This window comes from Paraburkholderia panacisoli (assembly GCF_008369935.1).
Lineage (GTDB): Bacteria > Pseudomonadota > Gammaproteobacteria > Burkholderiales > Burkholderiaceae > Paraburkholderia > Paraburkholderia panacisoli.
Genome location: NZ_VTUZ01000019.1, coordinates 1 through 173,003 on the forward strand (window position 1 = coordinate 1; position 173,003 = coordinate 173,003).

The following is a 173,003-nucleotide window of genomic DNA, read 5'->3' on the forward strand; positions in this document are numbered from 1 at the left end:
ATTGCCCGTGTGAAAGTAGGTAATCGTCAGGCTCCCCCGCAGTGAACAGAAACCCCACCCCCAAAAGGTGGGGTTTCTGCGTTTGGGGCGCCCGAATCCGGTGGGCGCAACGGCAGAAAACGGTTGCGAAACCGCGCTCCATCCTCTCCCCGCACGTCACGGCTTCCCGATCCGCTACGCCCCGTCCTGATAATTCTGTCAGTTTCCTAGACTACAACGTACGCCGATGCCGGGTGCGTGTTATGAGTGCGCTCAAGTGAGCACCTGGCGCTGTGGGCCGTTGCTCACCCATTGAAGCAGGATGGCATCGGGGCGGTCCTCGTATGGTTTCCGAATGCGCGCCGATAAGGTCAGAGGTCTGCAAGCGGCGGCTCAAGAGTCGCGTTCGCGGGGACCCGCCGAGGCAGCCTCGCAATCCTCACCAGCGCCATTGCGAATGATCTGCGAACCGTTGTTACCCGCCAATGCGCAGACGATCAACCGTCGACAATGGCTGCAGGAGATCGGCCTGTCGATCGATATCTTCAAGCGCCGAGGAGCTCCGCTGAACCTCTTCGCTTCGTTCTTCCTTTACAAAGCGTCCTGTTGCCGGAGAACGGAATCGGCGGCCATCAAGGACCAAAGCTCAAACATGTTGTGGATCGCAGTCACATTGCCGCGCTTGTCGCTGGAAGCGGTGAAGCCTCTCACGCCGCTTCCGGATGGTTCGCTCGCCAAACCGAATCGGCGTGAGCCGAGCGACAGGGCAAGCCTGTCTCAATCCGCCGGCGACATCAACGAGAGGCGTTGTTATGGGCTGGCCGGTCACGCGGACATTCTAATACCGGTTCTCGACGCATTGCGCGCTGGAGTCCAGGCGGGCCGTTTGCGTTCATGCGCATTGGCGCTGGCGCCAGGACTGAAGCTGCTTGCCGCCGATGCAACCCGCGAAACTCAGGCATCCGAAGCGATAGCGCTTGCGTTGCTGACACATGCCCGAAAGTATCGCTTGCCGACGCGCATATCTTGTTGCTGGAAGTCGGTTCCGGCTTGAGATTGTCGGAGGTCTGCGCACGTCGTTTTCGCGGGTGTCGGGCACGGTGGCGGAGTTCGGCTATACGGCGCGCATCGCTTGTGCGCCGAGCGTCCGGGGCGCGTGGCTATTGGCGCAGGCACGCGCCGCCAGGCACGGACGTCGCTGGCATCTGGTGAAAGAGACTTCGCTCGCGCATGTTCTCGAGGGTTTATCCGTAGCGTTGCTGCTGGTGGCGCAGGCGCATCGCGATGCGTTCTCGCATGTCGGCTGCACGACGCTTGCCGATTGCGCCGGTTGCCAAGGTCGGGCGTGGTGCGTCGTTTCGGCAGCGGGATTCTTGATCTGCTCGCACAGGCGTATGGCACGCGGGCGGACCCGCGCGAATCGTTTCGTGCACGGCGTCGTATTATGCGCAACTAGAGTTGCCGTCGCGGGTCGATAACGCCGATGCATTGCAGTTCACCGCGCGTTGGCTGATTGTGCAGTTGGCCGGTTGACTGAGCGCGCATCATGCGGCCCTCAGCGGTTATACGTTGCTGATCGAGCATGAATCGGCGTCGCGTCATGCGCCGAAGACATCGAGTTTGAAGGTGGCGTGGGCGATACCATCGAGCGATGCCGAGCATCTGATCTGGCTGTTGCGAGAAAAGTTGACTCAGACCGTGCTGGCGGCGCCGGTCATCGAGTTGAACCTGTTTGCATCGTCACCAGGCCTTACTATCCGCGCAGCAATTGTGTGATCTGTCGCTGCGGCATGACGGTGAGCCGGACGATATGGCGCGCGGCGAGGCGCTTGAGCGCACGCGTGTTTCAACCGTCGAACACCTATGGTTTGCGCGGTCCCGCGATGCGCGTCGGCATGCATCTGATCAAGGGCCTGGCGCAGGGGGGCGCCGAGCGCATCGTGGCCGCTCGCAACGACGCGCAGTTTACCGATGTCGACGATCTGTCACGTCGCACGGCATTGACGCGGCGCGATCTCGAAGCGCTTGCCGTGGGGAATGTGTTCGCCAGTATCGCGGGTCATCGGCGCGAAGCGTGGTGGGCCGAGACCGCGCAGCACACGGTGCCGAAGCTGCTGCGCGATGCGCCGATCGCGGAACCGCCGCTCGCGTTGCCGCAGGCAGCGGAAAGCCGCGAGATCGTCGACGATTACGCGAGCCTGGGCCGGACGCTCAATCGTCATCCGCTCGCGTTGTTGCGTTCGCGCGTCCCGCAACAGCGTTTTCGCACGGCGGCTGAACTTGCCGCGTGCCGACATGGCACGCTGGCGCGGGCGTGCGGGGCATCGCCACCGTGCGGCAGCGGCTGGGCACGGCGAGCGGCACCGTGTTCGTTTCTCTCGAAGACGAAAACCGGTTCGATCAATGTGATCGTCTGGCCGTCGCTCGTGCAAAAGCAGCGCGAGGCGTTGCTGGGTTTATCGTCGCTGGGGTCTACGGTGTCTTGCAGCGCGACGGCGGCGTCGCCACTGACGGCGACCTCGCCGACAGTGTGGGGATTCAGATCGGGCGGCCCAGGGGGAACGGAAAAACAGAGGCGAAGTGATCGATCTCGTCGCCGATCGTCTCGAGGATCGCAGCGAACTGCTCGGCGAACTGTCCACGGCTAGCCGCGATTTTCATCGCGGCCGGCTGGCCGTGCCCTGGCACGCATCCATGCCAATGTCAGGCGTGCGTCTCGCCGCGCCACGGAAACGCGGCCAACACTTGCCGGATCGCCGTGTCGAACGGCGTGCGGCGGCCGATCCCGAGCGCGTCGAGCTGGCTCGACGCCAGGTGGCAGTTATGCGGACGAGGGGTCGCATCGGCCGGCGTGGACTGCGGGCTCAGGTGCGCGTCGAGTCGCAATGCTTCGGCGAGGCGCACGGCGATTTCGTACTTGGTCATCGGTTCGTCGCCGGACCACTGCACGATGCCGCGAATCGTTTCGCCACGGGCATGCCGTTCGAGCATTTGCCGGATCACCAGTGCGACGTCCGGCGTGAAGGTGGGATAGCGGATCGCCCACGCGTCCATCACGGCCGCCTTGCCGTTCGGTGACGCCGACGCGGCGATCGCCGGCACGAGACTCGTCACCGCCGATTCCGCCCAGTCGACAATCGGCCCATACAGCAGCGGCAACCGCAGCACGCAGCCGAGGTCGGTTGCCTCAGTCAGCGCGCGCTCGCCTTCGAGTTTGCTATGTCCATACGCATTGAGCGGCGCGGGCGTGGAGTCGTGCCGGTAGGGCGGGTGGGCGCCGTCGAACACATAATCGGTGGAGATCGACAGCGTCCAGGCGCCGCGCCGGCCGGCGGCCGCGGCCAGGGTGCGCACCGCATCGACATTCAGCGCGCGGGCCAGCGCCGGGTCATGCTCGCACACATCCGGCCGACGCTCTGCCGCGGCAATCACCAACGCGTGCGGCGCTTCGCGTTCGACGAATTGCTCGACTGCCTGAGCGTCGCGAATATCCAGCGCGACAGTGTCCGGCCCCGGCCTGCTGAACGCCGTGGCAACGACTTGCCAACGGGTCTGCTGCGCCAGTTCGTTGACGAGCGCGCGGCCGAGCAGCCCCGAGGCGCCAATTACGGCAACTTTGAACATGATTCGCACTCGCTTAGCGGGCTGCGCCGCCGGTTGCCGTTCCGTTCTCGACGGCGGCGACCGTGTAACCGGCCTCGTCGATGGCGGCCTTCAGCAGGTCGACCGGTTGCGCCGAATCGACTGTCACGCGGCCGGACGCGAGATCCACCCGAACCTGCGCGGCGGCATCGTGCTCACGAATGGCGTTTGTGACGGCCGTGACGCAATGCTGGCAGCTCATGCCTTCTACCTGAAATTCAATTGTCATCGAGATTGCCTTTGAGGGAATCGTGTTGCGATAGTTGAATTATGCCTGCCGAACCGTATTCGAGTCGCTGGACCCTCCCATCATAGGAAGGTGTACGATCGACTCACACCTTGGGGGAAACGGTCATGAATATCGGGGAAGCGGCCCGCACGTCGGGCGTCACGGCGAAGATGATTCGCTATTACGAAAGCGTTGGCTTGCTGGCGGCAAAAGGACGGACGAGCGCCGGCTATCGCGTTTACGGCCCGCAGGAGGTTCATTCGCTGCGCTTTATCCGGCAGGCGCGCCGGCTCGGCTTTCTAGTCGAAGATATTCGGCGGCTACTGGCGCTGTGGCACGACCGCTCGCGCGCCAGTGCCGAAGTGAAGCGGATTGCACTGGAACACGTCGCGGAACTCGACCGCCGGATCGCCGAACTCACCGATATGCGCGACACGCTGGCGCATCTGGCCGACCACTGCCATGGCGACGACCGGCCTGACTGTCCGATCATCGAGCGACTTGCCGATACTGATCTGGTTTCGGGGGAAGGTTGCCACCCGGTGTGATCGCAAGCGGCGTTGGTATGGCTGGTGAATAACTGTGTTGCAACTGGATCGGGCCTGCACCAATAATGTGCTAAAAAATCAGGGCGACATCCGAGAAAACTAAAATTCGCTCATGAATCGAATTAAATCAACCGTTTGCATGCGCTGCGAGCGTGCACCATTCCAAAACGGAATGCACATCATGCGGGCATTTCACTTCCAAGGTTGTACGTCAGGGCTATAATGCGGGTTAACCCTTTTACGGGAAATCCCTGATGTCCAATTCACCGGGGATTCAATCTGATCCTTGGAGAACATCATGTTTGCACACCTTCTTGAAAAGCTGAGCACCTGGTTTGAAACCGCAGAACGTAGCCGTCGCGAAGCCTACCTGGCATCGTCGTCGGATATCGTTCAGCTCGAACAGCGTATCCGCTCGCTCGAAACCAACGGCTACTCGCTGTAAGTTTCTGTTGCTTCGAGTTGGCCCGCCGACACTCGGTGTGCGGCCATCGCAGTAAATGTGAAGCCCCGTCATGCGGGGCTTTGTCACATCTGGCCTCTGAAATTTCCCGCCGTACGGGGTCCGGCGCTCATGTCTGGCGAATATCGACTAGCCTGGCGGATAACGCCGGGGTAAGGTAAGACGTTTTCCTTGGCAACCCGGCAACCTCAAACCCGACAGGTCCGCCCATGTCCTGCGTCCGCTCACAACAATCTCCCCAATCCCTTTTGGCCGCGGCCATTGCGGCCGTGCTGACGACGGTTTGCGTCGCGTCGAACGCGTTCGCCACGCCGGACAGTGCTCGCAGGCCCGTGATCATCGACTCGCACGGCGGTATCAACAATGGCCAGAGCGGCTCGGTGGTCCAGACCGGGCCGCTGTCCTGGGAGCCGATCGTCGGTGCGCAGCCCATTGCGGCGCCCACCGAGTTGGCGCCGGAATCGTCGCCACCGGTCATGGTCGCGCCTTATATTCAATTGCCCGTAGGCGGCGGTTCGCCGCCATGGCCGCAGCCTCGTCCGACGCCTCTTCCGCAATAAGCGCATTCGGCGCGAGTGCTGGCCGCAAGTTCTGCGCGGCTTCCGTTGACCCTTTGCCCCAACCGGGTGCTCTGGCTGGCGGTCGTGTACCGCACTCGCCCTCATGCATGCGTGACAAGTGGCATTGGGGTTTGGGCGCATGGCGCGCGTAAAACCGTCCGACGACAATCGTTTCGCGGTGTGCCTCCGGTGGCCCGAGCCTCGCCTCTTGCGCAGCGTCACCGCTTCGAACGAAAAGAAAACAAGGAGACAACAAATGCCCACTCACTCGATGCGGCGCGTAACGAGCGCCTTTGTGACGCTACTCGCGCTGGCGGTGCTGCCGGGCGTCGCGCTCGGCAAGGACACGCCGGAGAAACCCGCGCTGACGATGGCCGTCGGCGGTTTGCCAGGCCTCTACTATTTGCCCGTACTGACGGCGAAGCAGTTGGGCTACTTCAAGGACGAAGGTCTTGACGTCACGCTCGAAGATTTCGCGGGCGGATCGAAAGCACTGGAAGCGGTGGTGGGCGGGAGTGCCGACGTGGGCGCGGGGGCGTACGAACACACGCTGTTCATGCAGGCCAAGGGCCAACACTATCGCGCGTTCGTGCTGATGGGCCGCGCGCCGCAGATCGTCGTCGCGGTGCTGAAGTCGAAGGCCGACCAGATCAAGACGCTGGCGGACTTCAAGGGCGCGAAAGTCGGCGTGAGCGCGCCGGGCTCGTCGACGGATCTGGTGCTGACCGTGGCGCTGCGCAAGGCCGGTGTGCAACGCAGCGATATTTCGGCGATCGGCGTGGGCAGCGGCGCGACGGTGCTGGCGGCGGTGAGCAGCGGTCAGATCGATGCGCTGTCCAACGTCGATCCGATGATGACCAAACTGACACGCAGCGGCGCAATCAAGGTGCTGGTGGACACGCGCACGGTGAAGGGCACGCAGGAGGTGTTCGGCGGGACCATGCCCGCGGCGACGCTCTATGCGTCGGAGAGTTTCATACAGAAGAATCCGAAGACGACCCAGGCGCTCGCCAATGCGATCGTACGCGCCAACCACTGGCTGCAGACCGCGAGCGATGCCGATCTGCTGAAGATGGTGCCGCCGGCCTATCTGCTCAACGACTCGGCGCTCTACGTCGAAGCCTTTCACAACGTGCGTGACGCGTATTCGCCGGATGGTTTGATGCCGGAGGACGGTCCGGCGACTTCGTTGCGCGCGCTGGCGTCGTTCGATAACCGGCTCGAGCCGAAAAAGATCGACCTGAACGCGACCTATACCAACGACTTCGCCCGTAAGGCCGCTGCGCAACTGAAGTGATGTGAACGCGCAGGCGGTTGGGGGGAAGGCCGGTTGCGCGTCGTGCGCCGTGCTTTGGCGGAAGAGGCGCGCACGGCCTGCGACCGATTCGCTTGCCGCACCGCATGCGCGTTAAACCCGGAGCATGGGCGACAGGGTGGGGCAACAAAGCTCGTGCGCCGCGAGGCGCGCGGTGGTTGCTGCAATCCAGCGGGGAACCTCAGCAGCCGGGCCTCAGCAGGTACGCCTCAGTCGCCAAACCTCAATCGCCGCGATACTCCACCTTGAACCCGGCCGCCTTGTCCTCGCCGAGCGCTTTGACGAGCCAGGGCATCTGCTCTTTCAGCATCTTCGCCAGCGTGTACGGCGGATTCAGGATGAACATGCCGCTGCCGAAAAGTCCAAAGCCGTCTTCCGGCGGATTGCTGACGGTCAGGCTCACGTGGAGCCAGTTACGCTCCTGCAGCTTCTTCAGCTGATCGGGAAAGCGCTGCGATTCCGGACGCTTGACCTGCGGATACCACACGGCATAAGTGCCGGTTGGAAAGCGCTTGAGACTCTCCTCGACGCAGCGCAGCGTGCGCGTGTAATCGCGCTTGTCTTCATACGACGGATCGAGCAATACCAGCGCGCGGCGCGGCGCCGGAGGCAGCAGCGCGAGAATGCCGTCGAAGCCGTCGCCCGCGAAAAGCATCGCCCGGCGGCCCGCGTCGCGAAAATTGTGGCGCAGCACGTCGATTTCGGTCGTGTGCAGTTCGAACAGACGCATGCGGTCCTGTTCGCGCAACTGCCGCCACGCGATGTACGGCGAGCCGGGATAGAAGCGCAACTGGCCGTCCGGATTGAGCGCGCTCACTTCTTCGACATAGTCGGCCAGGAGCGGCGGCAGATCGTTGCGCTCCCACAGTCTGGCGATGCCGGTCTGGAATTCGCCGGTCTTGGTCGCGTAGCCTTCCTTCAGCGAATAGACACCGGCGCCCGCATGCGTGTCGATATACCAATAGGCTTTGTCTTTCTGGCCGAGGTAGCGCAGTAGCTGCAACACGACGGCGTGTTTCAGAACGTCGGCGTGATTGCCTGCATGAAAGGCGTGGCGGTAGCTGAGCATGATGAGGAAACGCTGAAAGAGGGCATGCCGGTCCACGGCGGATTCGGCGGTGCGGGTGCAATGCGGCGGCACGACGGGCAAAGGGCGCCGGTGCACAGCGCGGCCGCGTATTGTACGCGACGCCGCGTTGCGCTTCGGCGTGAGTTCGCGGCAAGTTCCGCTTGACGGGGCCGCCGCCTCGGCCATGCTACGCGCACCGGCGCGCATCTGCTCAGTCGTAGGCGTCGCCGACGATCTCCTCGATCCGCTGCTTGATCTCCGGCGTGATCCGCGCAGCCACGTCGGCAGCTTTCATGTTTTCGCCGATCTGCTCGACCCGCGACGCGCCGGTAATCACCGTACTGACGTTCGGATTCTTCAGAATCCACGCGATCGCGAGCTGGCCGATCGTGCAGCCCAACTCGTCGGCGACCGCGCCCAGCTTGCCGACCACGGCGTTCTTCGCGGCGTCGGTGACCTGCTGCCGCAGCCAGTCGTAGCCTTGCAACTGCGCACGGCTATCCGACGGCACGCCGTCGCGGTATTTGCCGGTGAGCAGGCCGGATGCCAGCGGGCTCCAGGTGGTCAGCCCGAGGCCGATATCCTCGTAGAGCCGCTTGTATTCCTGCTCGACGCGTGTGCGGTGGAACAGGTTGTACTGCGGCTGTTCCATGACCGGTTTGTGCAGATGGTGCCGCTCCGCAATCTCGTAAGCGGCGCGGATTTCATCGGCGCTCCATTCGGACGTGCCCCAGTACAGCGCCTTGCCGCGCGCGATCATGTCGCTCATCGCCCAGACGGTTTCTTCGACGGGCGTATTCGGATCGGGACGATGGCAGAACACCAGGTCCACATAGTCGAGTTGCAGACGCTTGAGCGACGCGTCGACCGCGTTCAGCAGATATTTGCGGTTTAGCGTGTGGTGCTGGTTCGGCGCTTCCGTGAGCCCCCAGAAGAACTTCGTCGACACCACATAACTCACGCGCGGCCATGCCAGTTCCTTCAGCGCCTGGCCCATGATTTCCTCGGATTTGCCGCCGGCGTAGACCTCGGCGTTGTCGAAGAAGTTGACGCCCGCGTCGCGCGCTGCCGCCAGCGATTCGCGCGCCGCGCGATGATCCACCTGATTGCCATAGGTGACCCACGAGCCGATGGACAGTTCGCTGACTTGCAGGCCCGAACGGCCCAGACGTCGATAATTCATGCATTCCTCCTTGTTGGTGGTGCCACGGGAATTGCGCAGAAGGCGTCCAGTTTAAAGAGATCTCGCGCGATGTGCGTTTTACCTATGGAGTTCGCAGGGTTCATGCACAATAGCAGCGTTGGCCGCAGTGCAGCATCCACCGGACGGTCTATGCCGTTTGGCCGGCTTCACGACGCTTGCGGCCTGTGTTTTCATTGCTCATCAATCAACTGCATGGAGGTTCTGGATGTCGTCTCTGAACACGAATCTGAATGGCAAGGTTGCCGTGGTCACCGGTGCGGCAAGCGGCATCGGCAAGCAGATTGCGCTGACTTTGTCCGCGTCGGGCGCGGCGGTCGCGATCGCCGACCTGAACCAGGACGGCGCGAACGCGGTCGCTGAAGAAATCACCAAAGGCGGCGCCAAGGCAATCGGCGTGGCGATGGACGTCACCAGCGAGGAGGCCGTCAATCAGGGCATCGACAGGATCGCCGCGGAACTCGGGTCGATCGACATTCTCATTTCCAACGCCGGCATCCAGATCGTCAATCCGATCGAAAACTATTCGTTCTCGGATTGGAAGAAGATGCAGGCGATCCACGTGGATGGCGCGTTCCTCACCACCAAGGCCGCGCTGAAGCACATGTACAAGGACGACCGCGGCGGCATCGTGATCTACATGGGCTCGGTCCATTCGCACGAAGCGTCGCCGCTGAAGTCCGCTTATGTGACGGCCAAGCATGCGCTGCTCGGTCTCGCACGCGTGCTGGCGAAGGAAGGCGCGAAGCACAACGTGCGCTCGCATGTGGTGTGTCCGGGTTTCGTGCGCACGCCGCTCGTCGACAAGCAGATTCCCGAGCAGTCCAGGGAACTCGGCATCAGTGAAGAAGAGGTCGTCAAGCGCGTGATGCTGGGCGGCACGGTCGACGGCATTTTCACCACGGTCGAAGATGTCGCGCAAACGGTGCTGTTCCTGTCCACCTTCCCGACGGCGGCACTGACTGGCCAGTCCTTCATTGTGAGCCACGGCTGGTATATGCAATAAGGAGGTGCCCATGGCGCAGCGCAATCTCAAGCGGGCACGCGTGGGTGCGCCCGGCGACGGGGAAGGCGAGGGCGCCGGTGCGGCGTCCGCCGCACGGCCCGGCCGGCAAGTCCATTTGCCCAACTATGAAACCGTCGCGCTGATGCTGCAGGGCGGCGGTGCGTTAGGCGCGTATCAGGCCGGTGTCTTTCAGGGGCTTTACGAAGCCGGCATCGAGCCGAACTGGCTAGCGGGCATTTCGATTGGCGCATTGAACACGGCCATCATCGCCGGCAATCCGCCCGGCAAGCGCGTCGAGCGGTTGCTGCAGTTCTGGGAGACGATCTGTCAACCGGCGTTCGGGCCACCGTTGCCGGCTTTCATCGAGCACGCGCTTTTCAATTCCGGCGAGGCCCTGCGCAAAGCCTTCACGGCAACCCAGGCGATGGGCGCAATTGTCGAAGGGCAAAAGGGCTTTTTCGTGCCGCGTTTTCCGCCGCCATTGCCCACGGTGTCCGGGCCGCCGCAAACGGCCAGCTACTACGACACCGCGCCGCTGAAGGCAACCCTCGAAGCGCTCTGCGATTTCGACCGCATCAATTCGGGTGAGACGCGCGTGTCGGTGGGCGCGGTCAATTGCGGCACGGGCAATTTTGCGTACTTCGACAACACGCACACCACGCTGAGGCCCGAGCACTTCATGGCGTCAGGCGCATTGCCGCCAGGCTTTGCGGCAGTCGAAATCGACGGCCAGTACTACTGGGACGGCGGTTTGATGTCGAATACGCCGCTTTACGAGGTGATTCAGTCCACTCCGCGTCGCGACACGCTCGCGTTCCAGGTCGATCTGTGGAGCGCGATCGGACCGGTGCCGGACAACCTCACCGATGTTCAGGGGCGCATGAAAGACATTCAGTATTCAAGCCGCACGCGACTCGTGACCGATATGCTGCAACGCTCGCAGCGATTCCGGCACGTGCTGCGCGAGGTGCTGGAGCGCGTGCCGTCCGACCAGCGTGACGACCCGTGGTGCAAGCTGGCGGAAGAGCTCGCCTGTTCGAAGCGCTACAACGTGATCCATCTGATCTACCGGCAGAAGGAGTACGAAGGGCAATACAAGGACTTTCAGTTCGGCCTGTCGACCATGCGCGAGCACTGGCAAAGCGGTCTGGACGACATTCGCCGTTCGCTCGAACATCCCGACTGGCTCGACATGCCCGATAACGACGCGGGTTTCGTCACGCACGACATCCATCGCGATTCGCGCTGAAAGTACTGCCGTGGCGGCAAATAAAAAACGGCGCCCTTTCTGAAAGGGCGCCGTTCTCGTTCTAACAGCGGTTGCAGCAGACAGAGCGCGCGACGAACGCCCGCGCCCCGAAACGCATTACTTCAACACGTGAGCGATCGCATTGGCCACCACGTCGAGGTTGCGTGTGTTCAGCGCAGCCACGCAGATGCGGCCGGTGCTCACGGCGTAGATGCCGAACTCTTCGCGCAGACGGTCCACTTGCGGCGCCGTCAGGCCCGAGTACGAGAACATGCCGCGCTGTGCTTTCACGAAGCTGAAGTCGCGATCCACGCCGCTTGCCTTCAGGCGTTCGACCAGACCGTTGCGCATTGCGCGGATACGGTCGCGCATTTCGGCCAGTTCCGCTTCCCACGTGGCGCGCAGTTCGGGCGATGCGAGCACCGCTGCGACTACCGAGCCACCGTGCGTCGGCGGGTTCGAGTAGTTCGTGCGGATCACGCGCTTCAGTTGCGACAGCACGCGTGCAGCTTCTTCCTTGCTTGCGGTGATGATCGACAGCGCACCGACGCGCTCGCCGTACAGCGAGAACGACTTGGAGAACGACGACGAGACGAACACGTTTAGTTCCGATGCCACGAACAGACGCACGGCAGCCGCGTCCGCTTCGATGTTGTCGCCGAAGCCCTGGTAGGCGATGTCGAGGAACGGCACCAGATTGCGCGCCTTGACGACTTCGACCACCTGCTTCCATTGATCGACAGTCAGGTCGACGCCGGTCGGGTTGTGGCAGCAAGCGTGCAGCACGACGACCGTGCCTGCGGCATAGCTGTTCAGCGCGCTCAGCATGCCTTCGAAGTTCACGCCATGCGTGTGCGCGTCGTAGTACGTGTACGACTCGACTTCGAAGCCTGCGCTTTCGAACAGCGCGCGGTGATTTTCCCAGCTTGGGTCGCTGATCGCGACCTTGCCGGTCGGGTTCAGGCGCTTCAGGAAGTCCGCGCCGATTTTCAGCGCGCCCGTGCCGCCCAGTGCCTGCGCCGTGACGACGCGGCCCGCTGCGATCAGCGGCGAGTCGTTGCCGAGCAGCAGCTTCTGCACGGCGGCATCGTAAGCGGCAAGGCCTTCGATCGGCAGATAGCCGCGCGGCAGCGCGGCCTCGACGCGGGCCTTTTCAGCTTCGCGCACGGCGCGCAGCAGCGGAATCTTGCCTTCTTCATTGAAGTACACGCCAACGCCCAGGTTGACCTTGGTGGCGCGCGTATCGGCGTTGAAAGCTTCGTTCAGGCCCAGAATCGGGTCGCGGGGAGCAAGTTCGACGGCGGAGAACAGAGACATGGTGGGTGGGCAGCAGTAGTAAAAAGAAGGCGGCTCCGAGCGCGGGCGGCCCAGCCTGAAGCGTTTGATGTAGACACGCACAAACACGAACAGGCAGCGGACAGCGGCGAGCGAGCGCAACTTCGCATTGTAACGAATCCGCGGGTGTTTTTTGGACCAGAAGGCCGACGGCAGGTAATTATTTGCTTGAAAAACAGGCACCGCGACGCCACCTGGCCATAACGGGTCGGCGCGGGCGCCGCCCGGCGAAGGCCGCCGGCCGGCTCCGGGCTGAGGGTGCGCGTACTCGTCAACTCGCTCTGATTGCGGGTGCGAAAAGCCCCACCTCTTCCCTGCAAGGGGCCATAACGTTACGCGCTCATTGCGCCCTTTGATGCCCGGCGAACCAGCCCGCAGCCCGGCTCGCGGCTTCCCGAACCTACGCAGACCCGCTCGATCCGCGTTTCCCGCAACCCGTTAGAATGGTCCTTTGCCCAAGGCCCGATGCCGCCCCCATGTCCGAACAACATCTGACTGAAGCCGAAGATACGCTCGACGAATCGAAGTTCGTCGCGTTCGAAGGCTCGCCGTTCCAGCTCTACCAGCCGTATCTGCCCGCTGGCGACCAGCCGACGGCGATCGACACGCTCGTCGAAGGCGTCGAGGACGGTCTCGCGTTCCAGACGCTGCTCGGCGTGACCGGCTCCGGCAAGACCTTCACGATGGCGAACACGATCGCGCGGCTCGGCCGCCCGGCTATGGTGTTCGCGCCGAACAAGACGCTCGCCGCGCAGCTTTACTCGGAGTTCCGCGAGTTCTTCCCGCGCAATGCGGTCGAGTATTTCGTTTCGTACTACGACTACTACCAGCCGGAAGCGTACGTGCCGCAGCGCGACCTGTTCATCGAGAAAGACTCGTCGATCAACGAGCACATCGAGCAGATGCGGCTGTCCGCCACCAAGAGTCTGATGGAGCGGCGCGACGTGGTGATCGTGGCGACGGTGTCGGCGATCTACGGTATCGGCAACCCGTCCGAATATCACAAGATGATTCTCACGCTGCGCACCGGCGACAGGCTCGGCCAGCGCGACGTCATCGCGCGGCTGATCGCAATGCAGTACAACCGCAACGAGGCCGACTTCCAGCGCGGCTCGTTCCGCGTGCGCGGCGACACGATCGATATCTTCCCGGCCGAGCACGCCGAAATGGCGGTGCGCGTCGAATTGTTCGACGACGAGGTCGAAACGCTGCAGCTGTTCGATCCGCTCACCGGCCGCGTGCGGCAAAAGATTCCGCGTTTCACCGTGTATCCGTCGTCGCACTACGTGACACCGCGCGATACCGTGATTCGGGCGGTCGAAACGATCAAGAGCGAATTGCGCGAGCGGCTCGAATTCTTTTATGGCGACGGCAAGCTCGTCGAAGCGCAACGGCTCGAACAGCGCACCCGCTTCGACCTGGAAATGCTGCAGGAGCTCGGCTTCTGCAAGGGCATCGAAAACTACTCGCGACACTTCTCCGGCGCGGCGCCGGGCGAGCCGCCGCCGACCCTGGTCGACTACCTGCCGCCGGACGCGATCATGATGCTCGACGAATCGCACGTGCTGATCGGCCAGTTGAACGGCATGTACAACGGCGACCGGGCGCGCAAGGAAAATCTGGTCGACTACGGTTTCCGTCTGCCGTCGGCGCTCGACAACCGGCCGCTCAAGTTCAACGAGTTCGAACGCAAGATGCGGCAGGTCGTGTTCGTGTCTGCCACGCCGGCGGACTACGAAAAGAAGACCGCCGGCCAGGTGGCCGAGCAGCTGGTGCGGCCGACCGGGCTCGTCGATCCGGAAATCGAGGTGCGGCCGGCGCGCAGCCAGGTCGACGACGTCCTCGGCGAGATCAACGAACGCGTGAAGGTGGGCGACCGCGTGCTGGTCACCGTGCTGACCAAGCGGATGGCCGAACAGTTGACTGAGTTTCTGGCCGACCACGGCGTCAAGGTGCGCTATCTGCATAGCGACATCGACACGGTGGAGCGGGTCGAGATCATCCGTGATCTGCGGCTGGGCACCTTCGACGTGCTGGTCGGCATCAACCTGTTGCGCGAAGGACTGGATATCCCGGAAGTGTCGCTGGTCGCGATTCTCGACTCGGACAAGGAAGGCTTTCTGCGCGCCGAGCGCTCGCTGATCCAGACCATCGGCCGCGCGGCGCGCAACGTGAACGGCAAGGCGATTCTGTACGCGGACAAGGTGACGGACTCGATGCGCCGCGCGATCGACGAAACCGAGCGGCGGCGCGCCAAGCAGATCGCCTTCAACCTCGCGAACGGCATCACGCCGCGCGGCGTGGTCAAGCGCATTCGCGACATCATCGACGGCGTGTACAACGTCGACGATGCGCGCGCCGAACTGAAGGAGCAGCAAACGCGCGCGAAATTCGAGGACATGTCGGAAAAACAGCTCTCCAAGGAGCTCAAGCGCCTAGAAAAGCAGATGATGGAGCACGCGAAAAATCTCGAATTCGAGAAGGCCGCGCAGACTCGCGACCAGCTGGCGCTGCTGCGCCAGCGCGTGTTCGGCGCGAATGTCGGCGATCACATTTCCGGCGTCGATTAAAACTTCTCGTCCCCCAAGGAGCGCGGCAATGTGCCGCGCTCTTTTCAATTGCCGCGCACCAGCTCGCCGCGCGGCTGCCCGTGAGCCGCCCGATCCCTCACACGCGCTTCCTTAAAACCGCCTTAAGACCCTGTTGGCGCAAGGCTTTGCGTGCGTGCGGATTTGTTTCCCCTGGCGATCGATGATAAACTCCGCTCAATATTGAGAATGGTTCGCATTTAAGGTTCGTATAGGCAAATCACGCCCGGTCGATCGCCTTGCAGCAGGCGGCGGGGCGGTGGCCTCGGCATGTGCCACGCACCGTTCCAATGGATTCGATTCCAGTCTGATAAAAACAAGGAGTTTCAATGCGGATTTCTTCATTTGTGCGTGGCGGCGCCGCAGCGGTGGCGGCCGTGGCAGCTCTTTCGGCAACGGCTGCGGAATACCCGATCGGCAAGCAGCACATTCAGAACGGCATGGAAATCGGCGCGGTCTACCTGCAACCGATCACGATGGAACCGGAAGGCATGATGCGCAAGGCGTCGGATTCGGACGTCCACCTCGAAGCCGACATCCACGCGGTCAAAAACAATCCGACCGGGTTCGCCGAAGGCGACTGGATGCCGTATCTGCAAGTGCACTATGAACTGACGAAGGCCGGCTCGAACCAGCCGCAGAAGGGCGACCTGATGGCGATGGTCGCCAACGACGGTCCGCACTACGGCGACAACGTCAAGCTGCAAGGCCCGGGCAAATATCACCTGAAGCTGATCGTCGAACCGCCGATGCAGACGGGCCATATGGCTTTCGGCCGTCACGTCGACAAGGAAACCGGCGTGGGTCCGTGGTTCAAGCCGTTCACGATCGAATACGACTTCACCTTCGCCGGTATCGGCAAGAAGGGCGGCTACTGATCGGCCGATTGCCGCCGCTCACGCGGCGCAGCCCCGCGTGGACGAACGCGTGGCCGCACTGCGCCGAATGGGCGAACGAGTCTATGCAGCAGGCGGCGCGCGGACGATCGAGGTCGGCGCGCTGCGTTTTCCGGAAAGGCTAATGAGAATTAACCGAAAGATCGCGATGTTTGCCGCCACGGCGTTGCTCGCGGGCGCGGCCCACGCAGCCGACCTGCCGACCTTCAAGCTGGAAATGAACGACGGCAAGCTGACCCCGGCGCGCATCGAAGTGCCGGCGGGGCAGCGGATCAAGATCGAAGTGCGCAACACGGGCAAAGGCGCGGCCGAATTCGAAAGCGTGCAGTTGCGTAAAGAGAAGGTGCTCGCGCCGGGCGCGGATTCGTTCGTCGTGATTGCTCCGCTGGAGCCGGGCGAATACAAGTTTTTCGACGATTTCCATCAGCAGGCGCAGGGCGTGATCGTCGCGAAGTAATGGCCTCGAAGTAATGGCCTGACATGCGGGCGCGCGCTGTCGGCGAGCGCCGCATTCGCTCAGGCAGTCAGGCAGTGGAAGTATCGAAGGGAGAGCTTGAATGGGTCAGATTCTGTTCATCGTGTGGCGGGAGAGTGTCGAGGCCTTGCTGGTCGTCGGCATCCTGTACGCGTGGTTGAAAAATGGCGACGACGATGCGCGCCGTGGCTTGCCGTACCTGTGGGGCGGCGTCGCGGCCGGGGTGATCGCGGCGGTGGCGCTCGGCGCGGCGCTGGTCGGTTTCACCGAAGTGCTCTCCGGTGACGCGCAGGACTATTTCCAGACCGCGATGGTGCTGGTCGCCTGCGTGCTGATCGTGCAGATGGTGCTGTGGATGAAACAGCACGGCCGATCCCTGAAGCGCGACATGGAGCAGTCGCTGGCAAAGAGCCAGCGCGACTCGAACTGGTGGGGCGTCGCGTTGCTGGTGGCTCTCGCGATCGCGCGTGAAGGCAGCGAAACGGTGATCTTCCTGTACGGCCTCGGCTTCGGCCAGTCCGGCCACGTGGACGGCAGCCAGATGCTCGCAGTCGTGATCGGCCTGGCTCTCGCGTTCCTGACCTTCTACCTGCTGCAACTGGGCGGCAAGATCTTCTCGTGGCGGCTTTTTTTCCGCATTACCGAAATCATGCTGTTGTTCCTCGGCGCGGGCCTGTTCCAGACCGGCGTCGACAAGCTGATCGACAAGGAAATCCTGCCGACGCTCGTCGACCAGATGTGGAATTCGTCGGCGCTCCTCGATGACTCGAGCACCTTCGGTTCGCTGGTCGCGACGCTGACCGGCTATCGCGCTCACCCTGCGCTGATGAACCTGATCGCTTACGCGGTGTATTGGGCGATCGTCTATCTGCTGGTGCGGCGCGCGAATCGCAAGCCCGCGCAGCAAACGGCAGGGCGCGCAGCATGAGCACCGTGATGACCCGCCCGGGACGCCTCGCGGCGGCCGGGCAGTGGATGCAGCGTCATGGCGCCGTGATCCGTGGCATCCAGTGGGTCGTGGTGGCGGTGTACGCGTTTCTGATCATCGTGCCGGCGGTGATGCCGCTGCCGGACGATGCCGCGCATCTGTGGAACAACCTGACGCTCGCCGCGCAGTTCGTGTTCTGGGGCATCTGGTGGCCGTTCGTATTGCTGTCGATGGTGATGCTCGGCCGCGTCTGGTGCGGCGTGCTGTGCCCGGAAGGCGCGCTCGCCGAATTCGCCAGCAAGTTCGGCCGCGGCTGGGCGATTCCGCACTGGATGCGCTGGGGCGGCTGGCCATTCGTCGCGTTCGGCATCACCACCATCTATGGCCAGATGGTGAGCGTCTATCAGTATCCGAAAGCCGTGCTGCTGGTGCTCGGCGGCTCGACCTTCGCGGCGATCATCATCGGCTTGCTATACGGGCGGGAGAAGCGCGTCTGGTGCAAGTACCTGTGCCCCGTCAACGGGGTTTTTTCGCTTCTGGCGCGCCTCGCGCCGTTCCACTACAAAGTCGATGAAGACGCGTGGCGCCGTTCGTACAAGAACGGCGAGCATGGGCATCGGGTGATTCCGATCAATTGTGCGCCGCTCGTGCCGCTGCGCAATATGAAGGGCGCGGCGGACTGCCATATGTGCGGCCGTTGCAGCGGGCACCGCGATGCGATCGCGTTGACGTGGCGCGCGCCGTCGTCGGAAGTGGTGCAACTCGGCGACAAGAAGGCGAACGCGTGGGATACCGCGTTGATCCTGTACGGCCTGCTCGGTATCGCGATCGGCGCATTCCACTGGACCGCTTCGCGCTGGTTCATCGACCTGAAGATGTTCTTTGCCACGTGGCTGGTCGATCACGACATCACCTGGCCGCTCGACACCAACGCACCGTGGTTCCTGTTCACGCATTATCCCGAGCAGAACGACGTGTTTTCGTGGCTCGACGGCACCATGGTGATCGGCTACATCCTTGCGACGGCGCTGGTGTACGGCACCACGCTGCTGCTGTTGCTGATGGGTGCGACCCGCATGCTGGGGCGCTTCAGCACGGTGCGGCTGCATCATCTGACGCAGGGGTTGATTCCGATCGCCGGCACGGGCGTGTTCCTTGGCTTGTCGGCCACCACGCTGTCGCTGTTGCGTGCTGAACATGTGCCGCTGTGGTGGGCGTCGGATCTGCGCATCACGATTCTGGTGATTGCGAACCTGTGGAGCGCATGGCTTGCCTGGCTCATCACGCGCCGCTACAGCGAGCGCTTCGTTCAGCGCGGCCTCGCGATGGTATGGTTCCTCGCGGCGCTGGCCGTGGTGGATAGTGCGTGGTGGCTGATGTTCTGGGGTTGGGCTTCGAAGTAAGTCTGAATGCGTTTCCGGTGTGCGCCGCTGTTGAAACACATTGGCGCCGCACAAATAAAAAGCCGTGGTGATGTATCGACATCCCACGGCTTTTTCATTTTCTGCATCAGCGATACACGACGTTTCGTGCATCCGCATTGGGTGAGAACCAAAAAAGCGGCCTGGCTGGCTGCGACGGCTGGCTTGGTGTCTGCACGAAGGGGTCTAGTTCTCACGTGCAAGCCGTCGTGGCTGGCTAATGCCCAACACCTCTCGAGGAGGTGGTCCCCACAATACCCGGTACTTACTGCTATTCGCTCTTACTTCGTCAGGATCAGCTTGCCTAAGCGCGTTGCCCGCAACTGGTAGGTTTCGCCGTTATGCACGATGCTGACGTGGCTGTGTCCTTGCAGCAATGCGTCGCTGCGCACGACCCGCTCCGACGTCTCGCCCGAACCGTTGGCGCGCTCCGCGGCTGGCTTTGCGCTGGTGCTCGCCGTCGACGATGACTTCGGACGGCTGGTCAGCGCGGCTGCCGGACGGCGCAGGCTGAGTGTGGAAGGGCGGGTGGGATCGGTCATTCGTTGTAGGTGTTCGTCGATTCGATGGAATAATTCTAAATGATAACTATTCCCATTTACAAGGAAGAGAAATTCATCGGATTCGACTTCTGATAGCCGAGGGTTTTGCCGCTGGAGAGCCGGGCGGCTGGACCGCTGCTTGCACGGCCGTGCTGGCCGGCGGCTCAGCAACGCAAACCCGGCGGCGCGGGCCGAGCGCCCGCGCGGGATTCAATGCAGCGAACCAGGCTCCTGCTTCGTCTGCACGAATTGGCGGATCAACCGCACCGTGTCGATATCGTTCTCCCGATACGCCGACTTGACGATTTCCTGTGTCTGCACGGCGTCCTGATCGGTAGAGACAGGCAGCGTGGTCGCATACTCGAAGCGCAGGAACAGCTGCAACTCGTCGGGCTGCTCGATGGTCATCGTCAGGGAGCCGCCGACGTGGTCCGGGGTCGGCAGGATGTCATAGCGCACGCTCTGGCTTTCCTGCAGCGTGACGCGATCGCGCACGGTGGCCTGGCCATAGTGCAGCTCCCGTTCGAGGACATTACCCTCGCGCGAAAGAATCGTGCAGCTGTCGAGCCCCATCACGAACAGTTGCGGCTGTTCGGCGCGCAGCACGAGCCCTTCCCATAACTGCTCGCGGGTCATCGAGTCGACAAAGGGATTCAACGGGTCGTTGATCTGGATAAGGTGTTCGAAATTCAAGACGCCAGCTTCCTATGAAAGCGTTGCAATACGTGCGGGCCAGTCGATTCGGCGCGCGCTTCAGGCGATCGCCGCGTTACGCGACGGCAAGGCCGGTTCGGATCGTGATCGAATGCGTGAGGATCTTGTGGACCGGGCATGCATTGGCAATTTGCAAGAGCCGTTCCCGCTGCTCGTCGGACAGATCGCCTACGAGCACGATCTTGCGGTCGATGGTCGTGCCTGCGTCGCCGGTTTCGAGTGCGAGCGTCACGTGCACATCCGTTAGCGGCCAGTCCTTGCGCTGGGCGTACATTTTCAGCGTGATCGACGTGCAGGCGCCGAGGCTCGACAGCAGGAGCGAAACGGGTGTCGGGCCGCGATCGCCGCCGCCGATCGATTCGGGTTCGTCGGCCAGCCATGTGTGCTTGCCGTCGTCGAAAAGGACCTGGAAATTAGTCGAACCGATATGGGCGGTGACGGTGGGTTCTGCCATGCGCGCTCCTGAACAGGACGGAAAAACGCCGCGCGTCACGATTCATCGTGGTGAAACGGTGTGGCGCGGCATGAGCCGCTATTGTGAACGAAATTACCCGCCTTCGCGCCTCGGGCGGATGCGGGTCTAGCGTGAAAGCAGCGCGAGCGGCGCCTGCAGCCGGTTCGCGACGGCTGCGGTGCGGGCCGCAGCGGTTGAGCTGATGCGGCAAACCGCAAACCGCGTCACCTGCCGCGCCGGCCGTTCAGTGCGCGATCGCGCCCATGCGTCCGGCCTGAAAGTCGATGACAGCCTGGCGGATCTCGTCTTCGGTGTTCATCACGAACGGGCCGTAGCGCACCACGGGCTCCTTCAGCGGCACGCCGCCCAGCAACAGCACCTCGAGCGGTTCTTCGCCGGCGGCCAGCGTGACCGTGTCGCCTTCGTTCTGGAATATGACCATTTTCTGCGCGTCGATTTCCTGACGCGCTTCGCCTTCGCCATAGAAGCCCTTGCCAGACAAGCCGTATGCGAACACGCGATAGTCGGCCGGCACCGGCTGACGGATCGTCGCGCCGGGTTGCAGTGAGAAATGCTGATACAGGATCGGCGTGCGCGTTTCGATCGCGGCCTTCACGCCGAGCGCTTCGCCGGCGATCACCTTGACGCGCACCTTGCCGTCCCCGGACGTCGCCACCGGAATACTCGATGACGGTATTTCCTGGTAGCGCGGCGCGATCATCTTGTCACGACGCGGCAGATTCACCCACAGTTGCAGACCGTGCACGCGTCCGCCGGTGCGCACGAACGACGGGTCCGGCATCTCGCTATGCACGACGCCCGCGCCCGCGGTCATCCATTGCACGTCGCCTGCATGCAGCGTGCCGGAATGGCCCGCCGAATCCCTGTGGCCGAACTGGCCTTCCAGCACGTAGGTGACCGTCTCGAAGCCGCGATGCGGATGATCGGGCGCGCCTTTGGCCTCGCCCGGCGCGTAGTCGATCGGGCCCATTTCGTCGAGCAGCAGGAACGGATCGAAGTCCATCAGCATGCGGGTGGGGAACGGTCGGTTGACGATAAAGCCGCCGCCTTCGGTCGTGCGAACGGCGGGGAACGTGCGTTCGATCGTGCGTGTCGTGCTCATCAATATCACCTTGGAAAATGGGGAATAGCGTCATTTTTGAAACATGGAGCTATTATAGGGACCGTTTTTCGAGGTGCCAGCCGCCGTCACGCAATGGATTGTTCTATTACTGGAACGATGAGATGAAGATCGATTCACACAACCTGAATGACCTGATGTACTTTTCCCAGGTCGTCGAACATGGCGGTTTTTCCGCCGCCGAGCGCGTGCTGGGCATCTCCAAGTCGCGCCTGTCGCGCCGTCTGACTGAACTGGAAGCGTCGCTGGGCGTGCGTCTGCTGCAACGGTCCACGCGCAAGCTTGCGCTGACCGAAGCCGGCCAGCTGTTCTACCAGCATTGCCAGGCGATGCTCGGCGAGGCGCAGGCGGCGGTCAACGTGGTGCAGCAACTGCGCTCGTCGCCGCGCGGCACCGTGCGCGTCAGCGTGCCGGTTACGATCTCGCAGACCATCCTGTCGACCATCCTGCCGGAATTCATGCATCGCTATCCCGAGGTGCGGGTCGTGATGCGCGTGACCAACCGCGTGGTCGACCTGTTCGAGGATTCGATCGACGTCGCGCTGCGCGTGCGCTCCGATCCACCGGAGAGCGCCAACATCGTCGTGCGGCCGCTGTGGCGCACGCAGCAGATGCTGGTGGGCGCGCCGAGCCTGTTGCAGCAGAATGCGCCGCCGCTGCTACCGACCGATCTGAGCCGCTTCGAAACGCTCGACGTGCCGACCGGCGACGGCCGCCATGTCTTCAACCTGATCTCGCCCGACGGCACGCGTCATGCGCATGAGCACGAGCCGCGGCTCGTCACCGCCGATCTGATGACGATTCGCGAGGCGGTGCTTGCCGGGGTCGGCATCGCCGCGCTGCCGGAGATGATGTATGGCGCCGCGCTGCGTGCGGGGCAATTGTCGCCGGTGATGCCGGGCTGGACCTTGCCGACGCCGCAACTGTACGCGGTCTTCGTCTCGCGCCAGGGGATGGTGCCGGCCGTGCGTGCGTTCGTCGACTATCTGGTCGAGATGCTCGATCCGGATGTCGGCAAGCACATCACGGGCGAGTGTCCCATCCGCGAGGACTTGGCCACGGCGCAAACGTCCCTCGCAGTTGCGTCATAGCAGGGCTCACGCGCTGCTGCATCGCTTTTAGCATTTAAGCACGGCTTGTCATGAGTACTTTCAATGGCTGTTTGCTTGAATGCGGGCGCTGTCGGGCTTATAGTGAAATCCCTTCGCTAAGGAGTCTCTTATGCGAAAACTCATGGCCGCTATCATAGCGGGCCTGATAGGGCTGACCGCGCTGTCCGTGTCGATCACGGCTGTCGCATGCGGAGACACGAGCAATCAATCGTCGAACGATGGCAAATGATCCCGCCGCCCGAAGGCGCCGAGTGCGCACAAAAAAAGGCCTTCATCTGACGATGAAGGCCTTTTACTTTTTAGCCCTTGTTTCAAGGGATTTTGCGCGCTTTTCGGCAGGCGCTGCTTAATGCGCCGCGCTTTTGCTTGTCGCGTTACTTCGTTTTGGGCTGCGTGACGAAGCCGATCTTCGTGAGGCCGCCTGCCTGCGCGGCCGACATCACTTGCGCGACTTTCTCGTACGGCACCTTGCGGTCCGCATCCAGATGCAGTTCCGGCTGCGGGTTCGCTTGCGCGGCCTCTGCAATCTTCGCGCTCAACGCTGCTTCGTCGACCTTCTTCTCATCCCACAGCACGTTGCCGTCGGCGTCGATCGAGACCGTCACCTGAGCGGGCTTGGTGTCTTCCTTCTGACTGCTTGCATGCGGCAGATCGATTTTGACCGCGTGACGAATCACCGGAATCGTCACCATGAAGACGATCAGGAGAACCAACATCACGTCGACGAGCGGCGTCATGTTGATTTCGTTCATCAGGCCGTCGTCATCGTCGCCGGCGAAGGGGCTCATTGCCATCGGAGTGCCTCGTCGATCAGTTCGCGCGGGTTGCGAGACGCAGGCCGTCGCCGCGCTTGGACGACGACAGGCGCGCGCCCGTCACGAAGAATGCATGCAAGCCATGCGCAAAGCGGCTCAGCTTGGCGACGACCGACTTGTTGGCGCGCGTCAATGCGTTGTAGCCGAGCACCGCGGGGATCGCGACGAACAGGCCGAATGCGGTCATGATCAACGCTTCGCCGACCGGACCGGCGACCTGGTCGATGGACGACTGGCCGCTTGCGCCGATCGCCAGCAGCGCGTGATAGATGCCCCACACGGTACCGAACAGACCGACGAACGGTGCCGTGCTGCCGATGGACGCAAGGATTGCGAGGCCGCTCTGCATGCGCGCGACGCTTTCATCCATGGTGTCCTTCAGGCAGCGCGTGACCCAGTCCGACACGTCCATGCGGTCATGCAGATGCGGTTGCGTCTGGTGATGGTGATCGGCCGCTTCCTGGCCCGACAGCGCGAGCGCGAGGAACGGATTGTCGTGCGGCGTCGACGAGCCGGCGCCGAGTTTCTTCACGCCGTCGGCGAGATCGTCCGAATGCCAGAACGCCTGCTCGGCGTTCTTCGTGAGACGCTTCAGGCGCATCACGTTCCAGCTCTTGATGACGATCACGCTCCACGACATCACCGACATGATCAACAGCGCGAGCGCGATACCGCGCGTCACGAAATCCCCTTGCGCCCACACGTGCGCCAATCCGTAGTTTTGCATTGCAGTTCCTTTTTATTTGAAATCTGCTTCAATCGGTCAGATTGAAGTCGAAAGGCTGGGAGTACGCGGCCCGAACCGGCTGGCCGTTCTCGAGATAGGGTTTGCAGGCGCTTGCGCGCACCGCGGCGAGCGCGGCGTCGTCAAGACGGCTGAAGCCGCTGCTTTTCTTCAACTCGATGCTCTCGAGCTTGCCGCTCAGGCTGACCACAAACTTCACATAGGCAGTGCCGGTTTCGCCGCGCCGCCTCGACAGCGACGGGTAGTCGGGTTTGGCGATGTTGCACTCGACGTGCGAAACGTTTTTTGGCGCGCTGATTTCCATCGTCTCACGACCGATCGCCGGCGCGGCCGCAGCGGGCGGCGCCGCCGGTGCGGCCGGAGCGGGCGGCGTCGGAACAGGCGCCGCGACGGGCGTCGGCGACGGCGCGGCTGCCTGCGGCAATGGCGTAGGCGTCGGCTTGGGAGTCGGAGTTGGCTTCGGCTGGACTTTCGGCTTGGTGTGGACCGGCGGCGTCGGCTTGGGCGGCGGCGCGATGGATTGCAGGGCAACGGGCGCGGCAAGCGGCGCCGGCGGCAGCAACTGCGCCGTCATCACGTGCGATTCGAGCGTGGCCTGCACGGGTTCATGACGCAGCGTCATGATCACGGCAAGCGCGCCAACGTGAAGCGCCGCCACTACGGCGGTCGCGGTCATCACGCGGGAATTCGTACGAACGGGCGAGGCCGGCACGATGCCGGCTGAAACGGTAGGCGAGGCCTGCATATTAGCGTGGCAGCGCGCTGTCGAGGCAGCGCGTCGGACAAGACATCGTCATGTTCGGAAGATCAGCAGCGAAATGAACACAGTAGTCACGAAACCAATCAGCAATTCCATCTCAAACTCCTTTTGACAGTTGAGCGGGTAGCTGGCTGGTACGAATACTGGCTTGCTGACGGCAGTGGGATAACGCGTGAGGCAGCGTGAAGCACTGGGGCGCTGGCGCCCCGAGACACGGCTCGCGCCGCGCGGTGAAAGCAGGCCTCAGGCGGCCTTGCGTTCGTAGAAAGTCAGCGGGACGGCCTGCGTGTGATGCTCGACGACGCCGCAGCGGCTTGCGCATACGCCGCTTTGCATCATGACGTCACGCACGGATTCTTCGCACTTGCCGCAGCATGAGGCGACGCCGAGTTCAAACTGAAGCTCGTCGAACGAGTCGATGCCATCCGCGATGGAGGAACGGATCGTGCGGTCAGAAACTGATTTGCAGACACAGACAATCATGGCAGGCGTCATAGCTAACGTTAATGCGAATTATTATCATTTTGTTTGGGGCGTTTGGCAAGCGTCGTGCATGATTTTTTGTAACAGAACCAGACTCTTAGAAAGGTTTCGTCTATGGATAGCGCCGGCGCATGCGGCCGGCGTGAGCTCGAAATCCTGGAAAATGGCGCAAAAACGCGTCGGCTAGCGCGCCAGAACGGCGCTCGAGCGCATTTTATGCGGCTTGGGAGTCCGACGCCGCCGTGCGCGGGGACACGATCCGCACTCGCTCGACGGCCGCTTCGAGGTGCAGCAGCGTTGCCGCAAGCTGCTGTTGATGGGTGCCGTCGCCGGTCGAATAAAAACGGGGCGCAACAGTGTTCGCGCTGTCCCTGGCGGCGCGCAGCCCGTGCTGATCCAGCACGCGCTCCAGTTGACGCGCAATGGCCACGCTCGTGTCGATCAGCATCAGCCGGTCGCCGACGATGTCGCGGATCGCCGCATCGAGAAACGGGTAGTGGGTGCAACCGAGCACCAGCGTGTCGGCGCCTGCGTCGAGCATGGGCTGCAGGTAGCCGTGCAGCAGCGCGCGCAATTCGGCCGAGCCGACATCGCAGCGCTCGACGGCCTGCACGAGACCGTGCCCTGGCTGGCACAGAAAGCGGCAGTCGGCCGCGTAGCGTTCGAGTAGCGCCTGAAAGCGGGCGCTGCGTAAGGTCACCTGCGTGGCGAGCACCCCGGCCACGCGCGTTTTGGACTGCAGCGCGGCAGGTTTGACGCCGGGCTCGACACCCACCAGCGGAATGGGCAGCTTTTCGCGCACCAGCGCGATGGATTGTGCAGTCGCCGTGTTGCAGGCGACCACCAGCGCCTTCGCCCCTTGCTCGACCAGCCATTGTCCGATGGCAAGCGTGCGGTCGGTGATGAAGTCGTCGTCGCGCTCGCCGTACGGGGCGTAAAGCGAGTCGGCGACATACAGGATCGCTTCGTCGGGCAGTTGCGCACGCACCGCTCTTAACACCGACAACCCGCCCAGACCCGAATCGAAAATGCCGACCGGCGCGCGCGAAGCGGCGCCGGGGGTGAATGTCCGGACAGTCGGGGACGGCGAAAGTGCAGGCATAGGCGAAGAGAGCGCAAGAGGGGCACGCGCGGCGCGCCAATCAAGGAAAGCCCGGGAAAACGGGAAAGTGCGCAAGTATATCGCCCGCGCGGGTCAGGTCGTCGCGGATGCCAGGGCATCCGGGCGAGCCCATGTGCGTGCGGGCCGTTTCAGCGTCAGGCGATCAGGACTCGACCTCGCCCATTGCCGTTTGCTGATAGTTCTGGATGCCGACCTTGTCGATCAGGTCGAGCTGGGTTTCGAGCCAGTCGATGTGTTCTTCCGTGTCGTCGAGAATCTTCACGAAGATCTCGCGGGAGATGAAATCGCGAACCGATTCGCAATAGACGATTGCTTCTTTGCAGGTGTTCTGCGAAATCTGTTCGAGTTTCAAGTCACATTCGAGGATTTCTTTGGTTTCCTCGCCGATCAGCAGCTTGTGCAGGTCTTGCAGATTCGGCAGGCCGTCGAGCATGAAAATGCGTTCGATCAGCCAGTCGGCATGCTTCATTTCGCCGATCGACTCGTCGTATTCATGCTTGCCGAGCTTATCGAGACCCCAGTGTTTGTACATCCGCGCGTGCAGGAAGTACTGGTTGATGGCCGTCAGCTCGTTTTTGAGTTGCGAGTTCAGATACTCGATGACTTTCTTGTCGCCTTGCATGGCTTTTCCTTATGTGGGGACCTTGATTTTTCAACAACAATAAACGCCATACCTGAAAAAGCCAAGGACTCAGAAGCAACTTTCGACATTGTTTCAGGTATCGCGCACCGTGCCGCCTGTAGCAATAAAAAAGCCGGGTTCATACCCCGGCTTTTCGACTCACGTGACAGACGCTAATTGCGAATCATTAAACCGTCGCAACTGGAATCTTGCCGATTTTTGCTTGCCATTCCTTCGGGCCAGTCTGGTGCACGGACGTGCCATTCGAGTCGACCGCGACCGTCACGGGCATGTCCTGCACGTCGAACTCGTAGATCGCTTCCATGCCGAGGTCTTCGAATGCGAGCACCTTCGCGCTGCGAATCGCCTTCGACACGAGGTACGCGGCGCCGCCCACGGCCATCAGATAGGCAGCCTTGTGCTTCTTGATCGCCTCGATCGCAACCGGTCCGCGCTCGGCCTTGCCGATCATCGAAATCAGACCGGTTTGCGACAGCATCGTTTCGGTGAACTTGTCCATGCGCGTCGCGGTGGTCGGGCCTGCCGGGCCGACGGCTTCGTCGCGCACCGGATCGACCGGGCCGACGTAGTAGATCACGCGGTTGGTGAAGTCGACCGGCAGCTTTTCGCCCTTTGCCAGCATGCCGGCGATGCGCGCGTGCGCGGCGTCGCGTCCCGTCAACATCTTGCCCGACAGCAGGAGCGTCTGGCCCGGCTTCCAACCGGCAACTTCTTCCGGTGTCAGCGTGTTCAGATCGACACGCTTACTGGTTTCCGTATTCGGTTCCCACTGCACTTTCGGCCATGCGTCGAGCGATGGCGCTTCGAGCCTGGCGACGCCGGAGCCGTCCAGCGTGAAGTGCGCATGACGCGTAGCGGCGCAGTTCGGGATGATGGCGATCGGCTTGGACGCGGCGTGCGTCGGTGCGGCCATGATCTTCACGTCGAGCACGGTGGCGAGGCCGCCGAGACCTTGCGCGCCGATGCCGAGTGCGTTGACCTTCTCGTGCAGCTCCACGCGCAGTTCTTCGATCCAGTCCTTCGGGCCGCGTGCGATCACGTCCTGAATGTCGATCGGGTCCATCAGCGATTCCTTCGCCATCACCATCGCTTTTTCTGCGGTGCCGCCGATGCCGATGCCGAGCATGCCCGGTGGGCACCAGCCCGCGCCCATGGTCGGCACGGTCTTCAGAATCCAGTCGACGATCGAATCCGACGGATTGAGCATCGCGAACTTCGACTTGTTCTCCGAGCCGCCGCCCTTGGCCGCGACCTGCACGTCGATTTTGTCGCCCGGCACGATCTCGTAGTGGATCACGGCCGGCGTGTTGTCTTTCGTATTCTTGCGCGCGCCTTCCGGCGGGCTCACGATCGACGCGCGCAGCACGTTGTCCGGGTTCATGTAACCGCGGCGCACGCCTTCGTTGATCATCTCGGTGACGCCCATCGTCGCGCCATCCCAACGCACGTCCATGCCGACCTTCACGAACACCGTGACGATGCCGGTGTCCTGGCAGATCGGGCGCTTGCCTTCCGCGCACATGCGGCTGTTGGTGAGAATCTGCGCAATCGCATCTTTCGCGGCGGGGCTCTGTTCGAGCTCATAAGCGCGGCCCAAGGCCTGGATGTAGTCGAGCGGATGGTAATAGCTGATGTACTGAAGCGAATCAGCAATGCTCTGAATCAGATCTTCCTGTTTGATGGCGGTCATGGCTAGCTCAGTGGGGACAATGGCGCTTGTTGTCGGATCGCAGCGCAGTGCGGTCAGTCGTGCGCCTTCAGGGGAGTGGAACCTTTGATGGAACCCACGGCGTGCAGCGCCGCGGGTTCTTCGAAATGTTTGGGATGCGTGTGTGTGGTGAGGCGGTCGACCAGCGCCATCACCAGCGCCGACACCAGGAACGCCACGTGGATGATGACCTGCCACATGATCGTGTGGGTCGTGTTCTGGTCGGGGCTGATGAAGGTCTTCAGCAAGTGAATCGACGAGATGCTGATCAGCGCCATCGACAGTTTGACTTTCAGCACGCCGGCGTTCACATGGTCGAGCCATTCCGGTTCGTCCGGATGACCTTCGACGCCCAGGCGCGACACGAAGGTTTCATACCCGCCGATGATCACCATGATCAGCAGGTTCGAGATCATCACGACATCGATCAGGCCGAGCACGACCAGCATGATGTTGGTTTCGTCGAGCGTCATCGAGGCCGTGACGAGGTGCCAGACTTCCTTGACGAACAGCACCACGTAGACCGCCTGCGCGACGATCAGGCCCAGGTAGAGCGGCAACTGCAGCCAGCGGCTCATGAAGATGATGGCGGGCAGCGGACGCATCGGGCGGCGCTGACGGGCGGAGTCGGGTCGCGGAGCGGACATAGGCAAGAGTCAGATGAAACGCAGGTGACGGAACACGGACTAAACGCGGCGATCCGGGCGAGCTGCGACGCGCGCGGATCGGAGCAAACCCGTGCAAACCAGGCGCAGACGGCGCCATGCACAGCCGGGAGAGGCCGGAAACGCTTGCGTCAGGCGCGCTATTGTACAGCGTCGGCTGAATTTGCTGCGGCGCGGCGGGCAGGGCGGCCGAGCGGGACCGGCGAGGGCGTCGTGAGCGGTATGCTCAGGACGCCACCGGCGCCACGCTCCTCGTCTTCAGACTTGCGAGCCCGATGCCCGCGATCACGCAGGCCAGCGCGAAGCCGTGCGCGAGCGTGGGCCGTTCGCCGAGAAACGTGATGCCGTAGGTCGCCGCGGCCACCGGCAGCACCGCGCTGAAGACGCCCGCGAGACTGCCGGGCACGTGGCGGATGCCCTTCATCCACAGCCAGAACGAAAAGATGCTGGCCGACAGCCCGTACCACAGCACCAGGGTCCAGACGCCGACCGGCACTGCGCGATAGTCGAAGTGCGCGAGCGCACTCGCGCCGAGCGGCAGCATCAGCAGCAGGCCGAACAGGTGCGTGTACGCGCAGATGTCGATGGGCGCCAGCGTTTGCGTGAGGCGGCGCGACAGGATGATGTAGAGCGATTCGCAGCACACCGCGCCGAGCACCATCAGGTTACCGGTGAACGACGTTTCGCCGCCCGCGTTGCGCTCCACCTGCGCGAGATTGATGACGACCACGCCGACGATCGCCAGCGCGATCGACGCGAGCGCTCGTCCATTCGGACGCTCCTTGAGGATCAGCCACGAGAGCAGCGCGACGACCGCGGGGATCGTACTCGTGATCACGCCGGCCGCCACCGCGCTGGTGCGGTGCACGCCGTTGAGCATCAGCAGCGTAAACCCGAAGGTGCCGAATAACGCCTGCAGAAACAGGTTGACCCATTTGTCGCGCTTGACGCGGCGCAGCTTGGCCACGCGCAGCAAAGGCCATAGCACCGCCATCGCGATCACGAAGCGCAGCAGCGCGAACAGAGGGACGGGGACGAACTCGACGATCGATTTACCGATTCCGACATTGCTGCCGACCAGCAGCATCGAGGTAATGAGAAACAGGGAGTGGCGATTCAAGCTGGAATCCGGACGGCTAGTTCAGTTAGCATTGTAAGAGGCCGGTCGAGCCAGCGTAAAGGCGCGAGGCCGGAGCAGACAGGGCGCTCGAAGCTGCAACGCATGCGCCGCGTTCATCGTATGAGGTTTCGAATACATGAAACTCGCGTAGCGAGTAGCATGCGCGCCTGGGGCCGTGTAGGGTTGAGTGCGCCGCATGTGCGTTGACTCTGCGTCATGGCAACAATGCAGCAGCACAGTAGCGACACGGCAGCAGCTAAGGGTTTTCGCTGGCAAGCCGATGCGGCTCGCGTAAGTGCCCGGTAAGTTGCAGCGCTTATGTTTGAGCACAGGAGTAGCCGGCCCGTCGTGCGCACGCATGCTGCGGGGCCACATCGCCGCGCGATGCAGACCCACGGTCGGCGGCGCGGCGCGCGGGCCGCAAGGATTGGAGACAGCGCTGCGCTTGCCGCGGCGTCAACAGGATATGTCGCGTCATGGGCGCGCCGGCACAGATTTTACGTTTCATCTTCACCAAGGGGTTGTCGATGTCTGCGATTGAATCGGTTCTTCAGGAACACCGTGTTTTCCCGCCCTCCGCTGAAGCAGCGGCGGGTGCCGCGATCTCCGGCATGGATGCGTACCACGCTCTCGCCGCCGAAGCGGAGCGCGATTACGAAGGCTTCTGGGGGCGCCTCGCCCGCGAGACGCTGAGCTGGAGCAAGCCCTTTACCAAGGTGCTCGACGAGTCGAACGCGCCGTTCTACACGTGGTTCGAAGACGGCCAGCTGAACGCGTCGTATAACAGCATCGACCGTCACGTCGAAGCCGGCAATGGCGAGCGCGTCGCGATCATCTTCGAAGCCGACGACGGCGCCGTCACCAACGTCACCTATCAGGATCTGCTGCAACGCGTGTCGCGCTTCGCGAACGCGTTGAAGAAGCGCGGCGTGAAGAAGGGCGACCGCGTGGTGATCTATATGCCGATGTCGATCGAAGGCGTCGTCGCGATGCAGGCTTGCGCGCGGATTGGCGCGACGCATTCGGTGGTGTTCGGCGGCTTCTCGTCGAAGTCGCTCAACGAGCGGCTGGTGGACGTGGGCGCCGTCGCGCTCGTGACCTCCGACGAACAGATGCGCGGCGGCAAGGCATTGCCGCTGAAGAACATCGCTGACGAAGCGCTGGCGATGGGCGGCTGCGAAGCGGTCAAGAGCGTGATCGTCTATCAGCGCACCGGCGGCAAGGTCGCATGGAACGAAGACCGCGACCTGTGGATGCACGAACTCACGCAGGCCGAATCGGATCAATGCACGCCCGAGTGGGTCGGCGCCGAGCATCCGCTGTTCATCCTCTACACGTCCGGTTCGACCGGCAAGCCGAAGGGCGTGCAGCACAGCACCGGCGGCTATTTGTTGTGGGCCGCGCAGACCATGAAGTGGACCTTCGACTGGAAGCCCTCCGACGTGTTCTGGTGTACCGCCGACATCGGCTGGATCACCGGCCATAGCTACATCACCTATGGGCCGCTGACGCTCGGCGGCACCCAGGTCGTGTTCGAAGGCGTGCCGACTTACCCGAACGCCGGGCGCTTCTGGGAGATGATCGCGAAGCACAAGGTGTCGCTGTTCTACACGGCGCCCACGGCGATCCGCTCGCTGATCAAGGCCGCCGACGCCGACCAGAAAGTGCATCCGAAGAGCTACGATCTGTCGACGCTGCGCATCATCGGCACGGTCGGCGAGCCGATCAATCCGGAAGCGTGGGTGTGGTATCACGAGAACGTCGGCGGTGGCCGTTGTCCGATCGTCGATACGTGGTGGCAAACCGAAACCGGCGGCCACATGATCACGCCGCTGCCGGGCGCCACGCCGCTCGTGCCGGGTTCCTGCACACTGCCGCTGCCGGGCATCATGGCCGCGGTCGTCGACGAAACCGGCCAGGACGTGCCGAACGGGCAGGGCGGCATTCTGGTGGTGAAGCGTCCGTGGCCGTCGATGCTGCGCAACGTGTGGGGCGACCCGGACCGCTATAAGAAGAGCTACTTCCCCGAGGAACTCGGCGGCACGCTCTATCTCGCCGGCGACGGCGCGGTGCGCGACAAGGAGACCGGCTACTTCACGATCATGGGCCGCATCGACGACGTGCTGAACGTGTCGGGCCACCGGCTCGGCACGATGGAGATCGAGTCGGCGCTGGTGTCGAATCCGCTCGTCGCCGAGGCAGCCGTGGTGGGCCGCCCCGACGCCACCACCGGCGAAGCCGTGTGCGCGTTCGTCGTGCTCAAGCGGGCGCGCCCGGAAGGCGACGAGGCGGTGAAGCTCGCCAACGAACTGCGCAACTGGGTCGGCAAGGAGATCGGTCCGATCGCGAAGCCGAAGGACATCCGCTTCGGCGAGAATCTGCCGAAGACGCGTTCGGGCAAGATCATGCGCCGTCTGCTGCGCTCGCTCGCGAAGGGCGAAGAGATCACTCAGGACGTGTCCACGCTGGAGAACCCGGCGATTCTCGATCAGCTCGGCGAGTCGCTCTGAGCGCCGGTTCAACTGTGTTCATGGCAAGAGCGCATCGAACGATGCGCTCTTGATCTGACGCAAAGTTCGGCCCCTGGGTCACGCTATGAAGGCCACCGCGCGGTCAATCCCGATTGCCTGCCCGGTGCCTTTTTGATACATAGGCGCATGACCGCGCCGCACCACTCTCACGCTACGCTCAATCCCACGCCCGAACCGCCCGCGGTCTCGGCGGCGATGGCGTTCGCGCATCGCAAATATTGGCGCTTCAATCTCGCGCTGATCGCGACGCTGATGGCCATCGGCTTCGTCGTATCGTTCGTGTTGCCGCTGATCGCGCCGGCGATGGCGGAGGCGCGCATCGGCGGCTTCAGGTTGCCGTTCTACTTCGGCGCACAAGGCGCGATCCTGATCTACCTCGCGCTGATCATCGTGTACATCGTGCTGATGCAGGGCGCCGACCGCCGCCTGCAACGCGCATTCGATGCGGATGCCAGTGCAAAGGCGAATGCGGGTGCCAGCGCGGACACGAACGCCAGCGCCGCTGCGCCGGCCACCGGCGGACGCTGAGCCGATGAAGCTCACGCACCGGCTGATCCGCTCCTACGCGTTCTATACGCTCGGCTTCCTGCTGTTCATTTATGTGATGTGGCGCATCGAGCGCACGAGCGGCCCCGGCGTGTGGATCGGCTATGTGTTCCTGTTCGTGCCGATCGCGGTGTACGCGGTGATCGGCGTGCTGTCGCGCACGTCCGATCTGGTCGAATACTACGTGGCGGGGCGGCGTGTGCCCTCTGCGTTCAACGGCATGGCGACCGCGGCCGACTGGCTGTCGGCCGCGTCGTTCATCGGACTGGCCGGGTCGATCTATGCGACCGGATACGACGGTCTTGCGTATGTGATGGGCTGGACCGGCGGTTATTGCCTTGTCGCGTTTCTGCTTGCACCCTACGTGCGCAAGCTTGCGCGCTACACGATTCCCGATTTTCTCGGCACGCGCTTTTCGAGCAACGCGGTGCGCGGCCTCGCGGCATTGGCCGCGATCCTGTGCTCGTTCGTCTATCTGGTCGCGCAGATCCAGGGCGTCGGCCTGATCGCGACGCGCTTTATCGGCGTGGATTTCGCCGTCGGCATTTTCTGCGGACTCGCGGGCATCCTCGTGTGCTCGTTTCTGGGCGGCATGCGCGCCGTCACGTGGACCCAGGTCGCGCAGTACATCATCCTGATCGCGGCGATCCTGATCCCGGTGTCGATGATCGCGCATAAAGACGGCCTTGGCTGGGCGCCGCAATTCAGCTACGGCCGTTTGATGGAGCGCATGGAGAGCCTCGAGAAACAGGTGCGCGACGAGCCGCTCGAACAGACCGTGCGTGACGACTATCGACGCCGCGCCACGCTGATGCAGATGCGGCTCGACACGTTGCCGCAATCGTTCGTCGACGAAAAGCAGCGGCTCGCGCAGGAAGTCGCCGATCTGCGCCGTCACAACGGTCCGCTGCGCGAAATCAAGGAGCGCGAAAGGGCGCTCGAACAGTTTCCGCGCGATGCCGCCGCCGCGCAGATCGTCTGGACCCAGCGCCGCGACGAAATGCTGATGCGCGCGGCCGCGCCGGTGCCGATGCATGAGCCGTTTCCCGCCGTCAACGATGAAGATCGGCGCATCCATGAGCGCAATTTTCTTTCGCTGCTGCTGTGTCTGTCGCTCGGCACCGCGAGCCTGCCGCATATCCTGACGCGCTATAACACGACCACGTCGGTGGCGTCCGCGCGGCGCTCGGTCGGCTGGACGCTCTTTTTCGTCGCGCTGTTCTATCTGACGGTGCCGGTGCTCGCGGTACTGATCAAGTACGAGATTCTGAGCAACCTGGTCGGCCATCACTTTGCCGATCTGCCGCAATGGCTCACGCAATGGCGCAGGGTAGAGCCGAGTCTGATCAGTCTCGCCGATACGAATGGCGATGGGATCGTGCGTTGGAGCGAGATCCAGATGCAGCCCGATATGGTCGTGCTCGCCGCGCCGGAGATTGCGGGGCTGCCGTACGTGATGTCGGGCTTGATCGCGGCCGGCGCGCTGGCCGCGGCGCTGTCGACCGCGGACGGTTTGCTGCTGACGATCGCCAATGCGCTGTCACACGACGTGTACTACCACATGGTCGATCCCAACGCGTCGAGCCAGCGGCGTGTGACGATCTCGAAGATTCTGTTGCTGGGGGTGGCGCTGTTCGCGTCGTATGTGGCGTCGCTGAATGCCGGGAATATTCTGTTTCTGGTGGGGGCGGCGTTTTCGCTGGCGGCGTCGAGCCTGTTTCCGGTGCTGGTGCTCGGCGTGTTCTGGAAGCGCACGACCCGGCTCGGCGCCGTCGCGGGCATGGTGGCGGGGCTGCTGGTGTGCATCTACTACATCGTTTCGACGTATCCGTTCTTCACTCAAATGACGGGTTTCACCGGCGCGCGATGGTTCGGCATCGAGCCGATCAGCTCGGGCGTGTTCGGCGTGCCGGCGGGGTTTCTTGTGGCGATCGGCGTGAGTCTGATCGACCGTAAACCGGATGCTTATGCGAGGGCGCTGGTGGACTACATCCGGCATCCTTAGCCGCGTTTGCGCGAGGGTGTGGCGCAAGGCGTGAAGTTTGCTATAATTCGGCTCCCCGCCGGAGAGATGGATGAGCGGTTTAAGTCGCACGCCTGGAAAGCGTGTATAGGTTAATAACCTATCCGGGGTTCGAATCCCCGTCTCTCCGCCACCCTTCCCATAAGGCTTTCCAGCCTGTCGGATTTTGCCCGCTGTACCTTTGAATCGGGGCCGTACCTGTGGCCAGCTATCGCAAAGGCTTCACGCGCTCCGCTCTCCGCCTGTAAATCTTCTCGGTCACCTTGCCGTCGGCATGCGCCAATAGCCATAACGCAGCGCTCCAATCATTCATTGCGTCCACGTCGACCGGGCCGGCCGATGCGACGCCCAATACTTGCTCCACATGGCGGCGGGAGACGACCAGCCGGCCGCCTGCGCGCATCTTGCGCTCGATGCCCATCATGCGAAGGGCTTGCGCCTGGGCTTCGCGCCGGCGGCGGCCGGTGAGTTCGACCAGCTCGTCTGCCGACAAAAACATGGCCCCGAAAATTTGACCGCCGAATCTCTGCGCGTGGTTTCCAGGATTCGTCGTGCTGCTGCGATCATGCTGCGAAGTCGAAGGGTTTGGGCCGCGTGCTGGCGGCGACGTAAAGCGGGTGCTTCGGGCTGCCGTCCTTATTTAGGCCGATATGAAATAGCCTGCTGCGCCAGCCGGCGATCCCGAAGATGCGCATCAGGTCAGCGGCGCGCCCGGCGGCCGCCGGGTGCGCTCCCCACGCGCAAATCACGATGTGTGCCCGCTCGATCGCATCCATGACGGCGCCGTCGGCTGTCCGCTCAGGTCCGAGCGGGTCCGCGTGCGTGAGCAGTTCGTCCGGGTCAGTCGCGCGCAGCGGGAACAGGTTGGCCACCTCGAGCCGGCCGTACATGCCAGCGACCGCGCGAGACATACACCGCATGATGGTGGGATCGTCCTTGAGGTGGTCGGCCGTCGACGGGTTCAGCATCAGAAAGGCCAGCGTCGGCAGGCTGCGATCCCATTCGCGCCAGAGGCGGTACCGGTATGCCCCGCAGTCGCTGATGTCCGCGCCACGTTCGCAGGCGAGGTCGGTGTCGGTAAGGTATTGCATGCTAGGATTCCTCCAGGAGACCGACGGAGGCCGCTATGTGGACCTGTCGAAACTGCAATGTGACGTTCGACTTTGATCAGATCGAACCGGAAGTCGATGAACAAGGATACTTTTTCCTCTGTCCTACCTGTGACTACCGGAACAAGCTCGTGGACGCGGGTCGAGACGCGACGGGGCGCCCAAAGCTTGTCCAGAGTGACGACGAGTAGCGCAATCTTTTGGAGACGGCCATGCGGTTTGACTACAAGGAGTTCCACATCGACGCGTCGCCTCTCGATGAAGGTGGCCACTACTACGCTCGCGCAAAGATCTACCGGCGTACCTCGGCGGGTGGGGATTTCGTTGAGGTGAAGTATTCGGGCGACCTCGGGGACTATCCCTCCGACGCGGACGCTTTCGAGGCGGCGCAGCGCTGGGCCATCCAGTGGTGCGACGAGCATGGCGCTTAGGCAGCGTGCTGCGATTTCTCGACAATCACGATGGAGACAGCCATGTGGGACAAGGTCGAACACAACGGATATGAAGTCTGGGTCCTGCCGATCCTTGCATACGGCCCCCCGGCCCCGACCACCTTGTGGCATTACTCGGCCTACATTTGTCGCCACGGTTCCGATGCCCACCTCGCTGGGCAGAGCATTCGCTTCCAGGAACTTGTCGCCACTTTCGGCAGTGAAGAAGCAGCCCGAGAGGCGGGGTATGTCGAAGGCAAGCGGCGCGTCGACATGATTCTCGAAGGCGGTTCGGGTGCCGCCAACGGCTGACTACGGCTCTAGTTGTTCAAAATGGGACTCTGGATTCAACCCCGCCCACCTTGCGCTGACCTTTTCGGGCAGCCGGCCGCCGTAGCGCCAGACGAAGACCTGACGCTTAATGGCGCGGGCGCCGTGAACGATGCTCGAGTAGAGGAGCACTACACCTGCTCGCGATGCCGCAGCGTGTTTGCGCGCATTCTCGCCGGGCCGCCGCAGCGCCAGATCTGGATGCTGCTGAACGCCCGGCCGCATTGATGGGGTTGCCACATTCACCGCTCTTGCTCTGATCGTCCGGGAAACAGGGAGAACGCCATGACTCCACGCGCGAAGTACTTGCATTACTGGTATGAGATCTCGGCCACGTCCACGGGTCCAGATGGTTCGCCCTGGCAGGGCGAACTGAGACTCGGAAGATACGCGGCGGACGGGTCCGAAGAGACTATTTTGGACCGGCACCTCGTACCCGGCTTCTTCGATACCGAGCCTCAAGCCCGAGACGCCGCCGACGCATATGCCCGTGTATATATCGATCAGCTCTGACCGCAAGCCTGTGATGGTATGAGTGGTCATGGTGTCCTCGCTGATTGTTCGATTGCAACTGCAATTTGTTTTGCGGACCACTGACGCGGTCGCCTGCGAGCATCCAGGGAACCGCCGAATCTCCGCGACCGTGCTGCGCGACTGAGCGGCGGCGATGGCCGTCATGGCGCGGGTAACCTCGTCGCCCTGTTCGGTGGCCGGCGTCGCAAGCAACTTCGGAATGTCGCGGTCCACCTCGGCCTGATTGACGGTCGTCGAGCCTAGCCAGACATTCGACCAGGGCCACGGTGTGTTGATGCCGCGCCCGATCATGCGCAACTTTAGTCAATCATTTCCTTCGCTTTACCGATTCGCTTCGGCAATTGCAGCCAGTCCAGATGCGGCGTTCACCGGATCAATTCGAAGAGATCGCATAGCCAATAGTTCGGTACAGCGTTGTCGAACACATCGACAGGCGATGTGCAGAAGATCCGCTGGCGGCGGCCGTGTTTAGCGAAGAACTCTTCATGCGCAGTGTTCCACGCGAGCGACTTGCGCCACGGCGACGTGTGGCGTCGCGGCGTGCCGGGGCTCCAGTCGATGGTGCCGCCGGCGAAGCGCGCGTTGCGCGTCGCCGCGTAGCAGTGATCGCAGCCGGGGGCCGACCTTCTGGCAGCCTTCCCACGGATTGAACATGTGATAGTCCATTCGATCTTGCTGTTCTCGCTCATTGGGCAACCTCTGCCTTCACGTGACCCATGCAGCCGTGCTCTTTGAAGTCGAAGTTGTTGCAGTTTCTGTAGGGAATGAAGTTGTGGCCCTTCGCGAGCACGTCGAGCGGCGCGTCTTTTGCTTCATCGGCTGTCATCGAGCGACCGTCGGCATGTTTGAACATGCCGCGATAGTTCTTCTTCGGCAGGTTCTCCAGAAATCCGCGCACGTTAATGCACATGTGGAATGAGCGGATTTCCACCTTGCGCAAGAGCCGCGTAGGCTAGCTGCCGCGCCACCGGCTGCGATGACTACTTCGACCAGGAGAACGTCGACCTCGGTCAGCCGTTCGGAATATTTCTCAATGAGATCGTCGGCGTTGCGGCCGCCTGTTAGAGCGGCTTTGGTTTCGGGCGTTGTAGCGGCATTAGATAGCCGCATTGCAACTTTCAGTGCGTCCCGTGCTTCTGTTCCTGATCGTTGAGCTACCCGGTCGAAGCCGGTGAAATCAGAACAATTGCAAACTCGCGTTGGCGGATGCCCCTGCTTGTCACTATCATGTAGTTTGAAATACCTCCTAATCGGCGCGTCGACGCGGAGAGTGGTCACGCGCCGTTTGCCTGGCCTTATTGGTTGGGCAGTTTTGCTGTTTTGTCTCAGCGTGCAAGTAATTAGTAGAGCGATTGGTCGCCCAAGCGCAGGGCACCCCGTCACATACCGCAAGCGGTATATAGGACGTCAATATGGCTTCTCTCATCATCCGTGTTCTACTCGCAGATGATCACCCGGGCATGCTCATTGGTGTCGAACACGAGTTGTCGGTGATCAGCACGATCCAGTTGATGGGCTGTGCGAATAGTTCGACGGAATTGATCGCTCTCCTCGATGCAAAACCGTGCGACGTTGTCGTTTCCGACTACGCAATGCCGGCGGGCGACTACGGCGACGGCATCGCGCTTTTTTCCCTGATTCAACGGCGCTATCCGCCTGTCAAGATCGTAGTGCTTACCATGCTGGACAATCCGGCGGTGCCGCGCGCGCTCGTGACGCAAGGCGTATCGTGCATCGTCAGCAAATCCGATGCTGTCAGCCACCTTGTTCCTGCAATACACACCGCTTATAGCGGTGGAAAGTACTACTCACCAAGGGTCGAAGAGATCGTTCAATCGATCGACTGGAATCGTCGTGGCCGCGGCTCGACGGACGTTCTCAGCCAGCGGGAATCCGAAGTTGTGCGCCTGTTTGCATCTGGTTTGACTGTCAATGAGATCGCAGACCGGCTGTGTCGTAGCAAGAAGACGATCAGCTCGCAAAAGTCGAAGGCGATGGAAAAGCTTGGCATTGACCGGGACGTCGATCTGCTGCGCTACGCGATGGAGAACGGCATGGTGTCTTCGTCCGAGCGGAAGTCAGGCGGTGAACCCGATATGGATCTGTCGGAAGGGGGCATGCCCCCGGTTGCCTCGAATAGCTGATTCGCCCCAACCGGTGCAGCAGTACGACTGCTGCTCAAGCCCATGAGTGCTCGGCTTGCCGGTCTCACTTCGTTCGAACTCATGGGGCAAGCCTTCATGAAATCGGCGATGGAGATCGCGCATCTGAATGCGCCGTTCGGCGAGTCGTATTCCGTCTATGTGCCGATCGAAACACTGGGTGAATCAGATGAGGGCGACAGGCGCGCACTCGAACAGTCACTTGAACGGATGCTGCGAGACTATTGACGAATTGCTGTTGCAGTTCAAGTCATCAGCAAAAAGAGCTGGGAGTTACCGTCGCCGGTAACGGCGGGAAATCCGGAAGCGGGCACACGATCACGAATCTGCTTCGCGATTCCCGCTCTCCACCGCCGCCTGATCAATGCCCAACCCCGTCAGCAACCACGTCTTGAACGTATCGAGCGCGTGGTGATGATGAAGCCGCCGTCAAGGTGTCCTTCGCATCGATGATCGGCTCGGCAGGGGAGAGTCATGACTTCTTCATCTACGTTACGGCCGCCGCCGACCGGTTCGGCAAGATCTTCTTTCAAACGAACGAGCCGATCATCGCCGTGCTCGCGGCGTCTGCCACGCTGGCCGTCGGCTTCATGATGCGTCCGCTCGGCGGCTACCTTGCCGGGCATTTCGGCGTGCGCTCGTCGGGGATTTCGCTTGGCTATAACGGGGCATCGGTCGTCGCGGAATGGCTGCCGTTTCTCGCTACGGGACTGTATGCGGTCGTCGGCTGGACGGGGCCGGCCATCATGTTCTCGCTGCGTGGCGTCATCTCCAGCCTGTGTGCGCTGTCGATGCGGGAATCGGCGCCGGCGGGGGTCGAACGGCACTCCGTCATGCCGATGAGTCAGCAGAAAGTGGGCACGCAGTGAAGCTGTGGACGGGCCGGCGGCGGGTTGTCTGGCCCGTCCTTCAGCGCCAACCGTAAGCCAAAGCAATCATCTTGCTCTAAACTAGCGCCCGCCCAAGCCCGCTACGTAAAGAGCAACACACCGATGCCCCCGTCTCCAGCCGATCCCACCGATCCCACCGCTTCCCCCACCTTCAGTCTGCCGAAGCATCCGCCGTTTCAACGCTTCTGGTGCACCCGCATCCTCTCGTCGCTGTCGTTCCAGATGCTCGCCGTCGCGATGGGCTGGCACATCTACGCGCTCACGCATAGCGCGTTCGCACTCGGCCTTGTCGGCCTCGCGCAATTCTTGCCGATGTTCATGCTGACCCTCGTGGTCGGCCACGTTGCGGACCGCTACGATCGCCGCCGCATCGCGGCCATCTGCCAGGGCCTCGAAAGCGCCGCCGCGTTGCTATTCGCTTTCGGCACATTTGGCGGCTGGATCAGCGCGCCGGTCATCTATGTGCTGGCCGCATGCGTCGGCGCGGCGCGCGCGTTCGAATCGCCCGCGGTCGCGTCGCTGTTGCCCGCGGTCGTGCCGCGCGGGTATCTGCCGAAGGCGACGGCGTGGGCCACGTCCGCGAATCAGACCGCGCAGATCGCGGGCCCCGCATTGGGCGGCCTGTTGTACGGCATCGGTCCGGGCGCGGCCTATCTCGCGTGCACGTTGTCGTTCGCGGCCGCCGCCGCGTCCGTGTGGAGCATCCCGCTGCAAATCCGGCCGGCGAGCCGCGCACCGGTCACGCTCGAGTCGATCTTCTCGGGCATCGCGTTCATTCGCAAAGAGCCGGTGATTCTCGGCGCGTTGTCGCTCGATCTGTTCGCGGTGCTGTTCGGCGGCGCGACGGCGCTGTTGCCGATCTTCGCGCGCGACGTCCTGCACGCGGGGCCGCTCGGTCTCGGTCTGCTGCGCTCGGGCACCGCGATCGGCGCGCTTGCGGGCACCATCTGGCTCGCGCATTTTCCGTTGCGCAACCGGCCCGGCGCGGCGATGTTCGGCGGCGTAATCGCATTCGGTCTGGCGACGGTGGTGTTCGGGCTGTCGCATCAATTCCTCTTGTCGCTGTTCGCGTTGATGGCGCTGGGTGCATCGGACACCATCAGCGTGGTGGTGCGGCTGTCGCTCGTGCAATTGCGCACACCCGATGAAATGCTCGGGCGTGTCAGCGCGGTCAATTCGCTTTTCATCGGGACGTCGAATCAATTGGGCGAGTTCGAGTCGGGTGTGACGGCGGGTTGGTGGGGCGCACGGCCGGCCGTGCTGGTCGGCGGCATTGCGACGATCACGGTCGCGTTGCTGTGGATGAAGCTGTTTCCCGAACTGCGGCGCACTCGCTCGCTGGAGCGTGAAGAGGAACTGGTGACTAGCGCGTGATGGATCGGCGTCGCGGTGTTCGCGGGGATTTGTCGCGTGTCATCAAAGTGTGCATCAGGTCCGCACGACGCGCGGCAGTCTCGCGAAGCTTGTTGCCGCATACACTGCTTGCTTATTCAGCCAGCGCAGCGAGATCCCCTGCGGCGCGCACACCGAACTGCTCATCGTCGCACAACGACGACGTGCATGACCGAGCCGCTATGATGACGCAATCGTCACTCGGCAACCCTCATCATGCGCATTGCCCCATTACCCCCGCTCCAATGCCTGGTCGCGTTCGAATCGGCCGTGCGGCATGCGAGCTTCACTAAAGCCGCCGCCGAACTGCATCTGACGCAAAGCGCTGTGAGCCGGCAGATCGCCCAGCTCGAAGAGTTTCTGGGCCGCTCGCTGTTCGTGCGCGAGCATCGCGCGTTGCGCCTGACGATCGCCGGCGAAGGCTACGCGAAGCATGTGCAATGGCTGCTCGCCACCTGCTCCGAAGCGACGCTCGATGTGATGAAGCGCTACGGCGATCTCGAACTGACGATCGCGTGCTCGTCCGGCGTCGCGGTGTTGTGGCTCACGCCGCGGCTCGGCGCGTTCCGCGCCGCATATCCGAACGTCAAGATCAGAATGATCGTGCGCGACGGGCTCGCGTCGCTGTCGCCCGCGGAATTCGATGTGGGCCTGTACTACAGCCGCCAGCGCGCCGAGCCGCATTTCACCGCACGCCGCATCTTCGACGAAGAGGTGTACCCGGTATGTTCGCCCGGATATCTCGCCGGCCGCGTGCTGGAACCCGCCGACCTCGCGCATGAAACCTTGCTGATGCAGGAAGACGGCCAGCGGCAATGGATGTCGTGGCCCGAATGGTTTCGTCTGAACGGCGTGCAGATGCCGGCCTCGCCGCAGGCGGTCGCCGTCAATCACTATCCGCAGCTCGTGCAGATGGCGATTCTCGGCCAGGGCATCGTGCTCGGCTGGCGGCACATGATCGACGCATGTCTGAGCGATGGCCTGCTGGTGCGCGCGACGCAGGCTTCGGCGAGTCACGGCGGCGGCTATTACGTGCTGTCGCCGAACGACCGCTCGCAGAACCAGGCGGCGCGTGTCTTCACGCGCTGGCTGTTCGAACAGGCCGAAGAGCAGTTGGGCAGGGCGGCGGCCTGACCATCGCTTGTCTACCGCTTCGCATGCGCTACGCGCATGCATGCATGCGAATCTTTCGTTTCGAAAATAAATCAGGTGTCTCTAGGATCGGCGTCATGCATGCGAAGGCGCCGCTCGATCACGGCGTGGCGCGTTGCGGATACTTCCGCCTGAAAGGCTGCCAGATGAGGAAAGGGACCATGCAAGGAACGCTTTCATCGAACGTCGCACTCTCCGTGGATACGCTCGCGCAGCAACGGCGGCGCGCCATTATCGCCACCGTGCTCGGCAACGGGCTCGAGTGGTTCGACTTCACCGTGTACAGCTTCTTCGCGGTGATTATCGCGAAGCTGTTCTTTCCGACCGGCAACGAACTGACCTCTCTGCTGCTCGCCGTCGCGACCTTCGGCGTGGGCTTTTTCATGCGGCCGGTGGGCGGCATCGTGCTCGGCGTGTACGCGGACAAGGTCGGCAGAAAGGCGGCGCTCTCGCTGACCATTCTGCTGATGGCGGGCGGCACCGCGCTGATCGGCCTCGCGCCGACCTACGAGCAGATCGGCGTGTGGGCGCCGGTGCTGATCGTGATCGCGCGCTTACTGCAAGGCTTCTCGGCCGGCGGCGAAATGGGCAGCGCGACTGCCTTTCTCACCGAGTACGCGCCGGCGGACAAGCGTGCTTTCTATTCGAGTTGGATCCAGTCGAGCATCGGTTTTGCGGTGCTGCTGGGCGCCGCGGTCGGCACTTTCGTGACCGCGAATCTGAGTGCGGACGCGCTGCATTCGTGGGGCTGGAGAATGCCGTTTCTGATCGGCATTCTGATCGGGCCGGTCGGCTATTTCATTCGCAGTCGCATGGATGAGACGCCGGTCTTCAGCGCGGTCGCCGACGAAGCGAAGAACGATTCGCCGCTCGCGGAGGTGTTCCAACGCTTTCCGCGCGAGACATGCGCCAGCTTTTCGATGGTCATCTTGTGGACGGTTTGCACCTACGTGCTGCTGTTCTACATGCCGACCTATTCGGTGCGCATCCTGCATCTGCCGCAATCCACCGGCTTTCTCGCGGGCATGCTCGGCGGGCTGATGATCATGTGCTTCTCGCCGGTGGTCGGCAAGCTGGCGGACCGCTTTGGCCGCCGCGTCTTTCTGTCCGGCGCGGCCGCGCTGATCCTGCTGCTCGCATGGCCGATGTTCGCGTACATCAACAGCGCGCCGGGCCTCGCTGCGCTGATGGTGTTCCAGGGCGTGTTCGGCTTGCTGATCGCCGCCTACACAGGCCCGATTCTCGCTGCGTTCTCCGAACTGTTTCCGACCCGCGTGTTGTCGACGGGACTGTCCGTCGCCTACAACTTCGCGGTGACGCTCTTCGGCGGCTTCGCACCGTTTTTCATCACGTGGCTGATCGCGTCGACCGGCAGCAACATGGCGCCCGCGATCTACGTGATGATCGCTGCGTCCATCAGCCTCGCCGGCACTTTCTTCGTGCGCGACCCGCGCGGCGTCCGCGCCTGAGGCGACGCGTCGGGCCGCGTCCGGTCTCGCGAGACCGGACGGATTCCTTCATCCAGTCAGGAAAACATCAATGAGCATTACGGTAATCAGCGGCGGCAACGTACTCGATCTGACGCAGGGCGCGTTGCTCGAACATCATCATGTGGTCATCGAGAACGGCCATATCGTCGAAGTCACCGACCGTCCCGTCGATCTACCGAACGCGCGCGTGATCGACGCTCGCGGCAAGACGGTGATGCCAGGGCTGATCGATTGTCACGTGCACGTGCTGGCTTCGCGCGCGAATCTCGGCGTGAACGCGGCGCAGCCGAACATCCTCACCGCGATTCGCGCGCTGCCGATTCTGAAGGCAATGCTCGGGCGCGGCTTCACCAGCGTGCGCGATGCGGGCGGCGCGGATTGGGGTTTGACGCAGGCGCTCGAAGGCGGCCTGATTCCCGGGCCGCGAATTTTCCCGTCGGGCAAGGCGCTGTCGCAGACGGGCGGCCACGGCGATTTCCGGCCGCGTGGCGACGTGCTCGAGCCGTGCTCATGCGCGTTTCGCGCGGGCGCGATTGCGCGCGTGGTCGACGGTGTGGATGCCGTGCGCCTCGCCGTGCGTGAAGAGATTCAGAAGGGCGCCACGCAGATCAAAATCATGGCGTCGGGTGGCGTCGCGTCGCCGACCGATCCGATCAGCAATACGCAGTATTCCGAGGACGAAATCCGCGCGATCGTCGCCGAAGCGCAAGCGGCCAATACGTATGTAATGGCTCACGCGTACACCGGCCGCGCGATCTCGCGCGCGATTCGCTGCGGCGTGCGCACGATCGAGCACGGCAACCTCGTCGACGAAGCGGCCGCGCAATTGATGCACGAGCACGGCGCGTTCGTCGTGCCGACGCTGGTCACCTACGACGCGCTCGCCAAACACGGCGCGGCTTACGGCCTGCCCGCCGATTCGATCGCCAAGGTCGAAACCGTGCGGCAGGCGGGGCGCGACTCGTTGCAGATCTACGCGAAGGCCGGTGTGCCGATGGGCTTCGGCTCGGACCTGCTCGGCGAGATGCACACGTTTCAGAGCGACGAGCTGCGCATTCGCGCCGAGGTGCTCGGCAATCTCGAAGCGTTGCGCTCGGCCACCACGATCGCCGCGGATATCGTCGATCTGAAGGGCAGGCTCGGCGTTGTCAGCGCGGGCGCGATTGCCGACCTGCTGGTGGTGGACGGCGATCCGCTGAAAGATATTGGCGTGCTGACCGGCCAGGGCGAACGTCTCGCGTATGTGTTGCAGCGAGGCGAAGTGGTGAGCGAGCGGGGCGTCGTCGCGGCGCGTTGATCGGCAGGCGCATGGCGTGTGCGTGCATGCGCGCGGAGCGCGGCATGTCACGCTCGCGCGACGATCGTACGCCATGCACGCCAGCGCACCGTCGCCAGAATCGACGCGGCGACGATCAGCATGCCGCCGACCCACGCGGCCGTCGAAATCTGTTCTCCTAACCAGATGCAGGCGAACAGCGCGCCGAACGCCGGCTCGCTGCCCATCAACAGCGACACGCGCGTGGGACTGCTGCGCTTGATCGCGAAGTTCTGCGCGAAGAATGCAAACAGCGTGCACGCGAGCACCAGATACGCGATGTAGGCCCAGAATGTTGCCTGGCCGCTGAGCGCTGGCAGCGCTTGCCACTGTCGCGGTGTGAACAGCGAGGCCGCCGCGGCGCTGCCGAACGCGACCACGCCCGACTGCACCGCTGTCACCGACAAAGGCGGCAGCGACGAATCGCGCATCACACGTTTGGTCACGCACACGGTCAATGCGCGCAGCAAAGCGGCGAGCAGAATCAGCGCATCGCCGGGATTGAAACTCAGCTTGCCTTCGCCGGCCAGCAACCATGCACCGAGCAACGACAGCGCCACCGCCGCCCATTCGATGCGGCTCGGCCTGCGTTTGAGCAACAGCCATTCGACGAGCGGTGTCAACACGACGCACAGGCTGATCAGAAACGCGGCGTTGGCGGCGCGTGTCATCAGGATGCCGAAGGTTTCGCAGAGATATATCCCCAGCAGCAGGATGCCGGCGATCAGTACGCCGCGCAGCGTGCGGGCGTCGGCGGCGCGCAGATGGCGCAACGCGGGCGACAGAATCACGAACGTGATGCCGAAGCGCAGCGCCAGCAAACCCAGCACCGGATAAAACACCAGCGCGCTCTTGACGACGCCGTAACTGGTACCCCAAACCACCGCGACCGCAAGCAGCATCAGATCGGATAGCAGGAGCAGACGTTCTTGTTTCGACATGGCGGACCCAGACCTCAAGCGATGGAGCGCATATTGTCGAACTATGCGCGCAGGAAGATAATCGGGTCGACGCGCACAGCTTTTATGTCGCGGATGCATTAATCCAAAACCTGCCCGCGAGCCTGTCCAGATGACCCCAAACGAGCTTTTCGCGCTGCTGCCGGACATGGCGGTGTTTGCGCGCGTCGTCGATGCCGGCAATTTTTCGGTGGCCGCGCGACAGTTGGGCAGCACGCCGTCCACGGTCAGCCGGCAGATCAAGCGGCTCGAAGATGCACTCGCGACGCGCCTGCTCGAACGGTCCACGCGCGCGGTGCGGGTCACCGAATCGGGCGCGCAGGTGGCGCGATTCTGCCGCGACATGGTGAGCGCGGCGACGGCCGCGGTCGACGCCGCCGGGCAACTGGCCGCCAGGCCCCAAGGCAAGGTCAGCGTGAGCGCGCCGACCCAGTTCGCGAGGGCGGTGATTCATCCGCTGGTCGCGGGCTTTCTGCGCGCGTATGACGAGGTGGACCTGCAACTTCTGTTCACCGACCACGACGTCGATCCGCTCGTCGACGATGTCGACCTGGTGATCCGCTTGACCGACCATCCGCCGCAAGGTTTGGCGGGCCGAAGACTGGGCGCGGTGCGCTGGCTGCTGGTGGCATCGCCCGCGTATTTGCGCGAGCACGGTACACCGGCGCAGCCGCGCGATCTGCTCAGGCACGCGTGCATCTACCTCGGCGAAACCGCCGATGACAACCGTTGGCGCTTTCGGCGCGGCGCGGAATCGCAAAGCGTCGACGTGAAGGGACGTTATATCGCCAATCATGCGCTCGCGCGGCTCGAAGCCGCGCAGCAGGATTTCGGCATTGCGAGCGTGCCGGAGTTTGCCGCAACCGACGCCTTGCAAAGCGGCGCACTGGTACAGGTGCTGCCCGACTGGCAGCTCGTCGCGCGTGCTTACGTGGGCTCGGTGTGGCTGCTGTATCCGCCGAACCGTTTCTTGCCGCCGAAGGTGAGGGCGTTGATCGACTACCTGGTCGAGCATCTTCACGATGCTGACGAAGCAATGTGACGGCGCCCTGGTTCGATCCATGAAACGAACGTAGAATCGCTCGCGCCGCCGACGATTCAGTGCGCTCGCACTGCCGGCGCGACTCCAAGGAGAACGGCATGACCCTGCACGAAAGCGCGCCGGTCGCGGCGACTGTCTATCGCGGCGACGCGATTGAAAACACGCATCTTGCGCACGTCGCGGTGGTCGACGGGCGCGGCCGCCTGTTGTATTCATTCGGCGATCCGTCGCGCGTGACGCTTGCGCGTTCCGCCGCGAAGCCGGCGCAAGCGCTGGCGGTGCTGGAGACCGGTGCGCTCGAGCGTTTCGGCTTCGACGAAGCGGACCTCGCGCTGATGTGCGCCTCGCATAGTAGCGAGGCGCGCCATATCGAACGCACGCGCAGCATGCTCGCGAAAGCGCAGGCGAGCGAAGCGGACTTGCGCTGCGGCGGCCATCCGCCGCTGTCCGACGCGGTGTATATCGATTGGCTCAAGCGCGACTTCACGCCGGGCGCCGTGTGCAGCAATTGTTCCGGCAAGCATGCGGGCATGCTGGCTGGCGCGCGTTCGATCGGCGCGGCGATCGGTGGTTATGAACGGCCCGAGCATCCGATGCAGGTGCGCGTCAAGCACACGGTCGCCGACGTGTGCGATCTGCCGGACGACGCTGTGTTGTGGGCGATCGACGGCTGCAATCTGCCGACGCCGGCGTTTCCTCTGGACCGCCTCGCGCGGCTGTTTGCGAAGCTGGCCGCGGCGCAGGACGAGAGTGCGGCTGGGTCGGCAATGTCACCGCGCATGGCTGCGCTGGCGAGGATCTACCGCGCGATGACGAGCTATCCGGAACTGGTCGCCGGCGAGGGCCGCTTCTGTACCGCGCTGATGCAGGCGTTCGGCGGCGCGCTGGTCGGCAAGGTCGGCGCGGACGGCAGCTATGCGATCGGCGTGCGCGCGTCGGCGCAGACCGCGAGAACGGGTGCCGAGGGTGCGCTCGGTATTGCCGTGAAGATCGAGGACGGCAATCTCGGCATGCTGTATGCGGTGACGGCGGAACTGCTTGCGGTGCTCGACATCGGGACGGTGGAGCAGCGCGCGAAGCTCGATGCGTTTCATGCGCCGGAGAGGCTCAATACGATGGGTGTCGAGACGGGGCGTGTGGTGTTTTCGCTTGGGCTTAAGAGGGCCGCAAGCGGGGGGTGAGGCAACTCGGCGGCGGAGGTTCGAAACAGAGCGACGTCGGCGCCCGGCCCGACGACAAAAGTGCCGACCACTCAGTGAATCAACCGCTCCAGCCACTTCACGCCGCCACCGTCCCCAACGCATTCCGAATCGCAGCAGCCAGTTCCCCCGCTGCGAATTTCGCCACGTACCCGTTCGCGCCGGCGTTCTTCACATGCGCTTCATTCGCCGCGCCCGTCAACGAAGAATGGATGATCACCGGAATATCGCGCAGCCGCTCATCGGCCTTGATCTGGCGTGTCAGCATGAAGCCGTCCATCTCGGGCATCTCGAGATCGGTCAGCACCAGCGCGATACGGTCCTTCGCCCGCGCACCGCTCGACTGCGCTTCGTGTGCAACCTGTTGCAACGTGTGCCAGGCCTCTTCGCCGGTCTTTGTCATTACGTAGTCCGCACCGATCGCGCTCAGCGCCTGTTCAATCAGCTTGCGCGCGAAGCCGGAATCGTCGGCGGCGAGAATTTTCGCGCCACGGCGGATGCCCAGCGCTTCTCCGACAGAAGCCGGATCCACGCTCGGGTGCTGTGACGGAAACACATCGCGCAGCACCTGCTCCACGTCGATCACCTGAGCGAGCCGCGAGTCGCCCGTGTTGCCGTCGATGCGGGCGATGCTGGTGACGAGATTGCCGCCGGCCGCGCCGTCGGCGGACAACACCTGGTTCCACTCCAGCCGCACGATATCGTCCACTTCCTCGACCGCGAACGCCTGCGTCGAGCGCGCGAATTCGGTGACCAGCAGGATGTTCAGGCCGCGCGTCGGCTCGCAGCCCATCAGTCGCGGCAAGTCGATCACCGGAATGATTTGCCCGCGAATATCCACCGCCCCCATCACGAACGGCGACGAACCGGCAATCGGCGTGACCGGCGGCATCGTCGAGATTTCGCGAACCTTGAAGACGTTGATCCCATACAACTCATGCGCGTCGCTGCCGGGCACGGTGCCGAGACGGTATAGCAACAACTCGAATTTGTTGGAACTCGTCAGATTGCTGCGTTCGTGATTGGCGCGATGTTCTTCTGCCATCGACTCTCTCCGGAATTGCACTGCGTGACGCGCGTGGCAGACGTTTCGCTCGGTACCGGCGCGTGGCTTACTTTCCAGTTATCGGCGCGGATGCCGAAAAATTCAGCATTTTCTGGGGGTTTTTGATCGCGTGGACTGCGCGAGGTCCGCGCGTGAACCGGTTGGCGCCACATACGCGCGCCGAAAAGAAGAGGGCGGCCGTCATACCCTGTGCTCTGTGGCATTCATATGAAGCTTACCTAACGTTACAGAAGCGACAGCATCGTTTCACATGGTCCGCGACGCGCCTCATAGAATCGACAGCGATCAAAGCGTGGCGCCGTCAGTCACTCGCAAGCCGGCTGCAAGGTTTTGCGCGGCACGATGTTCGAGGCGCACACGCACCGTTGTTGTTTCGCTTCCACCACAAGGAGAACGTATGATCCGCTTGCCTCTCGCCACCCTCGCCAGCGCCTGCATGACCGGCCTTCTGGTTGTCGCCACCACGGCCAGCGCGCAGACCGCGCCAGCCGCAGCCGCGGCGGACACCGGCCGTTTGCACGCCGCCGACCAGACGTTCATCGCGGACGGCACCAAGGCCGTCGCGACGCAACGCGACGCCGCGCGCATCGCCACCTCGCGTTCCACCGACCGCGACGTGAAGGCCTTTGCCGAACGCGTGTCGAGCGACAACGCAAAAATTTCCGACGCGCTGCGCGCGGCGAGCCCGCGCGGGGTCGACGTGCCGAAGAACGATCCCGACGCGGCGGTGCTCGCGAGTATCAACAATCTGCGCGGTGCGGACTTCGACAAGGTCTATATCGAACAGGTCGCGCTTGCCGGCGAACAGAAAGCGCTGTCGGCGTTCCAGGCGGAAATCGCGTCGGGCCGCGACGAGCAGTTGAAGGACGCCGCGAAGAAGGCGTTGCCGACCATCCAGGAGCACTACGCAATGGCGCAGGATCTCGCCAAGCGCAAGCATCTGTCCAGCACGGCTCAGTAAGGTGATCTCGCGCGCGTCACGCATGGGCGTGACGCGCGTCGTCTTCGGCAGCCATGATGGGCCGCGCTTCGCGCGGTCTGCCAGTGATGGTTCGATGCGGGGCTTTTCGGCGATAATCGCTTTTTTCTCCGGCGCTGGTTGCGTGCCGCGTTTCGCACGACAACTGCGCGCCGGAAGTTCACCGATATTCATCGGCGATTTCCCGCGCCTTCCATCAAAGCTGACCGTATGAGCAAGCCCGGCAATCTGCCGCAACAGTTGGACCATATGCTTCGGCAAGCCATCGCGCTTCAACAGAATGGCGCGATCGTCGAAGCCGAAGAACTCTATCGTGAGATTCTCGAACTCAAGCCCCGTCATTTCGACGCATTGAAATTGCTGGGCGAACTCGCATTGCAAACGGGCCGTGCGCAAGAGGGCAGCGAGCTGCTCAGAAAGGCGCTCGCCGTCAATGCGAAACAGGCGCCGGTTCATTCGAACCTGGCGTACGCGCTCAACGAATTGCAGCGCCATGGCGAAGCTCTTGCGAGCGCCGATCGCGCGCTGACTCTACAGCCGAACTTTCCCGACGCACTGAACAATCGCGGCAACGCGCAAGCTGCGCTGAACAGGCCGCTCGATGCACTCGCCAGTTTCGATCGCGCCATCGCGTTGGTGACGGAGTTCGCGGTGGCCTGGAACAATCGCGCCGGTGTGCTGCGCGACCTGGGCCGCGCCGACGAAGCGCTCGCAAGCTGCGATCGCGCGCTAGCGTTGCAGCCGAACTACGCGGCTGCGTGGAGCAATCGCGGCAATGCGCTCAGTGACCTGAACCAGCCTGAGGAAGCGGAGCGCAGCTATCGGCGCGCGCTGGAATTGGCACCGGCGTTCGCCGATGCTTGGAACAACCTCGGCCTCGCGCAGATCGATCTCAACCAGCATGCGCACGCGCTGTCGAGTTACGAACGCGCGCTCGCGATCAATCCCGCCTCGGTGGAAACGCGCTGGAACCAGGCGCTGTGTCTGTTGCAAATGGGGCGCTTCGAAGCCGGCTGGCGCGAGTACGAATGGCGCTGGGAGCGCGCGCGGATCAAGACGGACCGGCGCGGCTTCGCGCAGCCGCTGTGGCGCGGCGATTTTTCGATCGACGGCAAGACGATTCTGCTGCACGCGGAACAGGGTCTCGGCGACACGCTGCAGTTTTGCCGTTATGCCGCGCTGGTGTCGAAGCTCGGCGCGAAGGTCGTGCTCGAAGTGCCGGCCGCGTTGATGCGGCTGATGACCACGCTCGACGGTGTCGATCAGCTGGTCGAAGCGGGGCAACCGTTGCCGCCGTTCGATTGCCACTGTCCGCTGCTGAGTCTGCCGCTCGCGTTCAGGACTGACGAGGCCAGCATTCCGGCGGCGACGCCTTATCTCTTCGCAGACCTCGAAGCCGCGCACGCATGGCGCGAGCGTATCGACGCAAAAGCGGACGCAAACGCGGACGCACGGACGGATCGCCGTCTTAAAGTCGGCCTCGTGTGGGCGGGCGAAAACCGCTCGCACGTCGCGGAACTGCGCAAGATCGACGCTCGCCGCTCGATCGCGTTAGAGCGCTTCGCGCCGCTTCTCGATGTGCCGAACGTGCGCTTCTTCAGCCTGCAAAAAGGCGCGGCGGCGTCGCAGTTGTCGGGTAGCGAACTGAGCGGGCGCGTCGCCGATTACACGCAAGAGCTGCACGATTTCGCCGACACCGCTGCGCTGGTCGCCAATCTCGATCTGGTGATTTCGGTGGACACGTCGACGGCGCATCTGGCCGGCGCGCTGAACCGGCCCGTCTGGATTCTGAACCGCTTCGACACCTGCTGGCGCTGGTTGCTGGAGCGCCGCGACACACCGTGGTATCCGGGCGCAAGGCTGTTCAGGCAGCCCGCGTTGGGCGACTGGGACAGCGTGATGCAAGCCACGCGCGATGCGCTGGCTGAGTTGAGCGCTTCGCCGGCGGGCGGCGCGTAGTTGGACGAGCAGCGGGGCGCATCGTGACGCGCGTCGCGCTTGCGAGCGACGCTTCGTAACCCCGCCCACCCGCCGACACGTTCGCCGGGACGCGCGTAGACTGAACGTCCGTTTATCGACGGCTATGCCACGGAGATACATCAATGGAATACAGACATCTGGGTGCATCCGGTTTCACGGTGCCGGTACTGAGTTTCGGCACCGGCACGTTCGGCGGCAAAGGCGAGTTTTTCGAGGCGTGGGGCGCGACCGACGTCGCCGAAGCACGTCGTCTGATCGACATCTGCTTCGATGCGGGCGTCACGATGTTCGACAGCGCGGACATCTATTCGAAGGGCGCATCGGAGTCGGTGCTCGGTGAAGCGCTCAAGGGCAAGCGCGACAAGGCGATCATCTCGACCAAGGCGACCTTCCGTTTCGACGACGGCCCGAACAGTGTCGGCTCGTCGCGCTTCCATCTGACCCAGGCGGTCGACGCGGCGCTCAAACGCTTGCAGACCGACTACATCGACCTGTTCCAGTTGCACGGCTTCGATGCCAGGACGCCGATCGCCGAAGTCCTGTCCACGCTCGACGATCTCGTGCGCGCCGGCAAGATCCGCTACACGGGCGTGTCGAATTTCTCCGGCTGGCATCTGATGAAGTCGCAGGACATCGCGGACCGCTACGGCTATCCGCGCTACGTCGCGAATCAGACCTACTATTCGCTGGTCGGCCGCGACTACGAGTGGGAGCTGATGCCGCTCGGCATCGACCAGGGCGTGGGCGCGGTGGTGTGGAGCCCGCTCGGCTGGGGGCGCCTGACCGGCAAGATCAAGCGCGGGCAGCCGCTGCCCGATTCGAGCCGGCTGCATAAGACCGCCGACATGGGCCCGCCGGTGCCGGACGAGTATCTGTTCCGCGTGCTCGATGCGATCGACGAAGTGGCCGCCGAAACCGGCAAGACCGTGCCGCAGATCGCGTTGAACTGGCTGCTGCAGCGGCCGACGGTGTCGACGGTGCTGATCGGCGCGCGCAACGAGGAGCAGCTGCGGCAGAATCTCGGCGCGGTGGGCTGGAATCTGACGACCGAACAGGTCGCGAAACTCGACGCGGCGAGCGCCGTGCGTCCCGCGTATCCGTACTGGCATCAGGAAGGATTCGCGGAGCGTAATCCGAAGGCGGTGTGAGCGCTCTGGTGTTCAAGCCGAAGTGCGACGTTCCGGTTCGATGTCATGGCGCGAGTGCGGCCGGGGCGGCGAACAGATCTGCGTAGTAGCGGCGGCCCGCTTCGATGTGCGGGCCGAACGCGAAATCTTGCGCGAGCATCGCGTCGAAATCCGCGCGTTCTATTTTCATCACGTAGCTGTGCTCGGTAGTGACGACGCGGCACGAGCGGTTCGTCACCGTCGCTGTGAACCATTTGCCGGCGCTCGCATGATCTGCCGGATACGCATGTCCGCCGGCTTCGATCTGCCAGCCGCCGTCCAGCAGAATCCAAATGGCTTGATCGCGCGCGTCTGCCGCGCCGCCGTCGCATTGCGCGACGACGCTGCCGGCGCGCGCTTCCCATTCGTGCGAGTGGCCGATCACCCAGCGTAATTGCGCGGTCGTGAGGCTCGTGAAGAACGGCGTGTGCTTCAACAGATGAAGGTACGTGACCGATGGTTGCATGGTCGTGCTCCGCGTGGTGATGGAAGCGGTGGGCGGTGGATGCGGGGCATCGCAGGCGGTGGCGAGCAAGGGCAGTAGCGCCGCGCAAGTGATCAAGGTAGGGCGTTTCATGGTGTGCGGGTTCGGATGGCTCGGGCAGTTGCGAGCGGTAACGGGAATCGCGGGATGCGGGCAGCCAGAGGCAAGCAGCGAGCAGTACTATGCAATTTTCCACCGTCCATCTCGCCCACTTGCCGCCCAACCTCACATCGCGAAACTCACCGCCTGACCCGCGCCTCCAGCAAATCCCCCATCCCGATCCGACGGGCGAACTCGATGCGCACCCGCTCCGACACCTCGAGTACTTCGCGCGCGCCGTCGCCGACGAAGTCGATCACCGGGCGCATCGGCCGCTCGCCCGCTGGCAGTGCGACGATCCGCACGATTTCATCGGCGACGGCTTGCGGATCGGCATCGTCCGGCGTGAGTTCGGACAGGCGCTCGCCGATCCGGTCCATCACGCCGTCATAGCGCGCATAGGCAGCCGCGCGTGCGGCGTCGGCGGGTTTGCCCGCGCTCGGGAAGTGCTCGGTGCCGCGCGTGAACGCACCCGGTACCACGATCGAGGTTTCGATCCCGAAACGCGCGAGCTCGTAGGCCAGCGTGACCGCCAGCGAATCCATCGCGGCCTTCGCGGCGCCATACGGACCGAGAAACGGCGGAAAGCCGCCCTTGGTCGTCGAACTACTGATCCACACCATCAACCCCGCTTCCTGCTTGCGCAGATAGGGCAGCACCGCGCGATTGACGCGTTGCGCGCCGAACACGTTGGTGTCGAACACCTTCATCATTTCCTCGGGCGTGAATGCCTCGCTCGGGCCGACCACCAGATGCCCGGCGTTCTGGATCACCACGTCGAGCCGCCCCTGCTCGCGCACGATCGTCGCGGCAGCCGCGTCGGCCGACTCTTGCGACAGCACGTCGAGTTCGAGCGGATGCAGCTGGATGTCTTGCGCTTCGGCGAGCGCGCGCAACGCGTCGGCACGCGGCTTGTTGCGTCCTTCGACATCGCGCATCGTCGCGTAGACGATATGGCCGGCTTCGGCCAGCGATTGAGCGGTGAGTTTGCCGATGCCCGTACCGGCGCCCGTGACCAGGATGACGTTCTTGCGCATTGTTCGCTCCGTTTCGATTAGATCCGATTCAATTCAATTCGATGAAAGTGCTGCGAGCCCGGAAGCCGCGCCGCGCGCATTCGCGACGCGCGCCCAGCGTCCGACCGGCATGGGGACAGCGCGCGTCAGGCGACGCCGCCGTTGGCGCGCAGGATCTGACCGTTGACCCAGCCCGCGTCCGCGCCGGCTAGGAACGCGACCACAGACGCGATATCGTCCGGTTGGCCGAGACGTTGCAGCGGCGGCATCTTCGCGAAGTTCTGGATCTGTTCGTCGGTCTTGCCGTCGAGGAACAGCGACGTCGCGATCGGACCCGGCGCCACCGCGTTGACGGTGATGTTGCGCCCGCGCAGTTCCTTCGCGAACACATGCGTGAACGCTTCGACCGCCGCCTTCGTCGCGTTGTAGATCGCGTAGCCCGGCATGTTCAGCGCGAGCGTGGTGCTCGAAAAATTGACGATGCGGCCGCCGTTGTTCATCCGCGCCGCGGCTTCGCGCAAGGTGTTGAAGGTGCCGCGCACGTTGATGTCGAAGGTCTGGTCGTACAGCGCGTCGCTGGTGTCGGCGAGCGGCAGGGTCTTGAGCACGCCGGCGTTGTTGATGAGCACGTCGACCTTGCCGAGTTGCTGCTCGGTGATTTCGAACATGCGGCGCACCTCGTCGGCCTTCGACACGTCCGCCTTCACCGCGATCGCCTTCGTGCCGGCGGCGGTGAGTTCAGCGACGAGCGCATCGGCTTCGGCGGAACTGGACGCGTAGTTGATCGCGACCGCGAAGCCATCCTTCGCGAGACGTTGCGCGACCGCCGCGCCGATGCCACGGGACGCGCCGGTCACGATGGCGACTTGAGCGTTGTTGAGCGTGTTCATGATTCGTTTCCTTCGATGTGGTGAGTGGGTGAAACGAATCTTGGACGCTTTCTCCGCATAGATAATCGGTTTAGACTTGGCATCATCATTCCATTTACTTTAACAATGGGCGGTGCGAAGCCGCTGGGGCGCCGGCCATGGATCGTTTCGAGGAAATGCGGGTTTTCGTGCGGATCGCCGAGCGGCAGAGCTTCACCCGCGCCGCCGACGACCTGCAGATTCCGCGCGCCACCGTCACCAACCTGATGAAGCGCATGGAGCAGCGGCTTGGCGCGCGGCTGCTGGAGCGCACCACGCGCACGGTGCGGCTCACGCACGACGGCGAAGCGTACTACCGCCGCTGCGTGCGGCTGATCGCCGACATGGAGGAGGCCGAGGGCTCGTTTTCGAATCTCGCGCCGAAGGGACTGCTACGGGTGAATTTGCAGGGCACGCTGGCGCGGCACTTCGTCGTGCCGGCGTTGCCGGCGTTTCTCGCGCGGTTTCCCGACATCGAGCTGACGATCGGCGAGGACGACCGCCTCGTCGATCTGGTGCGCGAGGGGATCGACTGCGTGCTGCGCGCGGGCAATTTGCAGGATTCGTCGATGGTGGGGCGGCGCGTCGCGCTGCTGCCGCAGGTGACCGTCGCGAGTCCGGCGTATCTCGCCGCGTATGGCGAGCCGGCCGAGCCGTCGGCGTTGTCCGCGCATCGGGCGGTGAACTACGTGTCGAGCGCAACCGGCAAGCCGGTGCCGCTTGAATTCCGCATCGACGGGCGTGATACGGCGATGGTTTTGCCGTCGGTGGTGTCGGTGACGGGCGCCGATCTCTATGCGGGGTCGGCGCTCGCGGGGCTCGGCATCGTGCAGGTGCCGCAGTACCGCGTCGCGGGTGAACTGGCGGCGGGGCGACTGAAGATCATCCTTGCGGATTTTCCGCCGCCGCCGATGCCGGTTTCGGTGTTGTATCCGCAGAACCGGCAGTTGTCGTCGCGTGTGAGAGTGTTCGCGCAGTGGCTGCGGGATATATTTGAAGCGGCGGGGGAGGCGGGGCGGGGTGGGTGAATGGGCGGGCTGAGGGGTGCGTTTCAGCGCATCGGTGGCGGCCGCCAGACCGCTGGTTTCGAACACCAGCGCGTTGTAGCCGAGCACTTCCAGATGACTAGCTCCCCTTTGCCGTACCATCCTTACGTCGAACTCGTTCGAAGGAATGGAACATGTTGTCGGAAGACGAACTGGCTTTGCTCGACGCGATTCGCGAGACCGGCAGTCTGTCGCGAGCGGCGGCGCGCCTGGGCAAGGCGCCGTCCACGGTTTCGCATGCGGCGCGACAACTCGAAACGCGCTTCGACGCGCTGCTGTTCGACCGGCGCCGCTACCGTCTGCAACTGACGCCCGCCGGCCAGCTTCTCGCCGACGAAGCCGCGCGTCTGATGCTGGACATGGCGCGCATGACGCAGCGCGTGCGGCAAATCGCGAGCGGCTGGGAAGACCGGCTGTGGGTGGTCACGGACGAGATCCTCGAATTCGAATTGCTGATGCCCGTGGTGCGCGCATTCGATGCGCTGAACTCCGGCGTCAAGCTGCGCTTCACGCACGAAGTGTTGAGCGGCACGTGGGAGGCGCTGCGCGACGGCCGCGCGGATCTGATCGTCGGCGCGACCAATGAGCCGCCGGCGATTCCCGGCCTGCGCTGGTTCGAACTCGGCGTGATGGACTGGGTGTTCGCGGTGTCGCCGCGTCATCCGTTGGCGGCCGTCGAAGGACCGCTCGGCCGCGAGCGGATACTTGAGCATCGCGCGGTGGTGGTGGCCGATTCGTCGCGTGTGACAGCGGGGCGCGCGTATGGAATGATAGGCGGACAGGCGTCGCTGGCGGTGCCGACCATGCGGGCGAAAATTCTCGCGCAGCGCGACGGGCTGGGTGTCGGATGGCTGCCGCGCCAGCGGGTGGCGTCGCTGCTGAAGAAGGGCGAACTGATCGGGAAGGCGACCGCCGATCCGCGCGAACCGAACGTGTTGTATGTCGCGTGGCGCGGCGATCATGAGGGACGCGCGTTGCAATGGTGGCTCGAACAGTTGCGGCAGCCGCGCCTTGCGAAACGCCTCGTGCGCGGCGTCGATCTCGAGATCGGCGGTTAATCGGCGCATAACTGCCGGATCATCAGACGTTGGCTCACGACGGGCAATTGGCAAGCCAGCGCCGTTCGCCAATCCACGCGCGACAGCTTCTTTTCCCAGACCGTGTGCCTTCTCATGGGATCATACGCACCGTGCCGGGCGATAGCGCTATTTGCACAGCAAGCCCGAAGGAAATCTCCCTGGGCACACAATCACAGGAGCAACACGATGATCGAAGGACTGGTGGGCGGACGTTTATATGGCGAGGCGCAGATTCGCACGGGGCAGAACGGCAGGCGCTTCGTGACCTGCAAGGTGCGGGCGGCCACCAACGACGGCGACACGATCTTCGTCAACGTGATCGCGTTCGACGACGACGTGCAAACCGCGCTGCTCGCGTTGAGCGACGCCGACAGCGTCGCGCTGAGCGGCACCCTGACGCCCAAGGTCTGGACGGACAAGAATGGCCTGGTCAAACCGGCCGTGGACATGATCGCCCACAAGCTGCTAACGGCCTACGACGGCCGCCGCGATGAAGGTGAATGAGGCGAATGAGCCGACGGAGAAGTTTTCGCGGACTTGCCGCCAACCTCGTTCAGATACTCGACGAATCGATCGGCGACCGGCTCCGCGTCGCCGCTCCTGCGCAACAGCAGCACTTGAGATAGCAGCGTCTCGCCGCGCAACGGCAGAAAGCAGACCCGCGGGTCCTGCACCTGCCGCAACGTATACGGCACCAGCGCGACCCCCATCCCGAAGCCGACCATCGTAACGACGGTCTGCCACAACCGCGCCTCATGCCGGATCAACGGACTGAAGCCCGCGCTCACGCACTGCGCGATGATCAGATCGTGATAATGCGGTGACACGGTGCGCGGAAACAGAATGAACGGCTCTTGCGCGAGCGCGCGCAGATCGACGCGGCGTTTGCGCGCGAGCGGATGATCGACCGGCAGACAGCACAGGAACGGCTCGGAAAACACCGGCGTGGAAATCACGTCGGACGCGAAATTGCCCCAATGCGCGCAGCCCATGTCGATCTGCATCCGCTGGATCGCATGCACCTGCTCGCTGGTGTTCATCTCCTTGAGCACGATTTCGACGCCCGGATAGTCGGCCTCGAAGCGGCTCACCGCCTGCGGCATCCCACGGTACAGCATCGAATTCACGAAGCCGATCCGCAAGCGGCCGGCGAGGCCATGCGCCGAGCGGACCGTGATGCGCTCGGCTTCGGCCGCCTGCAACAACAAACGCCGCGCCTCGCCGAGCAACACCTGGCCGGCGTTGGTCAGCGCGACCGACTTGTTGGTGCGCGCGAGCAACTGCACGCCGAGCTGTTCCTCGAACTTGCGGATGTCGAAGCTCAAGGCCGGCTGCGAAATGAACAGCCGCTTGGCCGCGCGGCCGAAATGCAGCTCCTCGGCGACCGCCACGAAATAGCGCAATTGCTTCAGGTCCACGCCAGTCTCCACTCTTTTAACGATAAGCCACGTCTATCGTACCGGATATAAGTTGTATTAGACGATTATCGAAGCCGCTTCTATGCTCTTTCCACAACGCAACTACCTTGCGTGGGACCAGAGTAAGTGCTTTGCGCCAACGCTGGTCGACCGCGATGAATTGCATGGGACCAGAGTAAGGCGCTAAAGCGCCAACGCTGGTCGACCGCAAAAAAATGCATGGGACCAGAGTAGGCGCTAAAGCGCCAACGCTGGTCGACCGCAATAAATTGCATGGGACCTGAGTAAGGCGCTGAAGCGCCAACTCTGGTCGACAGGAGACAAGCATGAGCGACAACACCGCGCAGCCGGCACACGGCTCGTCCAATATTCCCGATAGCAGGGGCATCAACTTCTTCACGAGCGATCCGGACTTCGCGCGCCTCATCAGGCTGCATCTCGGCGACGCGCTGTATCGCGAGCTGGAAAGCCAGCTCGTTGCGCTGGGCCGGCGCGCGTCCGACGAACTCGACGCATGGGCGCTGTCCGCCGACAAGAACCCACCGCAGCTGCGCCATCGCACGCGGCGCGGCGAAGCGCTGCAAAGCATCGACAAGCATCCCGACTACGTCGCGCTGGAACGCGTCGCTTACGCCGAGCTGGGTCTCGCGTCGATGAGCCACGACACCCGCAACGGCAAGACACCGCCACCGCCGCTCGTCAAATATGCGCTGACCTTCCTGTTCGTGCAGGCCGAATTCGGCCTGTGCTGCCCCGTCAGCATGACCGATTCGCTCACGCGCACGCTGCGCAAGTTCGGCGCGCCGGAACTGGTCGCGCGTTTCCTGCCGATGCTGGCCTCGCGCGATTTCGACACGCTGTTCCAGGGCGCGATGTTCATGACCGAACAGGCGGCCGGCTCCGACGTCGCCCGCATCGCCACGCGCGCGGCGCGTGAAACCGACGCGGCGTGGCGTCTGTACGGCGACAAATGGTTCTGCTCGAACGCCGACGCCGATCTCGCGATGGTGCTCGCGCGTGCCGACGACGCGCCGCCCGGCATCAACGGCCTCGGCCTGTTCCTGCTGCCGAAGACGCTGCCCGACGGCTCGCGCAACAGCTACCGGATCGTGCGTCTGAAGGACAAGCTCGGCAGCCGCTCGATGGCGAGCGGCGAGATCGTGCTCGAAGGCGCGCAGGCCTATCTGATCGGCGAAGTGGGGCGCGGCTTTCACCAGATGGCCGACATGATCAACATGTCGCGGCTGTCGAACGGCGTGCGCGCGGCCGGTTTGATGCGCCGCGCGCTGACGGAGGCGCTGCACATCGCGCGCAATCGCGAGGCGTTCGGCCGCAAGCTGATCGACATGCCGCTGATGCAGCGGCAATTGCTGAAGATGATGCTGCCCGCCGAACAGGCGCGCTCGATTTTCATGCGGATCGCGCTGCTGCTCCCGCACGCCGACGCCGGCGACCTTCAGGCGGCGAAGTGCGTGCGCATCCTCACGCCGCTGATCAAGTTCCGCGCGTGCCGCGACGCGCGCCGCGTGACCGGCGACGCGATGGAAGTGCGCGGCGGCACCGGCTATATCGAGGAATGGAGCGACGCGCGGCTCGTGCGCGACGCGCATCTCGGCTCGATCTGGGAAGGCACCAGCAACATCGTTGCGCTCGACATCGCGCGGGCGGCCAAACGCGACGGCGCGCTCGAACCATTGCGCAACTATTTGCAGGATCTGCTCGGCGCGGCCGGCCTGCCCGCGGCCAGCCTCGCGTTGCTGCGCTCGACCTTGACGCGTGCTTGCGACGCGCTCGCGCGCGTCGCCGATTCCGGTCGCGACGAATGGGTCCGGCAGGCCGGCTCGGCGCTGTATCACGCGAGCACGGCCGTGCTGATGGCTTGCGAAGGCGTGCAACTCGCACCAGATTACCGACGGCTCGCGCTGGCGCATCTGGTGGTGCGCCACAAGCTGATGCCGTCCGATCCGCTCGATTTGCACACGGTGCCTGACGACATCGCAGTGATCGATGCGCTGGTCGATGGCCGCGAGGTCACGCTCGACGAGGCGCTGCAGCTGCTGCCGGCAGGGGGCGAACAATGACCGCATCCGTGAACCGGACCGCCGGCCACGCCGCAGGCGCGCTGCATGGCATCAAGGTGATCGACCTGAGCCGCGTGCTCGGCGGTCCGTACTGCACGCAGGCGCTCGCCGATCACGGTGCCCAGGTGATCAAGCTCGAACCGCCCGACGGCGACGAAACGCGCGGCTGGGGCCCGCCGTTCTACGGCGACACCGCGTGGTACTTCGCGGGCGTGAACCGCAACAAACAGGGCATCGCAGTCGATCTGTCGCGCGACGAAGGCCGCGCGATCCTGTGGAAGCTGCTCGAAGACGCCGACGTGCTGGTCGAAAACTTCAAGCCCGGCACGCTGGCCCGCTGGGGCATGGACTACGAGCGCGACTTGCGCGAACGCTTTCCGAAACTGATTCACTGCGCGGTGTCGGGCTTCGGCCCCGACGGCCCGCTCGGCGGCTTGCCCGGCTACGACGCCGCGATCCAGGCGATGACCGGCCTGATGAGCGTGAACGGCGAGCGCGACGGCCCCGCCACGCGCGTCGGCCTGCCGGTCGTCGACATGGTGACGGGTCTGAATGCGCTCGCCGGCATTCTGCTCGCGCTTGCCGAGCGCGCGCAAAGCGGGCGCGGCCAGTCGATCGACATCGCGCTGTACGACTGCGGCGTGTCGCTGCTGCATCCGCATCTGCCGAACTATTTCGGTTCGGGCCGCACGCCGCAGCGCAGCGGTAACGCGCATCCGAACATCACGCCTTACGACAGCTACCGCACCGCGACCGCGCCGATCTTTCTCGCGGTCGGCAACGACCGCCAGTTCGCGAAGCTGTGCGCGCATCTCGGCGCGCCCGAACTCGCTGACGATCCGCGCTACGCCGACAACCGCAGCCGCTGCGCGCATCGCGAGCCGCTGAAGGCGGCGCTCGAAAGCCTGCTCGCGACGCACGAGTGCGAACCGCTCGCGCACGCGCTGATCAACGCGGGCGTGCCGTGCGGCCCGGTGCAAAGCGTCGATGTCGTCGCGACGCATCCGCACACCTTGCATCGCGCGATGGTGATCGAGATGGGCGAGTATCGCGGCATCGCGTCGCCGATCAAGCTGTCGCGCACGCCGGCCACCTATCGCAGCGCGCCGCCGGCGCTCGGAGCCGATACGCGCGAGGTGCTCGACGCGTTGGGTATCGACGCGGCCACCCAGCAGCGTCTGTTCGAAGCGGGCGTGCTCAAGGCCGAGATGATCGAGAGCTAGCGCCAGCGGTTTTGCGGCGACGGCACGCAGAAGCCGCGCCTTCCGGAAAACAACGATCTTGGAGACACAGACATGAATCGCGAGCCTCACGAACACGCCGGCACCCGGCAACCCACGCGCGCGGCGGCCGCCGCGTTTGTCGGCACCACCATCGAGTGGTACGACTTTTACATCTACGCCACCGCGTCCGCGCTGATCTTCGGCAAGCTGTTTTTCCCCGTCAGCGATCCGTTCTTCGCCACACTCGCTTCGTTCGGCACCTTCGCGGTCGGCTTTTTCGCGCGGCCCTTCGGCGGTCTCGTGTTCGGCCACCTGGGCGACCGCATCGGCCGCAAGAAAGCGCTGGTCGCGACGCTGGCGATCATGGGCGTCGGCACGGTCGGCATCGGCTTCCTGCCGACCTACGCGAGCGCCGGCACCTGGGCGCCGGTGCTGCTGGTGCTGCTGCGCGTCGCGCAGGGCATCGCGATCGGCGGCGAGTGGGGCGGCGCGGTGCTGATGGCGAGCGAACATGCGCCCAAAGGCAAGCGCACGTTCTTCGCGTCGTTCGCGCAGCTCGGCAGCCCGGCGGGGTTGATCCTGTCGCTGCTGGCGTTTCGCGCGGTGGCGTCGATGGACAAGGAGGCGTTTCTCGCCTGGGGTTGGCGCCTGCCGTTTCTCGCCAGCGCGGTGCTGCTGGTGGTCGGCTTGCTGATCCGCTCGGGGGTCGACGAATCGCCGGAATTCAACGCGCTGAAGGCGCAACGGCGGGTGGCCGCGCTGCCGGTCGCCGAAGTGCTGCGCGACGCGTGGCGCACCGTGTTGCTGTGCCTCGGCGCGAACGTGATCGGCGTGGCGGGCGCGTGGTTCGTCAACACGTTCATGCTCAATTACACGACGCAGACGCTCGGGCTGGACCGTTCGCTGATTCTCGATTGCCTGTTCGTGGTCGCGTTCATCCAGTTGTTCACACAGCTCGGCTCGGGCTGGTTCGCGCAGCGTATCGGCACCGGACGCTTCCTGAAGGGCGCGGCCGCGCTGGCGATGCTGTCGCCGTATCCGATGTTCGCGCTGGTCTCCACGGGGCGGCCGGTGGCGATCGTGATCGGCATTGCGCTGGCGGTGATGTGCATGTCGAGTTCGTATGCGGTGATGGCCGGCTTCATGTCGACCGCGTTCGCGGTGCGAGTCCGGTATTCGGCGATTTCGCTGTCCTACCAAATGTGCGCCGCGCTGGCCGGCGGCTTGACGCCGCTGATCGGCACCGTGCTCGCGCATCGGTATCCGGGTGCGTGGTGGCCGCTCGCGGTGTTCTATAGCTGTCTGGCTGGCGTTTCGCTGGTGTGCATCGGTACGCTGGAGCGCCGCAAGCGGGGCGTGGCGCATGGCGCCGTCGAGGCGGCTTAGTCCGCCGGCTTTCCCGCGCGGCGAGCGGTGGCGCGCGGGAAAAAATTCAAAAGAAACCGGGCAGGAAACCGCTTTTCGTGGTTAACCCCACGTCATGCGCGGCCGACATGGTGTCATCCTCAAGCGCAAACGCCGCCCGGCCTTCAGGCAGACGGACAAGACGACGGGGGAAGTCAACATGAATCGCTTTCGTTCACTGGGTGTGGCGGCTGGCGCAGCGCAGTTCGCCAGCGCCGACATCCTGAGCAGGATGAGCGCCGCGTCGCGCCGCGCCGGCGCGGCGCGGCCGTTCGACCTGGTGCTGGAGCCGCGCAGCTGGCAAGGCCCGGCTGCGCCGCACGCGGCGAACGCGCAGTTCAAGATCCACATGTTCGACACGATGCGCGCGTTCGAAAAACGCGGCGTCGATGCGATCGTGCTGCCGTGCTTTCTCAGTCATACCTTCATCGACGAACTCACCGCGAATCTCGCCGTGCCGGTCGCCAACATCATGACGGCGCTGGTCGCGCATGTGCGGCGCACGTTTCCGTCGGCGCGGCGGATCGGCGTGCTGACTGCCGGGGCCATCCGCGAAAACGGCCTGTTTGAACGCTATTTCGACGCCCCGCGCTTCAGTGTGCTGCATCCGCGTGAGGGCAGCGGCGTGGACTGCGTGACGAGCGCCGTCTATGGCGACGAGGGCATCCGCAACGGGCGCGTGCACGGCCGGCCCGTCGAGTTGCTGCGCGCGGCTTGCGCGGACCTGGTCGCGCAGGGCGCCGAGATCATCGTGCCGGGACTGGCCGAGATCGGCCTCGTGTTGCGCGCGCTCGGCCCGTTCGAGGTGCCGCTCGTCGATACCAATCAGGTCTACGCACGCTATGTCGCGGCGGGCCGGTACACGCAGCAGGAGCGGCGTTTCAAGCTGGGCGTGGTGGGTGGCGTCGGGCCCGCGGCGACTGTCGATTTCATGGCCAAGCTGGTCCGCAATACGCCGGCCATGCGCGACCAGGACCACATCAAGGTGATCGTCGAACAGAATCCGCAGATTCCGGACCGCACCGACGCGCTCGTCGGCGACGGCGATGACCCGACGCTCGCGCTGTATGCCGCGTGCAAGACCCTGGAAGAAGGCGGCGCGGATCTGATCGCGATTCCGTGCAATACCGCGCATGCATTCGTCGAGCGGATCCAGCCGGGCTTGGGCATTCCGATCGTCAACATGCTGACCTGTGCCGCCGATTACCTGCGCGAAACGTTCCCGGGCTTGCGCGAAGTCGGCGTGCTGGCCACCTCCGGCACGCTCGCGAGCCGGGTCTACGAACAGGCGCTCGACGCGCGCGGCTTCGCGCAGATCGCGCCGGGCGCGCCTGCGCAGGCGCGGCTGATGAACGCCGTCTACGGCCCGCGCGGCGTGAAGGCGGGCTACACGTCGGGCGAATGCGGCGACGACCTCGCGGCCGCCGTCGACGATCTGGTTGCTCAGGGCGTGCAGGTGATCGTGCTGGCCTGCACCGAGTTGCCGCTGTTGCTGCGCGACGCCGTGCTGGCGTGCCCGGGCGGGCGGGTGGTGCGGGTCGTCGATCCGACCGAGGTGCTGGCGCGGCGCTGCATCGCGTATGCGCTTGGCGGCAGCGGTGCACAAGCCGCCGTGACTGGCTCGGCGGAGTTAGCCGAGGGCGGCGGGTTCGGCGTGGAAAGCGCGTACGGCTAGTGCCGGGTTGCCGTCGCTCGCTCGCTTGCTTGCCTGTGTGCCGTATGCATGCGGTACGTGGCGGGTGGGAGGCGAGATGTTCCGCACTGCCGGGCCCTCTGGCACCTTCTGGCACCCCTTGACCTTCCTTGCTCTCCTTACGCCCGCCGCCGCCGCCGCGGGCGGCTCAATCCGTCCCTTCCAGATCGGTACGACGCTTGCTGCCGGGTTGAACGGCGCGGGTTTCCATCGCCGGTCACGGCCCGCAGCGCTGCGCCAACGCAGCCGTGTCGCGTCATGGAAAACTGTATAGATATACAGTATAGTATCCCGTTGCAAGCCGGGGCTCCAATGCGCGTAACGCGTTCATCGCGTAGGCGCACCTGCGTCGGCTGCACCGAACTTGCGCGGTCGCGAGGCGTCCGTGAGAGGTGGCCCACTCATTCAGACGGTCGGAAAAATTGTCATCTAACGGCACTATCAAGATTCGCGGCGCGCGCCAGCACAACCTCAAGAACGTCGATCTCGACGTGCGGACCGGCGAAATGACGGTCGTCACCGGGCCGTCCGGCTCGGGCAAATCGAGCCTCGTGTTCGACACGCTGTACGCGGAAGGGCAGCGGCGTTACGTCGAAACCTTCAGCGCCTACGCCCGGCAGTTTCTCGACCGCATGGACCGGCCGCAAGTCGACCGGGTGGACGGCGTGCCGCCCGCCATCGCGATCGACCAGACCAACCCGGTGCGCAGTTCGCGCTCAACCGTCGGCACCATGACGGAACTCAACGATCACCTGAAGCTGCTCTATGCGCGCGCGGCCGAACTGTTCGATCGCAAGACCGCGCAGCAGGTGCGCCACGACACGCCGGAAACCATCTACGCCGAATTGCTCGAGCGCACCGCGCAAGACGAGCCGCGGCTGGTCGTCACGTTCCCGGTCGAGTTGCCGGAGTCCGCGTCCGAGCAGGAAGTCGAGCAGTGGTTGTCAGCGAGCGGCTATACGCGCGTGCAGGCGCAGCGCGAAGTCGATTCGCCCACCGGCAGGCGCAAGCTGCTCGATGTGGTGGCCGACCGCTTCCGCCTGCGTTCGGTCGACAAGCAGCGGGTGGTCGAGGCGATCGAGGCGTCGCTCAAGCGCGGCGGCGGCCGCGTCAACATCTACGTGCTGCCTGCCACGCCGGACGGGCCGCAGGGTCAGGACGCCGAGCCGCAGATCTGGCGTTTCTCCACCGGCCTGCACAGCCCGGAAAGCGATCTGCGCTACGCCGATCCGCAACCCGCGCTGTTCTCGTTCAACTCGGCCTACGGCGCGTGCGAAGTCTGCCGCGGGTTCGGCCGCGTGATCGGCGTCGATCTAGGGCTCGTGATTCCCGACGCACGCAAGACGCTGGCCGACGGCGCGATCAAGCCGATGCAAACGCCCGCCTGGAAAGAATGCCAGGACGACCTGATGCGCTACGCGGCGAAGGCCGACATCCGCCGCGGCACGCCGTGGGGCGAGCTGACGGACGCCGAGCGCGACTGGGTCATCAACGGTTCGCCGGATTGGAACGGCAAGTGGCAAAGCCATTGGTACGGGGTCAAGCGCTTCTTCGAATATCTCGAATCCAAAGCGTACAAGATGCATATTCGCGTGCTGCTGTCGAAGTACCGCAGCTACACGCCGTGCGAAACCTGCGGCGGAGCGCGTCTGAAAACGGAGTCGCTGCTGTGGCGCCTCGGCAGCAAAGCGAACGCGGAAGACGTAATGCCGGCCGCCCAGCGCTTCATGCCGCGCGGCGTTCAGTGGTCGCGCGCACAGCTCGAAGCGTTGCCGGGCCTGACCGTGCACGACCTGATGCTGATGCCGATCGAGCGCATCCGGCGCTTCTTCGACGAGATCAGCCTGCCGAGCGCGTTGCTCGACGATGCGCTGAAGCTGCTGCTCGCCGAAGTGCGCACACGCCTCAAATACCTGTGCGACGTCGGCCTCGGTTATCTGACGCTCGACCGGCAAAGCCGCACGCTGTCGGGCGGCGAGGTGCAGCGGATCAACCTGACCACGGCGCTCGGCACGTCGCTGACCAAAACGCTGTTCGTGCTCGACGAACCGAGCATCGGCCTGCATCCGCGCGACCTGAACCGGATCGTCGAAGCGATGCACCGGCTGCGCGATGCGGGCAATACGCTGGTGGTGGTCGAGCATGACCCGTCGGTGATGCTCGCGGCGGATCGGCTGATCGACATGGGCCCGGGGCCGGGCGAGCGCGGCGGCTCGATCATTTTCGACGGCGCGCCCGAGGCGATCCGCGCGTCCGGCACGCTCACCGGTGAGTATCTCGGCGGCCGCCGGCATGTGGCGGACGCGGCGCACTGGTCGCAACGTCCGGTGGACGCCAGCACGCCGCGCATCGTGCTCGAAGGCGCGACGGAACACAACCTGCGCGATGTCACGGTCGACATTCCGTTGCAGCGGCTCGTCTGCGTGACGGGCGTGTCGGGCTCCGGCAAATCCACCTTGCTGCAGGACGTGCTGTATCCGGCCATGGCACGGCACTTCGGTCTCGCCACTGAAGCGCCGGGCGCGTTCAGAAGCCTGACCGGCGCGGATCAGGTCACCGACGTGGTGTTCGTTGACCAGTCGCCGATCGGCAAGACCGCGCGCTCGAATCCGGCCAGTTATGTCGGCGCGTTCGACGAAATCCGCAAGCTGTTCGCGAAGGCGCCGCTCGCGCAGCAGCGCGGCTACGGCCCCGGCATGTTCAGCTTCAACTCGGGCGACGGCCGCTGTCCGACCTGTGGCGGTTCGGGTTTCGAACATATCGAAATGCAGTTCCTGAGCGACGTGTATCTGCGCTGTCCGGACTGCGACGGGCGCCGCTATCGCGCGGAACTGCTCGAAGTGAAGATCGAGCGCGGCGCACCGGCGCGCGCGCTGAGCATTGCCGACGTGCTGGAACTGACCGTCAGCGAGGCTGCCGCCTACTTTGCCAAGGATGCCGAAGTATTGCGCGTGTTGCAGCCGATCATCGATGTCGGCCTCGAATACGTGAAACTGGGCCAGCCGGTGCCCACGCTCTCCGGCGGCGAGGCGCAGCGGCTCAAGCTCGCGGGCTTCCTCGCCGAATCGGCGCAGGCGCGCAGTGCGCGCAGCGCGAAGCAGCCGGTCGCGAAGCGTCTGTTCATGTTCGACGAACCGACCACCGGCCTGCATTTCGACGACATCGCCAAGCTGATGCAGGCGTTCGGCAAACTGCTGACCAGCGGCCATTCGCTGATCGTGATCGAACACAATCTCGACGTGATACGCGCGGCCGACTGGCTGATCGACCTCGGTCCCGAAGGCGGCGACGGCGGTGGCCGCGTGCTGTGCGCGGGCACGCCGGAAGAGGTCAAGCAGTGCCCGCAATCGCATACCGGCGAAGCGCTGCTGCAATACGACCGCGCGATGGACGCGACGGCCGGGCCCGAGTCGCCGGGCTTGCCGTTGCAAAAGGCGCTGAGCGCGGCGCGCGCGCGCCGGGCGATCGAAGGCGAGGACGTGGTGCGCATCGTCAATGCGCGCGAGCACAACCTGAAAGCGCTGGACGTGGACATCCCGCACGGCAAGTTCAACGTGATTACCGGCGTGTCCGGTTCGGGCAAGTCCACGCTCGCGTTCGACATTCTGTTCCACGAAGGACAGCGCCGTTATCTCGAGTCGCTGAATGCGTACGCGCGTTCCATCGTGCAGCCGGCCGGACGGCCCGAGGTCGACGCGGTGTACGGCATTCCGCCGACCGTCGCGATCGAACAGCGGCTCTCGCGCGGCGGCCGCAAGAGTACCGTGGCGACTACGTCCGAGGTGTGGCACTTCCTGCGGCTGCTCTACGTGAAGCTCGGTTTGCAGCATTGCATTCACGACGGCGCGCCGGTCACGTCGCAAAGCGTGGAATCCATCGCGGCGCAGCTATTGCGCGATCACAAAGGGCAGCACGTCGGTTTTCTGGCGCCGCTGGTGGTGAACCGCAAGGGCGTCTATACCGATCTCGCGAAATGGGCCAAAGCGCGCGGCAATACGCACCTGCGCGTGGATGGCGAGTTCGTGCCGGTGGACCCGTGGCCGAAGCTCGACCGCTTCCGCGAACACACGATCGAATTGCCGGTGACCGACCTCGTCGTGTCGGCGGACCATGAGGCCGAATTGCGCGAGGCGCTCGACCGCACGCTGGAAGCGGGCAAGGGCGTGATGCATCTGCTCGCGCCGCTCGACGGTCTGCACGACGCGATCAACGGCGGCCGTCCCACGGCGAAGCTCGGCGCGGTGAAGGTGCTGTCCACCAAACGCGCGTGTCCGGTGTGCGGCACGAGCTATCCCGAACTCGACCCGCGCATGTTCTCGTACAACAGCAAGCACGGCTGGTGCACGACCTGCGTCGGCACGGGGCTGTCGCTCACGCGCGAGCAACGCGCCGCCTATGACGACACGATCGTCGTCGACGACAATCGCGGCCGCGAGCAGAGCTTGCCGTCGGAGGAGCAGGAACCCGAAGGCCTCGTCGACGAACCGTGTCCGGATTGTTCGGGCACGCGGCTGAACCCGACGGCGCGCGCGGTCACGTTCAGTTCGCAGGCTATCGTCGATGTCGCGCAATGGACCGTGTCGGACACGCGCGCGTGGATCGACACATTGGAGATGAGCGGCCGCGACGCAGAAATCGCGCGCGACGTGATCAGCGAAATCGGCAGCCGCCTGCAATTTCTGGAAGAGGTCGGGCTCGGCTACCTGAGTCTCGATCGCGCGGCGCCGAGTCTGTCGGGCGGTGAAGCACAGCGCATCCGGCTCGCGGCGCAACTCGGCAGCAACCTGCAGGGCGTGTGCTACGTGCTCGACGAGCCGACCATCGGCCTGCATCCGCGCGACAACCAGATTTTGCTGAACGCGTTGCGCAAGCTGGGCGAGAAGGGCAATACGCTGGTCGTCGTCGAGCATGACGAAGACACGATCCGCCGTGCCGATCACATCATCGATATCGGGCCGGGCGCGGGCAAACGCGGCGGCTCGCTCATTGCGCAGGGCAGCGTGGCGGACCTGTCGGCGCAGCCTGATTCGGTGACCGGGCAGTTTCTCGCGCAGCCCATCGTGCATCCGTTGCAGGCGCGCCGTGAAGTGGTCGCGGCGGGCAAACGCGCGGCCGCGGTGCCGGAGAACTGGCTGACCGTGCATGGCGGCAAGCTGCATAACTTGCGCAATGTGACGGTCGGCATTCCGCTGTCGCGGCTGGTGGCGGTGACCGGCGTCAGCGGCTCCGGCAAGTCGACGCTTGCGCGCGATGTGCTGATGACCAACCTGCTGGATGCGGTCGGGCGCTCGGTGCTGTCGTCGCCGGCCACGCGGCGCGCGCGTGCGGCGGCCGAAGACAAGCCTGCCGCGAACCGGCGTTCGAGTGTGCTCGCGCGCTCGGCGCCGCGCGCGCCGCTGAACGTCACGCATGCATGGCAAGGCTGCGACTCGATCACCGGCTGGGAGAGCATCGACCGGGTGCTCGAAGTCGATCAGACGCCGATCGGCAAAACGCCGCGCTCGTGTCCCGCCACGTACATCGGCGTGTGGGACGCGATCCGCAAGCTGTTCGCGGGCACGCTGGAAGCGCGCGCGCGCGGCTATACGGCCTCGCGGTTCTCGTTCAACACCGGCGAAGGCCGTTGTCCGGCTTGCGAGGGCCAGGGCGTGCGCACGATCGGCATGAGCTTCCTGCCCGATGTGAAAGTGCCGTGCGACGTTTGCCACGGGCAGCGCTTCAATCCCGAGACGCTCGCGGTGACGTGGCGCGGCAAGAATATCGGCGACGTGCTGACGATGGAAATCGACGAAGCCGTCGAGTTCTTCGGGCCCATCTCGAACATCGCCCATCCGTTGCAGTTGATGAAGGATGTCGGGCTCGGCTATCTGACGCTCGGCCAGCCGTCGCCCACGTTGTCAGGCGGCGAAGCGCAGCGGATCAAGCTGGTCACCGAGTTGAGCAAAGTGCGTGACGACATCACGCGGCGCGGTCAGAAGTCGCCACACACGCTGTACGTGCTCGATGAGCCGACCGTCGGCTTGCATATGGCTGACGTCGCGAAACTGATTCGCGTGCTGCATCGTCTCGCGGATGGCGGCCATAGCGTGGTCGTCATCGAGCACGACCTCGACGTGATTGCCGAGGCGGACTGGATCATCGATCTCGGTCCGGAAGGTGGCGTGGGCGGCGGGGGGATCGTCGCTGCGGCAGATCCGGAAGGATTGTCCCGCGTCGCGGCCAGTCACACCGGCGCGGCGTTGCGGCCTGTGCTTGCGCGAACGCAGAACGGCGCGGCTGTCGTCGCGGGCGAGGGTACCAACGGGTGATGCTGCAAAGCGGCGCAAAGGCCTTTGTGCCGCTTTGCATGGTCGTTGCGTGCATGGGTTCGTACGAGTCGAAAGACCACCGCCTCGTGGCGCACAGATGTTTTTCGGCAGGTGCGATTCAGCCTTGGTCCGGCATCTCGACGATCGCGCCGCGACCGACGAGATGCGCGCCGTTTGCGGCCAAGTGAAATAAAGCTGATTCCTTACCCATACAATTGCTGCGCCGCGTTAATCATCTGACGTATATATATTCTGCGTTAAAAGGGCTTTTAATTCATATGTAAAGACCCGCGATGTTTCAAAAGTGAATCAATTTTTAACGCCCTGGAATTCGTCGCAGAATCGAGTAATCGGGTGCACTTCGGCATAGCGTGGTTCAGCGCCGGAATGAGGCCGATAAATTCCCGATTTGCGAATAAAAAGCCGATTGAATGGGCATTATCTGCGGATATTGGTTTTCAGGTTTGAAACATTTTAGAACTCCAGCGAAAGCTCGTCGGCGCCACGAAGCCTTTCTTCGCAGAATCTGAAAACTTCTGACCGTATCTCGTGAAAGCGAGGCTGCGCCTGGTTCTCCGGGTAACGACCCGCGCGGGCCCACTGCGCTTGTAGTGCAGTCCGCGAACTCATCGCGCTATCATATCGAACACGTGATAATTGTTTTCTTCATACATTCGTTCGCGTAACGACATTTTGTTTTTCAAATTTACTATAGCGATCTATTCCGCTAATATCACGCATAATCCGTTAAACGGCGCTGCCGGCGGTTTAAACCGTAATAATTTCATTCGCTCGTCATAGCTGACTAGCGGGGCATCGGGGTCCACAACGTATGACCGTTTGGGGAAAGATCATGCCGCACATGCACCTTGATACTGCGAGAATTACGTGGCTGCATACGCCCACCGTGAATGTGCGTACTGCAGCGCGGCGAATCGGCATTTTGCTGTTCGACGGTTTCTGGCTGCTGGGGCCGGGCACCGTGGTCGAGATGTTCCAGAGCGCCAATGAACTCGCCGGCTCGCACGCCGGCGAGGAGCCACCTTACGAAGTGCAGTTTCTGTCGCTGGACGGTGGCAGCGTCGCCAGTTCGTCCTCGGCGCGAATCTGGACCGAACGTATCGACACACGCTATAGCAGCGGTTTCGACGTGCTGTTCATCGCGGGCGGCTACGGCGCGCGCGAGGCCGCGCGCGACGAGCGGATGCTCAACTGGCTGCGCACGGTGCAGGCGCGTACCCGGGCGATCGAAACGATCGGCGACGGCCGGCTTGTGCTGGAGGCCGCGGGGCCCACCGACCATGACGGGCTGCAACTGAACCGCTACCCCGGCGGCGCGTCGAGCGAAGCCGCGCTCAACGCCGTCAACGACCGCCACGACTGCGCGCGCAGTGCGTTGATGTTCATCAAGCGCGACCTCGGCGCCGAACTCGCGCGCAGCGTCGCCGACCGCGTGATGCCTGGCATGGCCGCGACATGGGTGCCGTTGCCGGCCGAGGGCGGCACGCTCAGCGTGGCCGAGAAGATCCGCGCCGCAGCGCGTTGGATGGAAGCGAACTGCGACCGTCCGGTGTCGGTGGCCGACGCCGCGCAGGTGGCGGCGATGAGCGAGCGCAATTTCCTGCGGCGCTTCAAGCACGAAATGCAGGTCACGCCTTCGGACTATCTGCTCCAGGTGCGGTTGCGCATCGCGTGCAACTTTCTCACCGAAACCGAATTGCCGGTCGACAAGATCGCGCGCCGCAGCGGCACCGGCAACGGCGATCGCCTCGCGAAAATCTTCCGCAAGCGCATGGCGCTGTCGCCCACGGAATATCGCGCGCGCAGCAGGGTGTCAAATGAGGGGTAGCATGTAAGCAGGCGCCCGTGCCGACGGGTGCGCCTTAGCGTCGTTCGATGCGGCCGCAGCGGCGGCCGTAATTTCGCCGGCCAGCCTTCTTACGAGCATAGTGGCAATGGGCAACAAGGTAATGGCGACGGCGTTGCCGGAGGTCAAGCTCATCGAGCCCGAGGTGTTCTGCGACGAATTCGGCTTTTGCTTCGAGAGCTTCAGCGCGGACGAGTTTGCCGACGACGTCTCGCAAGGTTTCAATTTCGTGCAGGACCGGCATTTGCGCGCGGTGCGCCGCGTGTTGCGCGGGTTGCACTATCAGGTGCAGCGTCCGCAGGGACGGCTGATACGGGTGGTGGCGGGCGAAGTGTTCGACGTCGTCGTGGATGTGCGCCTCAATTCGCCGAACTTCGGCAAATGGAGCGGCGAACATCTGAGCGCGGCCAATCAGCGGCAAATATGGGTCCCGCCGGGCTTTGCGCACGGATTCGTGGTGCTGTCCGATGTCGCCGAGTGCGTGTGGAAGACCACCGAGTACTGGTTCCCTGAACTCGAGCGCTGCATCTTGTGGTCTGATCCGGACATCGGCATCGAGTGGCCGATCGATTTCAAACCGACCTTGGGCGCGAAGGATGCCGCCGGCCGCCGCCTCTACGAAGCGGAAAACATCGCCTGAATTGCATGTGAGCTTTTACGACATTGCGATGAGGGCTCGCGTGCTCACGGGCGAAAGCGACACCGCGTGGTGGGCGATCCGTGCATAGGGTGACCAGCGGATAGCCCGGAACGAGCCGTCCATGCTGCACCACTTCGGGCGCGCGCGATGCGCACCTGGTGTTGCATGTGCGGCGAGCAGATATTGAAACCCCGATGCGGGCAGCAACTATTGCAATACCGTGCGGCAAGTATTGCATTGGAGCTTACCGTTGCATCGGGGCGTGCTAGAACCTGCTAGCGTGCTGGTACCGGACGCGCTGGTCAGCGTCGCATCACGCCCATCAGCAAGGTGACGAGGAAGATCACCACGAAGATGAAGAACAGGACCTTGGCGATTTCCGTTGCGCCGGCGGCGATGCCGCCAAAGCCGAATACCGCGGCGATGATGGCGATGATGAAGAAGATTGCAGCGTATCGAAGCATGGGGCCTCCCACCGATGGATTGCTGGATGAACGTCGAAACGGCGATTCGTCGTGGGCATTGCGTGCTTTTGACGACTTATTGCCGCTGAGCGGAATGGAGCAATAGGTGTGCCCAGCACCGATGAGCATGCGTGCGTTCTTCGATCGGATTCACCTGTTGCGATGCGTTCGGCGTCGGCATGCACGCGCATCGTTGCCATCAACGACCGCGCAACGGCGATTTCAACCCGCCGGCTCTTCGCGCGGCCTTCAGCCGTGCCGTTATCGGCGACCGGGTCCGCGTCCGCGTGGCCGACCGCTTCAATGCGGCTTGCGGACACGCCCGCTGCCTTGAGTAGCCGCATGATCTGCTCCGCGCGCTGTTCGGACAATATCCGGTTCGACGCGAAGTCGCGGCTGCGGATCGGTACGTTGTCCGTATAGCCGCTTACCGTCACCTTGCCCCGCATCTTCGCGAGTTCCGCGGCGACTCTCACGACAAGAGGCGCCAGCGACGGGTTCAGGCTTGCGCTGCCGGGCGCAAACATACTGTCGCTGCGGAACGTGATCGACGTGCGAGACGCGTCCTCTTCGAGCCTGACGACGCGGCGTCGATCAGCGACAACACAGGCGCAAACGTTACCGCGCTCTTCATCGCGGGCGCGCAGCATGCGCTGCAACGTGCGCAGGCCGAGCATTGCCGCTACGCACCGCTCGCCGACGGCAGCCCGTCATGCGGCAGCACGTTCATCTATGACGGCGCATTCAGCGGCGCGACGCACGCCGCTGCGGGCGTCACCGCTAAACCAGGCCGTGCGCACAGACCCGGAAAACCATCGTTATGTGATCCGCCAACGTTTGCGCGTACGCAAATCCGGCACGCGGACCGCAAAAATGGTTTGGATGACATAGAAACGTTGCCGCGTCATCCACGCAGCCAGTGATAAACGATCGGCCCGCACAACCCGCCCCACGTTACCGCGCAAATCAGCAGCGCGATCGTCACGGCCGCGCTGCCGCAGTCTTTCGCGCGTTTGGACAGCTCGTGGCGTTCGAGCGAAATCCGGTCGATGGCCGCTTCGATGCTCGAATTCAGCAGTTCCACCAGTAGCACCAGCAGCACCGACACGATCAGCAACACCCGCTCGATCGCGCCGACCGGCATCAGCAGCGCGGCGGGCAACAGGATCACCGCCAGCGCCGCCTCCTGACGGAACGCGCTCTCCTCGCGCAAGGCCGCGAGAATGCCGTCGCACGAGTGCCGCAGTGCGAATAATGCGCGCAGAGGACCACTACGTTTTGCCGTAGGGCCGGGCGATGAAGATTCAGTCGGATTGCTCATGATCGGTGTGAAAAGCGGCAAGGCGGCAGCATGCCTGAATCGTCACAAATTGTCACAGTTTTGTGCTATCTTTGCGCCGCCCTAAGGGCGCAGATCCGCCCGGTCGATCGGCGAACGAACACCGAAGAGTGCAGCCGGCGCGCCGTCTCATCTCCCTTTCCGTGTTGGCTACGCCGTGGGCGTGGCCCGTCATTCAAGATTTCGCCGGACCTTCCGTATACACGTTGAGGAACCGCAGCGCGCTTGCGCAGCAATCCGTTTTAATTTTTCGCGCGCTCGTGCGCTAGACCGAATTCGCACAGCGCCCGACATCGTCGCGGGCGGACGGCCGAGGTCCAACAAGCTGATCTGTTCATGAAACCTGTCGTGTCGTTGTGCCTTTCGCTGAGCGCCGCGCTCGGCGCTCTGTATGCCGCCGTATCGGCCGCTGCGCCTGCCTTGCCTCACGCATCGTCCGCGCTCGCGGCGTCGTCGCTGTCTGCCGTCGTGCCGCCTGCTGCTGTCGTCAACGCGGCTGCTGGCGCGAATGCCGCGAAGGCGAGCGATGCCGCCAGCCCTGCAAGCACCGCGGCACCCACCGCTGGTTCGACCACCACGCACCTGTCGTTCGCGGCATTGGGCGCTTATCAGACGCTGAACCTGCGCGGAGTCGAGGACGCGCGCACCGTCAACGTCGGCGTGCGGCTCGACCGCGTAGTGACCGCCGCGCGGCTGCGCCTGCGCTACACGTACTCGCCGGCGCTGGTGTTTGCGCTCTCGCATCTGAAGGTGTCGATCAACAACGAAGTGGTCGCGACCGTGCCGTTCGATCGCGAGCATGCCGGCCAGATCGTCACCCAGGAGATCGCGCTCGATCCGCGCTTTCTCACCGACTACAACCAGCTCGGCCTGCGCCTGATCGCGCATTACACGCTCGACCATTGCGAGGACCCGGACAACTCGTCGCTGTGGGCCGACGTGAGTCCGGCGAGCGAGCTGATTCTCGACACCGCGCCGATTCGTTTGCCTAACGATCTCGCGCTGTTGCCCGCGCCGTTTTTCGATCGCCGCGACGTGAGCCGGCTGCGCTTGCCGTTCGTGCTGCCGGCCGCCGCCGACGACGCGACGCTGCGCAGCGCCGGCGTGCTGGCATCGTGGTTCGGCGCGCAGGCCGATTATCGTCAGGCGCGCTTTCCGGCCTTGTCCGCGTTGCCGGCCGACGCGCACGCGGTGGTGATCGCGCGCAGCGCGCAATTGCCCGCCGATCTGAAGCTGCCGCCGGTCAACGGCCCGCTGCTGATGGTCACCGACAATCCCGCGGCGCCCGGCAAGAAGCTGCTGATCGTGACGGGCCGCAGCGCGGCGGAAGTCGATCAGGCGAGCGCCGCGCTCGTGCTCGGCACGACGGCGATGACGGGCCCCGCGGTGCGGATCGGCCAGGTCGACATCGGCGCGCCGCGCAAACCGTACGACGCGCCGCGCTGGGTGGCGGTGGATCGTCCGGTCGCCTTCAAGGAACTGATCGACGATCCGAGCCAGCTGCAGGTGCATGGCAGCGCGCCCGACGCGATCCGCCTGAACCTGCGCGTGCCCGCCGACCTGTTCTCGTGGAACGGCGCGGGCGTGCCGCTGAACCTGAAATACCGCTACACGGCGCCGACGGTGCAGAACAACTCGGCGCTCGCCGTGCAGATCAACGATCAGCTCGTCAAGTCGTACCGGCTCGCGCCGGCCAGCGCCGACGACGCGCGCGGCCGTTTGCAGTTGCCGGTGCTGTCGAGCAACGGCAACCGCTCGAGCAGCGCGCTCGACATTCCGGCGTTCCGCGTCGGCAGCTCGAATCAGTTGCAGCTGCGCTTCAATCTGGATTCGCAGAAGACCGGGCTGTGCCAGTCGGTGGCGTCCAATCCCGTGCAGGCGGCGGTCGATCCCGATTCGACGATCGACTTCTCGGGCTTCGTTCACTACGCGCAGATGCCGAACCTCGCTTACTTTGCGAACGGCGGTTTCCCGTTCACGCGCTACGCCGATCTCGCGCAGACGGCGGTGGTGATTCCCGAACATCCCGCCCCGCAGGAGCTGGAAAGCATGCTGACGATGCTCGGCCACATGGGGCAATGGACCGGCTACCCGGCGCTGCGGGTGCAGATCGCGCGGCCCAGCGAGCTCGCGCAAGTGCAGGGCAAGGATCTGCTGGTGATCGGCGGCGACGCGTCGGCGCCGCTGCTCGCGCGCTGGCAGCAGGCGCTGCCGTTGAGCATCGGCGCGGCGTCGCAGGAAGGCGGCGCGGACGGTCCGATCACGCGCGCGTCGTTTTCGGTGAAGGAGCAATGGCGCAATGGCGCGCATCTGCCGGGCGGCAGCGCGCACATCGAGCGCGATGGACCGCTCGCCGCGCTGATGGGTTTCGAGTTGCCGGGCAGCAAGGGACGCAGCGTCGTCGCGTTGACGGCCACCGATCAGCAGCAGTTGCCGCAACTGCTCGACATGCTCGAAAAGCCGGACCGCGTCGCGCAAGTGCAGGGCGACGTCGCGTTGCTGCGCGGCGGGGAAGTGGACAGCATGCGGGTGGGCGAAACGTATCTGGTCGGCTATGTGCCGTGGTATGCGCGGCTGTGGAGCCGCGCGATCCATCATCCGGTGCTGCTGGGCGTGCTCGGCGCGATCGCCGGGCTGCTGCTGGCGATCGGCGCGTTCACCGCATTGCAGGAACTGGCCGCGCGCCGCCGGGGAGTGTGATCGATGACGCCGGTGAAGTGCAAAGCGCCACGGCGGTGGGCGCGCGGCGATGTGCTGGCGGAAGCGGGCGTGGACTTCGTCGCGGTGGCGGCGGGCGCGAGGGCCGCAGGTTTCGCGGTGGCCGTGGCGGCGGTGATGGCGGTGATGACGACGTGCGGGGCGGCTGCGGCAGAGATGCCGGTGGGCGGCTCTGCCAACACGGCCAACACGGCCAACACGGCCAACACGACCAACACGACCAACACGACCAACACAGCATCCCCCGCAATCTGCACGCCGTCCGAATGGCCGCGCTGGCAGCAGTTCAAACGCGACTTCCTGTCCGCCGACGGCCGCGTGATCGACGTCGGCTCCGCCGATTCCCGCACCGTCTCCGAAGGGCAGTCGTATGCGCTTTTCTTCGCGCTGGTCGCCAATGACCGCCCGGCCTTCGACGCGATCCTGCAATGGACCGAACGGCATCTCGCGCAAGGCGACCTGACCGCGCATCTGCCGGCCTGGCTGTGGGGCCGCGCGGACGATGGACAGTGGCAGGTGCTCGATGCGAACGCGTCGTCGGATGCCGATCTGTGGATCGCCTATGCGCTGCTCGAGGCCGGCCGCGCGTGGCGGGAGCGCAGCTACACCGCGCGCGGCGCGGTGCTCGCGAGGCGCGTGCTCGACGAGGAAACCGCCAGTGTTCCAGGACTCGGCCTGACGCTGCTGCCGGGGCCGGCTGGTTTTCATCCGGCTTCCGACGTATGGCGCGTTAATCCGAGCTACTCGCCGCCGCAGGTGATTCGCGGCATCGCCACGCGGCTGCCGGACGATGCGCGCTGGACGCGTCTTCTCGCCAGCACCGGCCACGTCTTGACCGACACCGCGCCGCACGGCTTCGCGCCTGACTGGGCGCTCTACCGCGCGAAGCAGGGTTTCGCGCCGGACCCGCAGACTCAGGCGGAAAGCGCGTATAACGCGATCCGCGTCTATCTGTGGGCCGGCCTGCTCGATCCGCGCGATCCGCTTGCGCCGGCGCTGCTCGCGCACTTCGCGCCGTTCGCGAACTTCATCGCCGCGCACGGTGCGCCGCCGGAAAAAGTCGACACGACCAACGCCAGCGTCAGCGCAAACATGGGTAACGCCGGCTTTTCCGTGGCAGCCGCGCCGTTTCTCGACGCGCGCGGCGAGCATGCGCTCGCCGATGCGCAGATCGCGCGCGCCGAACAGCTCAATCGCACGACGCCGATCGGCTATTACAGCAGCGTGCTGAGCCTGTTCGCGCTGGGCTGGCGCGACGGCCGCTACCGCTTTGCCGCCGACGGCACCCTCGATCCGCAATGGAGTTCGCCGTGTCGCGTCGCTGTTCAGTAAGCCGCGCGGTGTGGCTCCTCGTGCTCGCGTGGACGATAGCGGCGGGAGGCGCGTGGGCGCGTTCCGTCGAGCCGGCGATGGCGCGCGCCGTGGCGCCGGGCGAGGCGTCGGATGCGCTGGTTGTTGCCAGGCCGGGCCCGTCCGCCGCGCGCGCAGTCCCACCCCTCGCCGCGCGCCAGGACCCGGCCGCCCAGCGTCTCTTCGCGACGGCCCGCATGTGGTCGACCAAGCATCGCGACGATCTCGCCGCGCAGGCGATCCACAAAGCGCTGCTGATCGCGCCGGACGATCCCGCGTTACTCGCCGAGCAGGTCCGCATCCAGCTGCGCCTCGGCCAGGCGCAAGCCGCACAAGCCACGCTCGCGCGTCTGCAGACGAACGCGCCCGGCGCGGCGTCGACGCAGCAGATCGAAGACGAATTCCGCGTCGCCACCAACGGCCGCCAGGAACTCGCGACGGTGCGTCTGCTCGCCCGCAGCGGCCAGTCCGCCGAAGCGTCGCGCCGCCTGCTGGCGCTGTTTCCGCACGGCGCGCCGTCGGGTTCGCTCGGCGCGGAGTACTACCAGATCATCGCCGGCACGCCCGAGGGCCGCGCGCAGGCCCTCGGCGCGCTGCGCCAGCGGGTCGCCGCCGATCCGTCCGATGTCGATTCGGCGCTGGTGCTCGCGAATCTGCTGAACGCGCACGGTGAGACGCGCGCCGAGGCCAATCGCATCGCGTGGAATCTGGCGACGCGGCCTGACTCGGATCAGTCGGCGTCGCTCGACGCGTGGCGTCACGTTTTGCAATCGGCGGGCGCGGACCCGGCCTATCTCGCCGCGTTGCGCGCCTATCTGCAACTCGTTCCCGACGACACCGAGTTCAAGGAGCGCGTCGCCGCGCTCGAAGCCCGGCTCGACGCGCAGCGCCAGCTCGAACGCAATCCCGACTACATCGCGCAGCAGCGCGGCCTGCAGGCGCTCGCGCGCAACGATCTGTCGACCGCCGAGCCGCTGCTCGCGCGTGCCGCGCAGGCGCGCCCGGACGATGCCGAAGCGGTTGGCGGCCTGGGTCTCGCGCGCATGCGGGCCGGGCGGCGCGACGAAGCCCGCGCGCTGTTTCTGCGCGCGGCCTCGCTCGCGCCGGACAACCGCGCGAAGTGGGAAAGCCTCGCGCGCGCCGCGCAGTTCTGGGGAACCCTCGCGCAAAGCCGCGATGCCGCCGCGGCGGGCCGGCCGCAGGACGCGGAGCGGCTCGCGCGCGCCGCGCTCGCGATGGAGCCGAACAACACCGACGCGAAGCTGATGCTCGCCGACGCGTTGCTCGCGCAGCACGACTGGAGCACTGCCGAGCCGCTGCTGCGCGAGTTGCTGGCGGCGCGCGAGCCGAGCATCGCGGCGTTGCGCAGCACGCAGACGCTGTTCGAAAACACCGGCCGCGCGGCGCAGGTGGAGCCGCTGCTCGACGCCTTGCAAAGCCGCTTCACCGCCGCCGCCGATCGCCAGAGCCTCGCGCAACTGCGCGCCGATCTGCTCACGTCCCAGGCGGACAGGTTGCTGGCCGCGGGCAAGCGCGGTCCCGCCGCGCAACGCTACGAAGCGGCTTTGCGCGCCGCGCCCGACGCACCGTGGACGCGTTTCGCGCTCGCGCGTCTGTATCGCGATCTGGGCTTGCCGCAGCTCGGCCGCGTCGTGCTGGACGACGGCCTCGCGGTCTCCGCGTCGCCGGAAATGCGCTACGCGAGCGCGCTGTACCGCAACTCGCTCGACGACGTCAGCGGCGCGCAAGCCGTGCTCGCGCCGATCGCCGAGCAGGACCGCAGCGACGCCATGCGCGCGCTCGAGCGAAATCTGCGCGTGCAGCAGTGGCTGGCGAAAGCGCGCGCCGCGTTCGCGCTAGACGACCGCGCGCTCGCCACCCAGGCGCTCGACGAAGCCCGCACCCTGGCCGCCGACGACCCCAACCTGGTGGCGGCAGTCGGCGCGATGTGGATCGAACAGGGCGAAGCCGAGCGCGGCCTCGCGTTGCTGCAGAACTGGATGGACACGCATCCGCAGCAGACCGACGCCGACGTGCGTCTGCGCTATGGCGATCTGCTCGGCAGCGCAAGCGCGAAGATCGGCGATGCCGCACTCGATGCGTGGCTGACCCAGTTGCGCGATGACCCGCGGGTCTCGCTGAGCGCCGCGCAAAGCGCGCGTCTCGAAGATCAGGCACTGCGGCTCGTGCTGCGGGAAACGGACGAAGCGTTGGATCGTCAGGATGACGAACAGGCGCGGCAGTTGCTCGCCCGCGTCAGTCCGGCTGGCCGGCGCGACAAACGCTATGCGCTCGAAGTCGCCGATCTCGAACGGCTGCAAGGGCACTACGCGGCCGCGCGCGCGGCGCTACAGCCGGTGCTGGCCGCAGCGCCCGGCGACCCGGACGCGCAACTGGCGCTGGCGCGCGTGCTCGAACAGAGCGGCGAGCGCCGCAGCGCGCTCGATCTGGTGCGCAGCGTGCTCGACGGCGCCGCGCCCGGCGATGTCGATACGCGGCTCTCGGCGGCGCGCCGGCTGGCCGCGTTGCAAGCGACGCGGGAAGCGCAGCAGGTCACCCAGGCGCTGCGGGTCGCGTATCCGGCGCGGCCGGACGTCACGGTACAAAGCGGCCGCGTCGCGCAAGACCTGGGGCAGTACGAGGAAGCCGCGTCGCTGTATCGTCTGTCGCTCTCGCAGGAGCGCGCGGCGGGCGTGAGCGCCGGTGCTGACGGCACGCCTGCACAGGCGGCGCTGGCCGATCTCGAACAGCGCCGCAATCCGGAGATCGAGACCGGCTGGCTGCCCGCGTATAAATCGGGCGACGCCGGCATCTCGCAGTTTCACGCGTGGCAGGTGCCGGTGTACGTGCAGCTTCCGTATCGCTACGACGGCCATTTCTTCGCGCATGTCGATACCGTGCATCTCGACGCCGGCACGCTCGACGTCAATCCCGACAATGCCTCCACGCGCGACACGTTCGGTACGATCGGTGCGGCCGACAAGCTTGCGGGCGCGCTCGGGACCGCGCTCGGCATTCCGGCGCAGACTACTGCCGCGCTGTTCGCGAACGGGCTCGCGACCTCGCAGTATCTGCATCAGTCGGCGACCGGCGTGGCGCTCGGCGCGGGCTATGTGTCGGACGCGTGGCGCTTCGACCTCGGCACGACGCCGCTCGGCTTCCCGGTGCACTACCTGGTCGGCGGCGCGCGCTACCAGTTCGACGCCGGACCGGCGAGCTTTTCGGTCAGCGCATCGCGCCGCCCCGAGACCAGCAGCCAGCTCTCCTATGCGGGCATGCACGATCCCGTGACCGGCACCGTGTGGGGCGGCGTGCGCCGCGACGGCATCGATCTGCATTCGTCGGTCGATGTCGGCAAGACGAGCCTGTTCGCCGACCTCGGCGCGGCCATGCTGACCGGCCGCAACGTCGCGAGCAATCAGGAGATCACGTTGCGCACGGGCTTCACGGTGCCGGTCTATCGGCGCATCGATACGCTCGTGAGCACCGGGCTGGTCGGCAATGTGTGGCACTACACGAACAACCAGCGCTTCTATTCGTTCGGGCAGGGCGGCTACTACAGCCCGCAACGCTATCTGTCGCTCGGCGTGCCGATCGAATGGGCCGGGCGGCACGACGCGCTGAACTGGGACGTGACCGCGACGGTCGGCGTGTCGAATTCGTATGAGAGGAGTGCGCCGTATTACCCGAACGGCTTGCCCCCCACGCTCGCCGGGGCGCCGGGGCTCGACACGCTGGTGAACGCGGGCAGCTCGACGCGCGGCGTCGCGTTTTCGTACGGGCTCGCCAGCATCGTGCAATACCGCTTCAATCCGCATCTGCTGATGGGCGCGCAATTGAGCATCGATCGTTCGCACGACTACGCACCGAGTTCGGCGCTGGTCTATCTGCGCTACACGTTCGACGCACGCAAACAGGACAACAGTCTGTCGCCAAGACCCGTGCGACTTTACTCGAGCTTTTGACCAGCGATGCAACGAGATCAGGGAAACCACGCGTGAGCACCGGTTCGAATCCACTCAAGCCGGCGGCGTCCGGCAACCCGGTGCGCCGCTGGCTGCAAGGCTTCGGCCGCGCGGGCGCGCGCGACGACGCACGGCGGCTCGGCCGGCTCGCCGTCGACGCGCTGCCCGACGAATGGGCAGCGCTCGAAACCGGCAAGCTCTACGCGATCTATGCGGCGCCGCGCACGCCGGGCGCCGATGCGCTGATCTGGGAGAGCGCGCGCGAGGCGCGCACGCGCGATGTGACGGTCGTGCTCGCGCGCGAGCGCGCCGCGATCGCGCAGCGTTTGCACGACATGGGTTTCAGCGCCAACGCGCCGGCCTCGGGTTGGCCGCGCAATCTGAGCGTGCTCGCGATGCCGCCGGTGCGCGGCGGCGCGCCCGATGCGGCGGCTTTGAAAGCCGATCCGGCCACCGCGGCAACTCCGGCAACTCCAGCCACCCCGCCCGTGCTCGCCAAAGTATTCGGCGGTCTGCGCGCGCTCAAGCGCTTCGGGTTCCGCTCGCGTTCGCTGTATTTCGTCGAAGGCGCCGAGCGCTGGTTCGACTGGGACGACGCCGACGCGCTCGCGCGCGAGGGCCGTATGCTGGCGAACTGGTGCGCTGCACGCAAGATCACGCTGGTGCTGCTGCTCGGCGCGCCGTCGGATGTTTCTGAACTCGACGACGCGCAGTGGTTCGAGTCCGGCACGTCGGCGCAACAGGCAGCGATTGAGCAGGGCCGCAACGAGTTTCATGCCACCTGCGCGGGCGTCGCGCGCCTCGAGCGCACGCACGGCGAGTTGCTGTGGCACATCGACTTCTGGCGCGCGGACCGCACGCTCGTGACCGGCGAAGTGCGCTCGTTGCGCTTCACCGAAAGCGGCCGTCTGAGCGTCGCGCCGGATGCGCCAGGCGGCGCGGCCGCGCGCGGCGACGGGCTGCTCGCGCGCGATGAACAGCGCGTCGTGGTCAGCCGCGCGGTGGTGAGCGGCCATCAAGCATGGGTGCCGCCGCACTGGGAAGTCGTCGCCGACCAGGCAGCGGTGCTGGCCGCGTGCGCCGATGCGCAGGCGGCGACCGTGGTGCTCGACTACGCGGGCGGCGCGCAGCTCGACGCGCTGTGCGCGGCGATCCATGCGCTGCGCCGTCAGGCGGGACGCGCGCTGAAGATCGTGGTGGTCGAACGCGGCGAGGTGCTGCGCCATCAATACGAGCTGCTGGTTCTGACGCTCGGCGCCAATCTCGTGCTGGGACGCGATCTGCCGTTCTCGCGGATGCAGTCGCTGCTTCAATCGCTGCAAGGGCAGCTTCACACGCGGCCGATCGCCGCCGACTATCGCGCCGCGCTCAGTGCCGCGCTGAGCGACGCCGTGCTCGGCTACCTGCCGCCCGCCGCATTCAGCGAGCGGGTGCGCACCGTGCTGGAACGCAGCGCGATGCTGCAATTGCCGCACGTGCTGGTCAAGCTGACGCTGCTGCCGCAGTGCGCGCACGTCGACGCGCTGAGACACTGCGTGCCACGCCGCGCGGGCGACGTGTTCACGGCCGATGCCGCGCACCTGTACGTGTTCCTGTTCGCGTGCCGGCTGGCCGATGCGGATGCGGCGCTCGCGCGCATCTTCGATGTGCCGGTCGAGGGGATCGCGCAAACGCTCGTGCATCTGGCGGAGGAGCGCATCGGTGCTGAGCTCGATGCGCTGCAAGCGGCGAACCGGCGCTCGCGCATTGCCGACTACAGCGATCTGTTCGCGATTCCGGGGCGGGGCGAGCCGGGTGATGGGCGCGCGCAAGCTGTGGGCGTTGAAGGCGAAGCGTCGCGGGATGCGGTGCTGTCCGCGGCGGTGCAACTTGCGACGCTGGACGAGGCGTTGAATCGCGCGCGTGCCGAGGCTGATGAAGCGGTCGCAGTTGATGACGCTGCGCAAGCTGCTGACGGTACAAGCGGTACAAGCGGCGCGAACGCCGCGAACAACGAAGCAACCAAAGCCGCCAAAGCAACGACGCGCAACGACCCGCCGGATGGTTTGACGCCGCAGCATGGCCCGACGCAACAGCAACCCCAAGCCGCGCAACACACCGCCGCCCCACACGCGAGGCCGCGACACCGCCGCGCCGAACCCCACGCGATGCCGGTGCGCAACAAGGAGAGCGACTGATGGAATTCCTGCTGACGTACTTCGCGATCGGCCTGATCCTCGCGGTCCCGGTGTGGATCGTCTGGCAGCGCGCCGGCTCGCGCCGCGGGCTCGCGGCGATGCGGCGCTTCGATCCGCGCGACGCCGTGCGATGCGACATCGAACCGGTCGCGCTGCGCGCCCGCCTGTTGCCCGACACACAGCCTGGCGACGAGGCCGCGCGATGAAAACGATCGCCGTCGTCTCCACCGCGGGCGGCACGGGCCGCACCACGTTGAGCGCCGCGCTCGCGGTGTTGCTCGCGCGGCGCGGCCGCCAGGTGGTCGCGCTCGACCTCGATCCGCAGAACATGCTCGGCGCGCATCTCGGCATCGACGGACTCGCGCCGGCCGGCATCGCGCAGGCGCTGCTCGACGAGACCGTCGCGTGGCACACGCACACGTGGCGCAATGCCGAGGGCGTGCTGTTCGTGCCGTACGGCGCGGTGTCGCTCGCGCAGGGCGCGCACTGCGATGCGCGCCTTGCCGCCGAGCCGCAATGGCTCGCGAATGCGCTCGCGCAACTTGATCTGCTGCGCGACGGCGTCGTGCTGATCGACACGGCGCGCTATCCGTCGCAGCAAGCCGCGCAGGCGGTGCGCTGCGCCGACCTGGTGTTGTGCGTGACGCCGCCCGAACCGGCCGCGTGCGCGACGCTGGTCGCGCGGCTCGATGGCTTGCGGCGCGACGGCGCGAATCTACGGATCATCGTGAACCGGCTGAATCCCGCGCGCGACATGCAGCGCGACGTGCTCGCGATGCTCGCGGCGGCGCTCGGCGACGGCGTGCCGCTCGCGCAGCGCGTGCATCTGGACGTGGCGTTGCCGGAGTCCTTTGCGCGCGGCACGTGGCTATTCGACGACGCGCCGCATTCGCAGGCCTCGCACGATCTGCAGGGTCTGGCGAACTGGCTCGACGCGTGGGTCGGCGGCGCACCGGCGAACCACGCGCGCCGTCATGGTGAGCCGACATGAGCGAGCCGATGCGCGAAGCGCCTGGTAGCGAGCCGATGAGCGGGCGTGATCGCGAGTCCGATAGCGAGCCTGCCAACAGGCCCGCTGGTGAGCCGACGCGCGAACCCATGACCCAAGCCTCCGCCACCCGCACGCTGCGCCAGCGCCTGCTCGACTGGCTCGCTCACGGCCTCGGCGTACCCGCGAGCCGCACGCCGCTCGACTGGTTCGTGCGCCTGTTGTTCCAGCCGCCGCGTCCCGGCAAGCCCGACTACGCGCGTCGCTGGATGCGGGCCGCCGTGCTGCATCTGGCGCTGCAATGGGGCGTGCTCGAACCGCATCGTTTGCGCGCATGGCTGTGGCGCGCGTTCGTCCGTGCGCCGCGCTTGCCCGAGCAGAGCGGCGCGGCGCAAGTGCGCGCGGTGCTCGGCTGGATCGACCGCTGGCTGGTGCCGCTGCTTTTGCGCTGGCGGCGTCTGCGCCGCCGCGTCCAGACGCTGCTGCCGACCCTGCCGTGGCAGCGCTGGGGCGCGCGACTCGAAACGGGCGCGCAGCGCCTCGGCCACATTCGCTGGCTGCTGCCCATTCTCGTGGTGGTGGGCGCGTGCTTGTGGGCGTTGATCGGCACGTCGCCGCTCGGCTCGGACGGCCAGTTCGAATTCTTCGCGGTGCTGGCGGCCGTGGCGCTCTTCGTGCGGCGCTTTCCCGGCCGCATGCCGGTGTTGATCCTCACGACGATCGCGCTGCTCGCGATGGCGCGCTATGTGTGGTGGCGCGTGACGCAGACGTTGTCGTTCCAGACGCCCGGCGAGGCGATCCTCGGTTATCTGCTGTTCGGCGCCGAAGCCTATACGTGGGTCATTCTGCTGCTCGGCTTCGTGCAGACCGCGTGGCCGCTCGAGCGCGCGGTCGCCGAGTTGCCCGCCGACACCGCGAGCTGGCCGAGCGTCGACATCTTCATTCCGACCTATAACGAGCCACTTTCGGTGGTGCGTCCGACCGTGTTCGCCGCGCAAGGCATCGACTGGCCGGCCGACAAGCTGCGCGTGTATCTGCTCGACGACGGCCATCGCGAGGAATTCAGACAGTTCGCGCGCGAGGCCGGCATCGGCTACATCACCCGTGACGACAATCGTCATGCGAAGGCGGGCAACATCAACCGCGCGCTGGAGAAGACGCACGGCGAGTACATCGCGATCTTCGACTGCGATCACGTGCCGACGCGCTCGTTCCTGCAAACCACGATGGGCACTTTCCTGCGCGACGCCCGTTGCGCGATGGTGCAGACCCCGCATCACTTCTTCTCGCCCGATCCGTTCGAGCGCAACCTCGGCACGTTCCGCCGCGTGCCCAACGAAGGCAACCTGTTCTACGGGCTCGTGCAGTCCGGCAACGATCTGTGGAACGCGTCGTTCTTCTGCGGCTCGTGCGCGGTGATCAAGCGCACGGCGCTCGAGGAAGTGGGCGGCGTCGCGGTGGAAACGGTCACCGAAGACGCGCACACCGCGCTCAAGCTGCACCGGCGCGGCTATACGACCGCCTATCTGCCGACCGTGCAGGCCGCCGGCCTCGCCACCGAAAGCCTTGCCAGCCACATCAAGCAGCGCACGCGCTGGGCGCGCGGCATGGCGCAGATTTTCCGCATCGACAATCCGTTTCTCGGCCGCGGCCTCAGCTTCTTCCAGCGGCTGTGCTACGGCAACGCGATGCTGCATTTCTTCTACGGCGTGCCGCGGCTCATCTTCCTGACCATGCCGATGGCGTACCTGTTCTTCCAGATGTATTTCATCAACGCGTCGGCGACCACCATCGCCGGCTTCGTGTTGCCGTACATCGTGCTCGCCAATATCGCGAACTCGCGGATGCAGGGCAGATTCCGCCACTCGTTCTGGGCCGAGGTGTATGAATCGGTGCTCGCGTGGTACATCGCGCTGCCGACCACCATCGCCTTTTTCAGCCCGAAGCACGGCAAGTTCAACGTGACCGACAAGGGCGGGCGCATCGACGAAGGCTACTTCGACTGGGCGGTGTCGAAACCGTATCTGGTGCTGCTCGGCCTGAACGCGTGCGCGCTGATGGCCGGCGTCTACCGGCTGGCGTTCGGACAGGGCGGCGAGGCCTCGACGATCCTGATGAACGTGTTCTGGACGCTCTACAACCTCGTGATGCTGGGTGCGGCGGCGAGCGTGGCGCGTGAGGCGAAGCAGGTGCGCGTCACGCACCGCATCGCGATGCGCGCGGCGGCCACCTTGCTGCTCGCGGACGGCACGACGGTGGCGTGCACCACCAGCGATTATTCGACCGGCGGTCTCGGTCTGGAAGTCGACCCGGGGCTCAAGCTCGCGCTGGGCGACAGCCTCGGCGTGTGCCTGAGCCGTGGCGACCGGTCATTCCATTTCCCGGTCCACGTGAGCCGTTTTGTCGGCAAGCACCTGGGCGTGCGTTTCGACGGGCTGACGCTCGAACAGGAACGGCAGATGGTGCAATGCACGTTCGGCCGCGCCGACGCGTGGCTCGACTGGGGCGAGCAAACCGTCGAGGACACGCCGCTGCGCGGTCTGAAGGACGTGGTGACGATGGGCATCGAAGGTTATTCGCGGCTGCTGAGCGGTGTGCTGCGCGCGTGCCGGACGCTGTTCGCGCTGGACCGTACCCGCTATTAACGCCGCTGGCGCGCGCGCCCGGCCAATGAGAGAACTCCGTACATGACTCTGTGGAACCTGTACTTCATCTTCAAGCTTTACCTGTATGCGGGCGGGCATCTGCAGCCTCTGTGGCCCGCCAATCTCGGCTTCGCGCTGGTGCTGGCCGGCAGCGCGACGCTGCGGCAGCGCGGGCTGCGCGTGTTGCGCAACCTGCTCGGACTCGCGATCGGCGTGCCGCTGCTGTACCACGAAGCGAACGTGCCGCCGTTCGCGCGTCTGACCGAGGAATTCGGCAACCTCACGACCTTCAGCTTCGGCTACTGGCTCGAACTCGCCCAACGCTTTCTGCCGCCGATGCTGCTGCTCGGCGCGCTCGGCGGACTGGTCGCCTATCTGATCGTGAACCGCTGGCTGCGCGTCGCGACGTTCGTGCTGCTCGCGCTGATCGCGATTCCGCTGTGGCACGAGGGCAGCACGGTGCTCGCGCAACTGCGCAGCGCGCCGCTCGCGGCGGCGGCCGGATCGGACAATGCGCTGGCCGCGCAGCCGCTCGACCATAACGCGGCGCTGGCCGCGTTCCGCACCCAGGAGTCGCAGCGTCAGGTGACGTTCGGCCACCTCGGCGCCGATCCGAACACGCAGTTCGACGTGATCGTGCTGCATATCTGCTCGCTGTCGTGGGACGACCTCGACGCGGTGAAGGCACGCAATCATCCGATGCTGAGCCATTTCGACTATCTGTTCACGAACTTCAGCACGGCGGCGAGCTATAGCGGACCGGCTGCGATTCGCGTGCTGCGCGCGAGCTGCGGGCAGGAGGCGCACGCGGACCTCTACAAGGACGCGCCGCAGCAGTGCCATCTGCTGGCCGATCTCGCGCAGGCGGGCTACACGCCGCAGACGATGCTGAACCACGACGGCCACTTCGACAACTTCCTGCAACTGGTGCACGACAACGCGGGCGTGCCGAACGTGCCGATGATTTCGAACACCAGCGTGCCGGTTGCGATGCATGCATTCGACGGCTCGCCGATTCGCGACGACTACGCGACGCTCGCCAACTGGTACGCGCAGCGCGCCAGCACGCCGGGGCCGCTCGCGCTGTACTACAACACGATCAGCCTGCACGACGGCAATCGGCTGCCCAACAGCAATCTGTCGAGCATCGATTCGTACCCGCAGCGCGTGAACAAGCTGATGAGCGATTTCGACCGCTTTGCGGACCTGATCGCGGCGTCGGGCCGGCGCGCGGTGATCGTGTTCGTGCCGGAACACGGCGCGGCCTTGCGCGGAGATGCGAACCAGGTGGCGGGCTTGCGTGAAATTCCGACGCCGCGCGTCGTGCACGGACCGGTGGGGGTGCGGCTGGTCGGCTTCCAGGGCAATCATGGGCCGACCACGGTGATCGACAATCCGACCAGCTTCCTCGCGATCGCGCAATTGCTGTCGAACCTCGTGTCGAACAGTCCGTTCAAGCCGGGCGTGACCTTGTCGCAGTACGCGGCGAATCTGCCGCAAACGCAGATGGTCGGCGAAAACGAAGGGACGGTGACGATGAAGACGGCGTCCGGCTATGTGGTGAAGACGCCGGATGGCGTGTGGGTGGACGGCAAATGACGCAGACGGAATCGACCCAGCCAGGCGTGAAGGGCGACGCCGGGACGGTAGCACGCGTGGCTTCGAAAGAGGCTTCGAAAGAGGCTTCGAAAGAGGCTGCGAAAGCGGTGGGAAAAGCTGCCGCGGACATCGCTGCGAGCGCGGGCGGCTGGCCGGTGGACGACATCACCGGCCTCGCGCGCCGTTTGCCCGAGGTCGATCCCGCGAACTATTTCGACGGTCAGGCGAAGGAGTCGTTTCAGCAGTCGCTGATCAGGTGGCCGGTGCTAGCACGGCTGATGAAGCTCGTGCCGGCCGGTGAAGCGGGCGTGTCCGCCGAGCATAATCCTGCGCGGAAGCAGGAAGTCGAAGAACGGCTGCGTGACGAAGGCAGCGAAGCAACGGAAGGCAGCCGCACCTTCCCGCAACGCGTCGCCCTCACCGCAACTGCGTGACCGCGAGCAGTAACACCATGCTGCCGATCGCGCCATCCAGCACACGCCACGCGCTCGCGCGGCGAAACAGCGGCGCCAGCATGCGCGCCCCGTAACCCAGGCCGACAAACCAGATCCCGCTCACCGCCATCGCGCCGAGCGCGAACGCGACCCGTGCGCCTTGCGGCTCGCGCGCGCCGGCCGTGCCGATCAGCAGGAACGTGTCGAGATACACGTGCGGATTGAGCCACGTGAAGGCGAGCGTCATCAGGATGATCGGCAGCGCGCGCTGGGAGGGCGCCGGGCCGCTTGCGACCGCGTCCAGCACCGCACGCCCCGGGCGCACCGCGCGGCGCAACGCATTGATGCCGAACCATGCGAGATAGGCGAGCCCGACATACAGCATTGCATGGACGAACACCGGGTAGCGTTCCACCAGCACCGACGCGCCGCCGACACCCGCGCCGATCAGAATGAAGTCCGAGAGCGCGCAGAGCGCGACGATCTTGCCGACATGCGAGCGCATGATGCCTTGGCGCAGCACGAAGGCGTTTTGTGCGCCGATGGTCACGATCAGCGATGCGCACAGGGCGGCGCCGTGGGAAAAAGACAGCCAGTTCATAAACGGTCCAGTAGACGGAAAAGGCGAAAGGGGCTAGTCTGCGGTTTTCCGGTTCATAAGAGAAACTAATTTACTTAATGCCGATTAAGGAGCGCTAATGCTCGACTACGCCTTGCTCGACGCGCTGGCCGCCGTGGTGCGCCACGGCTCGTTCGACCGCGCGGCCAGCGATCTGAATGTCACCCCGTCGGCGGTGTCGCAACGGGTCAAACTGCTGGAGGAGCGGGTTGGCAGTGTGCTCGTGAAACGCGGCCAGCCGTGCGTCGCGACCACCTCGGGCGCGCTGCTTTGCCGCCACACGGAACGCGTGCAACTGCTCGAAGCCGAGCTGAACGGCCGCCTGCCGGCCCAGCCGGGCGCACTCGTCGAGCCGTGGCCGGCGCTGCGCGTGGCGGTCAACGACGACAGCGTCGGCACCTGGTTCATCGACGCGGTGGCGCCATTTTGCGTCGAACGCGAAATGCTGCTCGATCTGGTGATCGACGATCAGGATCACACAGCGGAGCGGATCCGCGACGGCAGCGTGCAAGGCGCGGTCACCACGCAGGCCGAACCGGTGCAGGGCTGCCGCTCCACGCGGCTCGGCAGGATGCGCTATCTGGCGGTTTGCTCGCCGGCGTTTCGCGAGCGCTACTTCGCCGACGGCGTCACGCGCGAGAATTTGCGGCACACGCCGTGCGTCGACTTCAATCCGAAGGACCAGTTGCAAAAGCGCTTCATGCGCCGCATCACGCGAGCCGAGGTCGATCCGCCGCTGCACTGGATTCCGCATGTCGCCGGTTTCTTGCGGGCCTGCGTCATGGGGCTCGGCTGGGGCATGTGTCCCGAACGGATGATCGCCGCGCATCTGGCGAACGGCGAGCTGGTGGAGGTGGCGCCGGGCAAGCCTATCGATCTCGATCTGTATTGGCAGAGCTGGCGTCTGTCGATCGGCTGGCTCGACGACTTCGGCGCGGTGCTGCGCAAGCGGGCGGCGGAGTTTCTCGACTGAAGCCGCGCGGCGCTCGCGATCGGCTTGCCGGTCCGCGCGCGCCGCAATCAAAGCAGCAACTCGATCGAATGAAACAGCCGGCGCTGCTCCGGCTCTTGCGAGCGCGCGCCTTCGTCGATCACTTCCCGCAGACAGTCGAGAAAGCACGCGGCCGCCGGACTGGTCGGCGCGCCACGCCGTGACGTGATGCTGACGATGGTTTCATCGACCGTCTCGCGCAGCGGCAGCGCCCACAGGTTCTCCTTCGCGAGTGTCACTTCGACGAGCGGCCACGGAAAGATGCTCAGCATGTCCGTATGCGCGAGCAGTCCCAGCACGACCGCCAGCGAATGCGCGAGATGAATCGTGTGCGGCACGCGCATGCCGCGCCGGCGGAACAGGTTGTCAGAGATCGTCTCGCGGCTCGCCGGGTCCCAGTTCAGCACCCATTCCGCGTCTTCCAGTTCGAGCAGCGTGCGGCAACCGGCCTTCGGATGATCGCGCCGCGCGACCACCGCCGAATGCGTCGAAAAGAGCGGCACGTTGTGAAACTCCGATTGCGGCGACGCGGGCGGCGGCCGGCCAATCGAAAAATCGAGGCTGCCGTCGCGCAGGCGCGGCTGCACGACGCCGAGCAGGCCTTCGAAGAATTCCAGCTGGACTTCCGGCATGTGCTGCCGGAACCGCTGCACGGTGGGCGGCAGAAAGGTCAGCGCGACCCACGGCGTGACGCCGATCGCCAGCTTGCCGGCGGCCGCGCCGCGCAGCGCTTCGATCTCGGCTTGCGCGCGCTGCAGTTGCCCCAGCACCAGCCGCGCATGCACGACCAGCGCGCGGCCGAACTCGGTGAACGCGACGCCGCTCGCGCTGCGCACCACCAGCGGCGCGTGCAGATCGGCTTCCAGTTCGCGGATCGCCTTGGTCACGGCGGCCGGTGAGAGTCCTAGCGTGCGGGCCGCGGCCCGGATACTTCCGGTATCCGCGACGGCCGCCAAGGTGCTGAGTTGATGTAGTTTCATCGGACGAGGCGGGAGTGGGGTGGCAACCAGGAGTTGCTGCCGCAACGATTCTACGCCTGCCGCTGGAAAATCGGCGTCGCTATGCTGGGTTCACGCTTTCACAAAGACGGAGACGATACGTGAACACCATGGCCATTCCGGCGGGCATCGCCGAACTCGAAGACGAAATGATCGCGCTGCGCCATCGCATCCATGCGCAGCCGGAGCTGGCTTACGAGGAATTCGCCACCGGCGAGCTGGTCGCCGAACGCCTGCAGGAGTGGGGTTACACGGTACATCGCGGGCTCGGGCGAACGGGCGTGGTCGGTCAATTGAAGGTCGGCAACGGCACGCGCAGGCTCGGTCTGCGCGCCGACATGGACGCGCTGCCGATTCACGAGACCACCGGCTTGCCGTACGCGAGCAAGGTGCCCGGCAAGATGCACGCGTGCGGCCACGACGGCCATACGGCGATGCTGCTGGCCGCCGCCAAGCATCTCGCGCAAGAAAAGAGCTTCGACGGCACGCTGAATCTGATTTTCCAGCCCGCCGAAGAAGGCCAGGCGGGCGCAAAACAAATGCTCGAAGACGGCTTGTTCGACCAGTTCCCGTGCGACGCCGTGTTCGCGATGCACAACATGCCGGGCTTCCCGACGGGCAAGTTCGGCTTCCTGCCGGGCTCGTTCATGGCCTCGTCGGATACGGTGATCATCACGGTGACGGGACGCGGCGGCCACGGCGCGGTGCCGCACAAGGCCGTCGATCCGGTGGTGGTGTGCGCGCAGATCGTGCTGGCCTTGCAGTCGATCGTGTCGCGCAACATCGCGCCGCTCGACATGGCGATCATCACCGTCGGCGCGATTCACGCGGGCGAAGCGCCCAACGTGATTCCGGAGACCGCCGAGATGCGGCTGTCGGTGCGGGCGCTCAAACCCGAGGTGCGCGACTACCTGCAGGAGCGCATTACGGCGGTGGCAACCGGCCAGGCGGCGGTATACGGCGCGCGGGCCGAGGTGGATTATCAGCGCCGCTATCCGGTGCTCGTCAACGATGCGCAGATGACCGGCCTCGCGCGCCAGGTCGCGCTCGACTGGCTCGGCGAAGACGGGCTGATCGCCGAGATGCAGCCGCTCACCGGCAGCGAGGACTTCGCGTTCCTGCTCGAGCGTTGTCCCGGCAGCTATCTGATCATCGGCAATGGCGACGGCGAGGGCGGCTGCATGGTCCACAACCCGGGCTACGACTTCAACGATGATTGCCTCGCGACCGGCGCGGCCTATTGGGTGAGACTCGCGCAGACGTTTCTGGTCTGACGCGCAGCAGAGCATGCGATAGCGAGCGGCACCGCGCGAGCGCGGCGCGCCGCGTCAGCAGGAAGCACATCACGGAGCGAGACGAATGGACTATTCCGCCACACCGCAACCCGCAAGCGCCGACGCACTCGGCAGGCAGAGCGCAGCGACCGCACACCAGGCCGCCCAGCCGGCCGAGCGCATGCACCAGGCGAAAGCGATTGCCGCCATCACGCTCGGCAACGGGCTGGAGTTTTTCGACTTCACCATCTACAGCTTCTTCGCGACGATCATCGGCAAGTTGTATTTCCCGGTGGAAGGCCAGCTCGCGCAATTGATGCTGGCGGTCGGCACGTTCGGCGTCGGTTTCATCATGCGTCCGGTGGGCGGCGTGGTGCTCGGCGGTTATGCCGATCGCGCGGGCCGCAAGGCCGCGATGAGTCTGACGCTGTGGCTGATGACGCTCGGCTCGGCGCTGATCGCGTTCGCGCCGACCTATGCGGCGATCGGCCTCGCCGCGCCGCTGCTGGTGATTCTCGCGCGACTGATTCAGGGTTTCGCGCTAGGCGGCGAGATCGGCGCGTCGACCTCGCTGCTGATGGAGTACGGCAGCGACAAAACGCGCGGGTTCTATGGCAGCTGGCAGTTCGTGAGCCAGGGCATGAATACGGTGTGCGGGTCGTTGCTCGGCGTCGTGCTGGCGGCGTCGCTGTCCACCGCGGCGCTAGAAAGCTGGGGCTGGCGCGTACCGTTCGTGATCGGCATGGCGATGGGGCCGATCGGGATTTATATCCGGCGTCATCTGGACGAGACGCTGCCTGGCATCGAGGACGGCGGGACGTCTCAAGCGACGGCCGAGGCGCCCGTTTCGCAGCCGGTGCGCCGACTGTTTCGCGACCATGCCCGCGTCATCACGATGGGTGTGCTGACGACGATCGGCGGCACTGCGGCGAACTACATCGTGCTGTTCTATCTGTCCACCTACGCGATCCGTATCCTGCATCTGCCGATGGCGTCGGCGTTGTGGGCGGCCTGGACCGCGGCAGTGGTGACGGTGATCTGCTCGCCGTTCGCCGGTACGTTGTCCGATCGCGTCGGACGCAAACGCGTGTTGTGGGTGTCGCGCGTGTTGCTGATCGTCGCGGTGTATCCGGCTTTCATGATCATCAATGCCGTGCCGAGCGTGCCGGTGTTGTTGTCGGTGGTGGCCGCGCTCGCGGTGCTGGTCGCGTTTACCGCCGTGCCGAATATCGTGATGCTGCCGGAGATGTTTCCGCGCGCGATTCGCGCGACCGGCATGTCGATTGTCTATTGCCTCGGGGTGTCGATTTTCGGCGGCTTCGCGCAGTTCTTCGCGACGTGGTTGATCCAGATTTCGGGCAATAATCTCGCGCCGGCCTGGTATCTGATCGGCTGCGGGCTGGTGTCGTTGCTGCCGTTGCCGTGGATGCGCGAGACGGCGGGGCGGCCGATTGATTGAGGTGCCGGCAGGCCGGGGCGGCGCAAGGTTCGCGCTGCGGCTCGCACTGTCCGTACTGACGGACCGGCCACAATGAAAAAGAGGCGCGATAAGTTTTTATCGCGCCTCTTTGCATGTACGGCGAGCAGCCTTTGCGGTTACCGACCCGTGCTCACCTCGCCGCCGATTTCCCGCCATCGGCCACCGGCGCATCGCCGCCGGCCGCCGCGGCATCGCGCGTCTCGGGCATCGCCGCCCACACCAGCAGCACAGCCAGCGCACCCGCCGCAGCCAGGCCGAAGAAGCTGACCGCATTGCCGAAATGATCCGCGACGAAACCCGCAGCCGTCGTGCTCAATGTGGCCCCGATCCCCGCCGCCAGGCCGAACAGTCCGATACACAGGTTGTAGCGGCCCTTGTCGCCGGCGACGTCGGCGGCGATCAGCGGCAGCATCACGCCGAACACTGCGGCGCTCAAACCGTCCAGCATCTGCACCGGCACCAGCAGATAAGGGCTGCTGATTCCGGCGAACAGCAACGCGCGGATCGGCAGCGCCGAAAACCCGAGCAGCAGGATCGGCCGTCGTCCCCAGCGTTCGGCCGAGCGACCGACCCACGGCGACATCATCGCGACGATCGCCTGCGGCACGATGATGCACGCCGCGATCACGAGCTGAACGTTGTCGCCCATGCCGGCCGTCACTTCGCCCGCAGCCAGGTTCAGCATCGCCGCGTTCGACAAGTGGAACAGCACGATGCACGCCGCGAACAGCAGCATCCGCTTGTCGCGCAGCAACTCGCGCAGGCTTTCGCGCCGTTCGAGCTGCTGCGGCGTCGGCGCGGCTTTCGGCAGTTCGACGGTGTCGGTGCGCTGGATCATCGTCAGCGCGATCAGCGCGGGCACCGCCAATCCGGCGGTCAGCCAGAACACCGCGCGCGGCGAATAGTACTCGCCGAACAGACCCATCAGGCCGGCCGCCACCGCGCTGCCGATCGATGCCCAGCGCGCGTTGCGTCCCAGCCGGTCGCCGAGATTCGCGCGCCCCACCAGCGCGAACGAGATCGCAGCGAGTGCCGGTGTCAGCATGCAACTGGCGAAGCCGTGGAAGACCTCGGCGGCGATCACCGGCAGCACGGTCGGACTGACGGCCAGCAGCACCGCGCTCAGGATGATCGCGATGATGGCCCACGCGGCCGCGGCCTTCTTGTTGCGCAATGCGTCGACGGCGGCGCCGCCGGGCACCTGGCTCACCATCGCGCTGATGGTCCCGACCGACAACGCCATGCCGATCTCGCCCTGGGTCCACTTATGCGACGCGAGATATGACGCGATGAACGGCCCGAAGCCTGTCTGCACGTTGGCGACGAAGAAATTCAGCCAATCGAGCGCGCGCAGACTGCGCGCCGTGACCAGAGTGCGGCCGATCATCGGGCCGCCCGTGCGCTGGAGACCGCGATGGCCGTCGACGCGCTGCCAGGCGCCGAAGCGGCGGCTGGCGCGGACGCGGGAGCCGGCGGCGGCGCCGGCGACACCGCGCGGATCGGTTTGTCGCTGGCGTAGGGCGGCGTGGCGTTGATCTGCGCGTCGCTCAGTTCGAGCAGCGGATGCAGCTCCTTGTCGCGCGTGACGAAGCGCAGCGCCGACCAGTTCGCGGCGATGGTGCGCCGCTCGGTGCTGACCATGCCGTTGACGTCGAGCACGACCGCCTGCGGCTGCGCATTGCCGTCGATCAGCACATCGATCACGCGGCCGACCTTGGCGCCGTTCGAACGCTCGACGGTGGCGTCGATCAGCGGCAACTGCGCGGCATTGGATTTGCCCGCGTTGGCCGGCACGGCCGCGGCGTTGAGCGTGATCGGCGCGGCCTTCGCGGTCGGGGTGAAGCGGAACGCGCTCCACGGGAAGTTCACCTTGCGGTCGCCGACGCCGAGGAAGCCCTGCAGATTGACGACCATCTCGCGCGGCTTGCCGAGCGCGTCGGCGATCATGTCGACCGCGCGTCCGACCACTTTGCCGTCGGGCTTCTGCACTTCGCTGTCGAGCAGCGTGCGCGCCTCGTTGCGCTCGATCGTGCGCAGCACGATCAGCGGCGGCGGTGGCGGCGGTGGCGGCGGCGGCGCGGGCGCGGCGACCGGCGGCGGAGGCTCGACTTTGTGCGGCTTGACGACCGGCCTCACAGGCTTCTTTTGCTGCTCGGGTTCATTCGCTTCGGCTTCGACCGGCTCGGGCGCGGAGGCCGCCACCGGCGCGCTCGCGGGTTCGACGGGCATGACCGTCGCATCGACGATCGGTGCCTGCTGCGGACCCCATAACAGGCTGCAGCCGGACAGCACGAAGAGCGCGAACACAGCGAGAATCAGCACGCGCCAGGCAGGACGCGAAAAGCCGCCAGTCATCAGGAAAAACTCCATGGGCCGTTGCGGACGGGCGCAGTGGGCCGCCGCGGTTATCGAGGTACGGGCCAGAGTTTAACCCGCGACGTCGGCCGGGCCCGGTTTTGCCGGTGATCCGGCTGCGCTCTGCAAGCACGCTTTGTGCCCCGCCTGGGGTATCGCCACTCGTGCGCCGTGCTTTGCGGCCTGTTTGCCACCCTTCGCAGACAGTGCGCCGATCGCGAAACCGTCAGAACCCTTTCACGTCTGCATGACAAACCGTAGGTGTAAACGCGCGGCGCGCCGACGCGCTTGCCGTCCCCTGAACGATATAAGCGTCGCGACATGTCCGGCATGCCATCCATGCGATTGGAGACATATTTGAGTTGCCCTACATTTCGAAGCAACAAAAAGAGATGCACCACACATTAAACCAACCCAACGAGACGAACCCTGACGACGGCCAGATCGACGGCCGTTTCAGCATGCTGATAAAGGAGGCACTCATCATGATGGAACCCAACGCCCAGGCGATTTCCGAAGTCGCGACCGATTCGTTCGACGCCAGGGGCTTACTCGACCGCTATTTCGATATCTCGGCGCGCGGCAGCTCACAGCGTCAGGAGATCGTCGCGGGCATCACGACCTTCCTCGCGATGGTCTACTCCGTGTTCGTCGTGCCGGGCATGTTCGGCAAAGCGGGCTTCGACACCAGCGCAGTATTCGTCGCGGTGTGCCTGACCACCGCGTTCGGCTCGCTGCTGATGGGCGTGTGGGCGCGCCTGCCGATCGCAATCGGCTGCGCGATTTCGCTGACCGCCTTCACTGCGTTCGGCCTCGTCCTCGGCAAGGGTCTGCATCCGAATGTCGCGCTCGGCGCGGTGTTCCTGATGGGTGTGGTGTTCACCGGGATCTCGGTGACGGGCGTGCGTTCGTGGATTCTGCGCAATCTGCCGACCGGCATCGCGCACGGCACGGGGATCGGCATCGGGCTGTTCCTGCTGCTGATCGCCGCCAACGACGTGGGGCTGGTCGTGAAGAATCCGGGCGCCGGTCTGCCGGTGTCGCTCGGTCATATCACGGCGTTGCCGGCGCTGATGTCGGTGGCGGGACTCGCGGCGATCTTCGGGCTGGTGCGCCGCCGCGTGCCGGGCTCGATCCTGATCGTGATCGTCGCGATTTCGGCGATCGCGCTCGCCATCGATCCGGCTGTGTCGTTCCACGGCGTGTTCGCGGTGCCGTCGCTCAGCGCGCCGGGCCATGCGTCGCTGATCGGCGCAATGGACATCAAGGGCGCGCTGTCGATGGCGGTGCTGCCCAGCGTGCTCGCCCTCGTGATGACGGCCGTGTTCGACGCCACCGGCACGATTCGCGCCGTCGCCGGCCAAGCGGGCCAGCTCGATGAAAACGGCCGCATCATCAACGGCGGCCGCGCGCTGACGGCCGATTCGCTCAGCTCGATCTTCTCGGGACTGCTCGGCGGCGCGCCGGCGGCGGCGTATATCGAGTCGACGGTCGGCGTGGCGGCTGGCGCGAAGACCGGGCTGGCGGCGGCGGTGGTCGGGCTGCTGTTTCTCGTGGTGATGTTCTTCTCGCCGCTGGCCGGTCTCGTGCCTTCGTATGCGACGGCGCCGGCGCTGATGTACGTGGGGCTGCTGATGCTGTCGAACGTCAGCAAGCTGCATATGGACGACATGGTCGACGCGATGTCGGGACTGATGTGCGCGGTGTTCATCGTGCTGACCGCGAACATCGTGACGGGCATCATGCTCGGCTTCGCGACGCTCGTGATCGGCCGCGTGGTGAGCGGCGAATATCGCAAGCTGAACGTGGGCACGGTCGTGATCGCTGTCGTGCTGGTGGGTTTCTATCTCGGCGGCTGGGCGATCTGATGTGCTGGCGAGGCTGCCCGGTTTGTGTCCGGGGCTGCTGAAACTTTGCTGGAACTTTGCTGGAATGCGGAGCGGGGCGGCGCGATGTTGGCCGCTTCGCTCGTGCAGGGAGTGCGTGTAGTCGATTGTTCTCCACCGTTGACGCGGTGCGCTGCAGGGCTGATCTGCGGCGCACCGCGTTTCTTTTTTGTGCTTGCCCCCGGCTGTTTCCCGAATCGGCATGCGCCCGGTTTATATCGCTCATTCAATCCAGCCGAATCCGCCCGCAGTCCGATTAAGTCATTGGGTTTGCCGTTTTAAACCAGTGTCCTTGACATCCAACCCGGCGTTTCTATACTTAACCTCATGGTTAAGTATAACGATGCGGTACTCGATCGCACCTTCGCCGCACTGTCGGACCCGACCCGGCGCGCGTTGCTCTCGCGGCTATCGGAGCGCGAGCTGTCGGTCAGCGAACTCGCCGAGCCATTTGCGATGTCGTTGCCCGCCGTGATGAAGCACCTCGACGTGCTATCCGGGGCTGGTCTCATCACGCGCAACAAAACCGGCCGCACGGTCGCGTGCCGGCTGTCCGCTGGACCGATGGAGGAAGCAATGGAGTGGCTCGGCCGCTATCAGCGCTTCTGGTCCGAATCGTTCGATCGTCTTGCTGCTTTCGTCGAACAGGAGCCCGAGCCACGTCAGCCGAGCCCGGCCGCACCCGCCGGTGACGTCCACGCGCCACGTCCGTCGAAGTCTCCGGCGCGCGGACGGCGACGCGGCAATCGATGACGCGAATGCATCCGCGCGGCGCCGAACTTGTCCGCGGGCAACGGAATGTGACGGCGATCGCCTCGGCTTAACCGACCAGTTCGATCCGCTGGAAGCATGAGGTAGTCCGAGATCGTTCGAACTGCTTCGGATTTTTTCGAGTGCACCTGATCGAGGCAGCACGATTGATCTATACGTCGCAGAAAAGGAGGCGCATATGGACCCGCAACACCGCGTTGGCACGAGACAGGAATGGCTGGACGCGAGCCGTGCGTTACTGGTCGAAGAGAAAGCGCACATGCGCGCAGGCGACGAACTCGCCCGCAAACGCCGTGCGCTGCCGTGGGTCAAGGTCGACAAGACCTACTGGTTCGATACGCCGCAGGGCCGCAAGACGCTTGCCGATTTGTTCGAAGGCCGCAGCCAGCTGATCATCTATCACTTCATGATGGGCCCGGATTGGGAAGAGGGCTGTGTCGGCTGCTCGTTCCTGTCGGATCACATGAGCGGGATCGTCACGCATCTGGAGCATCACGACGTGTCGTACGTGACCGTATCGCATGCGCCGCTCGCGAAGATCGAGGCCTTCAGAAAGCGCATGGGGTGGGGCTTTCCGTGGGTGTCGTCGAGCGGCAGCGATTTCAATTTCGACTACCACGTGTCGTTCACGCCCGAGCAGCTGGCCAGCAAGAACGCCTTCTACAACTTCACCGGGCAGGATGTCGGCATCGACGAACAACACGGCCACAGTGTGTTCTACAAGGACGGCAACGGTGACGTGTTTCACACGTATTCGTGCTATGGACGCGGCGACGAACGGTTCATCAACACATACGCGCATCTGGACGTCACGCCGAAGGGCCGCAACGAGGCCAGCAATCTGACCGACTGGGTCAGGCATCACGACCGGTATGGGGAGCGGAAGGACGGCGGTTGCGCCGCGTGCGGTTCCTGAGCGATGTGGGGCGGCTTGACGTAAGCCGCAATCGTAAGGCTTGGCGCCGCGTTGCGCGGCGCCTCGTGCGCTTCGCTTCAGAGCGCCATATCGAACGCGGGCTTGAGGAAAAATTCCATCGCCATCACGGCAAGGCCCATCGCGGCCGCGGCCAGCGTCAACACGCCGTACTCGTCGTAGCGTGAGTCGTACAGGCACGCCACGACAAACAGAATCGCCAGCAGGTTGGTCAGCCAATCGAAGTTCAGCGCGAAATCCATCGATAAATCCGGGCTCATGTGCGATCCGGAAGGTCGGATCGCACGGTCAGGTGAGCGGGATTTTATCGAGATGAGCTTACGGATTCGCAACGGCGGGGCTTACAGCGATTACGGTCCGTTGGAAGTCCTACTTGGGGGAATTTGCATGAATGGCATGGCTATCCTGTATTGCTTTACCTGCTCGGTGATTCAATCTCCACAGGGACGGCAAGCGCTCGGCGCAGACTCCCGGATAGGGCGAACGAAAGTGCATCCAATACTCAGAAGTTGCCCCGCTTTGGGGGCGCCCCTAGGGAAGTCCCTTTGAAAGCGCCTCGATGAAATCACACCTGGGAAGAAGCCCCCTCCGGCGCCATCATCTCCCGCTCGATCCACTCGATCACAGACGTGCGCCGCGGCTGCCACCCCAGCAGCTTGCGCGCTCGTTTGCCTCGCACGCGGCTGTTCGACCCAAGACCATACGACGCCATTTCATAGCCCCATTCCTTCTGCGCTTCATCGAGCGGCCAGTCTTGCGGCTCGCCGAGTTTCATCACGCGCGCGATCGCGGTGCTCATATCGCGGAACGACGCCTCGCCGCTTTCGACGAAGTAGAACGTGCCGGCCGGCGTCTTTTCCAATGCGAGGCGATACAGTTCGGCGACGTCGTCGATATGCACGTTCGACCAGATGTTGCCGCCGCTGCCGACATGGCGCACCACGCCGCTCTTTTGCGCCTGGCGCACGAGCCGCGGCAACTGCACGCTGGCGCTGCCCGCCACCGCGCCATGACCGTAGATCAGCGTATTGCACAGTACTGCCGCGCGGATGTTCTGCTGCGCCGAGCCGAGCACCAACTGGTCGATCGCGACGCGCGCCGCTTTGTCGGCGGTCGGCGTCGGCAGCGCGTCCTCGTGATAGATGCGCGCGTCGCCCGCCTCGCCGCCCGACGCATCGCCGACGATGCTCGAACCACTCGTGTGCAGGAACGGCTTGCCGGAGCCGGCGAGTCCTTCGATCAGCGCCTTCACCGCGCCTTCATGGTCGCTGCTCGCGGCGTTGATGACGGCGTCGGCGGCTTGCGCTTCGGCGATCAGCAGCGCCCGGTCGTCGAGCGTGCCGACCACCGGCTCGATGCCGAGCCGTTGCAACCCGGCACCCTGTTCGGGTTTGCGGATCAGGCCGCGCACCTGATGGCCGGCGCGCACGAGATGCGCCGCGATCGAACCGCCGATGAAACCGCTCGCGCCAGTGATGAAAATCTTCAAGACGTACTCCTTAGGGGAAATAGCAACCATCTTTGATGGGGCCGGAGTAAGTGCTGAGGCACTGACTTCGGTCGACACAGGCATGCAGTATCCGTCGTCTTGATTCTCGCAAAAAGCGTGTTAGTCTCAAATCAATCTTGATTTGAAGTCAACAATGAAAACGTCCACCGATGAGCTGCTGGTGTTCGTCACCGTAATCGACAGCGGCTCGATCACGGCGGCGGCCGAAAAGCTGGGGCAGACCGTGTCCGGCGTGAGCCGCGCGCTCACGCGCCTCGAAAGGAAACTCGACACCGCGCTGGTGCGGCGCACGACCCGCCGCCTGCAACTGACCGAAGAGGGCGAGGCGTTTCTGCAGCGCGCGCGGGCGATTCTCGACGCGATGGAAGAGGCCGAGGAATCCGTCGCCCGCGGACGCGAGCGGCCCTCGGGGCGCCTGCGGGTCGACGCGGCGTCGCCGTTCATGCTCCACTGCGTGGCGCCGCACATGACCGCGTTTTCGGCGCTGTATCCGGAGATTCGTCTTGAACTGACCAGCAACGAGCGGATCGTCGATCTGCTCGAGCAGAAGGTGGACATCGCGATCCGGATCGGCGCGTTGCAGGACTCGACCTTGCATGCGCGCGCGCTGGGCAGCAGCAAGCTGCGGGTGCTCGCGAGCCCGGCGTATCTGGCCGAATATGGCGAACCCAAAACGGTGGACGCATTGCGCGCGCATCGCCTGATCGGCTTCACGGCGCCGGAGCATCTGAACCGCTGGCCGCTGCGCGAGGGGCGCAAGGGCAACGCCGCAACACTGAAGATCGAACCGGCGATCACCGCATCGAGCGGCGAGACGCTGCGGCAACTGACGCTGTCGGGCTGGGGCATCGCCTGTCTCGCGGACTTCATGACCGCCGCCGACGTGCGCGACGAGCGCCTGGTGCCGATTCTCAGCAACGTCTTGATCGACGAGCGCCAGCCGGTGAGCGCGGTGTATTACCAGAGTGCGTCGCTGGCGGGGCGCGTGCAGTGCTTTCTGGATTTCATCGCGGCGCGCGTGAAGCTTTAGCGGGGTGTCTCGCCTCACGTTTCCCTTGCTGCTCGCGACATAGGCCCGCTGCCCACACAGGCAGGCGGGTTTTTTTTCGCCGCAAGCGCAGATCTCATGGCTCGCTTGAACCTGTGGGTCGCGTGTCTCGGCCAGCATGCGGAATGTTTTTGACCGCATGGCGCCGCGCGTTGTTAACGTGTATATACAACTTCATGAGCCGGACACAGCAAGCCTCTTTGTTTCAAACTGCTGCCCAAAACCGGGACTCACAAGAGGAACAAGCTTGGCAGGCCTTCATCTAATGGAAAATCCCTAGCCCCGAAGCTCAAAAAACAAGTTGTATATACAAGCCAGCCCAGCTAGACTTCTTTCAAATTGTATAGACAGGACAACGACACCATGATTCTGACACCCGGCTACCTCACTCTCCCGCAACTGCGCCAGATCGCACGCAAGCACGTCACGTTGCAACTCGATCCCGCCAGCCACGCCGCCATCGACACCTGCGCGCAGGCCGTCGCCGACATCGCCGCCAAGGGCGAGCCGGCCTACGGCATCAACACTGGCTTCGGGCGGCTCGCCAGCACGCACATCCCCCGCGATCAACTCGAACTGTTGCAACGCAATCTGGTCCTGTCGCACGCGGTCGGCGTGGGCGAGCCGATGTCGCGTCCGGTCGTGCGTCTATTGATCGCGTTGAAGCTGTCGAGCCTCGGCCGCGGCCACTCGGGCATCCGTCGCGAAGTGATGGAAGCACTGATCACGCTGTACAACGCCGACGTGCTGCCGGTGATCCCGGTCAAGGGTTCGGTCGGCGCATCGGGCGACCTCGCGCCGCTCGCGCATATGTCGGCGGCGCTGCTCGGCGTCGGCGAAGTGTTCGCGAAGGGCGAGCGCATGCCCGCCACCGAAGGTCTCGCGCTCGTCGGCCTCAAGCCGCTCACGCTGCAAGCGAAGGAGGGCCTCGCGTTGCTCAACGGCACCCAGGCATCGACCGCGCTCGCGCTCTACAACATGTTCGCGATCGAAGACCTGTACCGCACCGCGCTGGTGTCCGGCGCGTTGTCGGTGGATGCGGCAATGGGTTCGGTCAAGCCGTTCGACGCGCGCATTCACGAACTGCGCGGCCATCAAGGTCAAATCGACGCGGCGGCCTCGTATCGCTCGCTGCTGCAAGGCTCGGGTATCAACGTGTCGCACGCCGATTGCGACAAGGTGCAGGATCCGTACAGCCTGCGCTGCCAGCCGCAAGTGATGGGCGCGTGTCTGGACCAGATGCGTCACGCGGCCGGCGTGCTGCTGCTGGAAGCCAACGCGGTCTCCGACAATCCGCTGATTTTCCCGGACACCGGCGAAGTGCTGTCGGGCGGCAACTTCCACGCCGAGCCGGTCGCGTTCGCCGCCGACAACCTCGCGCTGGCTGCCGCCGAAATCGGCGCGCTGGCCGAACGCCGCATCGCGCTCTTGATCGACGCGACGCTGTCGGGCCTGCCGCCGTTCCTCGTTCGCGATGGCGGCGTGAATTCCGGCTTCATGATCGCCCACGTGACGGCCGCTGCGCTCGCGTCGGAAAACAAGACGCTCGCGCATCCGGCCTCGGTCGACTCGCTGCCCACTTCGGCGAACCAGGAAGACCACGTGTCGATGGCGACGTTCGCCGCGCGCAAGCTCGGCGACATCGCGGAGAACACCGCGAACATCCTGTCGATCGAACTGCTCGCCGCCGCGCAAGGCGTCGATCTGCGCGCGCCGCACAAGACCAGCCCGAGCCTGCAGAAGGTGATGGACGCGGTGCGCAAGGACGTCGCGCATTACGAGCTCGATCACTACTTTGCGCCGGACATCGCGGCGGTCACGAAGCTCGTGCAGGACGGCACGATCGCGAAGCTGAGCCCGTTCTCGTTCGTGTCCGAACAGTAAATGTCGAGTACGCGGATCACGCCAATGAACGCACCGGCTTATCAGGGCATCAAGGACTTCATCCTCGCGCGCATTCATGCGGGCGAATGGGCTGAAGGCGATCAGGTGCCCTCCGAAAACGAGCTTGCACGCGAGTTCAACGTGGCGCGCATGACGGTCAACCGCGCGCTGCGCGAGTTGACCTCGGAGCAGGTGCTCACGCGCGTGCAGGGTTCGGGCACGTTCGTCGCGCGGCCGAAGTACGAGTCGACGCTGGTGGCGATCCGCAGCATCTCCGATGAAATCGTCGCGCGCGCTCATCGCTATCAGGCGAAGGTGCTGCATATAGGCGCGAGCATCGCCGACGAAGCGCTCGCCGAAGAGATGCAGGTGAGCGCGGGCAGTCCGGTGTTTCATTCACGCGTGCTGCATTTCGAAAACGACGAGCCGGTGCAACTCGAAGAGCGCTGGGTCAATCCCGCAGTCGCGCCCGAATACGCATTGCAGGATTTCACGAACACCACGCCGAACCAGTATCTCGTGCGCGTCGCGCCGTTGCAGCGTGTGGAGTACCGGATCGAGGCGCTGGCGGCGGACGCCGACACGCGCGAACTGTTGACGATGGACGAACTCGAGCCTTGCCTCGTGCTGCATCGGCGCACGTGGTCGCAAAGCCAGGTCGCGTCGATCGCCAATCTGTGGCATCCCGGCAGCCGCTACCGCTTCACAGGCCATTTCTGATTACGCTTTGCCGAATCTTTTGCTGAATCTTTCCTGAACATCTCCACGCCTTCCGAGGGCCACCATGAACAACCCGAAACACATCGACCCGCGACTCGACCCCACCCGCACGATCCGCGCACCGCGCGGTGCGGAAAAGACCTGCAAGACGTGGATTGCGGAAGCCGCGTACCGGATGATCCAGAATAATCTGGACCCCGAAGTGGCCGAACATCCGCACGCGCTCGTCGTGTACGGCGGCATTGGCCGCGCGGCGCGTAACTGGGATTGCTTCGATCAGATTCTCGCTTCGCTGAAGGACCTGAACGAAGACGAGACGCTGCTGATTCAATCGGGTAAGCCGGTCGGCGTGTTTCGCACGCATGCGGACGCACCGCGCGTGCTGCTTGCCAATTCGAACCTGGTGCCGCATTGGGCGACGTGGGAACACTTCCACGAACTCGATCGCAAGGGTCTGATGATGTACGGGCAGATGACCGCGGGCAGCTGGATCTACATCGGCAGCCAGGGCATCGTGCAGGGCACCTACGAGACGTTCTTCTCGGTGGCGAACCAGCATTTCAACGGCGATCCGAAGGGCCGCTGGATTCTGACCGGCGGTCTCGGCGGGATGGGCGGCGCGCAGCCGCTCGCGGCGACGATGGCCGGCTTCTCGATGATCGCGGTCGAATGCGACGAGACGCGCATCGACTTCCGTCTGAAGACGCGCTACGTCGACAAGAAGGCGAAGACGCTCGACGAAGCGCTCGCCATGCTCGAAGAAGCGAAGCAGGCCGGCAAGCCGGTGTCGATCGGTCTGCTGGGCAATGCCGCTGACGTGTTCGCCGAATGCGTGACGCGCGGCATCACGCCGGATTGCGTGACCGACCAGACCAGCGCGCACGATCCGATTCACGGCTACCTGCCGCAAGGCTGGAGCGTGGCAGACTGGCGCGAGCGTCAGAAGACCGCGCCGGACAGCATCGTCACACCGGCCAAGCAGTCGATGGCCAAACAGGTGCAAGCGATGCTGACGCTGCAGGAGCGCGGCGCGGCCACGCTCGACTACGGCAACAACATCCGTCAGATGGCGCTGGAAATGGGCGTCGAGAACGCATTCGATTTCCCGGGCTTCGTGCCGGCGTACATCCGCCCGCTCTTTTGCGAGGGCAAGGGCCCGTTCCGCTGGGTCGCGCTGTCGGGAGACCCCGAGGACATCTACAAGACCGATGCGAAGGTCAAGGAACTGATCCCCGACGATCCGCATCTGCACAACTGGCTCGACATGGCGCGCGAACGCATTGCGTTCCAGGGCCTGCCGGCGCGGATCTGCTGGGTCGGCGTAAAGGATCGCTATCGTCTCGGCCAGGCGTTCAACGAGATGGTGAAGAACGGCGAGCTGAAGGCGCCGATCGTGATCGGCCGCGATCACCTCGACACCGGTTCGGTGGCGAGCCCGAATCGCGAAACCGAATCGATGAAGGACGGCTCGGACGCGGTCAGCGACTGGCCGCTGCTGAACGCGCTGCTGAATACCGCGGGCGGCGCGTCGTGGGTGTCGCTGCATCATGGCGGCGGGGTCGGCATGGGCTTTAGCCAGCACTCGGGTGTCGTGATCGTCGCGGACGGCAGCGATGCGGCGCACCAGCGCCTGGGCCGCGTGCTGTTCAATGATCCGGCCACCGGCGTGATGCGTCATGCGGACGCCGGCTATGAACTCGCGCAGCAAACCGCGCGCGAGGCGGGCCTCAATCTGCCGATGCTGGGCCGTTGATCGTGTCGGTTGCCGGCAACATGGCAACGCTCACGCTGATTCGCGGCGCCGACCTCGTGGCGGCGCCGTGGAAGAACGGCGGCGGCGTCACGCGGGAAGTGGCGGCGTATCCGTCGAACGCGGGGCTCAACGAATTCGCGTGGCGCGTGAGCATCGCCGATGTCGCGCAAGCCGGGCCGTTTTCGCGTTTCGAGGGCGTCGATCGCACGCTGGTGCTGTTGTCCGGCGTGGGGATGGTGCTCGACGAAACGGGCGGTCTGAAGGAAGTCCCTTTGGGGGGCGGCACGAGTAGGGTGCAATCCCATACGTTGACGCAGGCGCTCGACATCGCGCGCTTTGACGGCGAGTCGCAGATCGACGCTCGGCTGATCGACGGCGCGACGCGCGACTTCAACCTGATGGTGCGGCGTGACGTGGCGCAGGGTGAGCTCGACGTGTGGCGCGGGCAAATGCAGCAAGGCACGCGGCGCACCTTGTCGGCGGACGTGGTGCTGCTGTTCTGCGCAAGCGGTTCGGTCAGGCTCAAGCCCGGCGACACGCAAGCACTGCAACTCGAAGCCGGCGACACGCTGCGCATCGATGCACCGAGCGCGTTGCAATGCGCTCTCGAAGGCGCGGGCGCGGTGCTCGCGGTCAGCATCCGCTACACGCCAAGATGACGACAACGCTTCGCGTGAGCGCCCAGCCGCTGCATGGCGCGCGCACGCGAACCACCACAGACAACGCAACGAGCTGCAACGGGCACGCGATGAAGCAAACCGTCTGGCATCACCTGAAACTCTGCCCGCAGGGCGATCCTCAACACACGCTCGCCGATGCAGCGATCGCCGTCGAAGACGGCCGCATCGCATGGCTCGGCGCAGCTTCCGAATTACCCGCCCACTACGCCGCATGGCCGCGTGAAGATCTGCACGGCGCATGGGTGACGCCGGGCCTCGTCGATTGCCATACACATCTGGTGTACGGCGGGCAGCGCGCGGACGAATTCGCGCAGCGCCTGGCTGGCGTCAGTTATGAAGAAATCGCGCGGCAGGGCGGCGGGATCGTCTCGACGGTGCGCGCCACGCGCGCCGCGGACGAAGCCACGCTGTTCCGGCAAGCGGCCGCGCGGCTCGAACCGCTACTGGCCGAAGGCGTGACGGCGATCGAAATCAAATCCGGCTACGGCCTCGATCTCGCCAGCGAGCGCAAGATGCTGCGCGTCGCGCGGCAGCTGGGCGAACGCTATCCGGTGACGGTCTACACGACGTTTCTCGGCGCGCACGCGTTGCCGCCGGAATTCGCGGGCCGCGCGGATGCGTATATCGACGAAGTCTGCAACACGATGCTGCCCGCACTTACCGCCGAAGGCCTGGTCGACGCGGTCGATGTGTTCTGCGAGCGCATTGGTTTTTCGCTGGAGCAAAGCGAGCGTGTTTTCAACGCCGCACAACGCTACGGGCTGCCGGTGAAGATGCACGCCGAGCAGTTGTCGAACGGCGGCGGCACGGCGCTCGCCGCGTGCCATCGCGCGCTGTCCGCCGACCACCTCGAATTTCTCGACGAAGCCGGCGTCGCCGCGATGAAAGAGGCGGGCACGGTGGCCGTGCTGCTGCCGGGCGCGTACTACTTCATTCGCGAAACGCAATTGCCGCCGCTCGACTTGCTGCGGCGCTACGAAGTGCCGATCGCGATTTCGACCGACAGCAACCCCGGCACGTCGCCCGCAACGTCGTTGCTGCTGATGATGAACATGGCGACCACGCTGTTCCGCATGACCGTGCCCGAGGTGCTGCTGGGCGTGACGGCGCACGCGGCGCGCGCGCTCGGCAAAGCGGACACGCACGGCTCACTCCAGGTCGGGCGTGCGGCGGATTTCGCGGTGTGGTCGGTCGATTCGCTGGCCGAGCTGGCTTACTGGATTGGGCGTCCGCTGTGCGCGCGAGTCGTGCGTGCGGGCGAGACCGTTTATACGCGGCGTGAACTGAACCAAGACCCGAGCTAAGACCTGAGAGACAATTTAAGCGATGACACAATCGAATCAATCGCTGTTCGCCGAGCATGCGTATCTGCCGGACGGCTGGCGCCGCAACGTGCTGCTGGAGTGGAACGCGCACGGCACGCTGACGGCGGTGAAGCCGGATACACCGGCCGCGCCTGCGGGCGTGCGTAAAGCGGCCGGTCCCGTATTGCCTGGCATGCCGAACCTTCATTCGCACGCATTCCAGCGCGCGATGGCCGGCCTCACCGAGTATCGCGCCGCCAGTGGCACAGGCGCCACCGACAACTTCTGGAGCTGGCGCGAACTGATGTATCGCTTCGCCGCGCGCATCACGCCGGAAGGCCTTGCTAGCGTCGCGCAATGGCTGTACATCGAAATGCTCAAGGCGGGCTATACGTCGGTGTGCGAATTCCACTACGTGCACCACGCGCAGGACGGCGGCCGTTACGCGAATCCGGCGGAGCTTGCGCAACGCGTGGTGGATGCGGCGTCGGCAAGCGGCATCGGCATGACGATGCTGCCGGTGTTGTATCAGTACAGCGGCTTCGGTTCGCGCGCGCCGCGCGACGATCAGCGGCGTTTCATCAACACACCGGAAAGCCTGCTCGATCTGCTAGGCACGCTGCGCGCGGCGCGTCCCGAGAGTGCCGCGCTGCGTTACGGCGTGGCGCCGCATTCGCTGCGCGCGGTCTCGGCAGAGTCGTTGCGCGCGCTGCTGGGCGGCATCGATGCCGACGCGCCCGTGCATATCCATATCGCCGAACAGACCGCCGAAGTCGACGCGTGCGTCGAAACCGAAGGCGCGCGTCCGGTGCAATGGCTGCTGGATCGCTTCGATGTGGACAGCCGCTGGTGCCTCGTGCACGCGACGCATGTCGATGCGAACGAAACGCTGGCGCTCGCGAAGAGCGGCGCGGTGGCCGGCTTGTGCCTGACCACCGAAGCCAATCTCGGTGACGGCATCTTCCCGGCTCAGGAATATCTGGACGCGCAAGGGCGCATCGGTGTGGGCTCGGATAGCCATATCGGCGTCGACTGGCGCGCCGAATTGCGGCTGCTCGAATACGGCCAGCGTCTGACCCGCCGGCAGCGCAACGTGCTGGCGGCGGCGCAAGCCACGCATGTCGCGGACCGTCTGTTCGACGCCGCGCTCGACGGCGGCGCGCACGCCACCGGCCGCGCGGTCGGTGCATTGCAGGCCGGGCGCCGCGCAGACTGGCTCGTGCTCGACGCCGAGCATCCGAGCATCGCCGAGCACGCGCCCGAGGCGTGGCTGTCGGGCGTTGTATTCTGCGAGCACGGCGACACGCCGATTCGCGATGTCTACACGGGCGGCGACAAGGTCGTCGATAACCGCCGGCATCGCGATGAAGAGGGCGCTTACGCGCGCTATCGCACGGCGCTCGCGGAGCTGCTCAAGTGAGCCCGCATGACTTGCTGAACCGATCCTTCGATCACTTCGATTCCGGACTGACATGACTGCATTGAACACTCCGCCGGTTTTCTCGCTGCATCAGGGAAGCCTGCCGTTGCTGATCTCGATCCCGCATCTGGGCACGCAGATCCCCGCCGACATCGCCGCGACCATGACCCCGGTCGCGCAACGCACCGACGATTGCGACTGGCATCTGGACCGTCTCTACGGGTTCGCCAAACGGATGGGCGCATCAATTCTCGCGCCGGCCTACGCGCGCTACGTGATCGACCTGAACCGTCCGCCCGATGGTGCCAACCTCTACCCGGGTCAGGACACGACCGGTCTGTTGCCGGTCGACACGTTTGACAAGGAACCCTTGTACCTCGACGGCCATCTGCCGGACGACGCCGAAATCGCGCGCCGCCGCGACGCATACTGGAAGCCGTATCACGACGCGCTGACCGGCGAACTCGCGGTGCTCAAGGCGAAGCACGGCAAGGTGCTGCTGTGGGAAGCGCATTCGATCCGCTCGCATGTGCCACGTTTCTTCGACGGGCGTCTGCCGGATTTCAACTTCGGCACGTCGAATGGCGCGAGCGCGGTGGCGGGTGTGGCCGAGGAACTGGCCGCGCTGGTCGAGCGGCATGGCGGCTATACGGCGGTCGCCAATGGCCGCTTCAAGGGCGGTTACATTACGCGGCAGTACGGGCAGCCCGCGCAAGGCGTGCATGCGGTGCAACTCGAGTTGTCGCAGATCACGTATATGGAAGAGCAACTGCCGTATGCGTATGACGAAACGCTGGCCGCGAAGGTCGAGCCTTTGCTCGAAGCGCTCTTGACGACGGCGTTGGAGCGCGTGAAGGCGGCCTGAGTGAGAGCGCTGGCCGTTCAGGTTGCTGAAAGCGCACGCAACCTGAACGCCTGATAACAGGCACAAGAGGCAGCACCGTCGCTGCCGTTGAACTCTTCTCTTCACCACGCGGTTCACGCACGGGCTTGCGCGCAAGCCCGTGTCCGCGTCGACTCACACCGCCAAGGTGTAACAGCATGTGTCCGTGATTGCGTGCCGCCGGTTTCGCGCGGAACGTAGTGAGCGTCGAACGAGTCTGTGCGCGCCATGTTGCCTCAAACTCCGAGTGCCCAAAAAAAAAGCCCCGCATTTGCGAGGCTTGCGATGCGTGCCGTGCCCGTGGGGCACAACATCACCACCATTAATGGCAGCGCTTTTCCCAGTGATGATGGACATGCACCTTGTGGCATTCGCGATGATGCTCGTTAGCTTGTGCGGGAGCGATCGCGCTCAGGGTAACGACGGCTGCGGCAATGGCGAGAACGATTTTCTTCATTACAAAACCCTTAAGTCAATGTTGTGGAGCTACCGATCCAGCACGGGACGTGCCGCATCGGCATGCAAGGATGCCACATTGCGCGCGTCGCGCGTAGGAACACTGCACGGATGCGTGTGTCAATGCAACACACGGCACGTTGCGAGCGCCAGCAGACGGGCGCGAGCGCGTGTTAGCGTGTATTTTCGACACATCGGCGAGCGGGTACGCCAACAGGCACGCCGGGATTGCGCGCAACGAGGCGAAGCGGCTACCCTTTCAAAAGGATGACGCGCGCAAGCCTGTCATCACGACATCGGGTAAAAAGATGGAAGACCCAGCGATGGAAGATTCCGACGAATTGCTGCTGCTCCCGGTCTGGCGAGCGAACCTGGTGCTGCTGACCCGCGAGGTCGGTGCGGCGACCCGTCTCGCGCGCATGATGACCTTCTCCGCGAGTTACCTGAAACTGATGCTGTCCGGTCAGCGAGAATTCAGCGAGGAATTCGTGCGCGGGATCGAAGCGGTCACGGGTTTGCCCGCGGGGTGGATGAACGTGCCGCACACCGAGCACGACATTCCGCCCAACGCGCGCGAGGCGATCGACAACGAACAGCCGCTCGCGCGCTTTCGCGGCACCGCGCATCCGGTGCGCAAGAAGACCGTGCTGCGTCCGCCCGAGCCGATCTTCGGTCAGTCGGGGCCTGCCAGACGCGTCGAGGAAGAGCCGCTCGATGTCGAAGCGCATCGGCGCCAGGTGCACTTTCGCCAGGTCCGCGAGTTGGCGATCCAGGAGGTGCGGCGCTTTGAGCGGCATCTGAGTCACGCGCCGGTGGAGTTGTCGTCGATGCGCGCGAAGGTGGAGGAGGTGATCGCCGCGGCCGATCTCGAAGACCCGATCCAGGCGGATCTCGCGGGCCGGCTGGAGCAGATCGAGAAACATCGCCATTTGCTGCTCAGGCATGTGGAGCGGCTGCAGGCGCTGCTGGGGCAGCTCGGGGAACAGGACTGACGAGGGCGGCGAGGTACGGGTTGCCGCCGGGCAACTCGGCCGTTTCGCCGGCTTGAGCCGCGCCAACCCGTTTCAGCCGTTCTAGTCGTTTCAACCGCTCACCCGATCACCCTCATCGCGCCGCGCACGCCCCCCTGCGCCGCGCATGAAACTCGGCTTCCAGCGTCCACGTCACGCCGTCCGGCGCGAGCGCGACACCGGTCCAGCAGAACGAGTCGCGCGTGATATCGGTGAAATTCCAGCGGATCGGCGTGCCGTCGGCATGCGTGCCGATCTGCACCAGATCGTTGCCGATGCGCCGGCCTCTCAGCTCATCGCGCTGACCGGTCAGCGGATTGACGTAGGTGACGCGCCACGCGCGCAGCGCCGCGTCCCAGATGCGCAACGTGGTGCCGTACATCGCGAGGTCCGCGTCGCCTGCAGCGCGGCCGCCGGCGGGACCGCCGCGCGGCGGCATGATCCACACGTCCTGCACGGCGCGGCCTTCCAGCACCCAGCCGAAATGAATCTCGCCGCGCCGTGGCGCATGCCGCAGATCGACGCGGTAATGCACCACGTCCATATCCCAGCTGCCGATCAGCCAGCCGTACAGGTCGTCGTCGGCGGCGATGTCGGCGGCGCGCGCGGGCGCGCTCAACGCGGCGAGGAAGCCGCCTGGGAGGTCGGTTTCAAGTCTGTTCATCGCAATGCTCCACGGGCTTAAAGTCGGATCGACATCGACGGCAACGGCCGAACCGCACCCGCCGCCGATGTGCTAAAACCACGATACGGACTCAGCCGAGGTGCATCTTGGGGAAAATTGCCGTCACGTTGCAGCAGGCGCTCGGCTCGCGCGACCGGGACGGCGCGCGCGGCGCCACAACTGCGCGTACGCTCGCGCAAGGCGCGGGCTGGGACGCCGCAGATCTGCTTTGCACCTTCGGCCCGCGCGACCAGCCATTCGAGGAACGGCACACCGGCGTATGCATCGCGATGGTGGTGGCCGGCTCGTTCGACTATCGCGCCGCGCCCGGCCGCGAAGTGCTCACGGCCGGCGCGCTGCTGCTCGGCAACACGGGCGAGTGCTTCGAGTGCGGGCATCGGCACGGGGCGGGCGATCGCTGCATTGCGTTTCACTACGCGCCGGCTTACTTCGAGCGGCTTGCCGCGGATGCGGGCCTGGCGAGCGGTCAGTTGAATTTCAGGCGCGCGCGCATCCCGCCGCAGCGCGCGTTGTCCCCGCTGATCGCGCGGGCCTGTGCGGGCGCGCAAGCGGATGACGCGAGCGCCACCGTCTGGGATGAACTGGCCGTCGAGCTGGCTGCCGCGACGCTGCGAGCGGCCGGCACGTCGATGCGCGCTGAAACGGCCGCGAGCGGCACGGCGGGCGCTGTCGCGACGTCGCGCGTCGCGCAGGTCGTGCGTCTGATCGACGACTCGCCCGGCGCGCCGCATACGCTGACGAGTCTCGCCGCCGCCGCGGGCTTGAGCGAGTTCTACTTCCTGCGCACGTTCCAGCGCGTGACCGGCGTGACGCCGCATCAATACCTGTTGCGCGCGCGCTTGCGGGCCGCGGCGCTGCGCCTTCAGGATGGCGGGGCGAAGATCGTCGATATCGCGCTCGACTGCGGCTTCAACGATCTGTCGAATTTCAATCACGCGTTTCGCGCGGAGTTTGCCGCGAGCCCGCGTGTGTGGCGTGCGCGGGGCAGGGCGCAGCGCTCATGACGCGCAGGGTTGCGTTCGTCGCACTGGCCGCTGCTTTGACGCTGGGCGCACATGCCGCCTTCAGCTTCGCCGACGACGACGCGTCGGCCACCGCCGGCGACGACAACGCGCCCTCGACGATCGAGCGCGACGTCCACCTTTTCACGATCCAGAAAGACGGCTCGATCGAGGAGCACGACGACACGGTGTTGCGGGCCAACACCACGAGCGGCGTCGACGACATCGCGCAACGCTACGTGTGGTTCAACAAGGACATCGAGCAGGTGCAGCTGCTCGCCGCCGAAACGATCGACCCGAACGGCGTCCTCCATCCGGTCGGCCCCGAGGCGATCCGCGACGTGCAGGAGCCGCGCTCGGCCGGCGCGCCGAGTTTCGAGGACGGTGTGTTGCGCACGGTGATCTTCCCCGGCGTGGCACCCGGCTCGCGCGTGCATCTGGCGTTTCGCAAAACCCGCGTGAAGCCGCTGCAGGCGGGCACCTTCGGGTATCTGGTCGAGCCGACGCGCGAGCCCGTCGAGCAGCAACGGCTGATCTTCGATCTGCCCGCCGATGTGCCGCTCTATGCCGACGCGCGCGGCTACGTCGCCGTGCCGCCGGTGACGGCCAACGGGCGCACGCGCTACGAGTTCGACTATCGGCACGGTCCCTATGCGCCGCTCGAAGCGGGCGCGGTCGGCTACGGGAACTGGGGCGATCGGCTGATGGTGTCGACGGTGCCGGACTTCGCGAGCTTCGCCGCGCGCTATCGCGGGGCCGCCGCCGACGCGACGATGGACGACCTCGCGATCGTCCAGCTCGCCCAAAGCCTGACCGCCGGCGCCGCCGATCCGCGCGCGAAGGCGCAGGCGCTGTACGACTGGATGCGTCTGAACATCCGCTACGTGGCGCTGTTTCTCGGCGAGACGGCCGCGATCCCGCACAAGGCGATCGACATCCTGCACAACCGTTATGGCGACTGCAAGGATCACGTCGCGCTGTACAGCGCGCTGCTGGCCGCGGTCGGCATTCGCAGCGAGGCGGTGCTGCTCAACCTCGGGCCGTACTACAGCTTGCCGGACGTGCCCGGTTACGGCGCGAGCGCGATCAATCATGCGATTGTCTGGATTCCTGAGTTGTCGCTGTTCGCGGATACGACGGCGGGCGGCGTGGCCTTCGGCTATCTGTCGCCCGGCGTGATGGACCGGCCCGTGCTGCTGGTCGGCCAAGGCGTGTTGTCGCGCACGCCCGCCACCCAGGCGCGCGAGCGCACCGCGCGCCTGCAGGTCGATATCGATGAAAGCGGCGCGGCGAACTACGCTTACCGCGTCGAGGATGCCGGGTACACGGCCGAACTCGAGCGCAATACGTTTCGGCGCGCGACCCGGCAGCGCGCGCAGCAGATCGCGGCGAATCGTCTCTTGCAAACGGGCTTGCACGGCACCGCGCAATTGAGCACCGACGACGTGTCCGCGACGAGCGGACCCTTCGCCACATCGACACAGGGAAGCGTCGCGCACTTCGTGTGGCGCGACGGCACGACGGCGGTGCCGGTGCTGTCGAGCCTGTCCGGCGGCATGGACTCGCAGGTGCAGACGTGGCTCGCCGAGCCGGCGCGGACCCAGCCGTGGGCGTGCATCGGCGGCGAATTCGACGAGACGCTGGCAATGACCCTGCCGCGCTTTGTCCGCGTGACCGATTTGCCCACGGATACAGCGGTGCAGAACCGCTTTCTGACGTTCTCTTCGCGCTACGTGTTCGATCCCGCGACGCGGATGTTGCAGGTCAGCCGGCACCTGCGCGCCGCGTTCGGGCATCAGATGTGTTCCGCGAGCGAATTCGCCGACATCAAGGACGACCTCGTGCGGATCGAGCGCGATCTCGACGCGCAACTGGTGGTCAAGGTCGCGAACACGAAGTCATAGCAACGGCCCTGGCCGCGCAGAGACCAGGGCCGCACGCGGCTCGAGCTTACGTGCCGCTCTTCGTCACGATCGGCACCCAGGCGCCGCTCTTCACCTGATACAACGTGGACGCGCCGCTCTTCAACGCGCCGGTGTTATCGAACGAGATCTTGCCGGTCACGCCGTCGAAATCGATCGCCTTCAGCACGGGCCGGTACGTCGCCGGCGAAGTCGATTTGGCCTGCTGCATCGCCTTGATCGCGGCCCACGCGCCGTCGTAGCCGAACGGCGCATACGACAGGATGTCCTCGCCATAGCGCTTCTTGTACTTCGCGGAGAAGTCCTTGCCGCCCGCCAGCTGCGCGAGCGGACGGCCGTACTCCCAGGCCATCACGCCGTCGGCCGCGTCGCCGGCGAGCTTGATGAAGTCCGGGTCCATCACGCCGCCGCCGCCCACGAGTTGCGCGTTCAGGCCCAACTGCTTCATGCGCCGCGCGAAACCGGCCGCCTGGTTGTCCAGTCCGCCGAAGAACACCAGGTCCGCGTTGGTCCCCTTGATCTTGGTGATCTGGGTGCTGAAGTCCACCGCGTGATTGTCGGTGTATTCGCGCGCGACGATGGTGCCGCCGTGCGCCTTCACCGCCTTCTCGAACTCGTCGGCTTCGCCCTGGCCGAACGCGGTGCGGTCGTCGATGATCGCGATGCGCCTGGCCTTGGTCACGTCGACCGCATACGCGCCCGCGTTGCCGGCGTTCTGGCCGTCGGTGGAGATCACCATGAAGGTGTTCGCAAAACCACGGCCGGTGATGATCGGATTGGTGGCGGCCGGGTCGATCACCGGAATGCCGGCCTGTTCATACACCTGCGACGCGGGAATCGTCGTGCCGGAATTGAAGTGGCCCACCACCACCGCGACGCCCGAGTCGACCAGCTTCTGCGCGGCCTGCACGCCGATGCGCGGGTCGGCCTGGTCGTCCTGCGAGACGAGCTCGAATTGCGCCACCTTGTCGCCGATCTTGATCTTCTGCGCGTTGGCTTCGTCGATCGCGAGCCGGACGCCGTTCTCCAGGTCTTTGCCATAGCCGGCATTGGCGCCGGTCAACGGCGCGGCGAAGCCGATCTTCACCGGCAGGTCGTCGGCGAAACCGGCGAGCGGCGTGATCGAGAAGATGGCGCCAACCAGCATGGCAAGCGGTTTCAGCGTGTTGCGGACACTCATGGTCTCTCCTTCCATCGACAGTTCAGTGAGAAAGCGGCAAGACAGTAACGCTGATCGACACGCGGGCCGAGGGTTCGCCTCGCGCGTATCGAGAGACTACGAATGATTGATCGCCATCAACAATGCTGGAATACGCTCAGTAGCGCTGGCTGTGTTTATGTGCGGTCAATCTGGCGCGAATATAGAAAGCCAATTTGCCGCCGTCTTGGCAATTCGAGGCGTTTTGGATGAGCATTTCGGCACAGGCCGTGCGGCGGGCCGGCGGCGTGCCGGGTGGCGGGGTGGATGTGCCGCCGCGTGGGGTGCGGATTTCGGCACATGCTTAAGAGCGGCCGGCGCGGGGTACGCCGGGCGGGTTGTTCGTTTGGTTTTCAACGATTGACCACGGGAATTGCGGTCGTCGTGGGCTTTGGTGAAAGCCTTCGCGCCAAGGGGCTTCGCGACGGCGAAGCCCCTGTCAGCCACGCGTCAAGCCGCAGCCTTCAACGTTCGCCTTGCTGGCGCAACAATTCTTCTCGCAGTCGCAGCAGCGGCGCTTTGGTGTCCTCGTCGGCCCAGGTATCGAGATCGTCGATCGCGCGCTGGCAGCCGTCGAGCACCAGGTCGAGGTCCACCGGCACGCCGTTGTTCAGCGCGAATTCGATGGTCTCGGCGAACTGCTGGCACTCGTCCTCGCCGTATGAGATGTCGAGGTTGTCGGCGATCACCTCGGCGATGTTGCTGCGCGCGCGGTCGTCGGGCGTCACCATCTCGACGATGCCGCGTGCGACCGCCGGCGAGTAGTACAGCGCGATGTCGAGCCATTGCGCCGGATCGAAATCGGCCTGGTCGAACTGGTTCTCGAAGTACTCGATCGCTTCCTGTTCGTGCGCTTCGTCAGCGTCGACGCTGATGCACAACTGCTCGAAAAATTCTTCCCGCTCGCTGCGGATATAACCGTCCATCGATGCCTCGTCTGCTGAATGCCGGATGCCAGAAATTGCCAGGTGGACGGGCGATGCCTCGTCCACGCGGCACGCATTATAGGACGGCTGGCTGACGACACGGCCGCCGGGCGCGTGACGGATTGACCGCGCGGCGTGTAATAGTGCCTTCCTGTTGCGGGTGATTTTCCGTCGTGCGCCGGTCGTTAGACTCCGCTTGACCGTTCGGGTCGAGTCAATCGGAGAATCATGATGAGGGCAGTTTGGGTACCGTTGTGGGTCGGCTTGCTGGGCGCGGCAATGTTTGGTGGGGGGGCGGCCGGGCCGTGGGCTTGACGCGGGCCGAAGTGCTCGCCGAACTGGCCGACTATAAGAGCGTCGGCTACCAATTCAGCGAAGTGGATTATCCACAGACGGCGATCGACGCCACCCGCAAGGTGGTCGCGCTGCACGCCGAACGCGCGGCGGCTGCTGCGAGCGCTGCGAAAGTGGCTGACGCAGCCGGCCAGGCGCAGGCGGTGCGGGTAGAAATCGATTGATTGCCGCTTGCTGCCGGTAGTTGCCGGTGAGTGAACCTGATGCCGGTGAACGCGGACGAATACCAGTCAGCGGCCAGTCAATGGCGGCGCCATGCACCCACCCTAAGCCGTCTCCGCCACCCACGCATCGAACCACTCGCGCGGCTGCGCGATTTCGTTCTGGGCGGCCACCAGCTCCAGCTCATAACGTCCGGCCTGCCACGTCGTCTTGACCACCGCATTCACCGCAGCCAGCGTGTGCTCGAAAGCCGCGCGAATCGAGTCCCCGAGCAGCGTGCGCGCGACGAACACCGCGCTCGTCAGATCGCCGACCCCCACCGGCTGCCGCGCGAACGGATAGAGCGGGCGTTGCCCCATCCACGCCTCGCGTTCGGTGACAACCAGCATATTGAAGCGGTCGGCGGGACTGTTGCGGTCGAGCAGATGTTTAACCAGCACCAGCTTCGGCCCGCGCGCGATCACTTCGCGGCATGCCGTCACGGCTTCTTCGAGCGTCTCGATCTCCCGACCCACCAGCCGCTGCAATTCGACGTGATTCGGCGCCATTGCGTCGGCCACTTGCGGCATGGTGCGCACGAGAAACTCCTGGATGCCCGGCTCGACCTTGCAGCCGCTCGTCGCGCCCATCACCGGATCGCAGAAGTACCATGCGCGCGGATTGGCGGCCTTCACGGCCGTCACGATCTCCACCACCGACTGTGCCTGCTTGGGCGTGCCCAGATAGCCGGAGAGCACGGCGTCGCAGCGCGGCAGCATGCCGATCGCGCCGATGCCTTCCACCAGTTCTTCCATCTGCGACGCGTCGATCGCGCTGCCGCTCCAATGGCCGTATTGCGTGTGATTCGAGAACTGCACGGTATTGAGCGGCCAGACATTGACGCCGAGGCGGCGCATCGGAAACACGGCCGCGCTGTTGCCGGCGTGTCCGAAGACGACATGTGACTGGATGCTCAGAACATTTTTCGTCATGGTATGGCCCGCGCAACCGGTGATGCGCGATCAAAAGAAGCGGGAAGGTGCGCCGCGCCAGGGATCCGAGGTGGGCCCGTCGCCGCGCGGCAGGACTGCATTCAGATGGTGCAAGAAAAATGCGCGCTTTGCATTGTCAGGAAACAATACATGAGTTTGCCGCGCGCGAGTCGATCCGTCCCCGCGTTTGTTGCGCCGAACCATCAGACGCGAGACGCAAGGCAGGGCGGTGAAGCGAGTCGATTCAGATCAGTTCGCGGTACAGCGCCAGATAGCGCTCCGCCGATGCGCCCCAGCCGAAATCCTGGCGCATCGCCCGCCGTTGCGTCGCTTTCCATTCGGTGCGCCGGTCGTAGAGGGCGAACGCGCGGCGGATCGCGGCGGCCAGCCCCTTCGGTTCGAACCGTTCGAAGACGAAGCCAGTGGCGAGATCGTCGGCGAGATTTTCGAGCGATGCGTCCATGACCGTATCCGCGAGGCCGCCCACGTAATGCACGAGCGGCAGCGATCCATAAGCGAGCGCATACAGTTGCGTGAGCCCGCAGGGCTCGAAACGCGACGGCACCGCGATCACGTCGCTGCCCGCGACGATGGTGTGCGCGAGTGTTTCATCGAAGCCCAGCTCCACCGCGACCGACTCCGGATGCGCGTGCGCGACGCGCTTCAGGCCGTTCTCCAGCGCCGGATCGCCGGTGCCGAACACGACCAGCTGGCCGCCGTGTTTGACGATCTCGGGCACCGCGCCGAGCAGCAGATCGAGGCCTTTCTGTTCGGTCAACCGGCTCACCACGCCGAATAGCAGCGCATCGCTTTTCTGCGCGAGGCCGAAGCGCTTTTGCAGCGCTTCCTTGCACGCCGCTTTACCGGCGAGGCGTGTGGCGCTGTAGTGGGTGTCGAGCAGCGAGTCGTCGGCGGGATTCCAGACGGTGTAGTCGACGCCGTTCAGGATGCCGCTCAGATCATGCGAGCGCTGGCGCAGCAGCCCGTCGAGTCCGCCGCCCTGGGCGAGCGTCTGGATTTCGCGGGCGTACGTGGGGCTGACGGTCGTGATGCGGTCGCTGTAGTAGAGCCCCGCCTTGAGAAACGACAGCTGCCCGTAAAACTCGATGCCGTACACGCTGAAAAAATCGTCCGGCAGTGCGAGCTGGCCGAACTGGTGCGCGGGAAAAACACCCTGATACGCGAGGTTGTGCACCGTGAACACGGAGCGCGCGAATACCCGGCCATGCTGCCGTTGGGCCGCTTTCAGGTAGGCGGGGGCGAGCCCCGCGTGCCAGTCGTGTGCGTGGACGATCTGCGGCGACCACGCGGGGTCCAGTTGCTGCGCCAGTTGCGCGGCGACCCAGCCGAGCAGCGCGAAGCGCTGCGCGTTGTCGCCGTAGGGCACGTGCTCGTCGTTCAGATACGGATTGCCGGGCCGGTCGTACAGCGCGGCGGCGCGGATCACGTAGACCACCAGACCGTTCGACGGCAGCGTGCCCTGTTCGAGCGTCACGCCCGGCGTGTCGAAACGGCGGCCCAGTTGGGCGACCGGCCGCAGGTCGGCGAGACCGGCGAGCACGGCCGGAAAGCCAGGCAGCAGCACCCGTACGTCGGCGCCGCGTTCGATCAGCGCGGGTGGCAATGCGCCCGCGACGTCGGCGAGACCGCCCGTTTTGAGGAGGGGATACAGCTCGCTTGCGACATGCAGGGCGCGAATCGTCATAGGCCGGGTCTCGTTCCTGTGGGTGGGTCCCGCTGATTGGTCGGTGTGGTCCGTGTGATCCGTCTGGTCACCGCAAGGTCGATCTGTTCGGGCATGTGTGGGGAGGCATGCCTGATGGTCAAAAACCCGGCGGGTTCACGCTGTTCGCGGCGGGCAGGCAGGCCCGCGAACAGCGCACGGGCCAGGTCCGCCATCCGCCTTACTTCATCGTCTGCTTCTGCTGCAACGCCTCGGGCGTGACCAGTACGACGCCGTCGCTGGTGCGGTAAAAGCGCTCGGCATCGGCGGCCGGATCTTCACCGATCACCGTGCCGTCCGGTATCGTGCAGCCACGGTCGATCACCACCTTCTGCAGCCGGCAACTCGCGCCGACCGTGACTTGCGGCAACAAGACTGCCTCATTGATATTACAGAACGAACTCACCTTCACATTCGACGAAAGCACCGAGCGCGAAATCTGCGAGCCCGAGATCACGCAACCGCCGCACACGATCAGGTTGTTGCCCGAGCCTTGCAGCCCCTTCAGGTCGCGCACGAACTTGGCGGGCGGCAATTGTTCCTGATATGTCCAGATCGGCCAGTTGCGGTCGTACAGATCGAGGGTAGGGATGGTCGAGGCGAGGTCGAGATTGGCGGCCCAGTAAGCGTCGATCGTGCCGACATCGCGCCAGTACGGCTCCACGTCCGGGCTCGACGACACGCACGACATGCTGAACGGATGCGCGATCGCCGTGCCTTGCGTGACCACGCGCGGCAGGATGTCCTTGCCGAAGTCGTGATCCGTCTCGACGCTGGAGATGTTTTCTTCGAGCAGCGCGTACAGATAGTCGGCGCTGAACACGTAGATGCCCATGCTGGCGAGTGCCGTATCGGGGCGGCCGGGGATCGACGGCGGGTCGGCGGGCTTTTCGACGAAGCCGGTCACGCGCCGGTTTTCGTCCACCGCCATCACGCCGAACGCGACCGCGTCCATACGCGGCACCTCGATGCAGCCGACCGTGCAGTCCGCGCCGCTGTCCGCGTGATCGGCGATCATCCGCGTGTAGTCCATCTTGTAGATGTGGTCGCCCGCCAGCACCACCACGTATTTCGGCCGGATCGAGCGGATGATGTCGAGGTTCTGGAACACCGCGTCCGCGGTGCCGCGATACCAGTGCGCGCCTTCCACCCGCTGTTGCGCCGGCCACAGGTCGACGAACTCGCCGAACTCGCCGCGCAGGAAGCCCCAGCCGCGCTGCAAGTGGCGCAGCAGCGAATGCGCCTTGTATTGCGTGACCACGGCGATGCGGCGGATGCCCGAGTTCAGACAGTTGGACAGCGCGAAGTCGATGATCCGGTATTTGCCGCCGAAGTGCACCGCCGGCTTGACGCGCTTGTTGGTGAGCGGCCCGAGCCGCGTGCCCCGTCCGCCCGCGAGGACGATGGCGAGGGTGGTGCGCTGCACGTCGTTCAGCCGTGCCGAAGTGTCCATGTCTGCCTCCATAATTTGTCTATGCCCCGGATGATCTGGTCACTTGCTCTGCGCTGATGATTGGTGCTGCCAGGCGCTTCGTCTTCGCGGGCCCGTCAGCTATTTCTAGCACCGATTGGCGGCGAGCGAGAGGTTGAATTGCGCGGATGCCGACCGCGCTCATCCTGCGCACGATCAACCGTTGCGTGGCGGACATCCGTGCGGCACGACACATAGAGCGCGATCTGAGCATCCGCAATATGCATGCCACGCTGGCCGCCGCGGCGCCCGGCCTGCGCGGGCGGCAGCGCGGCGGCGCGTCGCGTCGTAGAATCGTGCGCTCGTGGCCGCGGGTTCAGGCGCGCCGGCCAGACCGCGCGCGAACTTCGCATGCTCCCTGCCAGGTCCTTTTTGCAAAATATATCGATGAGTCTTCGACGCTGTTGCCTGCTTGCGCTATTGACCGCTTCAGTATGTGCCGTTGCGCCCGCCGTTTCTTCTGCTTCTGCCGCCACGCTGGGGAACGCCGCCGCTGCCACGACGGCAGTGAGCGACGCCAGCCCGGCGGCCGCCAGCGCCGCCGCGGTGTCCGCCGGCGCCGCCGCCGGTGGCCCGGCGTATGGGCCCGAGCTGCAAGGCTTCGACTATCCGGCGCCGGTCGAGCGCTTCGAATTCATGTCGCAAGGCGTGCCGCTGCACATGGCCTACATGGACGTGAAGCCGGCGCATCCGAACGGCCGCACGGCGGTGCTGCTGCACGGCAAGAACTTCTGCGCGGCGACGTGGGGCGCCACCATTAATCGGCTGAGCGACGCAGGTTATCGCGTGATCGCACCGGACCAGATCGGCTTTTGCAAATCGAGCAAGCCCGAGCACTATCAGTACAGCTTTCAGCAGCTCGCGCGCAATACCCATGCGTTGCTTGCGTCGCTGGGCGTGAGCGATGCGACGATGATCGGCCATTCGACCGGCGGCATGCTGGCGATCCGCTACGCGCTGATGTATCCGCACGAGACGCAGCAACTGGTGCTGGTGAACCCGATCGGTCTCGAAGACTGGAAGGCGAAGGGTGTGCCGTCGCTATCGGTGGACGAGTGGTATCAACGCGAGTTGAAGACGAGCGCCGACGGTATCCGCCGCTATGAGCAATCCAACTATTACGCGGGCCAGTGGCGCGCCGACTATGAGCCGTGGGTGCAGATGCTGGCGGGAATGTACCGGGGGCCGGGCAAGCAGATCGTCGCGTGGAATTCCGCGCTGCTCGACGACATGATTTACACGCAGCCGGTGGTGTACGAGCTGGGGCAACTGAGCATGCCCACGCTGCTGCTGATCGGCCAGAAGGACACCACCGCGATCGGCAAGGACGCGGCTTCTCCTGAGGTGCGCGCGAAGATCGGTCATTACCCGGAACTGGGCAAGGCGGCCGCGAAGGCGATTCCGCATGCGACGCTCGTCGAATTCGCGGAGCTGGGGCACGCGCCGCAGATGCAGGACCCGCAGGCGTTCCATCAGGCGTTGCTGGATGGGATGGCGGCGGTGCCGGCGAATCGGTGAGCCCGGCTTGAACTCCCGGTTGATTCGGCGGCTGCATGAAAGGCTAATGAGCCGTCGCCTTCAGGCGAAGCAAGCGGTGAATTTCCGTCGGCCCTTGAGCCGGATCGATTGAAGAAAGAAGGGCGGCCACGAGCCGCCCTTCTTGTATCCGCCGACGCTACGCGTTGGCGGCCATCAACTCTTCACGCACTTGCGCGCCGATCTCGAACGAGCGCAGCCGCGCGTCGTGATCGTAGATCTGCGCGGTCAGCATCAACTCGTCCGCGCCGGTCTGGGCGATGATCGACCGCAGTCCTTCGCGTACCGCGTCGCGGTCGCCGAGCGCAGTGCACGCGAGCGAGTGCGCAACATTGTTCAACTCCATCTCCGATGCCTCCAGCCGCTCGACCGGCGGCTGCAACTGGCCCGGCGTGCCGCGCCGCAGATTGATGAACTGCTGCTGCAGCGACGTGAACAGAAGCCGCGCTTCCTCGTTGGTCCGGGCGGCGAACAGATTGACGCCGACCATCGCATACGGCTTGTCGAGTGCCGCCGACGGCCGGAACTGCGAGCGATACACCTGCAGCGCGGTGAGCATATAGTCGGGCGCGAAGTGCGACGCGAACGCGAACGGCACCCCGAGCGCCGCCGCAAGCTGGGCGCTGTACAGCGACGAGCCGAGCAGCCACAGCGGCACATGCAGCCCCGCGCCGGGCACCGCGCGAATACGCTGGCCCGGCACCGGATCGGCGAAATAGCGCTGCAGTTCGACGACGTCGTCCGGGAAAGACTCCGCGCTATTTTGCAGATCGCGGCGCAGCGCGCGGGCGGTGCTTTGATCAGTGCCCGGCGCGCGGCCGAGGCCAAGATCGATCCGGCCGGGATAGAGCGACGCGAGTGTGCCGAACTGTTCCGCAATCACGAGCGGCGCGTGGTTCGGCAGCATGATGCCGCCGGAGCCGACGCGGATCGTCTTCGTGCCGCCGGCGACATGGCCGATCACCACCGAAGTCGCCGCGCTCGCGATGCCTGTCATGTTGTGATGTTCCGCCAGCCAGAAGCGGCGGTAGTTCCAGCGTTCCGCATGCTGCGCGAGGTCGAGCGTGTTTCTGAATGCGTCCGCCGGCGTGGCGCCCGCGGCGACCGGCGAGAGGTCGAGGACCGAGAAGGGGATCATTGTCTGTTCACTTGCTGTTTGCGGCGCTTTCGCGCGATGGGGCATTGTGGCAAAGGCTGAGTTTTTCTGCTGACGCCGCGGCGATGTCCACGTTCATCGAAGGGGGTTTGTTTGCGTTCACGCAAATTTGCGAAGCGAGACGCCGCGCGATCGCGCAGGCATTACATGCAACGTCGATATGGATATATAGACGACGTCGATATTTAACAGGCGCATGCGGTGCTGCTAGCCTGGAACCCTCGACCAGGTCGAATTCGAGCGCGTGGCGGCATGATCGACCCTGGGCCATGCCACGCCGATCCATGACCACGCCGTGCAGGCTCGATTAGCGTGCTGCGTGGCGCGGAAATTGCAACCGAGTACCTTGCCGATGCACACGCCGCATCATCGCGTGAGCAATGCTTTTGGTGACCGTACGTCGATCTGCATTCGCGTGTACGGTGGAAATATCGGCGCGATGACGCGCTCGGTCTATTCCGGCGACGCGGTTCGCAAGACCTTTATCTCAGGCTATTCGAACGACGTGTCGCGGATCATCTGCAACGTTACGAAGGAGTTTCACCTCTCATGAGTGTCGCAAACGAATTCCGTACCCGAGCCTACGACGACGTGCGCCGCACGTTGATCGAAGGCGAGGAAATCGCGCTCGTCGACGTGCGCGAGGAAGATCCGCACGCGCGCAGTCATCCGCTGTTTGCCGCCAGTCTGCCGCTGTCGCGGCTCGAACTGGAGGCGCCGGAACGCTTGCCGCGACCGGCGGTCCCGATCGTCGTGCTCGACGCCGGCGAAGGCCTCGCGCAACGCGCCGCGCAACGTCTGACCGAACTGGGCTTTACCGATGTCGCGTTGCTCGAAGGCGGCCTGCAAGGCTGGCGCGAGGCAGGCGGCGAGCTGTTTCAGGATGTCAACGTGCCGAGCAAGGCATTCGGCGAACTGGTGGAAAGCGTGCACCACACGCCGTCGCTCGGCGCGCCGCAGGTGCAGGCGCTGCTCGATCACGGAGCCGACGTGGTGGTGCTCGACGCGCGCCGCTTCGACGAATACCAGACCATGAATATTCCCGGCAGCATCAACGTGCCTGGTGCCGAACTGGTGTTGCGCGCGCGCCAACTCGCGCCGAATCCGGCCACGCGGATCATTGTCAATTGCGCGGGGCGCACGCGCAGCATCATCGGCGCACAGTCGCTGATCAATGCGGGCGTGCCGAATCCGGTCGCTGCGCTGCGCAACGGCACGATCGGCTGGACGCTGGCGGGTCAGCCGCTCGCGCACGGCGGCTCGCGCCGCTACGAACCGGTGATCGACGACACGCTGCGTCTGGCCGCCGCCGACGCCGCGCGCGCGGTGGCCGATCGCGCGCGAGTGGGCCGCACGTCGCGCGACGAAGCGCGCCGCTGGGCGGACGAAGCGGTGCGCACCGTGTATCGCTTCGACGTGCGCTCGCCCGAGGAATACGAAGCGGGTCACGTGCCCGGTTTTCGCAGCGCGCCGGGCGGGCAGCTGGTGCAGGAAACCGACCGCTTCGCGCCGGTGCGCGGCGCGCGCGTGATTCTCGTGGACAACGACGGCGTGCGGGCCAACATGAGCGCGTCGTGGCTCGCGCAGATGAAAGTCGAAGTATACGTGGTCGATGGTCTGACGGCCGCGGACTTCGCGGAGAAGGGCGCGGCGCCGCCCGCGCGCTACGCGAGCGCGCCGCCCGACGTCGAAGAGATCGCGCCGGCCGAACTGGCCGCGCTGCTGCAATCGCCGGGCACGGTCGTGCTCGACTTCACGAGCAGCGCGAATTATGTGACGCGGCACATTCCGGGCGCGTGGTTCGTGATTCGCAGCGACCTCGACGCCGCATTGCGCAAGTTGCCGGATGCGCAGCGGTATGTGGCGACCTGCGGCAGCGGTCAGCTTGCGCGCTTTGCCGCGCCCGAGCTGGCGGCGGCGACCGGCCGCCCGGTCCAGGTGCTCGCCGGCGGCACGGCGGCGTGGGTCGAAGCGGGCTTGCCCGTCGAAAGTGGCGCAACGCGGCTTGCATCGCCGCGCATCGACCGTTACCAGCGTCCGTATGAAGGCACCGACAACTCGCGCGAGGCGATGAGCGCGTACCTGGAGTGGGAGTATGGACTGGTCGAGCAGCTCGAGCGCGATGGCACGCATGGGTTTCGCGTGATCTGAGCTGGGTGTGCGGATCGGGCGGCTGCTGCGGGTGTGAGTAACGGCGTCATTGAGCGGGCGCGTCGCCGCGCCCGCACGCACGCCGCTCAAGAAAAATCCGCATATTTGCTTAGCAGAATAATGCGTTTGTCTTATACGGAAGCGTACCTTATCGTCGATGGCAAATCACTTCATGCCATCGGGCAAGCGCCTCCATGCCGACTCTCCGTTTTTCCTTCGACATCCTCTCTATTTTCCGCCGCGCGTGGTCGAGGCCGCTTGGCGCCGTCGCGCTGGCGATCTCGGGTGTGGCGTGGGTCGCGCCTTCGCGCGCGGCCGATCTGCCGGTGCTGAAGGTCGGCGATCAGTCTTTGCAGACGCGCGGCATTCTCGAAGCGTCCGGCCAGTTGAAAGACCTGCCGTACCGGATCGAATGGTTCAACTTCCCGGCGGCGCAACCGCTCGGCGAAGCGTTGAACGCGGGCGCGGTCGATGTCGGCGGGCTCGGCGACGCGCCGCTCGTGTTTGCACTCGCGGCCGGCGCACGGGTGCGGGCCGTCGCGGCGACCCGCTCGAATCCGCTGGATCTGGCGATCGTCGTCGGCGCGCAGTCGCCGCTGAACGACGTGGCGAGCCTGAAGGGCAAGCGCATTGCGACGACGCGCGGCTCGATCGGCCACTATCTCGCGCTTGCCGCGTTGAAGAAGGCCAACGTGCCGGCGACCGGAGTCACGTTCGTGTTCCTCGCGCCGGCCGATGCGAAGGCGGCGCTCGCGTCGGGCAGCGTCGATGCGTGGTCGGTGTGGGACCCGTACACGGCGCTCGGCGAAGCGCGCGATCACGACCGCATCATCGCGAATGGGGTCGGCCTGTCGGAAGGGCTCAGCTACCAGGTGGCGACGGAACGCGCGATCGCCGACAAGCACGCGCAACTGGCCGACTTCCTGCGGCGCGTGGCGATCGGTCAGCGCTGGGCGCTCTCGCATCCCGACGAAGTCGCGGTGATGCAGTCGCGCGTGACCGGCCTGCCGGTCGATGTGCTCAAGACCGTCTATCAGCGCGGCCAGGTCCATCCGGTGACGATCGACGACAGCGTAGTCAGTGCGCAGCAGCGCACCGCCGATACCTACGAAGCCGCCAATGTGATCCGCGCGCATCTGGACGTGCGCACGAGTTTCGACCGCAGCTTTCCGTTGCCTTGAGGCGGGCAGTGGCAGCGTCCTCATGAATGCGGGGCGTGCGGTGACACGCTGTGAGGCGCGGCTTGATGGCGATGTGTTCGGGGCGCGGCGATCAGGCAGTCGCAGGTTGCGTGCTGCGCACGCCGAACGCGTGACGCTCGTGAAGCGCCGCTCGTTAGACGCCCCCGGCAGCGGCCAGACAATCGACGCGTCGCAGCCCCTGCGCGACATGAACGCCGCAGCCAGCGCGACCGCCATGGCGAGCTAGCTCCCACCCACGAATTCACGCCGAACTGCCCTCGCGCGAAGCGTCTCACGCCTCGCAAATCATCTGCATATTCGGTGTAAACGCGCTCTCGTCTAAATCGCTCAATGCGATTAAATTGAATGCACTTGGAAGACTTATCGAGGGACCAGGGCGACCAAACAAGCAGCGGTTTGCCATTCCGGCGATGGCGCAAGGTGTGTAGCCAAGGTTGCTCACCGCTACGTCCGGAACCAGACCGCTGCGTGTCGTCCGAAGTGCCTCGTATCGCGGCCGGTGGCCGCTTCACTTCCGGTTGACCGTATCGACCGACCTGGCGACGCTTTGTACAGCGTCGCCTTTTTGCTTCTGGCTCCGCTTTTTCGCGGCTCGGGCCGCCTCGACGCAAAGCGCCGCGCGCCAGCTTGCAGTCCGCCGCCGCATCGATCGCGGCACCTGTGCCGCATTTTCATCGCGCCTTTGCGATGTGCCGCGCAGACTTCCTTGAACCGCAGGATTGCAATGGGCTTGCGAACACGCCGGCCATGCACCAACTTGCCCGTCTCACTCGCGGTTTTCCGCGCGCGCGGTTATCCTTGGAGTAGACACTACACATCGGAAGGCGCGCGCATGCGGCGCATCTGAACAGGGAATTCGCTGTGAGCCTCAAACTGCTTACCGTCGCGATGCTGGCCGCGTGCGTCGCGCTGACCGGCTGCGACGATCAACAGAGTGACCGCGCCGTGCAAAAACTCAAGGACTTCTTCAACGCCGTCAAACCGGATGCGTTGTTGCTCAGGAACATGACACCGGGCGTCACGACCGAAGCGCAGATCCGTGAGCAGATGGGCAAGCCGGAAACCGAGCGCACGTTCACCGACGGGTCGAAGCGCTTCGAATATCCGCGCGGTCCGCAAGGGCTGAACACGTACATGGTCGACATCGACCGTGACGGCAAACTGCAAGCCATCACACAGGTGCTGACAGCCGCCAACTTCGCGAAGATCCGCATGGGCATGAGCGAGGACGAAGTGCGCCGGCTGCTCGGCAAACCGGGCGAGATCGCGGTGTTTCCGCTGAAGCCGGAGACCGTGTGGAGCTGGAAGTGGCGCGAAGGCGGCGTGACCCAGGAAGGTTTTTTCAACGTGCACTTCGACAGGAATCTGAAGGTGTACACGACATCGCGTTCGGACGTGATACGCGGGCGCTAGAACGCAGAAGCGAAGACAGAAAGCGGGGTAAGCATGATACGTCGACGTCGATCCAGCCGTATCGGGCTGGTGTTGGGAGGCGGCGCCGCGCGCGGCTGGGCGCACATCGGTGCGATTCGCGCGTTGCAGGACGCGGGCATCAAGCCGGATGTGGTGTGCGGCACGTCGATCGGCGCGCTGGTGGGCGCCGTGTATGCGAACGGCGACCTGGACTGGCTGGAGGAATGGGTGTCGCGGCTCACGTGGCAGACGGTGGTGCGCCTGCTCGATCTGCGCATCTCGGGCGGCCTGCTCGGCGGGCGCAAGGTGATCCAGCTTTTCGCGGACAAGTTCGACGGCCGTTCCATTGCGCAGTTGAACATGCCGTTCGCGGCGGTCGCCACCGAACTCGATACAGGCCGCGAAATCTGGCTGCAGGACGGCAGCACGGTCGACTCGGTGCGCGCGTCGATTGCGATTCCCGGCATTTTCACGCCGGTGTGGCACAACGGCGTGTGGCTGGTGGACGGCGGCCTGTGCAACCCGGTGCCGGTGTCGGTCGCGCGCGGCATGCGCGCGGACTGCGTGATCGCGATCGACCTGAACAACGACATTCTGAACGGCCGCGATTTCGGCGGCGCGGTGGTCGAAACGCCGTCGCTCGATCCCGCCGCGCCGACGCCGCTGGCTTTGCGCCGCAACGGCAAGCCCTGGCCGCGCTGGCTCGCGCCGACCGACGCGGCGGTCACCGACGACGTGCGCGTGCCGCCCGCGCCGAGCGCGCGCGTGCCGTCGATGCTGAGTTCGATCGCGCAAAGCATCGACATCATGCAGGTGCGGATCTCGCGCAGCCGGCTTGCCGGCGAGCCGGCGGATATCCTGATTCAGCCGCGCCTGGGCGGGATGGGGATTTTCGATTTTCACCGCGCGGCGCCGGCGATCGAGGAAGGGCGCGCGGCGGTCGAGCACATGCTGCCGGCGATTCGCGCGCGGCTGGGGATGGACTAGGTAAAACGACGAGGCAAAACGACGAGGCAAAACGACGGGCGAATCGGCCGGCCTCGTGCAAAGGGACCGCCTGTGCCCTCGCGCGACCGGTCACGAAGAACGAAACGCCTTCGTGATTCGCCATGATCCATCGGCACACAACTCATGTGCCGTCCGCCCGGCACCGACTTTTACGCATGCCTGAGTCCGCCTGGTCTATCGCAAAAGCGACCCGAAACTTGCGAAATCGCGGCAGCGCATGCGATCCGCGCCGCGCCTTACAAAAACATATCTCCCGCAAAACCAAGCGCTAACGGCTCCCGCCCCTCGAAACCGTGCGATGTTGCATTGCAACAGAGTACGCTCCCGCCATTTGAGAAATTGATTTTCGCTTGCGAGACTCCGCGACATGCCGGATGAGTCGGGCAGGCGCAAGCCGCCGCCGTCCGTGACACTTTCAATAAACCTGGATGGAGACGCGCGTGTTCCTTTACGGCTTTGGTCCGGTGTTGCTGGCCGGCACGATCCAGACGATCGAGCTGTCCGTCCTGTCGCTGGCCGCCGCCGTGCTGCTCGGCCTCGCGGGCGCGGCGGCGAAACTCTCGTTCAACCGCCCGCTGCGGGCCATTGCGACCGGTTATACGACGCTGATCCGCTCGGTGCCCGATCTCGTGTTGATGCTGCTGCTGTTCTACAGCATCCAGATCGCGGTCAACAATCTCACCGACGCGCTGGATCTGCCGCAGTTCGACATCGACCCGTTCGTCGCCGGCGTGCTCACGCTCGGTTTCATCTACGGCGCGTACTTCACCGAGACCTTTCGCGGCGCCTTTCTGGCAGTGCCGCGCGGCCAGCTCGAAGCGGGCAGTGCGTACGGCATGAGCGGCGCACGCGTGTTCACGCGCATCCTGTTTCCGCAAATGATGCGTTTCGCGCTGCCCGGCATCGGCAACAACTGGCAGGTGCTGGTCAAGGCGACCGCGCTGGTGTCGATCATCGGTCTCGCCGACGTGGTCAAGGCCGCGCAGGACGCGGGCAAGAGCACCTTCAACATGTTCTTCTTCATTCTGATCGCCGCGCTGATCTATCTGGCGATCACCACGGTATCGAATCTCGTGCTGATCTGGCTGGGCCGGCGCTATTCGATCGGCGTGCGCCACGCGGAGCTTTGAGCGACATGATCGACATCATCAATCAATTCTGGCGCGCGTTCCTGTTCTGGGACGGTCAGCGCATCTCGGGTCTCGCGGTCACGCTGTGGCTGCTGGTGGCGTCGATCGGCATCGGCTTCGTCGTGTCGATTCCGCTCGCGGTCGCGCGCGTGTCGAAGAAGCGCTGGCTGTCGACGCCGGTGCGCGTCTACACCTACGTGTTCCGCGGCACGCCGCTGTACGTGCAGTTGCTGCTGATCTACACCGGCATCTACAGCCTCGCGTTCGTGCGCTCGCACGAGCTGCTCGATGCGTTCTTCCGCAGCGGCTTTCACTGCGCGATTCTCGCGTTCGCGCTGAACACCTGCGCGTACACCACGGAGATTTTCGCCGGCGCGATCCGTTCGACGTCGCATGGCGAAGTGGAAGCGGCGCGTGCCTACGGCATGAGCTGGTTCACGATGTACCGGCGCATTGTGATACCGTCCGCGCTGCGCCGGGCGTTGCCGTTGTACAGTAACGAAGTGATCCTGATGCTGCACGCCACCACGGTCGCGTTCACGGCCACGGTGCCGGACATCCTGAAGGTCGCGCGCGACGTGAACTCGGCCACGTACCAGTCGTTCAATGCGTTCGGTCTTGCGGCGCTGCTTTACCTGGTCGTGTCGTTCGCGCTGGTCGCGTTGTTCCGGCGCGCCGAGCGTCATTGGCTGGCATATCTCGCGGTGCGCACGCATTGAGCGTGCGCTGTTGGCCCTGGGCGGCGCCGCGCATGCGCGCCGTCACAGATCGATCCGTATTTTCAAAAGGGAGAGCATCTTGCTCCACACCACCCAGACCGAAGCCTGCAAGCTCGCCGTACAGGACATCCACAAGCGCTACGGCGACAACGAAGTGCTCAAGGGCGTGTCGCTCAACGCGAACAAGGGCGACGTGATCAGCATCATCGGCGCGAGCGGGTCGGGCAAGAGCACCTTCCTGCGCTGCATCAATTTTCTCGAGCGGCCTAACGCCGGGCAGATCGTCGTCGACGGCGAAACGGTCAAGACGAAAACCGATCGCGCCGGCAATCTCGAAGTGGCCGATCACAAGCAGTTGCAGCGCATCCGCACGAAGCTCGCGATGGTGTTCCAGCACTTCAACCTGTGGGCGCACATGAACGTGATCGAGAACATCGTCGAAGCGCCGATTCACGTGCTTGGCATGTCGCGTCGCGAAGCGGAGGAGCGCGCGCGCGAATATCTCGAGAAGGTCGGCCTCGCGCCGCGTCTGGAAAAGCAGTATCCGTCGCATCTGTCGGGCGGCCAGCAGCAGCGTGTGGCGATCGCGCGCGCACTGGCGATGAACCCGGACGTGATGCTGTTCGACGAGCCCACGTCCGCGCTCGATCCCGAGCTGGTCGGCGAAGTGCTGAAGGTCATGCAGAAGCTGGCCGAGGAAGGCCGCACGATGATCGTCGTTACGCACGAAATGGGTTTCGCGCGCAACGTGTCGAACCACGTGATGTTCCTGCATCAGGGCCGCACCGAAGAGGAGGGCCTGCCCGCCGAAGTGCTGACCACGCCGCGCAGCGAACGGCTCAAGCAGTTCCTGTCCGGCAGTCTGAAGTAACGCGCGGCTCGCGCAGTCGCGTCATACCACCCAGCGATGGCCCGCACGTCCAGCCCGGCTCGCACCACCCAGGTCGCCATCGTCGCGTTGCCGCCGGTGTCGATGTCGGGTGTCGGGCCGATTGTCGACGCGCTCAATCTCGCCAATGAAATCGACGGCCGCGCGCTGTACCGCATCCAGGTGTGTTCGTGGGACGGCCGCGCAGTGCCGCTCGCGGGCGGCGCGCAGTGGCCCGCCGACGCCGCGTTCGGCGACGCGATCGCGTGCGACTGGCTGATCATCGTCAGCGAACGGTTTCAGCAATTCGCCGACTACCGGTTGTTTCTCGCCAGTCTGTCGCGTGTCGGCCAGCGCACGCCGCTCGTCACCGGCATTCATCACGGCGTGTGGTGGCTCGCCATGGCGGGGCAGTTGTCCGGCTACCGCGTGAGCGTGAACTGGGAAACCTATCAGCAGTTCTCCGAGCAGTTCGAGCGCTCCATCGTCACCCAGCAGATCTTCGAAATCGACCGTGATCGCGCGACCTGCGCGGGCGGTCAGGCTACCGTCGACTTTATGCTGGCGATGATCGGCCGCGAGCACGGTCCCGAACTGGCCGACCGGATCGCCGACGCGCTCGGCGTGGGCGTATTGCGCGCGGGCGAGGAGCGCCAGCGCATTCCGTTCGTGACCGCGCCGGGCGAGCGCCATCCGCGTCTGAACGATGCGTTGCTGCTGATGGAAGCGAACATCGAAGACCCGCTCACCACCGATGAAATCGCCGGTCTCGTGGGCGTGTCGCGGCGGCAACTGGAACGCCTGTTCCGCCAGTATCTCGGTTCGATGCCGTCCAAATACTATCTGGGGCTGCGGCTGTCGAAAGCGCGCACGCAATTGCAGCGCACCAGCAAGTCGGTGGTGCAGATCAGTCTCGCGTGCGGGTTTTCGTCGGCGGCGCACTTTTCGAATGCTTATCGCGAACGCTTTGCCGTCACACCGCGAGAGGATCGTCGTAACTGGATCGACAAGCAGACCGGTGCGAGCGGCGTCGCGGCGAGCGAACCGCGGCCGGCCGCGCTGATCGAGCGGCCGGATCTGGCGGATTGAAGCGATTGCGGCCGCGCGCCTCGAAGGTCCCGGCCCGCCGCGCGCGCGGAACCTCATAGAACGCGTCGCGTATGCGCAAGACGTATCGCGTGCGGTTTCCTACACTAGCTGTATTACCTCTCACCTGTAACGAGGATTTGCCATGAACGACCTGACTGTGACACGCCAGACCTTCGACGAAGTCATGGTGCCGGTGTTTTCGCCCGCCGCCTTCGTACCGGATCGCGGTCTCGGCTCACGCGTCTGGGATACGCAAGGCCGCGACTATATCGACTTCGCCGGCGGCATCGCCGTCACCGCGCTCGGCCATGCGCACCCCGAGTTGCTCAAAGTGCTGCACGAGCAGGGCGGCAAGCTGTGGCACATCGGCAATGGCTACACCAACGAGCCGGTGCTGCGTCTGGCGAAACGTCTCGAAGACCTGACCTTCGCCGACCGCGCGTTCTTCGCCAACTCGGGCGCCGAAGCGAACGAAGCGGCATTGAAGCTGGCGCGCCGCGTGGCGTTCGACCGTCATGGCGCCCACAAGGCCGAGATCATCTCGTTCACGCAGTCGTTTCATGGCCGCACGTTCTTCACCGTGAGCGTCGGCGGCCAGCCGAAGTATTCGGAAGGCTTCGGCCCGGTGCCGGCCGGCATCACGCACTTGCCGTACAACGACATCGAAGCGGCGAAGAAAGCGATCGGCGCGCAAACGTGCGCGGTGATCGTCGAGCCGATCCAGGGCGAAGGCGGCGTGATCCCCGCCGATCCGGCGTTTCTGAAAGCGCTGCGCGAAGCCTGCGATCAGCACGGCGCACTGCTGATTTTCGACGAAGTGCAAACGGGCGTGGGCCGCAGCGGCTATTTCTACGCGTACCAGGACACCGGCGTCACGCCCGACATCCTGACCACCGCGAAGGCGCTCGGCAACGGCTTCCCGATCGGCGCGATGCTGACCACCGCCGAACTGGCCGCGCATTTCAAGGTCGGCGTGCACGGCACGACCTACGGCGGCAATCCGCTCGGCTCGGCGATCGCGGAGAAGGTGGTCGAACTGGTCAGCGACCCGAAGCTGCTCGAAGGCGTGCGCGCGCGCGGCGAGGCGCTGAAGGGCCACCTCGCGAAGCTCCACGAGCGCTTCGGCCTGTTCAAGGAAGTGCGCGGCAAGGGCTTGCTGATCGGCGCGGAACTGACCGACGCGTTCAAGGGACGCGCGAAAGACTTCGTCACCGCGGCGGGCCAGCACGGCGTGATCATGCTGATGGCGGGTCCCGACGTGCTGCGTTTCGTGCCGTCGCTGATCATGCCGCTCGACGACATGAGCGAAGGTTTCGAGCGTCTGACGAAGGCCTTCGCGGAAATCGCCGGGGCGACTGCGCAAGCGGCATCGCATTGATTCACGAGACCGTTTTCATGCGCCGGCAGATGGGCCGGCGCATGCGTCACATTCAACAGGATCGATGATGCTCTTCGTACGTCCCGGCCGCCTCGCCGATCTCGATGCACTCGAACATATGGCGCGCACTGCGCAACCGGTGCTGCATTCGTTGCCGCACGACCGGCGCGCGCTCGAAGCGCGGGTTGCGTTGTCGGAAGACTCGTTTCGCGCGGATGTCGATTTTCCGGGCGAGGAGTTCTATCTGTTCGTGCTCGAAGACAGCGAGAGCGGCAAACTGATGGGCACCGCGAGCATTGTCGCCGCGGCCGGTTATTCGGACCCGTTCTACGCGTTTCGCAACGACGCGCTGATTCATGCGTCGCGCGAACTGCACGTGAACCGCAAGATTCACGCGCTGACCATGTCGCACGAACTGACCGGCAAGAGCCGGCTCGCGGGTTTTTACATCGACCCGTCGCTGCGCGGCGAGCCCGCCGCGCATCTGATGTCGCGCGCGCGGATGATGTACATCGCCGCCAATCGCAAGCGCTTCACACCCGAGGTGTTCTCGCTGCTGCTCGGCGTCACCGACGAGAACGGCGTGTCGCCGTTCTGGGAAGCGGTGGGGCGCAAGTTCTTCGGCCGCAATTTCGCCGACATCGAAATCGAATCGGGCGGCCGCAGCCGTACCTTCATCGCCGAAGTGATGCCGACCTATCCCGTGTACGTGCCGCTCCTGCCGGAAGCGGCGCAGCGCGTGCTCGGCGAGCCGGATTCGAAGGCGCTGCTCGCGTATGAAATTCATCTTGAGGAAGGCTTCGAAACGGATCGCTTCGTCGACATTTTCGACGCGGGCCCGGTGCTGACCGCGCAGGTGGATCGCAGCGCCTGCGTCACGCGCAACGAAACGCGGCTGGTCCGCGAGTCGGCCGCGGCGCATGGCTCGACGTATCTGATCGCGCATAACGGCGCGGCCGGCGAATTCCGCTGCGTGCTCGGCGAGCTGGTCGCAGGTAAGGACGCGGGCGCGTCGCTGTCGCACGCGGCGCGCGCCGCGCTCGGCGTGGAAGAGGGCGATGCGGTGCGCTGCGTGCCGCTGCATGCGCCGCATCAGGATGAACAATCGGGAGACGCGCAATGATCGTCGTTCGCGTTGTACAACGAGGCGATGTGGATGCGCTGATGCGGCTCGCGCAGGAAACCGGCCCGGGCCTCACCACCTTCAAGCCGGACCGCGAGGCGCTGGCCGCGCGTGTCGAACGTGCACGCCGCACGATGGAAGACAAGGCCGAGCCGCATGAAGCGGGCTATTTCTTCGTGATGGAAGACACCGACACCGGCGACGTGGCCGGCGTGTGCGGGATCGAAACGGCGGTCGGCCTGCAGCAGCCGTTCTACAACTATCGCGTGAGCACGGTGGTGCACGCGAGCCAGGACCTCGGCATCTGGACGCGCATGAGCGCGTTGAACATCTCGCACGACCTGACCGGTTATGCCGAAGTGTGCTCGCTGTTTCTGAGCCCGCGTTATCGCACGAGCGGCGTGGGCGGGCTGCTGTCGCGTTCGCGCTTCATGTTTCTTGCGCAGTTTCGCGAGCGTTTCCCGCAGCGTTTGTGCGCGGAATTGCGCGGCCATTTCGACGCGGAAGGCACTTCGCCGTTCTGGCGCGCGGTCGGCTCGCATTTCTACCAGATCGATTTCAACGCGGCGGACTATCTGAGTTCGCATGGCCGCAAGGCGTTTCTTGCCGAGCTGATGCCGCGCTATCCGGTATATGTCGAGCTGTTGCCGGAAGAGGCGCAGCGATGCGTCGGCCTCACGCATAACGACACGATTCCCGCGCGCCGCATGCTCGAAGCGGAAGGGCTGCGCTACGAGAACCACGTCGATATCTTCGACGCGGGTCCCGTGCTCGAATGCCATATCGCCGACTTGCGCACCGTGCGCGAAAGCGTGCTGGTGCCGGCCGAGATCGTCGATACGTCGGCAGCCGCGCCGCAGGATGGGCCCAGGTCGATGGTGTCGAATACGTCGCTGGGCGATTTTCGCGTCGGCGTAGTGGCCGGTGTGCCGCAAGACGGCGTGTTCCGTCTGCGCGCGCCTGAAGCCGCCGCACTCGGCGTCAACGCAGGCGACCCGGTGCGGGTGCAGCCGCAGAAACACAAACAAGGATGATCATGAGCGAGCTTTTCATCGACGGCGAATGGGCCGCCGCCACCGGACCCGCATTCGCCTCGCGCAACCCCGGTACGGGCGCGACGGTGTGGGAAGGCAACAGTGCGTCGGCGGACGATGTCGATCGCGCCGTGCGCAGCGCGCGCCGCGCATTCGCGGCGTGGTCGGCGTTGAGCCTCGACGAGCGTTGCGGCGTGGTGCGCCGCTTCGCCGCGCTCGTCACCGAGCGCAAGGAAGCGCTCGCCGAAGCGATCGGCCGCGAGACCGGCAAGCCGCTGTGGGAAGCACGCACCGAAGCGGCGTCGATGGCCGCGAAAGTCGAGATCTCGATTCAGGCCTATAACGAACGCACCGGCGAAAAGCGCTCGGCGATGGCTGACGGCACAGCGGTCTTGCGGCATCGCCCGCATGGCGTGGTGGCTGTATTCGGGCCGTACAACTTTCCTGGCCACTTGCCCAACGGACATATCGTGCCGGCGCTGATCGCGGGCAACGCGGTCGTGTTCAAGCCGTCCGAACTCGCGCCCGGCGTGGCCGCGGTCACCGTGCAGATCTGGCACGACGCGGGCTTGCCCGCCGGCGTGCTGAATCTGGTGCAGGGCGAAAAGGAAACCGGGATTGCGCTGGCAAATCACCGGCAGATCGATGGCCTGTTCTTTACCGGTAGTTCGGACACCGGAACATTGCTGCACAAACAGTTCGGCGGCCGGCCGGAGATCGTGCTGGCGCTGGAGATGGGCGGCAACAATCCGCTCGTGATCGGCCCGGTCGCGGACGTGGATGCCGCCGTGCATCACACGATTCAATCGGCGTTTCTCTCGGCAGGGCAGCGCTGCACGTGCGCGCGCCGACTCTTCGTGCCGAACGACGCGTTCGGCGACCGCTTTGTCGAACGCCTCGTCGATGTCACGTCACGCATTAGCGTCGGTGAATATAACGCCGATCCGCAGCCCTTCATGGGCGCGGTGATTTCGGCGCGCGCGGCGTCACGGCTCGTCGCCGCGCAGGAACGGCTGCTCGCCGACGGCGCGAAGGCGCTGTTGAAGATGGAGCAGCGCGATCCGCAACTCGGCTTCGTCACACCGGCGATTCTCGACGTGACCGGCGTGAAGGATTTGCCCGACGAGGAGCACTTCGGCCCGTTCGCGCAGATCGTCCGCTACGGCAGCTTCGATGAAGCGCTGGAAAAAGCCAACGACACTGAGTTCGGCCTGTCCGCGGGCCTGCTCGCCGACGACGAAGCGCTGTGGACGCATTTCCAGCGCACCATCCGCGCGGGCATCGTCAACTGGAACCGGCCGACCAATGGCGCGTCGTCCGGCGCGCCGTTCGGCGGTCCGGGCCGCTCGGGCAATCACCGGCCGAGCGCGTTCTACGCCGCCGACTATTGCGCGTACCCGATGGCTTCCGTCGAAAGCGCGCAACTGCAAATGCCCGCGAGCGTCTCGCCGGGCCTTCAATTCTAAGGATCGACGATGCAAGCCACTGAAGCCAATTTCGACGGCCTGGTCGGCCCGACTCACAACTACGCGGGACTGTCGTTCGGCAACGTCGCGTCGCAGAACAATGAGAAGTCGGTGGCGAATCCGAAGGCCGCGGCGCGCCAGGGTCTGCGCAAGATGAAGCAGCTGGCCGACCTCGGTTTCCATCAGGGCGTGCTGCCGCCGCAGGAGCGTCCGTCGATGCGCCTGTTGCGTGAACTCGGTTTCTCCGGCGACGAAGCGACGGTGATCGCGCGCGTCGCGAAGAACGCACCCGAGTTGCTCGCGGCCGCGAGTTCGGCCTCGGCGATGTGGACCGCGAACGCGGCGACCGTGAGCCCCTCGGCCGATACGCACGACGGCCGCGTGCATTTCACGCCGGCCAATCTGTGCAGCAAGCTGCATCGCGCGATCGAGCATGAATCGACGCGCCACACGCTGCGCGCAATATTCAACGATGCCGACCGCTTCGTGGTGCACGAGGCGCTGCCCGGCACGCCGGCGCTCGGCGACGAAGGCGCGGCGAATCACACGCGCTTTTGCGCGGACTACGGCGCGCGCGGCGTGGAATTCTTCGTGTATGGCCGCAGCGAATATCGTCGCGGTCCGGAGCCGAAGCGCTTTCCCGCGCGTCAGACCTTCGAGGCGAGCCGCGCGGTCGCGCACCGTCACGGGCTGGCCGATGCGGGCACCGTGTTCGCGCAGCAGAACCCCGACGTGATCGACGCGGGCGTGTTCCATAACGACGTGATCGCGGTCGGCAACCGCAACACGCTGTTCTGCCATCAACTCGCGTTCGTCGAGCAGAACGCGGTGTACGACGAACTGCGCACGAAACTCACGAGCATGAGCGCGGACTTCAACGTGATCGAAGTGCCGGACGCGCAGGTGAGCGTGGCCGATGCCGTCACGTCGTATCTGTTCAACAGCCAGTTGCTGACGCGCCCGGACGGCAAGCAGGTGCTGGTGGTGCCGCAGGAATGCCGCGAGAACCCGCGCGTCGCGGCCTACCTCGACGAGCTGGCTTCGCACGCGGGCCCGATCGACGACGTGCTGGTGTTCGATCTGCGCGAGAGCATGAAGAACGGCGGCGGCCCGGCGTGTCTGCGGCTGCGCGTGGTGCTCGACGACGCGGAGCGCGCGGCGGTCACGCCGGGCGTATGGATCGACGACGCGCTGTTCGGCCGGCTGGACGCATGGATCGAAAAGCACTATCGCGACCGGCTCGCGCCGGCCGACCTGAGCGATCCGAAATTGCTCGTCGAGTCGCGCACCGCGCTCGACGAGCTCACGCAGATTCTCGGTTTGGGCTCGCTGTATGACTTCCAGCGCTGAACACGCGATGGCTGTTCCAATGATGCTCGACGATTGGCTCGCCTATACGCTGGCGGGGACGCGGCCTGCCGCGCATGACGCGCAAGGCGTATGCGCGAACGGCGTGCGCTGGTCATGGCTCGACGACGGCGTGCTCGTGTTGGAGCCCGCCGCGCCGACGGCCGATGTACGCAGCGTGTTGGTGTCGGCCGGCATCCACGGCGACGAAACCGCGCCGATCGAACTGCTGTCGCGGCTGGTGCGCGATATCGCGCAAGGCGGCGCCGCGCTGACGTGCCGTCTGCTGGTGATTCTCGGCAACGTCGACGGGATGCGCGACGCGGTCCGTTATCGCGACGACGATCTGAACCGGCTCTTCAGCGGCCGTCATCTGCAGGTGCCGCACAGCCATGAAGCGCCGCGCGCCGCGGCGCTGGAGCAGGCCGCGACGCGCTTCTTCGCGGCGGCGCCGGATGCGTGCGGTGCGCGCTGGCATATTGACATGCACACCGCGATTCGCGCATCCGCGTTCGAGCAGTTCGCGTTGCTGCCGCATACCGGCAAGCCGTTTTCTCGCGCGATGTTCGAGTGGCTCGGCGACGCGCGCATCAGCGCGGTCCTGTTGCACACCACCAAAGGCAACACCTATTCGCACTTCACCGCGCAGACCTGTGGGGCCGATGCGTGCACCCTCGAACTGGGCAAAGTGCGACCGTTCGGCGAGAACGATCTGACGCGCTTCGCCGGCGCGGACGAAGCGTTGCGGCGTCTGCTGGCCAGCACGCCCGCAAGCGCGGGCGCTGCGTTGCCGCGCGTGTTCACGGTGATCGGCCAGCTCACCAAGCAAAGCGAGGCGTTCGAATTGCTGTTCGCGGCGGACGTGCCCAACTTCACGCCGTTCGCGAAAGACACCTTGCTCGCACGCGACGGCGAGTATCGCTACACCGTGCGTCACGACGAGGAGCGCATCGTGTTTCCAAACGCGACGGTCAAGCCTGGCTTGCGCGCCGGTCTGCTGGTGATCGAGACCACTGCGGATACCTTGTCGCAACTTGTCTAGACATGCGGGCCGGGTGTCCCCCGAACCCTGTACAATCCCGGCGTCGCGGCTGTTGCACTGCACCACGCCAGCCGCGCGAGTCTGGATCGCACTCCGGCGCGGCAAGCCTGTCCGCCCGATCTGGCTCCGTTTTATTCAATACCGTAGAGGAACACCCGTAATGAAGATGAATTGGCGAAACATGGCCGCGCTCGCGCTGTTCGCGGCGACGGCGGTTGCGGCGGGCGCCGCGTCGGCGGCGGAGATCAAGGAAGTGCGCTTCGGCGTCGAGGCGTCGTATGCGCCGTTCGAATCGAAGTCGCCGTCGGGCGAGCTGCAAGGTTTCGACATCGATGTCGGCAACGCCGTGTGCGCAAAGCTGAAGGCCAAATGCGTGTGGGTCGAGAATTCGTTCGACGGCCTGATCCCGGCGCTGGAAGCACGCAAGTTCAACGCGATCAACTCGGACATGACGATCACGGATCAGCGCCGCCAGGCGGTTGATTTCACCGATCCGATCTACAAGATTCCGAATCAGATGATCGCGAAGAAGGGCAGCGCTCTGCTGCCGACGCCGGCCTCGCTGAAGGGCAAGCACGTCGGCGTGTTGCAGGGCACGATTCAGGAAACCTACGCGAAGGCGCGCTGGGCGCCGGCCGGCGTCGACGTCGTGCCGTATCAGACCCAGGACCAGATCTACGCCGACCTGGCGTCGGGGCGTCTGGATGCATCGTTCCAGGACGCGGAAGCGGCATCGAAAGGCTTTCTGAAGAAGCCGCAAGGCGCGGGCTTCGATTTCGCGGGTCCGGCTGTGACCGACGAGAAGTTGCTCGGCGCGGGCGTGGGCTACGGCATCCGCAAGAACGACAAGGCGCTCAAGGATGCGCTGAACGAGGCGCTGAAGGAACTGAAGTCGGACGGTACGATTGATCGCCTTGCCGCGAAGTATTTCGACGTGAAGGTCGTGTTGAAGTAACGCGCGACGTGCGGCTTGTCGTGTATTGCGCGTGAAGCTTTGCGCGACGAAGTTGGATGCTGATGCAAACGGCCGCAATAGCGGCCGTTTGTATTGTGCGCCCAGCATGGGCGCATTCTTACGGGCGGAAGTCTCGGCACGACTGACCGCAGCGAACCAGGCGAAGCGCAACTGTCGAGCGCGCCCGGATGTGGGAGGCGAGCGTGGAACGAAGTTGCAAGCGAGGACCACGAACCGGAAAGAGCGCGCGGGCGATCAGGGCGAGCGTGCATTCAGACTTTTTGCTCCCTCCCTTTCCTCAGCTCCCCGAGCAATCCCGTTCGGCATGGTCTCTTTGCCAGGTCACCGCCGCAACTCCTTGACTTTCTTCATCGGAGCGGCCAGCTGCGAAGTCCAGACGGCAGATTCGCCAACCCTCCAGGCTATCAGTCTGTCTTCCTGACATGGCTTGCGCCATGTGAACACCTGGTTCGCGTTGCCACCGTGGCGCCGGGCAACGCCCGAAGCCGTCGCGGCCGATGTGAATCTCTCTCGCGCGATGGCCAGTTTTTCCTCGACAGAATCTCGCCGACGCCATTCCGGCTCGATCGGATATCGATGCTTTCTACTGAAAATGCTCGGGCTGGAACGCAGTCAGGAGGATTCTGTCTTATTCATGAAATATCAGGATTCCTCATATTCACGCGGTGGTGCCATTCCTTGTTACGACGTCTTCTAAAACGCGGAAGTTCAGAACCGTGACCGGAAGTACCGCTTGCCGCACTGGATAGATCCGCGCCATTTACCACATCGATATCTTTTTACAACCTGCCTGATCGATAGGCGTCTCTCAAAAAAATCCAGGGTTTAATCTCCCACCTTCAATATTGGAATCGTGAAGGACGAGATTAATGACGGATGTTGACGTGTTTTTGCCCAGCACCGACAAAATGTTGGTGTTTCCGATGAGCAAGGCTATCTCGCTAGACTACGGTCAGATGGACTATCCAACTAGGGTCGCCGTTTCGCTTGGCGGCGTGCAATACCTGGACGGAGATTCCACGCACTTCATCATCGTGCAATCGGGCGAGGCGGAGGTGTCGCATGACGGGAATGTCTATTGGCTAAGGGCCGGGCAATTCGGTTGCTTTCCTGGCGCATTGACATTGAAAGGCGTTACTGAAGTGTTACTCGTCGCGAGCGTGGGTTATCAAGGCGCAACGCTCGTGGGTGGACCGGTTGAGGAGTTCGGTCGACTGCGTTATATCGGCGGATGCACGAGTAGTTTGTTGATTGCACCGCCTGTCCGCGGCGAGCCTTGTCTGAATTTTCTGCATTTACCGCGTAATACATCGCAAACCTTACATACCCATCCGACGATACGGGTAGGTCTAATCCTGTCCGGTAGCGGTCAGTGTGAAACGCATCAGGGACTGGTGGAGTTTTGCGCCAGTACAGCTTTCGTGATCCCGCCTGGTGTTGCGCATAGCTTTCAGAGTGGTGAGGAGAACATGCGGATTGTCATCTATCACCCGGATTCAGATTCGGGTCCCACGCATACGGATCATACGATGCTCAACAGGACATATGTGGATGGCAAGACTGCAAAGGCGATGACAGATATTCATACACGGGTCGGGGTTCAGCAATGACTGGAAAAATGTTTGTACGCGGTACGTCGATACACCAAAAGTGGAGTCCTCAGCTCTATGAAAGTAATGCCCGGTTTGTCGGTGATCTTGCCACGGGGGCCGTCGAATTGCTAAACCCTCGTCCGGGCGAGCGGATTATCGATATCGGTTGCGGAGACGGCTATCTGACTGAAAAGATTGCCTCGACCGGTGCCCTGATGACTGGTGTGGACTATAGCCCAGAGCTGGTCGCGGTCGCGCGGGCACGCGGTCTGGATGTTCGCGTCGGCAATGCGGAAGAGATGGACTTCTTCCAGGATTTTGATGGTGCCTTTAGCAATGCGGCGATGCATTGGATGCCTCGTGCCGATGCTGTGGTGAAAAACGTAGAAAAGGCTCTGAAACCCGGCGGGCGATTCGTTGGCGAGTTTGCTGGGGCGAGAAACGCGTATCACATCAGGCAAGCTGTGCATGAGGCATTGACGCGCCGCGGCTTCGACGCGGCGGAGATTGACCCATGGTATCTGCCGAAGGTCGAGGAATATAGAGCGGTGCTGGAAGAAGGGGGATTCGTCGTTTCGCACATTGAGCTATTCGATCGGCCGGTGGTGATTGACTATCCGGTGCGTGACTGGATTAGAACATTCGGAAGTCCATATCTCACCGTATTGGAAGAGGAAGCGCGCGACCCGCTGCTTGATGAAGTGACGCGCCAGTTAGCCCCCCGTCTGCTTCGCAATGATGGACGATGGACGATCGATTACACGCGCCTGCGTTTTCGGGCAGAGAAAGCCTGAAACGGGTCGATGCGATTGCAATACGGCAGGGTAGAACCTATCCACCTCATTTCGCTAACCAAAGTGACTAGCATGTTTGAAAACGGTGCAAGGGAATCGATGCACGCGCTGCCTCGTGTCATACAGCCTATCCTGACCTGGATAACGGGTAAGCCGCTTGAGGCAACCGAGCCGCGTCTTGTCCTGTCGAACTCTTTGGATGTCTTTATAACCCTGGTTTCTAGCATAGGTTTTTTTGCCGCCCTTATCTGGCTTGCCAGTCAGAATATTTTGGCCGTACTGCCACTCATCGTCCTGTCGTGGTTTGTTCTAGTCGGCCTGCTCAGAAAGATGCAAGTTACGCATTTGCATCATGCGATCCATAACCGGCTCTTTGGAAGTCCACGGCTGAATAAGCTATATGCACGGGTTTTGCCATCGTTAATCTTTGTGCAAAACAGCGTCGAATACCGGAAAGAACATCTCGAACATCACAACGCTCACATCTTTACGACCGAGCGTGATGCGGATGCTGCCTTTCTGGCGAAGCTCGGGTTTATTCCTGGGCGTGAAAGAGGTGAATTGTGGATGAATCTCTGGATGACGATTGCGAGTCCGGTATTCCACATCGTGTTTGCCCGCGCACGTCTCAAGTCAGTCTTTTTGCGCAACACCCGTGGTGAAACGGTTCTCGCGATAGGCGTTGCGTTGGCTCATGTTGCGCTAATTGTGATCGCAGGCTGGAAGGCCTATGCCGTCGCTGTTTTCGTTCCGATGTTCATTCTTTACCACGTCAGTGCTCTGCTGCAATTTCTCACAGAACATGCATGGAACGTCGCCGGGGGCGCCGTCGATGACTGGAACGATTATAGGAACCGATGCTGGGGCCGATTCTGCGGAGAGAAGTATCCGTCCTGTGAGAGCAATTCAAATAGCCATTTAGTGCACTTTTTTCGTGTATGCAGATGGACAACAAGAATGCTATTCCTTCATCTCCCCGTTCGCGTGGCTTGCCTGGTGGCAGATCTTCCCGCGCATGACTGGCATCATTTGGCCCATTTTGGGGGGCAGAATTCGCGCGACTGGACGCGTAGTTTGTATCTGCGCCAGTTGGTGATCAGCGATGGGGATAAGCCAGGCTTTGCGCGGCGCGAGCTGTGGAGTATGCGTAACATGATTGAACATCAATTCTTGTGGCTGCAGAGTATCACATGCACTTATTCGGCTTCGACTGCGGGCGGGCTCTCGCAGCAAGAGAAAGCAGCCCTTGTTTCAGGAGAGTGAAAATCAAATACCTCGATAGTTCCAGAAAGACGGTGCTCGTCGTCAACGCTGAGTTTCCTGTGCCGACTATTCTCAACGCGGCTGCGCATACCGTGCTTGGCCTCGTGGCCGCCAATGTTCCTTCTGCGTGGAGTCTTTTGCCTTACCCGAGTCCGGCGTTTGGGGCGAATTGTCACATTAGCGAATATCCAGTGGTCGTGCTCCGTGCGAAGCGCTCAAGCCAGTTGGAGAGGCTCGTACTGCAACTCAAGGAGGCGAATATTCTGCACAACGTTTTTATCGACTCCATGGTTGGCGCGAGCGCCACCGAGCAGCAGTCGGCGACCTTGTCGGCCAGGCCTGGGGAGAGCCGCGTCGTCTGTATCGGCTTGTTCGGTGAAGAGGAAGCGATTCGGCCGGCGATCAAGTCATTTTCGCTTTACAAGACGTCGGATGCGCTTAGCCACGCTCCGCAAAGCGCTCATGAGGGGCCAGCAACGTCATGACCAGTAGGCGAGAACTCATCATTGGACTGACGACGCCCGTTGGGATGGGCTACATCCCAACGGGTTTTGCATTCGGTGTGCTTGCCTGTCAGGCGGGCGTGTCGCCCGTGCTCGTGATTGCCATGAGTATTTTCATCTTTGCTGGTGCACTGCAATTTGCTGCTGTTCCGATGCTCACCGCAACAGGCGGCCTTGGCACGGTTGCTCTCAGCACACTGCTGATCAACTTGAGACACATACTTTACGCAATTCCATTGCTCGACACCTTGCCAAAGGCGCGCGCTTGCCGTGCGTATGTCATAGCTGTACTCACCGACGAGAACTATTCTGTCCTGACAACCCTTCCTGAAGGAGAGCGCCGTCATCTTTCGACTGCGGTGAGTCTGGTTAACCACGGTTACTGGGTCGGTGACACCGTGTTGGGAGTACTGCTTGGCAAGCAGGTATCGCAATGGATACCAAATCTCGATTTTGCGTTACCGGCGCTGTTTACCATCTTGACCGTGGAACAATACTTGGCTCGGCGTCGCTGGATACCGGCGGTGGTCGGCACCGGTGCTTACATTGTCGCCGCGGCGCTGCTGCCCAATTACGCGTTGATCGTCTCGCTGGGGGTAGGCTTGTTCATGCTGCTGACACGAGCGGTCGCGTTTCCGCTGGTATTGGACGGAGAAACCGCGCGAGGGAGTGATGGGAACAATTGAACAATGGCTCGCCGTAGGGGTTATGAGCGCGCTGACAATCTTACTGCGTGCGTTGCCCACATTGATGCACCGCTCAGTCCTTCGAAGTTCATGGATGATAATGCTCAATCTGGAACTTCCTATGTGCGTAATGGTTATTCTGGTCACGCACTCCATCGTTGCTGGTCATTCTGCCGCGCCAATCGGACACCAGATCGTTGCGCTATTGGCGGTGGCATTGAGTTACCTCCGTTGGCGCAACGCACTTCTCAGTGTGGGGATAGGAATGGGTCTGCTTGCTATGCTCACACACTACATTCGGTGAGTGAGCGCGCCGGGACATGGGCGCAGACAAGTTACGACCCAAGCACGAAATCCGGCGCACATGGAGGCTATATGCAAAAGGGAGGAGACCAAGGTTCCACTGGAATGATGCGACACATCGGCCTTCGCCCGTTTTGCGGGAGGAGTTTATTTACCCCGCCGATTGCCGTTGCAGCGCCTTAGCGTACCTTCGGCTCCGGCGGCTCCCGATAGTCGAACCTCACCGAGCGCCAGCGTCAACTGGGCGAGCAGATGGCGCGGCTCGGAATGAACGCGTAGCTCACCGGCCGCGCAGCCGAGCTGCAATGGGTCGGGCACCACGGCGCGCAGTTTGCCAGGTCGGTGAGGTAGGTAGTGATCAGAAACTCGCGATCGATGAAACGATATCGGTCTGTCGGAAATGGAGCGCGCGTGAACTGCATTGCGAATCCATTTGACAGCACGCTTTTGACTTCCATGTTTCTCACTTGCGGTCGAACGCGGTTTGATCGCTTGGCTCTGCATCGGGGTATCGTCCGATTCCGGGGCCAATCGTCGTCGGGACATCGTTGCATCGTCGCCGGCCCCTCACCAATTATTTCGAGATATTGCGCCGTTGACGTTTCCGGGCCTGGCGGGCTGCGCTAAAATCGGCGGGCATACCGTCGGCGCCACGGGCTCACCCGGGTCAACGAACGCGCGACACGGGGCGGCTAAAACCAAAATACAGCGGCAAGCGCCGAAAGCGCCGCGCGGGGGAACGGAATGACCACCATCGCAATCGAGACTCTGAGCCAGACCGGCGCGGCGGACAACGCGCAATCGCTCGCCAGCTTCGCCCGGCAGCCGATTCTGAACCGGGACGGAATGCTCTGTGGCTACGAGATCAAGGTGCGGGCTGCGGCATTGCCGCCGGTCGAAGCAACCGATGCAAGCCAGGCGGCAGACCCCGATGCATTGCCGGGCCGCGCGTGCGATCCCGCGCAACAGGTGGCGCGAGGCATCATCCGCGGCCTGGTGCAAGGCGATGTGCGCGGTGCGCTCACCGGGCATGTCGCGTACGTCGATGTCAGCCGCGAAATGCTGCTCGACGACTTCATTCTGCGGCTGCCCGCCGACCGCTTCATGTTCGAGCTGTCGTCCGCGTTCGAGATCGACGACGAACTGATCGCGCGTATCGTGCGACTCCATGGCCGGCGCTATCGTTTCGTGCTCGACGAGGTGACGCAGCCCAACGAGACGTTCGCCAAACTGCTGCCTTATGCCGAGGTCGTCAAGATCGACGTCGCGCGTGCGCCGCGTGCGCTGCTGCCCAAGCTCGTGAGCGTGCTGAAGTCGGCGGGCAAGCTGCTGCTCGCATCCGGTATCGATGCCCAGCCCGATTTCGAAGCGACGCATGCTCTCGGCTTCGACCGCTTTCAGGGCTACTTCTTCGCGCGGGCGCAAAGCTCGGCGTCGCGCCGCGTCAGCGCGCCGCGTCACGCGCTGCTCAATCTGCTGCAATTGCTGGCGGGCGACCCCACCGTCGCGCAACTCGAAGCCGAACTGAAGCTGAATCCGGTGCTGGTGATGCACCTGATGAAGCTCGCGAATTCGAGCGGTCTCGCAGTCGGCCATAAGGTGACCACGCTGCGCGACGCGATCAACGCGACCGGCACCGACCGCATCGCGCGCTGGACGCAGTTGCTGCTCTATGCCGACGGCCGCAAGGTCGCGCTCGAGGACGACCCGTTGCTGCAACTCGCGGCGACCCGCGCGCGCTTCATGGAACTGGCGATCGAGCGCCTGCCCGAGGCGGGCCGCGACGAGGCCGACGCGGCGTTTCTGACCGGCGTGTTCTCATTCGTCGACGCCGTGTTCGGCGGCTCGCTCGAAAGCACGTTGAACGTGCTGACGCTGTCGCGTCCGATCCAGGCCGCGATCCTGCGCCGCGAGGGCGTGTTGGGCGGACTGCTGAGCGTGGTGGAGGCGCTGGAGTGTGCGCAGTGGGAGAAGGTCGCCGCGTTGTGCGAACGCCTGCAGCCGTTGACGCTGGAAGAGGTCGCGCAGATGGGCTTGGCCGCGGGCGCGTGGGCGGGCGTCGCGGATCGCAGCGCGGAAGGGTTGGAAAGGATCGAGGACTGAGGCGTGAGGGCCACACGCGCCGCGGCGGTCAAGCCCGAAGCCGGCGGCCACGTCATGGACCGCATGGACGATAGAGCGCGCGTGGCTCGCATGCGCGGCACCCGCCAGACTGAGCGAGTCTCGAACAGCGTTGAAGCAGGGCAGATACTAAATCGGTGAGAGTGAAGTCGAAGTACCGTGATCAACGATCACGCCACGTCCTCACATCGTCTCCATTTCCCGCATCTGCCCCAGGCCAAAAAAACGGCCTAACTCCTTCGCCAACTCGTTCAACACGCTCATCTCCTTCTGCGAGATGCGGCGCGGCTCCTGAGTATGAGACCAGTCGCCGTATAACAGCGCCACCGTCTGGTCGCTCTCATCGACGACCGGCAACAGCACGAAGGCGCGGGTGTCGTCGAACGAGCGGCGAAACCATTCCGGTAATCGCGCGACGATCTTCGGGTCGCGCGCGTTCTCGATGAAGATGCCCACCGAATTCGCGATGGCCAGATGAAACACGTCGGGCTCGAACGCGCTGTTGAAGGTCAGCTTCGGCAGCGCCGCGTCGGTCTTCGGACCCAGACCGAGGCGCGCCTTGAACGTGCCGTTGCTGTGCTTGACGAATACCACCGTGCGCGCGAAGCCGAGGCCGGCCAGCACGGTTTCCGCGGCCATCGCGAGAGCCGGCGCGAGCGGGCTGCCGTCGGGCAGGCCGCGCAGATCCTTGACGCCCACCGCGATGCGCGCCTCGGGGTCGAGCGCCTCGCGCGCGATCGCATCCGCATTCGCGCGCAGCTCGACGATCTCGGCCATCACGCCGTCGCCGCCTTCCTCGCGGGCAAGCGCGACGCTCATTTCGAGCAGCACCTCGGGGTCCGTATTCAACGCGCCGCTATATTCCTGCGCGAGTTCGGCGATGCGCGCCTCGCGTTCCCAGTCAGGCATGTTCTGCTGGGTCAGCACGTCGGCGACCGCTGTCGAGTAATTGGTGATCGCGCGCAGCCACTGCACCTGGCGCGGCTGTTCCACGTCCTGCGGATCGAACTCGCCCATGCCCGAGCGGATCATGTCGGGTAGACGCCAGCGCACGGCGGCTTCGGCGCCGATCTCGTCGAACGTCACGCCGAGCACCAGCACGCAGGCATCGGCTTCGAGCGTGCCGTCGTCGATATGCCGGCGAATCTGGTCCCACTCGGCGTCCAGATAGAACACCACCAGCAGCTTGCCGATCTGCCGCATCAGCGTGCAGACCACCGCTTCCTCGCCGGCGCGCAGATCGCCGCGCTCGGTCAGCTTGCGCGCGACGCAGCCCGACAGCAGCGTGCGGTTCAATTCCAGTTTTGCGTCGATGCGGCGCGGCGCGCTGTGATGAAAGTGATCGACGATCTTCAGGCCGACGACGAGATGACCGACCGCGTCCATGCCGAGCACCATCAACGCGCGCGACACGGTCGTGATATTGCCGCCGAACGCCATGTACATGGCCGAGTTGGCGAGTCGCAGCACTTTTTGCGTCAATGCGAAGTCCGACAACACCACTTGCACGAGGCCCGTGAAGTCGAGGTCGTCATTGTTCATCGCCGCCATGGTGGTGCGCAGCGACTGCGACAGCATAGGGAAATCGCCGCGCTCGCTCATTCGCGTCCAGAGCCGGTCGAGCACTGCCGCCTTTACCATGTGAGTCCCGCAAAAACCATACACGTTCCAATGATTGCCACGCCGGCTGGTGGCCGGCTTGTTCCGCTGCGTAAGCGCTGCGCCCGCATGGCTAGGCGCAGTGCAGGTGAAGCGTGCGCGCTTCGAAACGCTGCGCGAGTTCTTCTGAAGGCAGCGCCTTGCAGACGAGCCATCCCTGAATGTGGTCGCATCCCATCTCGGTGAGCAGCGTGCGCTGCGCTTCCGTTTCGACGCCTTCGGCTACCAGCTCGAGATCGAGTGTCTGCGCGAGTCCGACGACCGCGCTAACGATTGCCTGATCGTTTCGCGAGGTTAGCAGATTCTCGACAAAACTCCGGTCGATCTTGAGCTTGGCGAGCGGAAATCGTTGCAGGTAAGCGAGGCTCGAATAGCCGGTGCCGAAGTCGTCGACGGCAAAGCGGATGCCCATCGCGGTCAACTCTTCGAGCAGACCCTTCGCGTGGTCCGGGTCGTGCATCAGCAGGCTTTCGGTGATCTCGAACACGACGCGGCGCGGATCGATGCCGGTCAGCGCAATCGCCTCGCTCACGGAGTCCTTGAAGCGCGGATCGCGGAACTGCTGCGGCGACACGTTCACGGCCACGTATTGCAGCGAGATGCCTTGGGCGTCCCACTGGATCAACTGCATGCAGGCGACCTTCAACACCCAGTTGCCGAGGAAATTGATCAGGCCGATCGACTCCGCGAGCGGAATGAACATCGACGGCGGCACGAGGCCATGCACCGGATGCGCCCAGCGGATCAGCGCCTCGACGCCGACCACGCCGTGCGTGCGGCTGCTCGTGATCGGCTGGAAGTGCAGCGAGAACTCGCCGTTGCGCACGCCGTCGTACAGATCGGCTTCGAGCTTCAGGCGTTCGGCGTCGGCGGGGTTGTCGTCCGGCACGTAGAACGCGAGCGTGTTGCCGCCGGCCGCCTTGGCTTGCAGCAACGCATGGTCGGCCCAGCGCAGCAGGTAGGTGTCGTGCGCGGCGGTGTCGTTGGCGTGGCGCACGTCGGGATAGAGCGCGATGCCGATGCTCGCCGACAGATGCACCTGCTGGCCCTTGAACACATAAGGCTGCTGGATCGCGGTCAACAGGCGCCGCGCCAGCGCTTCGGCGGTGGCGGCCGCGTCGGTGCGGCTGGCGGCGGGCTTCACAAGGATCGCGAACTCGTCGCTCGCCACGCGCGCCACGGTCTCGCTCGGACTCGTCATGTTCAACAGACGCCGCGACGTGTCGCGCAGCATCTCGTCGCCGGCGTCGTAGCCGAGCGCGCGGTTCACGCGCTGATAGTCGTCGAGGTCGAGCAGCAGGAGCGCAGCCGGCGTGCCGTGCGCGTCGGCCTGCTGCTGGGCGTCGAGCAGCGCGGGTAGCAGCGCCGACTGGTTGGGCAGACTGGTCAGGCGATCCAGATGCAGCGCCTGGGTCAGACGCTCCTCGGTGGCGCGCCACGCCGACACGTCAAAGCCGGCGATCGCATAGCCGTCGATGCCGTCGTGGCAGCTGCGCACCACACGCAGTTCGACGGTGATCGGATAGGTCAGCGACTTGATCAGGCCGAGCGTCGCCTTCTCGACGCTGCCCGTGCTGGACGCGCGCGCCAGCAGCGCGTCGAGGCGTGGCACGTCGACGGGCGCGACGAGGTCGTGCAGCGCGATCGTCTCCAGATACTCACGGTGGTAGCCGATGAAGCGCAGGCTCGCGTCGGACACATAGATGAAGCGCAGCGCGGCATCGACGTGCGCCAGCAGGTCGACGGCGCCGACCACCTGTTCCAGTTGCGCAGCGCGGCTCGCGCCGGTCTGCTGAGTGCCGTCCACGCGCCGGCCGAACGCACGAAGCCGGTCGATGACCGTGCGCAAGGAGCCCCGGCGGGGCGCGGTGATCCTGTTCGCTTCCATGTTTGTCGCTGGCAACCTGTGTTCGTCTGGCTGGCGGGGCGGTCTCTGGCTCCGCCGGTTGGGCGGTTAAGAGGTATCAGGCCGCCCCATCAGAACGAGATAACGACCCGCGGCGGAAAATCTTTAGCGGCAGCAGCAAAAAACAACCGGACAGGATGCGCGCGCGAACAACATGCGTGCGCGCCGGCGGCGGCGCGGGCGCAATTCGGTTAAAGTGGCGGCGCTTCATGTCGTTAACAGGGCAACCCTTAATGTGCAGTGCCGGCCATGACGTCGCTGCTGCGTAGCATTTCCGAACACTTGCACCGATGATCCATGTCCGAACGTCATTCTGCCAGGACCCGTGCCCGGCGCATCGAGGTGCTTGACCCATCCGCCGGGGCCGCCGAGGCAGCGTCCGCCGCGCAGTTCGTCTATCTGGGCCGCCAGCCGATTCTCGATCGCCACGGCGCGCTCAATGCCTATGAGCTGCTGTTCAGAGCCGGTGCGCATAACTACGCCGAGATCAACTGCGACACCCAGGCCACCGCGCAGGTCGTCGCGCATACGATCGGCGGGATCGGTGTGCAGGCGGTGCTCGGGCATCACCGCGGCTTCGTCAACATCGACCGCGCGCTGCTGTTCAACGACATCGTCCATCTGATGCCGCCCGAGCGCTTCGTGCTCGAGATCCTCGAAACCGTCACGTTCGACGCGCAACTGACGCGCCGCCTCGGCGAGTTGCGCCGCGCCGGCTTCCAGGTCGCACTCGACGATGTCAGCGAGCCGTCGGACGAGCTGATCCACGTGCTGCCGTACACGGATATCGTCAAGATCGACTTTCTGCAGACCGGGCGCGCCGCGCTCGCCGAACTGGCCACTATCGTGCGTAGCCACGGCAAGACCTTGCTCGCCGAGAAAGTCGAGACGCACGCGGACTTCACGCTCGCCCGCGAGCTCGGCTTCGATCTGTTCCAGGGCTACTTCTTCGCGCGGCCTCAGGTGCTGAGCGCGCCGCGCAGCCGCTCGCTGCGGCCGGGGCTGCTGCGCCTGCTCGCGCTGCTCTCGCGCGATGCCGGCATCGGCGAACTCGAAGCCGAGCTGAAGCTGAACCCGAGCGTGGTGGTGCAACTGCTGCGGCTCGTCAATTCGAGCGCGTTCGGGCTGGGTCGCAACATTGCGTCGCTGCGCGAGGCGATCCTCGCCACCGGCACGCGGCAGATCGCGCGCTGGGCGCAACTGTTGCTGTACTCGGACAGCGGCGATCTGCCGTGGCGCGCCGATCCGCTCGTGCAACTGGCCGGCACGCGCTCGCGGTTCATGGAGCTGGCCGCGAGCTGGCTGCGCCCGTCCGATGACGAGTTTGCCGATGCCGCGTTCATGACCGGTATTTTTTCTCTGGTCCACGTGGTGTTCGACAGCACGCCGGGGACGGTGCTGGAGAAACTCGGCCTCGCGCCGCAGATTCGCGAAGCGATCGTCGCGCGCACGGGCGAACTCGGCGCATTGTTGCGTCTGGCCGAAGTGGCGGGCGAAGGCGGCGACGCCGCGGCGATTGCCGCCGCGCCCGATGCGCCGGCCGGCTTCGCGGCGCTCACGCCGGATGTGTTGTCGGAGCTGAATCTGTCCGCCGCGGCGTGGTTCGGCGCGCATGTCGAGGAAACGGGCGGCTGAGCCGGGCGGCGCGCGTCGAGGGGTCTTTGGGGCCGCGTCATACGCAGTTCGTGCGTCCGTGATTCAATAGAGAGTGCAGCGAGGAGCGGGGTTGCGTCGAACGCCGCCACGCCCCAGTCATTCGACAAAGCGTATTTGACAAAGCGCGCGCACTCGCGCGAGGAGGAGCAGATGCAGAGACGATTTCTATCGATGGCGCTGGCCGCTGTCATGTCGGCCGGCTTCGCGATCTATTCGCTGAGCGCGTCGGCGACGCTCAAGCCGGGCGAAAAAGCGCCGCCGTTCACCGCGCAGGCGTCGCTAGGCGGCAAGACCTACACGTATTCGCTCGCCGACGAGTTGAAGAAAGGACCGGTGGTGCTGTACTTCTATCCCGCGGCCTTCACCAAGGGCTGCACGATCGAAGCGCACGAATTTGCCGATGCCGTCGACGAATACAAGAAATACGGCGCGACGGTGATCGGTGTATCGCACGACAACATCGACACCCTGACGAAGTTTTCGGTCAGCGAATGCCGCAGTAAATTCCCGGTTGCGGCGGACGCCGATTCGAAAGTGATCGGGGCTTATGACGCGGGCTTGCCGATGCATAGTTCGATGGCCAATCGCGTGTCGTACGTGATCGCGCCGGACGGCAAGATCATCTACGAATACACGAGCCTGTCGCCCGAGAAGCACGTCGAGAACACGTTGAAAGCCTTGAAGGATTGGGCTGAGACGCACAAGCAGCCGTAACGCCGGGCTTGATTGCGGCGGCGCGCTTTCCGCAATGGTTCTTTGCGCTGAGCATGCGGCATCGCTCGTGCCAGGCTAGTTTTCTTTTTGCGGGGTGAGCTAGCGATGCCGATTGTCGTTGCATTGATTGCGCTGATCGCGCTGGTGTACGGTGCGGTGCGGGCGTTCTATGCGTTGCAGGCGGCGTTCGGGCTGGCCGTTGCGGTCGGCGTGGCCGTGCTGGTGGCGGCGCTGCTGATTGCCGCCGCGGCGTACTGGTGGCGACGCCGCCAGGAAGTCGCACCGAACATTCGCGACGGCGACTGGACGCACGAGCTCAAAGGCAGTTGGGGCTCGGTGCGGCTCGCGGCCGGCAAGCGGCTGTGCGAGATTCATGTCGGCGAAGAGCGGGGCGCTTATATCTTTGCCGATTTGCTGGGCGCTGAGTTTGAGAGTCGCGATGGTCTATCGCAGGTGGCTTTGAAGGTCAAGGACGCGAAGCATGGCGATTGGCTCGTGCCGATGTCAGATGAGCGGCAGGCGAAGCAATGGCAACGGATTTTTTTGCTGGCGAGGGAGCAGAAGCTTTGAGTTCTCTTTGCCGTTGAGCACGCCGTGGGTGGTGCGCATCAAACGCACAACCCACGGCGCAACGGCGCGAAACTATCACGCAGACGGCGCAACACCGCCTCTACGCGCCTTCCTCGACTCCCAGCGCACCCGGATCCGATCCATATACAGATACACAACCGGCGTCGTGTACAGCGTGAGCATCTGACTGACGATCAGACCGCCGACGATCGCGATCCCCAGCGGCGCGCGCAATTCCGCGCCTTCACCGCGTCCGAACGCGAGCGGCAACGCGCCGAGCAGCGCCGCGAAGGTGGTCATCATGATCGGCCGGAAGCGCAGCAGACAGGCCTGGAAAATCGCGTCGCGCGACGACATGCCTCGCCGCGACGCTTCGATCGCGAAGTCCACCATCATGATCGCGTTCTTCTTCACGATACCGATCAGCAGGATCACGCCGATCAGCGCGATGATGCTGAACTCCGTCTTGAACAGCAGCAGCGCGAGCAGGGCCCCCACGCCCGCCGAAGGCAGCGTCGACAGAATCGTCAGCGGGTGGATGTAGCTTTCGTACAGCATTCCCAGCACGATATACACCGCCGCGAGCGCGGCCAGAATCAGGATCGGCTGGTCGGACATCGACTGCTGGAACGCCTGCGCCGTGCCCTGGAAGCTGCCGTGGATCGTGCCAGGCATGCCGATCTCCGCCATCGTGTCGTAGATCACCTGGGTCGCGGTCGACAGCGACACGCCCGGCGGCAGATTGAAGGAAATCGTCGAGGCCACGAACTGGCTCTGGTGATTCACCGATAGCGGCGTGGTCCCGGGCCCGAAGCTCGCGATTGCCGACAACGGCACCATGGTTTCCTTCGACGTCGACACCGCCGCGCCCGACGACGCGCTCGACTTGCCGCTCGCCGCGATCGAGTTGATCGCCTGGTTGCGCGCGGAGTCGGCGGCGATGCTCGCCGCGCTCGACGCGGTGGTTCCCGCCGCGCCGCCGGTAGCCGCGCTGGTGGTGGCGGTGGTCGTCGCGGTTTGCTTCGACGTGACCGTGCCCGCCGGCGCATTGGTGGTCTGCGCGCCGCTCGCGCTGCCGCCCGAGGTGCTGACGTAGATCTCTTTGAGCATTTCCGGGCTTTGCCAGTACTGCGGCGCGACTTCCATCACGACGTGATACTGGTTCAGCGGGTTGTAGATGGTCGACACCTGGCGCTGACCGAACGCGTCGTACAAGGTGTTGTCGATCTGCGCGGGCTTGATGCCCAGGCGCGACGCAGTGGCGCGGTCGATCGTCACCATCGATTCGAGGCCGCCTTGTTGCTGGTCGGAGTTGACGTCCGCAAGCTCCTTGCGAGCCTGCAGCGCCTCGGTGAGCTTGGGCCCCCACAGGTACAGGTCAGGCGTGGAGTCGGCGAGCAGCGTGAACTGGTATTGCGCGTTCGACTGGCGTCCGCCCACGCGAATGTCCTGCACCGCCTGCAGGAAGGTGCGCGCGCCGGCCACGTCGCCGAGTGGCGCGCGCAGCTGCTGGATCACCTCGTCGGCGGACAGCTTGCGTTCGCTCTTCGGCTTCAGCGACACGAACATGAAGCCCGAGTTGGTCTGGCGGCCGCCGGTGAAGCCGACCACGCTATCCACCGCCGGGTTCTTGCCGACGATGTCCATCATCTGCGCGAACTTGCCTTTCATCGCCTGGAACGAGGTGCTCTGATCGGCCTGAATGCCGCCGACCAGCCGCCCGGTGTCCTGTTGCGGGAAGAAGCCTTTCGGCACGATCACATACAGCCAGATGTTCAGGCCGATGGTCAGCAGCAGGATCATGACGATCAGGCGCGGATGCAGCAGCGCCCAGCCGAGCGTGCGCTCGTAGCCGCGCTGCATCGACGTGAAGCCGCGTTCAAGCCAGCGCCCGAAGCGGCCTTCCTCCTTCTTTTCGTGCGGCTCGTGCAGCAGGCGCGAGCACATCATCGGCGTGAGCGTGAGCGAGACGACCAGCGACACGGCGATCGCCAGCGACAGCGTCAGCGCGAACTCGCGGAACAGCCGGCCGACGATGCCGCCCATCAGCAAAATGGGCAGGAACACGGCGACCAGCGAGATGCTGATCGACATCACCGTGAAGCCGACTTCGCGCGCGCCGAGAAACGCCGCCTTCATGCGCGGCACGCCGTTCTCGATATGGCGGGAGATGTTCTCCAGCACCACGATCGCGTCGTCGACCACGAATCCGGTGGCGATGGTCAGCGCCATCAGCGACAGGTTGTCGATCGAAAAGTCGAGCAGGTACATCGCGCCGAACGTGCCGATGATCGAGATGGGCACCGCCACGCTCGGGATCAGCGTGGCGCGCCAGTTGCGCAGGAACAGGAACACCACCATCACGACCAGCGCCACCGCGATCATCAGCGTGCGCTCGGTGTCCTTCAACGACGCGCGGATCGTCGTGGAGCGGTCCACGGTGGGCAGGATGTCGACGTCGGCCGGCAGCGACGCATGCAGTTGCGGCAGCATCGCCTTCACGCGGTCGACCGTTTCGATGATGTTGGCGCCCGGCTGACGGTACAGGATCACGAGCACCGAGCGCTTGCCGTTGGCGAGGCCGAGGTTGCGCAGATCCTCGACCGAATCGACCACTTCGCCCATATCCGACAGCTTGACCGCCGCGCCGTTGCGATAGGCGATCACCAGATCCTTGTATTGCGACGCCTTGCTCGCCTGGTCGTTGGTGTAGATCTGCACGCGGTTCGCGCCGAACTCGATCGAGCCTTTCGGGCTGTTCGCGTTGGCGGCGGCCAGCGCCGCGCGCACATCTTCAAGACCGATGCCGTAGTGCGAGAGCGCGTGCGGCTGCAGTTCCACCCGCACGGCCGGATTGGCCGAGCCGCTCACGTCCACTTCGCCGATCCCGTCCACCTGCGACAGCGACTGTTGCAGCACGGTGGCTGCCGAGTCGTACAGCTGGCCGGCGGTCAGCGTATTCGACGTGAGCGCGAGAATCAGGATCGGCGCGTCGGCGGGGTTGACCTTGTGGTACGTCGGATTGCTGCGCAGGCTGGTCGGCAGGTCGGCGCGCGCGGCGTTGATCGCGGCCTGCACGTCGCGCGCGGCGCCGTCGATGTCGCGGTTCAGGCCGAACTGCATCGTGATCCGCGTCGAGCCCACCGAGCTCTGCGAGGTCATTTCGGTGACGTCGGCGATCGAGCCGAGATGCCTCTCGAGCGGACTCGCGACACTGGTGGCCACGGTCTCCGGGCTCGCGCCCGGCAACGTGGCCTGCACCGAAATGGTCGGAAAATCGACCTGCGGCAGCGGCGCGACCGGCAGTTTGGTGAACGCGAAAACGCCGGCCAGCGCGATGCCGATCGCCAGCAGGGTGGTGGCGACCGGGCGTGAGATAAACGGACGCGACAGGTTCATCGCTCAAGTCCCCGCATCGGTGGCGGGCGGCGCCGTCGGTTTGCCGCGGTTGAAGCGTTCGCGCGCGCGGCGGCCGAGCGAATCGAACGCGAGGTAGATCACCGGCGTGGTGAACAGCGTCAGCAGCTGGCTGACAATCAGCCCGCCCGCGATCGCGATACCGAGCGGCCGGCGCAGCTCCGAACCGGCGCCGGTGCCGAGCATCAGTGGCAGTGCGCCGAGCAGCGCGGCGAGGGTGGTCATCAGGATCGGCCGGAAGCGCAGCAGACACGCCTGGTAGATCGCTTCGCGCGGCGGCTTGCCTTCCTCGCGCTCGGCGTACAGCGCGAAGTCGATCATCATGATCGCGTTCTTCTTTACGATACCGATCAGCAGCACGATGCCGATGATGCCGATGATGTCCAGATCATGCCCGGTGATCAGCAGCGCAAGCAGCGCGCCGACCCCGGCCGACGGCAGCGTGGAGAGAATCGTGATCGGATGGATGAAGCTCTCGTACAGCACGCCGAGCACGATGTACATCGTGATGATGGCCGCGAGAATCAGGAACAGCTCGTTGGCCAGCGACGCCTGGAACGCGAGTGCCGCGCCCTGGTAGCGCGTCTGGAACGACGCCGGCAAGCCGATGTCCTTCTCGGCCTGGCTGATCGCGTTGACCGCCGCGCCGAGCGACGAGCCCGGCGCGAGGTTGAACGACACCGTGGTGGCCGGGAACTGGCTCAGATGCGTGACGAGCAGCGGCGCGGGCTGTTCGATGAACTTCGCGATGGCCGACAGCGGCACCTGGCCGCCCGTCGACGTGGAAGAGGGCAGGTAGATCGAGTTAAGCGAGTCGGTGTAGTGCTGCATCTCCGGCAAGGCTTCCAGAATCACGCGGTACTGATTCGACTGCGTGAAGATGGTCGAGATGATGCGCTGGCCGTACGCGTCGTACAGCGCGCTGTCGATGGTGGCCGGCGTGATGCCGAAGCGCGACGCGGTGGCGCGGTCGATCTCGATGAACACCGAGCGGCCGTTGTCCTGCAGATTGGTCGCCACGTCCGCGAGTTCGGGGGCCTGCTTCAGGCGGTCGAGGAGCTTCGGCACCCAAGTCGTGAATTCGTTGATGTTCGCATCGGTCAGCATGAACTGGTACTGCGTCGGGCTTACGGTCGAATCGATCGTCAGATCCTGCACCGGCTGCATGAACAGCGACGCGCCCGTGATATGCGCGACATCCTTTTGCAACTGGCGGATCACCTCGCTCGCGGTGTTGCTGCGGTCGTCGCGCGGCTTCAGGTTGATCAGCATGCGGCCGCTGTTCAGCGTGATGTTGCTGCCGTCCACGCCGATGAACGACGTGAGGCTTTCGACATCCGGGTTCTTCAGGATCTGCGCGGCGAGTTCCTGCTGGCGCTCGGCCATCGACGCATACGACACCGACTGCGGCGCCTGCGTGATCGCCTGGATCACGCCGGTATCCTGGACCGGAAAGAAGCCCTTCGGAATGAAGACGTACAGCACTCCGGTCAGCACCAGCGTGAGCACGGCGACCACCAGCGTGGAGCGCTGCCGGTTCAGCACCCACGTGAGCGCGACCGCATAGCGGGCGATCACCCAGTCGATGGCGCGGTGCGCCTTCGCCTCGAAGCGGTGGCTCTCATGCGGCGGCGAGTGGCGCAGCAGTTTCGCGCACATCATCGGCACCAGCGTGAGCGACACGACCGCCGAAATCACGATGGTCACCGCGAGCGTGATCGCGAATTCATGGAACAACCGGCCGACCACGTCGCCCATGAAGAGCAGCGGGATCAGCACGGCGATCAGCGACACCGTCAGCGAAATGATCGTGAAGCCGATCTGCTTCGAGCCCTTCAGCGCCGCTTCCAGTGGCGGGCCGCCGTCTTCGACGTAGCGCGCGATGTTTTCGATCATCACGATCGCGTCGTCGACCACGAAGCCGGTCGCGATGGTCAGCGCCATCAGCGACAGGTTGTCGAGCGAGAAGCCGCACAGGTACATCACGGCGAGCGTGCCGATCAGCGACAGCGGCACCGACAAGCTCGGAATGATGGTCGCGTAGACGTTGGCGAGGAACAGGTACATCACCAGCACCACCAGCACCACGGACATCGCCAGTTCGAACTGCACGTCGCGCACCGACGCGCGGATCGTGGTGGTGCGGTCGGTGACGATCTGCACGTCGAGCGCGGCGGGCAGCGCCTGCTGCAATTGCGGCAGCAGCGCCTTGATGCTGTCCACCACCTGGATCACGTTGGCGCCCGGCTGGCGCTGCACGTTCAGGATGATCGCCGGCGTGTTGTCGACCCATGCGCCGAGCTTGGTGTTCTCCGCCCCCTGCACGATGTTCGCGACGTCGGTCAGCATCACCGGACGGCCGTTCTTGTACGCGATCACCGCGCTCTTGTACTGGTCGGCGTCGGTCAGCTGGTCGTTCGAGTTGATCGTGTAGTTGCGCGTCGGACCGTCGAAGTTGCCCTTCGGCGTATTGACGTTCAGGTTCGAGATGGTGGTGCGCAGGTCGTCCAGATTCAGGCCGTACGCGGCGAGCGCGCGCGGGTTCGCCTGAATCCGCACCGCCGGGCGCTGGCCGCCCGACACGCTCACCAGACCCACGCCCGCGACCTGCGAGATTTTCTGCGCGAGACGCGTGTCGGCCAGGTCCTGCACCTGGGTCATCGGCAGCGTCTTCGAGGTGATCGCGAGCGTGATGATCGGCGCGTCGGCCGGGTTGACCTTCGCGTAGATCGGCGGCGCGGGCAGGTCGGACGGCAGCAGGTTGCCCGCCGCGTTGATCGCGGCCTGGACTTCCTGCTCGGCGATGTCGAGCGGCAGATCGAGGCTGAATTGCAGCGTGATGATCGACGAGCCGGCCGAGCTTTGCGACGACATCTGATTCAACGACGGCATCTGCCCGAACTGCCGCTCGAGCGGCGCGGTCACGGACGACGTCATCACTTCCGGGCTCGCGCCCGGATAGAAGGTCTGAACCTGGATCGTCGGATAGTCGACCTGGGGCAGCGCGGACAGCGGCAAAAAGCGCAGCGCGACGAGGCCGACCAGCATGATCGCCGCCATCAGCAGCGCGGTGCCGACGGGACGCAGAATAAAAGCGCGGGATGGATTCATGCGATCAGTGCCGTTCCTTTATTGCGCGGCTTGCGACACGTGTCTGCCGTGATGCGCATGGGCGCCCGACGCGCCCGACGCGGCGGCTGCGCCGCTCGCGCCATGCGCGCCTGAGGCGGCGCGCGGCCGCTCGGCCGGAATCGTGATCTTCGCGCCTTCGCGCAGCCGGTCAGAACCGTCGGTCACGACGCGCTCGCCGACCTGCAGGCCCGATTTGATGCTGGTGCGTTCGCCGTCCACCGGGCCGGTCTTGACCGGGCGCACCGTGACCGTGTTGTCCGGCTTCACGACGTACACGAACTGGCCCATCGAGCCGTTGAGCACGGCCGTGGTCGGCACGATCACCGCGTCCTTGATGGTGTCGATCAGCAGGCGCGTATTCACGAACTGATTCGGGAACAGCTTGTTGTCGTCGTTCTGGAAGATCGCGCGCAGCCGGACGGTGCCGGTGGTCGTGTCGATCTGGTTGTCCATCGTCTTCAGCGTGCCGGCTTCGAGCGACCGGGTGTTGCTGCGGTCGTACGCGGTGGCCGACAGCTGCTCGCCGTTCTGCGTGTGCTGGATAATCTGCTGCAGGTTGTCTTCCGAGGTGGTGAAGATCACGCTGATCGGCTGCAACTGCGTGATCACGACGAGGCCCGTGGAGAGGCTCGACGTCACGTAGTTGCCCGGGTCCACCTGGCGCAGCCCGACGCGGCCCGACACCGGCGCGGTGATGCGCGCGTAGACGAGGTCGAGTTTGAAGCTATCGATGTTCGCCTTGTCGGACTTCACGGTGCCTTCGTATTGGCGCACGAGCGACGCCTGCGTATCGACCTGCTGGCTCGCGATCGAGTCCTGCGCGAGCAGCGTCTGGTAGCGCTTCAGGTCGAGGCGCGCGGTTTGCAGCAGCGCCTCGTCGCGCACCAGCGTGCCTTGCGCGTTCTCGAGCGAGATCTGGTATGGGCGCGGGTCGATCTGGGCCAGCACGTCGCCCTTCTTGACCATCTGGCCTTCCTTGAAATATACGTCCTGCAGCACGCCGCTCAACTGCGGCAGCACCGTGACGGTGGCGAGCGGGGTGACCGTGCCGAGCGCGGTCAGCACCACCGGCATCTCACCTTGCGTGGCGGCTGCCACATGGACCGGTTGCGGCATGTTGGCCATGCCGCCGCGCCCGCCCCGGCCGCCGCTGCGGGCGCCCGACGCGCCGCTGGCTCCGCTCGCGCCGCTTGCGCCGCCGTCGGGCCCGCCCCACGGATGCCAGCGCCACAGCACGACGCCCAGAACGACCAGCGCCGCGACGATCAGTGCAATGTTGCGGCCGCGGTGCCGCTGCACCATGCCGGGGGCATGGTCTGGCGCGCCAGTCGGGGTGCCGCTGGAGGACGGTTGGGAAGCCGGAGCGGCAGGGCGTTGGGATTCCGGATGCTTTTGTTGTTCGTCCATCAGTTCGGTCAGGTGGCTGGCTTGAATGTGGGCCGCTCGCGCGGTCGCGCCGTTACACAAGTTCGGCGGACCGGCGCGCGCGCGGCATGACAGGCGGTTTCGACAGCGGGTGCGCCGTGCTTGTTCAGCGCGATGCTACCCGGGGTGCAGGGCAGAGATGTTAACGCAATGCGGCATCATCACAGTTTTGCCGAGCCGTTTTCGATGCCGAATACGGCTAGCCGGGCGAGCGGCCCGCGACGGGAAGGCATGATCCTACGTTGCGGGGTCTGTAACAGTCCACCCGCGTATTTTTCTTTTGATTACGAAGGTTACAGTCACGCCGGCAAATCGCGCTGCCCGGCGCTCGGCGCGCCGCTGCCGCCTCAGGTGTCGAGCCGGCGCCCCGGCGTGCCGCCGATCTCGACGACGATCTTGCCGATGCACTCGAGCAGCGCCGGCGCGGCGCGCGAGATCAGCCAGTCGCGCGGACATTGGTCCGCCGAGCCGCCGCAATTGACCGCATAGCGCTCGCCCGACGGGCCGACGAAGCCCAGCGCGATCGCGTTCAGGCCGTCGTGCCACTCGCCGGTGGCGATCGCGAAGCCGCGCTCGACGGTCTCCTGCAACGCGCTTTCAAGGCGGCTGCCGATGTAGCCCCAGTCATCGCCTTCCGCCGCCTGCAAGCCGACCAGCAGCTTGTCGCGCTCTGGCTGCGTGAGCGCCGCGAGGTACGCGCGGCCCACCGCAGTGCGGCTCAGATTCATCCGTGAGCCGATCTCGAGGCGCGACACCAGCACCGCCGAGCGCGGCCGGATCGCGTCGATCACCACCATGTCGAGACGGTCGCGCACGGCCAGATGCACGGACAGCGCGGTGCGTTCGGCGAGTTCGATCAGGAACGGCCGGGCGCGCGCGCGGATATCGAAGTTGCGCAGAAAGCCGTTGCTCAGTTCCAGCACCGAGGAGGTCAGCACGAAGCGCTCGCTGTCCGGCAGCCGGAACAGGTAGCCGGCACTGACCAGCGTGGCGGTGATGCGCGAGACGGTCGGCTTGGGAATGCCGGTCAGTTCGGTGAGTTCGCGATTGCTGAGCGGCGCGTCGGCGGCCGCCACCGAGCGCAGCACGGTCAGGCCGCGGGCAAGCGCGGTGACTTCATCGCCCGAGCCGTCTTTGTCTTTGACCGGCTCGGCGGCGGTTCTGGAGGGAGAGGATCGGTTCATGTTTTTTTTTGGAACTTTATTTCAATTTATGCGTTCTCAGCCTGCTAAACAACCGAGCCGCGCGAGCGCGCCGGGGGCCCGGTGGTCGGCTCTTCAGTGAAATTTTCATAGAACACTCAATCGTATTAGGAGATTTTGCCGTGCCGAATAAAGCCTCATTAGATTTTGCTTGACTTAGTCAGCATAACCATAAAAAATGGAATCCTATTTCGAAAGACGACTTCAGGTTGCGAATTTCCAGTTCTGAACTCGCCGCGGTTCGCGCAGTCTCCGGTCCAGCGTCTTCTCACCGTTCATCGTCATAGCCCGCACCGGGCATCACAGCGACCCCCCAACTTTCGAATACCGTCTCTCAGGTTCTAGCACGGCCCTCGGAATGGCTAGAACTTTTTAAGGCGTCACGGCAACGTGACGCCTTTTTTTTCGCCCGTATCGGCGCACAACAAAATCTGCAGCTTTGCTCTGTTTGACGCCGCACCGCAGCAATTTCGGGGTTTTTGCTGTGACCGCAAGGGCGACACGCGGGCCCTCAGTTCGAGCGGACTTTCATATTCAGTATTCGCTTACTTTAACCTGCGACGGACTTTCTTGCTGGCATCAAACCAGCAACTGCCAGGTCTCCACACCGACCACACGTGCCAATGCGTCCAAGGTATCAAGCGTTGGTGCGACAGTCTGACTTTCAATTTTGTAGTTGGGGGTGCGGCGGATAAGTTGGACTACCCGGAGGTAGTTCATGTATTCGTACGAAGACCGCGTTCGAGCAGTCAAACTCTATATCCGACTCGGTAAGCGTCTCACAATGACCGTTCGTCAATTGGGTTATCCGACAACGAAAGCTCTTGAGCGTTGGTATCGGATATACGAGCAATCCCAGGATT

148 protein-coding genes, 1 tRNA gene and 4 pseudogenes are annotated in these 173,003 nt (G+C 64.6%); 100 read left to right on the forward strand and 53 right to left on the reverse strand.

Translation table 11 applies throughout. From position 1 onward, the window contains the following. Positions 1–436: 436 nt before the first annotated feature. The 3 genes and pseudogenes from FVF58_RS54805 to FVF58_RS54815 form a co-directional block, all read left to right on the forward strand. Positions 437–1,033: a hypothetical protein gene (locus tag FVF58_RS54805; protein ID WP_425468967.1), complete on the forward strand. Its 597-nt coding sequence runs from the start codon at positions 437–439 to the stop codon at positions 1,031–1,033. A 515-nt stretch (positions 1,034–1,548) separates the two neighbouring features. Next, positions 1,549–1,755, forward strand: coding sequence for a hypothetical protein (locus tag FVF58_RS54810; protein ID WP_425468968.1), 207 nt, complete (start codon positions 1,549–1,551; stop codon positions 1,753–1,755). After that, positions 1,706–2,640, forward strand: a pseudogene (locus FVF58_RS54815) (helix-hairpin-helix domain-containing protein); the annotation flags it as partial. The gene FVF58_RS54810 and the pseudogene FVF58_RS54815, both read left to right, overlap by 50 nt. A 42-nt stretch (positions 2,641–2,682) precedes the next feature. On the opposite strand, the gene FVF58_RS25850 reads toward FVF58_RS54815, so the two are convergent. Together FVF58_RS25850 and FVF58_RS25855 are read right to left on the reverse strand one after the other, a co-directional pair. Beyond that, positions 2,683–3,603: a dTDP-4-dehydrorhamnose reductase family protein gene (locus FVF58_RS25850; protein WP_149672676.1), complete on the reverse strand. Its 921-nt coding sequence runs from the start codon at positions 3,601–3,603 to the stop codon at positions 2,683–2,685. Positions 3,604–3,616: 13 nt separating this feature from the next. Beyond that, a complete protein-coding gene (locus tag FVF58_RS25855) occupies positions 3,617–3,850 on the reverse strand; it encodes a heavy-metal-associated domain-containing protein (RefSeq protein ID WP_149672677.1) in 234 nt (77 codons plus the stop codon). Between the two features lie 125 nt (positions 3,851–3,975). Here FVF58_RS25855 and cueR point away from each other — a divergent pair, with 125 nt between their 5' ends. Next, on the forward strand, positions 3,976–4,398 hold the full coding sequence (gene cueR, locus FVF58_RS25860) for a Cu(I)-responsive transcriptional regulator (RefSeq protein WP_149672801.1): 423 nt from the start codon (positions 3,976–3,978) through the stop codon (positions 4,396–4,398). A gap of 298 nt (positions 4,399–4,696) precedes the next feature. Then, positions 4,697–4,843: a DUF3563 family protein gene (locus tag FVF58_RS25865; protein ID WP_149672678.1), complete on the forward strand. Its 147-nt coding sequence runs from the start codon at positions 4,697–4,699 to the stop codon at positions 4,841–4,843. 127 nt (positions 4,844–4,970) lie between these two features. Here the strand turns inward: FVF58_RS25865 and FVF58_RS54455 are convergent, their stop codons facing one another. Beyond that, positions 4,971–5,339 (reverse strand): hypothetical protein, encoded by a 369-nt coding sequence (locus FVF58_RS54455; protein ID WP_188130929.1) that lies wholly within the window; start codon positions 5,337–5,339, stop codon positions 4,971–4,973. Positions 5,340–5,677: 338 nt separating this feature from the next. On the opposite strand from FVF58_RS54455, the gene FVF58_RS25875 reads away from it, so the two are divergent. After that, on the forward strand, positions 5,678–6,718 hold the full coding sequence (locus FVF58_RS25875; RefSeq protein ID WP_149672680.1) for an ABC transporter substrate-binding protein: 1,041 nt from the start codon (positions 5,678–5,680) through the stop codon (positions 6,716–6,718). A 241-nt stretch (positions 6,719–6,959) separates the two neighbouring features. Here the strand turns inward: FVF58_RS25875 and FVF58_RS25880 are convergent, their stop codons facing one another. Both FVF58_RS25880 and FVF58_RS25885 read right to left on the reverse strand, forming a co-directional pair. Beyond that, a complete protein-coding gene (locus tag FVF58_RS25880) occupies positions 6,960–7,805 on the reverse strand; it encodes a 23S rRNA (adenine(2030)-N(6))-methyltransferase RlmJ (RefSeq protein ID WP_149672802.1) in 846 nt (281 codons plus the stop codon). A 211-nt stretch (positions 7,806–8,016) separates the two neighbouring features. Beyond that, positions 8,017–8,988 (reverse strand): potassium channel beta subunit family protein, encoded by a 972-nt coding sequence (locus FVF58_RS25885; RefSeq protein WP_149672681.1) that lies wholly within the window; start codon positions 8,986–8,988, stop codon positions 8,017–8,019. Between the two features lie 226 nt (positions 8,989–9,214). On the opposite strand from FVF58_RS25885, the gene FVF58_RS25890 reads away from it, so the two are divergent. Beyond that, positions 9,215–10,012: a 3-hydroxybutyrate dehydrogenase gene (locus FVF58_RS25890; protein ID WP_149672682.1), complete on the forward strand. Its 798-nt coding sequence runs from the start codon at positions 9,215–9,217 to the stop codon at positions 10,010–10,012. A 10-nt stretch (positions 10,013–10,022) separates the two neighbouring features. Then, complete coding sequence (locus FVF58_RS25895) at positions 10,023–11,261, forward strand: DUF3734 domain-containing protein (protein ID WP_149672683.1); 1,239 nt, start codon at positions 10,023–10,025, stop codon at positions 11,259–11,261. Between the two features lie 117 nt (positions 11,262–11,378). On the opposite strand, the gene FVF58_RS25900 is transcribed toward FVF58_RS25895, so the two are convergent. Further along, entirely contained in the window at positions 11,379–12,578 is a 1,200-nt protein-coding gene (locus tag FVF58_RS25900; RefSeq protein ID WP_149672684.1) for an amino acid aminotransferase, read from the reverse strand. Positions 12,579–13,072: 494 nt separating this feature from the next. Between FVF58_RS25900 and uvrB the strand changes: the two genes are divergently transcribed. From uvrB to FVF58_RS25925, 5 genes are all read left to right on the forward strand, one after another. Beyond that, positions 13,073–15,166: an excinuclease ABC subunit UvrB gene (gene uvrB / locus FVF58_RS25905; RefSeq protein WP_149672685.1), complete on the forward strand. Its 2,094-nt coding sequence runs from the start codon at positions 13,073–13,075 to the stop codon at positions 15,164–15,166. A 347-nt stretch (positions 15,167–15,513) separates the two neighbouring features. Next, a complete protein-coding gene (locus tag FVF58_RS25910; protein ID WP_149672686.1) occupies positions 15,514–16,062 on the forward strand; it encodes an iron transporter in 549 nt (182 codons plus the stop codon). A gap of 142 nt (positions 16,063–16,204) precedes the next feature. Continuing rightward, positions 16,205–16,537: a cupredoxin domain-containing protein gene (locus FVF58_RS25915; RefSeq protein ID WP_149672687.1), complete on the forward strand. Its 333-nt coding sequence runs from the start codon at positions 16,205–16,207 to the stop codon at positions 16,535–16,537. 100 nt (positions 16,538–16,637) lie between these two features. Next, on the forward strand, positions 16,638–17,483 hold the full coding sequence (locus FVF58_RS25920) for an FTR1 family iron permease (RefSeq protein ID WP_149672688.1): 846 nt from the start codon (positions 16,638–16,640) through the stop codon (positions 17,481–17,483). Further along, entirely contained in the window at positions 17,480–18,886 is a 1,407-nt protein-coding gene (locus FVF58_RS25925) for a 4Fe-4S binding protein (protein WP_149672689.1), read from the forward strand. Before FVF58_RS25920 ends, FVF58_RS25925 begins: the two co-directional genes overlap by 4 nt. A gap of 299 nt (positions 18,887–19,185) precedes the next feature. On the opposite strand, the gene FVF58_RS25930 is transcribed toward FVF58_RS25925, so the two are convergent. From FVF58_RS25930 to FVF58_RS25945, 4 genes are all read right to left on the reverse strand, one after another. Beyond that, positions 19,186–19,446 carry a hemin uptake protein HemP gene (locus FVF58_RS25930; RefSeq protein WP_149672690.1) on the reverse strand — a complete coding sequence of 87 codons (261 nt, stop codon included), beginning with the start codon at positions 19,444–19,446 and terminating at the stop codon, positions 19,186–19,188. A gap of 210 nt (positions 19,447–19,656) precedes the next feature. Continuing rightward, positions 19,657–20,139, reverse strand: a complete 483-nt coding sequence (locus tag FVF58_RS25935) for an SRPBCC family protein (RefSeq protein ID WP_149672691.1) — start codon at positions 20,137–20,139, stop codon at positions 19,657–19,659. A gap of 76 nt (positions 20,140–20,215) precedes the next feature. Continuing rightward, positions 20,216–20,614: an OsmC family protein gene (locus tag FVF58_RS25940; protein ID WP_149672692.1), complete on the reverse strand. Its 399-nt coding sequence runs from the start codon at positions 20,612–20,614 to the stop codon at positions 20,216–20,218. Positions 20,615–20,858: 244 nt separating this feature from the next. After that, positions 20,859–21,737, reverse strand: coding sequence for a pirin family protein (locus FVF58_RS25945; RefSeq protein ID WP_149672693.1), 879 nt, complete (start codon positions 21,735–21,737; stop codon positions 20,859–20,861). Between the two features lie 122 nt (positions 21,738–21,859). Here FVF58_RS25945 and FVF58_RS25950 point away from each other — a divergent pair, with 122 nt between their 5' ends. Continuing rightward, a complete protein-coding gene (locus FVF58_RS25950) occupies positions 21,860–22,846 on the forward strand; it encodes a LysR family transcriptional regulator (protein ID WP_149672694.1) in 987 nt (328 codons plus the stop codon). A 395-nt stretch (positions 22,847–23,241) separates the two neighbouring features. Here FVF58_RS25950 and FVF58_RS25955 read toward each other — a convergent pair whose 3' ends face one another. The 9 genes from FVF58_RS25955 to FVF58_RS25995 all read right to left on the reverse strand — a co-directional run bounded on the left by FVF58_RS25955 (position 23,242) and on the right by FVF58_RS25995 (position 30,929). After that, on the reverse strand, positions 23,242–23,661 hold the full coding sequence (locus FVF58_RS25955) for an ExbD/TolR family protein (protein WP_149672695.1): 420 nt from the start codon (positions 23,659–23,661) through the stop codon (positions 23,242–23,244). Positions 23,662–23,677: 16 nt separating this feature from the next. Beyond that, positions 23,678–24,409: a MotA/TolQ/ExbB proton channel family protein gene (locus FVF58_RS25960; RefSeq protein WP_149672696.1), complete on the reverse strand. Its 732-nt coding sequence runs from the start codon at positions 24,407–24,409 to the stop codon at positions 23,678–23,680. 28 nt (positions 24,410–24,437) lie between these two features. Further along, complete coding sequence (locus tag FVF58_RS25965) at positions 24,438–25,172, reverse strand: energy transducer TonB (RefSeq protein WP_149672697.1); 735 nt, start codon at positions 25,170–25,172, stop codon at positions 24,438–24,440. A gap of 258 nt (positions 25,173–25,430) precedes the next feature. Next, positions 25,431–25,670, reverse strand: a complete 240-nt coding sequence (locus FVF58_RS25970) for a (2Fe-2S)-binding protein (protein ID WP_149672803.1) — start codon at positions 25,668–25,670, stop codon at positions 25,431–25,433. A 214-nt stretch (positions 25,671–25,884) separates the two neighbouring features. Next, positions 25,885–26,772 (reverse strand): glutamate racemase, encoded by an 888-nt coding sequence (murI, locus tag FVF58_RS25975; RefSeq protein WP_149672698.1) that lies wholly within the window; start codon positions 26,770–26,772, stop codon positions 25,885–25,887. 163 nt (positions 26,773–26,935) lie between these two features. After that, the gene (bfr, locus tag FVF58_RS25980; protein WP_149672699.1) at positions 26,936–27,415 is read right to left on the reverse strand and encodes a bacterioferritin; all 480 of its coding nucleotides are present in this window, start codon (positions 27,413–27,415) and stop codon (positions 26,936–26,938) included. A gap of 187 nt (positions 27,416–27,602) precedes the next feature. Continuing rightward, entirely contained in the window at positions 27,603–29,126 is a 1,524-nt protein-coding gene (locus FVF58_RS25985) for a fumarate hydratase (RefSeq protein WP_149672700.1), read from the reverse strand. 53 nt (positions 29,127–29,179) lie between these two features. Then, positions 29,180–29,791 (reverse strand): TIGR00645 family protein, encoded by a 612-nt coding sequence (locus tag FVF58_RS25990; protein WP_149672701.1) that lies wholly within the window; start codon positions 29,789–29,791, stop codon positions 29,180–29,182. A 244-nt stretch (positions 29,792–30,035) separates the two neighbouring features. Beyond that, positions 30,036–30,929, reverse strand: a complete 894-nt coding sequence (locus FVF58_RS25995; RefSeq protein WP_149672702.1) for a DMT family transporter — start codon at positions 30,927–30,929, stop codon at positions 30,036–30,038. A gap of 527 nt (positions 30,930–31,456) precedes the next feature. Between FVF58_RS25995 and acs the strand changes: the two genes are divergently transcribed. The 4 genes from acs (at position 31,457) to FVF58_RS26015 (ending at position 36,162) form a co-directional block, all read left to right on the forward strand. Then, positions 31,457–33,439, forward strand: a complete 1,983-nt coding sequence (acs, locus tag FVF58_RS26000; RefSeq protein WP_149672703.1) for an acetate--CoA ligase — start codon at positions 31,457–31,459, stop codon at positions 33,437–33,439. A 147-nt stretch (positions 33,440–33,586) separates the two neighbouring features. Further along, complete coding sequence (locus FVF58_RS26005; protein ID WP_149672704.1) at positions 33,587–33,988, forward strand: DUF4212 domain-containing protein; 402 nt, start codon at positions 33,587–33,589, stop codon at positions 33,986–33,988. Between the two features lie 4 nt (positions 33,989–33,992). Next, on the forward strand, positions 33,993–36,011 hold the full coding sequence (locus tag FVF58_RS26010) for a sodium:solute symporter family protein (RefSeq protein WP_149672705.1): 2,019 nt from the start codon (positions 33,993–33,995) through the stop codon (positions 36,009–36,011). 60 nt (positions 36,012–36,071) lie between these two features. Next, positions 36,072–36,162 (forward strand) — tRNA-Ser (locus FVF58_RS26015). Between the two features lie 75 nt (positions 36,163–36,237). Here FVF58_RS26015 and FVF58_RS53025 read toward each other — a convergent pair. Together FVF58_RS53025 and FVF58_RS26025 are read right to left on the reverse strand one after the other, a co-directional pair. Continuing rightward, complete coding sequence (locus tag FVF58_RS53025; protein WP_246217201.1) at positions 36,238–36,528, reverse strand: DUF4224 domain-containing protein; 291 nt, start codon at positions 36,526–36,528, stop codon at positions 36,238–36,240. A gap of 64 nt (positions 36,529–36,592) precedes the next feature. Beyond that, a complete protein-coding gene (locus tag FVF58_RS26025) occupies positions 36,593–37,120 on the reverse strand; it encodes a DUF1643 domain-containing protein (RefSeq protein WP_149672706.1) in 528 nt (175 codons plus the stop codon). A 230-nt stretch (positions 37,121–37,350) separates the two neighbouring features. Here FVF58_RS26025 and FVF58_RS26030 point away from each other — a divergent pair, with 230 nt between their 5' ends. Both FVF58_RS26030 and FVF58_RS26035 read left to right on the forward strand, forming a co-directional pair. Further along, complete coding sequence (locus FVF58_RS26030) at positions 37,351–37,569, forward strand: hypothetical protein (RefSeq protein WP_149672707.1); 219 nt, start codon at positions 37,351–37,353, stop codon at positions 37,567–37,569. A 42-nt stretch (positions 37,570–37,611) separates the two neighbouring features. Then, positions 37,612–37,881 carry a hypothetical protein gene (locus FVF58_RS26035; protein WP_149672708.1) on the forward strand — a complete coding sequence of 90 codons (270 nt, stop codon included), beginning with the start codon at positions 37,612–37,614 and terminating at the stop codon, positions 37,879–37,881. A 726-nt stretch (positions 37,882–38,607) separates the two neighbouring features. On the opposite strand, the pseudogene FVF58_RS26050 reads toward FVF58_RS26035, so the two are convergent. Then, positions 38,608–39,122, reverse strand: a pseudogene (locus FVF58_RS26050) (DUF5131 family protein); the annotation flags it as partial. Beyond that, positions 39,119–39,343 carry a hypothetical protein gene (locus tag FVF58_RS26055; protein WP_149672711.1) on the reverse strand — a complete coding sequence of 75 codons (225 nt, stop codon included), beginning with the start codon at positions 39,341–39,343 and terminating at the stop codon, positions 39,119–39,121. The gene FVF58_RS26055 and the pseudogene FVF58_RS26050, both read right to left, overlap by 4 nt. 502 nt (positions 39,344–39,845) lie before the next feature. On the opposite strand from FVF58_RS26055, the gene FVF58_RS26060 reads away from it, so the two are divergent. The 7 genes from FVF58_RS26060 to FVF58_RS26090 all read left to right on the forward strand — a co-directional run bounded on the left by FVF58_RS26060 (position 39,846) and on the right by FVF58_RS26090 (position 46,816). Further along, entirely contained in the window at positions 39,846–40,577 is a 732-nt protein-coding gene (locus tag FVF58_RS26060; protein ID WP_149672712.1) for a response regulator, read from the forward strand. Positions 40,578–40,619: 42 nt separating this feature from the next. Then, positions 40,620–40,823 (forward strand): hypothetical protein, encoded by a 204-nt coding sequence (locus FVF58_RS26065; RefSeq protein ID WP_188130930.1) that lies wholly within the window; start codon positions 40,620–40,622, stop codon positions 40,821–40,823. Positions 40,824–41,029: 206 nt separating this feature from the next. Then, complete coding sequence (locus tag FVF58_RS52295; RefSeq protein ID WP_223191172.1) at positions 41,030–41,464, forward strand: MFS transporter; 435 nt, start codon at positions 41,030–41,032, stop codon at positions 41,462–41,464. 123 nt (positions 41,465–41,587) lie between these two features. Next, complete coding sequence (locus tag FVF58_RS26075) at positions 41,588–42,859, forward strand: MFS transporter (protein ID WP_149672713.1); 1,272 nt, start codon at positions 41,588–41,590, stop codon at positions 42,857–42,859. Positions 42,860–43,093: 234 nt separating this feature from the next. Next, on the forward strand, positions 43,094–44,011 hold the full coding sequence (locus tag FVF58_RS26080; protein WP_149672714.1) for a LysR substrate-binding domain-containing protein: 918 nt from the start codon (positions 43,094–43,096) through the stop codon (positions 44,009–44,011). Between the two features lie 179 nt (positions 44,012–44,190). Further along, positions 44,191–45,498, forward strand: a complete 1,308-nt coding sequence (locus FVF58_RS26085; protein WP_149672715.1) for an MFS transporter — start codon at positions 44,191–44,193, stop codon at positions 45,496–45,498. A 70-nt stretch (positions 45,499–45,568) separates the two neighbouring features. Then, on the forward strand, positions 45,569–46,816 hold the full coding sequence (locus FVF58_RS26090) for a metal-dependent hydrolase family protein (protein WP_149672716.1): 1,248 nt from the start codon (positions 45,569–45,571) through the stop codon (positions 46,814–46,816). A 47-nt stretch (positions 46,817–46,863) separates the two neighbouring features. Here the strand turns inward: FVF58_RS26090 and FVF58_RS26095 are convergent, their stop codons facing one another. Next, complete coding sequence (locus tag FVF58_RS26095; protein ID WP_149672717.1) at positions 46,864–47,775, reverse strand: DMT family transporter; 912 nt, start codon at positions 47,773–47,775, stop codon at positions 46,864–46,866. Positions 47,776–47,905: 130 nt separating this feature from the next. Between FVF58_RS26095 and FVF58_RS26100 the strand changes: the two genes are divergently transcribed. Beyond that, positions 47,906–48,835 carry a LysR family transcriptional regulator gene (locus FVF58_RS26100; protein WP_149672718.1) on the forward strand — a complete coding sequence of 310 codons (930 nt, stop codon included), beginning with the start codon at positions 47,906–47,908 and terminating at the stop codon, positions 48,833–48,835. 98 nt (positions 48,836–48,933) lie between these two features. Next, on the forward strand, positions 48,934–50,016 hold the full coding sequence (locus FVF58_RS26105; protein WP_149672719.1) for an asparaginase: 1,083 nt from the start codon (positions 48,934–48,936) through the stop codon (positions 50,014–50,016). A gap of 97 nt (positions 50,017–50,113) precedes the next feature. On the opposite strand, the gene FVF58_RS26110 is transcribed toward FVF58_RS26105, so the two are convergent. Further along, complete coding sequence (locus FVF58_RS26110) at positions 50,114–51,079, reverse strand: chemotaxis protein (RefSeq protein ID WP_149672720.1); 966 nt, start codon at positions 51,077–51,079, stop codon at positions 50,114–50,116. 418 nt (positions 51,080–51,497) lie between these two features. Between FVF58_RS26110 and FVF58_RS26115 the strand changes: the two genes are divergently transcribed. From FVF58_RS26115 to FVF58_RS26125, 4 genes are all read left to right on the forward strand, one after another. Further along, complete coding sequence (locus tag FVF58_RS26115) at positions 51,498–52,061, forward strand: DUF4142 domain-containing protein (protein WP_149672721.1); 564 nt, start codon at positions 51,498–51,500, stop codon at positions 52,059–52,061. Positions 52,062–52,083: 22 nt separating this feature from the next. Then, on the forward strand, positions 52,084–52,293 hold the full coding sequence (locus FVF58_RS51610) for a hypothetical protein (protein ID WP_188130931.1): 210 nt from the start codon (positions 52,084–52,086) through the stop codon (positions 52,291–52,293). Beyond that, positions 52,290–54,038, forward strand: coding sequence for a tetratricopeptide repeat protein (locus FVF58_RS26120; RefSeq protein WP_149672722.1), 1,749 nt, complete (start codon positions 52,290–52,292; stop codon positions 54,036–54,038). The genes FVF58_RS51610 and FVF58_RS26120 overlap by 4 nt, the downstream gene beginning before the upstream one ends. A gap of 143 nt (positions 54,039–54,181) precedes the next feature. After that, positions 54,182–55,207 (forward strand): aldo/keto reductase, encoded by a 1,026-nt coding sequence (locus FVF58_RS26125; RefSeq protein WP_149672723.1) that lies wholly within the window; start codon positions 54,182–54,184, stop codon positions 55,205–55,207. Between the two features lie 43 nt (positions 55,208–55,250). Here FVF58_RS26125 and FVF58_RS26130 read toward each other — a convergent pair whose 3' ends face one another. Further along, positions 55,251–55,691 carry a cyclic nucleotide-binding domain-containing protein gene (locus tag FVF58_RS26130; RefSeq protein ID WP_246217202.1) on the reverse strand — a complete coding sequence of 147 codons (441 nt, stop codon included), beginning with the start codon at positions 55,689–55,691 and terminating at the stop codon, positions 55,251–55,253. On the opposite strand from FVF58_RS26130, the gene FVF58_RS51615 reads away from it, so the two are divergent. Next, positions 55,690–55,959 (forward strand): hypothetical protein, encoded by a 270-nt coding sequence (locus FVF58_RS51615; protein ID WP_188130935.1) that lies wholly within the window; start codon positions 55,690–55,692, stop codon positions 55,957–55,959. The genes FVF58_RS26130 and FVF58_RS51615 overlap by 2 nt on opposite strands. Here FVF58_RS51615 and FVF58_RS26135 read toward each other — a convergent pair. Together FVF58_RS26135 and FVF58_RS26140 are read right to left on the reverse strand one after the other, a co-directional pair. Further along, the gene (locus FVF58_RS26135; RefSeq protein ID WP_149672725.1) at positions 55,949–56,845 is read right to left on the reverse strand and encodes an SDR family oxidoreductase; all 897 of its coding nucleotides are present in this window, start codon (positions 56,843–56,845) and stop codon (positions 55,949–55,951) included. The genes FVF58_RS51615 and FVF58_RS26135 overlap by 11 nt on opposite strands. A 125-nt stretch (positions 56,846–56,970) precedes the next feature. Further along, complete coding sequence (locus FVF58_RS26140) at positions 56,971–57,714, reverse strand: SDR family oxidoreductase (RefSeq protein WP_149672726.1); 744 nt, start codon at positions 57,712–57,714, stop codon at positions 56,971–56,973. 137 nt (positions 57,715–57,851) lie between these two features. Here FVF58_RS26140 and FVF58_RS26145 point away from each other — a divergent pair, with 137 nt between their 5' ends. The 3 genes from FVF58_RS26145 (at position 57,852) to FVF58_RS26155 (ending at position 60,361) form a co-directional block, all read left to right on the forward strand. Further along, complete coding sequence (locus FVF58_RS26145) at positions 57,852–58,760, forward strand: LysR family transcriptional regulator (protein ID WP_149672727.1); 909 nt, start codon at positions 57,852–57,854, stop codon at positions 58,758–58,760. Positions 58,761–58,912: 152 nt separating this feature from the next. Next, positions 58,913–59,836 carry a LysR family transcriptional regulator gene (locus FVF58_RS26150; RefSeq protein ID WP_149672728.1) on the forward strand — a complete coding sequence of 308 codons (924 nt, stop codon included), beginning with the start codon at positions 58,913–58,915 and terminating at the stop codon, positions 59,834–59,836. 207 nt (positions 59,837–60,043) lie between these two features. Further along, complete coding sequence (locus FVF58_RS26155) at positions 60,044–60,361, forward strand: single-stranded DNA-binding protein (protein WP_149672729.1); 318 nt, start codon at positions 60,044–60,046, stop codon at positions 60,359–60,361. Here the strand turns inward: FVF58_RS26155 and FVF58_RS26160 are convergent. After that, the gene (locus FVF58_RS26160; RefSeq protein WP_246217203.1) at positions 60,331–61,275 is read right to left on the reverse strand and encodes a LysR family transcriptional regulator; all 945 of its coding nucleotides are present in this window, start codon (positions 61,273–61,275) and stop codon (positions 60,331–60,333) included. The genes FVF58_RS26155 and FVF58_RS26160 overlap by 31 nt on opposite strands. Positions 61,276–61,601: 326 nt before the next feature. Here FVF58_RS26160 and FVF58_RS26165 point away from each other — a divergent pair, with 326 nt between their 5' ends. The 7 genes from FVF58_RS26165 to rfbC all read left to right on the forward strand — a co-directional run bounded on the left by FVF58_RS26165 (position 61,602) and on the right by rfbC (position 76,491). Next, positions 61,602–63,356, forward strand: coding sequence for an acyl-CoA dehydrogenase family protein (locus FVF58_RS26165; RefSeq protein WP_149672730.1), 1,755 nt, complete (start codon positions 61,602–61,604; stop codon positions 63,354–63,356). Beyond that, the gene (locus FVF58_RS26170; RefSeq protein ID WP_149672731.1) at positions 63,353–64,579 is read left to right on the forward strand and encodes a CaiB/BaiF CoA transferase family protein; all 1,227 of its coding nucleotides are present in this window, start codon (positions 63,353–63,355) and stop codon (positions 64,577–64,579) included. Before FVF58_RS26165 ends, FVF58_RS26170 begins: the two co-directional genes overlap by 4 nt. Before the next feature lie 72 nt (positions 64,580–64,651). Then, positions 64,652–65,965 carry an MFS transporter gene (locus FVF58_RS26175; RefSeq protein WP_149672732.1) on the forward strand — a complete coding sequence of 438 codons (1,314 nt, stop codon included), beginning with the start codon at positions 64,652–64,654 and terminating at the stop codon, positions 65,963–65,965. A 178-nt stretch (positions 65,966–66,143) separates the two neighbouring features. After that, positions 66,144–67,658 (forward strand): cysteate racemase, encoded by a 1,515-nt coding sequence (gene cuyB, locus FVF58_RS26180; protein ID WP_149672733.1) that lies wholly within the window; start codon positions 66,144–66,146, stop codon positions 67,656–67,658. A gap of 440 nt (positions 67,659–68,098) precedes the next feature. Further along, positions 68,099–73,984: an excinuclease ABC subunit UvrA gene (uvrA, locus tag FVF58_RS26185; RefSeq protein ID WP_149672734.1), complete on the forward strand. Its 5,886-nt coding sequence runs from the start codon at positions 68,099–68,101 to the stop codon at positions 73,982–73,984. An 853-nt stretch (positions 73,985–74,837) separates the two neighbouring features. Continuing rightward, positions 74,838–75,833 (forward strand): GlxA family transcriptional regulator, encoded by a 996-nt coding sequence (locus tag FVF58_RS26190; protein WP_149672735.1) that lies wholly within the window; start codon positions 74,838–74,840, stop codon positions 75,831–75,833. Between the two features lie 106 nt (positions 75,834–75,939). Next, positions 75,940–76,491 (forward strand): dTDP-4-dehydrorhamnose 3,5-epimerase, encoded by a 552-nt coding sequence (rfbC, locus tag FVF58_RS26195; protein WP_149672736.1) that lies wholly within the window; start codon positions 75,940–75,942, stop codon positions 76,489–76,491. A gap of 302 nt (positions 76,492–76,793) precedes the next feature. Here the strand turns inward: rfbC and FVF58_RS26200 are convergent, their stop codons facing one another. Further along, positions 76,794–76,955, reverse strand: coding sequence for a DUF1328 domain-containing protein (locus tag FVF58_RS26200; RefSeq protein WP_007182451.1), 162 nt, complete (start codon positions 76,953–76,955; stop codon positions 76,794–76,796). A 131-nt stretch (positions 76,956–77,086) separates the two neighbouring features. On the opposite strand from FVF58_RS26200, the gene FVF58_RS54460 reads away from it, so the two are divergent. After that, on the forward strand, positions 77,087–77,293 hold the full coding sequence (locus FVF58_RS54460; protein ID WP_342802412.1) for a hypothetical protein: 207 nt from the start codon (positions 77,087–77,089) through the stop codon (positions 77,291–77,293). Here FVF58_RS54460 and FVF58_RS26205 read toward each other — a convergent pair. Further along, positions 77,228–77,632 (reverse strand): annotated as a pseudogene (locus FVF58_RS26205) (OmpA family protein); the annotation flags it as partial. The gene FVF58_RS54460 and the pseudogene FVF58_RS26205 overlap by 66 nt on opposite strands. Between FVF58_RS26205 and FVF58_RS54820 the strand changes: the two are divergent. Continuing rightward, positions 77,540–77,878: pseudogene (locus tag FVF58_RS54820) on the forward strand (2-thiouracil desulfurase family protein); the annotation flags it as partial. The pseudogenes FVF58_RS26205 and FVF58_RS54820 overlap by 93 nt on opposite strands. Here the strand turns inward: FVF58_RS54820 and FVF58_RS26215 are convergent. Further along, positions 77,860–78,276, reverse strand: coding sequence for a diacylglycerol kinase (locus FVF58_RS26215; RefSeq protein ID WP_149672737.1), 417 nt, complete (start codon positions 78,274–78,276; stop codon positions 77,860–77,862). The pseudogene FVF58_RS54820 and the gene FVF58_RS26215 sit on opposite strands and share 19 nt — an antisense overlap. Before the next feature lie 354 nt (positions 78,277–78,630). Between FVF58_RS26215 and bcsB the strand changes: the two genes are divergently transcribed. The 9 genes from bcsB (at position 78,631) to FVF58_RS54825 (ending at position 94,170) form a co-directional block, all read left to right on the forward strand. Then, positions 78,631–80,994 (forward strand): cellulose biosynthesis cyclic di-GMP-binding regulatory protein BcsB, encoded by a 2,364-nt coding sequence (bcsB, locus tag FVF58_RS26220; RefSeq protein WP_149672738.1) that lies wholly within the window; start codon positions 78,631–78,633, stop codon positions 80,992–80,994. A gap of 3 nt (positions 80,995–80,997) precedes the next feature. After that, complete coding sequence (gene bcsZ / locus FVF58_RS26225) at positions 80,998–82,344, forward strand: cellulose synthase complex periplasmic endoglucanase BcsZ (protein ID WP_425468969.1); 1,347 nt, start codon at positions 80,998–81,000, stop codon at positions 82,342–82,344. Next, a complete protein-coding gene (locus FVF58_RS26230; RefSeq protein WP_425468970.1) occupies positions 82,323–86,327 on the forward strand; it encodes a cellulose synthase subunit BcsC-related outer membrane protein in 4,005 nt (1,334 codons plus the stop codon). The genes bcsZ and FVF58_RS26230 overlap by 22 nt, the downstream gene beginning before the upstream one ends. A gap of 32 nt (positions 86,328–86,359) precedes the next feature. After that, positions 86,360–88,504, forward strand: coding sequence for a cellulose biosynthesis protein BcsE (bcsE, locus tag FVF58_RS26235; RefSeq protein ID WP_425468971.1), 2,145 nt, complete (start codon positions 86,360–86,362; stop codon positions 88,502–88,504). Continuing rightward, a complete protein-coding gene (locus FVF58_RS26240; protein WP_425468972.1) occupies positions 88,504–88,710 on the forward strand; it encodes a hypothetical protein in 207 nt (68 codons plus the stop codon). Before bcsE ends, FVF58_RS26240 begins: the two co-directional genes overlap by 1 nt. Then, positions 88,707–89,495, forward strand: a complete 789-nt coding sequence (gene bcsQ / locus FVF58_RS26245) for a cellulose biosynthesis protein BcsQ (protein ID WP_149672740.1) — start codon at positions 88,707–88,709, stop codon at positions 89,493–89,495. The genes FVF58_RS26240 and bcsQ overlap by 4 nt, the downstream gene beginning before the upstream one ends. Positions 89,496–89,602: 107 nt before the next feature. Further along, positions 89,603–92,137, forward strand: a complete 2,535-nt coding sequence (gene bcsA, locus FVF58_RS26250; RefSeq protein WP_149672810.1) for a UDP-forming cellulose synthase catalytic subunit — start codon at positions 89,603–89,605, stop codon at positions 92,135–92,137. Between the two features lie 42 nt (positions 92,138–92,179). After that, positions 92,180–93,736, forward strand: a complete 1,557-nt coding sequence (gene bcsG / locus FVF58_RS26255) for a cellulose biosynthesis protein BcsG (RefSeq protein WP_149672741.1) — start codon at positions 92,180–92,182, stop codon at positions 93,734–93,736. Next, positions 93,733–94,170: a hypothetical protein gene (locus FVF58_RS54825; RefSeq protein WP_425468973.1), complete on the forward strand. Its 438-nt coding sequence runs from the start codon at positions 93,733–93,735 to the stop codon at positions 94,168–94,170. Before bcsG ends, FVF58_RS54825 begins: the two co-directional genes overlap by 4 nt. Here FVF58_RS54825 and FVF58_RS26265 read toward each other — a convergent pair. Continuing rightward, positions 94,154–94,771, reverse strand: coding sequence for a LysE/ArgO family amino acid transporter (locus FVF58_RS26265; protein WP_149672742.1), 618 nt, complete (start codon positions 94,769–94,771; stop codon positions 94,154–94,156). The genes FVF58_RS54825 and FVF58_RS26265 overlap by 17 nt on opposite strands. A gap of 97 nt (positions 94,772–94,868) precedes the next feature. On the opposite strand from FVF58_RS26265, the gene FVF58_RS26270 reads away from it, so the two are divergent. Beyond that, positions 94,869–95,762: a LysR family transcriptional regulator ArgP gene (locus tag FVF58_RS26270; RefSeq protein WP_149672743.1), complete on the forward strand. Its 894-nt coding sequence runs from the start codon at positions 94,869–94,871 to the stop codon at positions 95,760–95,762. A 47-nt stretch (positions 95,763–95,809) separates the two neighbouring features. Here the strand turns inward: FVF58_RS26270 and FVF58_RS26275 are convergent, their stop codons facing one another. Next, a complete protein-coding gene (locus tag FVF58_RS26275; RefSeq protein ID WP_149672744.1) occupies positions 95,810–96,760 on the reverse strand; it encodes a LysR substrate-binding domain-containing protein in 951 nt (316 codons plus the stop codon). A 119-nt stretch (positions 96,761–96,879) separates the two neighbouring features. On the opposite strand from FVF58_RS26275, the gene FVF58_RS26280 reads away from it, so the two are divergent. Together FVF58_RS26280 and FVF58_RS26285 are read left to right on the forward strand one after the other, a co-directional pair. Further along, positions 96,880–98,052 (forward strand): M20 aminoacylase family protein, encoded by a 1,173-nt coding sequence (locus FVF58_RS26280; RefSeq protein ID WP_149672745.1) that lies wholly within the window; start codon positions 96,880–96,882, stop codon positions 98,050–98,052. Positions 98,053–98,137: 85 nt separating this feature from the next. Continuing rightward, positions 98,138–99,511, forward strand: coding sequence for an MFS transporter (locus FVF58_RS26285; protein WP_149672746.1), 1,374 nt, complete (start codon positions 98,138–98,140; stop codon positions 99,509–99,511). A gap of 151 nt (positions 99,512–99,662) precedes the next feature. On the opposite strand, the gene FVF58_RS26290 is transcribed toward FVF58_RS26285, so the two are convergent. Next, entirely contained in the window at positions 99,663–100,919 is a 1,257-nt protein-coding gene (locus tag FVF58_RS26290; protein WP_149672747.1) for an MFS transporter, read from the reverse strand. Continuing rightward, the gene (locus FVF58_RS26295; protein ID WP_149672811.1) at positions 100,916–101,887 is read right to left on the reverse strand and encodes a PRC-barrel domain-containing protein; all 972 of its coding nucleotides are present in this window, start codon (positions 101,885–101,887) and stop codon (positions 100,916–100,918) included. Before FVF58_RS26295 ends, FVF58_RS26290 begins: the two co-directional genes overlap by 4 nt. A 485-nt stretch (positions 101,888–102,372) precedes the next feature. Between FVF58_RS26295 and FVF58_RS26300 the strand changes: the two genes are divergently transcribed. The 3 genes from FVF58_RS26300 to FVF58_RS26310 all read left to right on the forward strand — a co-directional run bounded on the left by FVF58_RS26300 (position 102,373) and on the right by FVF58_RS26310 (position 105,460). After that, entirely contained in the window at positions 102,373–103,755 is a 1,383-nt protein-coding gene (locus FVF58_RS26300; protein ID WP_149672748.1) for an NCS2 family permease, read from the forward strand. A 345-nt stretch (positions 103,756–104,100) separates the two neighbouring features. After that, positions 104,101–104,526, forward strand: a complete 426-nt coding sequence (locus FVF58_RS26305) for an ArsR/SmtB family transcription factor (RefSeq protein ID WP_149672749.1) — start codon at positions 104,101–104,103, stop codon at positions 104,524–104,526. A 196-nt stretch (positions 104,527–104,722) separates the two neighbouring features. Continuing rightward, the gene (locus FVF58_RS26310) at positions 104,723–105,460 is read left to right on the forward strand and encodes a DUF899 domain-containing protein (RefSeq protein ID WP_149672750.1); all 738 of its coding nucleotides are present in this window, start codon (positions 104,723–104,725) and stop codon (positions 105,458–105,460) included. A gap of 77 nt (positions 105,461–105,537) precedes the next feature. Here FVF58_RS26310 and FVF58_RS26315 read toward each other — a convergent pair whose 3' ends face one another. Both FVF58_RS26315 and FVF58_RS26320 read right to left on the reverse strand, forming a co-directional pair. Then, the gene (locus FVF58_RS26315) at positions 105,538–105,720 is read right to left on the reverse strand and encodes a hypothetical protein (RefSeq protein WP_149672812.1); all 183 of its coding nucleotides are present in this window, start codon (positions 105,718–105,720) and stop codon (positions 105,538–105,540) included. A 323-nt stretch (positions 105,721–106,043) separates the two neighbouring features. Beyond that, complete coding sequence (locus FVF58_RS26320) at positions 106,044–106,967, reverse strand: NAD-dependent epimerase/dehydratase family protein (protein WP_149672751.1); 924 nt, start codon at positions 106,965–106,967, stop codon at positions 106,044–106,046. A 154-nt stretch (positions 106,968–107,121) separates the two neighbouring features. Between FVF58_RS26320 and FVF58_RS26325 the strand changes: the two genes are divergently transcribed. The 8 genes from FVF58_RS26325 (at position 107,122) to hutG (ending at position 116,662) form a co-directional block, all read left to right on the forward strand. Next, the gene (locus tag FVF58_RS26325; RefSeq protein WP_149672752.1) at positions 107,122–108,018 is read left to right on the forward strand and encodes a LysR family transcriptional regulator; all 897 of its coding nucleotides are present in this window, start codon (positions 107,122–107,124) and stop codon (positions 108,016–108,018) included. 381 nt (positions 108,019–108,399) lie between these two features. Next, complete coding sequence (gene hutH / locus FVF58_RS26330; RefSeq protein ID WP_149672753.1) at positions 108,400–109,920, forward strand: histidine ammonia-lyase; 1,521 nt, start codon at positions 108,400–108,402, stop codon at positions 109,918–109,920. A 24-nt stretch (positions 109,921–109,944) separates the two neighbouring features. After that, positions 109,945–110,640, forward strand: coding sequence for a histidine utilization transcriptional repressor HutC (hutC, locus tag FVF58_RS26335; protein WP_149672754.1), 696 nt, complete (start codon positions 109,945–109,947; stop codon positions 110,638–110,640). A 64-nt stretch (positions 110,641–110,704) separates the two neighbouring features. Then, complete coding sequence (gene hutU, locus FVF58_RS26340) at positions 110,705–112,393, forward strand: urocanate hydratase (protein WP_149672755.1); 1,689 nt, start codon at positions 110,705–110,707, stop codon at positions 112,391–112,393. A gap of 20 nt (positions 112,394–112,413) precedes the next feature. Continuing rightward, entirely contained in the window at positions 112,414–113,052 is a 639-nt protein-coding gene (locus tag FVF58_RS26345; RefSeq protein WP_149672756.1) for a HutD/Ves family protein, read from the forward strand. Positions 113,053–113,141: 89 nt separating this feature from the next. After that, positions 113,142–114,377, forward strand: a complete 1,236-nt coding sequence (gene hutI / locus FVF58_RS26350) for an imidazolonepropionase (protein WP_149672757.1) — start codon at positions 113,142–113,144, stop codon at positions 114,375–114,377. Positions 114,378–114,399: 22 nt separating this feature from the next. Beyond that, the gene (locus FVF58_RS26355) at positions 114,400–115,797 is read left to right on the forward strand and encodes a formimidoylglutamate deiminase (RefSeq protein ID WP_149672758.1); all 1,398 of its coding nucleotides are present in this window, start codon (positions 114,400–114,402) and stop codon (positions 115,795–115,797) included. A gap of 52 nt (positions 115,798–115,849) precedes the next feature. Then, on the forward strand, positions 115,850–116,662 hold the full coding sequence (gene hutG, locus FVF58_RS26360) for an N-formylglutamate deformylase (RefSeq protein ID WP_149672759.1): 813 nt from the start codon (positions 115,850–115,852) through the stop codon (positions 116,660–116,662). Positions 116,663–117,002: 340 nt separating this feature from the next. Here the strand turns inward: hutG and FVF58_RS54245 are convergent, their stop codons facing one another. Beyond that, a complete protein-coding gene (locus tag FVF58_RS54245) occupies positions 117,003–117,137 on the reverse strand; it encodes a hypothetical protein (protein ID WP_281291280.1) in 135 nt (44 codons plus the stop codon). Between the two features lie 322 nt (positions 117,138–117,459). On the opposite strand from FVF58_RS54245, the gene FVF58_RS26365 reads away from it, so the two are divergent. Continuing rightward, entirely contained in the window at positions 117,460–118,128 is a 669-nt protein-coding gene (locus FVF58_RS26365) for a hypothetical protein (RefSeq protein ID WP_149672760.1), read from the forward strand. A 112-nt stretch (positions 118,129–118,240) separates the two neighbouring features. Here FVF58_RS26365 and FVF58_RS26370 read toward each other — a convergent pair whose 3' ends face one another. Further along, on the reverse strand, positions 118,241–118,810 hold the full coding sequence (locus FVF58_RS26370; RefSeq protein WP_149672761.1) for a hypothetical protein: 570 nt from the start codon (positions 118,808–118,810) through the stop codon (positions 118,241–118,243). 107 nt (positions 118,811–118,917) lie between these two features. Here FVF58_RS26370 and FVF58_RS26375 point away from each other — a divergent pair, with 107 nt between their 5' ends. Then, complete coding sequence (locus FVF58_RS26375) at positions 118,918–119,835, forward strand: helix-turn-helix transcriptional regulator (protein WP_149672762.1); 918 nt, start codon at positions 118,918–118,920, stop codon at positions 119,833–119,835. Next, entirely contained in the window at positions 119,832–121,736 is a 1,905-nt protein-coding gene (locus FVF58_RS26380; protein ID WP_149672763.1) for a DUF3857 domain-containing transglutaminase family protein, read from the forward strand. Before FVF58_RS26375 ends, FVF58_RS26380 begins: the two co-directional genes overlap by 4 nt. Positions 121,737–121,782: 46 nt before the next feature. Here FVF58_RS26380 and FVF58_RS26385 read toward each other — a convergent pair whose 3' ends face one another. Together FVF58_RS26385 and FVF58_RS26390 are read right to left on the reverse strand one after the other, a co-directional pair. Next, entirely contained in the window at positions 121,783–122,934 is a 1,152-nt protein-coding gene (locus FVF58_RS26385) for a branched-chain amino acid ABC transporter substrate-binding protein (protein ID WP_149672764.1), read from the reverse strand. Positions 122,935–123,416: 482 nt separating this feature from the next. Further along, complete coding sequence (locus FVF58_RS26390; protein WP_149672765.1) at positions 123,417–123,878, reverse strand: hypothetical protein; 462 nt, start codon at positions 123,876–123,878, stop codon at positions 123,417–123,419. Between the two features lie 326 nt (positions 123,879–124,204). Between FVF58_RS26390 and FVF58_RS26395 the strand changes: the two genes are divergently transcribed. Next, complete coding sequence (locus FVF58_RS26395; RefSeq protein ID WP_188130933.1) at positions 124,205–124,396, forward strand: hypothetical protein; 192 nt, start codon at positions 124,205–124,207, stop codon at positions 124,394–124,396. A gap of 102 nt (positions 124,397–124,498) precedes the next feature. Here FVF58_RS26395 and pdxY read toward each other — a convergent pair whose 3' ends face one another. The 3 genes from pdxY to glgC form a co-directional block, all read right to left on the reverse strand. Continuing rightward, on the reverse strand, positions 124,499–125,365 hold the full coding sequence (pdxY, locus tag FVF58_RS26400) for a pyridoxal kinase PdxY (protein WP_149672767.1): 867 nt from the start codon (positions 125,363–125,365) through the stop codon (positions 124,499–124,501). Between the two features lie 244 nt (positions 125,366–125,609). Further along, positions 125,610–127,070, reverse strand: coding sequence for a glycogen synthase GlgA (gene glgA, locus FVF58_RS26405; RefSeq protein ID WP_149672768.1), 1,461 nt, complete (start codon positions 127,068–127,070; stop codon positions 125,610–125,612). Positions 127,071–127,269: 199 nt separating this feature from the next. Next, positions 127,270–128,541 carry a glucose-1-phosphate adenylyltransferase gene (glgC, locus tag FVF58_RS26410; protein ID WP_149672769.1) on the reverse strand — a complete coding sequence of 424 codons (1,272 nt, stop codon included), beginning with the start codon at positions 128,539–128,541 and terminating at the stop codon, positions 127,270–127,272. A gap of 405 nt (positions 128,542–128,946) precedes the next feature. Between glgC and FVF58_RS26415 the strand changes: the two genes are divergently transcribed. Beyond that, positions 128,947–130,077, forward strand: coding sequence for an alpha/beta fold hydrolase (locus FVF58_RS26415; RefSeq protein ID WP_149672770.1), 1,131 nt, complete (start codon positions 128,947–128,949; stop codon positions 130,075–130,077). A gap of 157 nt (positions 130,078–130,234) precedes the next feature. Here the strand turns inward: FVF58_RS26415 and FVF58_RS26420 are convergent, their stop codons facing one another. Then, positions 130,235–131,233, reverse strand: a complete 999-nt coding sequence (locus tag FVF58_RS26420; protein WP_149672771.1) for an LLM class flavin-dependent oxidoreductase — start codon at positions 131,231–131,233, stop codon at positions 130,235–130,237. Between the two features lie 349 nt (positions 131,234–131,582). Here FVF58_RS26420 and FVF58_RS52300 point away from each other — a divergent pair, with 349 nt between their 5' ends. The 16 genes from FVF58_RS52300 (at position 131,583) to FVF58_RS26500 (ending at position 149,176) form a co-directional block, all read left to right on the forward strand. Then, positions 131,583–131,804, forward strand: a complete 222-nt coding sequence (locus FVF58_RS52300; protein ID WP_246217204.1) for a hypothetical protein — start codon at positions 131,583–131,585, stop codon at positions 131,802–131,804. Next, on the forward strand, positions 131,801–133,402 hold the full coding sequence (locus tag FVF58_RS26430; RefSeq protein WP_149672772.1) for a rhodanese homology domain-containing protein: 1,602 nt from the start codon (positions 131,801–131,803) through the stop codon (positions 133,400–133,402). The genes FVF58_RS52300 and FVF58_RS26430 overlap by 4 nt, the downstream gene beginning before the upstream one ends. 194 nt (positions 133,403–133,596) lie before the next feature. After that, on the forward strand, positions 133,597–134,583 hold the full coding sequence (locus FVF58_RS26435; protein ID WP_149672773.1) for an ABC transporter substrate-binding protein: 987 nt from the start codon (positions 133,597–133,599) through the stop codon (positions 134,581–134,583). A gap of 882 nt (positions 134,584–135,465) precedes the next feature. After that, positions 135,466–136,017, forward strand: coding sequence for a hypothetical protein (locus tag FVF58_RS26440; RefSeq protein ID WP_149672774.1), 552 nt, complete (start codon positions 135,466–135,468; stop codon positions 136,015–136,017). Between the two features lie 33 nt (positions 136,018–136,050). Then, entirely contained in the window at positions 136,051–137,004 is a 954-nt protein-coding gene (locus FVF58_RS26445) for a patatin-like phospholipase family protein (RefSeq protein ID WP_149672775.1), read from the forward strand. Between the two features lie 461 nt (positions 137,005–137,465). After that, complete coding sequence (locus tag FVF58_RS26450) at positions 137,466–138,155, forward strand: ABC transporter permease (RefSeq protein WP_149672776.1); 690 nt, start codon at positions 137,466–137,468, stop codon at positions 138,153–138,155. Positions 138,156–138,160: 5 nt separating this feature from the next. Then, entirely contained in the window at positions 138,161–138,874 is a 714-nt protein-coding gene (locus FVF58_RS26455; protein ID WP_149672777.1) for an ABC transporter permease, read from the forward strand. A gap of 79 nt (positions 138,875–138,953) precedes the next feature. Continuing rightward, on the forward strand, positions 138,954–139,745 hold the full coding sequence (locus FVF58_RS26460) for an ABC transporter ATP-binding protein (protein WP_149672778.1): 792 nt from the start codon (positions 138,954–138,956) through the stop codon (positions 139,743–139,745). Positions 139,746–139,781: 36 nt separating this feature from the next. Then, positions 139,782–140,831, forward strand: coding sequence for a GlxA family transcriptional regulator (locus tag FVF58_RS26465; RefSeq protein WP_149672779.1), 1,050 nt, complete (start codon positions 139,782–139,784; stop codon positions 140,829–140,831). 142 nt (positions 140,832–140,973) lie between these two features. Next, complete coding sequence (locus FVF58_RS26470) at positions 140,974–142,209, forward strand: aspartate aminotransferase family protein (RefSeq protein WP_149672780.1); 1,236 nt, start codon at positions 140,974–140,976, stop codon at positions 142,207–142,209. Positions 142,210–142,276: 67 nt separating this feature from the next. Beyond that, positions 142,277–143,332 (forward strand): arginine/ornithine succinyltransferase subunit alpha, encoded by a 1,056-nt coding sequence (aruF, locus tag FVF58_RS26475; RefSeq protein ID WP_149672781.1) that lies wholly within the window; start codon positions 142,277–142,279, stop codon positions 143,330–143,332. Further along, positions 143,329–144,366, forward strand: a complete 1,038-nt coding sequence (gene astA / locus FVF58_RS26480; RefSeq protein WP_149672782.1) for an arginine N-succinyltransferase — start codon at positions 143,329–143,331, stop codon at positions 144,364–144,366. Before aruF ends, astA begins: the two co-directional genes overlap by 4 nt. A 2-nt stretch (positions 144,367–144,368) precedes the next feature. Continuing rightward, positions 144,369–145,832, forward strand: coding sequence for a succinylglutamate-semialdehyde dehydrogenase (gene astD / locus FVF58_RS26485; protein ID WP_149672783.1), 1,464 nt, complete (start codon positions 144,369–144,371; stop codon positions 145,830–145,832). A gap of 9 nt (positions 145,833–145,841) precedes the next feature. Beyond that, a complete protein-coding gene (astB, locus tag FVF58_RS26490) occupies positions 145,842–147,182 on the forward strand; it encodes an N-succinylarginine dihydrolase (protein ID WP_149672784.1) in 1,341 nt (446 codons plus the stop codon). Beyond that, positions 147,166–148,221, forward strand: coding sequence for a succinylglutamate desuccinylase (astE, locus tag FVF58_RS26495; protein ID WP_149672785.1), 1,056 nt, complete (start codon positions 147,166–147,168; stop codon positions 148,219–148,221). The genes astB and astE overlap by 17 nt, the downstream gene beginning before the upstream one ends. Before the next feature lie 160 nt (positions 148,222–148,381). Beyond that, a complete protein-coding gene (locus FVF58_RS26500) occupies positions 148,382–149,176 on the forward strand; it encodes an ABC transporter substrate-binding protein (RefSeq protein ID WP_149672786.1) in 795 nt (264 codons plus the stop codon). A gap of 342 nt (positions 149,177–149,518) precedes the next feature. On the opposite strand, the gene FVF58_RS54830 is transcribed toward FVF58_RS26500, so the two are convergent. Next, positions 149,519–149,809 (reverse strand): transposase, encoded by a 291-nt coding sequence (locus tag FVF58_RS54830; RefSeq protein WP_149672813.1) that lies wholly within the window; start codon positions 149,807–149,809, stop codon positions 149,519–149,521. A 257-nt stretch (positions 149,810–150,066) separates the two neighbouring features. On the opposite strand from FVF58_RS54830, the gene FVF58_RS26510 reads away from it, so the two are divergent. The 7 genes from FVF58_RS26510 to FVF58_RS26540 all read left to right on the forward strand — a co-directional run bounded on the left by FVF58_RS26510 (position 150,067) and on the right by FVF58_RS26540 (position 156,441). Then, entirely contained in the window at positions 150,067–150,807 is a 741-nt protein-coding gene (locus FVF58_RS26510; RefSeq protein WP_149672787.1) for a cupin domain-containing protein, read from the forward strand. After that, entirely contained in the window at positions 150,804–151,583 is a 780-nt protein-coding gene (locus FVF58_RS26515) for a class I SAM-dependent methyltransferase (RefSeq protein WP_223191173.1), read from the forward strand. Before FVF58_RS26510 ends, FVF58_RS26515 begins: the two co-directional genes overlap by 4 nt. Positions 151,584–151,655: 72 nt before the next feature. Continuing rightward, positions 151,656–152,846 (forward strand): fatty acid desaturase, encoded by a 1,191-nt coding sequence (locus FVF58_RS26520; protein ID WP_188130934.1) that lies wholly within the window; start codon positions 151,656–151,658, stop codon positions 152,844–152,846. Further along, positions 152,843–153,331: a DUF2000 domain-containing protein gene (locus FVF58_RS26525; RefSeq protein ID WP_246217205.1), complete on the forward strand. Its 489-nt coding sequence runs from the start codon at positions 152,843–152,845 to the stop codon at positions 153,329–153,331. Before FVF58_RS26520 ends, FVF58_RS26525 begins: the two co-directional genes overlap by 4 nt. Positions 153,332–153,375: 44 nt before the next feature. Continuing rightward, entirely contained in the window at positions 153,376–154,035 is a 660-nt protein-coding gene (locus tag FVF58_RS26530) for an AzlC family ABC transporter permease (RefSeq protein WP_246217206.1), read from the forward strand. Next, positions 154,022–154,339 carry an AzlD domain-containing protein gene (locus FVF58_RS26535; RefSeq protein ID WP_149672790.1) on the forward strand — a complete coding sequence of 106 codons (318 nt, stop codon included), beginning with the start codon at positions 154,022–154,024 and terminating at the stop codon, positions 154,337–154,339. The genes FVF58_RS26530 and FVF58_RS26535 overlap by 14 nt, the downstream gene beginning before the upstream one ends. 743 nt (positions 154,340–155,082) lie before the next feature. Beyond that, a complete protein-coding gene (locus tag FVF58_RS26540; RefSeq protein ID WP_149672791.1) occupies positions 155,083–156,441 on the forward strand; it encodes an EAL and HDOD domain-containing protein in 1,359 nt (452 codons plus the stop codon). A gap of 201 nt (positions 156,442–156,642) precedes the next feature. Here the strand turns inward: FVF58_RS26540 and FVF58_RS26545 are convergent, their stop codons facing one another. Both FVF58_RS26545 and FVF58_RS26550 read right to left on the reverse strand, forming a co-directional pair. After that, positions 156,643–158,100 carry an HDOD domain-containing protein gene (locus tag FVF58_RS26545; protein WP_149672792.1) on the reverse strand — a complete coding sequence of 486 codons (1,458 nt, stop codon included), beginning with the start codon at positions 158,098–158,100 and terminating at the stop codon, positions 156,643–156,645. A 91-nt stretch (positions 158,101–158,191) separates the two neighbouring features. Then, the gene (locus tag FVF58_RS26550; RefSeq protein WP_149672793.1) at positions 158,192–160,006 is read right to left on the reverse strand and encodes a putative bifunctional diguanylate cyclase/phosphodiesterase; all 1,815 of its coding nucleotides are present in this window, start codon (positions 160,004–160,006) and stop codon (positions 158,192–158,194) included. A 315-nt stretch (positions 160,007–160,321) separates the two neighbouring features. Here FVF58_RS26550 and FVF58_RS26555 point away from each other — a divergent pair, with 315 nt between their 5' ends. The 3 genes from FVF58_RS26555 to FVF58_RS26565 all read left to right on the forward strand — a co-directional run bounded on the left by FVF58_RS26555 (position 160,322) and on the right by FVF58_RS26565 (position 162,964). Then, complete coding sequence (locus FVF58_RS26555) at positions 160,322–161,659, forward strand: EAL and HDOD domain-containing protein (RefSeq protein ID WP_149672794.1); 1,338 nt, start codon at positions 160,322–160,324, stop codon at positions 161,657–161,659. Between the two features lie 171 nt (positions 161,660–161,830). Then, positions 161,831–162,394 carry a peroxiredoxin gene (locus tag FVF58_RS26560; protein ID WP_149672795.1) on the forward strand — a complete coding sequence of 188 codons (564 nt, stop codon included), beginning with the start codon at positions 161,831–161,833 and terminating at the stop codon, positions 162,392–162,394. Positions 162,395–162,499: 105 nt separating this feature from the next. Further along, a complete protein-coding gene (locus tag FVF58_RS26565) occupies positions 162,500–162,964 on the forward strand; it encodes a hypothetical protein (protein ID WP_149672796.1) in 465 nt (154 codons plus the stop codon). A 75-nt stretch (positions 162,965–163,039) separates the two neighbouring features. Here the strand turns inward: FVF58_RS26565 and FVF58_RS26570 are convergent, their stop codons facing one another. The 4 genes from FVF58_RS26570 to FVF58_RS26585 form a co-directional block, all read right to left on the reverse strand. Further along, positions 163,040–166,363 (reverse strand): efflux RND transporter permease subunit, encoded by a 3,324-nt coding sequence (locus FVF58_RS26570; protein WP_149672797.1) that lies wholly within the window; start codon positions 166,361–166,363, stop codon positions 163,040–163,042. Between the two features lie 3 nt (positions 166,364–166,366). After that, complete coding sequence (locus FVF58_RS26575; RefSeq protein WP_149672798.1) at positions 166,367–169,492, reverse strand: MdtB/MuxB family multidrug efflux RND transporter permease subunit; 3,126 nt, start codon at positions 169,490–169,492, stop codon at positions 166,367–166,369. A gap of 18 nt (positions 169,493–169,510) precedes the next feature. Continuing rightward, positions 169,511–170,920 carry an MdtA/MuxA family multidrug efflux RND transporter periplasmic adaptor subunit gene (locus FVF58_RS26580; RefSeq protein WP_149672799.1) on the reverse strand — a complete coding sequence of 470 codons (1,410 nt, stop codon included), beginning with the start codon at positions 170,918–170,920 and terminating at the stop codon, positions 169,511–169,513. 365 nt (positions 170,921–171,285) lie between these two features. Then, the gene (locus FVF58_RS26585) at positions 171,286–172,122 is read right to left on the reverse strand and encodes an IclR family transcriptional regulator (RefSeq protein WP_149672800.1); all 837 of its coding nucleotides are present in this window, start codon (positions 172,120–172,122) and stop codon (positions 171,286–171,288) included. Positions 172,123–173,003 lie beyond the last annotated feature (881 nt).

What these genes read in the sequence shown, in the direction of transcription:
- FVF58_RS54805 (WP_425468967.1), top strand. Translation starts at nt 437, where the DNA reads ATGATCTGCGAACCGTTGTTACCCGCCAATGCGCAGACGATCAACCGT.
- FVF58_RS25850 (WP_149672676.1), bottom strand. Translation starts at nt 3,603, where the DNA reads ATGTTCAAAGTTGCCGTAATTGGCGCCTCGGGGCTGCTCGGCCGCGCG.
- FVF58_RS25855 (WP_149672677.1), bottom strand. Translation starts at nt 3,850, where the DNA reads ATGACAATTGAATTTCAGGTAGAAGGCATGAGCTGCCAGCATTGCGTC.
- cueR (WP_149672801.1), top strand. Translation starts at nt 3,976, where the DNA reads ATGAATATCGGGGAAGCGGCCCGCACGTCGGGCGTCACGGCGAAGATG.
- FVF58_RS25865 (WP_149672678.1), top strand. Translation starts at nt 4,697, where the DNA reads ATGTTTGCACACCTTCTTGAAAAGCTGAGCACCTGGTTTGAAACCGCA.
- FVF58_RS54455 (WP_188130929.1), bottom strand. Translation starts at nt 5,339, where the DNA reads ATGACCGGTGGCGACGATTCCGGCGCCAACTCGGTGGGCGCCGCAATG.
- FVF58_RS25875 (WP_149672680.1), top strand. Translation starts at nt 5,678, where the DNA reads ATGCCCACTCACTCGATGCGGCGCGTAACGAGCGCCTTTGTGACGCTA.
- FVF58_RS25880 (WP_149672802.1), bottom strand. Translation starts at nt 7,805, where the DNA reads ATGCTCAGCTACCGCCACGCCTTTCATGCAGGCAATCACGCCGACGTT.
- FVF58_RS25885 (WP_149672681.1), bottom strand. Translation starts at nt 8,988, where the DNA reads ATGAATTATCGACGTCTGGGCCGTTCGGGCCTGCAAGTCAGCGAACTG.
- FVF58_RS25890 (WP_149672682.1), top strand. Translation starts at nt 9,215, where the DNA reads ATGTCGTCTCTGAACACGAATCTGAATGGCAAGGTTGCCGTGGTCACC.
- FVF58_RS25895 (WP_149672683.1), top strand. Translation starts at nt 10,023, where the DNA reads ATGGCGCAGCGCAATCTCAAGCGGGCACGCGTGGGTGCGCCCGGCGAC.
- FVF58_RS25900 (WP_149672684.1), bottom strand. Translation starts at nt 12,578, where the DNA reads ATGTCTCTGTTCTCCGCCGTCGAACTTGCTCCCCGCGACCCGATTCTG.
- uvrB (WP_149672685.1), top strand. Translation starts at nt 13,073, where the DNA reads ATGTCCGAACAACATCTGACTGAAGCCGAAGATACGCTCGACGAATCG.
- FVF58_RS25910 (WP_149672686.1), top strand. Translation starts at nt 15,514, where the DNA reads ATGCGGATTTCTTCATTTGTGCGTGGCGGCGCCGCAGCGGTGGCGGCC.
- FVF58_RS25915 (WP_149672687.1), top strand. Translation starts at nt 16,205, where the DNA reads ATGAGAATTAACCGAAAGATCGCGATGTTTGCCGCCACGGCGTTGCTC.
- FVF58_RS25920 (WP_149672688.1), top strand. Translation starts at nt 16,638, where the DNA reads ATGGGTCAGATTCTGTTCATCGTGTGGCGGGAGAGTGTCGAGGCCTTG.
- FVF58_RS25925 (WP_149672689.1), top strand. Translation starts at nt 17,480, where the DNA reads ATGAGCACCGTGATGACCCGCCCGGGACGCCTCGCGGCGGCCGGGCAG.
- FVF58_RS25930 (WP_149672690.1), bottom strand. Translation starts at nt 19,446, where the DNA reads ATGACCGATCCCACCCGCCCTTCCACACTCAGCCTGCGCCGTCCGGCA.
- FVF58_RS25940 (WP_149672692.1), bottom strand. Translation starts at nt 20,614, where the DNA reads ATGGCAGAACCCACCGTCACCGCCCATATCGGTTCGACTAATTTCCAG.
- FVF58_RS25945 (WP_149672693.1), bottom strand. Translation starts at nt 21,737, where the DNA reads ATGAGCACGACACGCACGATCGAACGCACGTTCCCCGCCGTTCGCACG.
- FVF58_RS25950 (WP_149672694.1), top strand. Translation starts at nt 21,860, where the DNA reads ATGAAGATCGATTCACACAACCTGAATGACCTGATGTACTTTTCCCAG.
- FVF58_RS25955 (WP_149672695.1), bottom strand. Translation starts at nt 23,661, where the DNA reads ATGGCAATGAGCCCCTTCGCCGGCGACGATGACGACGGCCTGATGAAC.
- FVF58_RS25960 (WP_149672696.1), bottom strand. Translation starts at nt 24,409, where the DNA reads ATGCAAAACTACGGATTGGCGCACGTGTGGGCGCAAGGGGATTTCGTG.
- FVF58_RS25965 (WP_149672697.1), bottom strand. Translation starts at nt 25,172, where the DNA reads ATGCAGGCCTCGCCTACCGTTTCAGCCGGCATCGTGCCGGCCTCGCCC.
- FVF58_RS25970 (WP_149672803.1), bottom strand. Translation starts at nt 25,670, where the DNA reads ATGATTGTCTGTGTCTGCAAATCAGTTTCTGACCGCACGATCCGTTCC.
- murI (WP_149672698.1), bottom strand. Translation starts at nt 26,772, where the DNA reads ATGCCTGCACTTTCGCCGTCCCCGACTGTCCGGACATTCACCCCCGGC.
- bfr (WP_149672699.1), bottom strand. Translation starts at nt 27,415, where the DNA reads ATGCAAGGCGACAAGAAAGTCATCGAGTATCTGAACTCGCAACTCAAA.
- FVF58_RS25985 (WP_149672700.1), bottom strand. Translation starts at nt 29,126, where the DNA reads ATGACCGCCATCAAACAGGAAGATCTGATTCAGAGCATTGCTGATTCG.
- FVF58_RS25990 (WP_149672701.1), bottom strand. Translation starts at nt 29,791, where the DNA reads ATGTCCGCTCCGCGACCCGACTCCGCCCGTCAGCGCCGCCCGATGCGT.
- acs (WP_149672703.1), top strand. Translation starts at nt 31,457, where the DNA reads ATGTCTGCGATTGAATCGGTTCTTCAGGAACACCGTGTTTTCCCGCCC.
- FVF58_RS26005 (WP_149672704.1), top strand. Translation starts at nt 33,587, where the DNA reads ATGACCGCGCCGCACCACTCTCACGCTACGCTCAATCCCACGCCCGAA.
- FVF58_RS26010 (WP_149672705.1), top strand. Translation starts at nt 33,993, where the DNA reads ATGAAGCTCACGCACCGGCTGATCCGCTCCTACGCGTTCTATACGCTC.
- FVF58_RS53025 (WP_246217201.1), bottom strand. Translation starts at nt 36,528, where the DNA reads ATGTTTTTGTCGGCAGACGAGCTGGTCGAACTCACCGGCCGCCGCCGG.
- FVF58_RS26025 (WP_149672706.1), bottom strand. Translation starts at nt 37,120, where the DNA reads ATGCAATACCTTACCGACACCGACCTCGCCTGCGAACGTGGCGCGGAC.
- FVF58_RS26030 (WP_149672707.1), top strand. Translation starts at nt 37,351, where the DNA reads ATGCGGTTTGACTACAAGGAGTTCCACATCGACGCGTCGCCTCTCGAT.
- FVF58_RS26035 (WP_149672708.1), top strand. Translation starts at nt 37,612, where the DNA reads ATGTGGGACAAGGTCGAACACAACGGATATGAAGTCTGGGTCCTGCCG.
- FVF58_RS26055 (WP_149672711.1), bottom strand. Translation starts at nt 39,343, where the DNA reads ATGTGCATTAACGTGCGCGGATTTCTGGAGAACCTGCCGAAGAAGAAC.
- FVF58_RS26060 (WP_149672712.1), top strand. Translation starts at nt 39,846, where the DNA reads ATGGCTTCTCTCATCATCCGTGTTCTACTCGCAGATGATCACCCGGGC.
- FVF58_RS26065 (WP_188130930.1), top strand. Translation starts at nt 40,620, where the DNA reads ATGAGTGCTCGGCTTGCCGGTCTCACTTCGTTCGAACTCATGGGGCAA.
- FVF58_RS26075 (WP_149672713.1), top strand. Translation starts at nt 41,588, where the DNA reads ATGCCCCCGTCTCCAGCCGATCCCACCGATCCCACCGCTTCCCCCACC.
- FVF58_RS26080 (WP_149672714.1), top strand. Translation starts at nt 43,094, where the DNA reads ATGCGCATTGCCCCATTACCCCCGCTCCAATGCCTGGTCGCGTTCGAA.
- FVF58_RS26085 (WP_149672715.1), top strand. Translation starts at nt 44,191, where the DNA reads ATGCAAGGAACGCTTTCATCGAACGTCGCACTCTCCGTGGATACGCTC.
- FVF58_RS26090 (WP_149672716.1), top strand. Translation starts at nt 45,569, where the DNA reads ATGAGCATTACGGTAATCAGCGGCGGCAACGTACTCGATCTGACGCAG.
- FVF58_RS26095 (WP_149672717.1), bottom strand. Translation starts at nt 47,775, where the DNA reads ATGTCGAAACAAGAACGTCTGCTCCTGCTATCCGATCTGATGCTGCTT.
- FVF58_RS26100 (WP_149672718.1), top strand. Translation starts at nt 47,906, where the DNA reads ATGACCCCAAACGAGCTTTTCGCGCTGCTGCCGGACATGGCGGTGTTT.
- FVF58_RS26105 (WP_149672719.1), top strand. Translation starts at nt 48,934, where the DNA reads ATGACCCTGCACGAAAGCGCGCCGGTCGCGGCGACTGTCTATCGCGGC.
- FVF58_RS26110 (WP_149672720.1), bottom strand. Translation starts at nt 51,079, where the DNA reads ATGGCAGAAGAACATCGCGCCAATCACGAACGCAGCAATCTGACGAGT.
- FVF58_RS26115 (WP_149672721.1), top strand. Translation starts at nt 51,498, where the DNA reads ATGATCCGCTTGCCTCTCGCCACCCTCGCCAGCGCCTGCATGACCGGC.
- FVF58_RS51610 (WP_188130931.1), top strand. Translation starts at nt 52,084, where the DNA reads ATGGGCGTGACGCGCGTCGTCTTCGGCAGCCATGATGGGCCGCGCTTC.
- FVF58_RS26120 (WP_149672722.1), top strand. Translation starts at nt 52,290, where the DNA reads ATGAGCAAGCCCGGCAATCTGCCGCAACAGTTGGACCATATGCTTCGG.
- FVF58_RS26125 (WP_149672723.1), top strand. Translation starts at nt 54,182, where the DNA reads ATGGAATACAGACATCTGGGTGCATCCGGTTTCACGGTGCCGGTACTG.
- FVF58_RS51615 (WP_188130935.1), top strand. Translation starts at nt 55,690, where the DNA reads ATGGTCGTGCTCCGCGTGGTGATGGAAGCGGTGGGCGGTGGATGCGGG.
- FVF58_RS26130 (WP_246217202.1), bottom strand. Translation starts at nt 55,691, where the DNA reads ATGCAACCATCGGTCACGTACCTTCATCTGTTGAAGCACACGCCGTTC.
- FVF58_RS26135 (WP_149672725.1), bottom strand. Translation starts at nt 56,845, where the DNA reads ATGCGCAAGAACGTCATCCTGGTCACGGGCGCCGGTACGGGCATCGGC.
- FVF58_RS26140 (WP_149672726.1), bottom strand. Translation starts at nt 57,714, where the DNA reads ATGAACACGCTCAACAACGCTCAAGTCGCCATCGTGACCGGCGCGTCC.
- FVF58_RS26145 (WP_149672727.1), top strand. Translation starts at nt 57,852, where the DNA reads ATGGATCGTTTCGAGGAAATGCGGGTTTTCGTGCGGATCGCCGAGCGG.
- FVF58_RS26150 (WP_149672728.1), top strand. Translation starts at nt 58,913, where the DNA reads ATGTTGTCGGAAGACGAACTGGCTTTGCTCGACGCGATTCGCGAGACC.
- FVF58_RS26155 (WP_149672729.1), top strand. Translation starts at nt 60,044, where the DNA reads ATGATCGAAGGACTGGTGGGCGGACGTTTATATGGCGAGGCGCAGATT.
- FVF58_RS26165 (WP_149672730.1), top strand. Translation starts at nt 61,602, where the DNA reads ATGAGCGACAACACCGCGCAGCCGGCACACGGCTCGTCCAATATTCCC.
- FVF58_RS26170 (WP_149672731.1), top strand. Translation starts at nt 63,353, where the DNA reads ATGACCGCATCCGTGAACCGGACCGCCGGCCACGCCGCAGGCGCGCTG.
- FVF58_RS26175 (WP_149672732.1), top strand. Translation starts at nt 64,652, where the DNA reads ATGAATCGCGAGCCTCACGAACACGCCGGCACCCGGCAACCCACGCGC.
- cuyB (WP_149672733.1), top strand. Translation starts at nt 66,144, where the DNA reads ATGAATCGCTTTCGTTCACTGGGTGTGGCGGCTGGCGCAGCGCAGTTC.
- FVF58_RS26190 (WP_149672735.1), top strand. Translation starts at nt 74,838, where the DNA reads ATGCCGCACATGCACCTTGATACTGCGAGAATTACGTGGCTGCATACG.
- rfbC (WP_149672736.1), top strand. Translation starts at nt 75,940, where the DNA reads ATGGGCAACAAGGTAATGGCGACGGCGTTGCCGGAGGTCAAGCTCATC.
- FVF58_RS26200 (WP_007182451.1), bottom strand. Translation starts at nt 76,955, where the DNA reads ATGCTTCGATACGCTGCAATCTTCTTCATCATCGCCATCATCGCCGCG.
- FVF58_RS26215 (WP_149672737.1), bottom strand. Translation starts at nt 78,276, where the DNA reads ATGAGCAATCCGACTGAATCTTCATCGCCCGGCCCTACGGCAAAACGT.
- bcsB (WP_149672738.1), top strand. Translation starts at nt 78,631, where the DNA reads ATGAAACCTGTCGTGTCGTTGTGCCTTTCGCTGAGCGCCGCGCTCGGC.
- bcsZ (WP_425468969.1), top strand. Translation starts at nt 80,998, where the DNA reads ATGACGCCGGTGAAGTGCAAAGCGCCACGGCGGTGGGCGCGCGGCGAT.
- FVF58_RS26240 (WP_425468972.1), top strand. Translation starts at nt 88,504, where the DNA reads ATGGAATTCCTGCTGACGTACTTCGCGATCGGCCTGATCCTCGCGGTC.
- bcsQ (WP_149672740.1), top strand. Translation starts at nt 88,707, where the DNA reads ATGAAAACGATCGCCGTCGTCTCCACCGCGGGCGGCACGGGCCGCACC.
- bcsA (WP_149672810.1), top strand. Translation starts at nt 89,603, where the DNA reads ATGACCCAAGCCTCCGCCACCCGCACGCTGCGCCAGCGCCTGCTCGAC.
- bcsG (WP_149672741.1), top strand. Translation starts at nt 92,180, where the DNA reads ATGACTCTGTGGAACCTGTACTTCATCTTCAAGCTTTACCTGTATGCG.
- FVF58_RS54825 (WP_425468973.1), top strand. Translation starts at nt 93,733, where the DNA reads ATGACGCAGACGGAATCGACCCAGCCAGGCGTGAAGGGCGACGCCGGG.
- FVF58_RS26265 (WP_149672742.1), bottom strand. Translation starts at nt 94,771, where the DNA reads ATGAACTGGCTGTCTTTTTCCCACGGCGCCGCCCTGTGCGCATCGCTG.
- FVF58_RS26270 (WP_149672743.1), top strand. Translation starts at nt 94,869, where the DNA reads ATGCTCGACTACGCCTTGCTCGACGCGCTGGCCGCCGTGGTGCGCCAC.
- FVF58_RS26275 (WP_149672744.1), bottom strand. Translation starts at nt 96,760, where the DNA reads ATGAAACTACATCAACTCAGCACCTTGGCGGCCGTCGCGGATACCGGA.
- FVF58_RS26285 (WP_149672746.1), top strand. Translation starts at nt 98,138, where the DNA reads ATGGACTATTCCGCCACACCGCAACCCGCAAGCGCCGACGCACTCGGC.
- FVF58_RS26290 (WP_149672747.1), bottom strand. Translation starts at nt 100,919, where the DNA reads ATGATCGGCCGCACTCTGGTCACGGCGCGCAGTCTGCGCGCGCTCGAT.
- FVF58_RS26295 (WP_149672811.1), bottom strand. Translation starts at nt 101,887, where the DNA reads ATGACTGGCGGCTTTTCGCGTCCTGCCTGGCGCGTGCTGATTCTCGCT.
- FVF58_RS26300 (WP_149672748.1), top strand. Translation starts at nt 102,373, where the DNA reads ATGATGGAACCCAACGCCCAGGCGATTTCCGAAGTCGCGACCGATTCG.
- FVF58_RS26305 (WP_149672749.1), top strand. Translation starts at nt 104,101, where the DNA reads ATGGTTAAGTATAACGATGCGGTACTCGATCGCACCTTCGCCGCACTG.
- FVF58_RS26310 (WP_149672750.1), top strand. Translation starts at nt 104,723, where the DNA reads ATGGACCCGCAACACCGCGTTGGCACGAGACAGGAATGGCTGGACGCG.
- FVF58_RS26315 (WP_149672812.1), bottom strand. Translation starts at nt 105,720, where the DNA reads ATGGATTTCGCGCTGAACTTCGATTGGCTGACCAACCTGCTGGCGATT.
- FVF58_RS26325 (WP_149672752.1), top strand. Translation starts at nt 107,122, where the DNA reads ATGAAAACGTCCACCGATGAGCTGCTGGTGTTCGTCACCGTAATCGAC.
- hutH (WP_149672753.1), top strand. Translation starts at nt 108,400, where the DNA reads ATGATTCTGACACCCGGCTACCTCACTCTCCCGCAACTGCGCCAGATC.
- hutC (WP_149672754.1), top strand. Translation starts at nt 109,945, where the DNA reads ATGAACGCACCGGCTTATCAGGGCATCAAGGACTTCATCCTCGCGCGC.
- hutU (WP_149672755.1), top strand. Translation starts at nt 110,705, where the DNA reads ATGAACAACCCGAAACACATCGACCCGCGACTCGACCCCACCCGCACG.
- FVF58_RS26345 (WP_149672756.1), top strand. Translation starts at nt 112,414, where the DNA reads ATGGCAACGCTCACGCTGATTCGCGGCGCCGACCTCGTGGCGGCGCCG.
- hutI (WP_149672757.1), top strand. Translation starts at nt 113,142, where the DNA reads ATGAAGCAAACCGTCTGGCATCACCTGAAACTCTGCCCGCAGGGCGAT.
- FVF58_RS26355 (WP_149672758.1), top strand. Translation starts at nt 114,400, where the DNA reads ATGACACAATCGAATCAATCGCTGTTCGCCGAGCATGCGTATCTGCCG.
- hutG (WP_149672759.1), top strand. Translation starts at nt 115,850, where the DNA reads ATGACTGCATTGAACACTCCGCCGGTTTTCTCGCTGCATCAGGGAAGC.
- FVF58_RS54245 (WP_281291280.1), bottom strand. Translation starts at nt 117,137, where the DNA reads ATGAAGAAAATCGTTCTCGCCATTGCCGCAGCCGTCGTTACCCTGAGC.
- FVF58_RS26365 (WP_149672760.1), top strand. Translation starts at nt 117,460, where the DNA reads ATGGAAGATTCCGACGAATTGCTGCTGCTCCCGGTCTGGCGAGCGAAC.
- FVF58_RS26370 (WP_149672761.1), bottom strand. Translation starts at nt 118,810, where the DNA reads ATGAACAGACTTGAAACCGACCTCCCAGGCGGCTTCCTCGCCGCGTTG.
- FVF58_RS26380 (WP_149672763.1), top strand. Translation starts at nt 119,832, where the DNA reads ATGACGCGCAGGGTTGCGTTCGTCGCACTGGCCGCTGCTTTGACGCTG.
- FVF58_RS26385 (WP_149672764.1), bottom strand. Translation starts at nt 122,934, where the DNA reads ATGAGTGTCCGCAACACGCTGAAACCGCTTGCCATGCTGGTTGGCGCC.
- FVF58_RS26390 (WP_149672765.1), bottom strand. Translation starts at nt 123,878, where the DNA reads ATGGACGGTTATATCCGCAGCGAGCGGGAAGAATTTTTCGAGCAGTTG.
- pdxY (WP_149672767.1), bottom strand. Translation starts at nt 125,365, where the DNA reads ATGACGAAAAATGTTCTGAGCATCCAGTCACATGTCGTCTTCGGACAC.
- glgA (WP_149672768.1), bottom strand. Translation starts at nt 127,070, where the DNA reads ATGACGATTCGCGCCCTGCATGTCGCAAGCGAGCTGTATCCCCTCCTC.
- glgC (WP_149672769.1), bottom strand. Translation starts at nt 128,541, where the DNA reads ATGGACACTTCGGCACGGCTGAACGACGTGCAGCGCACCACCCTCGCC.
- FVF58_RS26415 (WP_149672770.1), top strand. Translation starts at nt 128,947, where the DNA reads ATGAGTCTTCGACGCTGTTGCCTGCTTGCGCTATTGACCGCTTCAGTA.
- FVF58_RS26420 (WP_149672771.1), bottom strand. Translation starts at nt 131,233, where the DNA reads ATGATCCCCTTCTCGGTCCTCGACCTCTCGCCGGTCGCCGCGGGCGCC.
- FVF58_RS26430 (WP_149672772.1), top strand. Translation starts at nt 131,801, where the DNA reads ATGAGTGTCGCAAACGAATTCCGTACCCGAGCCTACGACGACGTGCGC.
- FVF58_RS26435 (WP_149672773.1), top strand. Translation starts at nt 133,597, where the DNA reads ATGCCGACTCTCCGTTTTTCCTTCGACATCCTCTCTATTTTCCGCCGC.
- FVF58_RS26445 (WP_149672775.1), top strand. Translation starts at nt 136,051, where the DNA reads ATGATACGTCGACGTCGATCCAGCCGTATCGGGCTGGTGTTGGGAGGC.
- FVF58_RS26455 (WP_149672777.1), top strand. Translation starts at nt 138,161, where the DNA reads ATGATCGACATCATCAATCAATTCTGGCGCGCGTTCCTGTTCTGGGAC.
- FVF58_RS26465 (WP_149672779.1), top strand. Translation starts at nt 139,782, where the DNA reads ATGGCCCGCACGTCCAGCCCGGCTCGCACCACCCAGGTCGCCATCGTC.
- FVF58_RS26470 (WP_149672780.1), top strand. Translation starts at nt 140,974, where the DNA reads ATGAACGACCTGACTGTGACACGCCAGACCTTCGACGAAGTCATGGTG.
- aruF (WP_149672781.1), top strand. Translation starts at nt 142,277, where the DNA reads ATGCTCTTCGTACGTCCCGGCCGCCTCGCCGATCTCGATGCACTCGAA.
- astA (WP_149672782.1), top strand. Translation starts at nt 143,329, where the DNA reads ATGATCGTCGTTCGCGTTGTACAACGAGGCGATGTGGATGCGCTGATG.
- astD (WP_149672783.1), top strand. Translation starts at nt 144,369, where the DNA reads ATGAGCGAGCTTTTCATCGACGGCGAATGGGCCGCCGCCACCGGACCC.
- astB (WP_149672784.1), top strand. Translation starts at nt 145,842, where the DNA reads ATGCAAGCCACTGAAGCCAATTTCGACGGCCTGGTCGGCCCGACTCAC.
- astE (WP_149672785.1), top strand. Translation starts at nt 147,166, where the DNA reads ATGACTTCCAGCGCTGAACACGCGATGGCTGTTCCAATGATGCTCGAC.
- FVF58_RS26500 (WP_149672786.1), top strand. Translation starts at nt 148,382, where the DNA reads ATGAAGATGAATTGGCGAAACATGGCCGCGCTCGCGCTGTTCGCGGCG.
- FVF58_RS26510 (WP_149672787.1), top strand. Translation starts at nt 150,067, where the DNA reads ATGACGGATGTTGACGTGTTTTTGCCCAGCACCGACAAAATGTTGGTG.
- FVF58_RS26515 (WP_223191173.1), top strand. Translation starts at nt 150,804, where the DNA reads ATGACTGGAAAAATGTTTGTACGCGGTACGTCGATACACCAAAAGTGG.
- FVF58_RS26520 (WP_188130934.1), top strand. Translation starts at nt 151,656, where the DNA reads ATGTTTGAAAACGGTGCAAGGGAATCGATGCACGCGCTGCCTCGTGTC.
- FVF58_RS26530 (WP_246217206.1), top strand. Translation starts at nt 153,376, where the DNA reads ATGGGCTACATCCCAACGGGTTTTGCATTCGGTGTGCTTGCCTGTCAG.
- FVF58_RS26535 (WP_149672790.1), top strand. Translation starts at nt 154,022, where the DNA reads ATGGGAACAATTGAACAATGGCTCGCCGTAGGGGTTATGAGCGCGCTG.
- FVF58_RS26540 (WP_149672791.1), top strand. Translation starts at nt 155,083, where the DNA reads ATGACCACCATCGCAATCGAGACTCTGAGCCAGACCGGCGCGGCGGAC.
- FVF58_RS26545 (WP_149672792.1), bottom strand. Translation starts at nt 158,100, where the DNA reads ATGGTAAAGGCGGCAGTGCTCGACCGGCTCTGGACGCGAATGAGCGAG.
- FVF58_RS26550 (WP_149672793.1), bottom strand. Translation starts at nt 160,006, where the DNA reads ATGGAAGCGAACAGGATCACCGCGCCCCGCCGGGGCTCCTTGCGCACG.
- FVF58_RS26555 (WP_149672794.1), top strand. Translation starts at nt 160,322, where the DNA reads ATGTCCGAACGTCATTCTGCCAGGACCCGTGCCCGGCGCATCGAGGTG.
- FVF58_RS26560 (WP_149672795.1), top strand. Translation starts at nt 161,831, where the DNA reads ATGCAGAGACGATTTCTATCGATGGCGCTGGCCGCTGTCATGTCGGCC.
- FVF58_RS26565 (WP_149672796.1), top strand. Translation starts at nt 162,500, where the DNA reads ATGCCGATTGTCGTTGCATTGATTGCGCTGATCGCGCTGGTGTACGGT.
- FVF58_RS26570 (WP_149672797.1), bottom strand. Translation starts at nt 166,363, where the DNA reads ATGAACCTGTCGCGTCCGTTTATCTCACGCCCGGTCGCCACCACCCTG.
- FVF58_RS26575 (WP_149672798.1), bottom strand. Translation starts at nt 169,492, where the DNA reads ATGAATCCATCCCGCGCTTTTATTCTGCGTCCCGTCGGCACCGCGCTG.
- FVF58_RS26580 (WP_149672799.1), bottom strand. Translation starts at nt 170,920, where the DNA reads ATGGACGAACAACAAAAGCATCCGGAATCCCAACGCCCTGCCGCTCCG.
- FVF58_RS26585 (WP_149672800.1), bottom strand. Translation starts at nt 172,122, where the DNA reads ATGAACCGATCCTCTCCCTCCAGAACCGCCGCCGAGCCGGTCAAAGAC.